This window comes from Enterobacter sp. PP-008-ECC_S150, assembly GCF_045257065.1.
Taxonomy (GTDB): domain Bacteria; phylum Pseudomonadota; class Gammaproteobacteria; order Enterobacterales; family Enterobacteriaceae; genus Enterobacter; species Enterobacter chengduensis.
This window is the reverse complement of the sequence record NZ_JBJHHG010000011.1, coordinates 1-169,223: the sequence shown is the minus strand read 5'-3', so window position 1 is coordinate 169,223 and position 169,223 is coordinate 1. Positions and strand designations below refer to the sequence as shown.

The 169,223-nt window shown below is 56.8% G+C and carries 174 protein-coding genes, 3 tRNA genes, 2 pseudogenes and 1 other annotated feature; of the genes and pseudogenes, 95 read left to right on the top strand and 84 right to left on the bottom strand.

Annotated features, from left to right (window positions below):
• From ACJBF3_RS14115 to ACJBF3_RS14100, 4 genes are all read left to right on the top strand, one after another.
• Positions 1-395, top strand: a 395-nt coding sequence (locus tag ACJBF3_RS14115; protein ID WP_406545202.1) for an Hcp family type VI secretion system effector, incomplete at its 5' end; no start/stop codon positions are given.
• A gap of 210 nt (positions 396-605) precedes the next feature.
• Positions 606-1,076, top strand: a complete 471-nt coding sequence (locus ACJBF3_RS14110; protein ID WP_045327515.1) for a MarR family winged helix-turn-helix transcriptional regulator — start codon at positions 606-608, stop codon at positions 1,074-1,076.
• Positions 1,073-2,140, top strand: coding sequence for an HlyD family secretion protein (locus ACJBF3_RS14105; RefSeq protein ID WP_088475269.1), 1,068 nt, complete (start codon positions 1,073-1,075; stop codon positions 2,138-2,140). The genes ACJBF3_RS14110 and ACJBF3_RS14105 overlap by 4 nt, the downstream gene beginning before the upstream one ends.
• 4 nt (positions 2,141-2,144) lie before the next feature.
• Positions 2,145-3,221 carry a DUF2955 domain-containing protein gene (locus ACJBF3_RS14100; protein ID WP_045327518.1) on the top strand — a complete coding sequence of 359 codons (1,077 nt, stop codon included), beginning with the start codon at positions 2,145-2,147 and terminating at the stop codon, positions 3,219-3,221.
• Here ACJBF3_RS14100 and ACJBF3_RS14095 read toward each other — a convergent pair.
• A complete protein-coding gene (locus tag ACJBF3_RS14095; RefSeq protein ID WP_021240620.1) occupies positions 3,218-4,489 on the bottom strand; it encodes a DUF445 domain-containing protein in 1,272 nt (423 codons plus the stop codon). The genes ACJBF3_RS14100 and ACJBF3_RS14095 overlap by 4 nt on opposite strands.
• Before the next feature lie 174 nt (positions 4,490-4,663).
• On the opposite strand from ACJBF3_RS14095, the gene ACJBF3_RS14090 reads away from it, so the two are divergent.
• On the top strand, positions 4,664-5,623 hold the full coding sequence (locus ACJBF3_RS14090; RefSeq protein WP_048994486.1) for a hypothetical protein: 960 nt from the start codon (positions 4,664-4,666) through the stop codon (positions 5,621-5,623).
• A 165-nt stretch (positions 5,624-5,788) separates the two neighbouring features.
• Positions 5,789-7,159 (top strand): NAD-dependent succinate-semialdehyde dehydrogenase, encoded by a 1,371-nt coding sequence (locus ACJBF3_RS14085; protein ID WP_032643939.1) that lies wholly within the window; start codon positions 5,789-5,791, stop codon positions 7,157-7,159.
• Positions 7,160-7,277: 118 nt separating this feature from the next.
• Here the strand turns inward: ACJBF3_RS14085 and ACJBF3_RS14080 are convergent, their stop codons facing one another.
• Positions 7,278-7,823, bottom strand: a complete 546-nt coding sequence (locus ACJBF3_RS14080) for a YfaZ family outer membrane protein (RefSeq protein WP_045327520.1) — start codon at positions 7,821-7,823, stop codon at positions 7,278-7,280.
• Positions 7,824-8,235: 412 nt separating this feature from the next.
• Here ACJBF3_RS14080 and ACJBF3_RS14075 point away from each other — a divergent pair, with 412 nt between their 5' ends.
• Entirely contained in the window at positions 8,236-9,594 is a 1,359-nt protein-coding gene (locus ACJBF3_RS14075) for an esterase-like activity of phytase family protein (RefSeq protein WP_045327521.1), read from the top strand.
• 52 nt (positions 9,595-9,646) lie between these two features.
• Here the strand turns inward: ACJBF3_RS14075 and ACJBF3_RS14070 are convergent, their stop codons facing one another.
• The 15 genes from ACJBF3_RS14070 to hpaG form a co-directional block, all read right to left on the bottom strand.
• Complete coding sequence (locus ACJBF3_RS14070) at positions 9,647-11,494, bottom strand: nuclease-related domain-containing DEAD/DEAH box helicase (protein ID WP_045327523.1); 1,848 nt, start codon at positions 11,492-11,494, stop codon at positions 9,647-9,649.
• A gap of 186 nt (positions 11,495-11,680) precedes the next feature.
• On the bottom strand, positions 11,681-12,634 hold the full coding sequence (gene yjiA, locus ACJBF3_RS14065; protein ID WP_045327524.1) for a GTPase: 954 nt from the start codon (positions 12,632-12,634) through the stop codon (positions 11,681-11,683).
• A gap of 10 nt (positions 12,635-12,644) precedes the next feature.
• The gene (locus tag ACJBF3_RS14060) at positions 12,645-12,848 is read right to left on the bottom strand and encodes a YbdD/YjiX family protein (protein WP_003856610.1); all 204 of its coding nucleotides are present in this window, start codon (positions 12,846-12,848) and stop codon (positions 12,645-12,647) included.
• A gap of 96 nt (positions 12,849-12,944) precedes the next feature.
• Complete coding sequence (locus ACJBF3_RS14055; RefSeq protein WP_045327526.1) at positions 12,945-15,098, bottom strand: carbon starvation CstA family protein; 2,154 nt, start codon at positions 15,096-15,098, stop codon at positions 12,945-12,947.
• Positions 15,099-15,289: 191 nt separating this feature from the next.
• A complete protein-coding gene (locus ACJBF3_RS14050) occupies positions 15,290-16,207 on the bottom strand; it encodes a helix-turn-helix transcriptional regulator (RefSeq protein WP_406545198.1) in 918 nt (305 codons plus the stop codon).
• Between the two features lie 177 nt (positions 16,208-16,384).
• Positions 16,385-16,897, bottom strand: a complete 513-nt coding sequence (locus tag ACJBF3_RS14045; protein ID WP_045327528.1) for a 4-hydroxyphenylacetate 3-monooxygenase reductase subunit — start codon at positions 16,895-16,897, stop codon at positions 16,385-16,387.
• Positions 16,898-16,914: 17 nt separating this feature from the next.
• A complete protein-coding gene (gene hpaB, locus ACJBF3_RS14040; protein WP_033144556.1) occupies positions 16,915-18,477 on the bottom strand; it encodes a 4-hydroxyphenylacetate 3-monooxygenase, oxygenase component in 1,563 nt (520 codons plus the stop codon).
• A 195-nt stretch (positions 18,478-18,672) separates the two neighbouring features.
• Entirely contained in the window at positions 18,673-19,563 is an 891-nt protein-coding gene (gene hpaA / locus ACJBF3_RS14035) for a 4-hydroxyphenylacetate catabolism regulatory protein HpaA (protein WP_045327532.1), read from the bottom strand.
• A complete protein-coding gene (gene hpaX, locus ACJBF3_RS14030) occupies positions 19,535-20,887 on the bottom strand; it encodes a 4-hydroxyphenylacetate permease (protein ID WP_045327534.1) in 1,353 nt (450 codons plus the stop codon). Before hpaX ends, hpaA begins: the two co-directional genes overlap by 29 nt.
• A 21-nt stretch (positions 20,888-20,908) precedes the next feature.
• Positions 20,909-21,706 (bottom strand): 4-hydroxy-2-oxoheptanedioate aldolase, encoded by a 798-nt coding sequence (hpaI, locus tag ACJBF3_RS14025; protein WP_045327535.1) that lies wholly within the window; start codon positions 21,704-21,706, stop codon positions 20,909-20,911.
• A gap of 10 nt (positions 21,707-21,716) precedes the next feature.
• Positions 21,717-22,520, bottom strand: a complete 804-nt coding sequence (gene hpaH / locus ACJBF3_RS14020; protein WP_024908290.1) for a 2-oxo-hept-4-ene-1,7-dioate hydratase — start codon at positions 22,518-22,520, stop codon at positions 21,717-21,719.
• 239 nt (positions 22,521-22,759) lie between these two features.
• Positions 22,760-23,140, bottom strand: coding sequence for a 5-carboxymethyl-2-hydroxymuconate Delta-isomerase (locus tag ACJBF3_RS14015; RefSeq protein ID WP_045327536.1), 381 nt, complete (start codon positions 23,138-23,140; stop codon positions 22,760-22,762).
• A gap of 8 nt (positions 23,141-23,148) precedes the next feature.
• Positions 23,149-24,000 (bottom strand): 3,4-dihydroxyphenylacetate 2,3-dioxygenase, encoded by an 852-nt coding sequence (hpaD, locus tag ACJBF3_RS14010; protein ID WP_045327537.1) that lies wholly within the window; start codon positions 23,998-24,000, stop codon positions 23,149-23,151.
• 2 nt (positions 24,001-24,002) lie between these two features.
• Entirely contained in the window at positions 24,003-25,469 is a 1,467-nt protein-coding gene (gene hpaE / locus ACJBF3_RS14005; RefSeq protein WP_045327538.1) for a 5-carboxymethyl-2-hydroxymuconate semialdehyde dehydrogenase, read from the bottom strand.
• Complete coding sequence (gene hpaG, locus ACJBF3_RS14000) at positions 25,466-26,743, bottom strand: 4-hydroxyphenylacetate degradation bifunctional isomerase/decarboxylase (RefSeq protein WP_045327539.1); 1,278 nt, start codon at positions 26,741-26,743, stop codon at positions 25,466-25,468. The genes hpaE and hpaG overlap by 4 nt, the downstream gene beginning before the upstream one ends.
• A gap of 270 nt (positions 26,744-27,013) precedes the next feature.
• Here hpaG and hpaR point away from each other — a divergent pair, with 270 nt between their 5' ends.
• Both hpaR and tsr read left to right on the top strand, forming a co-directional pair.
• Positions 27,014-27,454, top strand: coding sequence for a homoprotocatechuate degradation operon regulator HpaR (gene hpaR / locus ACJBF3_RS13995; RefSeq protein WP_045327540.1), 441 nt, complete (start codon positions 27,014-27,016; stop codon positions 27,452-27,454).
• A gap of 83 nt (positions 27,455-27,537) precedes the next feature.
• Positions 27,538-29,202: a methyl-accepting chemotaxis protein gene (tsr, locus tag ACJBF3_RS13990; RefSeq protein WP_045327849.1), complete on the top strand. Its 1,665-nt coding sequence runs from the start codon at positions 27,538-27,540 to the stop codon at positions 29,200-29,202.
• A 141-nt stretch (positions 29,203-29,343) separates the two neighbouring features.
• On the opposite strand, the gene ACJBF3_RS13985 is transcribed toward tsr, so the two are convergent.
• The 18 genes from ACJBF3_RS13985 to ACJBF3_RS13900 all read right to left on the bottom strand — a co-directional run bounded on the left by ACJBF3_RS13985 (position 29,344) and on the right by ACJBF3_RS13900 (position 44,559).
• On the bottom strand, positions 29,344-29,850 hold the full coding sequence (locus tag ACJBF3_RS13985) for a GNAT family N-acetyltransferase (RefSeq protein ID WP_045327850.1): 507 nt from the start codon (positions 29,848-29,850) through the stop codon (positions 29,344-29,346).
• Positions 29,851-29,879: 29 nt separating this feature from the next.
• A complete protein-coding gene (locus ACJBF3_RS13980) occupies positions 29,880-30,353 on the bottom strand; it encodes a hypothetical protein (protein WP_045327541.1) in 474 nt (157 codons plus the stop codon).
• 1 nt (position 30,354) lies between these two features.
• Positions 30,355-31,095, bottom strand: coding sequence for a winged helix-turn-helix domain-containing protein (locus ACJBF3_RS13975; protein ID WP_045327542.1), 741 nt, complete (start codon positions 31,093-31,095; stop codon positions 30,355-30,357).
• 127 nt (positions 31,096-31,222) lie between these two features.
• Entirely contained in the window at positions 31,223-32,179 is a 957-nt protein-coding gene (locus ACJBF3_RS13970; RefSeq protein ID WP_045327543.1) for a spore coat U domain-containing protein, read from the bottom strand.
• Complete coding sequence (locus tag ACJBF3_RS13965; protein WP_223239954.1) at positions 32,170-34,461, bottom strand: fimbria/pilus outer membrane usher protein; 2,292 nt, start codon at positions 34,459-34,461, stop codon at positions 32,170-32,172. Before ACJBF3_RS13965 ends, ACJBF3_RS13970 begins: the two co-directional genes overlap by 10 nt.
• Positions 34,382-35,158, bottom strand: a complete 777-nt coding sequence (locus ACJBF3_RS13960) for a molecular chaperone (RefSeq protein ID WP_048994489.1) — start codon at positions 35,156-35,158, stop codon at positions 34,382-34,384. The genes ACJBF3_RS13965 and ACJBF3_RS13960 overlap by 80 nt, the downstream gene beginning before the upstream one ends.
• A gap of 2 nt (positions 35,159-35,160) precedes the next feature.
• On the bottom strand, positions 35,161-35,658 hold the full coding sequence (locus tag ACJBF3_RS13955) for a spore coat protein U domain-containing protein (RefSeq protein WP_045327546.1): 498 nt from the start codon (positions 35,656-35,658) through the stop codon (positions 35,161-35,163).
• 32 nt (positions 35,659-35,690) lie between these two features.
• Positions 35,691-36,233 (bottom strand): helix-turn-helix transcriptional regulator, encoded by a 543-nt coding sequence (locus tag ACJBF3_RS13950; RefSeq protein WP_045327549.1) that lies wholly within the window; start codon positions 36,231-36,233, stop codon positions 35,691-35,693.
• Positions 36,230-36,868, bottom strand: coding sequence for an EAL domain-containing protein (locus tag ACJBF3_RS13945; RefSeq protein WP_045327551.1), 639 nt, complete (start codon positions 36,866-36,868; stop codon positions 36,230-36,232). The genes ACJBF3_RS13950 and ACJBF3_RS13945 overlap by 4 nt, the downstream gene beginning before the upstream one ends.
• Before the next feature lie 179 nt (positions 36,869-37,047).
• On the bottom strand, positions 37,048-39,339 hold the full coding sequence (opgB, locus tag ACJBF3_RS13940; protein ID WP_045327852.1) for a phosphatidylglycerol--membrane-oligosaccharide glycerophosphotransferase: 2,292 nt from the start codon (positions 39,337-39,339) through the stop codon (positions 37,048-37,050).
• Between the two features lie 269 nt (positions 39,340-39,608).
• Complete coding sequence (locus ACJBF3_RS13935) at positions 39,609-40,091, bottom strand: DUF2501 domain-containing protein (RefSeq protein WP_045327553.1); 483 nt, start codon at positions 40,089-40,091, stop codon at positions 39,609-39,611.
• 83 nt (positions 40,092-40,174) lie between these two features.
• Entirely contained in the window at positions 40,175-40,912 is a 738-nt protein-coding gene (gene dnaC / locus ACJBF3_RS13930) for a DNA replication protein DnaC (protein WP_045327555.1), read from the bottom strand.
• Complete coding sequence (gene dnaT, locus ACJBF3_RS13925; protein WP_045327557.1) at positions 40,909-41,454, bottom strand: primosomal protein DnaT; 546 nt, start codon at positions 41,452-41,454, stop codon at positions 40,909-40,911. The genes dnaC and dnaT overlap by 4 nt, the downstream gene beginning before the upstream one ends.
• A gap of 148 nt (positions 41,455-41,602) precedes the next feature.
• Positions 41,603-42,031 carry an organic hydroperoxide resistance protein gene (locus ACJBF3_RS13920; protein WP_013095463.1) on the bottom strand — a complete coding sequence of 143 codons (429 nt, stop codon included), beginning with the start codon at positions 42,029-42,031 and terminating at the stop codon, positions 41,603-41,605.
• A gap of 83 nt (positions 42,032-42,114) precedes the next feature.
• Entirely contained in the window at positions 42,115-42,567 is a 453-nt protein-coding gene (locus tag ACJBF3_RS13915; RefSeq protein WP_045327854.1) for a MarR family winged helix-turn-helix transcriptional regulator, read from the bottom strand.
• A gap of 41 nt (positions 42,568-42,608) precedes the next feature.
• Positions 42,609-43,250: a TetR family transcriptional regulator gene (locus ACJBF3_RS13910; RefSeq protein WP_045327560.1), complete on the bottom strand. Its 642-nt coding sequence runs from the start codon at positions 43,248-43,250 to the stop codon at positions 42,609-42,611.
• A gap of 68 nt (positions 43,251-43,318) precedes the next feature.
• Positions 43,319-43,792 carry a threonine/serine exporter gene (locus tag ACJBF3_RS13905; protein WP_045327562.1) on the bottom strand — a complete coding sequence of 158 codons (474 nt, stop codon included), beginning with the start codon at positions 43,790-43,792 and terminating at the stop codon, positions 43,319-43,321.
• Positions 43,783-44,559, bottom strand: a complete 777-nt coding sequence (locus tag ACJBF3_RS13900; RefSeq protein ID WP_045327564.1) for a threonine/serine exporter ThrE family protein — start codon at positions 44,557-44,559, stop codon at positions 43,783-43,785. Before ACJBF3_RS13900 ends, ACJBF3_RS13905 begins: the two co-directional genes overlap by 10 nt.
• A gap of 411 nt (positions 44,560-44,970) precedes the next feature.
• Between ACJBF3_RS13900 and ACJBF3_RS13895 the strand changes: the two genes are divergently transcribed.
• Positions 44,971-45,708, top strand: a complete 738-nt coding sequence (locus ACJBF3_RS13895) for a response regulator transcription factor (RefSeq protein WP_045327566.1) — start codon at positions 44,971-44,973, stop codon at positions 45,706-45,708.
• Positions 45,705-46,340, top strand: a complete 636-nt coding sequence (gene bglJ, locus ACJBF3_RS13890; RefSeq protein ID WP_045327568.1) for a DNA-binding transcriptional activator BglJ — start codon at positions 45,705-45,707, stop codon at positions 46,338-46,340. Before ACJBF3_RS13895 ends, bglJ begins: the two co-directional genes overlap by 4 nt.
• 38 nt (positions 46,341-46,378) lie before the next feature.
• Here bglJ and ACJBF3_RS13885 read toward each other — a convergent pair whose 3' ends face one another.
• Positions 46,379-46,837, bottom strand: a complete 459-nt coding sequence (locus ACJBF3_RS13885; protein WP_045327570.1) for a YbaK/EbsC family protein — start codon at positions 46,835-46,837, stop codon at positions 46,379-46,381.
• A gap of 328 nt (positions 46,838-47,165) precedes the next feature.
• Between ACJBF3_RS13885 and ACJBF3_RS13880 the strand changes: the two genes are divergently transcribed.
• The gene (locus ACJBF3_RS13880) at positions 47,166-48,512 is read left to right on the top strand and encodes a PTS sugar transporter subunit IIC (RefSeq protein ID WP_045327571.1); all 1,347 of its coding nucleotides are present in this window, start codon (positions 47,166-47,168) and stop codon (positions 48,510-48,512) included.
• A 100-nt stretch (positions 48,513-48,612) separates the two neighbouring features.
• Here the strand turns inward: ACJBF3_RS13880 and fhuF are convergent, their stop codons facing one another.
• Both fhuF and ACJBF3_RS13870 read right to left on the bottom strand, forming a co-directional pair.
• A complete protein-coding gene (gene fhuF / locus ACJBF3_RS13875) occupies positions 48,613-49,401 on the bottom strand; it encodes a siderophore-iron reductase FhuF (protein ID WP_045327573.1) in 789 nt (262 codons plus the stop codon).
• Between the two features lie 95 nt (positions 49,402-49,496).
• Positions 49,497-50,561, bottom strand: coding sequence for a GGDEF domain-containing protein (locus ACJBF3_RS13870; protein ID WP_045327575.1), 1,065 nt, complete (start codon positions 50,559-50,561; stop codon positions 49,497-49,499).
• 215 nt (positions 50,562-50,776) lie between these two features.
• Here ACJBF3_RS13870 and ACJBF3_RS13865 point away from each other — a divergent pair, with 215 nt between their 5' ends.
• Complete coding sequence (locus tag ACJBF3_RS13865; protein ID WP_045327576.1) at positions 50,777-51,046, top strand: DUF1435 domain-containing protein; 270 nt, start codon at positions 50,777-50,779, stop codon at positions 51,044-51,046.
• 41 nt (positions 51,047-51,087) lie between these two features.
• Here the strand turns inward: ACJBF3_RS13865 and ACJBF3_RS13860 are convergent.
• From ACJBF3_RS13860 to rsmC, 4 genes are all read right to left on the bottom strand, one after another.
• Positions 51,088-51,173: transfer RNA gene (locus ACJBF3_RS13860), tRNA-Leu, on the bottom strand.
• Between the two features lie 42 nt (positions 51,174-51,215).
• Positions 51,216-51,302 (bottom strand) — tRNA-Leu (locus tag ACJBF3_RS13855).
• 28 nt (positions 51,303-51,330) lie between these two features.
• Positions 51,331-51,417, bottom strand: a tRNA-Leu gene (locus tag ACJBF3_RS13850).
• Positions 51,418-51,589: 172 nt separating this feature from the next.
• Entirely contained in the window at positions 51,590-52,618 is a 1,029-nt protein-coding gene (rsmC, locus tag ACJBF3_RS13845) for a 16S rRNA (guanine(1207)-N(2))-methyltransferase RsmC (protein WP_045327577.1), read from the bottom strand.
• A 102-nt stretch (positions 52,619-52,720) separates the two neighbouring features.
• On the opposite strand from rsmC, the gene ACJBF3_RS13840 reads away from it, so the two are divergent.
• The 8 genes from ACJBF3_RS13840 (at position 52,721) to ACJBF3_RS13805 (ending at position 59,082) form a co-directional block, all read left to right on the top strand.
• Entirely contained in the window at positions 52,721-53,134 is a 414-nt protein-coding gene (locus ACJBF3_RS13840) for a DNA polymerase III subunit psi (protein ID WP_045327579.1), read from the top strand.
• Positions 53,103-53,546, top strand: coding sequence for a ribosomal protein S18-alanine N-acetyltransferase (rimI, locus tag ACJBF3_RS13835; RefSeq protein WP_045327582.1), 444 nt, complete (start codon positions 53,103-53,105; stop codon positions 53,544-53,546). The genes ACJBF3_RS13840 and rimI overlap by 32 nt, the downstream gene beginning before the upstream one ends.
• A gap of 19 nt (positions 53,547-53,565) precedes the next feature.
• Complete coding sequence (gene yjjG, locus ACJBF3_RS13830) at positions 53,566-54,243, top strand: pyrimidine 5'-nucleotidase (protein ID WP_045327584.1); 678 nt, start codon at positions 53,566-53,568, stop codon at positions 54,241-54,243.
• A 91-nt stretch (positions 54,244-54,334) separates the two neighbouring features.
• Positions 54,335-55,924, top strand: coding sequence for a peptide chain release factor 3 (gene prfC / locus ACJBF3_RS13825; protein ID WP_045327586.1), 1,590 nt, complete (start codon positions 54,335-54,337; stop codon positions 55,922-55,924).
• A gap of 299 nt (positions 55,925-56,223) precedes the next feature.
• Positions 56,224-56,841, top strand: a complete 618-nt coding sequence (osmY, locus tag ACJBF3_RS13820) for a molecular chaperone OsmY (RefSeq protein ID WP_008502075.1) — start codon at positions 56,224-56,226, stop codon at positions 56,839-56,841.
• Between the two features lie 127 nt (positions 56,842-56,968).
• Positions 56,969-57,130, top strand: a complete 162-nt coding sequence (locus ACJBF3_RS13815) for a DUF1328 domain-containing protein (protein ID WP_003856556.1) — start codon at positions 56,969-56,971, stop codon at positions 57,128-57,130.
• Between the two features lie 120 nt (positions 57,131-57,250).
• Positions 57,251-58,303, top strand: coding sequence for a patatin family protein (locus ACJBF3_RS13810; RefSeq protein ID WP_045327587.1), 1,053 nt, complete (start codon positions 57,251-57,253; stop codon positions 58,301-58,303).
• Positions 58,300-59,082 (top strand): TatD family hydrolase, encoded by a 783-nt coding sequence (locus ACJBF3_RS13805; protein ID WP_045327589.1) that lies wholly within the window; start codon positions 58,300-58,302, stop codon positions 59,080-59,082. Before ACJBF3_RS13810 ends, ACJBF3_RS13805 begins: the two co-directional genes overlap by 4 nt.
• On the opposite strand, the gene ACJBF3_RS13800 is transcribed toward ACJBF3_RS13805, so the two are convergent.
• Positions 59,077-59,937 carry a YjjW family glycine radical enzyme activase gene (locus ACJBF3_RS13800; RefSeq protein ID WP_045327590.1) on the bottom strand — a complete coding sequence of 287 codons (861 nt, stop codon included), beginning with the start codon at positions 59,935-59,937 and terminating at the stop codon, positions 59,077-59,079. The genes ACJBF3_RS13805 and ACJBF3_RS13800 overlap by 6 nt on opposite strands.
• The gene (locus ACJBF3_RS13795; protein ID WP_045327592.1) at positions 59,912-61,447 is read right to left on the bottom strand and encodes a YjjI family glycine radical enzyme; all 1,536 of its coding nucleotides are present in this window, start codon (positions 61,445-61,447) and stop codon (positions 59,912-59,914) included. The genes ACJBF3_RS13800 and ACJBF3_RS13795 overlap by 26 nt, the downstream gene beginning before the upstream one ends.
• A 262-nt stretch (positions 61,448-61,709) precedes the next feature.
• Here ACJBF3_RS13795 and deoC point away from each other — a divergent pair, with 262 nt between their 5' ends.
• From deoC to deoD, 4 genes are all read left to right on the top strand, one after another.
• Positions 61,710-62,489, top strand: a complete 780-nt coding sequence (gene deoC, locus ACJBF3_RS13790; RefSeq protein WP_032644972.1) for a deoxyribose-phosphate aldolase — start codon at positions 61,710-61,712, stop codon at positions 62,487-62,489.
• 100 nt (positions 62,490-62,589) lie between these two features.
• On the top strand, positions 62,590-63,912 hold the full coding sequence (gene deoA, locus ACJBF3_RS13785; RefSeq protein ID WP_045327594.1) for a thymidine phosphorylase: 1,323 nt from the start codon (positions 62,590-62,592) through the stop codon (positions 63,910-63,912).
• Positions 63,913-63,965: 53 nt separating this feature from the next.
• Positions 63,966-65,189: a phosphopentomutase gene (gene deoB, locus ACJBF3_RS13780; RefSeq protein WP_045327596.1), complete on the top strand. Its 1,224-nt coding sequence runs from the start codon at positions 63,966-63,968 to the stop codon at positions 65,187-65,189.
• Between the two features lie 103 nt (positions 65,190-65,292).
• The gene (gene deoD / locus ACJBF3_RS13775) at positions 65,293-66,012 is read left to right on the top strand and encodes a purine-nucleoside phosphorylase (RefSeq protein ID WP_003856538.1); all 720 of its coding nucleotides are present in this window, start codon (positions 65,293-65,295) and stop codon (positions 66,010-66,012) included.
• Between the two features lie 84 nt (positions 66,013-66,096).
• Here the strand turns inward: deoD and lplA are convergent, their stop codons facing one another.
• Positions 66,097-67,113 carry a lipoate--protein ligase LplA gene (gene lplA, locus ACJBF3_RS13770; protein WP_045327597.1) on the bottom strand — a complete coding sequence of 339 codons (1,017 nt, stop codon included), beginning with the start codon at positions 67,111-67,113 and terminating at the stop codon, positions 66,097-66,099.
• Positions 67,114-67,152: 39 nt separating this feature from the next.
• A complete protein-coding gene (locus ACJBF3_RS13765) occupies positions 67,153-67,797 on the bottom strand; it encodes a YtjB family periplasmic protein (RefSeq protein ID WP_045327598.1) in 645 nt (214 codons plus the stop codon).
• A 117-nt stretch (positions 67,798-67,914) separates the two neighbouring features.
• On the opposite strand from ACJBF3_RS13765, the gene serB reads away from it, so the two are divergent.
• The 3 genes from serB to nadR all read left to right on the top strand — a co-directional run bounded on the left by serB (position 67,915) and on the right by nadR (position 71,609).
• On the top strand, positions 67,915-68,883 hold the full coding sequence (gene serB / locus ACJBF3_RS13760; RefSeq protein ID WP_025757501.1) for a phosphoserine phosphatase: 969 nt from the start codon (positions 67,915-67,917) through the stop codon (positions 68,881-68,883).
• Positions 68,884-68,956: 73 nt separating this feature from the next.
• The gene (radA, locus tag ACJBF3_RS13755) at positions 68,957-70,342 is read left to right on the top strand and encodes a DNA repair protein RadA (protein ID WP_023310326.1); all 1,386 of its coding nucleotides are present in this window, start codon (positions 68,957-68,959) and stop codon (positions 70,340-70,342) included.
• A 34-nt stretch (positions 70,343-70,376) separates the two neighbouring features.
• Positions 70,377-71,609, top strand: coding sequence for a multifunctional transcriptional regulator/nicotinamide-nucleotide adenylyltransferase/ribosylnicotinamide kinase NadR (gene nadR, locus ACJBF3_RS13750; RefSeq protein ID WP_045327603.1), 1,233 nt, complete (start codon positions 70,377-70,379; stop codon positions 71,607-71,609).
• A 64-nt stretch (positions 71,610-71,673) separates the two neighbouring features.
• On the opposite strand, the gene ACJBF3_RS13745 is transcribed toward nadR, so the two are convergent.
• Positions 71,674-72,675, bottom strand: coding sequence for a zinc-binding alcohol dehydrogenase family protein (locus tag ACJBF3_RS13745; RefSeq protein ID WP_045327605.1), 1,002 nt, complete (start codon positions 72,673-72,675; stop codon positions 71,674-71,676).
• Positions 72,676-72,783: 108 nt separating this feature from the next.
• Between ACJBF3_RS13745 and ACJBF3_RS13740 the strand changes: the two genes are divergently transcribed.
• The gene (locus ACJBF3_RS13740; protein WP_045327607.1) at positions 72,784-73,683 is read left to right on the top strand and encodes a LysR family transcriptional regulator; all 900 of its coding nucleotides are present in this window, start codon (positions 72,784-72,786) and stop codon (positions 73,681-73,683) included.
• Positions 73,684-73,776: 93 nt separating this feature from the next.
• On the opposite strand, the gene ettA is transcribed toward ACJBF3_RS13740, so the two are convergent.
• Positions 73,777-75,444, bottom strand: a complete 1,668-nt coding sequence (gene ettA / locus ACJBF3_RS13735) for an energy-dependent translational throttle protein EttA (protein ID WP_006810191.1) — start codon at positions 75,442-75,444, stop codon at positions 73,777-73,779.
• Between the two features lie 229 nt (positions 75,445-75,673).
• Between ettA and sltY the strand changes: the two genes are divergently transcribed.
• Together sltY and trpR are read left to right on the top strand one after the other, a co-directional pair.
• Positions 75,674-77,611 carry a murein transglycosylase gene (gene sltY / locus ACJBF3_RS13730; RefSeq protein ID WP_045327855.1) on the top strand — a complete coding sequence of 646 codons (1,938 nt, stop codon included), beginning with the start codon at positions 75,674-75,676 and terminating at the stop codon, positions 77,609-77,611.
• A 55-nt stretch (positions 77,612-77,666) separates the two neighbouring features.
• Positions 77,667-77,993 carry a trp operon repressor gene (trpR, locus tag ACJBF3_RS13725; RefSeq protein ID WP_021240574.1) on the top strand — a complete coding sequence of 109 codons (327 nt, stop codon included), beginning with the start codon at positions 77,667-77,669 and terminating at the stop codon, positions 77,991-77,993.
• Here the strand turns inward: trpR and yjjX are convergent.
• Positions 77,990-78,505 carry an inosine/xanthosine triphosphatase gene (yjjX, locus tag ACJBF3_RS13720; protein WP_008502058.1) on the bottom strand — a complete coding sequence of 172 codons (516 nt, stop codon included), beginning with the start codon at positions 78,503-78,505 and terminating at the stop codon, positions 77,990-77,992. The two genes, trpR and yjjX, sit on opposite strands and share 4 nt — an antisense overlap.
• 49 nt (positions 78,506-78,554) lie before the next feature.
• Between yjjX and gpmB the strand changes: the two genes are divergently transcribed.
• Positions 78,555-79,202 carry a 2,3-diphosphoglycerate-dependent phosphoglycerate mutase GpmB gene (gene gpmB / locus ACJBF3_RS13715; RefSeq protein WP_045327608.1) on the top strand — a complete coding sequence of 216 codons (648 nt, stop codon included), beginning with the start codon at positions 78,555-78,557 and terminating at the stop codon, positions 79,200-79,202.
• On the opposite strand, the gene robA is transcribed toward gpmB, so the two are convergent.
• Positions 79,199-80,068: an MDR efflux pump AcrAB transcriptional activator RobA gene (robA, locus tag ACJBF3_RS13710; protein WP_045327609.1), complete on the bottom strand. Its 870-nt coding sequence runs from the start codon at positions 80,066-80,068 to the stop codon at positions 79,199-79,201. The genes gpmB and robA overlap by 4 nt on opposite strands.
• 211 nt (positions 80,069-80,279) lie before the next feature.
• On the opposite strand from robA, the gene creA reads away from it, so the two are divergent.
• On the top strand, positions 80,280-80,753 hold the full coding sequence (gene creA / locus ACJBF3_RS13705) for a protein CreA (protein ID WP_045284830.1): 474 nt from the start codon (positions 80,280-80,282) through the stop codon (positions 80,751-80,753).
• A gap of 47 nt (positions 80,754-80,800) precedes the next feature.
• Here creA and arcA read toward each other — a convergent pair whose 3' ends face one another.
• A complete protein-coding gene (arcA, locus tag ACJBF3_RS13700) occupies positions 80,801-81,517 on the bottom strand; it encodes a two-component system response regulator ArcA (RefSeq protein WP_003856501.1) in 717 nt (238 codons plus the stop codon).
• Between the two features lie 95 nt (positions 81,518-81,612).
• On the opposite strand from arcA, the gene yjjY reads away from it, so the two are divergent.
• The 7 genes from yjjY to ACJBF3_RS13665 all read left to right on the top strand — a co-directional run bounded on the left by yjjY (position 81,613) and on the right by ACJBF3_RS13665 (position 88,449).
• Entirely contained in the window at positions 81,613-81,753 is a 141-nt protein-coding gene (gene yjjY, locus ACJBF3_RS13695) for a protein YjjY (protein ID WP_085928893.1), read from the top strand.
• Between the two features lie 399 nt (positions 81,754-82,152).
• Entirely contained in the window at positions 82,153-82,839 is a 687-nt protein-coding gene (locus ACJBF3_RS13690) for a tRNA/rRNA methyltransferase (protein ID WP_045327611.1), read from the top strand.
• 211 nt (positions 82,840-83,050) lie between these two features.
• Positions 83,051-83,119, top strand: a complete 69-nt coding sequence (thrL, locus tag ACJBF3_RS13685; RefSeq protein ID WP_072039575.1) for a thr operon leader peptide — start codon at positions 83,051-83,053, stop codon at positions 83,117-83,119.
• Positions 83,058-83,175: a sequence feature (Thr leader region), on the top strand. Its footprint overlaps the gene before it by 62 nt.
• Before the next feature lie 24 nt (positions 83,176-83,199).
• A complete protein-coding gene (gene thrA / locus ACJBF3_RS13680) occupies positions 83,200-85,662 on the top strand; it encodes a bifunctional aspartate kinase/homoserine dehydrogenase I (RefSeq protein WP_045327612.1) in 2,463 nt (820 codons plus the stop codon).
• Between the two features lies 1 nt (position 85,663).
• A complete protein-coding gene (gene thrB, locus ACJBF3_RS13675) occupies positions 85,664-86,593 on the top strand; it encodes a homoserine kinase (protein WP_023310337.1) in 930 nt (309 codons plus the stop codon).
• A 3-nt stretch (positions 86,594-86,596) separates the two neighbouring features.
• Positions 86,597-87,883: a threonine synthase gene (gene thrC, locus ACJBF3_RS13670; RefSeq protein WP_045327615.1), complete on the top strand. Its 1,287-nt coding sequence runs from the start codon at positions 86,597-86,599 to the stop codon at positions 87,881-87,883.
• A 263-nt stretch (positions 87,884-88,146) separates the two neighbouring features.
• On the top strand, positions 88,147-88,449 hold the full coding sequence (locus tag ACJBF3_RS13665) for a DUF2502 domain-containing protein (protein ID WP_045327616.1): 303 nt from the start codon (positions 88,147-88,149) through the stop codon (positions 88,447-88,449).
• Positions 88,450-88,481: 32 nt separating this feature from the next.
• Here the strand turns inward: ACJBF3_RS13665 and yaaA are convergent, their stop codons facing one another.
• Together yaaA and ACJBF3_RS13655 are read right to left on the bottom strand one after the other, a co-directional pair.
• Positions 88,482-89,255: a peroxide stress protein YaaA gene (gene yaaA, locus ACJBF3_RS13660; protein ID WP_045327617.1), complete on the bottom strand. Its 774-nt coding sequence runs from the start codon at positions 89,253-89,255 to the stop codon at positions 88,482-88,484.
• Between the two features lie 66 nt (positions 89,256-89,321).
• A complete protein-coding gene (locus ACJBF3_RS13655; protein ID WP_045327619.1) occupies positions 89,322-90,752 on the bottom strand; it encodes a sodium:alanine symporter family protein in 1,431 nt (476 codons plus the stop codon).
• Between the two features lie 262 nt (positions 90,753-91,014).
• Between ACJBF3_RS13655 and tal the strand changes: the two genes are divergently transcribed.
• The 3 genes from tal to ACJBF3_RS13640 all read left to right on the top strand — a co-directional run bounded on the left by tal (position 91,015) and on the right by ACJBF3_RS13640 (position 94,111).
• Positions 91,015-91,968: a transaldolase gene (gene tal, locus ACJBF3_RS13650; protein ID WP_045327620.1), complete on the top strand. Its 954-nt coding sequence runs from the start codon at positions 91,015-91,017 to the stop codon at positions 91,966-91,968.
• A gap of 110 nt (positions 91,969-92,078) precedes the next feature.
• Positions 92,079-92,666 carry a molybdopterin adenylyltransferase gene (gene mog, locus ACJBF3_RS13645; protein WP_045327621.1) on the top strand — a complete coding sequence of 196 codons (588 nt, stop codon included), beginning with the start codon at positions 92,079-92,081 and terminating at the stop codon, positions 92,664-92,666.
• Between the two features lie 122 nt (positions 92,667-92,788).
• Entirely contained in the window at positions 92,789-94,111 is a 1,323-nt protein-coding gene (locus tag ACJBF3_RS13640; protein WP_045327624.1) for an MFS transporter, read from the top strand.
• On the opposite strand, the gene satP is transcribed toward ACJBF3_RS13640, so the two are convergent.
• Positions 94,088-94,654 carry an acetate uptake transporter gene (satP, locus tag ACJBF3_RS13635; protein WP_045327627.1) on the bottom strand — a complete coding sequence of 189 codons (567 nt, stop codon included), beginning with the start codon at positions 94,652-94,654 and terminating at the stop codon, positions 94,088-94,090. The genes ACJBF3_RS13640 and satP overlap by 24 nt on opposite strands.
• Before the next feature lie 295 nt (positions 94,655-94,949).
• Here satP and dnaK point away from each other — a divergent pair, with 295 nt between their 5' ends.
• The 4 genes from dnaK to nhaR all read left to right on the top strand — a co-directional run bounded on the left by dnaK (position 94,950) and on the right by nhaR (position 100,402).
• Positions 94,950-96,863, top strand: a complete 1,914-nt coding sequence (gene dnaK / locus ACJBF3_RS13630; protein WP_008502041.1) for a molecular chaperone DnaK — start codon at positions 94,950-94,952, stop codon at positions 96,861-96,863.
• A gap of 87 nt (positions 96,864-96,950) precedes the next feature.
• Positions 96,951-98,096, top strand: a complete 1,146-nt coding sequence (dnaJ, locus tag ACJBF3_RS13625; RefSeq protein ID WP_023310347.1) for a molecular chaperone DnaJ — start codon at positions 96,951-96,953, stop codon at positions 98,094-98,096.
• Between the two features lie 172 nt (positions 98,097-98,268).
• Entirely contained in the window at positions 98,269-99,444 is a 1,176-nt protein-coding gene (gene nhaA / locus ACJBF3_RS13620; protein ID WP_045327630.1) for a Na+/H+ antiporter NhaA, read from the top strand.
• 58 nt (positions 99,445-99,502) lie between these two features.
• Positions 99,503-100,402: a transcriptional activator NhaR gene (nhaR, locus tag ACJBF3_RS13615; RefSeq protein ID WP_045327632.1), complete on the top strand. Its 900-nt coding sequence runs from the start codon at positions 99,503-99,505 to the stop codon at positions 100,400-100,402.
• Between the two features lie 58 nt (positions 100,403-100,460).
• On the opposite strand, the gene rpsT is transcribed toward nhaR, so the two are convergent.
• Complete coding sequence (rpsT, locus tag ACJBF3_RS13610; RefSeq protein ID WP_003856458.1) at positions 100,461-100,724, bottom strand: 30S ribosomal protein S20; 264 nt, start codon at positions 100,722-100,724, stop codon at positions 100,461-100,463.
• 101 nt (positions 100,725-100,825) lie between these two features.
• Between rpsT and ACJBF3_RS13605 the strand changes: the two are divergent.
• The 13 genes and pseudogenes from ACJBF3_RS13605 to folA all read left to right on the top strand — a co-directional run bounded on the left by ACJBF3_RS13605 (position 100,826) and on the right by folA (position 116,192).
• Positions 100,826-101,044, top strand: a pseudogene (locus ACJBF3_RS13605) (DUF2575 domain-containing protein).
• Positions 101,045-101,051: 7 nt separating this feature from the next.
• The gene (gene ribF, locus ACJBF3_RS13600; RefSeq protein ID WP_045327636.1) at positions 101,052-101,978 is read left to right on the top strand and encodes a bifunctional riboflavin kinase/FAD synthetase; all 927 of its coding nucleotides are present in this window, start codon (positions 101,052-101,054) and stop codon (positions 101,976-101,978) included.
• A 45-nt stretch (positions 101,979-102,023) separates the two neighbouring features.
• Positions 102,024-104,840 carry an isoleucine--tRNA ligase gene (gene ileS, locus ACJBF3_RS13595; RefSeq protein ID WP_045327638.1) on the top strand — a complete coding sequence of 939 codons (2,817 nt, stop codon included), beginning with the start codon at positions 102,024-102,026 and terminating at the stop codon, positions 104,838-104,840.
• Positions 104,840-105,340: a signal peptidase II gene (gene lspA / locus ACJBF3_RS13590; protein ID WP_032644023.1), complete on the top strand. Its 501-nt coding sequence runs from the start codon at positions 104,840-104,842 to the stop codon at positions 105,338-105,340. The genes ileS and lspA overlap by 1 nt, the downstream gene beginning before the upstream one ends.
• Positions 105,341-105,458: 118 nt before the next feature.
• Positions 105,459-105,908, top strand: coding sequence for an FKBP-type peptidyl-prolyl cis-trans isomerase (gene fkpB, locus ACJBF3_RS13585; RefSeq protein WP_003856450.1), 450 nt, complete (start codon positions 105,459-105,461; stop codon positions 105,906-105,908).
• 1 nt (position 105,909) lies between these two features.
• Positions 105,910-106,860, top strand: a complete 951-nt coding sequence (ispH, locus tag ACJBF3_RS13580) for a 4-hydroxy-3-methylbut-2-enyl diphosphate reductase (protein ID WP_045327641.1) — start codon at positions 105,910-105,912, stop codon at positions 106,858-106,860.
• A 205-nt stretch (positions 106,861-107,065) separates the two neighbouring features.
• Entirely contained in the window at positions 107,066-107,887 is an 822-nt protein-coding gene (gene dapB / locus ACJBF3_RS13575; protein WP_045327643.1) for a 4-hydroxy-tetrahydrodipicolinate reductase, read from the top strand.
• A gap of 454 nt (positions 107,888-108,341) precedes the next feature.
• The gene (gene carA, locus ACJBF3_RS13570) at positions 108,342-109,490 is read left to right on the top strand and encodes a glutamine-hydrolyzing carbamoyl-phosphate synthase small subunit (protein WP_045327646.1); all 1,149 of its coding nucleotides are present in this window, start codon (positions 108,342-108,344) and stop codon (positions 109,488-109,490) included.
• Positions 109,491-109,508: 18 nt separating this feature from the next.
• Positions 109,509-112,733, top strand: a complete 3,225-nt coding sequence (gene carB, locus ACJBF3_RS13565) for a carbamoyl-phosphate synthase large subunit (RefSeq protein WP_045327648.1) — start codon at positions 109,509-109,511, stop codon at positions 112,731-112,733.
• 139 nt (positions 112,734-112,872) lie between these two features.
• Complete coding sequence (locus tag ACJBF3_RS13560) at positions 112,873-113,106, top strand: YgdI/YgdR family lipoprotein (protein ID WP_003856439.1); 234 nt, start codon at positions 112,873-112,875, stop codon at positions 113,104-113,106.
• Positions 113,107-113,209: 103 nt separating this feature from the next.
• Positions 113,210-113,740, top strand: coding sequence for a glutathione-regulated potassium-efflux system oxidoreductase KefF (gene kefF / locus ACJBF3_RS13555; RefSeq protein ID WP_045327649.1), 531 nt, complete (start codon positions 113,210-113,212; stop codon positions 113,738-113,740).
• Positions 113,733-115,598, top strand: a complete 1,866-nt coding sequence (gene kefC / locus ACJBF3_RS13550) for a glutathione-regulated potassium-efflux system protein KefC (protein ID WP_045327652.1) — start codon at positions 113,733-113,735, stop codon at positions 115,596-115,598. Before kefF ends, kefC begins: the two co-directional genes overlap by 8 nt.
• Before the next feature lie 114 nt (positions 115,599-115,712).
• Positions 115,713-116,192 carry a type 3 dihydrofolate reductase gene (gene folA / locus ACJBF3_RS13545; RefSeq protein ID WP_008502023.1) on the top strand — a complete coding sequence of 160 codons (480 nt, stop codon included), beginning with the start codon at positions 115,713-115,715 and terminating at the stop codon, positions 116,190-116,192.
• Between the two features lie 39 nt (positions 116,193-116,231).
• Here the strand turns inward: folA and apaH are convergent, their stop codons facing one another.
• The 6 genes from apaH to lptD are packed head-to-tail and all read right to left on the bottom strand — an operon-like array spanning position 116,232 to position 122,961.
• A complete protein-coding gene (gene apaH, locus ACJBF3_RS13540; RefSeq protein WP_045327655.1) occupies positions 116,232-117,080 on the bottom strand; it encodes a bis(5'-nucleosyl)-tetraphosphatase (symmetrical) ApaH in 849 nt (282 codons plus the stop codon).
• A gap of 4 nt (positions 117,081-117,084) precedes the next feature.
• Positions 117,085-117,462 (bottom strand): Co2+/Mg2+ efflux protein ApaG, encoded by a 378-nt coding sequence (apaG, locus tag ACJBF3_RS13535; RefSeq protein WP_032644031.1) that lies wholly within the window; start codon positions 117,460-117,462, stop codon positions 117,085-117,087.
• Positions 117,463-117,465: 3 nt separating this feature from the next.
• Positions 117,466-118,287 (bottom strand): 16S rRNA (adenine(1518)-N(6)/adenine(1519)-N(6))-dimethyltransferase RsmA, encoded by an 822-nt coding sequence (gene rsmA, locus ACJBF3_RS13530; RefSeq protein ID WP_045327661.1) that lies wholly within the window; start codon positions 118,285-118,287, stop codon positions 117,466-117,468.
• A complete protein-coding gene (gene pdxA, locus ACJBF3_RS13525; protein ID WP_045327663.1) occupies positions 118,284-119,270 on the bottom strand; it encodes a 4-hydroxythreonine-4-phosphate dehydrogenase PdxA in 987 nt (328 codons plus the stop codon). Before pdxA ends, rsmA begins: the two co-directional genes overlap by 4 nt.
• A complete protein-coding gene (surA, locus tag ACJBF3_RS13520) occupies positions 119,270-120,556 on the bottom strand; it encodes a peptidylprolyl isomerase SurA (RefSeq protein WP_045327665.1) in 1,287 nt (428 codons plus the stop codon). The genes pdxA and surA overlap by 1 nt, the downstream gene beginning before the upstream one ends.
• Before the next feature lie 53 nt (positions 120,557-120,609).
• Entirely contained in the window at positions 120,610-122,961 is a 2,352-nt protein-coding gene (lptD, locus tag ACJBF3_RS13515) for an LPS assembly protein LptD (RefSeq protein ID WP_045327666.1), read from the bottom strand.
• Positions 122,962-123,200: 239 nt separating this feature from the next.
• Between lptD and djlA the strand changes: the two genes are divergently transcribed.
• Positions 123,201-124,016, top strand: coding sequence for a co-chaperone DjlA (gene djlA, locus ACJBF3_RS13510; protein ID WP_045327669.1), 816 nt, complete (start codon positions 123,201-123,203; stop codon positions 124,014-124,016).
• Positions 124,017-124,055: 39 nt separating this feature from the next.
• Here djlA and rluA read toward each other — a convergent pair whose 3' ends face one another.
• The 6 genes from rluA to araB form a co-directional block, all read right to left on the bottom strand.
• A complete protein-coding gene (rluA, locus tag ACJBF3_RS13505) occupies positions 124,056-124,715 on the bottom strand; it encodes a bifunctional tRNA pseudouridine(32) synthase/23S rRNA pseudouridine(746) synthase RluA (RefSeq protein ID WP_008502014.1) in 660 nt (219 codons plus the stop codon).
• A 12-nt stretch (positions 124,716-124,727) separates the two neighbouring features.
• A complete protein-coding gene (rapA, locus tag ACJBF3_RS13500; protein ID WP_045327673.1) occupies positions 124,728-127,634 on the bottom strand; it encodes an RNA polymerase-associated protein RapA in 2,907 nt (968 codons plus the stop codon).
• A 128-nt stretch (positions 127,635-127,762) separates the two neighbouring features.
• Complete coding sequence (gene polB, locus ACJBF3_RS13495; RefSeq protein WP_045327674.1) at positions 127,763-130,120, bottom strand: DNA polymerase II; 2,358 nt, start codon at positions 130,118-130,120, stop codon at positions 127,763-127,765.
• A gap of 156 nt (positions 130,121-130,276) precedes the next feature.
• The gene (araD, locus tag ACJBF3_RS13490; RefSeq protein ID WP_045327676.1) at positions 130,277-130,972 is read right to left on the bottom strand and encodes an L-ribulose-5-phosphate 4-epimerase; all 696 of its coding nucleotides are present in this window, start codon (positions 130,970-130,972) and stop codon (positions 130,277-130,279) included.
• Between the two features lie 87 nt (positions 130,973-131,059).
• On the bottom strand, positions 131,060-132,562 hold the full coding sequence (araA, locus tag ACJBF3_RS13485) for an L-arabinose isomerase (RefSeq protein ID WP_045327678.1): 1,503 nt from the start codon (positions 132,560-132,562) through the stop codon (positions 131,060-131,062).
• A gap of 10 nt (positions 132,563-132,572) precedes the next feature.
• Complete coding sequence (araB, locus tag ACJBF3_RS13480; RefSeq protein ID WP_045327680.1) at positions 132,573-134,282, bottom strand: ribulokinase; 1,710 nt, start codon at positions 134,280-134,282, stop codon at positions 132,573-132,575.
• 337 nt (positions 134,283-134,619) lie between these two features.
• On the opposite strand from araB, the gene araC reads away from it, so the two are divergent.
• Both araC and ACJBF3_RS13470 read left to right on the top strand, forming a co-directional pair.
• The gene (araC, locus tag ACJBF3_RS13475) at positions 134,620-135,465 is read left to right on the top strand and encodes an arabinose operon transcriptional regulator AraC (protein WP_045327681.1); all 846 of its coding nucleotides are present in this window, start codon (positions 134,620-134,622) and stop codon (positions 135,463-135,465) included.
• A gap of 128 nt (positions 135,466-135,593) precedes the next feature.
• A complete protein-coding gene (locus ACJBF3_RS13470) occupies positions 135,594-136,361 on the top strand; it encodes a DedA family protein (protein WP_045327682.1) in 768 nt (255 codons plus the stop codon).
• Positions 136,362-136,578: 217 nt separating this feature from the next.
• Here ACJBF3_RS13470 and ACJBF3_RS13465 read toward each other — a convergent pair whose 3' ends face one another.
• The 15 genes from ACJBF3_RS13465 to ACJBF3_RS13395 form a co-directional block, all read right to left on the bottom strand.
• Positions 136,579-136,968, bottom strand: a complete 390-nt coding sequence (locus ACJBF3_RS13465; RefSeq protein ID WP_032639420.1) for a Mor transcription activator family protein — start codon at positions 136,966-136,968, stop codon at positions 136,579-136,581.
• Positions 136,965-137,393, bottom strand: a complete 429-nt coding sequence (locus ACJBF3_RS13460) for a gp16 family protein (protein ID WP_045329650.1) — start codon at positions 137,391-137,393, stop codon at positions 136,965-136,967. Before ACJBF3_RS13460 ends, ACJBF3_RS13465 begins: the two co-directional genes overlap by 4 nt.
• Positions 137,383-137,598 (bottom strand): hypothetical protein, encoded by a 216-nt coding sequence (locus ACJBF3_RS13455; protein WP_071890037.1) that lies wholly within the window; start codon positions 137,596-137,598, stop codon positions 137,383-137,385. Before ACJBF3_RS13455 ends, ACJBF3_RS13460 begins: the two co-directional genes overlap by 11 nt.
• Positions 137,595-138,281 (bottom strand): DUF2786 domain-containing protein, encoded by a 687-nt coding sequence (locus tag ACJBF3_RS13450; protein ID WP_406545185.1) that lies wholly within the window; start codon positions 138,279-138,281, stop codon positions 137,595-137,597. Before ACJBF3_RS13450 ends, ACJBF3_RS13455 begins: the two co-directional genes overlap by 4 nt.
• 2 nt (positions 138,282-138,283) lie before the next feature.
• On the bottom strand, positions 138,284-138,775 hold the full coding sequence (locus tag ACJBF3_RS13445; RefSeq protein WP_080337357.1) for a DUF550 domain-containing protein: 492 nt from the start codon (positions 138,773-138,775) through the stop codon (positions 138,284-138,286).
• Positions 138,762-139,058 carry a hypothetical protein gene (locus tag ACJBF3_RS13440; RefSeq protein WP_045329646.1) on the bottom strand — a complete coding sequence of 99 codons (297 nt, stop codon included), beginning with the start codon at positions 139,056-139,058 and terminating at the stop codon, positions 138,762-138,764. Before ACJBF3_RS13440 ends, ACJBF3_RS13445 begins: the two co-directional genes overlap by 14 nt.
• Positions 139,055-139,243 (bottom strand): hypothetical protein, encoded by a 189-nt coding sequence (locus tag ACJBF3_RS13435; protein ID WP_032639427.1) that lies wholly within the window; start codon positions 139,241-139,243, stop codon positions 139,055-139,057. The genes ACJBF3_RS13440 and ACJBF3_RS13435 overlap by 4 nt, the downstream gene beginning before the upstream one ends.
• Positions 139,244-139,322: 79 nt before the next feature.
• Entirely contained in the window at positions 139,323-139,934 is a 612-nt protein-coding gene (locus ACJBF3_RS13430; protein WP_006118595.1) for a DUF3164 family protein, read from the bottom strand.
• A 17-nt stretch (positions 139,935-139,951) separates the two neighbouring features.
• Positions 139,952-140,221, bottom strand: a complete 270-nt coding sequence (locus tag ACJBF3_RS13425; RefSeq protein WP_023214064.1) for a hypothetical protein — start codon at positions 140,219-140,221, stop codon at positions 139,952-139,954.
• Positions 140,222-140,223: 2 nt separating this feature from the next.
• Positions 140,224-141,390: an ExeA family protein gene (locus ACJBF3_RS13420; RefSeq protein WP_045329641.1), complete on the bottom strand. Its 1,167-nt coding sequence runs from the start codon at positions 141,388-141,390 to the stop codon at positions 140,224-140,226.
• Between the two features lie 10 nt (positions 141,391-141,400).
• Complete coding sequence (locus ACJBF3_RS13415) at positions 141,401-143,194, bottom strand: DDE-type integrase/transposase/recombinase (RefSeq protein WP_023304076.1); 1,794 nt, start codon at positions 143,192-143,194, stop codon at positions 141,401-141,403.
• Complete coding sequence (locus ACJBF3_RS13410; RefSeq protein WP_023304075.1) at positions 143,191-143,544, bottom strand: hypothetical protein; 354 nt, start codon at positions 143,542-143,544, stop codon at positions 143,191-143,193. The genes ACJBF3_RS13415 and ACJBF3_RS13410 overlap by 4 nt, the downstream gene beginning before the upstream one ends.
• Positions 143,537-144,466, bottom strand: a complete 930-nt coding sequence (locus ACJBF3_RS13405; protein ID WP_023304074.1) for a hypothetical protein — start codon at positions 144,464-144,466, stop codon at positions 143,537-143,539. The genes ACJBF3_RS13410 and ACJBF3_RS13405 overlap by 8 nt, the downstream gene beginning before the upstream one ends.
• Before the next feature lie 9 nt (positions 144,467-144,475).
• Positions 144,476-144,781, bottom strand: a complete 306-nt coding sequence (locus ACJBF3_RS13400) for a helix-turn-helix domain-containing protein (protein ID WP_023304073.1) — start codon at positions 144,779-144,781, stop codon at positions 144,476-144,478.
• A gap of 54 nt (positions 144,782-144,835) precedes the next feature.
• Complete coding sequence (locus ACJBF3_RS13395) at positions 144,836-145,024, bottom strand: DNA-binding protein (RefSeq protein ID WP_023304072.1); 189 nt, start codon at positions 145,022-145,024, stop codon at positions 144,836-144,838.
• An 81-nt stretch (positions 145,025-145,105) separates the two neighbouring features.
• On the opposite strand from ACJBF3_RS13395, the gene ACJBF3_RS13390 reads away from it, so the two are divergent.
• Together ACJBF3_RS13390 and ACJBF3_RS13385 are read left to right on the top strand one after the other, a co-directional pair.
• A complete protein-coding gene (locus ACJBF3_RS13390) occupies positions 145,106-145,471 on the top strand; it encodes a helix-turn-helix domain-containing protein (RefSeq protein ID WP_050582480.1) in 366 nt (121 codons plus the stop codon).
• A 57-nt stretch (positions 145,472-145,528) separates the two neighbouring features.
• Positions 145,529-146,098: a hypothetical protein gene (locus ACJBF3_RS13385; protein ID WP_023304071.1), complete on the top strand. Its 570-nt coding sequence runs from the start codon at positions 145,529-145,531 to the stop codon at positions 146,096-146,098.
• Positions 146,099-146,196: 98 nt separating this feature from the next.
• On the opposite strand, the gene ACJBF3_RS13380 is transcribed toward ACJBF3_RS13385, so the two are convergent.
• Together ACJBF3_RS13380 and ACJBF3_RS13375 are read right to left on the bottom strand one after the other, a co-directional pair.
• Positions 146,197-146,472, bottom strand: a complete 276-nt coding sequence (locus ACJBF3_RS13380; RefSeq protein WP_023304070.1) for a hypothetical protein — start codon at positions 146,470-146,472, stop codon at positions 146,197-146,199.
• 12 nt (positions 146,473-146,484) lie between these two features.
• Complete coding sequence (locus ACJBF3_RS13375; RefSeq protein ID WP_023304069.1) at positions 146,485-147,249, bottom strand: DNA adenine methylase; 765 nt, start codon at positions 147,247-147,249, stop codon at positions 146,485-146,487.
• Positions 147,250-147,496: 247 nt separating this feature from the next.
• Between ACJBF3_RS13375 and ACJBF3_RS13370 the strand changes: the two genes are divergently transcribed.
• The 30 genes and pseudogenes from ACJBF3_RS13370 to ACJBF3_RS13225 form a co-directional block, all read left to right on the top strand.
• Positions 147,497-147,847: a putative holin gene (locus ACJBF3_RS13370; RefSeq protein ID WP_023304068.1), complete on the top strand. Its 351-nt coding sequence runs from the start codon at positions 147,497-147,499 to the stop codon at positions 147,845-147,847.
• 14 nt (positions 147,848-147,861) lie between these two features.
• Positions 147,862-148,590 carry a transglycosylase SLT domain-containing protein gene (locus tag ACJBF3_RS13365; RefSeq protein WP_045329752.1) on the top strand — a complete coding sequence of 243 codons (729 nt, stop codon included), beginning with the start codon at positions 147,862-147,864 and terminating at the stop codon, positions 148,588-148,590.
• Complete coding sequence (locus ACJBF3_RS13360; RefSeq protein WP_045329639.1) at positions 148,574-149,224, top strand: hypothetical protein; 651 nt, start codon at positions 148,574-148,576, stop codon at positions 149,222-149,224. The genes ACJBF3_RS13365 and ACJBF3_RS13360 overlap by 17 nt, the downstream gene beginning before the upstream one ends.
• Positions 149,221-149,553, top strand: a complete 333-nt coding sequence (locus tag ACJBF3_RS13355) for a hypothetical protein (RefSeq protein ID WP_406545179.1) — start codon at positions 149,221-149,223, stop codon at positions 149,551-149,553. The genes ACJBF3_RS13360 and ACJBF3_RS13355 overlap by 4 nt, the downstream gene beginning before the upstream one ends.
• Complete coding sequence (locus tag ACJBF3_RS13350; protein WP_006122433.1) at positions 149,546-149,857, top strand: hypothetical protein; 312 nt, start codon at positions 149,546-149,548, stop codon at positions 149,855-149,857. Before ACJBF3_RS13355 ends, ACJBF3_RS13350 begins: the two co-directional genes overlap by 8 nt.
• The gene (locus tag ACJBF3_RS13345) at positions 149,857-150,402 is read left to right on the top strand and encodes a DUF3486 family protein (protein WP_011410682.1); all 546 of its coding nucleotides are present in this window, start codon (positions 149,857-149,859) and stop codon (positions 150,400-150,402) included. The genes ACJBF3_RS13350 and ACJBF3_RS13345 overlap by 1 nt, the downstream gene beginning before the upstream one ends.
• Positions 150,399-151,922, top strand: a complete 1,524-nt coding sequence (locus ACJBF3_RS13340) for a hypothetical protein (RefSeq protein WP_080073957.1) — start codon at positions 150,399-150,401, stop codon at positions 151,920-151,922. The genes ACJBF3_RS13345 and ACJBF3_RS13340 overlap by 4 nt, the downstream gene beginning before the upstream one ends.
• Positions 151,922-153,418, top strand: a complete 1,497-nt coding sequence (locus ACJBF3_RS13335) for a DUF935 domain-containing protein (RefSeq protein ID WP_133982260.1) — start codon at positions 151,922-151,924, stop codon at positions 153,416-153,418. Before ACJBF3_RS13340 ends, ACJBF3_RS13335 begins: the two co-directional genes overlap by 1 nt.
• Positions 153,399-154,220, top strand: a complete 822-nt coding sequence (locus ACJBF3_RS13330) for a phage minor head protein (RefSeq protein ID WP_111763638.1) — start codon at positions 153,399-153,401, stop codon at positions 154,218-154,220. Before ACJBF3_RS13335 ends, ACJBF3_RS13330 begins: the two co-directional genes overlap by 20 nt.
• A gap of 2 nt (positions 154,221-154,222) precedes the next feature.
• Positions 154,223-154,681: a phage virion morphogenesis protein gene (locus ACJBF3_RS13325; RefSeq protein WP_406545175.1), complete on the top strand. Its 459-nt coding sequence runs from the start codon at positions 154,223-154,225 to the stop codon at positions 154,679-154,681.
• 214 nt (positions 154,682-154,895) lie between these two features.
• A complete protein-coding gene (locus ACJBF3_RS13320; protein WP_406545173.1) occupies positions 154,896-155,993 on the top strand; it encodes a peptidase in 1,098 nt (365 codons plus the stop codon).
• 13 nt (positions 155,994-156,006) lie between these two features.
• The gene (locus ACJBF3_RS13315; RefSeq protein ID WP_406545171.1) at positions 156,007-156,960 is read left to right on the top strand and encodes a hypothetical protein; all 954 of its coding nucleotides are present in this window, start codon (positions 156,007-156,009) and stop codon (positions 156,958-156,960) included.
• 10 nt (positions 156,961-156,970) lie between these two features.
• Positions 156,971-157,327, top strand: coding sequence for a DUF2190 family protein (locus ACJBF3_RS13310; RefSeq protein ID WP_191920871.1), 357 nt, complete (start codon positions 156,971-156,973; stop codon positions 157,325-157,327).
• A gap of 1 nt (position 157,328) precedes the next feature.
• Positions 157,329-157,775: a gp436 family protein gene (locus ACJBF3_RS13305; RefSeq protein WP_039271488.1), complete on the top strand. Its 447-nt coding sequence runs from the start codon at positions 157,329-157,331 to the stop codon at positions 157,773-157,775.
• Positions 157,775-158,239, top strand: a complete 465-nt coding sequence (locus ACJBF3_RS13300; protein WP_406545168.1) for a Gp37 family protein — start codon at positions 157,775-157,777, stop codon at positions 158,237-158,239. The genes ACJBF3_RS13305 and ACJBF3_RS13300 overlap by 1 nt, the downstream gene beginning before the upstream one ends.
• Positions 158,239-158,490 (top strand): hypothetical protein, encoded by a 252-nt coding sequence (locus ACJBF3_RS13295; protein ID WP_406545204.1) that lies wholly within the window; start codon positions 158,239-158,241, stop codon positions 158,488-158,490. Before ACJBF3_RS13300 ends, ACJBF3_RS13295 begins: the two co-directional genes overlap by 1 nt.
• Entirely contained in the window at positions 158,480-159,907 is a 1,428-nt protein-coding gene (locus tag ACJBF3_RS13290; RefSeq protein WP_406545164.1) for a phage tail sheath subtilisin-like domain-containing protein, read from the top strand. Before ACJBF3_RS13295 ends, ACJBF3_RS13290 begins: the two co-directional genes overlap by 11 nt.
• Positions 159,904-160,428 (top strand): phage major tail tube protein, encoded by a 525-nt coding sequence (locus ACJBF3_RS13285; RefSeq protein WP_164965982.1) that lies wholly within the window; start codon positions 159,904-159,906, stop codon positions 160,426-160,428. Before ACJBF3_RS13290 ends, ACJBF3_RS13285 begins: the two co-directional genes overlap by 4 nt.
• 2 nt (positions 160,429-160,430) lie before the next feature.
• Complete coding sequence (locus ACJBF3_RS13280; protein WP_406545162.1) at positions 160,431-160,712, top strand: hypothetical protein; 282 nt, start codon at positions 160,431-160,433, stop codon at positions 160,710-160,712.
• A 98-nt stretch (positions 160,713-160,810) separates the two neighbouring features.
• The gene (locus ACJBF3_RS13275) at positions 160,811-161,125 is read left to right on the top strand and encodes a phage tail assembly protein (RefSeq protein WP_000084225.1); all 315 of its coding nucleotides are present in this window, start codon (positions 160,811-160,813) and stop codon (positions 161,123-161,125) included.
• A complete protein-coding gene (locus ACJBF3_RS13270; RefSeq protein ID WP_001148841.1) occupies positions 161,091-161,228 on the top strand; it encodes a GpE family phage tail protein in 138 nt (45 codons plus the stop codon). Before ACJBF3_RS13275 ends, ACJBF3_RS13270 begins: the two co-directional genes overlap by 35 nt.
• A gap of 92 nt (positions 161,229-161,320) precedes the next feature.
• Entirely contained in the window at positions 161,321-163,786 is a 2,466-nt protein-coding gene (locus ACJBF3_RS13265; RefSeq protein ID WP_406545156.1) for a phage tail tape measure protein, read from the top strand.
• A complete protein-coding gene (locus tag ACJBF3_RS13260) occupies positions 163,786-164,670 on the top strand; it encodes a phage tail protein (protein ID WP_000458380.1) in 885 nt (294 codons plus the stop codon). The genes ACJBF3_RS13265 and ACJBF3_RS13260 overlap by 1 nt, the downstream gene beginning before the upstream one ends.
• Complete coding sequence (locus tag ACJBF3_RS13255) at positions 164,670-164,882, top strand: tail protein X (RefSeq protein WP_000478225.1); 213 nt, start codon at positions 164,670-164,672, stop codon at positions 164,880-164,882. Before ACJBF3_RS13260 ends, ACJBF3_RS13255 begins: the two co-directional genes overlap by 1 nt.
• Positions 164,870-166,039 (top strand): phage late control D family protein, encoded by a 1,170-nt coding sequence (locus ACJBF3_RS13250; protein WP_000808003.1) that lies wholly within the window; start codon positions 164,870-164,872, stop codon positions 166,037-166,039. Before ACJBF3_RS13255 ends, ACJBF3_RS13250 begins: the two co-directional genes overlap by 13 nt.
• Complete coding sequence (locus tag ACJBF3_RS13245) at positions 166,039-166,551, top strand: phage baseplate assembly protein V (RefSeq protein ID WP_000929399.1); 513 nt, start codon at positions 166,039-166,041, stop codon at positions 166,549-166,551. The genes ACJBF3_RS13250 and ACJBF3_RS13245 overlap by 1 nt, the downstream gene beginning before the upstream one ends.
• Before the next feature lie 54 nt (positions 166,552-166,605).
• Complete coding sequence (locus tag ACJBF3_RS13240; protein ID WP_000859115.1) at positions 166,606-166,953, top strand: GPW/gp25 family protein; 348 nt, start codon at positions 166,606-166,608, stop codon at positions 166,951-166,953.
• Positions 166,944-168,047, top strand: coding sequence for a baseplate J/gp47 family protein (locus ACJBF3_RS13235; protein ID WP_406545153.1), 1,104 nt, complete (start codon positions 166,944-166,946; stop codon positions 168,045-168,047). Before ACJBF3_RS13240 ends, ACJBF3_RS13235 begins: the two co-directional genes overlap by 10 nt.
• Positions 168,040-168,618, top strand: coding sequence for a phage tail protein I (locus ACJBF3_RS13230; RefSeq protein WP_001569395.1), 579 nt, complete (start codon positions 168,040-168,042; stop codon positions 168,616-168,618). Before ACJBF3_RS13235 ends, ACJBF3_RS13230 begins: the two co-directional genes overlap by 8 nt.
• A 2-nt stretch (positions 168,619-168,620) precedes the next feature.
• A pseudogene (locus ACJBF3_RS13225) lies at positions 168,621-169,223 on the top strand (hypothetical protein); the annotation flags it as partial.

The window sequence follows — 169,223 nt, the reverse complement described above, 5'->3', positions numbered from 1 at the left end:
CCACAGAACTTAAATCGTTCAATCATTCTGTATGGATCCCTACAGATTATAACACTGGAAAACTTACTGGTACGCGCCTACATGTTCCGATTACATTTGAAAAAGAGATAGATCGCCTCACTCCCTATTTGTTCAGGGCGGTATGTAAAGGTGGGATATTTAAAGCAGCTTTGATTAAAATGTACAGAATTAATGAGCCGGGAATAGAAGTAGAATATTTCAATATTAAAATGGAAAATGTAAAGGTTACAAAAATTTCTCCTGTTTTAGTACCATTAGGAGTTGCGGGAAAGCATATGGAAGAAGTTGAAATAAGGTATGAATCTATAGAGTGGATATACTGTGACGGAAATATAAAGTTCAAAGATTCATGGAATGAAAGAGCTGTAGCATAAAGAAAAGGGACTCTGATGAGTCCCTTTTATATTTTATTTCAATACTCCATATATTTGATCAATAATCCAGCCGTAAGTAGTTGCGGGTAAAATCTGCTCTCACAGGGAGAGGGAGAACACCCTTTTTGCAATTCCTGCGCTTTACCCTCTCGTTTCTTGATGCTTACCCTGATAACTATTATCTTGATCGCGTGTGACGAGAGGTTTCCCATGAGTGAAGAAGAACTGTTTAGCCGCAGGCCGATGGGCATGCGGATGGCGATGATCGTGCGCCAGTGGCGTGCGGTGATTGACGACGCCATTCTCGATACCGGGCTAACCCAGTCGAGCTGGACGGTGATGATGCAGCTTTTTCAGCTTGGGGATAACGTCTCGATGAGTGAGCTGGCGGAGGTGCAGGGGATTGAACTGCCGCCGCTGATGCGCACTCTGACACAGCTGGAAAAGCAGGGTTACCTGCTGCGCGCCGTATCGCCTTACGACAGGCGCATCCGGCTTCTGACGCTGACGCCCGAGGGAAAAGCCATCTTAAAAAGGCTCACTCAGGTGATTGAGACGTATCAGGCGCGCGTATCGCAAAACATCGCGCCGGAACATCTCGACATTTTCAGCGCCACATTGAATCAAATCGCCTGCAATTTGCGGACAATCCGCGAAGAAGATAACAAGACCGAAAAATAATGACCCCTGAACAAAAGTTTGCCCGCTGGGTAAGGGTGAGTATTGCCTCTTTCCTGCTGATGTTTGTCTACTTTATCGTCGCGGATATCTGGATCCCGCTGACGCCGGACTCCACCGTGATGCGCGTGGTGACGCCGGTGTCTCCACGCGTCTCCGGTTACGTGGCGGCGGTACATGTCCACAACAACAGCCAGGTGAAAAAAGGCGATCTGCTGTTTGAGCTCGACGACACGCCGTTTCGCAATAAAGTGGAAGCGGCGCAAATCGCGCTGGAGCAGGCTCGTCTTTCCAACCAGCAGCTGGACGCGCAGATCGCCGCCGCGCAGGCCAGCCTGAAAACCGCCGTGCTGACCGCGCGGAACGATAAAGTGACCTTCGACCGCTACCAGAAGCTGAGCACGCTGCAGAACGTCTCGCAGGCGGATCTGGATAAGGTGCGCACCACCTGGCAGAGCAGCGAACAGTCCGTCAGCTCAATCCAGGCTAACATCCAGAACCTGCGCATTCAGCGCGGCGAGCGGGACGAGCAGCGCAACGTGACGCTGCAAAAATACCGCAACGCGCTGGATGAAGCGGAACTCAACCTCGGCTGGACGAAGGTCTACGCCCAGGCGGACGGCACGGTCAGTAACCTGCAGTTGAGCCCCGGCTTCTACGCTTCATCCGGTTCCGCCGCGCTGGCGCTGGTGAACAACCAGACCGATATCGTGGCCGATTTTCGTGAAAAGAGCCTGCGCCATACCCATCAGGGCACCGATGCCGCCGTGGTGTTTGACGCCTTCCCGGGGCACGTTTTCCGCGCCCACGTGACCAGCAGCGACGCGGGGATCCTGGCGGGTCAGGAGGCCGTTAACGGCCAGCTCTCCGAACCGGAAACCTCCAACCGCTGGGTTCGAGACGCCCAGCGCATGCGTATTCACGTGACGCTGGATGAAGCGCTGCCGAAGCATCTGCCGACCGGCGCGCGGGCGACCGTGCAGCTCTACAACAGCGAAGGGCCATTTGCGCGCTTCTTCTCCGGGATGCAGATCCACCTGGTGAGCCTGCTGCACTATGTTTATTAGTTCGATGTCTATTACCACCCTGGCGCGGGTCTTTACCCCGCACGGCAACATCGTCTATACGGCAAACGACTTTCGCCAGACCCTGCGCATCGTCTTTGCCGGGATGATTGCGCTGAGCATTTCGAGTTTCTACAACACCAGCTATGGCGTGTTTTTTGTGGTTTACCCGATCATGCTGCTGTCGCTGGTGCCGGTGTTTAATCGCCACGTGGCGAAGCAGTTTATCTTCAGCGCCGCGCTCAACTGCGTTGAAATGGTGATTATCATCGGCTATCTGTCGCAATGGCCGGTCATCATGACGCTGGTGGTGTTTGCCCTGTACGTGATGCGCTTTCGCTTTATGAGCAAGGGGCCGCTGTTCCTGTTCGGGTCGATGGGCGTGGTATGCCAGAGCGTGATGCTCAACTTTATGAGCTACCCGACCACTAACTGGCACACGCTGCTGTTTTCCAACATCGAAGCGAGCGTGATGGCGGTGTGCCTGAGCGCGCTGATGAACTATCTCCTGCCGGACGTGGAGCCTCGCATGCCGCCGCCGCTGATTGAGAAAGACGACGCCCGCGTGCGCCACGAGTCGCTGCTCTCCGGCACGGTCGCGACGCTGATATTCGTGGTGTTTCAAATCAGTGACTTAAGCGATTCGCTTTCGGCGCTGATGGCCGGGATTTTGATCCTGTTCCCGATGCACTATCGCGGCGCGGTGATGAGCTCGATCTGGCGCGTGGTCGGCGTGGTGCTGGGCTGCCTCTATATTCTGGTGGTGCAGCTGATCCTCTACGACCACAGCAGCCATATGCTATTGATGATGCCGCTGATCGGCCTCGGGCTGGCGTTTGGCGCACGCCTGCACGTGATGGAGAAAGTGGGCGCGGGCGTGGGCTTTTCCAGCATCACCACCATCGGCATTATGTTCGGTCAGAACATGCACCCGGACACGGACCTGGTGTTCAGCGATCTGTACCGCATTACCTCCGTCACCTTTTCGCTGGTGGCAACGCTGACGCTGGTCTTTCTCATGCACCTGATTCTGAACCGCTTCGAGGCGACGCGCTACGTCATCGCGCCGCCCGAAGCGGGTTAATGCCCCAGCACGGCGGGCAGCTGCGAGAGTAAAAACAGGATCAGGCCAATCGTCCCGCCGACCAGCGTGCCGTTAACGCGGATGAACTGCAGATCTTTGCCGATGTTAAGCTCGATCTGGCGGGACATGTCTTTGGCGTCCCAGCTTTTGACCGTGTCGCTGATGTGGCGGGTCAGGAACGCGGCGAAGTCCGGCGCGAGGCGGTGCGCGGCCTGCTCCAGATGCTCGTTCAGCGACGCCCGCAGGCTGGCGTCGTTTGTCAGCGTTTCGCCAAACCACAGCCCGGCGTTGGCGATGCGCTGCTTCACGCGCGAGTCTTCACTCTGCATATCCGCCTTCAGCCACTGGCGCAGGTCGGCCCACATTTCCCCCAGATAGCGGTTAAACGCCTCGTCATTTTTCAGGTAGTGCTTGATGTTGTCGGCTTTGGCCGCCATCTCCGGATCGTTTTTCAGGTTGTCGATAAGCTTCAGCGTGGCGCGGTCGAACGCCTGGCGGATCTGGTGGGTGCGGTCGTGGCTGATATCGTCCAGCAGCGTGTTCACCGCGTTCGACACCATCTCCGCGCTTTGATCGCCCAGCCACTCGGTGGGCAGGACCATCGCTTTACGCGGGTGTTCGGTCTTCAGCCAGTGGACGATCTGGTCGGCAATAAAGTCCCGCGTGCTTTCCCGCTGAATCAGGGTAATCAGCCGGTTGATGATAGCGTCCAGCAGCACCTGATGGCGGTTGTTTTTGGTCATGCTCTCCAGCATCACGGCGCTGGTTTCGGTGAAATCGACCTTGTCGATGGCCTTATGCACCGCGCGCTTGAGCAGGCGCTGAATGCGTCCGTCGTCGGTGAGTTCGAGAAAACCGCTCATCACCTGCATCAAATGCAGGCCGACGCGCTGGGCGTTGTCGGGCTTGCTGAACCAGGCGCCGATCATCTGGGCGGGCTCATAGCGGCGGATCAGCGCCACCAGCGACTGGGTATCGAGAAACTTCTCCTGCACGAACTGGCCGAGGTTGTCGCCAATCCGGTCCTTATTGCGCGGGATGATCGCCGTATGGCGGGAGATAAAGGGAATCGGCACCCGGCGGAACAGCGCGACCACCGCAAACCAGTCAGCCAGCGCGCCGACCATCGCCGCCTCGGCAATGGCCTTGACGCCGCGCACCCAAAAGGTCTGCGGCAGGAACAGGGTGGTGATAAAGGCCGCGGCGGCAACCAGCAGCAGCGATAGCGCAAGAAGCTTGGCGCGTTTGAGTTCAGCTATTTTTTCCATGTGGTTAAGGATAGAGGGAAGCGGGGGGAATGTGCAAAATATGTCGTGCTATAAATGAAATATTAATTTCACTTTTATGCTTGTTGGATATAAAAACTGCTTGCAGTTCATCAGAAGAAAACGATAACTTACTTAAAAATTAAATTGATATTCTTATTTATGTGGTGAATTTAAATGACTTTAAGGATTCGCATTGTTAATGGCCTGAAAAGTAAATCCGTCAATTTTTTTCTGCTTTTTTTCTATGTTACATCTCTTATTCTTACAAAAGTGAAAAATTCTGCTGGTATATATTTTTCTTATGTGTTACTTGTTACGCTCTTCATCATATTATATGTGCAGAGAGAACAAGGTAGAGATATTGTTAATATTTTTACTCGCTTTGAAAATGACTTATTTATCAATAAGATTGCAGGGTGGCTATCTCTTCTTGGGTGGTGCTCTTTTATATTTATTCCCTTTTCGATAAATATCCACTTAATTTATATGGCGAAGGCGCTTATGATAATTTTTGCCATTTCAATTGCAGTAAGTAGTATTCTTACGATATTTATTCTCGAAAGTAATGGGTATAAGAGCATAAAGAAAATACGCTTGGCGTTATTTTCTTTAATATCATTGTGCTATGCGTTATCAAGCGCCTTCTCAGCAAGTCTTTTTTTGCAGATTAGTAATATGGATTTATCTTCAAGTCCATGGGTGGAATTCTTATGGAAGCTTACTGCATTCTTTGCTTTAATCTCTTTCATTTTGCAGTTAGTAACCTATCTAATATGTGTCACGACTGCAAGTAAACTCCAAGGCTATACGTTGTTCAATATTCTTGGAGCATTGGTGCTGTTGACTTTACTTATGACATTTATTACTGGCAGGCTGGATGTTATTGCTTATTATGTTTTGAATTATTCTACAAATGCTGAGTGGAGGAATGATTTTTCTTGTGGTAGTAAAACCATCAAGCATCCACATGAGAAATACTTTGGTTTTAATGCTGAGAAATATACGGTTTATTTTTCCAACCGTAATGGTCAATGGGGGTTCGATGAAATAAAATGTATTAAAGATCCTCAGGGGAATGATGGCTACACTGTAAGAAATGTGTCAACAGAAAATATTTCTCCATGGGTAAAGTAATGGGAGTTGATTGAACATTGATTATAGACGCTGTACTGTCTCCTGTCTGTGAATGGCAGGAGCACTATACCTTTCAGAAATCTCCGGATATACCCAACTTTACGCCCGGAGCCAGTCATGTTGACTACGCTTAATACCCTAAGCGGTAAAACATGGAGATTCGATATGGCTTATCAGACAGTAAATCCTGCCACTAACCAGCTCATCAAAGAATACCCCTCACATACCGACGCGGATATTGAAGCGGCGCTGAAGGCGGCCGATGCCCTTTATCATTCGGACTGGGCGAAGGGCGACATCAACCAGCGCCTGCCGGTGCTGCACAAGCTTGCCGACCTGATCGACGAGCGCGTGGAGGAGCTGGCGAAAATCGCCAGCCAGGAGATGGGTAAGCTCATCGAACAGAGCCGCGGCGAGGTGAAGCTGTGCGCGCAGATCGCCCGCTACTACGCCGACAACGCGAAGCAGTTCCTGGCCCCGGTGAAGTACGACTCTGAACTCGGGGAAGCGTGGGTGGAGCATCATCCCATCGGCGTGCTGATGGCCGTTGAGCCGTGGAACTTCCCGTACTACCAGCTGATGCGCGTTCTGGCGCCAAACCTGGCGGCAGGTAACCCCGTTCTGGCTAAACACGCGAGCATCGTGCCGCACTGCGCCGAGGCCTTTGCGCACCTGGTGCGCGAGGCGGGCGCGCCGGAAGGGGCGTGGACTAACCTGTTTATTTCGTCCGAACAGGTGGCAAACATCATCGCCGACGATCGCGTGCAGGGCGCAGCATTAACCGGCTCCGAAAAGGCCGGCAGCGTCGTGGCCGCGCAGGCAGCGAAGCACATTAAAAAATCCACGCTGGAGCTGGGCGGGAACGACGTCTTCGTGGTGCTGGACGATGCGGACCTGGATAAAGCGGTGAAGATTGGTGTGAATGCGCGCCTCAACAACGCCGGGCAGGTGTGTACCGCGGCGAAGCGCTTTATCCTGCATGAAAAGATTGCGGATGCCTTCCTGAGCAAATTCACCGAGGCGTTTAAGCAGGTGAAGATTGGCGATCCGCTGGATGAAAGCACCACGCTGGGGCCGCTGTCGTCTAAAGACGCGCTGGAAACGCTGACCAAACAGGTTAACGAGGCGGTGAAAAACGGTGCCACGCTGCACTATGGCGGCAAGCCGGTGCAGCGCGACGGCAGCTTCTTCGAGCCGACAATCCTGACGAATATCTCCCGCGACAACCCGGCCTACTTCGAGGAGTTCTTCGGCCCGGTGGCGCAGATCTACGTGGTGAAGAGCGATGATGAAGCGGTCGCCCTGGCGAACGACTCCCACTACGGCCTGGGCGGGGCGGTATTCAGCAAGGATATCGAGCGCGCGAAGAAAATGGCGTCGCGGATTGAGACCGGGATGGTATATATCAACTGGCTCACCGATACCGCGCCAGAACTGCCGTTCGGCGGCGTGAAGCGTTCCGGTTACGGGCGCGAGCTGTCGGATCTGGGGATCAAAGAGTTTGTGAACCAGAAGCTTGTGGTGGTGCGTAAGTAAGAGGTAATAAAAAACCTGCCGTACGGCAGGTTTTTTGGTAAAGAGCGTCATCGCCTTTCTTGCCGGGTGGCGCTACGCTTACCCGGCCTACAATGTGTAGCAGTATCAATACATTGGGTTAGAAGGACACGCCGCCGCCCACGTATGCGCCGTCAATCAGCGTGTGGCCAGGACGGCCATCTTTGCCATCCACGCTCACGTGGCGGTAGCCCACTTTCAGGGTCACTGGCGTAATCGGCGTCCAGCTTACGCCGCCGTTCGCTTCCACGTAGTTTTTAACGCTGTTATTCAGCCCTTCAGGGGCAACATAACCTTCGCCATAGACATGAATGCTGTCGGTCAGCGCGACGTTTACGCCGCCGCCGATTGGGAACGCCACGCCGTTATCGCCTTTTTTCGGGCCGATATAGATTGCCTTCGCGCCCGCATTCAGCATCACCGGACCCACTTCCAGGTTGTAACCTGCGCCCACGCCTCCGGTCTGGGTACCGTCATCGGTATTCTTTAACCAGCTACCCTCGGTGTACAGACCCGAGCTGGATTTACCCATTTCGACATTCAGGTTGGTAAAGTTTTTACCCTGCTCAATGCTGCCACCCATGGCGAGTGCGGAGCCGGAGACGGCGGTCAGAGCAGACAGGATGAGAATGTTGAGTTTTTTCATGAGTATTTCCTCGTCGTCAAAGTAATCTAAGGGCACCTTAACAAGGGATGTTTACGACTGCAAATGTGAGTCATGTCGCGTTTTTATGCTGATTTTGTTGGTTTTTTGATTTTTAAATGTTGGCTAAATGTTTGCAAGGCAAGGAGTCAATCCGTAATGAGGTCGCGTTTAGGAAAGGTTCAGCGTTTTACCTAAACCCAGGCTGAACGAGCCGGGAAAATTGCTTTGAAATGCATTAATAGAATTTCTAATAGTTTCCAAAAATGTTTCAATTGTCACAGATAAAGACACAGGTTTACATTTCTGGGGAGGAATATACGTCTCGTCATGCCGATCCGCTCTCCTCGGCATGTCATTTTTCTGACACGTTTATTCTTTACGGTGTTGGCTTCACTCTCTGGACGCTAACAATATGAAAAGAAAAATTATTCCTGTGTTTATCGGCTGTGCGCTCTCTTTCTCTGGCCTGGCGGCGCAGCCCACCGCTGAACGCTATGTCGTCAGCTTCCCTGAAGGTTCACATGTGAAATACAGCGGCGCGTTTGCCGATGCGTTTCCGAATGGACTGCCCGTGGGCATTGGCTCTGGTCTGCTGTTTACGGGCAAGCAGGGTGATGCTCTGACCTTTGCGACCGTGACCGATCGCGGTCCCAACGCCGATGCGCCAAAAATGGGTAAAAATGAAGCCAAAATATTCGTCACGCCGGATTTCGCGCCGCTGCTAATGACCATCCGCGTTCAGAACGGCAAAGCGGAGGCGGTGGATGCCCGCCCGCTGCATGATGATAAAGGCGAGATTAACGGTCTGCCGCTGCAAAGCGGCGTGATTGGCTCCACCAACGAAGTGGCGTTCAGCGATACCCTCAAGATCCTCAAGGGTGACAACCGCGGTCTGGATACGGAAGGCATCACGCCGGACGGCAAAGGCGGCTACTGGCTGTGCGACGAGTATGGCCCGTTCCTGATTAACGTCGACAGCAAAGGCAAAATCCTGGCGATCCACGGCCCGCAGGCGGCGGAAGGGGAAAAGTCGATCGCGGGCGGTCTGCCAAACATCATCAAATGGCGCCAGCCCAACCGGGGCTTCGAAGGCCTGACCCGGATGCCGGATGGACGCATTATCGCGGCGGTGCAGAGCACGCTGGATATCGACGGTAAAAGCAAAAAGCAGGCGCTGTTTACGCGTCTGGTGAGCTTCGATCCGGCGACCGGCAAGACCGCGATGTACGGTTATCCGATCGACAGCGCGGCCTACGACAAAAACAGCGATGCCAAAATCGGCGACATCGTGGCGCTCGATGACCAGCACATCCTGCTGATTGAGCAGGGCAGCGATAAAAACGACGTGATGCGCAATCTCATCTACAAGGTGGATCTCAGCAGGGCGAGCGACCTGAGCGCCTTCGACAAGCCGGGCGAGTACCCGGAGTTTGATGACGAGAAGACCCTGGCGCAGCGCGGCATTACCCTTGCGACAAAAACGCAGGTCGTCGATCTGCGCGCGCTGGGCTGGCAGCAGGAGAAGGCCGAAGGGCTGGCGCTGATCGATAGCAAAACGCTTGCGGTGGCGAACGATAATGACTTTGGCGTGAAGGTGGCAATGCAAAAGCCGGTTGAGGGCAAGAAGCTCAAGGATTACCGGGTGAACGCGGAGGGCACGCTGACGCTGGATGACAAACCGGTTGCAACCACGCTCAGCGTGAAGCCGCTGAAGAAGCCGGAGTCCGACAGCGAGCTGTGGATTGTGACGCTGCCGGAGGCGTTGAAATAAGTTTTCCACTCACCCTCTCCCCATTGGGGAGAGGGTGAGCATTGGCTAAGCGCTAGATCGCTTTCGCGATATTCTCATAGGTGTCGACAAGATGATCGCGCAGGTTTCCGGAGCCGTGCATCGTCACCAGCAGGTTTTGACGCGCGCGGGTAAATCCAACATACAGGCGCTTGATATCGTCACTCAGATCATCATTATCTCTTTCCTTCGCGGCATCCAAAATGGCGACTGAGTGGAATTCAAGCCCCTTGCTGCTTGGCAACGGCATGACGCAGAGAAAATCATTTTGCGGTGACCAGTGCTTTTTATCATCGCTGCTGACAATCATCTGATAAGGAATGTTACGTGCCGCGAGACGTGGCCCAAGCGCCCCCGAAATACTGTAGGTTGAAGGGCACAGAATGGCGATCTCTGACCATGCTACTCCTTCCTGTCGCTGCTCTGTAACCCAATCAAGGACGTGTGTAATCTCCTCGTCCTGATTATCAAAGCTGGCCAGCGCAGGATACTTCCCGGACAGTCCTCCTGCGGCAGGTCGCTGGTATTTGAGGGAAGCTTCTATGTGATTATTAAGATAATTAAATGCTACGCTGCTGGCAAAATGGAGTATTTGCCGGGTGTTGCGATAATTGGTATCCAGAATCGTTGTGCGGCCCTGAGCCTTTATATCGACGCTGGACAGGGTAAAATCGAGAGCTTTCTTTTTCTGATAAATTGACTGAGCATCATCGTACAGGAAAAGCAGGGAGCTATCTTTATTGTCCGGCATCCTGGCGAGGATCCTTAGCCATTCTGGCTTGAAATCATGTCCTTCATCTATCAAAACGGCGCTGTACTGCTCCGGTTTTATCACTCCCTCTTCAAATGCTACCGTCAGCGCATTTTCCATCAGGTCAATGAAGTTTTTGCTCCTGGGGGGAAGACGCCGATGCGAGTTTAATTGTTGATAACACCAGGCGTGGAAATGGGTGACTTCGACGGGAAGACGAAGAGTGTATTGCTCCAGTTGCGCTTTGAGTTTTTTGGCCAGCGTAATGTTGTAGCAAATCACCAGTATCGGCTTGGTGTTTTCAATGTTGTTGGCAAGCTCAATACATCGGTGATGCAAAATAAGGGTTTTTCCTGATCCTGCTACACCATGGATAATGCGGTGACCTGTTCCCATGCTTCTTGCGAGCTGTTCTTGTTTTGTGTCCATCATACAAACGATATCGGGTGTATGGAGCGTAAAGTTATCCAGATCAACCCGCGTCACAGATGAGTTAATACGTGCATCGGGATAAAGATGCCACCGAATGCGGTCAAGTTGTTGTGGGGTAGTATGATGGACGAAGGGATGTTTGAGAAGAGATTCGAGCCGGGCAGAGATCTGATCTCTGGTCATAAATTCTGTAAGCTCATCTTTGCATATCACCTGGCTGGCGGGCAATATTTCATTCAACTCCTCAGGTGTAAAATTCTTTTTCAACTGTACCCGGGTGATGTTGCTCAAATAAACGCCATATCCATACGGCATAATAAAACTGCCCTCATGATCTCCTCGTTGCTGGCGAAGCAGGGGATCTTTTTTCAGGCTATTGATGATATGAAAGGTATATTGTCGAACTTGTTCGAGGGGGTTCTTCAACGGCTCGATGCCGTTTTTGGTTTCATAATCAATATGCGTTTTATTAGCCGATTTTATTTTTGTGATAAACCAGTCTTTCACTTCTATAAACAGCAGTCCTTTTTCAGGGGCCAGAATCACAAAATCAGGATGATCGTCTTTGTCTCCCATTCGGGTATCATACCAACAGGTACACTGTTCGCTGAGTCCACCCTCCAGAAGCCTTGCCAGCCTTTTTTCTCCGGCCGTAATCTTCTCGCTACAACTGCTAATTGTGGGAATAATGATTGCCATATGACGCCTACCAATTCATGAGAATTATACAAATCCAATTAATTAATATTGTAAGGAATATTAATCAAAGCATGATTTCATTCTTGGTAAGAACATTAACAGACAAAATTGCAAACAGAAAGGGCGAAACCCGCATTTTGCCTCAATGAAATACGCTCCTTTTTCTGATTAAAAAGGAGCGACGATTTATTTCTTTAGCCCCGCAAACGCCGCCCGAATCTCTTCTTCCGGCAGCTGGATGCCAATAAACACCATCACGCTGTGCGGCGCTTCATCGCCCCACGGACGATCCCAGTCGGCGCTGTACAGGCGCTGCACGCCCTGGAACAGCAGGCGGTTCGGCTCGCCGTTAATCCACAGCATCCCCTTGTAGCGCAGCAGCCTGTCGGCAAACGACAGCAGCAGGTTCTCCATCACGCGTGAGACCTCGCTGATATCCACCGGGTAGTCCAGCTCCACCACAATCGACGTCACGTCGTTTTGCTTGTCTGCCATAAAGTGGAAGCGCGGTTTCGCGGTGACGTTCTCTTCGAGCATAAAGCCGTTGGTATTGAACAGCTGAGACAGGTCAATATCGCCGTGCGTCACGGTGTAAATCGGGGCGCGTGAGTTGATGCGCGTCAGCCGCTCGCGCAGTTTCTCGCTGTCGCCTGCCACGTCGGTTTTGGTCAGCAGGATACGGTCGGCGTAGCCCACCTGCGACTGGGCAATGGTGAACTGGTTCATCTGGTCGTCGGCGTGGACCGCATCAACCAGGGCAATCACGCCGTCCAGCAGGTAGCGCTGGCAGAGGATCTCGTGCGAGAAAAAGGTCTGAATAATCGGGCCGGGGTCGGCCATGCCGGTGCACTCGATCACCAGGCGGTCGAAGTCGATCTCGCTGCGGTCGCGGCTGTCGAGCAGATCCAGCAGGGCGTCTTCTAATTCGTTAGAGCGGGTGCAGCAGATGCAGCCGTTGGTCAGGGTTTTGATCTGCGTGGCGCGATCGCCAATCAGCTGGTCGTCTACCGAGACTTCGCCAAATTCGTTTTCGATGACGGCGATTTTGAAGCCGTGCTGTTCATTCAGGATGTGGCGCAGCAGGGTGGTTTTACCGGCGCCGAGAAAACCGGTCAGCAGGGTAACGGCAATCGGGGTCATGGTCTCTCCTTTAGCAGCAGCGGACGCCGCCTTCTCCACTTCCGCCGTAGCGCGCTTCCTGACGCTCGCGGAAGAATTCGGTATAGGTCATGTACGGCTTATCCGGATGGTTGGTCTTCATATGCTCAACGTAGTTGTCATAGTCCGGAATGCCAATCAGCATTTTCGCCGCCTGACCGAGGTATTTTTTTGCTTCGCCTAAGTTACCAAACATTGTGGGTTCCAGACAGAAAAAGCCCGGTGGCGCGCAGCGATCCGGGCCTACAGTACCGTTGTAGGGCGGGTCAGCGCAGCGCCACCCGCCATTGTTTTAGTGGTGTGAAGAGGTCTTCACGCCGCCTTCCGGCACCGGTACGTACGGGGTTTCTTTATCCGTACGACCGTCGGCGTTACGCACCTTCAGCCAGGTCTTAATGCCGTAGAAGATGATGCTGTACACCACCACCAGGAACAGAATGCTCAGACCCGCGTTGGTGTAGTTATTCACCACGATATGGTTCATGTTGGCAATCTGCTGTGCGCTCAGGTCTGCGCCGCCTGCGGCAATCTTCTCTTTGTACTGGTTAGCCATGAAGAAGAAGCCTTCCAGCTGCGGGTTGGCGCTGAACAGCTTCAGGCCAAGCGCCCAGGTGGTGCAGAGCAGCAGCCACAGCGCAGGGACCACGGTGACCCAGATGTATTTGGTGCGCTTCATCTTCACGAGGACGACGGTGCCCAGCACCAGCGCCACGGCGGCCAGCATCTGGTTAGAGATACCGAACAGCGGCCACAGGCTCTTCACGCCGCCCAACGGGTCGACAACGCCCTGATACAGCAGGTAACCCCACAGGCCGACGCAGCCCGCGGTACCCAGAATGCCCGCCACCAGCGAGTCGGTTTTCTTCAGGAACGGCACGAAGTTACCGAGCAGGTCCTGCAGCATGAAGCGGCCCGCACGGGTACCGGCGTCCAGCGCGGTCAGGATGAACAGCGCTTCGAACAGAATACCGAAGTGGTACCAGAAGCCCATGTCCGCCCACGGCAGCACCTTGTGGAACACGTGTGCGATACCGACGGCCAGCGTCGGCGCACCACCGGCGCGGTTCAGCACGGACGGTTCACCGATATCCTTCGCGGTCTGCATGATCTGCTCAGGCGAAATCACGAAGCCCCAGGAGCTGACGGTCGCCGCCGCGTGCGCGCTGGCGTCCTTCAGCTGGGCCATGATCATCGCCGCGTTGTCGCCGCCCATCTCGTGCAGGTTTGGCATGGTAATGCCGAGGCCCGCCGGAGGGGTGTTCATCGCGAAGTACAGACCCGGTTCGATGATGGACGCGGCAACCAGCGCCATGATCGCCACGAAGGACTCCATCAGCATCGCGCCGTAGCCGATGAGACGCGCGTCTTTCTCGTTCGCCAGCAGCTTAGGCGTGGTGCCGGACGCAATCAGGGCGTGGAAGCCGGAGACCGCACCGCAGGCGATGGTGATGAACAGGAACGGGAACAGGGCGCCTTTCCACAGCGGGCCGGTACCGTCGATGTACTGCGTTACCGCAGGCATTTTCAGATCCGGGTTGATCACCAGGATGCCGATCGCCAGACCGACGATCACGCCGATTTTAAGGAAGGTCGCCAGGTAGTCGCGCGGGGCCAGAATCAGCCAGACCGGCAGCAGCGCGGAAATAAACGCATAGCCAATCAGCGCGAAGGTGATGGTGGTGTCCTTGAAGGTCAGCGCCGGGCCCCAGTACGGGTCGTGCGCAATCACGCCGCCGAAGTAGATGGAGGCCACCAGCAGCACGATACCAATCACCGACACTTCACCCACGCGGCCCGGACGCAGGAATCGCATGTAGATCCCCATGAACAGCGCAATCGGCACGGTTGAGCAGACGGTGAAGACACCCCACGGGCTTTCGGCCAGCGCTTTCACCACGATCAGGGCCAGCACCGCGAGGATGATGATCATGATCAGGAAGCAGCCGAACAGGGCAATAGTCCCCGGCACGCGGCCCATCTCCTCTTTAACCATCTCACCCAGAGAGGCGCCGTTACGGCGAGACGAGATAAACAGCACCATAAAGTCCTGCACCGCACCGGCCAGCACCACGCCGGCGAGCAGCCAGAGCGTACCCGGCAGGTAGCCCATCTGCGCGGCCAGCACCGGGCCGACCAGCGGGCCAGCGCCCGCAATGGCGGCAAAGTGGTGGCCAAACAGCACGTAGCGGTTGGTCGGCACGTAGTTCAGGCCGTCATTGTTAATGACTGCCGGGGTGGCGCGCGTCGGGTCGAGCTTCATGACCTTCTGCGCGATGTATAAGCTGTAGTAGCGATAAGCCACAAGATAGACGGAAACCGACGCGACCACGATCCACAGGGCGCTTACGTGTTCGCCCCGGCGTAATGCGACAACCGCCAGACAAAAAGCGCCGAGGATCCCGAGTAAGGCCCAGGGCACGTGCTTCAGTAGTTTTTTAGTATCCATAGTAAGACCTGGTTTTTTATGTAAAGAAAAAAGGGTCAGGGTTCGTTGTGAGGAGGTATTGATTAATGCTGGAGCGATCGTGCCAGATCCGCGCGCGCGTAAAGGACGGTAAATGAATGAGTGGTTGAAAGTGCAAGGTGAGCGGTCAAAGGGGGCGACGAGCGGTTCCGTCTCGCCGCCGGTGGGCGAAATTATGTGATTGAGATCACCTGGTTAGCCGGGCTACGCTCCACGGCCAGATAGCTCTCCAGGGTCCTGATGAGCTTCTCCTTCAGCCAGCTCGGTTCCAGAATCTGAATATGGGGCAGCCAGTAGAACAGCAGCGGCAGGATCTGGTTCTCGTGGGCCGCCCGGCAGCGCAGCGTGACGCCGTCCTGTTGCTCCTCCAGCAGCTTCTGTTCCGGCAGAAGATCGCGGCGCAGGAAGTAATGTGAAATATTATCCTTGATGAATATTTTCACCGAGAAAGTATCTTCAGACACCCAAGGGTCGAGGCTTTTTTCCAGCAGCTCAAGGACATTTTCTTCCGGGGTGAAGGTCGGTTTCTGAATATCAAACCAGCTAATCTGGCTCAGGGAGAAGGATTTCAGGCGGCTATTTTCGGTGGCTTGTAAATACCATATATTTTTTTTGTTAATGAGTTTATAGGGATTAATCAGGCGGGTTTTGCCCTTATAAACAATCTGACAAACATTATGGTTTTTAATCGATTTCTCAATCTTTGATAAATGACGGCGAATATCACGTTGCACCGTGTGTTCGGCTTCATTCGCAAGAATAAGAATATGGTTTTCGTCAACGCGCGCTTCAAGCTTCTGCCAGAATTCCGTATTTCGTTCAGGGAAAAAGCTATCAGCATTCAGGAAGTTAGCAAGGGTGTGATGCAGGCCTTGTCCGCCGGGCGATTGTGCCGAATGGATGAGCCGATATAGCCCATTACCGGTATGTTCAACAATAGGAGAGAGGGCGTTTAAATCCCGGTAAACGGTACGCTCGGTAATTTTAAATTTCTCCATTAGCACGCTGCGGTTTACCACACCGTTTAAATGTAGCTCAAGGAGAATATCGACCAGACGTTCAGCCGAGCGGCTCCGCGTCGTTTTAGCCATAAGGTCATCCTGTATATTAGGTATGCGCTGAATGATGCGGGGGCACTGACGGGTGGCGTCAGTATTCAGTCACAGAAAATTTCTCTTATGGTTATATAACGGCGTGATTTAGCGGAAACCTTAGGATTTTTTGCAGAAAGCGGCGCTGGCCGGATAAAAGACCAGCGCGCGGGGGGATCAGACGGCGGCTTCCGCCTCCAGCATGACCGGGTGGAAACGGCGCTTAAAGTAGATCAGGCCGTGTCCCGCGTCACTCAGGATGATGTTTTTAATTTCAACAAGATAAACCAGATGCGTGCCGATGGTTTGCACCTGGCTAATCTCGCCTTCAAGGCTGGCGAGCGCGCCCTTGAGCACCGGCTGCGCCAGCGGGCCTTTCTGCCAGCCGGAGAGGGCAAAGCGCTCGTCCATCGCCATACCGGTCATCCCGGCGAAGTGGCGCGCCACGATCTCCTGCTCGTGATTCAGCACGTTAACGCACAGCCTGCCGTTGCCCTGAAAGACCGGGTTCATGGCGCTGCTGGCGTTGATGCACACCATCACCGACGGCGGGGTATCCGTAACCGAGCAGACGGCGGTGGCGGTGATGCCGCAGCGGCCCGCCTCGCCCTCGGTAGTGACCACATTGACCGCAGCCGACAGGCTACTCATTGCGTCGCGAAAACGCAGGCGTTGTTCATCTAATTGCATTGCAACCTCCCGCTGCGCTATTTCAGCAGCTTATCCAGCATGTTGATATCGCTGTTGTTGTGCAGGTGCGGCACCGTCCAGCCGTGTTGGTCGTATTCGGACATGCAGCGGTCGACCATCGCCATCATCTTGTCCATGTTGCCGGAGCTCTGCGCCTGGCGCAGGCACTGCAGGCGAATTTCGTCCTGGCTGCCGGAGTAGTTAATTTCGTACAGCTCGTGACGGCCGCCAAATTCGCTGCCGATGGCATCCCACATCAGCTTCAAAATCTTGATGCGTTCGACGTGATCCATGCCGTTGGAGCCGCGCACGTATTTCGCCAGATACTGGTCGATCTGCGGGTTGTTCAGATCCCGGGCGCTGGACGGCAGGTAGATCAGCCCGGAGGTGACGTTGCGTTCGATGATGTTCTTGATCTTCGCGTAGGCCATCGGCGCCATCACGCGGTAGGTTTGCAGCGCGGCGTGATCCGGCAGATACGCCCCGTTGACCCACGGCGTGGCTTCGGAACACATGGAGTCGCTCAGCGCCCAGAACATGTTGCGCCAGGCCACCACTTCGCCGAGATCCGCCTGCACGCCGCGGAACTCCAGGGTGCCGGTGCACTCCAGGGATTTCTTCAGCAGGGCGGTGATGAAGTCGAGCTTCACCGCCAGGCGCACGCAGGCCTGCAGCGGGTACATGCGGGCGAAACCGCCCTCCATCGTCCAGCGACGGCAGCGGTCGAAATCGCGGTAGATCAGCACGTTTTCCCACGGGATCAGCACATGATCCATCACCAGGATCGCGTCGTTCTCGTCGAAGCGGCTGGAGAGCGGGTAGTCGTAAGGGGAGCCGGTTGCGCCCGCCACCATCTCGTAGGAGGCGCGGGAGATCAGCTTCACGCCCTCGGCATCCATCGGCGCGACGAACATCAGCGCGAAGTCCGGGTTTTCGCCCATCACCTGTGCGGAACCGAAGCCGATCATGTTGTAGTGGGTCAGCGCCGAGTTGGTGGCCACCACTTTCGCGCCGCTGACGATTATCCCGGCGTCGGTCTCTTTCTCCAGCTTGATGTAGACGTCCTTTACCTCATCCGCCGGCTTGTGGCGGTCGATCGGCGGGTTCACGATGGCGTGGTTGAAGTACAGGCCGGTTTCCTGGATGCGGGTATACCAGTTCCGGGCGTTCTGCTCGAACTGGCCGTAGAACGCCGGGTTGGCGCCGAGGGCGCAGCCGAACGCGGCCTTGTAGTCCGGCGTGCGGCCCATCCAGCCGTAGCTCAGGCGCGACCACTCGGCGATGGCGTCCCGCTGCTGGCGCAGATCGTCAGCGCTTTTCGCCACGCGGAAGAACTTGTGGGTATAGCCGCCGCTGCCGGTGTCGGTGCCCCAGCACAGCGTGTCCTGCATCTCTGGCTTGTGCAGCGCGTCGTACATCTGCGCGATGGAGGCCGCCGCGTTGCGAAACGCCGGGTGGGTGGTGACGTCTTTGACGCGCTCGCCGTAGATATATATCTCGCGACCGTCCTGCAGGCTTTTTAAATACTCTTCGCCGGTTAACGGACGTTTGGCATCAGCGCGGAAATCTTCAGGCTTCATAGGGACCTCGTATCGGAATAGGGTTGTTAAATTTATGTTTTGTTTTTGTTGTTTAATTGAAGCCTGAGAGGGGCAAGACGTGAAGGGACGATTGGGACAACGGCGGGTACTTTTCGGGCGGGATGGGGTTTTGTGATCGGTGCGGCAATCTGGCGGGTGGCGCTGCGCTTACCCGGCCTACGAACCGCGATGCGTTCAGGAAACCGGTACTTTCTGCGCCCGATAGGCGCTCGGCGAACACCCCACTAAGCGATTAAAGAAGCGGGCGAAATAGGCCGGATCCTTAAACCCCAGCTGCCAGGCAATCTCGCTGACCGCGCTGTCGGAAAAGAGCAGCAGCCGCCTGGCTTCCCGCAGCTGGCGATCGAAGATCAGCCGCTTCGGCGGGCGGTTAGCGAAGCGGCGGCAGATATCGGTCAGGCGGGATTCGGTCAGGTGCAGCTCGCTGGCGTATTCCGGCACCGTCCAGTGCTGATGGTAGTGGGTGTCGATAAGCTGGGTAAAGCGCTGGAACAGCTTCAGCTCGCCGCGCATGCCGCCTGATGCATGGTCGTCGAGCTTCGCGTTGCGCAGCAGCAGGGTAAACACCGCCTGCGCCAGCAGGACCAGGGTGTGCTCGCGTCCCGGCAGCTGTTCCGTGGACTCACGGGCAATCAGCTGCCAGTAGTGCTTCAGCGCCGCCAGCTCGTCCGGCTTATCCGCCAGCGAGAGGCAGATCCCCGGCAGGCCAAACGCTTCCCGGGTGCCGGGGTAGAGCACCTCCAGCAGCGGCCAGATCAGATCCTCGCGCACCGTCAGCACGTGCCCGTCGCTGTCGGATTCGGTGATAAACGCGTGCGGCACCGACGGCGGCGTGAGGACGAACAGCGGCGCCTGCACCGAGTAGCGGTGATCGTCGAGCTGGAGCTCAATCTGTCCGGTATCGAGAAAGTGCATCTGAAAGTACTGGTCGTGACGATGCGCCTGCATGTCGCGGCCAAAAAAGGCCGCCATGCGCGCGAACGACTGGTAGTGCACGTCGTCGGTGCCCAGGCTTTCGTCGTACTCCCTGCTGATATCAATGTTGGCGATAGGGCTCTGGCACACGGTCGTTCCTCTGTTGATCCCGCTGCGTCATCGGAATGCGGGTCAGCACCAGCGCGCCGACCACCAGCAGCCCGGCCACAAACCACAGCCCGGAGCTGAAGCTGCCGGTCGCGTCGCGCAGAATGCCGATCAGCAGCGGGCTGACGGCGGATCCCACGTTGCCGATGGCGTTGATCACCGCCAGCGCCACCGCCCGGGAATGCAGGCTAATGACCCGATCCGGCGTGGTCCAGAATATCGCCATGGCGGTAAACGATCCGGTTGAGGCCATGACGATGCCAAGCAGCTGGATCAGGCTGTGATCGGTGGCGGAGGCCAGCATCCATCCCGCCGCGGCGAACAGGTACGGCAGGATGGTGTGCTTTTTTCGCTCTTTCAGCCTGTCGGAGCGGCGGCTCCACCAGATCATCCCGAGGATAGTGCAGAACTGCGGGATCGCCGCCAGCAGGCCGATGACGATATTGCTGCTCCCGGTGTTAAAGCTCTGCAGGATCTGCGGCGTCCAGATGTTGATGGCGCTCAGCGTGTTGGTCAGGCAGAAGTAGGCGAGGGTGTAGAGCAGCACGGCGGGCGTCAGCACTTCGCGCAGCGTCGAGCGCGGCGTGGCGGCGTGCGCAATCGCCATTTCCTGCTCGCGGGCAATCATCGTTTTCAGCGCCTGCTTTTCGTCATCGTCCAGCCAGGTGGCCTGATCCGGCGTGTCGTTAAGGTAGAACCAGGTCACGACGCCGAGCACCACCGACGGCAGCCCTTCCAGCAGGAACAGCCACTGCCAGCCCTTCAGGTTCCACAGCCCGTCCATCGCCAGAATGTACCCGGAGAGGATCGAGCCGAGCATCATGGTGACCGGCATGGCGATCATAAACAGCGCGTTGGCGCGGGCGCGGTGATAGGCCGGGAACCACCAGGTGAGATAGACCAGGATCCCCGGCAGGAAGCCGGCTTCGGCAATGCCCACCAGCATGCGCAGCACGTAGAGGGTTTCAGGGCTGGTGGCGAACATGGTGCAGGTGGAGGCGATGCCCCACACCACCATGATCCCGGCGATCCAGCGCCGCGCGCCGATCTTCGCCAGCATGATGTTGCTCGGGATCCCGCACAGCACGTAGGTGACGTAAAACAGCGTCGCGGCCAGGCCGAACATGGTGGAGGTCAGGCCCAGATCTTTACCCATCGTCAGCCCGGCAAAGCCGATGTTGATGCGGTCGAGAAACGAGAAGACAAACAGGATGAAGAGAAAGACGATCAGGCGTCGGAACAGCTTGTTAATGGCACGTTGTTCAACAGCTTTATTATCATGTGCTTGCAGGGTAGAGGTCGTCATGGTGCGCTCCAGATCTTACGTTTAGTAGACGGATTTATTGTTATTAACTGACGTAACCGGTTGTTCGATAAAGCGTGCCGCCAGCGCTTCCGCACCGCGGGCGAGCAGGGTGGTGTCAACGCCGACGGCGACAAACAGCGCGCCGAGTTCAAGATAGCGTTTCGCCAGCTGCTCGTTCGCCATCAGGATGCCGGGCGCTTTGCCCGCGCTGAGGATCTGCGCGATCGCCTGCTCGATGGCGGCCTGCACCTCCGGGTGCTGCGGATTGCCGGCAAAGCCCATGTCTGCGCTCAGATCCGCCGGGCCGATAAACACGCCGTCGACGCCTTCCACGTCGAGGATCTGCGGCAGGTTTTTCAGCGCCTCGCGGGTTTCAATCTGCACCAGCACGCACATGGCGTCGTTGGCCTGCTGGAGGTAATCAGGTATGCGGTTCCAGCGCGACGCGCGAGCCAGCGCGCTGCCCACCCCGCGAACGCCCGCAGGCGGGTAGCGGGTGGCGCGTACCGCCAGCCGCGCCTCGTCGGCGTTTTGCACCATCGGCACCAGCAGGGTTTGCGCGCCGACGTCCAGCAGCTGTTTGATCTGCACCGGGTCGTTCCACGACGGGCGCACCACCGGCTGGCTCGGATAAGGGGCGATGGCCTGCAGCTGGGTTAAGACGGTTTGCACGCTGTTCGGCGCGTGCTCACCGTCGATAAGCAGCCAGTCGAAGCCTGCTCCCGCCAGCAGCTCGGCGCTGTAGCTGCTGGTGAGCCCCAGCCACAGGCCGATTTGCGGACGGCCCGCCTTCAGCGCCGCTTTAAATGCGTTTTGCATGTTGTCTCTCCTAAACAAAGCGGCAGCTGATGGAGCCCATGTTGCCGTAGTCGACGTGGAAGGTGTCGCCTCTGCTGGCGGGCACCGGGCGGGTAAACGAGCCGCCGAGGATGATTTGCCCTGGTTCAAGCTGCACGTCGTACGGCGCCAGCTTGTTGGCCAGCCACGCGACGCCGTTCGCCGGGTGGTTCAGGACGCCTGCGGCCACGCCGGTCTCTTCAATCACGCCGTTGCGGTAGAGCAGGGCGGAGATCCAGCGCAGGTCCAGCTCGTCGGGCTTAATCGGACGGCCGCCGAGGATCACGCCCGCGTTGGCGGCGTTATCGGAGATGGTATCGAAGACCTTGCGCGGGCGCTGGGTCTCCGGGTCAACGTTGTGGCAGCGGGCGTCGATCAGCTCCAGCGCGGGGATGACGTAGTCCGTGGCGTTGTAGACGTCGAAGATCGTGCAGTTCGGGCCGCGCAGCGGTTTTGCCAGCACGAAGGCCAGCTCCACTTCGATACGCGGGACGATGAAGCGGTCGACGGGGATGTCGCTGCCGTCGTGGAAGAACATGTCGTCCAGCAGCGCGCCGTAGTCCGGCTCGCTAATCTGCGAGCTGGCCTGCATCGCTTTGGAGGTCAGGCCGATCTTGTGGCCCTTCAGCACGCGGCCTTCGGCGATTTTCAGGCTGACCCATTCGCGCTGGACGGCGTAGGCGTCTTCAATCGTAATCTCCGGGTAATCCAGCGAGATCGCGCGGATCTGCTCCCGGGATTGTTCCGCCTGATGCAGACGATGGGCGATCAGGGTGTGGGTGTGTTTATCGAGCATGGCGATATCCTGTTTTTGCCGGGTGGCTTTGCTTACCCGGCCTACGGTTCGGTACTGCTGTTGCCGGGTGGCGCTGCGCTTACCCGGCCTACGGTTCGGTGCTGCTGTTGCCGGGTGGCGCTTTGCTTACCCGGCCTACGGTTCGGTGCTGCTGTTGCCGGGTGGCGCTTTGCTTGCCCGGCCTGCGTTCGGGGCCGTTGTAGGCCCGGTAAGCGCAGCGCCACCGGGCAAGCAGACGACTACGTAAACAACGCGTGCACGTTGTTTTGCTTGTAATTGAGCGTCGGGTGCAGCTCGTCGAGCTCAAACGACAGCGCCAGATAACGGGCGGCCATGAGGTCGGCAAAATGCGCTTTGATAAGCCCAAAAAGCATCTCCCCCACGGCTTGCCGGCTCTCCAGGCTGCGCCCGGCACCAATCTTCAGCGTCATATGCACGAAGGCGTAATCGTGCCTGCCGTCCGCCATCTGCCAGGTGTCCAGCCAGTGGGCGCGGCTGCGGATGCCGCCGATCGGGAAGATGCCGGTCGCGGCCAGCGCCTCGTTCACTTTGGCGAACAATCCCGGGAGGTCGGCCTGCTCGCGGATGTTGTCGGTACATTCAGCAATAAAGTGCGGCATGGTGGCTCCTAAGCGGGCAGCGGGAAAACGGCGTTGACCTGGCCGGTGCCGGAGCTGGCGAACAGCTCGGTGAGAAACTCCACCTTGCCGTCGTATTTGTCCCAGCCGAGCATGCCCAGCAGCATCACCGTGTCGTGCATGTTGCCCTCGCCGTAGCAGTAGTCGGCGTATTCCGGCAGCATGCTGCAAAACTCTTTAAACTGGCCCTCGCGCCACAGCTTCACCACCCGCTCGTCCATCTGGCGGTCAAACTCGCGGGTGTAGCTGTTCATTCCTTCCTCGGCGCGCTGGTCGTCAATAAAGCGGTGCGACAGCGAGCCGCTGGCGAGCACCGCCACGGTACCGTCGTATTTTTCGATGGCGCTGACGATGGCCTCGCCCAGCCTGCGGCTGTCGGCGAAGTCGTGAACCGTGCAGAACGCCGAGATGGAGACCACCTTGAAGCGCTTATCCGCGTTCATGTAGCGCATCGGCACCAGCGTGCCGTACTCCAGCTTCAGGCTCGGAATGTTGTGCGCCTTGGCGCGCACGCCACGCTTCACCGCCTCGTCGGCAATCAGCTGGCCGAGCGCCGGGTTGCCGTCGTAGTCGTAGGTCATGTCGCGGATAAAGTGCGGCAGCTCGTTGCTGGTGTAGACGCCCGAAAAATGGTCCGCACAGTTGATGTGGTACGCGCTGTTTACCAGCCAGTGGGTGTCGAACACGATGATGGTGTCGACGCCCAGCTCGCGACAGCGTTTGCCGATCTCTTTGTGCCCGTCGATGGCGCCCTGACGGCAGCCGTGGTTTTTCCCCGGCAGCTCGGAGAGATACATCGACGGCACGTGGGTGATTTTTGCCGCTAACGCTAATGTACCCATGGTCAGATCCCCCACTTTGGAATCGGATGGTCGCCCATGGAGATGCAGACGTTTTTCATCTCCGCGAACACCTCGAAGCTGTACTCACCGCCCTCGCGGCCGGTGCCGGAGGCCTTCACGCCGCCAAACGGCTGGCGCAGGTCGCGCACGTTCTGGGTATTCACAAACACCATGCCCGCTTCGATATTGCGCGCCAGGCGCAGCACCTTGCTGACGTCCTGGGTCCAGATGTACGACGCCAGGCCGTATTCCACGTCGTTCGCCAGGCGAAGCCCTTCCGCTTCGTCCTTGAACGGCAGCAGGCAGGCCACCGGCCCGAAGATCTCCTCCTGAGCCACGCGCATGCGGTTGTCGACGTCCGCCAGCACGGTCGGGCGCAGGAAGTTGCCGCCGCGAAGGTGCGCAGGCAGGTCGGCTGGTTTGTCCGGGCCGCCCGCCAGCAGGGTTGCGCCTTCCTCGATGCCGAGGCGGATATAGCCGGAGACTTTCTCCCAGTGCTGTTGGCTAATCAGCGCGCCAACCTGGGTGTTCGGATCGGTCGGGTCGCCCACGCGCAGGCGGCTGGCGCGCTCGGCAAAGCGCTTCACGAATTCCGGGTAGATGCTCTGCTGGATGAAGATGCGCGAGCCCGCGGTGCAGCGCTCGCCGTTGATGGAGAAGATGGTGAACAGAGCGGCGTCCAGCGCGCGCTCGATGTCGGCATCCTCAAAAATCAGCACCGGCGATTTGCCGCCCAGCTCCATGGAGTATTTCTTCAGCCCAGCGTTTTTCATGATGTTGCGCCCGGTGGCGGTGCCGCCGGTAAACGACACGGCGCGCACGTCGTGATGACGCACCAGCGCGTCGCCCGCCGTCGCGCCGTAGCCCTGAACGACGTTCAGCACGCCCGCCGGAATACCCGCTTCGAGGGCCAGCTCGCCCAGGCGGTCGGCGGTCAGCGGCGAGAGTTCAGACATCTTCAGCACCGCGGTGTTGCCGAGCGCCAGGCACGGGGCGACCTTCCAGGTGGCGGTCATGAACGGCACGTTCCACGGCGACACCAGCGCGCAGACGCCCACCGGCTGCACCAGGGTGTAGTTCAGCATCTTGTCGTCGACCGGGTAGGTTTTGCCGTTCATCTGCTGGCACACCTCGGCGAAAAATTCGAAGTTGTGCGAGGCGCGCGGGATGAGCACGTTTTTGGTCTGGTGGATCGGCAGGCCGGTGTCGGCGGTCTCCATGGCGGCGATCTCCGGGACGTTCTGATCGATCAGATCGCCCAGACGGCGCATCAGGCGCGCGCGCTCCCTCATCGGCAGGTTGGCCCATTTCGGGAATGCCTCTTTCGCGGCGGCGACGGCCTGGTGAATTTCCGCTTCCCCGCCGGAAGCGACTTCGGCCAGCACCTCGCCGGAGGCCGGGTTGGTGGTGTGGAAGTACTCGCTTCCGGCGACGTTTTTACCGTTGATCCAGTGGTTAATCTTTTTCATTTTGCCGTCTCCTCACTCACAATTCGGTTCACCAGGCGTCCTACGCCTTCCACTTCCACCACCACTTCATCCCCCGGCACCACGTCGGAAAGCCCTTTCGGCGTGCCGGTGGCAATCATGTCGCCCGGCTGCAGGGTCATAAAATCGCTCAGGTAGGCAATCAGGAACGGAATGCTGAAGATCAGATCCGCCGTGGTGCCAAGCTGTCGCATCTCGCCGTTGACGAAGGTGCGCAGGGTCAGGTTGTGCGGGTCGGGAATAGCCTCTTTTGGCACGATGTTTGGGCTGATGGGGGTCAGCCCGTCGCGGCTTTTCACCCGCAGGTTCGGGCGGTAGTAGTTTTCCAGGTAGTCGCGGATGGCGTAGTCGTTGCAGACCGTGTAGCCCGCAACATAGTCCATCGCCTCGGCTTCGCTCACCTTACGGGCGGTTTTGCCGATGACGACCACCAGCTCCGCTTCGTAGTGCATGTATTCAATATTGTTCGGGCGCAACGAGGTCTGGTTGTCGCCGTTAAAGGTGTTCGGCGCTTTGATAAACACCAGCGGTTCGGTAGGCGGCTTAAAGTCCAGCTCGCTGGCGTGATCGGCGTAGTTCAGGCCGAGGGCAAACAGCGTGGCGTGCGGCGGCGTGCGGTGAGCGGGAATGACGTCGCGTTCATCCACCACCGGGTTTTCCAGCGGCGGAAAGCCTTCCGCCAGAATACGCACGCGATCGCCCGGGCGGATCTCAACCCGGCTGTGCGGGGTGCCGAGCAATATCGCATCGCCGGGATTAAGGGTGGCGAACTCGCTCAGGGCGCTCAGCAGCTCGGCGGCGTTGCGCTGAAGATCGGCCGTGTTCCAGTGGTCCGCTTCGCGACCGTTAATTTCGGTGATGAGGGTCAGGTTATCCACGTTCTCAACGTTGACCAGCTCGCCGAGCGGGCAGAAGCCGTCCCGGCATTTGGCCTTGATCGCCGGGCGGTAGAAGCTCTCTTCCGGCAGGCTCACCTCGTTGGCGAGCGCATACCCGGCGATGTACGCCGCCGCGTCCTCCACGCGCACCCTGCTGGCGGTTTTGCCCACCACCAGCGCTACCGTCGCACCGCTCAGCACCGTTTCCCCCTGCGGGAACGGAATGGGTTCGCCTGCGCGGATCACGGTGTTATGCGGTTTGATGAACCATACCGCCGTTTTCGGCGGCGTGCTGTAGGGGGCTTTTTCAAACGCCTCGCGCCAGGCTTCCCGCTGGCTTTGATGGTTGAGGGCGACGGCAAAAACGGTACCTTTCATTCACATACTCCTCAGGCCGGATGTCCGGTTTGGATTTCATTAATATGTTAATGATCTGGTTTTATGCTTTTGCTGTTTATTTCGCAATCAGAAGTGAAAAATTTGTGATATGAATAACAATAAATTTACATTCTGTTTTATATTGCTATTAAAATCATGTTGTTAATGAGTTTGGTGGGTTTCTGTTAGACTTTTTGATGAAAAACGTGTTGTTTATAAAAGCATCTTTTATGGATTGTTTACTTGTTAATGATGTGAAGGGGAGAAGCCATGCATGATTCATTAACCATCGCGCTGCTGCAGGCGCGGGAAGCGGCGATGTCCTACTTCCGCCCGATCGTGAAGCGCCATAACCTGACCGAGCAGCAGTGGCGCATCGTGCGCGTGCTGGCTGAACATCCATCGATGGATTTTCACGATCTGGCGTTTCGCACCTGTATTTTGCGTCCCAGTCTGACCGGCATTCTGACGCGCATGGAGCGCGACGGCCTGGTGCTGCGCTTAAAGCCGGTAAACGACCAGCGCAAGCTGTACGTGTCGCTGACCAAAGAGGGGAATGCGCTGTATGAACACGCGCAGGCGCAGGTTGAAGAGGCGTATCAGCAGATTGAGGCGGAATACACGCCGGAGAAGATGAAACAGCTGACGGCGCTGCTGGAAGAGTTTATTGAACTCGGAAACCGGCATAACGCAGGACGGGAAGAAGAGTAAAAACCCCAAATTCCAGGATGATTTTCGTAAAGTTTTCCCTTTCCAGGCCGAAAATTCTGTATCTGTCTGAGGAAAGAGAAAACATGTTAAACCGTATCAAGATTGTCACCAGCTTAATGCTGGTTTTAGCGATATTTGGCCTTTTACAACTCACATCCGGTGGTCTTTTCTTTAATGCTCTGAAGAATGACAAAGAGAATTTCACCGTCCTGCAAACCATTCGCCAGCAACAGTCCACGCTGAACGGCAGTTGGGTAGCGTTGCTGCAAACCCGTAATACCCTGAACCGCGCGGGTATCCGCTACATGATGGATCAGAGCAATATCGGCAGCGGCGCGACCGTGAACGACTTGATGCAAATTGCGTCTGCGTCTCTGAAACAGGCGGAAAAAAACTGGGCTGACTATGAAGCCCTGCCGCGCGATCCGCGTCAAAGCGATGCGGATGCCATGGAGATCAAGCGTAACTATGATATCTACCACGGCGCGCTGGCGGAGCTGATTCAGCTGCTGGGCGCGGGCAAAATTAACGCCTTCTTCGACCAGCCGACCCAGAGCTACCAGGATGGTTTTGAGAAGCAATATGTGAGCTACCTGCAGCAGAACGACAAGCTGTACCAGACGGCGGTCGAAGACAGCAACAGCTCCTACAGCCAGGCTATCTGGGTGCTGATCGGCGTCCTGATTGCCGTGCTGGTGGTGATTGTGGCCGTCTGGCTGAACATCAAGCAGACGCTGATCTCCCCGCTCAATCGTCTGATCGACAATATTCGCCATATCGCCAGCGGCGACCTGGTGAAACGCATTGAGGTTCAGGGCACCAACGAGATGGGTGAACTGGCCGACTCCCTGCGTCATATGCAGGGTGAGCTGGTGCGTACCGTTGGCGACGTGCGTAACGGCGCGAATGCGATCTACAGCGGCGCGAGCGAAATCGCGATGGGCAACAACGACCTCTCCTCCCGTACTGAACAGCAGGCCGCTTCCCTGGAAGAGACCGCTGCCAGCATGGAGCAGCTGACGGCGACCGTGAAGCAGAACGCCGAGAACGCCCGTCAGGCGAGCCATCTTGCGCTGAGCGCCTCTGAAACCGCGCAGAAGGGCGGCAAAGTGGTGGATAACGTGGTGCAGACCATGCGCGATATCGCGGGCAGTTCGCAGAAGATTGCCGACATTATCAGCGTGATCGACGGCATTGCTTTCCAGACCAACATTCTGGCACTGAACGCGGCGGTAGAAGCGGCGCGCGCGGGCGAGCAGGGCCGAGGTTTTGCGGTGGTGGCGGGTGAAGTGCGTAACCTGGCCCAGCGCAGCGCCCAGGCTGCACGCGAGATCAAGAGCCTGATTGAAGACTCCGTGGGTCGCGTGGAAGTGGGTTCAACGCTGGTCGAAAGCGCCGGTGAAACCATGGGTGAGATCGTGAATGCGGTTACCCGCGTAACGGACATCATGGGTGAAATCGCCTCTGCGTCCGACGAGCAGAGCCGCGGTATTGACCAGGTGGGTCTGGCGGTGGCCGAGATGGATCGCGTCACCCAGCAGAACGCCTCGCTGGTTGAGGAATCTGCCGCAGCGGCTGCCGCGCTGGAAGAGCAGGCGAGCCGCCTGACGCAGGCCGTAGCGGTGTTCCGCATTCAGCAGGAGCAGATGAAGGCGCGCGAATTCGCTGCGGCTAAAGCGGTTTCCACGCCGGTGACGGCGCGGAAAACCGCGGCGGTCGATTCAGGCGATAACTGGGAAACGTTCTAGTCCTGTGCGCGTTGTGCCGGGTGGCGGCTGCGCCTTACCCGGCCTACGGTTCGTAGTTTTTTGCCGGGTGGCGGCTGTGCCTTACCCGGCCTACGGTTCGTGGTGTTGTAGGCCCGGTAAGCGCAGCGCCACCGGGCGATATCAAAGCGGCAGACGCATGGCGCAGCGGGAATCAAACGCTAAGCCGTGCGCTGTCTCTTCTTCCCTTTTCTGACGCAGTTCAGGCGTGAGTTCAGTAACGTATTCAAACCCCAGCCGCGCATAGAACGGCGCATTCCACGGCACGTTCCGGAACGTCGTCAAGGTCAGCGACGCCAGCCCTCTTTCACGGGCATGATCAGCCGCACAGGCGATAAGCTGCCGACCAATGCCCTTTCCCTGCCAGTCCAGATCAACCGAAAGCTCCACGATAAACAGCGAAGAAGAATGCGCTTCGGCGAGGATAAACCCGACGGGGCGGCTGTCTGCCAGCGCCAGCCAGCTTAGCCCACGTTCGGCATACGCAAGATGCTGCTCGGCGGAAATGACCTCGCCGTCGGCAAGCCAGGCGAGTGCCGGGAAGTCACGAAAGCGCCCGGCCGCCGCGCGTTCAATGGCGGACAGGGCAGCAACGTCGTTGCGGGTGGTGGGGCGAATGCGAATAGTCATGGCGGCAAGTATAACCTGAGCCGTCGACATTATTCCGAGCAGATCAGCACCGGCGAGTAAAAATTGCTGATCACCAGCGCATCATGCGGAGTGCGCTCTATCGTCAGAAGCCTTTTATTGCCCAGCGTCAGGCCCGAGACGTATTTTTCAAAGACCCCGGGCGGCATGGCGTCGTGGCTAAACCGCTCCACTTTTTGTATGACAATCTCATACAGTTCGCCCTCTACGTGCCGCCATTTAAACATCTCCTGGCGGGAGACCTCCCAGCTGCGCGGCGCATTCACCACGCTGCCGTTTAGCGTGATATACCCCGTTTTGTCGGGGTGAAAACGCATAATGATCTCGCCGTCAAAGGTGAACTCGTGGCTATCGCGCCGATCGGAAAAGGTCAGGTTTCCGTCGCAGGCCACCGACAGCGGGGGCGTGTGAAAGTACCACGCCAGCGCGGCGCCCAGCAGCAGCAGGTTGAGGATGAGGATTAGCCAAACTTTTTTGTGTCTCATTTCACCACTCGTAATAGTAAAGCGTCCGGCAGGCGCTGGCTTTACCCTGCGTGAGGGAACATTGGGAGAGCACCAGCCGCCCTTCGTGGCCGTAGAAAAGCGTTCTCTGAACGTGCATGTAGAAAATGGAGTTTTTCAGGCACGGAAGATGGCCGTCCTGCTGAATCGTCTGCGCCAGCCCAATCGCCCTCTCGTGAAACACGTCCGCCAGCGGCGTAAAGGTGTAGACCGGACACGTGCCAATATGGGTCAGCAGGTGGATCTCCTGCTGCTGGGTTGCCGGCTTGACTGCCGTTATCCAGATGCACAGCGCAACGATCGCCAGCGTGAGCGCCCCGCAGAACAGCACGTCCGGGCGAACGCGCCGAACGGATGTCGCCGTTCCGGCTGCCGGGCATGGCTCCTCCAGCGCGGTGACCGTGACCTCTGCGCTGAGCATAAAGCCCGTTTTAGGCACGGTGACGATAAACAGGACGTCGGGCAGCAGGCTTGCCAGCAGCTTGCGCAAAATGCTGATGTACTGGTTTAACGAATTGTTCGACCCCTGCAGCCCGCGGCTGTCCCAGACCTCGTGAAGAAGCGTTTCTCGTTCGACCACGTTCCCATGATGCTGCACCAGCAGCTTCATAATGGTATTGGCCGTGCAGGTGAGGATCTGCACATCCTCATCCGGTGCATTAATAAGAGAAACAGAACCGTCCTCGTCGTTGTAGACGAGGGCGTCAGCAAGCAGGTATTTCATAAATTGTTGTAATACAGACAGAGATAACGAATAAAAGAACAGGCCTTTCGCCTGATTAAGCAGAGCTGTTGGCTATTTTAGCGTCATTGTTACCCATAACATTGATCCAGGCAGGATTTTGCGCTGTTTAATAAGTCAGCGTAACGATGACGTCATCGCTGAATTCCCCCGTGCCGCTCAGCGGCTGCGCCGGGACGTCGCCATAGACGGTGTAACTCTGCGTGCCGCCAGCGGAGTGAGTGACCTGCATCGCGTCGCCGCTGCTTTGGTCGCCCCAGCGCTGCGTGGCCCCCGCATCCTGCCAGAGGACGTAGCGCAGGCACTGGCCTCCCTCGTTGCATAGCTGCCGCTGGTTACCGCTGGCATGATTGCCATTTCCCATCGCCAGCGTGAATGCGGTACCGGCCGGACAGCGCGTGGTAAGGGTTGCCGTGGAGCGCGTCGGGCGCAGCGTGGCGGCGCTGGTCAGGGTGCCGAAATTAAGCGGAGTGACGTGCTCGATGTAGCATCCCTGGCTGATTTCGGCCTGCGCGCTGGTGCCGCCCTGCACCTGTTCTCCCTCTGCGGAACCGTCCGAGCAGTTTTGCAGCGCATCCTGACGCAGGGCGCTGTGCCATGCTATCCGCAGATTCATGTTGTAGTTGTAGTAGTGGTAGGCCGGAAGCTGGCTTTGCCCTGCGGGTAGGGTGGCGATCAGCGGAAAGGTACCGCTGACGTTGGCATTGCTTTCCGCGGCCAGGGTCTGCTGAATCAGGTTCCCGCTGCCGGCAGGCCCCAGCTCCTGAGAGCGCGCAACGCCGTTAAGCAGGCGGAAGAGAAGGGTGTACTGTTTTCCCTCCTGATCCCCCGGCGAGATCATCTTAAAGGGCGGGGCGTCGATGCTGCTCAGGCAGACGTTGATGTACTCTGTCGTCCCGGGGTTATCCGCCTGGCAGCTAAATTTTACCTCAGCGTTGACGGAGGCGGCGTTGCCCGCCACGACGTTGCCAAAGTTAATGGCGGGCATGGAGGTGATCCAGCAGGCTGCTGCCATTGCCTTTACGGACAGGACGAGCAGCAATAATAACGGCGTTCTTAGCGACACGGTTGTTCTCCGATATTCTGTATAGATGACGCGGTACGCGGCGCCGGAAGCGTGACCCGGCACTCCCCCTCCCCGGTTTTCACCAGCAGTTCACCCGGCAGGGGCGGGTCCTCAAGCCAGATAAACCCGTCGCGTCCCACGATGGTGGCGCCGTGAGGCGTTGAAACGATGCTGCCCAGCGGGATCGGCGCGCCGCGGCTGTCGACCAGCCTGGCCTGAACCGTCACGGCGTGGTGGACGTTGAAATCGACTTTTACCGCACTGCTGTTACCCGGTCTGGCATACATGTCGGTGACGGAGGCAATCACATCGGAAGGCAGATCCAGCGGATTGATGGTGACTTTGCTGTTGTGGTAGCGCGGCAGGTCGGTCAGCAGGAGATATCCCTCCTCATCGGTTTCGCCTGCCGGGCGATTTTCCAGCATCACCGGCACGTGCCCGATACCGCGGGTTGAGACCAGCGCCAGGCCTTGCTCGTTGTAGCGCAGGGCGTGCAGGCTGTTATCCAGCAGCGTCAGGCTGCCTTCGGCTGAGGCATACTGATTTCTCGCGTTAGCACCTTGCTCCAGCCCAACGTGCCACTCACCGGCGTGGCCCAGATAGCCCACGTCAGCATACCTTTCCCTTTGTTCGCCAACGCTTTGCCCCAGCTGCCATGACCAGCCGCCGGTTTGGTCGTCTGGCTGATGGCGATAGTCCATGCGCGGCGAATCCTGGTTTGCCTGGAGTGAGAGAGTGTCCTGCCGCCCCAGCGGGAGCGAGAGCAAAAGCTGAACGTTGCTCGACGCGTCCGTAAACGAGCGGGTATAGCTCAGCGTGGCGGAGAGATGTGCCGGTAACAAAACGGACCAGGAGGCGTTGAGATAGCGTTGTTTGTTGCCCTGAATGTCCTGTTCTACCCAGCCCACGCCTGGCGTGCCCAGGTGGGAGAATGAATGGCTTAGCCAGACGCTATCGCTGCGACTGACGGGCACGGCACCGCTCATGCGGGCATTGTCGGCGAACGCGGCATCGGTGCGCACGGTGCTGGCAGAAATGCTCGTCCCGCTGCCGTTCCACTGCCAGCCGAGGCCCCACTGCGTTCCCTGACCGTAGGGGCTGTCGCTCACCGCGACGTGCTGGCTGACAATGCCGGCATCGGGGGATATCAGCCAGTCAATCCCCGTTCCGATATTGCGCAGTTTGTGCTGCTGCTCCGTATGCAGCGCCAGCGTCAGCTGATTGTTGACCCCATACCGCCAGCCGGCGTCGAGCATCGGCGACGCGGCATAGTCGTCGGAACGCTGGGCGTAGTTTTGCCGCATCCAGCCGATATCCAGCGAGCCGCTGCTGAGCCCTTCGGCCAGCATTCCCGGCGCCCCGTACACATCGAGCTGTACGGTGCGACGCTGGCCGTTGATGTCGGTAATGACCAGCTGCGCCTGTCCGCTTCCGGTGAAGGTGGGCAGCGTATCCAGCGTAAACGCCCCCGGCGTAACGTGCTGGGTGCTCTGCCTGAGCCCGTCAATGTAAAGATCGACCGTTGAAGGCAGAACCGCCGTGTCGCTGTAGCGGCTGCGTGGTTCAGTGTTGAGCTGGGGATCGAGTTCAAAATTTCGCGCCCAGTGCAGGCCGCCAAAGCGGACCTGACGGCTCCAGCGCGTGCCCGTAGTGATGCTGTCTCCCAGTGCCAGGGTGGTCAGCGAATCGGTGTTGTCCCACTGCCAGCGGGTTTCAAGACGCGTATGGGTGGGCCGGGCGGCGCTGTTTTCCTCTCCGGCATGGCTTGAAAAGCTGCTGCTGAGCGTCCCGGGCAGCACCCCTGACGCGGTCAGCTGGGTCTGGGCATTCAGCTGGCGTTGACCCTGCGCATCGCTGGCGTAGAGGGTATAGCCGAGCGTAAACGCGCTGATGGGCTGGGCCTCAGGATAGACGTACTGCGGGGACGATTTTTCGAGCGTCAGATGTTGCTGCCCCTCGAGCGCCTTCGCCTCGGCCGTAATCGACACCTGCTGGGCAAGCAGGTCAATCTCCACCTTCAGCCCCGGCAGGGCCGTGAGTTCCACCCATCCGCCGTGGTCATCCGGGGCGTGAAGCCCCAGTTTTTTTACGTCGCTGCGGCTTATCCACAGCGCATTGTCCACCACCCGGCAGGCCCACAGATCCCCACGCGGGGCGTGATTCACGGTGATGGCCAGCCATTGGACGGTGTCGGCGCTACCTTCAGTGCGGGCTAACAGCATCAACGGTAGCCAAAGCAGGAGCGCGAGAAGCGAGCGGGCGCAGGGGGATCTGGCTGGCATGATGGTCATCGTTGAGGTAGACGCGCAACGCGCTGAGCGTATGGCGTGATGCTTGCTTAAGTTTCACAAGAGCGGTCTGTCCGGGCAGGACATAGCCCGCCAGGCCTTTAACCGATCCCGCAACCTGCCCACTGGCCGTCAGAGCCTCAAGATGGCTCAGGCGAATATGGCTTTTTCCGGCGTTATAGCAGCGGATTGTCGCCGGGCCGTCTGCCTGTTCACAGCTCAGCGCATCGTGGCCGATGGGGGTATTCTGGGCGCCGCCAATAAACACCGGAATCGAATAGCGCAGCAGGAAGTGTACGCCGTTGGGATTGGCCGCACGGGAAAGGGTGTCCGGCAGCTCGTCAATCACCAGCCGGTAGCTCTGCTCCTGTTCATGAGCGTCAGGCTGCATAACGATGATGCGGACCAGCTGCTGCTGGCCCGGCGCCAGCGCGGTCATCGCCGGGCTGCTGACCACCTCGTCGGTGGCGGTTAAGACATCCTGACCGTTTTTCTGGGTCCATTCGTACACCCGTATCTGCGCGTGAATGGCCGCTTTTCCACTGTTGGTGAGGGTGACCGCCGTCGCGCGCTGGCCGCTTTGCAGATCGAGCGTAACGGGCGCCACCTGCAGCGTGGCGGCCAGCGCGTAGCGTGACAGCAGCGCCAGCATCATGAGCCACAGAATGAAGCAAGGAAGATAGCGACGCACGATCAGTACACCAGGTTTAAGGTGACGTCGTCGCTGTAGGCACCCGCCTGCGCGGTCGTCAGGGCACCTGCGTCAATCACGCCATAGAGCGTCTCTTTCTGCTCCTGGCCGTTGCCGGTGTCGGTGAGCCCATCGGTGCTGGTGATTTGCGTCTGTTTGCCTTCATCAGCAAAGAGTTTCCAGGCAATCTTCTGTGCGCCCGTTTCGCCGTTTTCCGGCTTCAGCCAGAAGGTGCCGTTATCACTGCTATCGTTGCTGGTGGCCGAGAGGGTGAACGGGGTACCGTTGGTACAGACGATATCAACCTGCGTGCTGGCCTGAATTTCGCTCGATTCATCCGAGCCATGGCGCGAGAAGTTGAGGTCGTTAGCTTTGAGCGTGCACGACTTCACGACCTCGAGTGAGACGTGCATCGTCGCGCTTGCGGTACTGTCTGCGGCGATTGCGGCAACAGGAAGCAGGAGAGCGGAACAACATACAGCAGCGTTGATAATTTTCATGATCGTATTTCCTGACGTGAGTAACAGTGCAATTACAATGTGAAAGATCGAGCGTCCAGCAGGCAGAGTTTTCGATGGAAATCCGCCAGGCTGTGACAGCAAAACTTGTTCATCGCGTTACGCTTGTGGGTGTAGATCGTTTTAGGTGACTTATTCAGGATTTTTGCGATGCGGACCGGACTGAATCCTTTGTGCAGCAGCATGCATACCCGCATCTCCTGATACGAGAGCGTGGCGGCGTTTTCGAAGGCGAATGTCGTGTCGCTAAAGCAGCGGCTCAGTTGCGCAAGAGAGAGGTTATCTGCGACCACCCTGACCCGCTCGTTGCGCAGGCAGGCGTTCACGTCGCAGACCCGCGCGGCATCCGTAAATACCAGCCAGTTCTGTCCGACGTGCGTATTGCGCAGCAGCGTCTGCAGGCGCAGAAGCCCTTGCGGAGTAACATCATCGATCCAGTGCATCTCCGGGCAGGGGGTGACGGCGGCTGAAATCATCGAGCTGAGGCCAAGCCATAAAAACGCATTGCCGCTCAGGACGATAGCCTGATAGCCAGCATTCGGAATAAAGGGCGTCATTTTCTGCCCCACAGATAGCCCTGGCCATAGTCGGCCACGCTGGCACGGGCCAGCGCGAAATCACCCGCAGTTTCAATGCCTTCTATCAGCACCTTGCTGGCGACGCGCTTGCACTGGCGGGTGAGATGCAGGAACTTCTCCTGCTCGGTGCGTCCGCTCCAGAAGGTATGCTTGTCAATTTTGACGCCGCAGAAGCGGATCTGGCTGGTCAGGAGGTCGGGAAGAATGTCTTCGCAGACGTCGTCAGCCCACACTTCAATCCCCCACTGATGGAGCGTTGCGATGCATATCCGCAGAGCCTGGCTTTGCGCGCCGTCGAGCTGCACCAGCGTATGAAGGTCGGTGACCTCGATGGCAAGCTTCGCCGGGAAGGGCGTCTCTTCTTTGAGCCTGTCGAGGAAGTCCGTTTCCAGCAGCAAATCCGACGTCGCATTGAGATAATACTTGTCGCCCGCCTCGCAAAACATGGCATGACGAAGCTGCGCAAAGAAGTGTGCTTTACGCTGCGTCAGGGGCATTGAGTCAAAATAGTCTTCGAGATTGACGTGGGGCTTTGCCGTGGACAATACCTCCCAGGCAATGACATTTTCACTGCGCAGTGCCCGGATGGATTCGAACTTATAGCCGGTTAGCATAATAAAAGTGCGTAACGCTCCGTGGTGACTTCAGAAGCTGCACATTTTATGGATTTGGCTTTTTGCGGGATATTTATAAATTAAAACGGCTGATATAAAGTGTTTTTATCTTATTTATAATGAATTTATAGAATTATTTATTTTCATAAGTGCCCGGCGGAAGGCCGGGCACGCGCGGGTTACCCTTGTGTACTGACGATCTTGATTTCTACCATGCCGATGCCGAGCTCGCGCGGTGAGTGCCCAAGGATATTCCCTTCGTTCGTCGCCTGCGGGTCGGGCGGCACAATCACCAGCGTGTTGCTGCGGGATGGGTTTTCAAAATGCAGCGTGTGCGTGGACACGTCGTTTCCGAGCGTCAGGATCTGCTCCCGATCGCCCACGCGCACCGGCACGGGCTTGTTGGCGTTGGGTCCGTATGCTCTGGCCGTGATCACGAGGTCAAATTGTTCGGGCAGGGGATGGGTGTACTCAATTTTCACCTCGTTGCCCAGCTGCGCGTTGGACCAGCGGCCCCAGGACTCCGGACGCGAGATGCCGCTAAACTGCTTCACTTCCTCAGGCGCGCCGGCCACGTTAAAGATAAAGCTGTCCGCCTTGTAGCGAATATCGTTATCGACGGTTTTCAGCATGTCGACATTGTGCTGATAGCGCGCGGTATCAATCACCGTATCGTTAAATGCGGTTTTGCCTTTCCACTGGGCGCGATCGACGTGCTGCACGGTTTGCTCCCCGCCAAGCTGCCCCTGAGAGACGCACCAGTCGGTCGAGAGCGCCAGCGGCTGCGACCAGAGCTGGCCCATTTTGTAACATCTGTCGACCCAGACGAAATTATCGCGTGGCGCAAAATCGGCCAGTTGATAGCGCAGCGGCGCGGAATACTCGCTTTCCGGCAGCGGCTCAACGCGCCCCTCCGACACGCGCACCAGCAGCGGCAGACGGAATGTGCTGCCCGAGAAGGCAATCGTTTTTTTATCCCGATCGACGGTGAAATCCTTCATCTCTTTCGGGAAGTTCCACAGGCGGATGATGTCTGGCTTCCATGCGAGGATTTTTTCCTTCATGTTGAGGAACACTTCCGACAGGGATTGCCCCGACAGCGTGCTGCGGCCGAGGCCGATAAAGTTGTCGCCGCCCAGGATGTCCAGCACGGTGGCGCCGTTATCCATCGAGTTGCGTTTGGTGGCGATCTCCTCCTGCTGCGGCTGGTCGCCGCGCAGGACAAAGAACAGGTTGCTGCGATCCTGCTTGTTGAGCTGGTCCCAGGCGCTGTTTTTCATCGCCAGATGGTCAGACGAGACGACGATGACGGTATTTTTAAACCAGGGCGAGGCTTTGATTTTCTCGACCAGCGCGGCAATGTGCTCCTGGCTGCAGGTGACGGCGCTGAACGATTTGTTGTTTTTGCCATCAATCTCATAGCTTTTGCGCTTACAGGAGCGCGAGACAAACCCGTCCGGATGGTGGGTATCCACCGTCAGCGCGAAGAGGGAGAAGCGCTTGCCCACGCGGGAAAGTTCTTCGAATTTCTTCCAGGTTTCGTCGAGCACCGTATCGTCATAGAAGCCCCAGTCGTTGCGGTAGGTCGGATCGGCAACCGTCGTTTTTAACTCTTCCGAGCCATACAGGTGGTCAAAACCGTGGGATTTCAGGAACACGTCTTTTCCGGCGAAGCGCAGGTTTGCCCCCTGCACAAAATAGTTTTCATAGCCGGAGTTTTTCAGGATATCGCCGAGGCAAATATTCTGCGGGAAGAAGGTCGACATCGAGGCGGAGGCGTTACCTTCAAAAGGCGCGAATAGCGGGATACCGCACTGGGAGGCCACCATCCCGGCAATTGTATAATCCGTACCGGGCAGCTGCATGGTGTGGCTGAAATCGAGCCCCTCATTTTTCAGTGCCCCCAGGTCTGGCGTCAGGTCAGGGAAGGCATCGTTATCAAAATACGTGCGCTCCAGGCTTTCGCCGTAGATGTAGACCAGGTTGAGCTTCGGGTTGGCGATCGTTTTCGACGGCTCTTTATAGTAAGCCGCGAAATCAGGATCGCCGTCGCGAGACTGGGATTTCACCAGCTCGGCGATCTGATGGAACGCCGGGCTGGCGTCGACGGAGGCCAGCGCCAGAAATAACGCCAGCAGGCTGTAGCCATGATGGTGCGGATGATGGCGACGTCGACGCAGCACCCAGGCCAGCGCGCCAAAAATCGTCACCAGCGCGACGATAAGGCCGAACCCCGGAAGAATGTATTTGCCCACCCCCGCGCCCGTCAGGCTGTTCGTCAGCGTGTAGAGCACCGCATCGTTAATACCGTCACCGGTAAAGTAATCGCTGGCGTATAAGGTAATGTTTAAAATAATAAAAATGCCGAGCACCACCAGCGTGACGATAAACCACCAGGTGTGACGGCCAGCTTTGCAGGCGTAAACGCCGACGGAAGCCAGAAAAAGGATAAGAGACAAGAGTTCAGACAACAGCATATCCTCGTGACGCCAGATGCTTCGCTGGCTAACTGTTTATTTTTGGGGCATACAATGTAATTGCGATGTCGTTAAGCTGCAATTTTAGTGTCACGAAAGTGTACTGTTATTAGGATTTGGTTTAGAAAACCGTTTTTATGAAGACGTGCACATCCTGACAAACGGACGCTGAGACGGTGGCAGGCAGGAAAAACGCTCATTTAGCGCCGCGCTGCAAGACTATCGCATTAAACGCGGCGTGTTGTGGCAGAAAATGGGATGGATCAGGAGAGGAAATTCACGCCCTGTTTCAGCACCAGATCGCAGGCTTTGGTTTTCACCTGTTTTGCCAGAGAGGAGTTGCCGAGGGTGCTCAGGTTAAGCTGCTGGCCGTTCTGCGCGTTAAGCAGGCCCTGAATGCCGTCCATATAGTTGGTGTCCGCTTTCTGCTCCTGGGTATCCAGACCCAGCTTACCCAGCACCTGGTTTTTGATGTTTTGCGCGTCGGTCACGGAAGCCAGCTTTTGCTTCGCGCAATATTCCAGAATTCCCGCCGCATTGTTCATCGTGCCCGCGCTGAGGCTCTGGGAGCTGTTGCCCAGCAGGCTGGTGAGTGAGGAAGCGGAAAGCCCGCCCTGAGAACTGCCGCTCTCTTTGGTCAGCTGGTTCGCTGCACTCGAGAGGGAATCTTGCCAGGACGCCGCTTGCGCTGCGCCGGTCATCAGCAGCGCGCCTGAAAAGGCGCTGATAAGGATCTGTTTTTTCATCGTGGCTCTCTCAAAAAGGTCCGTTTTGGGCCGAAGGGGTTCCAGTATATACCTGCGCCCTGACGGCGATTCCTGGAACTGTCTTAATACTCTTTGCCGGTGACGCGGCTGCGGTAACTATCCCAGTCGAAGATGACGTACAGGCTGTTACCCAGCTTCATGCGGTCCATGACGCGTTCCCCCAGTAAGCGGGTCATCTCGTCGATGTTGTGGTTCGTCAGCATGCCGGTGGGGCGTTTGGACGAGGAGCGGCGATCGACAATCTGGTTGATGATCACTTTTTCATAGCGGGATTCTGTCTGCACGCCAATTTCGTCGATGACCAGCAGGTCCACATTGCTCAGATCGTTGAGCAGCTGTTCTTCGCTGGTTTCGCGGTTGCTGAAGGTGTCTTTCATCGCGGACATGATATCGGCCACGGTGATAATCAGGACTGACTTACCCCGCAGAAGCAGCTCGTTGCAGATAGCGGCTGCAAGGTGGTTTTTTCCGGTGCCCGGCTTACCGCTAAAGATGAAGCTGGCGATATTGCCGTCGAATTCGTCTACGTACTGCCGTGCGGCGGCCAGCGCGTTCATCTGCCCGGTGGTCTCAATTTTATAGTTATCGAACGAGCAGTTCTGGTGCAGGGGGCGGATACCGGAGCGGTTAAAGGTGCGCTGCATTTTCATCGCCCGGTTTTCCCGGGCGAGCGCGGCGGCGCGGATCTCGCCTTGCTCCTTTTGCCACGCCAGCAGCTCTTCGCCCGTGGTGAAAGCGGGCTTCACGTTGGCAGGCATCATTTTTTGCAGACGTTTCATCAGGTCGCCGACGTTCTTCATTTCGCACCTCGGAATCCGCTGGGGATCTGTTTATCCGGTTCTGAAAACGCGTTGATATCGCGCTTGGGCTGGCCGTTGTTGCTGGCGCGAGCGATCTGCAGATGTCGCGCGAGCTTTTGCTGCCACTGAATATGGGTGAAAACTTTACCTTCTGCCTGCCACCAGGCGGTGAACGCGGCGAGCTCTTCCGCGGTGACCGGTTGGGTTAACGCAATGCCCCACAGCGCGGCCTGCCGCTGGAAATCGGCATCCGGCTGCCAGCCCGCGTAGAGGGCGAATTTGCCCATCGGAACGGTCACGGGGACGTTAACCGGTTCATCAAAGAACTGGTTGTCCAGGGTGACGTCGCTCGCCGGGCGTGACAGTTGCGCTTCGATCTCCAGAAGCCGTGCCAGACGTTCCGGCGTAATGGCGTAAAACGCCGGAGCGTTGTCGGCAAAAACCGCAACCGTGCCGCCTTCGGCGTGGCTCAACACACCGCGCGGGTCGCGCATAAAGGCATCAATGCCAGCAATGCTGGTGGTCAGAATTCTGGAGGACATAACGCTTACTCTACTGATGACTACGGGCGTGATATGGGCTTATGGTAGCACAGAGAGGGGAAAGGGAAGGAGGGGATTTCCCCGGTGGCGCTGCGCTTACCGGGGCTACAGTCGTAGGCCTGATAAGCGCAGCACCATCAGGCAGTTATCACGCGATGATGTTCAGCGTGACGTCGATGTTGCCGCGGGTGGCGTTAGAGTACGGGCAAACAATGTGCGCCGCGTCCACCAGCTTTTTGGCTTCCGCTGGATCCATACCCTCAACGTGGATGTTCAGTTTTGCTTCGATACCAAAACCGGTCGGCAGCGGGCCAATCCCCACTTCACCTTCAATAAACGCCTCTTTTGGCAGGGTAAATTTGTCGCGCGCGGCCACAAACTTCATCGCGCCCAGGAAGCAGGCGGAGTAGCCTGCAGCAAACAGCTGTTCAGGGTTGGTCACTTCGCCGCCCATGCCGCCCATCTCTTTCGGCACACCCAGTTTTACGTCCAGTACTCCATCGGAAGAGGTGGCACGACCGTCACGGCCACCGGTTGCTTTGGCTTTGGCGGTATAAACGACTTTTTCTAAAGACATGGCAGGTTCCTCATCTTGCTTTAATTTGCGCTATTAAATAGCGTGCGATGTATATGGGTAATAAACACGCGTAAAGTATAGCTTTACGCGCGGTGAAGCTGTTGTCGCAAAAGTTCGAGCTGCTGTTTGAGCGCCAGCAGAGTGTCGGTATCACACTGCGCGGCACAACCCACCGCATGGGGAATACCCAATGCCTGCTGCTGAAGCTCACGTCCCGCGTCACTCAGCGTGACGGCGACCTGACGTTCGTCTTTACGCGAACGGTGGCGGTTGATGAGCCCGGCGCTTTCCAGCCGCTTTAGCAGCGGCGTCAGGGTCGCAGAATCAAGAAACAGCCGTTCGCCGATGTCCGACACCGTTATATCATCCTGCTCCCACAGCACCAGCATCACCAGGTATTGCGGGTAGGTGAGGTTCAGCGGGGCCAGCAGCTGCCGGTACAGCTTGTTAAGCGCCAGGTTTGCCGAATAGAGGGCAAAGCAGAGCTGGTTATCCAGCCTGAGCGCAGCGGTTGCATCGTTCGTTTTCGCGTTCATAAGATGAATATAGATAGCGCGCGATATAATTGCAAGCAATTTTATGGGCAGGTGTAACGGAGCGCGACCTGAACGGCCATTTTGCGGTAGTGCTGGCGCTGGGCCTGTTCGTCCGCACCGTCTTCAAACAGGAGCGTGAAGGTGTAGCTGTTGGCCACGTAGTGAAAGCTGAAGCTGCTGATCAGGCGGTGAAGATCGCGGGCGTCAACCGTCTGGCTGAAGAGCTGTTTTTCTTTCCCCCTGTGCAGGATCCCCTCCAGCAGGTCGAGCGCGCTGCGGTTGACCTGGCGAAGATAGCTCGACTGCTGCATGAAGCGGCCGCGCTGCATGTTTTCCATGCAGATAATCCGGATGTAGTCTGGGTGGTCCGCATGATAGTCGAAGGTGGTTTCGACCAGGTTAACCAGCGCTTCGACCGGGGGCATTCCCGCCAGGCTTAGCGCCTTTTCACTGGCGCGAATTTGCGTGTAAACGTGTTCCAGAACCAGAAGGTAGAGATTCTCTTTGTTCTTAAAATGGTAAACCACCATGCGTTTGGTGGTACCTGCTTTCTCCGCGATCTGCTCCATACGGGCACCGTTCAAACCATACTCGGCAAAAAGCGCGATGGCGCTCTGAAAAATTTTCTCTTTCAGACTGGATTCTTCACCGTGCTCAGGGTGTTCGCTGCCAGGGTTAGCCACATCCTTTCCTTATTTTTCGCCAAACGGACCAGAAAGATTATCCCCATGACAGCGAAATAACACAAATATCAAACGCGTGGGCGTTTGCGGTACAGCCACAGCCCGGGGATCGACAGCCCGATAGAGAGCGCGCCGACGATGGACGATGCCTTAAGAAAGTTGCTCAGAAGAAGGATCATCTGAGGCTCGGTGTAGCCAAAATGGCTGATTTTCACCGCAGAAATCATCGCCGTATACGCCGATATGCCCGGGAACATTGGGATCACGGCGGCGACGGTGAACACTTTGGGGTGCGCCAGGTACCAGCGCGACCACTGGATGCCAATACTGCCAACCAGCATGGAGGCCATAAATGTTGACCATTCGATATTAAAGCCCGCGGTCATCATCACCATTCGCGAGCCATGGCCAATCGCACCCAGCAGCGCACACCACGGCAGCGCGCGTTGCGGGACGTTAAATACCATCGCAAAGCCGACGGCAGGAATGGCGGCCAGAAGCATGTCCTGCGCCAGCGCCAGCACAAAATCGATCACGCCCATCCGCGTAGCCCCCAGAGCGTCATGGCCATGACCACGCCGATGCAGGTCGCCAGCGTCAGCAGGCTGGCGATAGCCCAGCGTGCCAGACCGGTATTGATGTGCCCTTTAAACATGTCGGCGACGGCGTTGATCAGCGGGAAGCCCGGGACCAGCAGCAGCACGCTGGCGGCCATGGCAATCGTCGGCGTGTTGGCAAACTGCGGCAGGCGCAGCAGCAGACCGGAAACCGTGGTGGCGACAAACGCGGTAATGCAGAAGTTAATTTGCGGGTGCAGCTGCCGGTGCGTCAGCAGCTGGCGAACATACATGGCGATACTGCTGGCGAAAAAGGTGACGATCGCGCCATCCCAGCCGCCTTTATTGAGCTTACAAAAGCAGGCGCAAGAGAGCCCTACCATCAACACGACGAGCCAGCGCGGATAACGTAATGGCTTAATCTGGTTGAACCGTTTCTCAATTTCGTGGAGATCGAGAAGCTTATGTTCAGCCAGGATGACGATGTGCTGCACTTCGGTCACGACGTGCATGTTAATACCGCGGTCATGGTTTTTGCGGGTGGAGGTCAGGCACTGACCGTCTTTGATCGTGGTCAGCACAATGGCGTTGGATGAGATCGCGCTTTCAACGCTATCCATACCCAGCGCCCGTCCCAGCCGGGTGGAAAGCTCCTCGACCAGCGCGCTTTCCGCGCCGTGCTGGAGTAGAAAAAGACCGCACTGAATACATAGCCGCGTGATAGCACGCTGCGTTGACCGATCTGCCTGCATGTATTGTCCTGAAGAAGATGGAAAGTTGCCGCCTGGCCCATAGTGATTACTTTTAGCACAAAGTGCCGTGTCTCTTGCTGTGGGCCAGATCAAGGTTTATGCAAACAGTTTCAGCGCGTATGGCGAAAGGGGAGACGGGATTAATTTATCAATGCCATGAATTATTAATATGGAAATATAAAATATTTGTATTTAGTTATTCTAATTTTAGATTGTCGTTATTTTAATGGCTACGCAATTAATTTTATTTGCGCTTTATGAGATATTACCGATGTTTTAGGCGTTTCTTAAACTAAGAACATATCTCATCTTCTGCTTGTATTAATCAGTTTTACACTCAGGGACGAAAAAACTCATACATTGATGCGTTTTAACGTTACACATCAAATGAACAATGGACACGGAGGGTCTATGTTGTCATTACATGGCAAGCATTGCGTTGTCATTAGCCGGATACCCGTGATGCAAAACGGGTTAGGGGGCGTGATGGCTCGCCATTTCCCGGATTTTGAACTGACCTATTGCCGCTCACTGCAGGAGCTGACGCTGCTCCAATTACGCCGCGCAGATGTCATTATTGCTGATATTTCAGGTGAATACCGGAATCCTCGGGGCACCCTTGAAGAGTATTACAGTTTATTGAACCAATACCGGGATATTCACTGGATCTTTTTAGTCTCGCGGCCGCTTTACCCTATCGCGGTTGAGTTGCTTATGCGCCCGGAAAGTACGCTGCTTTCTGATATGGAGCCTATTGAAGGCGTGGTTAACGCTATTCGGGCAGGCAGCGAGCGCGCAGAGCGGATAAGCCAGACGTTATTGACCCCAGAACCTCAAAGTACGGAGGAGGAAGACGAACACATTATCGCGCTCACGCACTCCGAACGTAAGGTACTGCGTCTGTTAGGTAAAGGATGGGGGATTAACCAAATCGCCACATTGCTCAAGAAGAGCAATAAAACCATCAGCGCGCAAAAAAACAGTGCAATGCGACGGCTGTCTTTACGCAGTAATGCCGATATGTACGCCTGGATCAACAGTACGCAGGGAATGAGAGAGCTGAGTTTGATGTCAGCCTATGGAGAGTTCGAGGAATGGAAAAAACCGATTCAACAAGACATATCGCCATCGTCGAAAATTGCACGATGAGTGCCGTTGGGCTGCAGCATCTTTTTGCTGGGCCCAACCTGAATCATTACCAGCTGCATCTGTTTAGCGAATTTGACAGCTTTAAGAAAGCGCTTCAGCACGTCAATTTTTTCTCGCTGATCTATTCACTTTCCGATGCGCGAGAGGAACGTCGTAACTGTCTGGCACATCTGCGGGATCTCGCGTTCACGCATGGTCATATTCAGCGCATTATCCTGGTCGCGGATGAGACGGAAGCACGGTTAATCACCCATCTTTCGCCGTCACGCCTGCACGGTGTGGTGAGTAAATCGCTGACGCTTGAGCATCTGCAGCAGGAGCTCATGGTATTGCTGAGTGAAACGCAGCGCGTCAATGACAATATGATGAATCACTGGTACCGCAGCCAAAACAGAATGTTAAGCCCAACGGAACGGGCAATATTGCGCTATATGTCGTGCGGCTATTCCATTCCTCAAATCGCGGCACAGCTTGAACGCAATATTAAGACCATCCGGGCGCATAAGTTTAATGCGATGGTGAAGCTGGGGGTGAATTCTGACGTAGGGTTGCTCGATGCGGCGGATATTCTTACTCACCTTCCGGTAAGAGAACCACGAAGTTCGGCACTCAGCAAGCCGACCTTTTTATAACCTGCCTGTTGCGCGCCAGACAGGCTCTGGCGCATCAATCAGATGCAAACATCCACCCACTTTGCGGAAGTCAGCTCCGCCATTCTGTCGGGGGAAATACGCACGGCACTGTGAATTGCGCCTGCGGCAGGCAGGACTTCGGCATACTGCTTTAATGAGATATCGCAGTAAACCGCGAGCGGATTTTCCAGCCCGAACGGGCATACGCCTCCCACGGGATGACCGGTGATGGTCACCACTTCATCACTGCTGAGCATGCGCGCTTTCGCACCAAACGTCTCTTTCAGCTTTTTGTTATCCAGGCGGGCATCGCCTTTCGCCACCACCAGGATCACCTCATTTTTTACCTTTAATGATAAGGTCTTGGCGATTTGTCCCGGTTCAACGCGATGGGCGGCAGCTGCCAACGCAACGGTAGCGGTACTCTGGCTAAGCTCAATGACGTCGATATCCGGCGCGTTGTCGGCAAAAAATTGCTGTACAGACTGCAAACTCATTATTTCCTCCTGACAAATATCCTGCGTAATCTGTCATAAGAAATTATGCTCTGTAAATATCTCTTAGGTAACAAATATCCTGAACGGCTGATTTCTGGATCCTCTTCACAATCACGGAAACCGGTTACAGTAACCGGTTGCAGAGCGTGATGCGTCGATTAATACTGAGTGCGTAACGTCCCCTGTATCCAATAATAAGAGCAAATTATGAAACCATTTCGTCTGAGCAGTACCACTGGTACACAAGCCAGCAAGGTTGTGAAGCTGATTTATGGAACAACGTGCGGCGCGAACGTGCCCGTAACAAATATTTGACAGGAGAGCTGCCATGTCTGCCAACCATGCTGCGTTTAACCTGATATTCCGTTTCGTAGAAAATTACGTCAGCCCAATTGCCGGGCGGATCTCTTCCCAGCGTCATGTTATGGCTATTCGCGACGGGTTCATCTCCGCGATGCCGTTTATGATCGTGGGTTCATTCTTGTTAGTGTTCGCTTACCCACCTTTTTCGCCTGATACGACCTGGGGTTTCGCCCGCGCCTGGCTGGATATGGCGAAGCAGTTTGAAGGCCAGATCCTGACGCCGTTTGATATGACGATGGGCATTATGTCCATCTATATCTGTGCGGCCATCGCCTATAACCTGGGCAAACACTATGTCAAATCGCACCAGTTAGACCCGTTTATGTGCGCCATGCTGTCGCTGATGGCGTTTCTGCTGGTTGCGGCCCCGAAAACGAAAGGCACGCTTCCTGTCGACAGCCTGGGCGGGACGGGGATTTTTACCGCGATTCTGGTGGCGATCTACTGCGTTGAGATGATGCGTTTCCTGAAAGCGCATAACATCGGTATTCGCCTGCCGGACCAGGTTCCGCCGATGATCAAAAACTCTTTTGATCTGCTGATCCCTGTGCTGGTGGTGGTATTGACCCTCTATCCTCTGAGCCTGGTGATTCAGTCTCAGTTTGGCATGCTGATCCCGCAGGCCATTATGTCGGTCTTTAAACCTCTGGTCTCCGCCGCGGATTCCCTGCCTGCGATCCTGCTGGCCGTGTTGATTGGCCATCTGCTGTGGTTCGCCGGGATCCACGGCGCCGCCATCGTCTCCGGGATGCTGCAGATGTTCTGGCTCACGAACCTGGGCGCTAACCAGACGGCGCTGGCCGCCAGCCAGCCGCTGCCGCATATTTTTATGGAGGCGTTCTGGACCTTCTTTATCGTGATTGGCGGATCGGGCGCTACGATGGGGCTGGTGATTTGCTATCTGCGCAGCCGTTCCGCACATTTACGCTCTATCGGGCGTTTGAGCGTGGTGCCCAGCTTCTTTAACATCAACGAACCCGTCATTTTCGGTACGCCGATTGTGATGAATCCGGTGTTCTTTATTCCGTTCCTGCTGGCACCGATGGTCAACGCCGTGCTGGCCTGGGCGGCGATGTCGTTTGATTTGATTGGGCGCGTCATCTCGGTCGTTCCCTGGACGGCACCGGCGCCGATCGGCGCAGCGTGGGCCCTGGGCTGGGATTTCCGCGCGGCTATTCTGGTTGTAGTGCTGGCCTGCGTATCGGCAACCATCTACTTCCCGTTCTTCAAAGTGTACGAGAAGCAGCTGCTGGAGCAGGAAGCGGAAGAAGCGCAGCGTAGCGCTGAAGAGGACAATCAGCAGGTCGCCTAGGTATAAGCGTTGTGCCGGGTGGCACCTGCGCCTTACCCGGCCTACGAGTTGAGGTTTTTGTAGGCCCGGTAAGCGAAGCGCCACCGGGCAATTCACCGCTCTACTTCAGCGTGCAATCCCCGCACTGCTTAACGTCCGGCAGGCGATAGCGCTGGCAGCAGGTGCGGCGAACCAGAAGCCCGTCACGGAGCACGACGGTACGGAATAACGGGTTGTCACGGCCATCGGAAAGCTGTTTTGCAAAGAAACAGGACTGGCGCAGAGCCTCCACGTTCTCATCCCCAAGCAGCGGCTTCATTTCCGTTAAATACCAGTGGATTAAATAGCCCGTATTGCTCCAGATAAGCTTCGCGTTTATCTCTCCCGTCGCGTCAAGCACCTCAACCACCGGGATCAGGGCCTGTGCGATAAGCCGCTCCATGCGTTCCTGAGCCGTCAGGCGTTCAGCATTCTGGTCTTCGTGAAGATCGATCCAGAAACAGGCCGCGCGCCCGGTTTCGTGGAACTCGACGTGGAAATTATCCGGTGAGAGTTCGAGCATGCTCTTTTGCGTTAACAGCGCCAGCATCAGGGGCGGCACCATCAGCCCGATATACCACTGCGCCCAGAGAGAGAGCAGCGGTTTATTTTCCCGCGTCAGGGTGGGCTGATTGCGGTAAATATGGTCGGAATAGGCGGCCAGCAGCGATTGCAGTTTTGACGGCTGTCGCCACTCCGAGAGCGTCATGGCGTGGGCGGGGGGCGCTTCATCAAGCCGGATAAAGTCCAGCAGGTGGGCGCGCGTTTCCGCAATCTTGTCCCGTATCGCATCCGCAAGCGAAGCATTCCCGCTGGTGAGGGGCGCTCGCCAGAGGAGGGGTTCGACGATGTGTGCGGTATGCGTGGCCATAGTATAGATAGAAATCTAAATGATAATGATTGCCAATCCTAACTATTGCTCATACCAATGGCAAGACTTTTGTCCTGGAGACATCGTCGTGATGTTTACGCCGTCTGCAGCTCTTCACTCAACAGAATGTTATTGCGACCCATGTGCTTGGCTTCGTAGAGGGCTTTGTCCGCTTTTTCCAGCGCACCTTCCACGTCTTCATCCCCGAAGATAGCAATGCCAATGCTGATGGTGACGTTTGTCGCAACACTCTCGTTAAACAGATGCGGGATTTTCAAATCGTAGACTTTCTGACGGATCCGCTCGGCCGTCTGGCGGGCATGTTCGAGTGAGATATTGGTCAGCAGCACCATAAATTCTTCCCCACCAAAACGCGCCACAATATCGCGAGAACGCACGGCATCGCGAATTGCCGCAGAGACGCGCTTCAGCGCCTGGTCGCCCATCATATGGCCATAATGGTCGTTATAGGCTTTGAAGTGATCGATATCCATTAGCAGGACAAAATGCTCGCCATTTTCTACCGCCGGCAGGTTCTCCAGACGGCTTTGCAGACCGCGACGGTTATACAGCCCGGTGAGCGGGTCCATCATGCTGAGATCGGTAAGGGTTTCTCGTTCTTCCAGCAGGCGAGAAAGCAGCTCCTGGGCGAAACGGTCGTTACGCCTTTGCAAAATGTTATGAATAGCAATCGCCACCACAGGAAGTGCGAAAGAATAGGTCATTCTCAGCCATATATCGTGATCGCTTAGCCACAGGCAGACAATAAAGGTGGGCAGTGAGTGCAGCGTAAATGCTTTGATATTACTGGCGAATGCCAGTGTGCCGATAAAAAGCACCGTCAACAGGGCGATTAACAAATACGTCGCAGGGTCGTGGGTAATTAAGGCGAATTTGGACACAATTTGCCACGCCCACAAAATACCGAAGATCCCTGAAACGACAGGAATATTTATCTTCCGCGTCTTCTTTCTCCAGTGCCAGACGAACAGCCCAGTGCTAATGCAGAATATAGCAATAAGTGGGACTGAGAACAGGCGTACGGAATTGAGCGGGTTTGTTACCGAGAACACTGCTGAGGTTGCGTTCAGAAATAAAAACAAACGTAACGACAACTGATATTTTCTGTGAACCAAAGACCGCCAGGATTGTGATGTCATAGTCGTACGTTTTTATTAAAATTTAATTAAAACAAATAAGTAGCTGTTGTTTCGTAATAAAATATGCAAAAAACTCAAAGAGTAATTATCAGAAAATCTTTAGATGTTGTTAACAGGTGTGCAATTTATCACCTTAGGCAATTCCTGTCATTACGGGAAAGGTAAAGGTCAATGGATTTTGATTCATTCAGCTGACAAATGATAATCCCTGTCATATGATATTGGTTATCATTATCGTTATAAGAGGGCGGATCATGTTGAACAGGGCGCTGGGAAGTGGTTGGGGGGTATTGCTGCCGGGAGCCATTCTCGGCGGTTTGATGTTTGCCGATCTCTCCCTTGATACCTGGAAAGCGATCATTGTTGCAGGACTGTTAGTCACGTCAGGCATGATCTGGCATAAACAATTACGGCACTTTGTCCTGCTGCCATCCTGTGTAGCACTGGTCAGCGGAATTCTGGTGATACTGATGAGTTTGAAATAACGGGAAAAACAAGGGGAACGTCAGAAGGGATGTAAGATAATTGGTGCGAGGGGGGGGACTCGAACCCCCACATCCTAAGGACACTAACACCTGAAGCTAGCGCGTCTACCAATTCCGCCACCTTCGCACAGTCATCTTACTCTTTATTGCTATGATGATATCGCCTCGTTGGTGCGAGGGGGGGGACTCGAACCCCCACATCCGTAAGGACACTAACACCTGAAGCTAGCGCGTCTACCAATTCCGCCACCTTCGCCCAGTGCGAGCAATATCATTGTGATTTATGGTGCGAGGGGGGGGACTCGAACCCCCACATCCGTAAGGACACTAACACCTGAAGCTAGCGCGTCTACCAATTCCGCCACCTTCGCATACCATCGATACTGTAAAAGTATCGTAACCACGGAGGCGCATTCTAGATGTTTTCAGCTTTACGTCAACTGAAAAGTGCTCACCTTTAATTGATTGCTGCAAAAATGGTCGGAACGGAGACGCCTGCTTGCCGGATGGTGATTGCGCTTATTCGGCAAGCAGGTGAGGCGATTACTTTTTGGCCTGACGCGTCATCACGGTGCGGTAGACCTTAAAGCGGCCGGTCTGGGCGATGACTTCGTGGAAGCCAAAGGTTTCGTCCAGCACTTTCGGGTACGCCAGGAAGGCGTTGGCGACAATACGCAGCTCGCCGCCGCTGTTAAGGTGACGGACCGCGCCACGGATCAGCGTTTGTGCCGCTTCCAGGCTGGTCTCCATACCGTCGTGGAACGGCGGGTTAGAGATGATCATGTCGAAGCGACCGGTGATGTCGGAGAAGACGTTGCTGGCAATGACCTCGCCTTCAATGCCGTTTGCGGCAAGCGTTGCGCGGCTGGCTTCTACCGCCGGGGCGCTCACGTCACACAGGGTTAAGCGCACTTTTGGTGAATGGCTCGCAAGCACGGTCGAGAGAACGCCCACGCCGCAGCCCACGTCCAACACTTTGCCTTTAGTGTGCGGCGTCAGGGTAGAAAGCAGCAGCTTGCTGCCCGTATCCAGCGCGTCACGGCTGAACACGCCCGGCAGGGTTTTAATGGTCAGGCCGTCAAGCTGGTACTCGTCCCAGTAAGACTGCGCATCAAACGTGGTCTGTTTTTCCAGACGGCCATGGTACAGCCCACAGCGGCGAGCGCTGTCGACCTTATTCAGCGGCGCGTAGCCTTCCAGCATCTGTTCCGCGCTGCGCACGCCGCTGCGGTTTTCACCGACGACGAAAATATCGCAGCCGACCGGCAGCAGAGAGAGCAGGTTCATCAGCTGAAACTGCGCTTCCGGTTTATTCTTCGGCCAGTAGTAGATCAGCGTATCGCAGTCGGCGATATCGCTCTGCTCTGCCACCAGGCCAAAGCGCGCGCGCTCGCCCATCTGGCGGCTCAGCACCTGCCAGTGGTGGTAGTACTGGGTGTGGGCACGGCTTTCAGCACAGTCGAAACGCGCGGGCAGGTCATCCTGCATATCTCCGGCAAACAGAATACGGCTCTCTTCGAAATCATCACTGTGACGCAGCAAGACTTCACTTGCCGGGGTAAATGCAGACATGAATTGTTCCTCAATAAACTCAGGCGGGGATTATAGTAGGTAGATGGCGCAGTTTCGACACATTTGCTATATTTGCGCGCCTGAGAGACAGGAGTTTTCCCTATGACATCCCGACGAGACTGGCAGTTGCAGCAGCTGGGCATTACCCAGTGGGCTTTGCGTCGCCCGACGGCGTTGCAGGGCGAAATCGCCATCTCCATCCCGACGCACGTTCGCCTGGTGATGGTGGCGGAAGAACTGCCTGCCCTGAATGAACCCCTGATCGACGATGTCCTTCGCAGCCTGAAGCTGACGGCCGACCAGGTTTTACCGCTGACGCCAGAGCGTGTCGCGATGCTTCCTCCCGATAGCCGCTGTAACAGCTGGCGTATCGGAGAGACAAACGAGATCCCCCTCAAGGGGAGCCAGATCTGCTCGCCAGCGCTGGACGAACTGAAGGCCAACCCAAAAGCGCGCAGCGCGCTATGGCAACAAATCTGCGAATATGAACACGATTTCTTCCCTCACGACGGCTGACCTGACCACCGCGTTCGCGATTGAAACACGCGCTCACGCGTTTCCCTGGAGCGAAAAAACCTTCGCCAGCAATCAGGGCGAACGGTATCTGAACTACCGTCTGGACGTTGACGGTACTCTGGCCGCATTCGCCATCACGCAGGTTGTTCTTGATGAGGCGACGCTGTTTAATATCGCGGTTGATCCCGCGTTCCAGCGCCGTGGGCTGGGAAGAGAACTGCTCGAGCACCTCATACGTGAGCTCGAAACCCGTGACGTTTTCACCCTGTGGCTGGAGGTGCGCGCGTCGAATGTCGCCGCCATCGCACTCTATGAAAGCTTAGGCTTTAACGAGGCGACAATCCGCCGTAACTACTACCCCACCGCAGAGGGACGTGAAGACGCCATCATAATGGCTCTGCCGATTGGATAATAAAGATAAGGTTGTAACGATGAAATGGGACTGGATTTTCTTTGATGCCGACGAAACGCTGTTTACGTTCGACTCGTTCGGCGGGCTACAGCGGATGTTTCTCGACTATAGCGTGACCTTCACCGCTGAAGATTTTCAGGACTATCAGGCGGTCAACAAGCCGCTGTGGGTGGATTACCAGAACGGTGCCATCACCGCGTTACAGCTTCAGCACCAGCGCTTTGACGTCTGGGCGGAACGGTTAAAGGTGAGTCCGGGGACGCTGAATGAGGCGTTTTTGAACGCGATGGCCGAAATCTGTGCGCCACTGCCGGGGGCGGTCTCCCTGCTGAATGCGTTGAAAGGCAAGGTGAAGCTGGGGATCATCACCAACGGTTTTACCGCCCTGCAGCAGATCCGCCTTGAGCGCACCGGCCTGCGCGATCATTTTGACGCGCTGGTGATCTCGGAAGAGGTTGGCGTGCCGAAGCCGGATCCGCGAATTTTCGACTACGCGCTGGCGCAGGCCGGCAATCCCGACCGCGATCGCGTCCTGATGGTGGGTGACACCGCAGAGTCAGATATTCTGGGCGGCATGAAGGCCGGCCTGTCGACCGTGTGGCTCAATGCCCATGGCCGCGAGAAGCCTGAAGGCATCGAACCGACCTGGACCGTGACGTCGTTGAACGAACTGGAGCAACTCCTGTGTAAACAATGATTGCCTGCCCCCTATTGATGGGTAAAATAGCCGCAATTTTGTATTCCATGATGCGTGGCGTGCTGCCGCGCTTATAAAAGAAGATTTAATTATGACGTTGTCTCCTTATCTGCAAGAGGTGGCCAAGCGCCGCACTTTTGCCATTATCTCGCACCCGGATGCCGGTAAAACGACCATCACTGAGAAGGTGCTGCTGTTCGGACAGGCGATCCAGACTGCGGGTACCGTAAAAGGCCGTGGCTCCAGCCAGCATGCAAAATCTGACTGGATGGAGATGGAAAAGCAGCGTGGTATTTCGATTACCACCTCCGTGATGCAGTTCCCGTATCATGACTGCCTGGTGAACCTGCTTGACACCCCGGGCCACGAAGACTTCTCCGAAGATACCTACCGTACTCTGACGGCGGTGGACTGCTGCCTGATGGTGATCGACGCCGCGAAAGGGGTAGAAGATCGTACCCGTAAGCTGATGGAAGTGACCCGTCTGCGCGATACGCCGATCCTCACCTTTATGAACAAACTCGACCGTGACATCCGTGACCCGATGGAGCTGATGGATGAAGTGGAAAACGAGCTGAAAATCGCCTGTGCGCCCATCACCTGGCCAATTGGCTGCGGTAAGCTGTTCAAAGGCGTTTACCACCTCTATAAAGACGAAACCTACCTGTATCAGACCGGCAAAGGCCACACTATTCAGGAAGTGCGCATTGTGAAAGGTCTGGACAACCCGGATCTGGACGTGGCCGTCGGCGAAGAGCTGGCCGCGCAGCTGCGCGACGAGCTGGAGCTGGTGAAGGGCGCGTCTCACGAGTTCGACAAAGAGCTGTTCCTGAGCGGTGAAATTACCCCAGTCTTCTTTGGTACCGCGCTGGGTAACTTTGGCGTTGACCACATGCTCGACGGTCTGGTGGAGTGGGCGCCGCAGCCGATGCCGCGCAAAACTGACACCCGTGAAGTGGAAGCGAAAGAAGAGAAGTTCACCGGCTTCGTGTTCAAAATTCAGGCCAACATGGACCCGAAACACCGTGACCGCGTGGCCTTTATGCGCGTGGTGTCCGGTAAATATGAAAAGGGCATGAAGCTGCGCCAGGTGCGTATCGGCAAAGACGTGGTGATCTCCGACGCGCTGACCTTTATGGCGGGCGACCGTTCGCACGTTGAAGAAGCCTATCCGGGCGACATCATCGGTCTGCACAACCACGGCACGATCCAGATCGGCGATACCTTCACCCAGGGTGAAATGATGAAGTTCACCGGTATTCCGAACTTCGCGCCGGAGCTGTTCCGCCGCATTCGTCTGCGCGATCCGCTGAAGCAGAAACAGCTGCTGAAAGGCCTGGTTCAGCTCTCCGAGGAAGGCGCCGTGCAGGTGTTCCGCCCAATCGCCAACAACGATCTGATCGTGGGCGCGGTCGGCGTGCTGCAGTTTGACGTGGTCGTCGCGCGTCTGAAGAGCGAATACAACGTGGAGGCGATTTACGAGTCTGTGAACGTCGCGACCGCGCGCTGGGTTGAGTGTGCTGACGTGAAGAAATTCGAAGAATTTAAGCGCAAGAACGAAATTCAGCTGGCGCTGGACGGTGGCGATAACCTGACCTATATCGCCCCAACCATGGTGAACCTGAACCTGACCCAGGAACGTTATCCTGACGTTCAGTTCCGTAAAACCCGCGAGCACTAATCCCCTCTCAGAGCACGGCTGCCGCCGTGCTCTTCTTTAATTCCTGTCTTATTAATCCCTTGCGGAATGTTCTTAATTCAACGCAATTTCACGCTATTCGCGCGTTTTTTACCCAATTCCGAAAGCGGCTCTGCGAGAGTGATCTATATTTAACTCAGTGTTTAACACCGGGCATGGATAAATTAACTGTTCAATGCATGGCTTTAGGTTATCCATTTTGCCCGCGTGTTTATTCGCAATATATAAAACTACTAAGGATGTACGTAGCCCGAATAACGGGTCAACACAGGAATAGATCGATGAATATGACAAGACTGAAGATTTCTAAAACTCTGCTGGCAGTCACTCTGGGTAGCGTTCTGGTGAGCGGCTCCGCCCTGGCGGAAAGCAGCACCATGGATAAAGCACAGTCCACGGCCGATAGCGCAGGGCAAAAAATCGATAGCTCTATGAATAAAGTCGGCAATTTCATGGATGACAGCTCAATCACAGCAAAAGTGAAAGCCGCACTGGTGGATGATGAAGCCATCAAGAGCACCGATATTTCCGTTAAGACCGACAAGAAAGTGGTCACCCTGAGCGGCTTTGTTGAAAGCCAGGCTCAGGCTGAACAGGCGGTTAAAGTGGCGAAAGGCGTCGAAGGCGTCGCCTCCGTTAGCGATAAACTGCACGTGCGTGACGGTAAAAACGCGTCGGTGAAAGGTTATGCCGGTGATGCCGCTACGACCAGTGAAATCAAAGCTAAACTGTTAGCAGATGACATCGTGCCGTCCCGTAAGGTGAAAGTGGAAACCACCGATGGCGTGGTTCAGCTTTCCGGTACGGTAGATTCCCAGGCGCAAAGTGAACGTGCCGAGTCCATCGCGAAAGCGATTGATGGTGTGAAAAGCGTTAAAAACGATCTGAAAACGAAGTAAGTCTGGACCCTTCGCCCGTCTGGTTAATACCGGCGGGCGATATAAGAACGATTCTGGAAAAACGCCGGTGAGTGGCCTGAGCGCTCACGTTTAGCGGCCGACATTAACTATGGTAAAGGAGAAGCTTATGTTTCGTTGGGGCATTATATTTCTGGTTATCGCGTTAATTGCCGCCGCATTGGGCTTTGGTGGACTGGCAGGTACAGCAGCATGGGCAGCTAAAATTGTCTTCGTTGTGGGTATTATTCTGTTCCTGGTCAGCCTGTTTACGGGGCGTCGACGTCCGTAGCAAACGCAATATTTCTTCAACAAAAAAAAGCCAGTCACTGCGACTGGCTTTTTCTTATTTGCGTAACAGGCCGGGTGCGTTACTGTGGTGTTATAAAATAATCAAAACAGGAAAGCAGAGGTGGGGCAACGAATTCCCGTTACGCTCGGCAATATTGCGCCGCTGACGTTAAAACCGTTCCACGCTGGTCAACTCGCGCTGGTCTGCGAGGGTGGCGGACAGCGCGGCATTTTCACCGCAGGCGTGCTGGACGAATTTATGCGCGCGCAGTTCAACCCGTTTGACCTTTACTTCGGCACCTCCGCCGGGGCGCAGAACCTCTCTGCCTACGTTTGTAACCAGCCCGGCTATGCGCGAAAGGTCATCATGCGTTACACCACGGCCAAAGAATTTTTTAACCCGGTGCGCTTTGTGCGCGGCGGCAACCTGATCGATCTCGACTGGCTGCTGGAGTCAACCTCCAGCCAGATGCCGCTGGCGATGGATACGGCCGCCCGTCTGTTTGATAGCGGTAAAGAATTCTGGATGTGCGCCAGCCGGGGCGATGACTATTCGCCGGGCTATTTTTCTCCGCAGAAGGAGAACTGGCTGGACATCATCCGCGCCTCCAGCGCGATCCCCGGTTTTTATCGTACCGGCGCCCTGCTGGACGGCATTAGCTATCTGGACGGCGGGATCAGTGATGCGGTGCCGGTGCAGGAAGCCGCCCGGCGCGGGGCGAAAACCATTGTGGTGATCCGCACCGTGCCGTCGCAGATGTATTACACGCCGCAGTGGTTCAAACGGATGGAGCGCTGGCTGGGCGACAGCAGCCTGCAGCCGCTGGTGAACATCGCGAAGCAGCATGAAACCACCTACGGCGCGATGCAGCGCTTTATTGAAAAACCCCCGGGCAAGCTGCGTATTTTTGAAATCTATCCGCCGAAGCCGCTGCTGAGCATGGCTCTGGGCAGCCGCGTTCCTGCACTGCGCATGGATTACAAAACGGGGCGGCTGTGCGGGCGCTACTTCCTGGCGACGGTGGGGAAAATGCTGGCGGAGCAACCGCCGCTTCATCGGCATAAGCGCATTATTACGCCGCCTGCCGTTGTCGCCAACGACGCCCTGACGGTGCCGCTGGTGGATATTCCGCAGGCGAATGACGCTTTACTGGATAACGAGGATCTGGCGTGACGCACCGCTTTGTTGATACCCACTGCCACTTTGATTTCCCGCCGTTTACCGAGGACGAAGCGCAAAGCATCGCGAAAGCGGCCGACGCGGGCGTTCAGGCCATCATCGTGCCGTCAGTGGAAGCCGCTTACTTTTCCCGGGTGCTGGCGCTTTCAGCACAATACCCCGCGATCTATGCCGCGCTCGGCCTGCATCCGATTGTCATTGAGCGCCATCGTGATGAGCATGTAGAGAGGCTTGATGAGGCGCTGCATGCCGCAGGCGACAAGCTTGTCGCCATCGGCGAGATCGGGCTCGATCTCTATCGTGAGGATCCCCATTTCGAGCGCCAGCAGACGATCCTCGACGCGCAGCTCAGGCTGGCGAAGCGCCACGATCTGCCGGTGATCCTCCACTCCAGACGCACGCACGATAAGCTGGCGATGCACCTGAAACGCATCGACCTGCCGCGCAGGGGCGTGGTGCACGGTTTTTCCGGCAGCCTGCAGCAGGCGCAGCGTTTTATCGAGCTGGGCTATAAAATCGGCGTCGGTGGCACCATTACCTATCCGCGCGCCAGTAAAACCCGGGACGTGATGGCGCAGCTGCCGCTCTCGGCGCTTCTGCTGGAAACCGACGCCCCGGATATGCCGCTGAACGGTTTTCAGGGGCAGCCGAATCGCCCGGAACAGGCGGCGCGCGTGTTTACCAGCCTGTGTGAGCTGCGTAAGGAGCCTGAAGAGGTGATTGCCGGTGCGCTGCTTGAGAATACCCGTGCGGTTTTTGGCATCACGCTATAGGTAAAGCGCCGGACGGATCACCGTTATCTTCTGCTTTTCCAGCGCCCGCGCCAGCGGTTCAACGTCTTCCGGCGTGGCGCTGCGCCATGACGCCGCCTCGCCATAAACGCCGTGCGCATGAAACGCGTTGATGCGCACCGGCACATTCCCCAGCCCGTGGATAAACGTCGTGAGCGCCTTGAGGTGTTCCAGATAGTCACACTGCTCCGGAATCACCAGCAGGCGGAGTTCCGTTAAACGGCGACGATCGGCCAGCCAGCGGATGCTCTGCTTGATCTGCGGGTTGTCGCGCCCGGTCAGGAAGCGATGATGCGCGTTCCCCCACGCCTTCAGATCCAGCATCGCGCCGTCGAGTACCGGCAGCAGTTTTTCCCAGCCGGTTTCGCCTAGCAGCCCGTTGCTGTCCACCAGGCAGGTTAACTGCTGCAGCTCAGGATCGGCTTTGATCGCGCGAAAAAGAGCGATTAAAAACGGCAGCTGTGTTGTGGCCTCGCCGCCGCTCACCGTGATCCCTTCGATAAACGGCGCTGATTTGCGGACCTGGGTGAGGATCTCCTCCACGCTGAAGCGGTGCGCCATGGGCGTTGCCTGCTGCTGGCACAACTGCAGGCAGGTGTCGCACTGGCGGCAGTTGCTCTCCTGCCACCAGACGCGCCCGGCCTGAAGGGTCAGCGCGTCGTGCGGGCAGCGGGGCACGCAGTCTCCACAGTCGTTGCAGCGGCCAATCGTCCACGGGTTGTGGCAGGTTTTACAGCGCAGGTTGCAGCCCTGCAGGAACAGGGCCAGGCGGCTGCCCGGCCCGTCGACGCAGGAGAATGGAATAACCTGACTAACTAAAGCGCATCTGCTGTTCATGGCTAATCACGCGCGGCTGACGTTCCAGAATCCGGGTATTACGTGCGGCTTCTTCCCCCAGCCACGTGGTATTGGTGCGCGATCCGGCTTCCCGGTATTTCTCCAGATCCGACAGGCGCACCATGTACCCGGTGACGCGGACCAGATCGTTACCCGCCACGTTGGCGGTAAATTCACGCATGCCCGCCCGGAACGCGCCCAGACAAAGCTGCACCACCGCCTGCGGATTGCGTTTTACCGTCTCATCCAGCGTCAGGATATCGCTTATCCCGGAAGCGTAGTGCTTGTGATGGGGAGCCACCGCCAGCAGATGGCTGATGGGATCCGGCTCGTCGCCGTAGGGCAGACGCGCCCCCGGCGTGGTGCCTGAATCCGAGCTGATGCCCGACTGCGCGTGGAGCATTGCGCGATGCTTCCAGCCGTGCTTCACCGGCGTGTTTTCCACGAACGCCCCAAGCTGTTCGCTGATGCGGTAGCCCAGCGCGTTGGCCTGCTCATCTTTGCCGTAACGTCCCGCGATGCCTGCTTTCTCACAGAGCACGTTTACCGCCTCTGCCAGGCCGTACATGCCAAACATGGGTACAAACCGATCGGCATCAATCAGCCCCTCTTTCACCAGGAAGCTATTCTCAAAGAAGCCTGATTGTTGATAGAGAAAATCGCAGCGGGCATCAATGATGGCGATTTGCTGCTGGCAGTAGTGCGGAAGCGTGCAGGTGAAGAAGTCGTCAATGGAGGTGCTGCGTTCAGCAATGGCTTTGAGGTTCAGGCGAACCAGGGTGCTGCCACCGCCGGCCAGCGGCAGGGAGTTGTAACAGCTCACCACGCCAAAACGGCCTTTTGTGAAAATTTTATCATTCACCGGACCGTTTGAAACATGCGGTTTGCTGCATTCGCAAATGTTTTTCGCCACCTCAAGCAGCAAATCGTCCGGGGTGATTTCAGGGTCGTAAATAAAGGTCAGATTCGGCGCGACCTGCTTCAGTTCTGCATCGGCACGCAGAATGGCACGGGTAATGGGGCCATCGGCGGGCCCGATGTTTGCGTGCATAAACGCATCCGGCAGCGTGCGGTCAAGATAGCGCCAGAAACGTTTTACTCGGCTATCGATCTCTTCTTGTGTTAGAATTCTAACATATGGAGTTAATATCGCATCAAGGTGCCCCAGATAGACCGGCATCGATGTGACGGACGGAACATGATGGTACAGGATGGTTAACAGCGAGAGAGCGTCGTCGAGATCGTTTGCCCCTTCCAGCTCCAGCCATTCTGAGCCGTTAGCGAGGAATTTTGCGTAATCCGGCAGCACGTAGCGCGGTTTGTAAGGCGCATGGCCTTCGAACATGTCGCAGATGAACCCCTCGTCCAGCGCGGCGCGGGCGGCCTCAGGAAGTGCCGGATAAGGCAGATTGTTTTCCGCTTCCAGCGCCAGAAAATGACGCTTTTGTTCCGGGGTTAACACCGGGCTTGTCACAATGTGCTGGCAACGTTGTTGCAGGGCGTGGGGCATGTTCGCTTCCTTGAGTGTTCTGCGGATGATGAACGAATTGTAGAAAGCCAGCCTGTTGGGGCTTTTGATCCGACAGGGGATATCGCTGCTTTAGGCAGCAATTTACGCGCTAAAGTTTGAAGAAGATCTCATTACAGTAATGCAAATTTGTACGCAGTTTTCATTAACTGTGATGAATGTCGAAGTGTGGATGCGGGTGAATGTTAGAATACTCACAGACCCGCAAGGTAAAATTGATACGGCACTGCCGTTGGAGAATGTTATGACCGATTTAACTGCAAGCAGCCTGCGCGCGTTGAAGCTGATGGACCTGACCACCCTGAACGATGACGACACCAATGAGAAGGTCATCGCCCTGTGCCATCAGGCGAAAACGCCAGTGGGTAACACCGCAGCCGTCTGTATCTACCCGCGCTTTATCCCGATTGCCCGTAAGACGCTGAAAGAGCAGGGCACCCCGGACGTGCGCATTGCAACCGTGACTAACTTCCCGCACGGCAATGACGACATTGAGATTGCGCTGGCAGAAACCCGTGCGGCCATTGCTTACGGCGCGGACGAAGTTGACGTGGTATTCCCGTACCGCGCGCTGATCGCCGGTAACGAGCAGGTTGGCTTCGACCTGGTGAAAGCCTGTAAAGACGCGTGCGCGGCGGCAAACGTGCTGCTGAAAGTGATCATCGAAACCGGCGAGCTGAAAGAAGAAGCGCTGATTCGTAAAGCCTCTGAAATCTCTATCAAAGCCGGTGCGGACTTCATTAAAACCTCGACCGGTAAAGTGCCGGTGAACGCCACCCCGGAAAGCGCGCGCATCATGATGGAAGTCATTCGCGATATGGGCGTGTCCAAAACCGTTGGTTTCAAACCTGCGGGCGGCGTGCGTACCGCGGAAGACGCGCAGCAGTTCCTCGCGATTGCCGACGAGCTGTTCGGCGCAGAGTGGGCGGACTCCCGCCACTACCGCTTCGGTGCGTCCAGCCTGCTGGCCAGCCTGCTGAAAGCGCTGGGCCACGGCGACGGTAAGAGCGCAAGCAGCTACTAAGTTTGAATTGCCGGGTGGCGCTACGCTTACCCGGCCTACCGGATCGTGGTCGGGTAAACCGTACCCGCCGCCATTCACCCGATTCCTCATGGGGGTTACCGTGTTTCTCGCACAAGAAATTATTCGTAAAAAACGTGATGGTCATGCATTAAGCGACGAAGAGATCCGCTTCTTCATCAACGGCATTCGTGATAACACCGTCTCAGAAGGGCAGATTGCGGCTCTGGCGATGACCATTTTCTTCCACGATATGTCGATGCCCGAGCGCGTGTCGCTGACCATGGCGATGCGAGATTCAGGAACCGTTCTCGACTGGAAAAGCCTCAACCTTAACGGCCCGATTGTCGATAAGCACTCCACCGGCGGCGTGGGCGATGTGACCTCCCTGATGCTCGGCCCGATGGTGGCCGCCTGCGGCGGTTACATCCCGATGATTTCCGGGCGCGGCCTGGGCCACACCGGCGGCACGCTCGACAAACTGGAAGCCATTCCGGGCTTCGATATCTTCCCGGACGACAACCGCTTCCGCGACATTATTAAAGACGTTGGTGTGGCGATTATCGGCCAGACCAGCTCTCTTGCTCCGGCAGACAAGCGTTTCTACGCGACCCGCGATATCACCGCTACCGTTGACTCCATCCCGCTGATCACCGCCTCTATCCTGGCGAAGAAGCTGGCTGAAGGGCTGGACGCGCTGGTGATGGACGTGAAGGTGGGCAGCGGCGCGTTTATGCCAACCTATGAACTCTCTGAGGCACTGGCCGAAGCGATCGTTGGCGTCTCCAACGGCGCGGGCGTGCGCACCACCGCGCTGCTCACCGACATGAACCAGGTGCTGGCCTCCAGCGCCGGTAATGCGGTCGAAGTGCGTGAAGCGGTGCAGTTCCTCACCGGCGAATACCGTAACCCGCGTCTGTTTGACGTGACCATGGCGCTGTGCGTTGAGATGTTAATCTCCGGCAAGCTGGCCAAAGACGATGCAGAAGCCCGCGCGAAACTGCAGGCGGTGCTGGACAACGGCAAAGCGGCGGAGATCTTCGGCCGCATGGTTGCGGCGCAGAAAGGCCCGACCGATTTCGTCGAAAACTACGCGAAATACCTGCCCACCGCGACGCTCAGCAAGGCGGTGTATGCGGACAGCGAAGGGTTTGTCTCGGCAATGGACACCCGTGCCCTCGGCATGGCGGTGGTTTCGATGGGCGGCGGCCGTCGTCAGGCGTCAGACACCATTGATTACAGCGTCGGCTTTACCGATATGGCCCGTCTGGGCGACAGCGTTGACGGCCAACGTCCGCTGGCGGTGATCCACGCGAAAGACGAAGCCAGCTGGCAGGAAGCGGCAAAAGCGGTCAAGGCGGCCATCACGCTTGACGATAAAGCGCCGGAAACCACACCGACTGTCTATCGCCGTATCACCGAATAGCGGTATACTGATCTGATCGATAATTTTTGAAGCACTACGTACGGAGAACAATTATGAAACGTGCATTTATTATGGTGCTGGACTCATTCGGCATCGGCGCAACCGAAGATGCAGAACGTTTTGGTGACGTGGGTTCCGATACCATGGGTCACATCGCGGAAGCCTGTGCTAAAGGCGAAGCGGACAACGGTCGTAAAGGCCCTCTGACTCTACCTAACCTGACCCGCCTCGGGCTGGTGAAAGCGCATGAAGGTTCTACCGGTAAAATCGCAGCCGGTATGGACGGCAACGCGGAAGTGGTGGGCGCCTACGGCTGGGCTCACGAGCTTTCTTCCGGTAAAGACACCCCGTCTGGACACTGGGAAATCGCCGGTGTACCGGTTCTGTTCGACTGGGGCTATTTCTCCGATCATGAGAACAGCTTTCCGCAGGAGCTGCTCGATAAGCTGGTTAAGCGTGCCAACCTGCCGGGCTACCTCGGTAACTGCCACTCTTCCGGTACCGTGATTCTGGACCAGCTCGGCGAAGAGCATATGAAAACCGGCAAGCCGATTTTCTACACCTCCGCCGACTCCGTGTTCCAGATTGCCTGCCACGAAGAGACGTTTGGCCTGGATAAACTCTACGAGCTGTGCGAAATCGCTCGCGAAGAGCTGACCGAAGGCGGCTACAACATTGGCCGCGTTATCGCGCGTCCGTTTATCGGCGACAAAACGGGTAACTTCCAGCGTACCGGTAACCGTCACGACCTGGCCGTTGAGCCGCCGGCACCGACCGTGCTGCAGAAGCTGGTTGACGAGAAAGACGGTCACGTGGTGTCCGTGGGTAAAATCGCGGACATCTACGCCAACTGCGGCATCACCAAAAAAGTGAAAGCCACCGGTCTGGATGCGCTGTTCGATGCCACCATCAAAGAGATGAAAGAAGCGGGCGACAAGACTATCGTCTTTACCAACTTTGTGGACTTCGACTCCTCCTGGGGCCACCGTCGCGACGTGGCGGGTTATGCTGCGGGTCTGGAGCTGTTCGACCGCCGTCTGCCGGAGCTGATGGAGCTGGTGGGTGAAGATGACATTCTGATCCTCACCGCGGACCACGGCTGCGACCCAACCTGGACCGGTACCGACCATACCCGTGAGCACATTCCGGTGCTGGTCTACGGCCCGAAAGTGAAACCCGGTTCACTGGGACACCGTGAAACCTTCGCGGACATCGGCCAGACCCTGGCGAAATACTTTGGTACGTCCGACATGGAATATGGCAAGGCCATGTTCTGAGGTCATTGCCCGGTGGCGCTTCGCTTACCGGGCCTACGGTTTTGTAGGCCGGGTAAGGCGTAGCCGCCACCCGGCAAAAACAACAATGTAAAAGGAACTGAAGATGGCAACTCCTCACATTAATGCAGAAATGGGTGATTTCGCTGACGTCGTATTGATGCCGGGCGACCCGCTGCGCGCGAAGCACATTGCAGAAACCTTCCTCGAAGACGTGCGTGAAGTGAACAACGTGCGCGGCATGCTGGGCTTCACCGGTACCTATAAAGGCCGCAAAATCTCCGTGATGGGCCACGGTATGGGTATCCCATCCTGCTCTATCTACACCAAAGAGCTGATCACCGATTTCGGCGTGAAGAAAATCATCCGCGTGGGCTCCTGCGGCGCGGTGCGCATGGACGTTAAGCTGCGCGACGTGGTGATCGGCATGGGCGCGTGTACCGACTCTAAAGTCAACCGCATCCGCTTTAAAGATCATGACTTTGCGGCCATCGCTGACTTTGACATGGTGCGTAACGCGGTTGACGCAGCAAAAGCGCTGGGCGTTGACGCGCGCGTGGGCAACCTGTTCTCTGCCGATCTGTTCTACTCGCCGGAAGGCGACATGTTCGACGTGATGGAGAAATACGGCATCCTGGGCGTGGAAATGGAAGCGGCGGGTATCTACGGCGTGGCGGCTGAGTTCGGTGCGAAAGCGCTGACCATCTGCACCGTGTCTGACCACATCCGTACCCACGAGCAGACCACCGCGGCTGAACGTCAGACCACCTTCAACGACATGATCAAAATCGCGCTGGAATCCGTTCTGCTGGGCGATAAAGAGTAAGAGCTGTTGTGCCGGGTGGCGGCTTCGCCTGACCCGGCCTCCGGTTTTGCAGGCCCGCCAGGCGCAGCGCCAGCGGGCTTTTTTTTAACGTACGGCCTGGGCAATCCACGTAGACAGTTCCCGCAGCTCTTTTTCCTGCTCCGGAAAATCCCCAATCAATGCATCACATTCCTGCTGCAACATATCCGCCCGATACAAACAGCCCTGCAGACGAGCGGCCAGCGCCTCTAGCGGTGCCGGATTAAGGCTGTCCGTAAACACCTGCGTGCGGGTGATATGGCCTTTCTCCACGTCAAAATGCAGCTCAACGCCGCCCCAGGTAAAACGCTCGTCCAGCAGATGAGAAAACGCGGGCGCCTGACCGAAGTTCCACTCCCAGCTGCTCTGGCGAGCGAAGGTCGCCGCGAAGTTGGGCAGGTCCGGGATTTTGTCAGGAGAGATGACTTCTGCTTCCACGCGCTCGCCGTAATGTTCAAAGAACGCGTCACGGACCGCATCGCAGATCTGCTCGTGAGTAATCCCCGGCAGCAGTTCCACCAGATTCGCCACGCGTCCGCGTACGGAGGTAATGCCCTTAGCCTGGAGCTTTTTCTTGTCAGGATTCAGGTAGTTCGCCAGACGGCTCAGATCGGCGTTCAGCAGCAGGGTGCCGTGATGGAATCCGCGGTCCATCGTTTCGCGATAGGCGGAGCCGGAGACCTTCCGGTCGCCCTCGGGGGTTTTCACCACCAGATCGTTACGCCCGGACGCTTCCGCCGTCACGCCGAGCGAATTCAGCGCGTTGAGCACAATTGAGGTGGAGATGGTTTTATCGTATTCCGGTTTGCCCGCCATAAAGGTAAAGCAGGTGTTGCCCAGATCGTGAAACACCGCGCCGCCGCCGCTGCTCCGGCGCGCGAGGCGGACGTTGTCCTCCTCCATGCGCCGCGTATTACACTCTTTCCACGGGTTTTGCGCGCGGCCAATCACCACCGTATCGGCGTTACGCCAGAGAAAGAGGACGCGCTGGGTAGCGGGCATCTGGCGGAAAATGCACTCTTCCACCGCGAGATTAAACCAGGGATCGTAAGAGTCAGAGATAAGCAGGCGTAACGTCGTCATGGCAAAGTTCCTTTTCCGAATCGTTCGCCTACTTTATCACTATTCTTTCTTCTCGCTCTCTTCGTCTTCCGGGACCGACCGGCTGGCGGTCAGCAGGAACGGGGATTGCTGCCAGCGCGAGCGCTTGCCGCGAAGCAGGGTGCGCGCCAGCACCACGCCGATGGCGAGCGAAAGCAGCAGCATCAGGCGCAGAATGTTGGTGGTATTATCAACCTGTTTGGCCTCGGTAGGCAGGGTGTGGGTATCGAGGGTCAGGCGCAGATAGCCCAGCGGACCATTTTTCCCCTGAATAGGTTCGACGATCTGCTGGTTAAAATAGCCGCCGGCTTTTTTGCCGTCCAGCGCCAGCCTGTCGCGCACGTCGACGTGCTCGCCCGCCCGGGCAATCAGGTTGCCTTGCTCATCGTAAACGCCGGCATCAAGAATGCGGCTGTTCTCCGTGAGCTGGCGTAGAACTTGGCTTATACGCTTGTCGTCCGGCGTTTCGGTACGCATGGACGGCGCGACGTTGAGCGTCACCTGGCGTGCCAGCGTGCGGGCCAGCTCTTCAAACTGCGGGTTGCGTTGCCGTTGGTGATTCTGGCTAAACCACGATGCCCCTTGCATCAGCACCACTAATAGTGCGAGACAGGAAAGGACAATCACGGCGCGATGAAGCCGGAATTTCAGTTTTGCGCGAGCCATATTCCACCTGCTGAAAATTTACGGCTTAATGTTGCCAGAAGTGATGGTTACAGGGTAGCCTCATGCGTTATTTTCCCTCTGCAACCTTCCGGCGCGAACGAAATTACAGGAGCTTTAATGCCGAACATTACCTGGTGTGACCTGCCAACGGATGTCTCTTTATGGCCAGGATTGCCGCTCTCGTTAAGTGGCGATGAGGTGATGCCTCTGGATTACCACGCCGGTCGTAGCGGCTGGCTCCTCTACGGACGCGGTCTGGATAAGCAACGCCTGACCCAGTATCAAAGCAAGCTGGGTGCGGCGATGGTCATCGTCGCCGCCTGGTGCGTGGAAGACTATCAGGTTATTCGCCTGGCGGGCTCCCTGACGCAGCGCGCCACGCGTCTGGCGCATGACGCCGGGCTGGACGTCGCGCCGCTGGGGAAAATTCCGCACCTGAAAACGCCGGGCCTGCTGGTGATGGACATGGACTCAACCGCCATTCAGATCGAATGCATTGACGAGATTGCGAAGCTGGCGGGCAGCGGCGAGCTGGTGGCGGAAGTCACCGAGCGGGCGATGCGCGGCGAGCTGGACTTTACCGCCAGCCTGAGACAGCGCGTGGCGACCCTGAAAGGGGCCGATGCCAACATTTTGCGCCAGGTGCGCGACGTGCTGCCGCTGATGCCAGGGCTGACGCAGCTGGTGCTAAAGCTGCAGTCCCTCGGCTGGAAGGTGGCGATCGCCTCCGGCGGCTTCACCTTCTTCGCCGATTATCTGCGCGAGAAACTGCATCTGACCACCGTGGTTGCCAACGAGCTGGAGATCATGGACGGCAAGCTGACCGGACAGGTGATTGGCGATATCGTGGATGCGCAGTACAAAGCCAATACGCTGACCCGTCTGGCGGAAAAATATGAAATTCCGGTTGTGCAGACCGTCGCTATCGGTGACGGCGCGAACGACCTGCCGATGATCAAAGCGGCTGGTCTTGGCATTGCCTACCATGCCAAGCCAAAAGTGAATGAAAAGACGGAAGTGACTATCCGTCACGCTGACCTGATGGGGGTGTTCTGCATTCTCTCCGGCAGCCTTAATCAGAAATAACGGCCTGCTTTGTAGGCCGGGTAAGCGAAGCGCCACCCGGCACGCAGGCCGCACAGAAATAACGAGGTAAACCGTGGCGAAAGCTCCAAAACGCGCATTTGTCTGTAATGAATGTGGTGCGGATTATCCGCGCTGGCAGGGGCAATGCAGCGCCTGTCATGCCTGGAACACCATCACCGAAGTGCGTGGCGTGGCGGCTTCGCCGAGCGTGGCCCGTAATGAGCGCCTGAGCGGCTACGCCGGTAACGCGGGCGTGGCGAAGGTGCAAAAGCTTTCAGACATCAGCCTTGAAGAGCTGCCGCGCTTCTCCACCGGGTTCAAAGAGTTTGACCGGGTGCTCGGCGGCGGCGTGGTGCCGGGCAGCGCGATCCTGATCGGCGGTAACCCGGGCGCGGGCAAGTCAACCCTGCTGCTGCAAACGCTCTGCAGGCTCGCCGAACAGATGAAAACCCTGTACGTCACGGGGGAAGAATCACTCCAGCAGGTGGCGATGCGCGCGCACCGTCTGGGCCTGCCGACCGGCAACCTGAATATGCTTTCGGAAACCAGCATCGAGCAGATCTGCATGATCGCCGAAGAAGAGCAGCCGAAGCTGATGGTGATCGACTCCATCCAGGTGATGCACATGGCGGACATCCAGTCCTCGCCGGGCAGCGTCGCGCAGGTGCGTGAAACCGCGGCCTACCTGACGCGCTTTGCCAAAACGCGCGGCGTGGCGATTGTGATGGTCGGCCACGTGACCAAAGACGGCTCGCTGGCCGGGCCGAAGGTGCTGGAACACTGCATCGACTGCTCCGTGATGCTCGACGGCGACGCGGACTCCCGCTTCCGCACCCTGCGCAGCCATAAAAACCGTTTTGGTGCGGTGAACGAGCTGGGCGTGTTTGCCATGACCGAGCAGGGGCTGCGCGAAGTCAGCAACCCGTCGGCCATCTTCCTGAGCCGTGGTGATGAGATCACCTCCGGCAGTTCGGTGATGGTGCTGTGGGAAGGGACGCGCCCCCTGCTTGTCGAAATTCAGGCGCTGGTGGACGTGTCGATGATGGGCAACCCGCGGCGCGTGGCGGTCGGTCTGGAACAGAACCGTCTGGCGATCCTGCTGGCGGTGCTGCACCGCCACGGCGGGCTGCAGATGGCGGATCAGGACGTCTTCGTGAACGTGGTCGGCGGCGTCAAGGTCACCGAGACCAGCGCAGACCTGGCGCTGCTGCTGGCGATGGTCTCCAGCCTGCGCGACAGGCCGCTGCCGCAGGATCTGGTCGTCTTCGGCGAAGTGGGGCTGGCCGGAGAGATCCGTCCGGTGCCGAGCGGGCAGGAGCGTATCTCCGAGGCGGCAAAACACGGCTTCCGCCGGGCTATCGTTCCCGCTGCCAACGTGCCGAAAAAAATCCCGGAAGGGATGCAGGTTTTTGGCGTTAAAAAACTCGCTGATGCGTTAAATGTCTTTGACGACTTATAATTACGTATCGATTTTGCAGGAGGCACCGTAATTTATGTCATCATTTGACTACATCAAAACCGCAATCCGCCAGAAGGGCTGCACGCTGCAGCAGGTGGCGGACGCCAGCGGTATGACAAAAGGCTACCTGAGCCAGCTGCTGAACGCCAAAATCAAAAGCCCCAGCGCGCAAAAGCTGGAAGCGCTGCACCGCTTTCTGGGGCTGGAGTTCCCGCGTCTGCAAAAGAACATCGGCGTGGTGTTCGGCAAGTTTTATCCGCTGCATACCGGGCATATCTATCTGATCCAGCGCGCCTGTAGCCAGGTTGACGAGCTGCATATCATCATGGGCTACGACGAAACCCGCGATCGTCAGCTGTTTGAAGACAGCGCCATGTCGCAGCAGCCGACCGTGCCGGACCGTCTGCGCTGGCTGCTCCAGACCTTTAAGTACCAGAAAAACATTCGCATTCATGCCTTTAACGAAGAGGGCATGGAGCCCTATCCGCACGGCTGGGACGTGTGGAGCAACGGCATCAAAGCGTTTATGGAAGAGAAGGGCATTGCGCCTAACTGGATCTATACCTCTGAAGAGTCCGACGCGCCGCAGTTCCGCGAGCATCTGGGCATTGAGACGGTGCTGATCGATCCGAAACGCACCTTCATGAACATCAGCGGGGCGCAGATCCGCGAAAACCCGTTCCGCTACTGGGATTACATCCCTACCGAGGTAAAACCGTTCTTCGTGCGTACCGTTGCGATCCTGGGCGGAGAGTCGAGCGGCAAATCCACGCTGGTCAACAAGCTGGCGAATATCTTCAACACCACCAGCGCGTGGGAGTATGGCCGCGATTACGTCTTCTCGCACCTCGGCGGCGACGAGATGGCGCTGCAGTATTCCGACTACGACAAAATCGCGCTCGGTCACGCCCAGTACATTGATTTTGCAGTGAAATACGCCAATAAGGTGGCGTTTATCGATACCGATTTCGTCACCACCCAGGCGTTCTGCAAAAAGTACGAGGGGCGCGAGCACCCGTTCGTGCAGGCTCTGATTGACGAATACCGCTTTGACCTGGTGATCCTGCTGGAAAACAACACCCCGTGGGTGGCCGATGGGATGCGCAGCCTCGGCAGCTCCGTCGACAGGCGCGAGTTCCAGTCCATGCTGGTGGAGATGCTCAACGAAAACAACGTTGAGTTTGTGCACGTAGAGGAGTCGGACTACGACTCCCGTTTCCTGCGCTGCGTCGAGCTGGTGAAGGAGATGATGGGGGAGCAGGGTTAAAGACGGCTCCGTGCGATCCCCTCTCCCCTATGGGGAGAGGGTTAGGGTGAGGGGAACAAGCCACTCAGAACGCCACCACCACTTTCCCCCGCATATGCCCGTCCAGCACCTTACGGTGCGCCTCGGTAATGCTTTCCACGCTCAGTCCGTGCAGCGTTTCGCTCAGCGAACTTTCCACCACGCCGTTATCCACCAGCTTCGCCACCTCGTTGAGGATCTCCCCCTGACGCGCCATGTCGGCGGTCTGGTACATGCTGCGGGTGTACATAAATTCCCAGTGCAGGGCGGCGGATTTTGACTTCAGCTTGTCCTGGTTCAGCGGACGTTCATTCTCAACGATGGAGCAGATATGCCCCTGCGGCGCAATCAGCTCGCTGACCGCATCCCAGTGGCCGTCGGTGTCGTTGAGGATGAAAATGTAATCCACAAAGGTCAGCCCGTGTTTCGCCAGCTCGCTTTTCAGGTCGCGGTAATTGACGACAACATCAGCCCCACGGTCGCGGCACCACCGGGCGGAGTCTTCGCGGGACGCGGTTGCGATGACCTTTACCTTGCTGTTGTGCTTCGCAAACGGGATCGCCAGCGATCCCACGCCGCCCGCGCCGCCGATAATCAGCAGGGTTTTGTCCGCACCGGCATCCTGAACGTTCAGCCGTTCAAACAGGCCTTCCCACGCGGTGAGCGCGGTCAACGGCAGCGCAGCGGCCGCCGCCCAGTCGAGGCTGGCAGGCTTGTGCCCGACAATGCGCGCGTCGATCAGCTGGTGGGTGGTGTTGCTGCCCGGACGGGTGATGTCGCCCGCGTACCACACTTCATCCCCTGGTTTGAATCCGGTGACGGCCGATCCCACGGCTTTCACAATCCCGCTGGCATCCCATCCGAGCACGCGCGGCTCGCTCAGCCCGCTTTTAGCAATGCTCGCGTGGACCTTGGTATCGACCGGGTTAACGGAGACGGCCTTCACCTCTACCAGCAGATCGCGCTCGCCGGGCTGCGGCATCGGCGAGGTGATTTCAATGAAAGCAGAGGGATTTTCCGGGTTAACGGCAATGGCTTTAACTGACATGGTGTGCTCCTCAATGGCATGCGTTTTATTGAGGCTAGTCTATTAAGTGGCCAGCTGCGTGATAAGATGGACAATCAAGAACTCAGCGTTCGTACAGGGTGAACAATCATGTTTAAACAGCTGCAGGATATGGCGCTGTTCGCGCTGGTGGCAGAGATGGGCAGCTTTACCGCTGCCGCTCAGAAGGCCGAACTGCCGAAATCCAGCGTGAGCCAGCGCATCAGCCAGCTGGAGCAGCAGGTGGGGATCCGCCTGCTGAACCGCACCACGCGCAGGCTGAACCTGACGTTTGCGGGCGAGCACTATCTGGTGCACTGCCGCGAAATGCTGGCGGCCAGCGAGCGGGCGGAGTATGCCATTCAGCGGCTGCGCGAAAACCCGAGCGGACGGCTGCGCATCACCTGTCCGGCAGGGATTGGGGCGACGCTGCTGGCGCATATGAATGCCGCGTTCCAGCTTCGCTATCCTGACGTGTCGCTGGATGTGTCGATCTCCGATGACGTCTTAGATCTGGTCGAGTCCGGGTTTGACGTGGCGTTGCGTACCGGCAAGCCGCAGGACTCCTCCCTGATAGGCCGGATGATCGGGCACTGCCCGCGCTACATGCTGGCCTCGCCGGGCTATCTGGCGCGTCGGGAGCCGCTCACGCACCCCCGTCAGCTGGTGGAGCACCGCAGCATTACGCACCGGGCGTGGTCGGAGTGGCTTCTGCGAAGCGAGAATGAAGATTATCGCTATCTGCCGGATAACGCGCATATGACCGATAATCTGGTCTACGCCCGCGAGTGCGCAATGGCCGGAGCGGGGATCACGCTGCTGCCCGCCTTTATGCTGGAAGATAAGGTTGAAAAGGGCGCGCTGGTGCAGGTGCTGCCGGAGTGGAACGTTGAAGGGAATGACCTCTGGCTGGCCTACCCGAGCCGCAAGCTGAACTCACCCGCGCTGATGAGCTATATCGAGTTTGCGATGCAGTTTGACGAGGTGAAGCGGTATTACGTGGGCAAATAAAAAAGCCGGGTGGCGGCTTCGCCTTACCCGGCCTACAAACAGCGCAGAACCGTAGGCCGGGTAAGCGTGAGCGCCACCCGGCTTTTTGGGCACTTACTTAGCAATACGCTTGTACTTAATACGCTTCGGCTCCAGCGCGTCGGCGCCCAGCGTGCGTTTCTTGTACTCTTCGTATTCGGTGAAGTTACCTTCGAAGAACTCCACCTTACCTTCATCCTGATAGTCCAGAATGTGGGTCGCGATACGGTCCAGGAACCAGCGGTCGTGCGAGATAACCATCGCGCAGCCCGGGAACTCCAGCAGGGCGTTTTCCAGCGCGCGCAGGGTTTCGATGTCCAGGTCGTTTGTTGGTTCATCGAGCAGCAGCACGTTACCGCCCACCTGCAGCAGCTTCGCCAGGTGCAGACGACCGCGCTCACCGCCGGACAGCTCGCCCACGCGTTTGCCCTGGTCGGTGCCCTTGAAGTTGAAGCGGCCGACGTAGGCGCGGCTTGGCATCTCGGTGTTGCCGATACGCATGATATCCAGACCGCCGGAAACCTCTTCCCACACGGTTTTGCTGTTGTCCATCGCGTCACGGAACTGGTCAACGGACGCCAGCTTCACGGTCTCGCCCAGGGTGATAGAGCCGCTGTCAGGCTGTTCCTGACCGGACATCATGCGGAACAGGGTCGATTTACCCGCGCCGTTCGGACCGATGATCCCGACGATAGCGCCTTTCGGTACGGAGAAGGTCAGATCGTCGATCAGCAGGCGGTCGCCGTAAGACTTACGCAGGTTGGTCACTTCAACCACTTTATCCCCCAGACGTGCTCCAGGTGGAATAAACAGTTCGTTGGTTTCGTTACGTTTCTGGTATTCGGTGTTGTTCAGCTCTTCGAAGCGCGCCAGACGGGCTTTGCCCTTAGACTGACGGCCTTTCGCACCCTGACGCACCCACTCCAGCTCTTTCTCGATAGACTTACGACGCGCCGCTTCCTGAGACGCTTCCTGCGCCAGACGCTGATCTTTCTGCTCCAGCCAGGAGGAGTAGTTGCCTTCCCACGGAATACCTTCCCCGCGGTCCAGCTCCAGGATCCAGCCGGCGACGTTGTCGAGGAAGTAACGGTCGTGGGTAATCGCCACAACGGTGCCTTCGAAGTCGTGCAGGAAGCGCTCCAGCCACGCCACGGATTCCGCATCCAGGTGGTTGGTCGGTTCGTCCAGCAGCAGCATGTCTGGTTTTTCCAGCAGCAGGCGGCACAGCGCCACGCGGCGGCGCTCACCACCGGAGAGATTCGCGATTTTCGCATCCCAGTCCGGCAGGCGCAGGGCGTCAGCCGCGCGCTCCAGCTGCACGTTCAGGTTGTGACCGTCGTGCGCCTGGATAATCTCTTCATACTTGCCCTGCTGCGCGGCCAGCTTGTCGAAGTCTGCATCCGGCTCGGCGTATTTGGCATACACTTCATCCAGACCTTTCAGGGCGTTAACCACTTCGGAAACCGCTTCTTCTACGGATTCGCGAACGGTGTGTTCCGGGTTCAGCTGAGGTTCCTGCGGCAGGTAGCCGATCTTGATGCCGGGCTGCGGACGGGCTTCACCTTCGATGTCTGTATCAATGCCGGCCATGATGCGCAGCAGGGTGGACTTACCGGCACCGTTGAGACCCAGAACACCGATTTTTGCGCCCGGGAAGAAGCTCAGCGAGATATTTTTAAGAATATGACGTTTCGGCGGGACAACTTTGCCGACACGATGCATGGTATAAACGAATTGAGCCACGTTGGACTTCGCCTCTTTTATCGTAATGAGAAGGAATTTCAGCCTCGAAGTGTAGCCTTTTTCACGCCCTAATCCCAGCCAGGAACGTCGGGAGTGTTAAAACGCGCAGGAAAGGTAAAAAAGTGTCCATGACGTGGCGCGTTGAGGGATGCCTGGTTAGCATAGGTTAGTGAGACTTTGACGTGGCAAGACGCTGCAATTGACGAAAAAAAACAATGAGGAAGAGCGTGTGGAAAAAGCCAAACGGGTGGTCTGGCGTCTGCTGGCTGCCAGCGTATGCGTAATGGCGGTAAGCCAGGCGGTGCATGCCGATTCACTGGACGAACAACGTAATCGCTACGCTCAGATTAAACAGGCGTGGGACAACAAGCAGATGGATACCGTGCAGGCGCTGATGCCGACGCTCAAGGATTATCCGCTGTATCCGTATCTGGAGTATCGCCAGATTACGGACGATCTCATGAACCAGCCTACCGTTACCGTAAATAACTTTATTCAGGCGAACCCGACCCTGCCGCCTGCCCGAAATCTTCAGTCTCGTTTTGTGAATGAGCTGGCGCGTCGGGAAGACTGGCGCGGACTGCTGGCGTTTAGCCCTGAAAAGCCAAATACCACCGAAGCGCAGTGTAACTACTACTATGCGAAATGGGCGACAGGACAGCAGGAGGAGGCCTGGGCCGGGGCGAAAGAGCTCTGGCTGACCGGCAAAAATCAGCCGAACGCCTGCGATTCTCTGTTCGGCGCGTGGCGCGCCTCCGGCAGGCAGGATCCGCTGGCCTATCTTGAGCGCATCCGTCTGGCGATGAAGGCCGGCAACACGCGTCTGGTGACCACGCTGGCGGGGCAGATGCCGTCCGATTACCAGACGATCTCCTCGGCAGTTATCTCGCTGGCAAACGATCCGAACAGCGTCCTGACCTTTGCCCGCAGTACGGGCGCGACCGATTTTACCCGTCAGATGGCGGCGGTCGCCTTTGCCAGCGTGGCGCGTGACGACGTGGAAAACGCCCGACTGATGATCCCGCAGCTGGTGCAGGCGCAGCAGCTCAATGAGGAGCAAACCCAGGAGCTGCGCGATATCGTGGCGTGGCGACTGATGGGCACCGACGTGACCGACGAACAGGCGCGCTGGCGAGACGATGCCATTATGCGTTCGAACTCCACGTCGCTGGTGGAGCGCCGCGTGCGCATGGCGCTGGGTACGGGCGATCGTCGTGGGCTCAATACCTGGCTCGCGCGGTTGCCAATGGAGGCCAAAGAGAAAGACGAATGGCGCTACTGGCAGGCCGATCTGCTGATGGAGCGCGGTCGTGATGATGAGGCCAAAGAGATCCTTCATGCGCTGATGCAGCAGCGCGGGTTCTACCCGATGGCCGCCGCGCAGCGCCTGGGCGAGGAGTACACCTTCCGCATTGATAAAGCGCCTGCCAACGCGAACCCGGCGCTGACGCAGGGGCCAGAGATGGCGCGCGTGCGCGAGCTGATGTACTGGAATATGGATAACACCGCGCGCAGCGAGTGGGCGAACCTGGTGACCAGCCGCACCACAGACGAGAAAGCCCAGCTTGCCCGCTATGCCTTTGATAACCACTGGTGGGATCTCAGCGTGCAGGCGACGATCGCCGGCAAGCTCTGGGATCATCTCGAGGAGCGTTTCCCGCTGGCGTATAAAGATCTCTTCGATCGCTACACCAGCGGTAAAGATATCCCGCAAAGCTACGCGATGGCGATTGCTCGTCAGGAGAGTGCCTGGAACCCGAAGGTCCGTTCTCCGGTGGGTGCCAGCGGGCTGATGCAGATTATGCCGGGCACGGCGACGCACACGGTGAAGATGTTTAACATCCCTGGATACAGCAGCCCGTCACAGCTGCTGGATCCGGATACCAACATCAACATCGGCACGAGCTATCTGCAGTACGTCTATCAGCAGTTCGGCAATAACCGCATCTTCTCGTCGGCGGCCTATAACGCGGGACCTGGACGCGTGCGTACCTGGCTCGGCAACAGCGCCGGACGCATCGACGCCGTGGCGTTTGTTGAGAGCATTCCGTTCTCGGAAACGCGCGGCTACGTGAAGAACGTGCTGGCCTATGACGCCTACTATCGCTACTTCATGGGGCAGAAAGATACCCTGATGAGCGATGCCGAGTGGCAGAGACGTTACTGATCGGCGTGGGTTGTGTTATGCTGTACTCGCTAATGAGTACAATAGGCAGCATAACATGACCCAGCATTCCCCGTATTCCTCGGCCATGGCCGAACAACGTCATCAGGAGTGGCTTCGTTTTGTGGAGCTGCTTCGCCAGTCTTACGAGCAGGATTTGCATTTACCCCTGATGCAGCTGATGCTCACGCCGGACGAGCGCGAGGCGCTGGGCACGCGCGTGCGGATCATTGAAGAGCTGCTGCGCGGCGAGATGAGCCAGCGCGAGCTGAAAAATGAGCTGGGCGCGGGCATCGCGACGATCACCCGCGGATCGAACAGCCTGAAGTCGGCACCGGTTGAGCTGCGCCAGTGGCTGGAAGCGGTGTTGTTGAAAAATGCCTAACGATAAATCGCGTTATGGAACGGGCTTAACGCCAGGATCACCGCCTGGTGGTAAACGCCTGAACGGGTCAGCGCGCCTGCGGTAAAGACGCCAATCGCCCCTTCTTTACGACCGATCTCATCAATGCCGGTGTACTGCGACATCACCGGCCCGAGCGCTTCCCCCGCGCGAACTTTTTCCAGAATGATCTCTGGAAGCGGCAGGGTAGCCGAACGCGCTTCACCGCGCTGCTCGCGGCTTTCGATCACCACCCAGCTAAAGGTTGCGCCTTCGTCGATCCCGGCTTCAATTGCCACCCAAAAGTCAGCATCCGGTGCGGCAGCCCTGGCGTTTGCTACGCGATTTCGTGCGCCAGCGCGCGTTTCCTCGCTGCCAAACGGCTGTTCAGGCACGCCACTCTCGACGCCGATAGCCTCAATATGGCAGGATCCTGCGCCGAAGATCTCGTCAAATGCCCTTAGAATTGCCTGAATTTTGGCAGGATTAGTGGTAGCAGAGACAACATGGTGCATAATTAAGCTCGATTCAAAAAAACTCATCGCAGTATAACGGAAAAAAAGCATGTTACAGGTATACCTTGTTCGCCACGGTGAAACGCAGTGGAACGCCGAGCGACGTATTCAAGGCCAGTCAGACAGTCCTCTCACTGAGAAGGGCGTGCAGCAAGCGTGGCAGGTGGCGGAGCGTGCCAGAACGCTGGGCATTACCCACGTGATTACCAGCGATTTAGGTCGCACACAGCAGACGGCGCGCATCATCGCAGATGCCTGCGGCTGTGACGTCATACTTGAGCCGCGCCTGCGCGAGCTGGATATGGGCGTGCTGGAAAAACGCCATATCGATACGCTGACGGAAACGGAAGAGGGCTGGCGCCGCACGCTGGTGAACGGTACCGAAGATGGCCGCATTCCTGAAGGCGAATCCATGCAGGAGCTCAGCGTACGTATGCATGCCGCGCTGGCGGAATGCCTGAAGCTTCCGGCGGGAAGCCGTCCGCTGCTGGTGAGTCACGGGATTGCGTTGGGTTGCCTGGTGAGCACCATTCTGGGGTTACCGGCCTACGCCGAGCGACGCCTGCGTCTGCGCAACTGCTCTATTTCCCGCATTGATTATCAGGAAAGCGCATGGCTGGCATCGGGCTGGGTCGTGGAGATGGCAGGGGACATTTCGCATCTTGATGCCCCTGCGCTTGATGAACTGCAGCGTTAACGACGTATCGGAATCAAGAATTCCATTCGCAGATTGATTGGGCCTTCTTCCGGTTTGGCATCCTGCGCCGGGTAGTAGCGCTCAATGTCCTGACCTTTACGGCGATTCAGATTCAGCATCGGCATGCAGGTTCCGTAAACGGTCAGGATAAACTCCTGAACGCCCGTTCCCAGCCCTTCATAGGCGAACATCACGTACTCGCCGCCTTCCAGTACGACAGGCTTAGACCCCTGAACATACCCATTGGCCATATCTGGCGTCAGCGCGGTGGTGTAGAACACCTCCTGCTCGTCGTCCTTTTCCTGGCTCGGGTGCGTTTCGTTGAGGCCATACAGGATGGGCGGGATCGCCGGTGCGTGGCTCAGGAAATCGCGCCAGAACTGAACGCGCATCTGATGACGGAACTCGGAGATCTGCTCCAGGGAGCAGGAGTAGCTCTGGGTTGTACCGATCAGATGGGTTTCCGGCAGGGTAATAATTTCATACTTCGGCATCGCGAACTCGCCCAGACGCAGCGGCGGACGCATGCCAAACGAGCTCCAGTCAGGCGAGCGGCGATACAGCGCAGGCGTTAACGAGAACTGTTTTTTAAAGGCGCGGGTGAACGTCTGCTGTGAATCGAAACGATACTGCAGGGCAATATCCAGAATCGGCCGCGCGGTCAGGCGCAATGCCACAGCAGATTTCGATAAACGACGCGCGCGAATATAGGCCCCGATAGCATGACCGGTGACATCCTTGAACATCCTTTGCAGATGCCACTTGGAATAGCCTGCTTTAGCCGCCACATTATCCAGTGACAAAGGCTGGTCGAGATGACCTTCCAGCCAGGTGAGCAGGTCGCGAATAATTCCAGCCTGATCCATATACTATCCTCATCCTTAAAACAGCAGGTGCCTGATAACAGGTTAGCGGATAATAGCATTTTTTGATGTTTTAGCATTCAGTGTTTTTTTTGCGCATTCATGCTTTTTGGCGCACATTACAGGCAGATATATTCTAATCCTGTGATCTTGCTACATTTTTGTCTAAAGTGTTGAATAATCGCTCAGTGTAATTTTAAAGAATGGTAACAATATGAAATACAAGACTTTGATCTTCACCGCGCTGATGCTGATGGTCGGGCGCGCTGCACAGGCGGAACAGATTGGTTCCGTCGATACCGTGTTCAAAATGTTTGGCCCGGACCACAAAATCGTGGTGGAGGCGTTTGACGATCCCGACGTGAAAAACGTCACCTGCTACGTCAGCCGCGCGAAAACGGGCGGTATCAAAGGCGGTTTGGGGCTGGCGGAAGACACCTCTGACGCGGCGATATCGTGTCAGCAGGTAGGGCCGGTTGAATTGAGCGATAAAATTAAAAACGGCAAAGCTCAGGGCGACGTGGTATTCCAGAAACGGACCTCGCTGGTGTTCAAAAAGCTGCAGGTGGTGCGCTTCTACGATGCCAAACGCAACACCCTGGCCTACCTCGCCTATTCAGACAAAGTGGTAGAGGGTTCACCGAAAAACGCGATCAGCGCGGTGCCGATTATGCCGTGGAGGGAATAAAAAAACGGCGCATAAGCGCCGTTTTTTATACTGCCTGACGTGCGGGATTACTCCTGCAGATCGCCGCAGAAACGGTACCCTTCGCCGTGGATCGTGGCGATGATTTCCGGCGTATCTGGCGTAGATTCGAAATGCTTACGAATACGACGGATGGTCACGTCTACGGTACGGTCGTGCGGCTTCAGCTCACGGCCGGTCATTTTCTTCAGCAGTTCTGCACGGGACTGAATTTTGCCCGGGTTTTCGCAGAAGTGCAGCATCGCGCGGAATTCACTGCGCGGCAGTTTATACTGCTCACCGTTCGGGCTAATCAGCGAACGGCTATTGATATCAAGTTCCCAGCCGTTGAATTTGTAGCTATCGACGCTACGACGCTCTTCGCTGACCGTACCCAGGTTCATGGTGCGGGACAGCAGGTTGCGTGCACGAATGGTTAACTCGCGTGGATTGAACGGCTTGGTGATGTAGTCATCCGCACCGATTTCCAGGCCAAGAATTTTATCAACTTCGTTATCACGGCCCGTCAGGAACATTAACGCGACGTTCGCCTGCTCGCGCAGTTCGCGCGCCAGAAGAAGACCGTTTTTGCCCGGCAGGTTAATATCCATGATCACCAGGTTGATATCATTTTCAGAAAGGATCTGATGCATCTCTGCGCCATCGGTCGCTTCAAAGACATCGTAGCCTTCTGCTTCGAAAATGCTCTTTAACGTGTTGCGTGTTACCAACTCGTCTTCAACGATAAGAATGTGCGGGGTCTGCATGTTTGCTACCTAAATTGCCAACTAAATCGAAACAGGAAGTACAAAAGTCCCTGACCTGCCTGATGCATGTCGCAAATTAACATGATCGGCTTAACGTGACTAAAGTACGTAATTGCGTTCTTGATGCACTTTCCATCAACGTCAACAACATCATTAGCTTGGTCTTGGGTACTTTCCCTTTGGACCCGACAGTGTCAAAAACGGCTGTCATCCTAACCATTTTAACAGCAACATAACAGGCTAAGTGACACCAGACACCCAATAAAACTACGCTTCGTTGACATATATCAAGTTCAATTGTAGCACGTTAACAGTTTGATGAAATCATCGTAGCCGAATGCTAGCCTTTGTCACAATTTTTCAATAAACCAACTAGTTGCGGACATTGATTTATAAACGAAGCGAATCCAATCAGAATAGGGTATTCATATCGCTATTATCATTATAAAACATAGGGATAATAGTGTTCTGTTAACATTCTAACTGATTGTTCAGACAAGGAATAGTTTAGCGTTTTTAATTTGTTGTGAAACGCTATTTCGGTGATTTGTGTTGCAATTTTGTAAATTCGCGCTGCGTAATATGTTGAAGTGCATCACATTTTTACCGGCTAACTGATTAAAAAGAGAGCATAAATGCATCTGTCGATTGTACTGGTTGCCCCAGCGAGAGCAGAAAATATAGGCGCTGCCGCGCGCGCCATGAAGACCATGGGCTTTACCGATTTGCGTATTGTGGACAGCACGGCGCATCTGGAGCCCGCCGCCCGCTGGGTGGCGCACGGCTCGGGAGATATTCTCGATAATATAACCACTTACGCTACGCTTGCCGACGCGCTGTATGACATTTCGTTTACCGTGGCTACCACCGCACGCAGCCGGGCGAAGTTCCATTACTACGCCACGCCTGCCGAGCTGGTGCCGATGCTGGCAGAGAAAAGCCAGTGGCTGGAGAAAGCGGCGCTGGTATTTGGCCGCGAAGATTCCGGGCTCACCAACGAAGAGCTGGAACTGGCTGACGTTCTCACCGGTGCGCCGATGGTCGCGGATTATCCCTCCCTGAACTTAGGTCAGGCGGTCATGGTGTATTGCTATCAATTAGCATCCTTAATACAAATTCCCCAGCCGCAAAGTACAGGAACCGATGAAAACCAGCTGGCTGCACTTCGCGCTCGCGTGGATAAGCTGTTAGTGCGGCTGGATGTCGCTGACGATCAAAAAATGGCCGACTGGCTGCAACAGCGTCTCGGGCGACTTGAGCAACGGGATACGGCAATGCTGCACCGTTTGCTGCATGACGTTGAAAAAAAATTAGCCGAGTAAAACACTGCCATAAGTTTTTACTATGGCGGATAAGTCTGTATGTGTGGGTTGCATCTGGGGGAATCGGATGAAAATAAATCGTCAAACAGCGGGACGTAAGAGCCTCCCGAATTGTGATCAAATTAAAAATTCGTTGACTTAAGGTGCCCAATCCTTTAACCCTAAAAGAATACAGCACAGACAGATAATAATGACAGAGTACACAACATCCATGAAACGCATCAGCATCACCACCATTACCACAACCACCATCATTACCACAGGTAACGATGCGGGCTGACGCGTACAGGAAAAACAAAAAAAAGCCCGCACCTGAACAGTGCGGGCTTTTTTTTCGGCTAAAGGAAACGAGGTAGAACCATGCGAGTGTTGAAGTTCGGCGGTACATCAGTGGCAAATGCAGAGCGATTTCTGCGTGTTGCCGATATCCTGGAAAGCAACGCCAGGCAGGGGCAGGTTGCGACCGTGCTCTCTGCCCCGGCAAAAATCACGAACCATCTGGTGGCGATGATTGAAAAAACCATCGGTGGCCAGGATGCACTCCCGAACATCAGCGACGCAGAGCGTATTTTCGCTGACCTGCTGCAGGGGCTGGCAGAGGCGCTGCCCGGCTTCCCACATGCCCAGCTGAAGTCCTTCGTTGAGCAGGAATTCGCGCAAATCAAACACGTCCTTCACGGCATCAGCCTTCTCGGCCAGTGCCCGGACAGCGTCAACGCGGCGCTGATCTGCCGGGGCGAAAAACTCTCTATCGCCATCATGGCGGGCGTGCTGGAAGCGCGCGGCCATCGCGTGGCCGTGATCGATCCCGTTGAAAAACTGCTGGCGGTGGGCCACTACCTCGAATCCACCGTTGATATTGCCGAATCAACCCGCCGTATCGCCGCCAGCAAAATTCCCGCTGACCACATGATCCTGATGGCAGGCTTCACCGCCGGTAACGAGAAGGGCGAACTGGTGGTGCTGGGCCGTAACGGCTCCGACTACTCCGCCGCCGTGCTGGCTGCCTGCTTACGCGCGGACTGTTGTGAGATCTGGACTGATGTTGACGGGGTCTATACCTGCGACCCGCGCCAGGTACCGGACGCCAGGCTGCTGAAGTCGATGTCGTACCAGGAAGCGATGGAGCTTTCCTACTTCGGCGCCAAAGTGCTTCACCCGCGTACCATCTCCCCGATCGCCCAGTTCCAGATCCCTTGCCTCATTAAAAATACCGGTAACCCGCAGGCGCCAGGCACGCTGATTGGCGCGAGCACCGATGAGGACGGCCTGCCGGTGAAAGGCATCTCCAACCTGAATAACATGGCGATGTTCAGCGTCTCCGGCCCGGGAATGAAAGGGATGGTCGGCATGGCTGCGCGCGTCTTTGCGGCCATGTCCCGCAACGGGATCTCGGTGGTGCTGATCACCCAATCCTCTTCCGAATACAGCATCAGCTTCTGCGTGCCGCAGGCTGACTGCCTGCGCGCCCGCCGCGCGCTCGAGGAAGAGTTCTATCTGGAGCTGAAAGAAGAACTGCTGGAGTCGCTCGCGATTCAGGAGCGTCTGGCAATTATCTCTGTCGTCGGCGACGGCATGCGCACCCTGCGCGGCATCTCCGCGAAGTTCTTTGCCGCGCTGGCGCGCGCCAATATCAATATCGTGGCGATTGCCCAGGGCTCGTCAGAGCGTTCAATCTCCGTGGTGGTGGATAACGACGATGCCACCACCGGCGTTCGTGTGGTTCACCAAATGCTGTTCAACACCGATCAGGTCATCGAGCTGTTCCTGATTGGCGTGGGCGGCGTAGGCGGCGCGCTGCTGGAGCAGGTGAAGCGCCAGCAGGCTTGGCTGAAGAAGAAACATATCGATCTGCGCGTCTGCGGCATCGCGAATTCCAAAGCGCTGCTGACCAACGTCCACGGCCTGAACCTGGAAAACTGGCAGACCGAGATGAGTGAGGCAAAAGAGCCGTTTAACCTGGGCCGCCTGATCCGTCTGGTAAAAGAGTATCACCTGCTTAACCCGGTGATCGTCGACTGTACCTCGAACCAGGCGGTGGCCGACCAGTACGCGGACTTCCTGCGCGAAGGTTTCCACGTGGTGACGCCGAACAAAAAGGCCAACACCTCGTCGATGGATTACTATCACCAGCTGCGCCTGGCGGCGAGCAAGTCGCGCCGCAAGTTCCTGTACGACACCAACGTGGGCGCGGGCCTGCCGGTTATCGAGAACCTGCAGAACCTGCTTAACGCGGGCGACGAGCTGCAGCGTTTCTCCGGCATTCTCTCCGGCTCCCTGTCGTTTATCTTCGGCAAGCTGGACGAGGGCATGAGCCTGTCGGAAGCGACCCGCGCCGCGCGCGAGCTGGGCTATACCGAGCCGGATCCGCGTGACGATCTCTCCGGTATGGACGTGGCGCGCAAGCTGTTGATCCTCGTGCGCGAAACGGGCCGCGAGCTGGAGCTTTCGGATATTGTGATTGAACCCGTGTTGCCAGCCGAGTTTGACAGCAGCGGTGATGTCAGCACCTTTATGGCGAATTTACCCCAGCTTGACGATGCTTTTGCCGCGCGCGTGGCGAAAGCCCGTGATGAAGGTAAGGTATTGCGCTATGTTGGCAACATTGAAGAAGATGGCGTGTGCCGGGTGAAGATTGCTGAAGTGGACGGCAACGACCCGCTGTACAAAGTCAAAAACGGCGAAAACGCCCTCGCGTTTTACAGCCACTATTATCAGCCACTGCCGCTGGTGCTTCGCGGCTATGGCGCAGGGAACGATGTTACGGCGGCGGGTGTGTTTGCCGATCTGCTGCGTACCCTGTCATGGAAGTTAGGAGTTTAACATGGTCAAAGTTTATGCCCCGGCTTCCAGCGCGAATATGAGCGTCGGATTTGACGTGCTGGGCGCGGCGGTGACGCCGGTGGATGGTTCGCTGCTGGGCGATACGGTGACGGTGGAAGCGGCAGACAGCTTCAGCCTGAACAACGTGGGCCGCTTCGCCAGCAAGCTGCCGTCCGACCCGCGCGAGAATATCGTCTATCAGTGCTGGGAACGCTTCTGTCAGGAGATCGGCAAAAACGTGCCGGTTGCCATGACGCTGGAAAAAAGTATGCCAATCGGCTCGGGCCTGGGATCCAGCGCCTGTTCGGTGGTCGCCGCGCTGGTGGCGATGAACGAGCACTGCGGCAAGCCGCTGAACAACAACCGGCTGCTGGGATTAATGGGCGAGCTGGAAGGGCGCATTTCAGGCAGTATTCACTATGACAACGTGGCACCGTGCTTCCTCGGCGGCATGCAGCTGATGATCGAAGAAAATGGCATCATCAGCCAGCAGGTGCCAGGGTTTGATGAGTGGCTGTGGGTGCTGGCCTATCCGGGCATTAAGGTGTCTACCGCGGAAGCGCGTGCGATCCTGCCCGCGCAGTATCGTCGTCAGGACTGTATCGCCCACGGGCGTCATCTGGCGGGCTTTATCCACGCCTGCTACACCCGTCAGCCGCAGCTGGCGGCCAAACTGATGAAGGACGTCATTGCCGAGCCGTACCGCACGAAGCTGCTGCCCGGCTTTAACGAGGCGCGACAGGCATCAATGGATATCGGCGCGCAGGCGTGCGGCATCTCCGGCTCCGGCCCGACGCTGTTCGCCCTTTGCGACAAGCCTGACACCGCGCAGCGCGTGGCGGACTGGCTTTCTAAACACTACCTGCAAAATCAGGAAGGCTTTGTTCATATTTGCCGTCTGGACACGGCTGGCGCACGAGTACTGGGATAATTAATGAAACTCTACAACCTTAAAGATCATAACGAGCAGGTCAGCTTCGCGCAGGCGGTGACTCAGGGACTGGGCAAAAATCAGGGGCTGTTTTTCCCGCACGACCTGCCGGAATTCCAGCTGACCGAGATCGACGAGCTGCTGAAGCAGGACTTTGTCACCCGCAGCACCAAAATTCTCTCTGCGTTTATCGGTGACGAAATCCCGCAGGCGCTGCTGGAAGAGCGTGTGCGCGCGGCGTTTGCGTTCCCTGCGCCGGTTCAGCAGGTTGAGCCTGACGTTGGCTGCCTGGAGCTGTTCCACGGCCCGACCCTGGCGTTTAAAGACTTCGGCGGCCGCTTTATGGCGCAGATGCTGACCCACATCAGCGGCGATAAACCGGTGACCATTCTGACCGCTACCTCCGGCGATACCGGCGCGGCGGTGGCCCACGCGTTCTACGGCCTGAAAAACGTCCGCGTGGTGATCCTCTATCCGAAAGGCAAAATCAGCCCGCTGCAGGAGAAACTGTTCTGCACCCTCGGCGGCAACATTGAAACTGTGGCCATCGACGGCGATTTCGATGCCTGCCAGGCGCTGGTCAAGCAGGCCTTCGACGACGAAGAGCTGAAGGTGGCCCTGGGTCTGAACTCCGCCAACTCCATCAACATCAGCCGTCTGCTGGCGCAGATTTGCTACTACTTCGAAGCGGTGGCGCAGCTGCCGCAGGAAGCGCGCAACCAGCTGGTGATCTCCGTGCCGAGCGGTAACTTCGGCGATCTGACGGCGGGCCTGCTGGCGAAGTCCCTGGGGCTGCCGGTGAAGCGCTTTATCGCCGCCACCAACGCCAACGACACCGTGCCGCGCTTCCTGAAGGACGGGAAGTGGGCGCCGAACGCCACGCAGGCGACGCTCTCCAACGCGATGGACGTGTCCCAGCCGAACAACTGGCCGCGCGTGGAAGAGCTGTTCCGCCGTAAGATCTGGCGTCTGGGTGACCTGGGCTACGCAGCGGTGACGGATGAGACTACCAAAGCGACGATGCGCGAGCTGAAGGCGGTGGGGTATACCTCTGAGCCGCACGCGGCGATTGCCTACCGCGCGCTGCGCGATCAGCTTAATCCGGGTGAATACGGCCTGTTCCTGGGAACCGCACATCCGGCGAAGTTCAAAGAGAGCGTGGAGGCGATTCTGGGCGAAACGCTGCCGTTGCCAAAAGAACTGGCCGAACGTGCCGACCTGCCGCTGTTGTCTCATGAGCTGCCGGCAGACTTTGCCGCGCTGCGTAAGCTGATGATGACCCGCGCGTGATGTTTTGTCGGGTGGCGCTTCGCTTACCCGACCTACAACGGCTCAGAATGTAGGCCGGGTAAGCGCAGCGTCACCCGGCAACAGCAGCACTCACCCGGCTTTTTTGTGAAGAAATTAAGGAGAAAAATAGCAGGGAAAAAGCAGAAATTCTCAATAAATGCGGTCACTTAGCGTTTAGGATTGCAGAGAATAACATCCCCCGTTCCCCTCGCGTAATCTCCTTACATCGGCCCACGTTGGGCAATGTTAATAAGGAGTCACCGATGTCTACACTGAAACCTGTGCTGATTGCGCTTTCACTGATGCTGGTCGCTCCCATGGCGGTACAGGCATCTGAAATCACCCTCGTCCCTGCGGTAAAACTACAGATTGGCGACCAGGATAACAACGGGCACTACTGGGACGGCGGCCGCTGGCGCGACCATGACTGGTGGAAGGCGCACTATGACTGGCGCGATAACCACTGGCGTCCACATGATGAGCATCGTAAACATGACGATCGTCATGATGACCATCATCACGATGACCACCGCGACGATCGCGGCCCGGACTGGAAACACCACTAATGCAAAACCCCGCCAGCAGGCGGGGTTTATTTTTACTGCTCGTGGCGCTTAAACACCAGCTCACCTTTCCCTGACGACGCCTCGTCAAAGAAATAGCCTTCGCTGTTAAATCCGGTCAGCTGTTCCGGCTTCGTCAGGCGGTTCTGGATGATGTAGCGGCTCATCAGGCCGCGCGCTTTCTTGGCGTAGAAGCTGATCACTTTGAACTTGCCGTTCTTCTCGTCGAGGAATACCGGCTTGATGATTTCGGCATCCAGCTTTTTCGGCTTCACCGACCTGTAGTATTCATCTGACGCCAGGTTAATCACTACGTTATCGCCCTGGGCGCGCAGCGCCGCATTCAGCTTGTCGGTAATGATATCGCCCCAGAAGTGGTACAGATCTTTGCCTTTGGCATTCTCCAGGCGAATCCCCATCTCCAGACGGTACGGCTGCATCAGATCCAGCGGGCGCAGTACGCCGTACAGGCCCGAGAGCATGCGCAGATGCTGCTGGGCAAAATCGAAATCGGCTTCGCTAAAATCTTCCGCCTGCAGGCCTGTGTAAACATCGCCCTTAAACGCCAGAATCGCCTGACGAGCGTTAGACGGGGTGAAATCCGGGTGCCAGTCGTGAAAGCGGGTCGCGTTAAGATCGGCCAGCTTGTCGCTGATGCTCATCAGCGAGGCGATTTGCGGCGCGGAGAGCCTGCGCGCTTCGCGGATCAGCTGTTGGGAATAGTCCAGCAGTTCAGGCTGGGTATAGCGCTCGGTGGCGAGCGGGCTCTGGTAGTCGAGCGTTTTTGCAGGTGAAATCAGAATCAGCATATCCAGTCCTTGCAGGAAATTTAGAGCGACTTTAGCAAAAAATCGCCCTGGATTGATCGATAGCTGTTATTGCCGGGGCAAATCATCCCACGTGCCGGGGGCAAGCTGCGCCTTAATATCGGGATAGCGGGCGGGATCAAAGACCGGCGGAACGCCGAGTTTGCGCTGACGCAGATAGTCTCTGGCAATCAGGCTCACCACGGGGGAAAGCAGCAGGATCGCCGTGAGGTTCGTGATCGCCATCAGCGCCATAATGATATCGGCCAGCTGCCAGACCAGCGGCATACTGAGCAGGGAGCCTGCTATCACCATCAGTATGACCCCCAGGCGCAGCGTCCCGATGGCGGCGCGGGAGTCGAGCTTCAGGAAAATAAGGTTATTTTCAGCGTAGAGGTAGTTCACCACAATCGAACTGAAGGCAAACAAGGTCAGGATGAGCGAGACAAATCCTGCCCCCCAGCCGCCCGTCAGGTTCACCAGCGCCTGCTGGAGAAGCTGTATCCCGGCGGTGCCAGAGGAATGCGGCACGGGGCCTGCCAGCAGCAAAATCATGGCGCTGGCGGAACAGATGATAATGGTATCGGTAAAGACGCCAATCATCTGCACAATGCCCTGCGCGGCCGGGTGCGGCGGCCAGGAAGCGGCTGCGGCGGCCGCGTTAGGGGTTGACCCCATACCGGCTTCATTGGAGAACATGCCGCGCTGGAAACCCGCCATCAGCGCCTGGCTGAAGGTGTAGCCCAGCGCCCCGGAGGCCACCTCGCGCCAGCCAAAGGCGCTTTTGACGATGGTCGCCATCACACCCGGCACCAGGTCGATATGCAGTGCGGCGACGAACAGGCTCGCGACAACCCAGAGCAGCGCCATGATGGGAACCAGCCACTGCATCAGGCGGGCGATGCCCTTGAGACCGGCAGATATGGTGAGCAGTACGACGAGGGCTAAAACGAGACCGGCGAGCCACTCCGGGCAGGAGAAGGCGTAGCTCAGGGCATGGGCGACCGAGTTCGCCTGGACGGTATTAAAAATAAGACCGTACGCGAGCAGTAAAAAAAGCGAGAACAGGATGCCCATCCAGCGCATGCCTAAGCCACGCGCCATGTACCAGGCGGGACCGCCGCGAAACTGTCCGCTTTTATCCTTCTCTTTGTAGAGTTGCGCCAGCGAACTTTCGGCAAAGGAGGTGGCCATCCCGAGTAGCGCCGTCACCCACATCCAGAAGACCGCGCCAGGCCCGCCGGCGCTGATGGCGAGCGCAACGCCCGCCAGATTGCCGCTGCCGAGTCGTGCCGCCAGGCTGGTGCAGAGCGCCTGAAACGACGTTAATCCGCCCGGCTGGGGCGTGACGCTGTTTTTCAGACTTCTGCCAAACTTGCGGATATAGCGAAACTGGATAAACCCGCTGCGTAGCGTAAACCAGAGACCTGCTCCCAGAAGCAGGTAAATCATTATCGAACCCCAGAGGACTTCGTTAATAAAGAAAAAGAAATCAGGCATTAACGTCCCTCTTGTTGATGCCAACGTGAATATGTAAGCGCTACCACTGATTGGGCATGCTGTTGCTTAGCAGCCTGTTAATATTTCCAGTTTATCATACTCTGCCTAAGCGCACTGTCTGCGGTTGCGCTACCCCTCCGTCGTGTTATCATCAGGGCAGACCGGTTACATCCCCCTAACAAGTAAACCTGTCATTTTTCCGCTGCAGGCATGCTGTCGGTAGCGTGAATTATCCAGGGCACGTTAAAAGAGAAACACTATCATGACGGATAAATTGACCTCCCTTCGTCAGTTCACCACTGTCGTAGCTGACACCGGAGATATCGCGGCAATGAAGCTGTACCAGCCGCAGGATGCCACAACCAACCCTTCTCTGATCCTTAACGCCGCACAGATCCCTGAGTATCGCAAACTGATTGACGACGCAGTGACCTGGGCGAAAGCACAGAGCAACGACCGCGCCCAGCAGATTGTGGATGCCACCGACAAGCTGGCCGTGAACATCGGTCTGGAAATCCTGAAGCTGGTTCCTGGCCGTATCTCTACCGAAGTGGATGCGCGTCTCTCCTACGACACCGAAGCGTCTATCGCGAAAGCGAAACGTCTGATCAAACTGTACAACGACGCGGGTATCAGCAACGACCGTATCCTGATCAAGCTGGCTTCCACCTGGCAGGGGATCCGCGCGGCCGAGCAGCTGGAAAAAGACGGTATCAACTGTAACCTGACCCTGCTGTTCTCCTTCGCGCAGGCGCGTGCATGTGCAGAAGCAGGCGTATACCTGATTTCTCCGTTCGTGGGCCGTATTCTGGACTGGTACAAAGCCAACACCGATAAGAAAGAGTACGCACCGGCTGAAGATCCAGGCGTGGTTTCTGTGACTGAAATCTACGAATACTACAAACAGCACGGCTATGAGACCGTGGTTATGGGCGCAAGCTTCCGTAACGTCGGTGAGATCATCGAGCTGGCCGGCTGTGACCGCCTGACCATCGCGCCTGCGCTGCTGAAAGAGCTGGCAGAGAGCGAAGGGACTATCGAGCGTAAGCTGTCCTACACCGGTGAAGTGAAAGCGCGCCCAGAGCGCATCACGGAATCCGAGTTCCTGTGGCAGCACAACCAGGATCCAATGGCCGTAGACAAGCTGGCGGACGGTATCCGCAAGTTTGCTGTTGACCAGGGCAAACTGGAAAAAATGATCGGCGACCTGCTGTAATCATTCCGCGTGACCGGGCTCCCGGTCACGCGACTGCTTTCCCACCCTGTCTGAATCCCCTCTCTGCGTGTATCATTCCCTTTAATCAGTACTCTTTGAATGGAATGAATATGAATACCTTACGCATCGGCTTAGTGTCGATTTCTGACCGCGCCTCCAGCGGCGTTTACCAGGATAAAGGCATCCCCGCTCTGGAAGAGTGGCTTGCCAGCGCGCTGACCTCCCCGTTTGAAATCCAGACGCGTCTGATCCCTGACGAACAGCCGATCATCGAGCAGACGCTTTGCGAGCTGGTGGATGAGATGAGCTGCCACCTTGTGCTGACGACGGGCGGAACCGGCCCCGCGCGCCGCGACGTGACGCCGGACGCGACGCTGGCTATCGCCGACCGCGAAATGCCGGGCTTCGGTGAACAGATGCGCCAGATCGGTCTACACTTTGTTCCGACGGCGATTCTTTCCCGCCAGGTAGGGGTGATCCGCAAGCAGGCGTTGATTCTGAATCTGCCGGGCCAGCCGAAGTCGATCAAAGAGACGCTGGAAGGCCTGAAAGGGGAGGATGGTAGCGTCATTGTTCACGGTATCTTTGCAAGTGTACCGTATTGTATACAGCTGCTTGACGGTCCGTATGTCGAAACCGATGAGAAAGTGGTAGCAGCTTTTCGTCCTAAAAACGCACGTCGCGAAACAATATCCTGAAATTAATCAATATGTGACATTAGCTGAAGCGGCGATAGCGTGGTAGCGCTTTTACGGTATAGTAATTTTTTCTTTACGATTGCTGTAAAAATAAATCCACAATAAACGCATAATGGTTCGCTATGTCACATAACACCCGACCTCTGAATCGACAGGATTACAAAACCCTTACGCTCGCGGCCCTGGGCGGCGCGCTGGAGTTTTACGACTTTATCATCTTCGTCTTCTTCGCCGCCGTGGTGGGGGAGCTCTTCTTCCCGGCGGATATCCCGGAGTGGCTGCGTCAGGTACAAACCTTCGGCATATTTGCCGCCGGGTATCTGGCGCGTCCGCTGGGCGGCATCATCATGGCCCACTTTGGCGATCTGGTCGGGCGCAAGAAGATGTTTACCCTCAGCATCCTGCTGATGGCCGTGCCGACGCTGGCGATTGGTCTGCTGCCCACCTATGCCTCGATGGGCATTCTCGCGCCGCTGCTGCTGTTGCTGATGCGCGTTCTCCAGGGCGCGGCGATAGGCGGTGAAGTGCCGGGCGCGTGGGTGTTTGTCGCGGAGCATGTTCCGGCGCGCCGCATTGGTATCGCCTGCGGAACCTTAACCGCGGGGCTGACCGTCGGGATCCTGCTCGGTTCGGTGGTCGCAACGATTGTGAATACCAGCATGACGCAGCAGGCCGTACACGACTGGGGCTGGCGGATTCCGTTCCTGCTGGGCGGGGCGTTTGGCCTGGTCGCGATGTACCTGCGCCGCTGGCTGCAGGAGACGCCGATTTTCCTCGAAATGCAGCAGCGCAAAGCGCTGGCGCAGGAGCTGCCGGTGAAGGCGGTGGTGGTCCGCCATAAAAAAGCGGTGGTGGTGTCGATGCTGCTCACCTGGCTACTCTCGGCGGGCATCGTGGTGGTGATATTGATGTCCCCGGTGTGGCTGCAAAAGCAGTACGGTTTCGCCCCTGCCGTGACGCTACAGGCGAACAGCATTGCGACAATCATGCTCTGCTTTGGCTGTCTGGCCGCCGGGCTGGCGGCCGATCGTTTCGGTGCCAGCGTCACCTTTATCGTCGGCAGCCTGCTGCTGGCCACATCAAGCTGGGCGTTTTACCATCTGGCGGGCAGCCATCCTGAACAGCTGTTCCTGCTGTACGGCGCGGTTGGGCTGTGCGTGGGCGTTGTCGGCGCGGTGCCGTACGTGATGGTTCGCGCGTTCCCACCTGAGGTGCGCTTCACCGGGATCTCTTTTTCCTACAATGTGTCGTATGCCATTTTCGGTGGGCTGACGCCGATTGCGGTGACGGTGCTGATGGGCGTGTCTCCCATGGCTCCGGCCTGGTACGTGCTGGCGCTCTCGCTGATGGGGCTGGGATTAGGATTTTGGCTTCGTCAGGCGGGGGGATGTCGTGCCCGCGAGGCGGACACGACAGAGGGATCAGCGTTTTTCACCAATCGGTAGAACGGTACGGTCAAACTGCTCGTTCAGCACTTCACCCATTGCGAGGTAGATAGCGCTTGCGCCGCAAACCAGACCAATCCAGCCTGCTACGTGAACGATGCCTTCGTTATCCACCAGGTGACCGATCGCCAGCAGGGCGAACAGGACGGTCAGGCTCAGGAAAACGAACTGCAGCATGCGGTTACCTTTCAGGGTACCGAAGAACATGAACAGGGTGAAGACGCCCCACAGACCCAGGTAAACGCCCAGGAAGTGGGCGTTTGCCGCGTCTGCCATGCCCATTTTTGGCAGCAGCAGAATGGCGACCAGGGTCAGCCAGAAAGAACCGTAAGAGGTGAAGGCGGTTAAGCCGAAGGTGTTGCCTTTCTTATATTCCAGCAGGCCCGCGAAAATTTGCGCGATACCGCCGTAAAAAATGCCCATCGCCAGGATGATGCCATCCATCGGGAACATCCCGATATTGTGCAGGTTTAGCAGGATAGTGGTCATGCCAAAACCCATCAGGCCCAGCGGAGCCGGATTAGCCAACTTAGTGTTGCCCATAAGTCCTCAAAAAATCATCATTAATATGGTGAAATGGTTAAACCCGCGTCAGTTCTCCCTGACGGGGCGCGGCATCATAATGGGCGCAATTGATGGCGTCTATGATCTCATCAGGGTGAAATTAAAATTTTTTTTATGCTTGCCCCTTGATGGATGCCGCCGCGACCCCATCTTGTAGTCAACCGCAGTGTGTGGACCTGAAAAAAATCAAATCTGGGCAGTTGAAAAAGCACGTTCTGCCCTTATTACAGGTACACAACCACATGTTGACTGAATTTTTAGTGGAGACGTTTAGATGGGTAAAATTATTGGTATCGACCTGGGTACGACCAACTCTTGTGTAGCGATTATGGATGGCACTACTGCACGCGTGCTGGAGAACGCCGAGGGCGATCGCACCACGCCTTCTATCATTGCTTATACCCAGGATGGTGAAACTCTGGTTGGTCAGCCGGCTAAACGTCAGGCAGTGACAAACCCGCAAAACACCCTGTTTGCGATTAAACGCCTGATCGGTCGCCGCTTCCAGGACGAAGAAGTTCAGCGTGACGTTTCTATCATGCCTTACAAAATCATCGCGGCAGATAACGGCGATGCATGGCTTGATGTGAAAGGCACCAAAACGGCACCACCGCAGATCTCTGCTGAAGTGCTGAAAAAAATGAAGAAAACCGCTGAAGATTACCTGGGTGAGCCGGTAACGGAAGCTGTTATCACCGTTCCTGCGTACTTCAACGATGCTCAGCGTCAGGCAACCAAAGATGCTGGCCGTATCGCAGGTCTGGAAGTCAAACGTATCATCAACGAACCAACCGCAGCGGCACTGGCTTACGGTCTGGATAAAGAAGTCGGCAACCGTACTATCGCGGTTTACGACCTCGGTGGTGGTACCTTCGATATCTCTATTATCGAAATCGACGAAGTTGACGGCGAAAAAACCTTCGAAGTTCTGGCAACCAACGGTGATACCCACCTGGGTGGTGAAGACTTCGATACCCGTCTGATCAACTACCTCGTTGACGAGTTCAAGAAAGATCAGGGCATTGACCTGCGTAACGACCCGCTGGCTATGCAGCGCCTGAAAGAAGCCGCTGAGAAAGCGAAGATCGAACTGTCTTCCGCTCAGCAGACCGACGTGAACCTGCCGTACATCACCGCAGACGCGACCGGTCCTAAACACATGAACATCAAAGTGACCCGTGCGAAACTGGAAAGCCTGGTAGAAGACCTGGTGAACCGTTCTATCGAGCCGCTGAAAGTTGCTCTGCAGGACGCTGGCCTGTCCGTGTCTGATATCAACGACGTTATCCTGGTCGGTGGTCAGACCCGTATGCCAATGGTGCAGAAGAAAGTGGCTGAGTTCTTTGGTAAAGAGCCACGTAAAGACGTTAACCCGGACGAAGCGGTGGCAATTGGTGCTGCTGTTCAGGGTGGCGTACTGACCGGTGAAGTAAAAGACGTACTGCTGCTGGACGTTACCCCGCTGTCTCTGGGTATCGAAACCATGGGCGGTGTGATGACTGCGCTCATCAACAAAAACACCACCATCCCTACCAAGCACAGCCAGGTGTTCTCTACCGCTGAAGACAACCAGTCTGCGGTAACCATCCATGTGCTGCAGGGTGAGCGTAAGCGTGCGGCGGATAACAAATCTCTGGGTCAGTTCAACCTGGACGGTATTAACCCGGCACCGCGCGGCATGCCGCAGATCGAAGTTACCTTCGACATTGATGCCGACGGTATCCTGCACGTGTCTGCGAAAGACAAAAACAGCGGTAAAGAGCAGAAGATCACCATCAAGGCATCTTCTGGCCTGAACGAAGCGGAAATCGAAAAAATGGTTCGCGATGCCGAAGCTAACGCGGAATCCGACCGTAAGTTCGAAGAGCTGGTTCAGACCCGTAACCAGGGTGACCATCTGCTGCACAGCACCCGTAAGCAGGTTGAAGAAGCCGGCGATAAGCTGCCAGCGGAAGACAAAACTGCAATCGAAGCTGCCCTGAGCGCGCTGGAGTCCTCACTGAAAGGTGAAGATAAAGCGGACATCGAAGCGAAGATGCAGGAACTGGCGCAGGCTTCCCAGAAGCTGATGGAAATCGCTCAGCAGCAGCACGCTCAGCAGCAGGCAGGCGCTGACGCTTCGGCGAACAACGCGAAAGACGACGACGTTGTCGACGCTGAGTTCGAAGAAGTTAAAGATAAAAAATAATCGCCCTGATGCAGGGTAATTAATCGGCACGGGCGTAGGAGAACTCTCCACGCCCGTGCTCGCATGTTAAGGGGCTTAAAAAAACCAATGGCAAAGCAAGACTATTACGAGATTTTAGGCGTTCCGAAAACTGCGGAAGAGCGTGAAATCAAAAAGGCGTACAAGCGCCTGGCCATGAAATTCCACCCGGACCGTAATCAGGGTGACAAAGAGGCTGAAGCCAAATTTAAAGAGATCAAAGAAGCCTACGAAGTCCTGACCGATGCACAAAAACGTGCGGCCTATGACCAGTACGGTCACGCGGCCTTTGAACAGGGCGGCATGGGCGGCGGTGGATTCGGTGGCGGCGGCTTTGGCGGCGGCGCAGACTTCAGCGATATCTTTGGCGATGTGTTTGGCGACATCTTCGGCGGCGGACGTGGCCGTCAGCGCGCGGCGCGCGGCGCGGACCTGCGCTACAACATGGAGCTGACGCTGGAAGAGGCCGTTCGCGGCGTCACCAAAGAGATCCGTATCCCGACGCTGGAAGAGTGTGACGTTTGCCACGGCAGCGGCGCGAAAGCGGGTACGCAGCCTCAGACCTGTCCAACCTGCCACGGTTCAGGCCAGGTACAGATGCGTCAGGGCTTCTTCGCGGTACAGCAGGCCTGTCCACACTGTCACGGTCGCGGTACGCTGATAAAAGATCCGTGCACCAAGTGCCATGGCCACGGTCGCGTAGAGAAAACCAAGACTCTGTCCGTTAAAATCCCGGCTGGCGTCGATACGGGCGACCGCATCCGTCTGGCAGGTGAGGGCGAAGCAGGGGAGCACGGCGCACCGGCTGGCGACCTGTACGTTCAGGTGCAGGTGAAACAGCATGCGATTTTCGAGCGCGAAGGGAACAACCTGTACTGTGAAGTGCCGATTAACTTCGCGATGGCGGCACTGGGCGGCGAAATCGAAGTCCCGACGCTGGACGGTCGCGTGAATCTGAAAGTGCCAGGCGAAACCCAGACCGGCAAGCTGTTCCGCATGCGCGGGAAAGGCGTTAAATCCGTTCGCGGCGGTGCGCAGGGCGACCTGCTGTGCCGCGTCGTCGTGGAAACGCCGGTTGGCCTGAACGACAAGCAGAAACAGCTGCTGAAAGAGTTGCAGGAGAGCTTTGGCGGCCCGACGGGTGAGAAAAACAGCCCGCGCTCCAAAAGCTTCTTCGATGGCGTCAAAAAATTCTTCGATGATCTAACCCGCTAATCTGTTTGCAGGTTTTCATCCACAAAAGCCCGGAAGTCATTCCGGGCTTTTTCTATTTGTGGATATTACTCGGTAAAACTGAATCTATACTCAATATTAATCTGTTTTTGTCGAGCTATCTGGCTTGGTATTATGGTTTTATCGAGGTATTGTTGTAAAAGAGAGAATTAAAGTGAAATTACTACACCGTTTTTTTAGCAGTGAGGCGTCCGGCGGCGTGATCCTGATTATTGCCGCTGCGGCCGCGATGGTGCTCGCTAACCTTGGCAGTACGCAGGCTTTCTACCATGCATTTCTGGAAACGCCCGTCGAGCTGAAGGTCGGGGCGCTGGAAATCAACAAGAACATGCTGCTGTGGATTAACGATGCGCTGATGGCGGTGTTCTTTCTGCTCGTCGGGCTTGAGGTTAAGCGTGAGCTGGTGCTGGGCTCGTTAGCCAGCCGCCAGCGCGCGGCGTTTCCGGTGATTGCCGCGCTCGGCGGCATGGTGGTGCCGGCGCTGCTCTTCCTTGCGTTCACCTGGCAGGATCCGATCGCCCGTCACGGCTGGGCGATCCCGGCCGCGACGGATATCGCCTTTGCGCTCGGGGTGCTGGCACTACTGGGAAGCCGCGTGCCGGTGGCCCTGAAAATCTTCCTGATGGCGCTGGCGATCATCGATGACCTGGGCGCCATTGTGATTATCGCACTGTTCTACACCAGCGATCTGTCGATCCTGTCCCTGAGCGTGGCCGCCGGGGCGATTGCGGTGCTGGCGCTGCTGAACATCTTCAACGTTCGCCGCATCGGTATCTATATCCTGGTGGGGATGGTGCTGTGGACGGCGGTGCTGAAATCGGGCGTGCACGCGACGCTTGCCGGTGTGATCGTCGGCTTCTTCGTGCCGCTTAAGCCGCAGGACGGCAAGTCGCCCGCTAAACAGCTGGAACATGTGCTGCACCCGTGGGTCGCCTTTATGATCCTGCCGCTGTTTGCGTTTGCCAACGCGGGCGTTTCCCTCGGCGGCGTGACGCTGGACGGGCTGACGTCCGTGCTGCCGCTGGGCATTATTGCCGGGTTGTTTATCGGCAAGCCGCTGGGGATTAGCCTCTTCTGCTGGCTGGCGACGAAGCTGAAGCTGGCGTCATTGCCTCACGGCACCACGTTTAAGCAGATTATGGCCGTCGGCGTGCTGTGCGGCATCGGGTTTACGATGTCGATCTTTATCTCGACGCTGGCCTTTGGCGCACATGCGCCTGAGCTCATCGTCTGGGCGAAACTCGGCATTCTTATCGGCTCATTACTGGCTGCGGTAATCGGCTATACCTTGTTGAAGGTGAAATTGTCCGGACAGGCCGTCCAGGCATAGCGGAACACCGGGAGGAGGCGATCCTTCTCCCGATACACACTCAGGGAGAGAAGACGCGATGTCTCATTTGAATTACAACCATCTGTACTACTTCTGGCACGTCTATAAACAGGGCTCGGTGGTGGGGGCGGCCGAGGCGCTCTACCTGACGCCGCAAACTATCACCGGGCAAATCAAGGCGCTGGAAGAACGCCTGCAGGGCAAGCTGTTCAAGCGTAAGGGGCGTGGGATTGAACCCAGCGAACTGGGCGAGCTGGTTTTCCGCTATGCGGATAAAATGTTCACCCTGAGCCAGGAGATGCTGGATATCGTCAACTACCGCAAAGAGTCGAACCTGCTCTTTGACGTGGGCGTGGCGGACGCGCTGTCCAAACGGCTGGTGAGCGGCGTGCTCGACGCTGCGGTGGTGGAAGACGAACAAATTCATCTTCGCTGCTTTGAATCTACCCATGAGATGCTGCTGGAACAGCTGAGCCAGCACAAGCTGGACATGATTATCTCTGACTGCCCCATCGACTCCACGCAGCAGGAAGGGCTGTTCTCGGTGAAGATTGGTGAATGCGGCGTCAGCTTCTGGTGCATTAACCCGCCGCCGGAGAAACCCTTCCCCGCGTGCCTTGAAGAGCGTCGCCTGCTGGTGCCGGGAAGGCGCTCAATGCTCGGACGCAAGCTGCTGAACTGGTTTAACTCCCAGGGGCTAAAGGTAGAAATCCTCGGTGAGTTCGACGATGCGGCGCTGATGAAAGCCTTTGGCGAAGCACATAACGCGATCTTCGTTGCGCCGACGCTGTACGCACACGATCTCTATTCGGAGGACAAGATTTCGGAGATAGGCCGAGTGGATAACGTGATGGAGGAGTATCACGCCATATTTGCCGAACGGATGATTCAGCACCCGGCGGTGCAGCGAATCTGTAATCGTGACTACTCGGCGCTGTTTACGCCACCGGCAATCTGAAGGCATAAAAAAAACCCGCGTTAAGCGGGTTCTTTAAACAAGCAACAACAAGCGGCGATTAAGCCAGTTTGTTGATCTGCGCAGTCAGGTTTGCTTTATGACGCGCTGCTTTGTTTTTGTGGATCAGACCTTTAGCAGCCTGACGATCCACGATTGGTTGCATTTCGTTAAATGCGTTCTGCGCTGCAGCTTTGTCGCCTGCTTCGATTGCTGCGTATACTTTCTTGATGAAAGTACGCATCATAGAGCGACGGCTTGCGTTGTGCTTACGAGCCTTTTCAGACTGAACGGCACGTTTCTTAGCTGATTTGATATTAGCCAAGTCCAACTCCCAAATATGTTCTATGTGGACAATTCAAAGGCCGAGGAATATGCCCTCTTTGCCTTCTTTTGTCAATGGATTTGTGCAAATAAGCGCCGTTAATTAGCGACGCTACGTTACGTAGTGATGGCGCAGGATTCTACCAGCTTGTCTTCCCTGAATACAGCCTTTCGGCATAAAAATCGCAGTTCACGAGCAGATTTTTTCGCTGCGAAAGGTCAGCCTGATGAAATCATTACGGCTTTCTGTTTTGCGCGAACAATCGCCGGTTAACCTTAACCGCTGTACAAGGTATACTTTGGCGATTTTCACTGTTTTGAGCCAGACATGAAGCTGATACGCGGCATACATAATCTCAGCAGCGCACCGCACGGGTGCGTGCTGACCATTGGTAATTTCGACGGCGTGCATCGTGGTCATCAGGCGCTGTTGCAGGGATTGCGTAAAGAAGGGGAGGCCCGTGGCCTGCCCGTTGTAGTGATGATTTTCGAACCGCAGCCGCTGGAGCTGTTCGCGGGCGATAAATCTCCCGCCCGTCTGACGCGCCTGCGCGAGAAGTTGCGCTATCTGGCAGAGTCCGGCGTGGACTACGTATTGTGCGTACGGTTCGATCGCCGCTTTGCCGCGCTGACAGCACAAAATTTCGTCAGCGACCTGCTGGTTAAGCGTCTTGGCGTACAGTTTCTTGCCGTGGGGGATGATTTCCGCTTTGGCGCTGGTCGTCAGGGCGATTTCTTGCTATTACAGAAGGCTGGTCTGGAGTACGGATTTGACGTCACCAGCGCGATGACCTTCTGCGAAGGCGGCGTGCGCGTCAGCAGCACGGCGGTTCGCCGGGCACTGGCCGATGACGAGCTGGAGACGGCGGAAACCCTGCTGGGGCATCCGTTCACTATCTCTGGCCGCGTGGTCCATGGCGATGCGCTGGGCCGCACGATAGGCTTCCCGACGGCGAATATACCGCTGCGTCGTCAGGTTTCCCCGGTTAAAGGGGTGTATGCGGTGGAAGTGGCTGGACTGGGCGATAAGCCGTTTTACGGCGTCGCCAATATTGGCACGCGTCCGACCGTCGCCGGTGTGCGTCAACAGTTAGAAGTGCACCTGCTGGACGTTGTAATGGACCTGTATGGTCGCCATATAGATGTGATACTGCGTAAAAAAATACGCAACGAGCAGCGATTTGCTTCGCTGGATGAACTGAAAGCGCAAATTGCGCGAGATGAATTGACGGCCCGCGAGTTTTTTGGGCTTTGAACCCGGCTTAACTGCCTACGTGATAAATACGGAACCGAGAATCTGATGAGTGACTATAAATCAACCCTGAATTTGCCGGAAACAGGGTTCCCGATGCGCGGCGATCTCGCCAAGCGCGAACCGGGAATGCTGGCGCGTTGGACCGATGATGACCTGTACGGCATCATTCGTGCAGCCAAAAAAGGCAAAAAAACCTTCATTCTGCATGATGGCCCTCCATATGCGAATGGCAGCATTCATATTGGTCACTCGGTTAACAAGATTCTGAAAGACATTATCGTGAAGTCCAAAGGCCTCACGGGATATGACTCGCCTTACGTTCCGGGCTGGGACTGCCACGGTCTGCCTATCGAGCTGAAAGTCGAGCAAGAGTTCGGCAAGCCGGGTGAGAAGTTCACCGCCGCCGAGTTCCGCGCTAAATGCCGCGAATACGCCGCGACGCAGGTTGACGGTCAGCGCGCTGACTTCATTCGTCTGGGCGTGCTGGGCGACTGGTCGCACCCGTACCTGACCATGGACTTCAAAACCGAAGCCAACATCATCCGTGCGCTGGGTAAAATCATCGGTAACGGCCACCTGCATAAAGGCGCTAAGCCAGTGCACTGGTGCGTGGACTGCCGCTCTGCGCTGGCGGAAGCGGAAGTCGAGTATTACGACAAAACCTCTCCTTCTATCGACGTGGCCTTCCACGCGGTGGATCAGGAGGCGGTGAAAGCCAAATTTGGCGTGTCGTCCGTCAACGGCCCGATCTCTTTAGTGATCTGGACCACCACGCCGTGGACCCTGCCTGCCAACCGCGCGATCTCCCTGTCCGGTGAGTTTGAATACGCGCTGGTTCAGGTTGAAGGTCAGGCGCTGATTCTGGCGAAAGATCTCCTTGAGAGCGTGCTCAAGCGCGCGCAGATCGCCGACTACACCGTGCTGGGCACCGTGAAAGGCGACGCGCTGGAGCTAATGCGCTTCAAGCACCCGTTCCTCGACTTCGACGTTCCGGCGATCCTGGGCGATCACGTGACGCTGGACGCGGGTACCGGTGCGGTACATACCGCCGGTGGCCACGGTCCTGACGACTACAACATCAGCCTGAAGTACGGTCTGGAAATCGCTAACCCGGTTGGCCCGGACGGCTCGTATCTGCCTGGCACCTACCCGGCGCTGGACGGTATCAACGTCTTCAAAGCCAACGACATCATCGTGGACATGCTGCGCACCAGCGGCGCGCTGCTGCACGTTGAAAAAATGCAGCACAGCTATCCGTGCTGCTGGCGTCATAAAACCCCGATTATCTTCCGTGCGACCCCGCAGTGGTTCATCAGCATGGATCAGAAAGGCCTGCGCGCGCAGTCTCTGAAAGAGATCAAAGGCGTGCAGTGGATCCCCGACTGGGGCCAGGCGCGTATCGAATCCATGGTGGCTAACCGCCCTGACTGGTGTATCTCCCGTCAGCGTACCTGGGGCGTGCCGATGTCGCTGTTCGTGCATAAAGAGACGCAGGAGCTGCACCCGAACACTCTGGAACTGATGGAAGAAGTGGCGAAGCGCGTCGAAGTTGACGGCATTCAGGCGTGGTGGGATCTCGACGCCCGCGACATCCTGGGCGCTGACGCTGACAGCTACGAGAAAGTGCCGGATACCCTGGACGTGTGGTTTGACTCCGGGTCTACCCACTCCTCCGTGGTTGACGTGCGCCCGGAGTTTGCCGGTCACGCTGCCGATATGTATCTGGAAGGGTCTGACCAGCACCGCGGCTGGTTCATGTCATCCCTGATGATCTCCACCGCCATGAAGGGTAAAGCGCCTTACCGTCAGGTACTGACTCACGGCTTCACCGTGGATGGTCAGGGCCGTAAGATGTCCAAATCTATCGGTAACACCGTTTCTCCGCAGGATGTGATGAACAAGCTGGGCGCAGACATTCTGCGTCTGTGGGTGGCGTCTACCGACTACACCGGCGAAATGGCGGTGTCTGACGAGATCCTGAAGCGTGCTGCCGACAGCTATCGTCGTATCCGTAACACCGCGCGCTTCCTGCTGGCGAACCTGAACGGGTTCGATCCGGCAAAAGACATGGTGAAACCGGAAGAGATGGTGGTGCTGGACCGCTGGGCGGTAGGCTGCGCGAAAGCGGCGCAGGACGATATCCTGAAAGCCTACGAGTCTTACGACTTCCACGAAGTGGTGCAGCGTCTGATGCGCTTCTGCTCCATCGAGATGGGCTCGTTCTACCTCGACATCATCAAAGACCGCCAGTACACCGCGAAAGCGGACAGCGTGGCGCGCCGCAGCTGCCAGACCGCGCTGTTCCACATCGCAGAAGCGCTGGTGCGCTGGATGGCGCCGATTATGTCCTTCACCGCGGATGAGATCTGGGGCTACCTGCCGGGCGACCGTGAGAAGTATGTCTTCACGGGCGAGTGGTACGAAGGTCTGTTCGATCTCTCCAGCACCGAAGCGATGAACGATGCCTTCTGGGACGAGCTGCTGAAAGTGCGTGGCGAAGTGAACAAGGTTATCGAGCAGGCGCGTGCTGACAAGAAAGTCGGCGGCTCTCTGGAAGCGGCAGTGACCCTGTACGCCGAACCTGAGCTGGCGGCGAAGCTGACGGCGCTGGGTGACGAATTACGATTTGTCCTGTTGACCTCCGGTGCGAAAGTTGCGGATTATGCTGAGGCCTCTGCTGATGCTCAGCAGAGCGAGCTGCTCAAAGGACTGAAAGTCGCGCTGAGCAAAGCCGACGGTGAGAAATGCCCGCGCTGCTGGCACTTCACCACCGATGTCGGCCAGGTGGCGGAACACGCAGACATCTGCGGACGCTGTGTAAGCAACGTCGCCGGTGACGGCGAAAAACGTAAGTTTGCCTGATGAGTAAAACTCTCTGTTCAACAGGACTGCGCTGGCTGTGGCTGGTGGTGGTGGTGCTGATTATCGATCTGGGCAGCAAGTTCCTGATCCTCCAGAACTTCGCTCTGGGGGAGACGGTTCCGCTGTTCCCGTCGCTTAACCTGCACTATGCGCGTAACTACGGCGCAGCGTTTAGTTTCCTTGCCGACAGCGGTGGCTGGCAGCGTTGGTTCTTCGCCGGTATCGCCATCGGTATCTGCGTGATCCTGGCGGTGCTGATGTACCGCTCTAAGGCCACGCAAAAGCTGAATAACATCGCCTACGCGCTGATCATTGGCGGCGCGCTGGGCAACCTGTTTGACCGCCTGTGGCACGGCTTTGTGGTCGATATGATCGACTTCTACGTCGGCGACTGGCACTTCGCGACCTTTAACCTCGCCGATAGCGCCATTTGCATCGGTGCGGCGTTAATCGTGCTGGAAGGCTTCTTGCCTAAACCGGCCGCGAAAGAGCAGGCGTAAGCATGAATGCCGGGTGGCGCTTCGCTTACCCGGCCTACAAAATTTGTGGCATCCCGTAGGCCCGGTAAGCGAAGCGCCAGCGGGCAAACAGGCACCCCAAAACAAGCGAGCAATTTGCATGTCTAAATCCGTACAGAGCAACAGCGCGGTTCTCGTTCACTTCACGCTGAAGCTGGATGATGGCTCCACGGCTGAATCCACCCGCAATAACGGTAAACCGGCCCTGTTTCGCCTGGGCGATACCTCCCTGTCTGAAGGTCTTGAGCAGCAGCTTCTGGGTCTGAAAGAGGGTGAGAAAAAAGCCTTTTCGCTGGAGCCGGATGCGGCGTTTGGCGTGCCGAGCCCGGACCTGATTCAGTATTTCTCGCGCCGTGAATTCATGGACGCGGGTGAGCCGGAAATCGGGGCGATTATGCTCTTTACCGCTATGGACGGCAGCGAAATGCCTGGCGTGATCCGTGAAATTAACGGCGACTCGATTACCGTTGATTTCAACCATCCGCTTGCCGGGCGTACCGTTCATTTTGATGTTGAAGTGCTGGAAATCGATCCGGCACTGGAGGCCTGAAATGCAGATCCTGTTGGCTAACCCGCGCGGCTTTTGCGCCGGTGTAGACCGCGCTATCAGCATTGTTGAAAACGCGCTGGAGATTTACGGCGCGCCGATTTACGTGCGTCACGAAGTGGTGCATAACCGCTACGTGGTCGACAGCCTGCGCGAGCGCGGTGCTATCTTTATCGAGCAGATTAGCGAAGTGCCGGACGGCGCGATCCTGATCTTCTCCGCGCACGGCGTCTCGCAGGCGGTGCGTAACGAAGCGAAAAGCCGCGATCTGACCGTCTTCGATGCCACCTGTCCGCTGGTGACAAAAGTGCATATGGAAGTGGCGCGCGCCAGCCGTCGTGGTGAAGAGTCGATTCTGATTGGTCACGCGGGCCACCCGGAAGTCGAAGGCACGATGGGCCAGTACAGCAACCCGGAAGGAGGCATGTACCTGGTGGAGTCGCCGGAAGATGTCCTGACGCTGAACGTTAAAAACGAAGCCAGGCTGTCGTTTATGACCCAGACGACGCTCTCCGTTGACGATACCTCAGACGTCATTGACGCCCTGCGTCAGCGCTTCCCGAAAATCGTCGGGCCGCGTAAGGATGATATCTGCTACGCCACTACCAACCGTCAGGAAGCGGTGCGTGCGCTGGCCGAGCAGGCGGACGTGGTGCTGGTGGTCGGCTCTAAAAACTCCTCTAACTCCAACCGTCTGGCCGAACTGGCACAGCGCATGGGTAAGGCGGCTTTCCTGATTGACGACGCGTCTGATATTCAGGAAGCGTGGGTGAAAAACGCGGCCTGCGTCGGCGTAACGGCCGGGGCATCCGCGCCGGATATTCTGGTGCAGAACGTCATTTCCCGTCTGCAGGAGCTGGGCGGTGGCGAAGCGGTGCCGCTGGAAGGACGCGAAGAGAACATCGTTTTCGAAGTCCCGAAAGAACTGCGCATCGACGCCCGCGAAGTGGAATAACCCCTTATCTGATGAAAGGCCAGCATCTCATGTGCTGGCCTTTTTTTTGCCCCGTACTTTATCGTGACGACAAAATCATGTCTTTTACTGATATTTGAGTCGGTTTCACGTTAAATTCTAATTATCGGTGTTTTCAGTTGGCAGTGCTTCTCAAGGCTGGTTAATCTGAAAACGGTTTACATCATTTTAACGTAAGAGAATAACTATGCATGATGCACAGATCCGCGTCGCCATTGCGGGCGCGGGTGGACGTATGGGCCGTCAGCTGATTCAGGCGGCACTTCAGATGGATGGCGTAGCGCTTGGCGCGGCGCTGGAGCGTGAAGGTTCATCGCTTCTTGGCGCCGATGCCGGTGAGCTGGCGGGCGCAGGCCACACGGGCGTTACCGTACAAAGCAGCCTGGAGGCGGTAAAAGAGGACTTCGATGTCTTCATCGATTTTACCCGCCCGGAAGGGACGCTCGCGCATCTGGCGTTTTGTCGTCAGCACGGCAAGGGAATGGTGATCGGCACTACCGGTTTTGACGATGCGGGCAAGCAGGCTATCCAGGATGCATCAAAAGAGATTGCGATTGTCTTCGCCGCAAACTTTAGCGTGGGCGTTAACGTCATGCTGAAGCTGCTGGAGAAGGCTGCGAAGGTGATGGGCAACTATACCGATATTGAGATCGTAGAAGCTCACCACCGTTACAAAGTGGATGCGCCATCGGGCACGGCGCTGGCGATGGGCGAAGCGATTGCTCATGCGCTCGATAAAGATTTAAAGGACTGCGCGGTCTACACCCGCGAAGGTCACACCGGCGAACGCGTGCCGGGCACCATCGGTTTCGCAACCGTCCGTGCGGGTGACATCGTCGGCGAACACACCGCGATGTTCGCCGATATTGGCGAGCGCGTCGAAATTACGCATAAGGCGTCAAGCCGAATGACGTTTGCCAACGGTGCCGTACGCTCCGCATTATGGCTTAAAGAGAAGAAAAACGGCCTTTTTGATATGCGGGACGTGCTCGATCTCAACAATTTGTAAGCATTATTACCCATCGTGATGTGGTTATTGCAGTCGTAATTGTTTGATTGCATAGGGCAATATTTTATTGCCCTTTTATTTTATCGGTTTAGTGACTTTTTTGACTTAAAGGCATTAAAAGTAGATATATTCCTCAGGATTTACGTTGCTGAAATGTAAATTTTGACCATTTGGTCCACTTTTAGATACCGTGGCGCTTCTTTTTTTATTAAACCCGACGCGCAAGCGTTTTCCGCAGTGATTTACCTGATCTTTTTGTCGCTTAAGCTGCATTCCGCTCTCCAGGCCTGCAAAAGACTAAACAAAATATCCGTTTTAAGTTGACTTTTACCCACCAAATCTCCAGAATGCCGCCGTTTGCCAAAAATCCGCTGGCAACACATTTGCATTGATTCATGACATGGTTATGAATTAATATGCAAATAAAGTGAGTGAATATTCTCTGGAGGGTGTTTTGATTAAGTCAGCGCTATTGGTTCTGGAAGACGGAACCCAGTTTATCGGTCGGGCCATAGGGGCAACGGGTTCGGCGGTTGGGGAAGTCGTTTTCAATACTTCAATGACCGGTTATCAAGAAATCCTCACTGATCCTTCCTATTCTCGCCAAATCGTTACTCTTACCTATCCTCATATCGGCAATGTCGGCACCAATGCGGCTGACGAAGAATCCTCTCAGGTACATGCGCAAGGCCTGGTCATTCGCGACCTGCCGCTGATTGCCAGCAACTTCCGCAGCACTGAAGACCTCTCTTCCTACCTGAAGCGTCATAACATCGTGGCGATTGCCGATATTGATACCCGTAAGTTAACGCGCCTGCTGCGCGAGAAGGGTGCACAGAACGGCTGCATCATCGCGGGTGATAACCTCGATGCGACGCTGGCGCTGGAAAAAGCGAAAGCCTTCCCGGGCCTGAACGGCATGGACCTGGCGAAAGAAGTGACCACCGCCGAAGCCTACAGCTGGACGCAGGGTAGCTGGACGCTGGAAGGCGACCTGCCGGAAGCGAAAAAAGAGAGCGAGCTGCCGTTCCACGTGGTGGCCTACGATTTCGGCGCCAAGCGCAACATCCTGCGCATGCTGGTTGACCGCGGCTGTCGCCTGACGGTAGTGCCGGCGCAAACGTCCGCCGAAGACGTGCTGAAGATGAATCCGGACGGTATTTTCCTGTCCAACGGTCCTGGCGACCCGGCGCCGTGCGATTACGCCATCGCCGCCATTAAGTCCTTCCTGGAAACCGACATCCCGGTATTTGGCATCTGCCTCGGCCATCAGCTGCTGGCGCTGGCGAGCGGTGCAAACACCATCAAGATGAAGTTCGGCCACCACGGTGGTAACCACCCGGTGAAAGACATTGATAACAACACGGTGATGATCACCGCGCAGAACCACGGCTTTGCCGTCGATGAAGCGTCAATGCCGGCTAACCTGCGCGTGACGCACAAATCGCTGTTCGATGGCACCCTGCAGGGTATCCACCGTACCGATAAGCCAGCATTCAGCTTCCAGGGGCACCCGGAAGCCAGCCCGGGCCCACACGACGCCGCGCCGCTGTTCGATCACTTCATCGAACTTATCGAGCAATACCGTAAGACCGCTAAATAATCAGGAGCCGAGAAGACAATGCCAAAACGTACAGACATAAAAAGCATCCTGATCCTTGGCGCTGGCCCGATCGTCATCGGCCAGGCCTGCGAATTCGACTACTCCGGCGCCCAGGCCTGTAAAGCCCTGCGTGAAGAGGGTTACCGCGTTATCCTGGTCAACTCAAACCCGGCAACCATCATGACCGACCCGGAAATGGCTGATGCGACCTACATCGAGCCGATTCACTGGGAAGTGGTGCGCAAAATCATCGAGAAAGAGCGTCCGGACGCGGTGCTGCCAACCATGGGCGGCCAGACGGCGCTGAACTGCGCGCTGGAGCTTGAGCGTCAGGGCGTGCTGGAAGAGTTCGGCGTGACCATGATCGGTGCGACCGCCGATGCGATTGATAAAGCAGAAGACCGCCGCCGCTTCGACGTGGCGATGAAGAAAATCGGCCTCGACACCGCGCGTTCCGGCATCGCGCATAATATGGAAGAGGCGCTGGCCGTCGCGGCTGACGTGGGCTATCCGTGCATCATCCGTCCCTCGTTCACCATGGGCGGCACCGGCGGCGGTATCGCCTACAACCGCGAAGAGTTCGAAGAGATTTGCGAACGCGGTCTGGATCTCTCGCCAACCAAAGAGCTGCTGATTGATGAATCGCTGATTGGCTGGAAAGAGTACGAGATGGAAGTGGTGCGTGATAAAAACGACAACTGCATCATCGTCTGCTCCATCGAAAACTTCGATGCGATGGGTATCCACACCGGTGACTCCATCACCGTTGCGCCAGCCCAGACCCTGACCGACAAAGAGTATCAAATCATGCGTAACGCCTCGATGGCGGTACTGCGTGAAATCGGCGTGGAAACCGGCGGTTCGAACGTGCAGTTCTCGGTGAACCCGAAAACCGGCCGCCTGATTGTTATCGAAATGAACCCGCGCGTGTCCCGTTCCTCCGCGCTGGCCTCAAAAGCGACCGGCTTCCCGATTGCCAAAGTGGCGGCAAAGCTGGCGGTGGGTTACACCCTCGACGAGCTGATGAACGACATCACCGGTGGCCGCACGCCAGCCTCCTTCGAGCCGTCCATCGACTACGTTGTGACCAAAATTCCACGCTTTAACTTCGAGAAATTCGCCGGCGCGAACGACCGTCTGACCACCCAGATGAAATCGGTCGGTGAAGTGATGGCGATTGGCCGCACGCAGCAGGAATCCCTGCAGAAAGCGCTGCGCGGCCTCGAAGTGGGCGCGACCGGCTTCGACCCGAAAGTGAGCCTCGACGACCCGGAAGCGCTGACGAAAATTCGTCGCGAGCTGAAGGACGCGGGCGCAGAGCGTATCTGGTACATCGCCGACGCCTTCCGTGCGGGCCTGTCCGTCGACGGCGTGTTCAACCTGACCAACATCGACCGCTGGTTCCTGGTGCAGATTGAAGAGCTGGTGCGTCTGGAAGAGAAAGTGGCTGAACTGGGCATTAACGGCCTGGACGCTGACTTCCTGCGTATGCTGAAGCGTAAAGGCTTCGCCGACGCGCGTCTGGCGAAGCTGGCGGGCGTGCGTGAAGCGGAGATCCGCAAGCTGCGCGACCAGTATGACCTGCACCCGGTCTACAAGCGCGTGGACACCTGCGCGGCGGAATTCTCGACCGACACCGCGTACATGTACTCCACCTATGAAGACGAGTGCGAAGCGAACCCGTCCGTCGACCGCGACAAGATTATGGTGCTGGGCGGCGGTCCAAACCGTATCGGCCAGGGCATCGAGTTCGACTACTGCTGCGTACACGCCTCGCTGGCGCTGCGCGAAGACGGTTACGAAACCATCATGGTTAACTGTAACCCGGAAACCGTCTCAACCGACTACGACACCTCCGACCGCCTCTACTTCGAACCGGTCACCCTGGAAGACGTGCTGGAAATCGTGCGCATCGAGAAGCCTAAAGGCGTTATCGTGCAGTACGGCGGCCAGACTCCGCTGAAGCTGGCGCGCGCGCTGGAAGCCGCAGGCGTGCCGGTTATCGGCACCAGCCCGGATGCGATTGACCGCGCCGAAGACCGCGAGCGTTTCCAGCAGGCGGTTGACCGTCTGAAGCTCAAGCAGCCTGCGAACGCCACCGTCACCGCCATTGAGATGGCCGTTGAGAAGGCGAAAGAGATTGGCTACCCGCTGGTGGTGCGTCCTTCCTACGTCCTGGGCGGCCGCGCGATGGAAATCGTGTATGACGAAGCCGACCTGCGTCGCTACTTCCAGACGGCGGTAAGCGTTTCTAACGATGCGCCAGTGCTGCTCGACCGCTTCCTCGACGACGCGGTAGAGGTGGACGTTGACGCCATCTGCGACGGCGAAATGGTGCTGATTGGCGGCATCATGGAGCATATCGAGCAGGCGGGCGTGCACTCCGGTGACTCGGCCTGTTCTCTGCCCGCGTACACCCTGAGCCAGGAGATTCAGGACGTGATGCGCCAGCAGGTGCAGAAGCTGGCCTTCGAGCTCCAGGTTCGCGGCCTGATGAACGTCCAGTTCGCGGTGAAAGACAACGAAGTCTACCTGATTGAAGTCAACCCGCGTGCGGCACGTACCGTCCCGTTCGTCTCTAAAGCCACCGGCGTTCCGCTGGCGAAAGTGGCGGCGCGCGTAATGGCGGGCCAGACGCTGGCGCAGCAGGGCGTGACCAAAGAGATTATTCCACCGTACTACTCGGTGAAAGAAGTGGTCCTGCCGTTCAACAAGTTCCCGGGCGTTGACCCGCTGTTGGGGCCAGAAATGCGCTCGACCGGGGAAGTGATGGGCGTGGGCCGCACCTTCGCAGAAGCGTTCGCGAAGGCGCAGCTGGGCAGTAGCTCCACCATGAGAAAATCGGGCCGTGCGCTGCTCTCCGTTCGCGAAGGCGACAAAGAGCGCGTGGTTGACCTGGCCGCCAAGCTGCTGAAACAGGGCTTCGAGCTGGACGCGACCCACGGTACGGCGATTGTGCTGGGCGAAGCGGGCATCAACCCGCGTCTGGTGAACAAGGTGCATGAAGGTCGTCCGCACATTCAGGACCGTATCAAGAATGGCGAATATACCTACATCATCAACACCACCGCAGGCCGCCAGGCGATTGAAGACTCCAAGCTGATTCGCCGCAGCGCCCTGCAGTATAAAGTGCACTACGACACCACCCTGAACGGCGGTTTCGCAACGGCCATGGCGCTGAATGCGGATGCCACCGAGAAGGTGATTTCGGTTCAGGAAATGCACGCGCAGATGAGTAAGTAAGTTTAAATGCCCGGTGCCGTTCGGTTGCCGGGCATTCTCCCCATCTTCAGAAACTTCTGGTTTTTCATCCGCTTTCAGTCAGTTAGCCTAAAATGGTTAGGTCGATAACGAAATTCAACTGAGAGCAGGGGAAAACACCATGCAAAATAAATTACTGATCGCTTCCGTTCTGGCTGCCACCGCAATGTTTACCGTGGCGGGCTGTTCGTCTAATCAGGCGGTGAAAACCACCGATGGCAAAACCATTGTCACCGACGGCAAGCCGCAGGTGGATGACGATACCGGTCTGGTGTCGTACAAAAACGCTGAAACCGGTCAAACCGAGCAGATTAACCGTGACCAGGTGAAATCCATGGGCGAGCTGGATAACTGATTCAGAATTCTGACGTAAGCCCGTCAATAATATTCACTATTAGCCTGTTGAATTACTGACTACACTCTTTTGTTAAAAGAAAGCAGTAACAACAGGCTAATCAATGATTCTGATAATTTACGCCCATCCTTATCCGCAGCACTCGCATGCGAATAAGCGGATGCTTGAGCAGGTAAGGACGCTTGATAACGTAGAGATACGTTCCCTCTATCAACTCTATCCCGATTTTAATATCGATATCGCCGCCGAACAGGAGGCGCTTTCCCGTGCCGATCTGATCGTCTGGCAGCATCCCATGCAGTGGTACAGTACGCCTCCGCTGCTAAAGCTATGGATCGATAAAGTCTTTTCTCACGGCTGGGCGTATGGTCATAACGGCAATGCGCTTAAAGGGAAAAGCCTGTTGTGGGCAGTCACCACTGGCGGAGGGGAAAGCCACTTTGATATTGGTTCTTTCCCGGGGTTTGACGTCCTGGCACAGCCGCTGCAGGCGACCGCGCTCTATTGTGGGCTGAACTGGCTCCCGCCTGTTGCCATGCACTGCACCTTTGTTTGCGACGATGAAACGCTGCAGGCGCAGGCTCGCCATTACAAACAACGCTTACTTGAGTGGCAGGAGGCGCACCATGGATAGCCATACGCTGATACAGGCGCTGATTTACCTCGGCGCGGCGGCGCTGATTGTTCCCGTGGCGGTGCGTCTGGGGCTGGGTTCCGTGCTCGGCTACCTGATTGCGGGCTGCGTGATTGGGCCGTGGGGCTTCCGGCTGGTCACCGATGCCGAGGCGATACTCCATTTCGCTGAAATCGGCGTGGTGCTGATGCTCTTTGTGATTGGTCTGGAGCTCGACCCGCAGCGGTTGTGGAAGCTTCGCGCCTCGGTATTTGGCGGCGGGGCGCTGCAGATGGTGGCCTGCGGCCTGCTGCTGGGCGGGTTCTGTATCCTGCTGGGCATGGACTGGAAGGTGGCGGAGCTGATCGGCATGACGCTGGCGCTCTCCTCAACGGCTATTGCCATGCAGGCGATGAACGAGCGCAATCTGACCGTTTCCCAGATGGGGCGCAGCGCGTTCTCGGTGCTGCTGTTCCAGGACATTGCCGCTATCCCGCTGGTGGCCATGATCCCGCTGCTGGCGGCCAGCGGTTCCTCTACCACGCTGGGCGCTTTTGCGCTGTCGGCTCTGAAGGTGGCGGGCGCGCTGGCGCTGGTGGTGCTGCTTGGCCGCTACGTGACCCGCCCGCTGCTGCGGTTTGTTGCCCGTTCTGGCCTGCGCGAAGTGTTCAGCGCCGTGGCGCTGTTCCTGGTATTTGGCTTCGGTCTGCTGCTGGAGGAGGCCGGGCTGTCGATGGCGATGGGGGCGTTCCTTGCAGGCGTTCTGCTGGCGAGCTCTGAATACCGTCACGCGCTGGAAAGCGATATTGAGCCGTTCAAAGGCCTGCTGCTGGGGCTGTTTTTCATCGGCGTGGGGATGTCCGTCGACTTCGGTACGCTGGTGACGCACCCGCTGCGGATCGTCATCCTGCTCGTCGGCTTCCTGGTCATTAAAATGGCGATGCTGTGGCTGATTGCGCGTCCGCTGAAGGTGCCGAATAGGCAGCGCAGCTGGTTTGCGGTTCTGCTGGGGCAGGGAAGCGAATTTGCGTTCGTGGTCTTTGGCGCGGCGCAAATGGCAAACGTCCTCGATCCCGAGTGGGCGAAAGCGCTGACGCTGGCGGTCGCGCTGTCGATGGCGGCGACGCCCGTCCTGCTGGTGGTGCTGACGCGTCTGGAAAAATCGGGCAGCGAGCAGGAGCGTGAAGCCGATGAGATTGACGAAGAGCAGCCGCGCGTGATCATTGCCGGGTTTGGCCGCTACGGGCAGATCGTAGGCCGTCTGCTGCTGTCCAGCGGGGTGAAGATGGTCATCCTCGATCACGATCCAGACCATGTTGATACCCTGCGTAAATTCGATATGAAGGTGTTTTACGGCGATGCGACCCGCGTCGACCTGCTGGAATCCGCCGGAGCGGCGAAAGCCGAGGTGCTGATCAACGCCATTGACGATCCGGAGACCAGCCTGCAGATGGTGGAAATGGCGAAAGAACATTTCCCTAGTCTGACCATCATTTCCCGTGCGCGCGATGTGGATCACTATATCCGCCTCAGGCAGGCGGGCGTTGAATCTCCCGAGCGTGAAACCTTCGAAGGCGCGCTGAAGTCTGGCCGCATGGCGCTGGAAAACCTGGGGCTCGGCGCGTATGAAGCGCGCGAACGGGCGGACCTGTTCCGCCGCTTTAATACCGAGATGGTGGAAGAGATGGCGGCGATGGCGGGCAGTACGGCCACCGAGCGAGCGGCGGTGTTTAAACGCACCAGCGCGATGCTGACGGAAATCATCAATGAGGATCGCAATCACCTGTCGCTGATCCAGCGTCACGGCTGGCAGGGCACGGAAGAGGGCAAGCATACCGGGGACCCTTCTGACGAACCGGAGAGTAAACCTTCCGCGTGAAGCGGAGTTGCCAGCAATATTAAAAAATTTCTTTATCTTTACTCTGCCGCCAGTCGACGAAAGATTAAGCTTTCCGTATAGTGGCGGCAATTTTTTGCATCCGGGAAATTTTCAATGATCAGTCTGATTGCAGCGCTGGCGGTGGACCGCGTTATCGGTATGGAAAATGCCATGCCGTGGAACCTGCCTGCCGATCTCGCATGGTTTAAACGTACTACGTTAAACAAGCCGGTAGTGATGGGCCGCCTGACCTGGGAGTCGATTGGTCGTCCATTGCCGGGCCGTAAGAATATCGTTATCAGTAGCCAGCCGGGCACTGACGATCGCGTCGAATGGGTGAAATCGGTCGACGAAGCGATTGCTGCATGCGGCAATGCCGAAGAGATCATGGTGATTGGCGGTGGCCGCGTGTACGAGCAGTTCCTGCCAAAAGCGCAGAAGCTGTATCTGACCCACATTGATGCCGAAGTTGAAGGGGATACTCATTTCCCGGACTACGATCCGGACGAGTGGGAATCGGTATTCAGCGAGTTCCACGACGCGGATGCACAGAACTCCCACAGCTACTGCTTCGAGATTCTGGAACGTCGTTAAGTGATTTTCCCTCTCCTCGCCGGGAGAGGGAATAATGTATCAGGAGGCAACGGCCTCGTTTTCTCCTGAGTTCAGCTGTCGGTTCGATGGCTGCACAAAGTACGCTTTATCTTCCCAGCGTAAGCAGGTTAACTCTCCGCCCCAGCAGCATCCGGTATCCAGACCGTAGATCCCTTCCGGCGTTCCTTTTCCTTCCAGCGCGGCCCAGTGGCCAAATACCACGCTGTACTCGCTGGTCACCGGTCCCGGAATGGCAAACCACGGCTTCAGCGGAGCGGGCGCGCTTTCCGGCGTCTCTTTGGAATACATGTCCAGCTGTCCGTTCGGGAAGCAGAAACGCATGCGGGTGAAGGCGTTGGTGATAAAGCGCAGACGGGCCAGACCGCTCAGCTCCTCGCTCCAGTGGTTTGGCATATCGCCGTACATGGCATCCAGGAAGAAAGGATACGAGTCGCTCGCCAGCACCGCCTCAACGTCACGCGCGCAGGTTTTCGCCGTCTCAAGATCCCATTGTGGGGTGATCCCGGCATGCGCCATGACCAGCTTTTTCTCTTCGTCAACCTGCAGCAGGGGCTGACGGCGCAGCCAGTTAATCAGATCGTCCGCGTCCGGCGCATCCAGCAGTGGGGTGAGGCGATCTTTAGGTTTGTTGCGGCTGATCCCGGCGAATACCGCCAGCAGATGCAGATCGTGATTACCCAGCACCATGCGCACGCTGTCGCCCAGCGATTTGACGAAACGTAATACTTCAAGAGATCCGGGGCCACGCGCGACTAAATCGCCCGTCAGCCAGAGCGTGTCCTGTCCTGGCGTAAAGTCGACCTGTTTTAACAATGCGATCAGTTCATCGTAGCAGCCGTGAACGTCGCCAATCAGATATGTAGACATTAGATTAATGAATAAGTGTGGTTACGGCGAGACGGAACACGGGAATGGCAACGCGGAAGCCATTGCCATCGACGTCGACCATTTCATAATGGCCTTGCATGGTACCCATCGGCGTTTCGATCACCGCGCCGCTGGTGTACTGATACTCTTCTCCAGGGGCGATGTGGGGCTGTTCACCGACCACACCTTCGCCCTGTACTTCGATTTCGCGGCCATTGCCGTTGGTGATAAGCCAGTAGCGCCCGCGCAGCTGCACCGGCGTCCGCCCCAGATTGCGAATGGTCACGGTGTAAGCGAAGACAAAACGTTCTTCGTCCGGGGAGGACTGGGATTCAACATAGACGCTTTGTACATGGACACAGACGCGGGGCGAATCAATCATGGCTTAACTCTCCTTCGGCGGCGCATTATCGCTGATATAATTAGCCAGCTTGCAGTACTGCTCTACGGAAATGTTCTCCGCACGCATTGCCGGGTCGATCCCCAGCTCGGCTAACACCTCAACGGTAAACGAATTGCTCAGGCTGTTACGGATCGTTTTACGGCGCTGGTTAAAGGCCTCCGTGGTGATGCGGCTGAGCACGCGCAGGTCTTTAACCGGGTACGGTTTTGTTTTGTGCGGCACAAGGCGCACAACCGCTGAATCCACTTTCGGTGGCGGCGTAAAGGCGGATGGCGGAACTTCGAGTACCGGGATCACGTTGCAGTAATACTGCGCCATCACGCTTAAACGACCATACGCTTTACTGTTCGGGCCTGCAACCAGACGGTTAACCACCTCTTTTTGCAACATGAAGTGCATGTCGGCAATGGCATCAGTATAGCTAAACAGGTGGAACATGAGCGGCGTGGAGATGTTGTACGGCAGGTTGCCGAAGACGCGCAGCGGCTGACCCATTTTTTCCGACAGTTCGCCAAAGTTCATGGTCATGGCATCCTGCTGATAGATGGTCAGCTTCGGCCCGAGGAACGGATGCGTTTGCAGGCGTGCGGCCAGATCGCGGTCCAGTTCGATGACGGTCAGCTGGTCGAGGCGTTCGCCGACCGGCTCGGTCAGCGCGGCAAGGCCCGGGCCGATTTCGACCATCGCCTGACCTTTTTGCGGATTAATAGCCGAGACAATGCTTTCGATCACGAACTGATCGTTAAGGAAGTTTTGCCCGAAACGTTTACGGGCTAAGTGGCCCTGATGGACTCGATTAGTCATTGAGTATTAACAATCATTTTGATGGCGAGATTAAGCGCCGTAATAAAACTGCCGACATCCGCTTTCCCCTGGCCTGCCAGATCCAGCGCAGTACCGTGGTCAACGGACGTTCGAATAAAGGGTAAACCGAGGGTGATATTCACCCCGCGGCCAAAGCCCTGGTATTTTAGCACGGGCAGGCCCTGATCGTGGTACATCGCGAGCACGGCGTCGGCATTATCCAGGTATTTTGGCTGGAAAAGGGTATCCGCAGGCAGCGGCCCGCTGAGGTTCATCCCCTTCGCCCGCATTTCGTTGAGCACCGGAATGATGGTGTCGATCTCTTCGGTGCCCATGTGCCCACCTTCACCGGCGTGCGGATTGAGGCCACACACCAGCACGTGCGGCTGCGGGATGCCAAATTTTGTCTGCAGGTCGTGATGCAAGATCCCGATGATCTCACGCAGGAGTTCAGGAGTAATCGCATCAGGAATGGCTTTGATCGGCAGATGGGTAGTCACCAGCGCAACGCGCATCGCCTCCGTCGCCAGCATCATCACCACTTTCGGGCTGTGCGAGCGCTCCTCGAAGAACTCCGTATGCCCGGTAAACGGTATGCCCGCTTCGTTGATAACGCCTTTGTGGACCGGGCCGGTGATCAGGGCGGCAAATTCGCCCTTCAGGCAACCGTCGCAGGCGCGCGCAAGGGTTTCAACGACATAGTGACCGTTTTCCATGCTGAGCTGGCCCGGAATAACCGGCCTGCGAAGGGGAACGGAGAGAAGAGTAAGCGTACCGGCTTGCTGCGGTGCAGGCTGTTGACCTTCAACGTAAGGGATGAGCGTTAAAGGCAGACCGAGCAATGCTGCCCGGTCCTGTAACAGTGTTGCATCGGCGCAGACCACCAGTTCCACCGGCCAGCTGCGCTGGGCGAGCTGGACAACGAGGTCAGGCCCAATCCCGGCGGGTTCGCCGGGCGTGATAACAACACGATGCTGTTTCATTAGTTGCTCAGAATTTTCACGTAAGCACTGGCGCGTTGTTCCTGCATCCAGGTAGCTGCTTCTTCAGAGAACTTACGGTTGAACAGCATACGGTAGGCTCTGTCTTTCTGAGCCGCATCCGTTTTATCCACGTTACGGGTGTCCATCAGCTCGATCAGGTGCCAGCCAAATGAAGAGTGAACCGGCGTGCTGATCTGGCCTTTGTTCAGCTTCATCAACGCGTCGCGGAAGGCAGGATCGTAAATATCCGCAGCGGCCCAGCCCAGATCGCCGCCCTGGTTAGCAGAGCCAGGATCCTGAGAGAACTCTTTTGCCGCCTTCGCAAAGGAGGTTTTACCGCTCTTAATGTCCGCAGCAATCTGTTCCAGCTTCGCACGTGCCTGATCGTCAGTCATGATCGGTGACGGTTTCAGAAGAATGTGGCGAGCGTGAACCTCAGTGACGGAAATATTTTGGCTCTGGCCGCGCAGGTCGTTCACCTTCAGAATGTGGAAGCCCACGCCTGAACGGATAGGACCGACGATATCCCCTTTCTTCGCCGTGCTCAGCGCCTGGGCAAAGATGGATGGCAGCTCCTGAATACGTCCCCAGCCCATCTGACCGCCTTTCAACGCCTGTTGGTCTGCGGAGTAGGTGATGGCCAGCTTGCCAAAGTCGCCGCCGTTACGCGCCTGTTCGACAATCGAGCGCGCCTGGCTTTCTGCTTCCGCAGCCTGATCGGACGTTGGGTTCTCTGGCAGTGGGATCAGAATGTGGCTCAGGTTCAGCTCTGTGCTCGCATCGTTCTGGTTACCCACCTGTTTTGCCAGCGCGTCCACTTCCTGAGGCAGGATGGTGACGCGGCGACGTACTTCGTTGTTACGCACTTCCGAAATCAGCATCTCTTTACGGATCTGGTTACGGTAGGTGGCGTAGCTGATGCCGTCATAGGCCAGACGGCTGCGCATCTGATCTAAAGACATATTGTTCTGCTTCGCGATGTTAGCGATCGCCTGATCGAGCTGCTCGTCAGTGACCTTCACACCCATTTTCTGCCCCATCTGCAGAACGATCTGATCCATGATCAGGCGCTCCAGGATCTGGTGGCGCAGCGTGGCGTCATCCGGAAGCTGTTGACCGGCTTCGCCCGAATTAAGCTTCACCGATTTCATCAGACCGTCAACGTCACTTTCAAGCACGACGCCGTTGTTAACCACAGCAGCGACTTTATCAACAACCTGGGGGGCCGCGAAGCTGGTATTCGCAACCATAGCGACACCGAGCAGCAGCGTTTTCCAGTTCTTCATACTTTTTCCATTTCAATTAACCGCAAAGCGGATTACGTTGCAAATCAAGCACATTACAAGGCGCTACTGTACGGCAGAATATTCGAGCGCAGCATTTTCTGGGTACCCAGACCGTAGTTGGAACTCAGGCCGCGTAGCTCGAAGTTAAAGCCAATCACGTTATCGTATTTGCTCTGATTGTTTTCAGTGTTCCAGCCGTTAAGCTTACGTTCGTAACCGACACGCAGCGCGTAACAGCAGGAGTTATATTGCAGACCTACCATCTGGTCAGCAGCTTTATTGGCGTTGGTGTCGAAGTAGTACGCGCCTACGATTGACCACCGGTCGGCGATTGGCCAGCTTGCTGCACCACCCACCTGCGAAATACCGTCTTTATACTGCTCTGCAGTACCGTAGTTCGGTAACGTCGCCTGAATATATTCCGGGCTGGCATAACGATAGGTCAACTGCACCATACGATCTTCATCCCGGCGGTACTCAATGGCTGCCGTACTGTTGGCGATATTGTCGAGACGGGTGTCATATTGCACGCCGCCGCGCAGGCCCCAACGATCGGTCATACGCCAGTAGGTGTCGCCAGCCCAAATCAGCGAACCTGTCTTGTTATCTTTCTCCCACTTGATATTGTCATCGCCCGTGCGAGACTCGGTGAAATAGTAGATTTGACCAACAGAAACGTTAAAACGTTCAACGGCGGCATCATCATATACGCGTGTTGTGACCCCGGTCGTTACCTGGTTCGCTGAAGCGATGCGGTCAAGGCCACCGTAGGTACGATCGCGGAACAGGCCGCTGTAGTCAGACTGCAGTAATGAGGAGTCGTAGTTATTGATGTTGCTCTGATCGCGATAAGGCACGTACAGGTACTGCATACGTGGCTCCAGCGTCTGGGTATAGCCATCCGCCAGAAGATCCATATTGCGTTCGAAGATCAGCTTGCCGTCCATTTTGAACTGGGGAAGCGTACGGTTTACGCTTTCCTCAAGATGGGCGTTGTTGTTGGTATTGTAATCATCAATATTTTTCTGCTGATAGTGTGTCGCCATCAGCTTGGCTTCCGTGTTCAGGCTTGCCCAGTCATTCGACCATGGCAAGTTGATGACGGGCTCCAGGTGAACACGGGTGGCTTCAGGCATACTGGAATTGGTGTTAACAAAATGCACTGCCTGGCCATAAATACGGGTGTCGAATGGACCCACATCATTCTGGTACCAGTTAACGTCCAGCTGTGGCTCGGCGCCATAGGTACTCGCCGTCTGGCTGGAGAATACCTGGAATTGTTTGTTGGTTACCGTCGCATCAAAGTTCTGCACCGCATAGCCAACGCTGAAGATCTGCGTGGCATAACCGTCGGTACTCGAACCGTATTTTGACGAGAAATCATTGAAGTAGCTCGGGTCGCTGACCTTGGTGTAGTTGACGTTGAAGCGCCACACCTGATCCATCACCCCGGAATGCTGCCAGAAATACATCCAGCGGTGCTTGTCGCCTTCGGTAGGATGCTCGTCCTGGAAAACTTTATCCGAAGGCAGATAATCCAGCTCCATCAGGCCAGCACCGGCGTGGGTCAGATAGCGGAACTCGTTCTCCCACATGATGTTGCCGCGCTTGTGGATATAGTGCGGCGTGATCGTCGCATCCATGTTGGGCGCGATGTTCCAGTAATACGGCAGGTAGAACTCAAAGTAGTTCGTGGTGCTGTATTTGGCGTTAGGGATCAGGAAGCCCGAGCGGCGTTTGTCACCCACGGGAAGCTGCAGATAAGGGCTGTAGAAAATGGGAACCGGACCCAGCTTGAAGCGGGCGTTCCAGATCTCCGCGACCTGTTCTTCGCGGTCATGGATAACCTCGCTCCCGACCACGCTCCAGGTATTTGAACCCGGCAGACATGACGTGAACGTACCGTTTTCCAGGATCGTATAGCGGTTTTCGCCACGCTGTTTCATCAGGTCTGCGTCACCGCGACCCTGGCGACCCACCATCTGGTAATCACCTTCCCAGACGTTAGTATCTTTCGTATTCAGGTTTGACCACGCTTTCGGACCTTTCAGGATGACCTGATTGTCGTCATAGTGCACATTACCCAGCGCATCCACCGTGCGTACCGGCTCGGCCGCGCCTTCCGGCTGCTTCTGGTGCAACTGCACTTCATCTGCCTGCAGACGGCTATTGCCCTGGTTAATATCCACATTGCCCGTAAACGTGGCATTGTCAGGGTAAGTCCCTTTGGAACTGTCGGCAGTAATGGTTACCGGCAAGCTATTTGTATCGCCACTCACCAGTGGGCGATTATAACTTGGGACGCCAAGCATACATTGCGAGGCGAGATCGGCCGCCAGCCCCTGTTGACTGTACAGGGCGGTGCCAATCATTGTGGCCAGGAGGGTGGGGATACGTTTTTTCATACGTTGTATTTTATTGTTCCGTCATCAGTGGCTACGGCTTACAAACGCTCAGAGACTATCTTACTCATCTGCGCAGTACCAGCGTTAATCCTGCCCGTTTGCGTGCCAGAGTGTTAGGCTCGCTATCGAATGACGAGTATGATAAAGCAAATTATAGGCGATGTCCTTCAATTGACCGTGACTTGAACACAGTGATGATGACGTTGCGTCGGCCAGGAATATGACTATCCGGGGAGTATATGCAGTATTGGGGTAAAATAATCGGCGTTGCGTTCGCCATCATCATGGGTGCCGGGTTCTGGGGAATTGTGCTTGGGCTTATTATCGGCCATATGTTTGACAAGGCGCGCAGCCGCAAAATGGCCTGGTTTGCCAATCAGCGCGAGCGTCAGTCACTCTTTTTCTCCACCACCTTTGAGGTCATGGGGCACTTAACCAAATCCAAAGGGCGCGTCACAGAAGCCGATATTCAGATTGCCAGCGTCTTTATGGATCGCATGAACCTGCACGGCGACTCCCGTCTGGCAGCGCAAAATGCGTTTCGCATCGGTAAAGCGGATAACTATCCGCTTCGCGAAAAAATGCGTCAGTTCCGCAGCATCTGCTTCGGGCGTTTTGATTTAATTCGGATGTTTCTGGAAATTCAAATCCAGGCGGCGTTTGCCGACGGTTCACTGCATCCGAATGAACGTGATGTGCTGTACGTGATTGCGGAAGAGCTGGGCATCTCCCGCATGCAGTTCGACCAGTTCCTGCGCATGATGCAGGGCGGGGCACAGTTTGGCGGCGGGTATCACCAGCAGTCGTCCGGCGGCGCCTGGCAGCAGGCGCAGCGTGGCCCAACGCTGGAAGATGCCTGCAACGTGCTTGGCGTTAAGCCGTCTGACGATCAGACCACCATCAAACGCGCCTATCGTAAGCTGATGAGCGAGCACCATCCGGACAAGCTGGTCGCGAAAGGCTTACCGCCGGAAATGATGGAGATGGCGAAGCAAAAAGCGCAGGAAATCCAGAAGGCGTACGAGCTGATTAAAGAGAAGAAAGGTTTCAAATGAGAAAAAGCCCGACGACGTCGGGCTTTTTTTCGGGCTTTTTTAGAAGTCCACCGGGGCTTTAAACGTCATCGCGTTGCCGAAGGCCGGATGGGTGATGGTGAGCGTCTGGGCGTGCAGCTGCAGACGTGGCGCAAGCGCCAGCGCTTCCGGCGGCGCGTAAAACCGGTCGCCCAGAATCGGGTGACCTAAGGCAAGCATATGCACGCGCAGCTGGTGTGAACGTCCGGTAATCGGCTTAAGCAGGACGCGCGCGGTGTTATCCGGCGCGTACTCCAGCACTTCATATTCGGTCTGCGCGGCCTTGCCAGTTTCATAGCACACCTTCTGCTTTGGCCGGTTCGGCCAGTCGCAGATCAGCGGTAAATCCACCAGCCCTTCCGCCTGCGCCGGGTGACCCCAGACGCGGGCGACGTACTGCTTTTTCGGCTCGCGCTCGCGGAACTGGCGCTTTAACTCGCGTTCCGCGGCCTTATTCAGCGCCACCACAATCACGCCGCTGGTGGCCATATCCAGACGATGGACGGACTCCGCCTGCGGATAATCGCGCTGAATGCGCGTCATCACGCTGTCTTTGTGCTCGTCCAGACGCCCCGGCACGGACAGCAGGCCGCTCGGCTTGTTGACCACCATAATGTGTTCATCCTGGTACAGAATGACCAGCCAGGGATCCTGCGGCGGATTGTAAGGCTCCATCACCATCTTGCGCTCCGTTTACTGATGCGTCACAACGATAAGACGCAGGGCATCCAGACGCCAGCTTGCCTGGTTGAGGCTTTCCAGCACCTGCTGACGGTTGCTTTCAATCGCCGTCAGCTCGTCGTCACGGATGTTAGGGTTTACGGCCTTCAACGCTTCCAGACGCGACAGCTCGGCAGACAGTTTCTCGTCGGCTTCACTGCGCGCGGCGTCAATCAGCGCTCGGGCCGCTTTCTCAATCTGGGTTTCGCCCAGCTGCAGAATGGCGTGCACGTCCTGCTGTACCGCGTTAACCAGCTTGCTGCCCGTGTGGCGGTTCACCGCGCTCAGCTGTCGGTTGAAGCTTTCGAATTCAACCTGTCCAGCCAGGTTGGTACCGTTTTTATCCAGCAGCAGACGCACCGGCGTTGGCGGCAGGAAGCGGGTAAGCTGCAGCTGTTTCGGCGCCTGCGCTTCCACCACGTAAATCAGCTCCACCAGCAGCGTGCCCACCGGCAGCGCCTTGTTCTTCAGCAGGGAGATGGTGCTGCTGCCGGTATCGCCGGAGAGGATCAGGTCCAGGCCGTTGCGGATCAGCGGGTGTTCCCAGGTGATGAACTGCGCATCTTCGCGGGACAGCGCCACGTCACGCTCGAAGGTGATGGTGCAGCCATCTTCCGGCAGGCCCGGGAAATCCGGCACCAGCATGTGATCGGACGGGATCAGGACAATCAGGTTCTCGCCGCGATCGTCCTGGTTGATGCCGACGATGTCGAACAGGTTCATGGAGAAGCTGATCAGGCTGGTGTCATCATCTTGTTCTTCAATGCACTCGGCCAGCGCCTGGGCTTTTTCACCGCCGTTGGAGTGAATTTCCAGCAGGCGGTCGCGGCCCTGCTCCAGCTGCGCTTTCAGCGCGTCGTGCTTCTCGCGGCAGGACTTGATCAGATCGTCAAAGCCGTCGGTGTTTTCCGGCGCGGCCAGGTAGCCGATCAGATCCCCATGCACCTGGTCGTAAATGGTGCGGCCCGTCGGGCAGGTATGTTCAAACGCGTCCAGACCTTCGTGGAACCAGCGCACCAGCACGGACTGGGCGGTTTTTTCCAGATAAGGCACGTGGATCTGAATATCATGCGCCTGGCCGATACGGTCCAGACGGCCAATACGCTGCTCCAGCAGATCCGGGTTAAACGGCAGGTCGAACATCACCAGGTTGCTGGCGAACTGGAAGTTACGGCCTTCAGAGCCGATTTCCGAACACAGCAGCACCTGTGCGCCGCTGTCCTCTTCCGCAAACCACGCCGCGGCGCGGTCGCGTTCCACGATGGACATGCCCTCGTGGAACACGGCGGCGCGAATGCCTTCACGCTCGCGCAGAACCTGCTCCAACTGCAGCGCGGTGGCCGCTTTGGCGCAGATCACCAGCACCTTCTGGGAGCGGTGCGCGGTCAGGTAGCCCATCAGCCACTCCACGCGCGGGTCAAAGTTCCACCAGGTGCCGGTATCGCCTTCAAATTCCTGGTAGATTTGTTCCGGGTAGAGCATGTCGCGGGCGCGCTCTTCCTGGGTTTTGCGCGCGCCCATAATGCCGGAGACCTTGATTGCCGTCTGATACTGCGTCGGCAGCGGCAGCCTGATGGTGTGCAGCTCGCGTTTCGGGAAACCTTTCACGCCGTTGCGGGTGTTACGGAACAGCACGCGGCTGGTGCCGTGGCGATCCATCAGCATGTCGATCAGCTCTTTACGCGCGGATCCCGCGTTGTCGCTGTCGCTGTTCGCGGCCTGTAAAAGCGGCTCGATATCCTGCTCGCCGATCAGCTCGCTCAGGGTGTTGAGTTCGTCATTAGAGAGACGCTTGCCCGCCAGCAGCATGGCGACGGCGTCCGCGACCGGACGGTAGTTATTCTGTTCTTCCACAAACTGCGCAAAGTCGTGGAAACGGTTTGGATCGAGCAGGCGCAGGCGGGCGAAGTGGCTTTCGAGGCCCAGCTGCTCCGGCGTTGCGGTCAGCAGCAGGACGCCCGGGACGTGCTCGGCAAGCTGCTCGATCGCCAGGTATTCGCGGCTTGGCGCGTCTTCGCTCCAGACCAGGTGGTGCGCTTCGTCAACGACCATAATGTCCCACTCGGCATCGCACAGGTGCTCAAGACGCTGCTTGCTGCGGCGCACGAAGTCCAGGGAGCAAATCACCAGCTGTTCGGTTTCAAACGGGTTGTCCGCATCGTGCTGCGCTTCGGCGTAGCGTTCGTCGTCGAAGAGAGAGAAACGCAGGTTGAAGCGGCGCAGCATCTCAACCAGCCACTGGTGCTGCAGGGTTTCAGGCACCACGATCAGCACGCGCTCGGCGGCGCCGGAAAGCAGCTGTTGATGCAGGATCATGCCCGCTTCAATGGTTTTACCCAGGCCCACTTCATCGGCCAGCAGCACGCGCGGCGCATGGCGACGGCCCACGTCATGGGCGATGTTCAGCTGGTGGGGGATCAGGCTGGTGCGCTGGCCGCGCAGGCCGCTCCACGGCATGCGGTACTGTTCACTCTGGAACTTGCGCGCGCGATAGCGCAGGGAGAAACGATCCATACGGTCGATTTGCCCGGCAAACAGGCGGTCCTGCGGCTTGCTGAACACCAGCTTGCTGTCGAGCAGCACCTCACGCAGGATGACATTGGCCTCGTCGGTGTCCAGACGAGTGCCGATATAGGCGAGCAGTCCATTCTCTTCTTTTACGTCTTCAATCTTGAGCTGCCAGCCGTCATGGCTGGTCACGGTGTCACCCGGATTAAACATCACGCGGGTTACAGGGGAGTCATTGCGAGCGTACAGGCGGTTTTCACCGGTGGCAGGGAAGAGGAGGGTAACCATGCGCGCATCGACGGCAACGACGGTTCCTAATCCAAGTTCGCTTTCTGTATCGCTGATCCAGCGTTGACCAAGTGTAAAAGGCATAGTTGTTCGGCTCTAATCTTAATTGCAGGCAATAGTTCGACCCCCGTCAAATAAAGACGGTCATCGAAAAATGGGTCCGGGAATGGAAAGGGCGCTATGGTACTGGATGGCAGCCATTTCGTCACGCGTCAAAATAGGCCAAGTTGCCCTGTAACCAGTGTAGCAAAGTCGTCGTCGATGAAGGGCAAAATTCCGTCGGCGACCGGCTGAAGCTGACGCGTCAAATAGTGATCGTAATCGAGCGGTGAGTGCTGATAATCCACGGGTTCCGGGCCGTTAGTTGTCCAGACGTATTTGATGGTTCCCCGGTTCTGGTACTGCGGCGCGCGGCCGCGCTTCACGTTCTCTTCATCCGCCAGGCGCGCGGCGCGCACGTGCGGAGGAACGTTGCGCTGGTACTCCGCCAGCGGGCGGCGCAGGCGCTTGCGGTAGACCAGCTGGTTATCCAGTTCGCCCGCCATCAGGCTGGCTATCGTCTCGCGCACGTAGTCCTGATAGGGCTCATTGCGGAACACCCGCAGGTAGAGCGTCTGCTGGAACTGCTGCGCCAGCGGGGTCCAGTCGGTGCGCACCGTCTCCAGCCCTTTAAAAACCATCCGCTGCGCGTCGCCTTCCTGAATCAGCCCGGCGTAGCGCTTCTTGCTGCCCTGATCGGTACCGCGAATGGTGGGCATTAAAAAGCGGGCGAAATGGGTTTCAAATTCCAGCTCCAGCGCGCTGGTTAACCGCGCTTTCTGCAAATGTGCCTGCCACCAGTCGTTCACGAAGGCGACCAGCGCTTTGCCGATTTGCGCGGCGTCGTCTTCTGAATGCGCGCCCTTAAGCCAGACAAAGGTGGAGTCCGTGTCGCCGTAGATGACGTCATAGCCCCGGGATTCAATCAGCGCTTTGGTCTGGCGCATAATCTCGTGCCCGCGCATGGTGATCGAGGAGGCGAGACGCGGATCAAAGAAACGGCAGGCGCTGGTGCCCAGCACGCCGTAGAAGGCGTTCATGATGATTTTCAGCGCCTGCGAGAGCGGCTTGTTGCCGTGGCGTTTGGCCTCGTCGCGGCCGTGCCAGATGCTGCCCACAATGTCAGGCAGGCAGTGTTTTTCCCGCGAGAAGCGTGCGCCGAGGAAGCCTTCGGTGCTGTGCTCATCATCCGGCTGGGCCATGCCCTCAACCAGCCCGACGGGATCGATCAGGAAGGTGCGGATGATCGACGGGTACAGGCTTTTGTAGTCCAGGACCAGTACCGAGTCGTACAACCCTGGACGCGAATCCATAACGTAGCCGCCGGGGCTCGCCTGCGGCGGCACGTCCCCGAGGTTGGGTGCGACGTAGCCTGCCCGGTGCATTCGCGGAAAATAGAGGTGGCTAAAGGCGGCAACCGAGCCGCCGTGCCTGTCGACCGCGAGGCCGTTCACCGTCGCGCGCTCCAGCAGGAACGGCATGATCTCGGTTTTGTGGAATATCTGCGTGACCAGCTCGCAGTCTTTCAGGTTATAGGTGGCGAGCGCGGGCTTATCCTGGTTAAAGCGCCGGTCGATCTCGTCCATTCGGTCCCAGGGATTGTCGATGGATTTGCCTTCGCCAAGCAGCTCCTGGGCGACCGCTTCGAGGGAGAATGACGAGAAGTTCCAGAAGGCGGACTTCAGCGCCTCGATGCCGTCGATAATCAGGCGGCCATTGGCCTGGGCGAAGAAGACGCCGTTCTTGAAGCCGTGTTCGCGCCATTCCAGCTCGCTGTTTCCGCGCCCGAGCATCAGCGGGATACGGTAGCGCTCGGCATGCTTTTGCAGCACGCGCAGGTCGAACTGCACCACGTTCCAGCCAATCAGGACGTCGGGATCGTAGTCGGCAAACCACTGGTTAAGCTTCTCCAGCAGCTGCGGGCGGCTGTTGACGTACTCAAGCCGGAAATCCAGCGCGGAGGCATCGCCGTTCGGCGGCCCGAGCATATAGACAACCCGATCGCCGCAGCCTTCCAGACCAATGCAGTACAGCTCGCCATGGCGGGTGGTTTCAATATCCAGGGAGACCCACTTCAGCGGTGGACGATAGTGCGGATTCGGCTTCAGGCGCGCGTTAACGAGGCTGCCGTTATGCTCGGTGCCATCGACCCAGGCGGGCGCGGTGATAAAACGCTCCATCAGAAAGCGTTCCGGTGGGCGGATATCGGCTTCGTAGAGCGTCACGCCCGCCTCGCGCAGCAGTTTTTCATAGCGCATCAGCTGACGATGGGCGCGGCAGTAGAGGCCGTAAACCGGCTGGCGGTGGAAATCTTTCAGCTCAAGGGGCGTTATGCGCCAGCCGTTTTCGCCGCGCAGCAGCTGTCTGACTTTTTCGACGTGCGCTTCAGGGATAAACGCCACGGACTCCTGCGGCGGCAGCGTGACGTGCAGCGGACCGTTGTCCGTCGCCAGCCAGAACGCAACCTCGGTGCCCTGAGGCGTATCCCGCCAGTGTCGGGTCAGTAAAAAGCCTTCTTGCGCCTGCGTCACGCCGTTATCCCATAAAACAAAACCAGGCCTGATTATAGCCTGGTTGAGGTGGGTTTGCTGGGGTTTTATACAGTACCTGTTTTGCCGGATGGCGCTGCGCTTATCCGGCCTACAGGATCCGTAGGCCCGGTAAGCGCAGCGCCACCGGGCAATGATTTACTGCCCGTAATACGCCTTTGCACCGTGCTTGCGCAGGTAATGCTTATCCAGCAGGGTTCGCTGCATATCCGGCAGCTGCGGCGCGAGCTGGCGACAGAAGATCCCCATATAGGCAACCTCTTCCAGCACGATGGCGTTATGTACCGCATCCTCCGCGTTTTTCCCCCAGGCAAACGGGCCGTGGGAGTGCACCAGCACGCCGGGCATTTGCGCCGCGTCGATACCCTGTTTTTCGAAGGTTTCGACAATCACGTTGCCGGTTTCCCACTCATACTCGCCGTTGATTTCCGCATCGGTCATCAGGCGCGTGCAGGGAATGGTGCCGTAAAAGTAATCCGCGTGGGTGGTACCCGTGGCCGGAATAGACTGGCCCGCCTGCGCCCAGATGGTGGCATGGCGGGAATGGGTATGCACAATGCCGCCGATGGTCGGGAATGCCTGATACAGCAGGCGGTGAGTCGGCGTATCGGACGACGGCTTTTTGTTCCCTTCCACCACTTCACCCGTTTCGATGCTGACCACCACCATATCGTCCGCCGTCATCACCGCGTAATCCACGCCTGAAGGCTTAATCACGAACACGCCTTTTTCGCGGTCGACGGCGCTGACGTTGCCCCAGGTCAGGGTCACCAGGTTATGTTTCGGCAGCGCCAGGTTGGCATCAAGCACCTGCTGCTTCAAAACTTCGAGCATTACGTTCTCCTTGCCGGGTGGCGCTTCGCTTACCCAGCCTACGGTTTTGTAGGCCCGGTAAACGCAGTGCCACCGGGCATTTCGTACTTAGCGTTTTGAACCGTAATAGACTTCGTTCCAGCGCAGCGCGTCTTTGAAGGCGGGCAGGCGGGTGTCGTTATCAATCACGGTCAGTTCGATATCGTGCAGCTCGGCGAACTGGCGCATGTCGTTCAGATCCAGCGCGTGGCTGAAGACGGTATGGTGCGCGCCACCGGCCAGGATCCAGGCTTCTGACGCGGTTGGCAGGTCCGGCTGTGCTTTCCACAGGGCGTTGGCGACCGGCAGTTTCGGCAGGGAGTGCGGCGTTTCAACCGCATCGACGCAGTTCACCAGCAGGCGGAAACGATCGCCCAGATCGATCAGGCTGGCGTTGATGGCCGGGCCCGTGCGGGTGTTGAAGATCAGACGCGCCGGATCGGCCTTACCGCCGATGCCGAGGTACTGCACGTCAAGGATCGGCTTCTCTTCGACGGCGATCGACGGGCACACTTCCAGCATGTGCGAGCCGAGCACCAGGTCATTGCCGTTTTCGAAGTGGTAGGTGTAGTCCTCCATAAAGGAGGTGCCGCCCTGCAGACCGGTCGACATCACCTTCATGATGCGAAGCAGAGCGGCAGTTTTCCAGTCGCCTTCGCCCGCAAAGCCGTAGCCCTGCTGCATCAGACGTTGTACCGCCAGACCCGGCAGCTGTTTCAGACCGTGGAGGTCTTCAAAGGTGGTGGTAAAGGCGTGGAAGCCGCCCTGTTCCAGGAAGCGCTTCATGCCCAGCTCGATACGCGCCGCGTCCAGCATGTTCTGGCGCTTGTCTCCGTTGATTTGTGCCGCAGGCGTCAGGCGGTAGCTGCTTTCGTACTCGTCCACCAGCGCGCTTACGTCGCCGTCGCTGATTTCATTGACCACCTGCACCAGGTCGCCCACCGCCCAGGTATTGACGGAGAAGCCGAACTTAATCTGCGCGGCCACTTTGTCGCCGTCGGTGACCGCCACCTCACGCATGTTGTCGCCGAAACGCACCACTTTCAGGTGGCGGGTATCCTGTTTTGATACCGCCTGGCGCATCCACGAGCCGATACGCTGTTGCGCCTTGCCATCCTGCCAGTGGCCGGTGACTACCGCGTGCTGCTGACGCATGCGCGCGCCGATGAAGCCGAACTCGCGGCCGCCGTGCGCGGTCTGGTTCAGGTTCATAAAGTCCATGTCGATGCTGTCCCACGGCAGGGAGGCGTTGAACTGGGTATGGAACTGCAGCAGCGGTTTGTTGAGGATAGACAGGCCGTTGATCCACATTTTGGCCGGTGAGAAGGTGTGCAGCCACACCACCAGACCGGCGCATTTATCGTCGTAGTTGGCGTCGCGGCAGATGTGGGTGATTTCGTCCGGCGTCGTGCCCAGCGGTTTCAGCACCAGCTTGCACGGCAGCTTGGCCTCCGCGTTCAGCGCGTTGACGACGTGCTCCGCGTGTTTCGTCACCTGCTGTAGCGCTTCCGGTCCGTACAGATGCTGGCTGCCAATCACAAACCACACTTCATAGTTATTAAAAATGGTCATCATCGTGTCCTTAATGGGTCAGGGTTGCCGTAGTGTCCGCGGTGCTTTTGGCCGGGGCGGCGACAGGGAGATAGTGAAGTTCAGCGCTTTTTGCCCACTGCTGGTAGCGCTGATAAAGCTGTTCAAAGCGTTGCGCCTGCTGGGCGCGCGGCTGGAGCGTGTTTTCGACGGCGCTCGCCATATGCTGCTGCGCGGTCGGGATATCCGCATGGACGCCTGCGGCCACGGCGGCGAAAATCGCCGCGCCCAGCGCGCAGCACTGATCGGAGGCCACAATCTGCAGCGGACGGTTCAGCACATCGCAGCAGGCCTGCATGATCACCGGGTTTTTACGGGCGATGCCGCCCAGCGCCATCACGCTGTTGACGTCGATACCCTGTTCGATGAAGCACTCCATAATGGCGCGCGCGCCGAAGGCCGTGGCGGCAATCAGGCCGCCGAACAGCGCAGGGGCGTCGGTCGCCAGGTTGAGATCGGTAATAACCCCTTTCAGGCGCTGGTTGGCAAACGGCGTGCGGCGACCGTTGAACCAGTCCAGCACCACCGGCAGGTGATCGAGAGACGGGTTTTTTGCCCAGGCTTCCGTGAGCTGCGGCAGAAGCTGCTTTTTGCTCTCTGCGATCTGAGTTTTCAGTTCAGGATGCGCTGCCGCCAGCCGATCCAGCGGCCAGCCCAGCACGCGGCCAAACCAGGCGTAGATATCGCCAAACGCGGACTGACCGGCTTCCAGCCCGATAAAGTCCGGCACCACGCTGCCGTCAACCTGGCCGCAGATGCCTTTTACCGCGCGGTCGCCAACGGTGGCTTTATCCGCCGTCAGGATGTCGCAGGTTGACGTTCCGATGACTTTGACCAGCGTGTTTGGCTGCGCGCCCGCGCCCACGGCGCCCATGTGGCAGTCAAAGGCGCCGCCGGAGATGGCCACGTTCTGCGGCAGGCCGAGGCGCGTCGCCCACTCTTCGCAGAGCGTGCCCACCGGAATATCGGCGGTGAAGGTGTCGGTAAACAGCGGATAGGTCAGGCTCTTGTTGATAATCGGGTCGAGCTCATCGAAGAACGCGGACGGAGGCAGGCCGCCCCAGCTTTCATGCCACAGGGATTTATGCCCGGCGCTGCAGCGACCGCGGCGGATGTCCTGCGGACGGGTCGTGCCGGAGAGCAGGGCGGGCACCCAGTCGCACAGCTCAATCCACGATGCCGCAGCCTGCGCGACGGCGGCGTCGGCACGGGTGACGTGAAGGATCTTGGCCCAGAACCACTCGCTGGAGTAAATCCCGCCGATGTAGCGCGAGTAGTCGGTTTTGCCCGGCTGATGGCACAGGCGCGTAATGGCTTCGGCCTCTTCCACGGCGGTATGGTCTTTCCACAGCACGAACATGGCGTTCGGGTTGTCGGCAAACTCCGGGCGCAGCGCCAGCACGTGGCCTTCGGCATCCACCGGAGCAGGCGTGGAGCCGGTGCTGTCGACGCCAATCCCGACAATTTCCGCCCGTTGGGCGTCAGTCAGTTCTGCCAGAACGGTTTTGATCGCCGCTTCCATCGACTCAATGTAGTCACGCGGGTGGTGGCGGAACTGGTTGTTTGGCGCATCGCAGTAGCGCCCCTCTTGCCAGCGCGGGTACCACTCAACGCTGGTTGCTATTTCCCGGCCAGTGGTACAGTCCACTGCCAGCGCGCGAACCGAATCGCTGCCAAAATCGAGGCCAATCGCAATTGCCATGGTGTTGCTCCATCGAAAAAACAGGTATGGAAGAACATTAGAGACTGGGGGCAAAAGTCGTCAGGCAGGATCCGCTAATCTTATGGACTAAATTGCTGTTACAACGGAAAGTGTGACGCCGTGCAAATATTCAATGTGGACATTTCTGCCGCACTTATAGACACTTTTGTTACTGCTCATCCGCCTGCTCTGGCGGAGAAATCAGGGGTAAAGGCTGAAACATGGCGGACGTAAAAGCGGCGTGATGCTTTTTAGATCGTTTCGCGGGCCATTTTTAAGCTGCTTTTAGTGATATGGACAATTGGTTTCCTTCAGGACCCTTGGGAGAACTGAATCTATGGCCGAAACGCAAAACGATCCCCTGCTGCCGGGATACTCGTTTAACGCGCACCTTGTGGCGGGGCTGACGCCTATCGAGGCTGAGGGATATCTCGACTTTTACGTCGACCGACCGCTCGGCATGAAGGGGTATATCCTCAACCTGACCGTGCGCGGAGAGGGGATCATCAAGAATGGCGACCAGCAGTTCGTCTGCCGCCCCGGCGATATCCTGCTGTTCCCGCCGGGGGAGATCCATCACTATGGCCGTCATCCGGATGCCAAAGAGTGGTATCACCAGTGGGTCTACTTCCGTCCGCGCGCCTACTGGCAGGAGTGGCTTACGTGGCCCGCTATTTTTGCGCACACCGGTTTTTATCGCCCGGATGAGGTACATCTGGCGCAGTTCCGTGAGCTGTTCGCGCAGATTATTGAGGCGGGGCAGGCCGGTGGTCGCTACGCTGAGCTGCTGGCAATAAACCTGCTTGAACAGCTGCTGCTGCGACGAATGGAGGCGATTAACGCGTCGCTTAACCCGCCGCTGGATAACCGCGTGCGCGACGCCTGCCAGTACATCAGCGACCACCTGGCCGACAGCCAGTTTGATATTGCCAGCGTTGCCCAGCACGTCTGCCTGTCGCCGTCGCGGCTATCGCATCTGTTCCGCCAGCAGCTGGGCGTCAGCGTGTTGAGCTGGCGCGAGGATCAGCGCATCAGCCAGGCGAAGCTGCTGCTCAGCACCACCCGAATGCCGATTGCCACCGTAGGGCGCAACGTGGGCTTTGAGGATCAGCTCTATTTTTCTCGCGTATTTAAAAAATGCACCGGCGCCAGCCCGAGTGAATTCCGCGCCGGATGTGAATAAACGGTAAAAAAAGCTAAACAAACAGGTGAACCCGGAAAGCAACCTGTAAACTATTCAGACAATTGTTGCCTTGACGCGGTGCGGGGCGCTAAGCAGAATCGCTGATTCGTTTTCTGACCGGAATAGTTATGCAGGCATTGCTGGAACACTTTATTACCCAGTCCGTTATGTACTCGCTCATCGCCGTGGCGCTGGTGGCGTTTCTGGAATCGCTGGCGCTCGTGGGGTTAATCCTGCCCGGCACCGTGATGATGGCGGGGCTTGGCGCGCTGATTGGCAGCGGCGAGGTTAATTTCTGGCAGGCGTGGCTGGCCGGGATTATCGGCTGCCTGCTGGGCGACTGGATCTCCTTCTGGCTGGGCTGGCGCTTTAAGAAGCCGCTGCACCGCTGGTCGTTCATGAAAAAGAACAAAGCCTTGCTGGATAAAACCGAGCATGCGCTGCACCAGCACAGCATGTTTACTATTCTCGTGGGCCGCTTTGTCGGGCCAACGCGTCCGCTGGTGCCGATGGTGGCGGGGATGCTGGATCTGCCCGTCGCAAAGTTTGTGGTGCCGAACATCATCGGCTGCGTCTTCTGGCCGCCGTTCTACTTCCTGCCGGGGATCCTGGCCGGTGCGGCTATCGATATTCCTGACGGCATGCAAAGCGGTGAGTTTAAGTGGCTGCTGCTGGGTACCGCGCTGCTGCTGTGGCTGGCCGCGTGGCTGTGCTGGCGGCTGTGGCGCAGCGCGAAAGCCAGCGTCGATCGCCTGACGCGCTATCTTCCGCGCACTCGTCTTTTGTGGCTGGCCCCGCTGACGCTGGGTGTGGCGGTGGTGGCGCTGGTCGCGCTGATTCGCCACCCGCTGATGCCGGTGTACGGTGAGATTTTATTAAAAGTGGTCAGCCGTTAATGTGTTTTTTCTCTCTGGCATCCCATATCTCTGCCAGCCCGGTTTGAGCTGGTGATTGATTAGACTTGAGATAAATGACAGGGAATAAGTGAGATAATTATGGGAAGAACTGGGTCAACATGGGAAGAGACTGGATGGAATATGCAATACCCTTACAGTATGTGAAAATCAGACCGGCCCGAAAAAAACAGAACTCGCACCAGTCTGATTGCAGATATTACTCCTTTCTCCCCGTATCGGCATCGGGTTCACCATCAAACAGTTTGCCCTGCATTCGATCCAGTTCTTCTTTTCTGACCCGCTTCACCACGCTGTAAACCCACTGTAGCGAAACACCAAATTTACGGGCCAGTTCGTGATGGTTGCGCCCGTCAAACTCCAGGAAGATTTCACGGTCGCGCTGGCTGACCTTCCAGACCATGCCCATCGGGAAATAGACGTTTTGCCCGCCCCAGACCTGCATCATACGGTTCGCGACGGCCTGACCAATCTGGTCGGCAACTGCGGGTTCGATATCAATAATCTCGCGGACGGTCTCAGAGGTGTGCTGTGCCAGTTCCACCAACAGTTCCGGCCCTTTACTACGAAACTGATTCAGGTCGCTCATTGCTTCACCCCCGCAGCCCTGCGCTGCCACTTTTTCAGTTTCTCAATAACGCTACTTGCCTGCTCATTGCTGAGCCAGCGTAACGCGCTGATGCCCGTTTCCCGTTTAACCCATAGCGCCAGCGCCTGCTCTGAACTGTCACGGACGACACCTGCCGCAGCCATTTCAAGCCATAGTGCACGGATTTTCTTTGACTGAGGATGGCTATCCAGCGGTAAACCGGACCTGGATTTCCCGGCAGGTTTAACGCGAAAGCCTTTCTTTTTCATGGATTCCAGCACGCAGTTTAGCTGTGTGGTATCCATCCCTTTGGTTGAGGCTTTGCCGGTCAGCCCCTGCAGCATCTGGCGGTAAGTATCCTCATCCATCTGGAGGTCGCTGCGGGCAATATGAATAAGTTGAATGAGGCGCTGTTTAGTCATCATCGACCTCACCTTTCGATTTTCCTCTGACATAGTCAACATATAAAGGAAGGGCTACAGGCCAGCAAAGGAGCATTACCGCCCAGCTAATCCAGTATTTAGCGCCGCTGTATCGTGAACAAAAACCTGAATGGCGGTGCAGCTCAGCATTACACCACCCCACGAGGCAGTACCAGAACAGGGCGCATACAATATATTCAGCCATCATAAGCCACTCCCCAGCTTCCGCTGCTCATGCCCGCTGACAGGCTGATGCAGGCGAACGTTTTCCCCTTCTCTGTAACCGATATGGCGCGACAAATCCGCGCCACGTGATTTCCCAGCTTCACGGCCCGTAGTTGTGCCTGAATCCGGGTATTTCTGTTCGAGCCAGAGTTGAGCCAGCTCCCGTTCCTCACGAGTCATAGCAAACAATTGCACTTCACTACGCACGGCCAGTACCCAACCTTCGGCAAATTTGTCGCCACGGCTGGTCTTTGTCGTGCTTTTGATTCTTTTATTCTGCTGCCCGATGTAGTTTTTTCGCGCCGTAATAAGCTGTCGGGCGAGAACATCCCAGGTATAAGACGCCAGCTCAACGCGGCCTTTATTACCGTAAAAGCCAACGCTGGGTTTATGACCTGAATGAATAATAGATTCCACCCCAAAGGCCGCCTGGATGATCCCCAGCAGACCCAGCATGTAACGTGGTGGATTAACGCTGCCTGCAGCCCAGTAGTTGCTGATGCTTTCGTCTATATCACTGAGTGCAATATCGTCACGGGTAATGCCGTATGTCTGCATCAGTTTCTGAACACGCTGCAGTGCCAGTGATGCTTCATGTGGATTATCAGATTTTGACAGTGCCAGGAGTTTCTTTAATTTCTCCAGAATCTTTTCTTTATCAGTCATAATTAATCCTCCTTACCTGCACCTGGTTCTATTATGTGCAGCCGTGGCTCTCCATCTTTCGGCTCTGGCCACTGGCGAGCCTTATTTATCGCCAGTTTTTCAACCATTGCCCTAGTGATTGACTCATCAGAAATACCCATACGGCGCTGAGCATCCCACAACAGAAACTGCATATCAGCCCACTCAAGCAGATCGGATGGGGCAGCTGATGCCTCCAGAGCTTCTTTCGACAGGTGTTTCAAAGGGCCAATAGGGCCAACATCGCCGAATGTCGCATTTGACCACTCGGCATGTTCACGACGAACTTGTTCACGTTGATTAGGCTTGCGAAGCTCCTGTAGTTCAGCCAGTGCCAGCACACAATCATGAAATATTGGGTCTATCTTTTGACCGCTGATATAGCTATTTAAAGCATTGTCATGATCGGCCCAGCGTTTCAGGCTTTGATGGATATGGGCCAGGCGATCATCTGGTAATTTTTCATTCTGCGGCATAAGTCACCCCCAGTCGTTCGGCAAGGCGTTCCAGCTTTTTCTGCTTATGAAAGTCAATCATCAGGCCCATCCCGTTGAGGCGGAACTGTTCAATCATGATTTCAACGTCAGCCAGTTCGCCAGCCAGGTCAACTTCACTGCCCAGTCCGTTCATGTTACGGGCAGCAGCAGCGGCCAGTTCGGCGGCTTCTTCTATCAGCTTCAGTGTCTGTGCTTCAGGGCCAAAGGCTTTCAGCGCCAGATAGTAGATCGCCGAACGGTTATCTAAATTCATGTCTTTCATTTTGTTGCCTCGCAGGGGATGAACTCCATGGCCGGGACTTCGGTGTAGTAATGCTGGCTGCAGTGAGGGCATACCAGCGTGATGAGGACGGCTGGCACATGGTATTTGCCAGAGGTAATGACGCTGGCGTCGCTGAACTTCAGGGTAGTGATACCTTTCTTACAGTTGGAACATTTGATGGACATGATTTATTCCTCAATGCTGTTTTCGGCGTGCAGAAGCCCACGGCACTGACGCCGAAATAAAAAAGAAATTGAATTAAAATTAAATGGCAGCGATATCTAACGGAATATTAATTAGTTTCCCGTGTTTATCTTTCTCCCGGAAATTAATATAGGTTTTGGACATTGCCACCTGCAGTGATTCCGATATGGCTTCCATTGCCCGGTTCCAGCGCTCGTCCTGAATCTTGACGCGGCGCAGGGAAAGAATACGTCCGGTATTAAGCTGGCCCTCTTTGTCCACCTGGAAAGCATCGCTGATGATGGCCCGCAGGTTGGCGTTTGCGCCTTCCGACCACTCGGTGACGCACTCGTCTATCAGATCTTTGGCAATCTGCAGCTCTGGCCCGAAGGTCAGGGTTTCCTGCACGCGGATGGTGATCTGCTGAGCACCGTCGAAGCTGCTGAAGGTCACGTTGCCTTTGGCACCGCCACGCGTTCTGCCGTACTTCTCGGCCACAAGGTCAAGCCAGGCATAGCACTCGTCAAAGGCACGACGCTTGAAGTCGCTGAGTTCATCGCGTTTAACTTTCGCGGCGGCAACCTGTTCTTTAACGAAAGAATCCATCGCAAGGTCATAGTCAGACACCTGGTCAACCGGCACCAGACGCCCCTTGCGGTCTTTCATGTAGTCTTCTTTATTTACTTCGCTCATCTCTGTTCACCTTATGGTTAATGTAATGACTCTGACCAGGTAATACGGCAGCCATGCAACTCAAAGACGCCCTGACGAAAGCGCCCTGAGCCGTCATGGCCAACATGGGTATAACTCGCTTTGCCCTGCTCCAGCAGACGGGCACAGTGCCCGTTGCGGGCGATACGGATAACCGGCTTACTGCCCGCAATCATGACGCTCTGCACGGTGGTGTTCATGGCGTTGAGCGCCATAATGGCGGACTGCACCTTGCTCATTTGCTGGTTGATATCGGCGATGGATTTCATGATTAAACCCCTTTGACGACGTCGGCGTTGACCTGCGGAACCCCGATTTCAGCAGCCAGATTCATGGCAGCTATCACCAGGTTACTGACGGCCAGCGGATACAGCAGGCTGACCATGCTTTTTCGGTTACTGCCCAGATTACTCAGGCGGGCGCGGATGGCCTCCACTGCGCTGGCGTCCATGATGTCGGCCAGTTGCTTACCGGCGCGTTGCAGCTTGAACGTCAGAAACTCTTCGAGGCTGTTGTCCAGCGGCAGTAGTTCAACCACCTCGCAGCGCTGGACGACCTCACGGACTTCCATGTTGCGTTCGGACAGTTTGTCCGCCAGCTCAGGCTGGCCAATCAGCACGATGGACAGCAGCTTTTTGAAGCCGGACTCCAGTTCAAAGAAGCGTTTAAGGTGCTTCAGTGTCGGAATGGGCAGACTGTGGGCCTCCTCAATCACCAGAACATGGCTGAAACCCGCCTGGCTGCTGTCCTTCAGAACGCGGTGCAGCTGGCGGAAACGGGCGTCCTGGCTGCGTTTGATGCTTTCCAGTGGCGCTATGGTGCTGATGATGGCTTCGGCGATAGCTGCCGCCTTGAGGGTTTTGCCCTTCACATCATTGTCTTCCATGGCGATGATGTATGGCTCTATGACAATCACCGGCGCGTTCTCACGGTTAACGCGTTCAATCAGGTCGCGGCGCAGCGTGGATTTACCCGCGCCGGACTCGCCGATAACCGCCAGAAAGCCACCGTGGCGGGCAGTCTGGAACAGCGCCTCACGCACGTAGCGGATATCCGGCGTGGTGAACACATCGTCCGCGCCCTGCATGGCTTCATCGGCGAACGGGTCACGGAAAAGGCCAAACGCTTTTTTAGTTGCTGGAAATAACACCTGCTTTTTGAGTAACATGTTCTCTTCCTCACTGAGGTTGGTTTTATCGGTAGTACCCGCTGTACGGGGCGTGACAGCGCCCTGTGCAGCATCAAAACTCTTCGCTGTATCAATCCCCTGACTTTCCAGATATAACGCCAGACGCTGGCGCACCTCCTCCGTACTGGTGCGGGGCCACTCGTTATGGTTCACAATCTGGGCCAGTGTGGCCTCGGAAACGGCGACGGCTCTTGCCACCACCGCCTGCGGGATGCGGGCCTCTTTCAGTTGTTGCTTCAGTACCAGCATGCCTTCCTCCTCAGTTACCGTTAACGATGCTGATAACGCTGTTACGGGCCGGAGTGGTCAGGGTGACCATGACCTCATCCAGCGCGGTTTCCGGTACGCCATCAGGGTACTGTGCCGCTAACTGGCGGTAATGTTCCGGCGTCCAGGTATGGCCGTTAGCGCTGAACTTCTCGCGCAGGGCTTTCGCCGCCTCCACATGGGTCAGCGGACGCTGCTCGATACGCGGCCCGCGCACATCTGAAGCCTGACCGCGTTTAGGCATGTAGGCCGGGTGGTCATCGCGCTCAATGTCCAGATAAGGGTTGAAGCGACCACCGAACGGCAGGGCTTTGTCTTTCTTCGCCGCCTCGGTTTCTTCCTGGCTGGCGGTGCCGTAGGTATGTTGTTCCACTTGATCGCGGTTTGTCTGGGTAACAGTTTCCGGCAGCTGTCGATATTCTTCACCAATCACCGGTGCGCTGGTGCTGTACTGCCAGAGTTCATCTTTATGTATCGCGTGAATAACGTGGAAGGTCTCAAAGCCTTCATCATTGACGATAACGACCCGCGCTTCATCGTCTGACCACGGATTGCGTGCAACCAGTACTTTGTCACCGACGAACACACCAGGAACGTCAGACACATCGTATTCCTTGCCTCTGAAGGGTACGCGCAGCTTGCCGGTAACGGTGCGTTCTTCAGGTGCAGAGATGGCCAGTTCCCTGCAGATTTCGGGAGGCGGGGCTTTTACCAGTTGCTCTTCGGTGATTCTCAGCCAGGCATCGGTACGCGACATGCTGTGGCGGCTATGGATTGCGGTGCGGTTAAACTTCATACGCCAGAGACGCGCCAGCCGGTTCAGTTCATCAATATCATCCACCCTGAGAAAGCGCAGGCCGCCCTCGAACTTGCGTTCGATAATGTCACGAGCCTTTTCCACCGAACCGGTGGCGCGGGCGTTGTGAGCCTTATGCTGAATGGTGCGGATGCCCATCGCCCGGCACATATTGAGCAGCGAGGCCGAGACCAGCGCAGAGCCGGGGTCGGTAAACAGAATTTTCGGCACCCCATGCAGTACGTCGGCGCTGCCGCGTTCCTGCATGGCGTTAATCATCACTTCCAGGAAGTTGACGGCACTTTCTCCCCCGAAGCGGTACTCGACGTAAATCCAGCCCGTAGTGTGGTCGGTGATTTCAAATGACCACACCCGGTCATTGACGATACGGTCAAGGTTGCGGGGTTTGTTTTTGTTGAACTCTGCCGCGCTCATGACGCGCAGACCGGTGTCCCCTTTTGCCCTTTTGGCCGGATTTTTGAGGTAATACAGCACGCAGATGGACGCATCCAGTTGCCAGACGTGGTTTGGATGCAGACTGGCCAGCTCCAGTGCAGGAGATGGTGCCCGTAACTGGTCGGGGTGCATACGATGCTGGCGGAGGGCGCGACTGATAGCGTCAATTGAGAGCGGGAAAAACTCCCCGGTCTCAGTATCGGTGCGGCCAGCAATAATCAGACCGTTATCGCGTAATCCGTCCACAATATCCTCCAGACTGTAGCCTTTCTTACCGTTGCCGGGACGGGGAGACGCCAGCCACGCCCCGGAGATGGTCAGCATCTCATCGTGGGTCAGCGTCGTTTTACCGGCATCTGAGCGCTGTTTGCGTGGTCGGCTCATCCGTACCCCCTTAAGCTTTTTCAGCAGGGTGGCGCGTGACATCTGTAATTCTTCACACGCTGCCCGGTATACCGCCTCTTTTTCACCGTGTCCGGCTGCGTCAGCGGCGGCGGCTATGCTGACAAGCCGTTGCGTCAGCGCTGGATTCATGATTCAGCCTTCGCTTTTTGTTGCCATTGCTTCCATTTCTCACTGTTCTCGTGAAGTTTCTCCGCAATCTCAACAGCCCGTTTGTTGGCAGAGCAGCGACAGCGTTCGTTTTGGATATAGTGAATTTTTTCCAGAAGTAACGTTTCCATTGCGGTGGCAAATGCATGCGCATCGGGTGCTGAAATCCTGATTTCTCCAGTACTGGTCAGGATGCAGAATCCCGCCATCATGTCTGGTACAAGAGTGCATAGCGCGTGTCCAAGAACTTCCGGGCTATCCATGTAAAGGCTTTCCTGCGGTTCCCGTTCTCTTACTGGTGGTGTCAGATGTGACGCGACCATGTTATTCATCCTCTTCCTGTGCTTCTTTCACCCAGTCCGGCATGCTGTCAATCTCGCGGAAGTCAGGCAGGTCAAACTGTTGACGCATGTCGACTACACGGGCTTCGATATCATCAAGCAGTCCTGCCATGATATGGGTGTGGCTGATGCCGGTACGTTCTGCGTGTTCGGCCAGTGCCTCAAAGCCGCATTTGAGGTTGATAAGAGCGCTGAGTACGCCGCTTTTAAAGCCAGTGGCTTCCGTTTCAAGCGCCTGACCTTCTTCATCAGGCGTCTCTGTAGTTGCACGACGCGTCAGTTTCGCCTTGAGTTCATCAGCCTGATCTTTGAGAACGTTGATCTCATCTTTCTTTTCGGCCAGCGTCTGGCGGCTGATTTCGAGGTCGGTTTTGAGGTCTTCTTTCTCTTTGGTGTGCTTGGCGATCATTTCCTCGGCCAGCTCCAGCAGGGCCGTTTTGTCGCCTTCTTTGGCTACTTCAATGAGGGCGCTTTTCTGGTCGTCCGGCAGGCGGCGGAACTGGCGCAGTTCGCGATAACCAATCCCCATGCGGGACATGGAATCTAAGGCTTCTTCACCGAAGGCGGTAAGGTTGGCAATATCTAAATCTGCTTTATCAACGGAGATTCCGAGAACATTACAAAACTCATCCCATGTGCCCGAAAACTCCGAACCGTTCGGTGTTTTCTTGCCCTTTAGATTGCGATATAGCTTGTTTTCTTTAACAAATGCCAGTTTAGAAGTCCGAACTGTTCGGGAAAATTGCTCAAATGCATCAGCCATCTGTGCCTGACCAAGAAGCTGATTCAGCAGATCACGTTCATCACTGAGTTGGCTGGTTACTGTCGCCATCAGATTTTGAGTCGCTTTCAGTTCGGGATTTAGCTCCACGTCAGGTGCAAGTTCAGCATGTTGTGATTTTGTGCGAGCCATTGTTACTCCTTAGCGGCTACCAGCCAGTACACGCTGGTTAAGTTCGTCGATGCGCCCCTGTGCGCGGGACATTTCATTGTTATGGGCCATGGCGATTTGCAAAAGCTGTACACCAGGAGCAAAACGCCCGTTTTCAAGCTTGAGCGCCAGCCCTTCTTCAATCAGGGTATTTAGGGCGCGGTTGATGTTGGCTGGAGACTCTCCCAGAGCTGATGCCAGTTCACCGTTAGAAACCCCGTTCAGAGCGTGACCGCGCAGTGCTTTAAGAACGCGCAGAATGCGGGAGCCAGAACTGGATACATTTGCCTTACTCATGTCACATTCCCCTTTTTGCAATATGTGATAACCTTTTACGCAGACAAAAAATCATCAGGCGGCTTGGGCTGCTGATTTAAGTCCAAGCTTCACAGCGATTTCATGGGATTTACCGTACCGAGCCTTGGTCTGACCGTTGAGAACGCGGTAGACCTCGTAACGGCTGTAGCCGTTTTCTTCTGCCCACTGGGTGAATGTAATTCCCCGCTGGCGGAAGAGCGTTTTGACTTGGTCTGCAGTCATTGTTGTCTCCTTGGTTGATACAACTATGTTTGTACTATGTGTGTTAGATTATTGTCTAAAAAATTAGACAGAGCAAGGTATATGTCCATTATTTTAGAAGAACTTCACGATCGTCTAGTTGAGGAATTAAAACGCATCGGCCCTCAAACTGTTGCTAAGTTAACGGGCATATCTCGTGCGACGATTTACAACTGGATGGAAAAGGGCAATACGCCCTTAGATAAATTGGCTCTTTTGGATGCAGCGGGCATAGATGTTACTTACATACTTACTGGTCAGTGTGCTCCAGGGTCTATTGTAGAGAGACCTTCCTTAACAACTCGGCAGGCGGCGTTGTTGGACAACTATGAGCACTTAAATGATTCAGACAAAAAGGCTTTAGAGCGTACAGCCTTTGCGTTGGCGGAACAGGGAAAGGTGAGCAAAAAAACAAAAACAGCATCATGATATGCTCTGAATCTTTAATGCAGAATAAGCTGGATGTATAAGAAAAAGGAGACCAACATGGCGGGTATTCAGGTTATTGCAGGAAATTTTCCCAAGGGATGGGCAAGTTTTGGCTTTGGCACTATTGTCTTCGGTAAAAAACCTAAACAAGGCTTCCCTGATGCTATTGTGCTGAACCCGAAGGAAGAGCTGCTATCAATTGAAATTGCAGACAGTGAGGTGGAAAGCCGCATAGGTAAGGCCGCAGGCACAGGTATCCTTGGTGGGCTAATATTTGGTGGCGCGGGTTTGGTCATTGGAGGCTTGCTTGGCGCAGCAGATAAGACAAAGAAGACCATAACATTTAAAGCGGCATTCACGGGGAATAGGCAGCTTCTAGCTAAAACGGATGCAAAAACCTTTTTAAAGCTGCAGTCAATCGCTTTCGATAACGCAAATAATTTGCCTGTAACCGATAAGGTGCATGTTGAAAATTTGGATGCTTCAGCTGAAAATCCATCGACTAAAGAGCCAGATTCCCCTTCTGTTGCTGTAGCCAAGATGACATCTAAAGATAAGCTTGAGCTTGCGGTTGGCTTGGTCGTCATCACCTTAGTTATCTGGGCAGTGATTCACTTCTTTTTTTAGGAAAGTGCTTAAAAACACGTGCAGTTCTAATAGAAGTAAGGGCGATTTAAATCCGCCCTTGAGTATCATTTTTTACGCATTGACGGTGTCACAGCCCATCAACAACAGGGGCCTGATAGCAAGCCCGCATGGCTATTGGGATTGGGGGAAATAGTTAATTTTATCTGACCAATGAGTATTCCTTTCAGCTTATCTTCAGGGGGCATTCGCGGCGTTTTCTCTACCCGCTCAAGCGCGGCCTGCATCTCTCTTATTGCCTTTGCCAGATTGTCGGCATTGACGCTAAGTGTGTAGATTTTTGCTGCAGTTTCATACTCATCGCAGGTTATTCCCATTAAGTATGAGGCTTTGGGCTTATTGATTGCTGAACTCATGCGTTTCTCCTTTCAGAAATTGCATATCACAAGTTCCTGGCGCGGTGATGGCTTACCCGCCAGGCTGTAGTTGATGTCAACGGTTTGAATATTCAGGCCATTGAATGCCTGCCGCATTTCCGGGATATCGTTCACCGATATAATCATCTTACCTTTGATGCTCCGCGCCAGCTCCGCCATGTGGACATAGTTACCTATAGGGAAATCTACACCATAGCCTTCCGTTCCCCAGTACGGTGGATCACAGTAGAAAAGCGTGTGGGGGCGATCATAACGCTCTATGCACTGGTGCCAGTCCAGATGCTCTATCAGCGTTCTGGACAGGCGCAGGTGTGCCATCGACAGTTCTTCTTCGATGCGCAGGAGGTTAAAGCGCGGCGCACTTGTGGTGGAGGTTCCGAACGTGTGATCGGCCACCTTGCCGCCAAAAGCCTGTTTCTGCAGGTAGTAGAACCGGGCCGCCCGCTGTATGTCGGTGAGCGTCTCTTCCGGCGTGTCCTGCAGCCATTTGAATATCTGACGGCTGACCAGTGCCCACTTGAACTGGCGGACAAACTCTTCCAGATGATGTTTTACCACCCGATAGAGGTTCACCAGTTCCCCGTTGATATCGTTAATGACTTCGGTCTTGCTGGGAGTCTTTAGGAAATAGAGCGCAGCTGCCCCGCAGAACGGCTCCACATAGCAGGTATGGGCCGGAAACAACGGTAAAATATGCTTCGCCAGACGACGTTTACCACCAATCCATGGGACGATGGGTAAAGATTGTTCTTTCATTATCCGTAAGCCTTTTGCAATCAATGAAAATATGGCAGGCTAGTCTGGTCTCGCGAGACTGACTGAACCCTGGTCGGCTCACAGTGCATACCTGTGGGTTGATGACCAGCCTGGTGTTACCGCACCAGGCTGGTCGTTCTTTCAAAGCCATCATGCGGTTCTCGTCCGCATCCTCACTATTAACGCTGTTTAAAATCCCTTTCCCCGACCATTTGTGATGCTGTCTCCACTACACAAGGAGACGCTCATGAAAAACCTGAAAAAATTCATTCCCTCTGTTAAAAAGCCCCGCCTCAGCGGCTGGCTGCTGACCTCTGTGCTGTTGCTCGGCACCATCGGCCTGGTCTCGCCCCAGCAGCTGCCGGTGGTTGTCTACAAGCTGTCGCTCATCACGCTGGCGGCTGTGCTGGGCTACTGGCTTGACCGTTCGCTTTTCCCCAAAGCCCGCCCCGGTCAGTACCTGAAGCACGATGACAGGCTGATGGCTGATGGTCGCTTCCCCGTCCAGACTGGCCTTCACCTGGTCTTTTCCGCTGCGTTGATCCGCCGTGCGCTGATTGTTGCCGCAGTCTGTCTGGCCGTAGCGATGGGGCTTTAACGATGACCCTCTATATGTACTGGCCTCAGGTTGTCTGGGCCGTGCTGGTATTGCTGGGGCTTGGCATCGAGCTTGCCCGCCACGGGCAAGCTCGCACGGGTAAGCACAGTTTCTGGTGGCAGCTCTTTGGTTCAGCAACGGTAGCCTGGTTGCTGTGGTGTGGCGGCTTCTTCAGTCAGGCCCGCGCAGCCCAGCCACCGCAGGCCGCGCTGCAGTATCGCGACGATGTGATCCGTAATGCCCGGCTTGAATGGGGGATGTCTGCGCCGGTGGCCGATTTTGCCGCGCAGCTGCATCAGGAAAGCGGCTGGCGACCTGATGCGGTCTCACCGGTTGGTGCTCAGGGACTGGCGCAGTTTATGCCCGCCACTGCCGACTGGATAAGCCAGCTAATGCCGGGGCTTAAGAGCCGCGAGCCGTTCAATCCTGCATGGGCTATCCGGGCGCTGGTCAGCTATGACCGCTGGCTATGGGAGCGAGTAAGCGCCGCCAACAACTGTGAGCGGATGGCCATGGCCCTGTCGGGGTACAACGGCGGTCTGGGCTGGGTGCAGCGTGACAAACGGCTGGCATCGCAGAAAGGGCTGGACAGCGCCCGCTGGTTTGGTCATGTCGCCACGGTCAATGCCGGACGCAGCGCCGCCAGCTGGCGTGAGAACCGCCACTACCCGCAGCGCATTCTGCGGGAACTGGCACCGCGCTATCTCACATGGGGAGGCAGCAGCTGTGTGGAACCTGGTTAAAAGACTACCGTGGCGCGGCATGCTGCTGGCGCTTGTTCTGGTGGCTGTTCTTTACGGGCTGAACCGCTGGGGCTATCACGACGGTTCTAAGGACGCAAAACGTGACGGTGACGCAGCGCTCAGTCGGCTGCAGTCAGCGTTTGATACCTACAAAACCGAACAAACGACGCTTGAGAACGCTGCGCTGCGGGCCTGGGCAAAGCGGTATCAGGATCAGGTTACCGCAGGCCATCAGGCCGAAGCCAGTTACCTTGAGCAGATTGCTCAGCTTGAGAGCCAGAACAAACAATTACAGGGGCAAATTAACGATGTCACACAGCGCTGGATTGATGAAAAAGGCAAGAGCCATCCCATTGAGTGCGTGTTTACTCGCGGTTTCGTGCGCCAGTACAACGCCGCGCTCGGATATGACAACGCATCCGTCGGCACCGGTCATTCAGACACAACTGCCGCCGCTGGCACCGGCGCTCGCGCAGCGTCCGGGCAACCTGAAGCCGCTGACGCCTGGCTACGCGACTCAGGCGTCTCCCAGCGCGACGTCCTCGCCAACATCATCGACAACGCGAAGCAGTGCCGCATCTGGCGCAGCCAGATAAACCAACTGCTGGACGAACGGGAAGGATTACAGAAATGACGTTGCAGGTTGAATTCTGGACGGTGGTGGGCTTTCTCATCACCTTCATGAGCTTTGTCGGCGGTATGGCCAAGTGGCTGTTCAGTAAAGCGGAGGAGCGTCAGGCGGCGCGGTTCGCCTCCCTTGAGCAGTCGCTGCAACAGTCTGCCTCCAACTGGGGCGAGCTGGAAAAAGAATTTATGCGGTTTAAGGCGGATTTACCGCTGAACTACGTCCGCCGCGAGGATTACATCCGGGGCCAGACGGTCATCGAGGCCAAGCTGGACGCACTCTACAACAAACTGGAAGTGGTACAGCAGTGCCGTCATACAGGAGGTCACCATGGTTGATATCGCCCGCGTGCGCCGGGAATCCCTGCGCTGGAGTCTGCTGGTTGCTCTGAACAAAACCCGCCCGTATACCGCCAGCGAGACGCTGCTGCTGGATGTATCCCGCGCCATCTACCCGGATACCACGCCGCTGGAGCTGCGCCGTGAGCTGGATTATCTGGCCGACCGCAAGATGGTAGATCTGGAGAAAAAACCCTCCGGTGACTGGTTTGCCGACCTGACCCGCCTTGGCGTCGACCTGGTGGAATACACCGTGGAATGCGGCCCCGGCATCGCCCGCCCGGAAAAGTACTGGAGTGAATAATGGCCAGACGCAGTACGATAGAAAAGCTGCCGGAAGATGTGCGTCGCTGGCTTGAGCGGGCGCTGACTGAATCCGGCTTCAGCGGGTATAACGAGCTGGAGTCCCTGCTGCGTGAGCAGGGTTACGTCATCAGCAAATCGGCTATCCATCGCTATGGCCAGAAGATTGAGCGCCGCTATGGCGCTATCCGTGCGGCTACCGAAGCGGCCCGCATGCTGACCGAGGGAGCTGCTGACGATCAGGATGCGCGTTCGGAGGCGGTGATCGCCCTGATTCAGACCGAGCTGTTCGAGAGTATTGTCCAGCTGCAGGAAGCGGAAGAAGGCGAAGTCGACCCCAAAGAGCGCGTGGCGCTGCTGTCGAAGGTGGCGAAGAACGTGGCCACGCTGTCCCGCGCGTCCGTCAACCTCAAGAAGTTCCAGTCCGAAGTCAGGGCCAGAGCGCAGCAGGCAGCCAGCAACGCCGAGAAAATTGCCCGTAAGGGGGGACTGTCAACCGATGCAGTACAGGCGCTGCGCCGTGAAATTCTGGGGATTGCCACATGAGTCAGCTTGCTCCCGTTTTGCCTGATACCTCGGCGCTGGATATCCCCGCCGTTCTGATGCCCTACCAGCAGCGCTGGGTGGCTGATACGTCGCCGCTCAAGGTGATTGAGAAGAGCCGCCGAACCGGTATCACCTGGGCTGAGGCGTCCGATGATGTGCTGACCGCAGCCTCTTCAGCGCCTGCGGGCGGGATGAACGTGTATTACATCGCCTATAACCAGGACATGACCGTCGAATACATCCAGGCGTGTGCGATGTGGGCGCGGGCATTCAACTATGCTGCCAGTGAAATCGAAGAAGGTTTCTGGGAAGAGGACGAAGACGACAAGCACATCAAGACCTATACCATCAAGTTTCCCGACTCCGGCTTCCGCGTTGTCGCGCTCTCCAGTCGTCCGTCTAACCTGCGTGGCCGTCAGGGCATCATTGTTATCGACGAAGCGGCGTTCCATGAGCAACTGGACGAGCTGCTGAAGGCGGCGCTGGCGATGCTTATCTGGGGTGGCAAGGTGCGCGTTATCTCCACCCATGACGGTGACGATAACCCGTTCAATACGCTTATCGGTGATATCCGGGCCGGACGTCAGGGGGGTAGCGTACATCGTATTACTTTCCAGGAGGCCGTGGCGGAGGGACTGTTCCACCGCGTCTGCCTGCGTACCGGGAAAGAATGGTCGCAAGCGTCCGAGCAGGCGTGGATGGCATCGGTGTACAAATTCTACGGTGCCGGTGCATCCGAGGAGCTTGACTGTGTCCCGGCCAACGGAGGCGGCGCCTGGCTGTCCCGCGCCCTGATTGAGTCCCGTATGTCGGCTGACACACCGGTGCTGCGCCTGACCTGCCCGGAGGGCTACGAGCTGAAGCCCGACGACGTCCGCTGGAGCGAGACGCAGGACTGGCTGGTCGAACACCTCAAACCATTGCTGGAGGCGCTGCCTGCTGACGCACGTTCTTTCCTGGGGCGCGACTTTGGCCGCAGCGGTGACCTGTCGGTGGACTATCCCCTGTTGCAGGAGAAGAACCTGGTACGTCGCGTACCGTTCGTGCTGGAGCTGCGCAACGTGCCGTTCAAACAGCAGGAGCAAATCGCGTGGTATCTGATGGACGGCCTGCCAAACCTGATGGGCGCGGCGCTTGATGCCCGTGGTAACGGCTCTTACCTCGCCGAATACGCCATGCAGCGCTACGGCTCCAGCCGGGTTAAGCAGGTGATGCCAACTGAAAACTGGTATCGCGAGCATATGCCGCCGGTCAAGGCTGCGCTGGAAGATGGCAACCTGGTGGATTTACCGAAGGATGAAGACACGCTGGATGACCTGCGGGCCGTTCAGGTGGTAAACGGCGTTCCCCGCGTGCCGGAACAGCGCTCAAAAGCGAAGTCTGACAGTGGCAAGCGTCACGGGGATTCAGCCATCGCACTGGCGCTGGCGTACTTCGCCAGCCGTGAAATTAACAAAGGGCCGGTGAAGGCAAGCTCACGCCGTCGTCGTCAGGCGGCCCGTATGCTGGAGGATTACTGATGGCCCGTGGACTCTGGGTTTCACCCAATGAGTTTGTCTCTTTTACCGAACCCACTAAAACGCTGACGGAGCAGATCGCCTCGCGCAGCCGCTCCATCGACTTCTTCGGGCTGGGGATGTACCTGCCTAACCCTGACCCCATTCTGAAATCTCAGGGCCGGGATATCCGCATCTATCGCGAGCTGCGTACCGACCCGCTGGTCGGCGGCTGCATCCGCAGGCGTAAGGCGGCGGTCAAGTCGCTGGAGCGTGGTCTTGAGCGCGGTCATGCCCCGGCGCGGGTATTCAGCTTCATCCGGGATATGCTCGACGATCTGGATTTGTCCCGTATCATCGGCGAGATGACCGACGCCGTTCTCTACGGGTATCAGCCCTGTGAGGTCATGTGGGGACGCTCTGTTAAATCCTGGGGCATCGCCGATATCGTGGGCAAGCCACCGGAGTGGTTCCAGTTCGACAATGACAATCTGCTGCGCTTTCGTGCTAAAGACGCCGGGCTGGAAGGCGAGCCGGTACCGCTGAACAAGTTCGTGGTACCGCGTCAGGACGCGACCTACGACAACCCGTATGGCTTCCCTGACCTGTCGATGTGCTTCTGGCCCGTGACATTCAAAAAAGGCGGCATGAAATTCTGGGTGCGCTTTGCCGAGAAGTACGGCTCACCGTGGGTTATCGGCAAGCATCCGCGCGGGACGGCCCAGGGTGAGATTGACCTGCTGCTGGACTCCATGGAGGCAATGGTGGAAGACGCGGTGGCCGCTATCCCTGACGATTCCTCCATTGAAATTAAGGAGGCCGCAGGCAAGGCCGACAGCAGCGATATTTATCAGAACCTGATCACGCTTGCCCGCAGTGAAATCTCCATCGCTCTGCTGGGGCAGAACCAGACCACCGAGGCCAACAGTAACCGCGCCTCCGCGCAGGCCGGACTGGAGGTCACCGATGATATCCGTGACGCTGACGCTGATATCGTGGAAAGCGCGGTGAATCAGGCCATCAGGATGGCGGTATCGATGAACTTTGGCGATGTGGCCAGCCCCGTCTGGAAGATGTGGGAACAGGGAACGGTCGATGATACCCAGGCGACCCGCGACGAGAAACTCAGCCGCGCCGGTGTGGTCTTCACCCCGCAATACTTCAAGCGTGAGTACCAGTTGCAGGACGGCGATATTGATGAGACACCACCGTCAGAGCGCCAGAAGAACACATTGCCGCTGTCGTTCGCCGAGGCCATTGATGCCGATTTTCAGGCCCAGCAGGACCTAGATGATGCGCTTGATATTCTGATGAACGGTGGAGCGTTAAACGGCGTGCTTGCGCCGGTGCTGGAGCCGCTTTTTGAACAGGTGAAAGACGGCGTTAACCCGTCTGAGTTGCTGGGTGAGCTGGCCGAGCTGTACCCGCAGATGAACACGGACGACCTGCAGGAACGGCTGGCCCGTATTCTCTTTGTGGCAAATATCTGGGGGCGTCTGCATGAGCGTGACCACGGCTGAACTGGCGTACTGCATGACGCTTCCCCCGAAGCGGGCTATCAGTTACCTGAAGTCCAAAGGGTATAGCTTCACGTGGGACTGGGAGGAGATGTGGCAGGATGCCCATGCCCGCGCCTTTACCGTCGCCAAAGTGACCCGCCTTGATATCCTGGAAGATATCCGCAGCCGCCTTCAGCAGGCACTGGATGAGGGGAAAACAGACCGCTGGTTCCGTAAGGAGCTGGAGCCAGAACTGCAGCGCAAGGGGTGGTGGGGGCCACGTGACACCACCGACCCGGTAACGGGCGAGCCGGTCACCATCCAGCAGGGCAGCCCGTGGCGGCTCGACACCATCTTTCGCACCAATATGTCCGTACTCTACAGCGCCGGTCGCTGGGCCGAGCAGATGGAGAACGTCGACGACAGGCCGTACTGGATGTATACCGGCATCAACGACAGCCATACCCGCAAGAGCCATCTGGCGCTGCATGGTCTGGTGCTGCGCTATGATGACCCGTTCTGGCAGGCGTTCTACCCGCCGAACGGCTGGCGCTGCCGTTGTGGCGTGATTGCCCTGAGCGCGGCGGATGTGCGTGCCCGTGGCCTGAAGGTGTCAGGTTCTGGCTCAGCCATGGGATGGGAGCTGAAGCTGGTCTCAGAGAAAACAGGCGAGATGCAGAACGTCGCCACCTTCAATACCGGCACCACTAAGGTGGCCACCGACGTCGGCTGGTCTTATGCGCCGGGGGCTGCATACCGTCCCGACCTTGCCCGCTATCAGGGTACGCTTCAACCACTGGCACAGCAGGAACTGAGAGGATAACGATGGCTTCCGATAACCTGGTCAATGTCACCATTAACGATGAATCCCTGCGCCGGAGCCTCCGTGCGCTGGACCTTGCAGCCACAGACCTGGAACCCGCGATGCGCAAAATCGCCGGAACCCTGCTGGCGGAAACGCAGTTTAACTTTCTCGATGAGGGGCGTCCGGGGTGGAGGCCCTCACTTGCAGCGCAGGAGCGCGACGGGCAAACGCTGCAGGATACCGGGCGTCTGATGGGGTCGGTATCAACCGACCATGACGACCGGCAGGCAGCGGTTGGCACTAATGTCGTTTATGGGCCGATTCACCAGTTCGGTGGTAAAACGGGGCGTAATGAGTCCGTTGAACTTCCTGCCCGTCCGTTCCTGCCACTGACAGGGGACGGTGAGCTGCAGCCTGAGGTGGTAGTCCCCATCCTCGATACGATTGTCCGCCATCTTGAAGCAGCGGCCCGTCGCTGAGTTTTGTCTCTACAGACGGGTGATTTATCATTGCCAGCCGCTGAGGGGCTGTATTACCTTTATAAAGGCTTTACAGCCCCCGCTTCGCACCACTATTCGTCCGCAACGTGACATTCCCCGTACTGATACTCCCGATTTTTTCTAAAGCAGATTAAAAGCGCTGCTGATGCTTTTTCCACAGACTGTCCCCGACAACGTAACGCGGGACAGCAAAATGCCAGCCATTCACATTTTTAAAGCCGGTCACCATACCGATATGCACGGTTTGAGTATGCCGTTCACGCAAAGCGATCTTGCCGCCTGCGTGAAAGCCTATGACCCGTCCGTCCATGAAGCACCTCTCGTTATTGGCCACCCAAAAACGGAAGACCCGGCGTGGGGCTGGGTGAAATCCCTGTCGCTTAACGGCGGTGATCTGCTGGCAGAGCCTGACCAGCTCGACCCGCAGTTTGCCGAACTGGTGGGCAACGGACGCTTCAAGAAGGTCTCCGCCTCGTTCTATCTCCCTGACTCACCGAACAACCCGAAGCCCGGCACGCTTTACCTGCGTCATGTCGGCTTTCTGGGGGCGCAGCCACCTTCCATTAAGGGGCTGAAGCAGGTGTCGTTTGGTGAGAAAGAAGAAGGCGTTGTGGAGTTTGCCGACTGGAGTGATATCACCAATGCCTCTTTATGGGGCCGTCTGCGCGATTTCCTGATCGCCCAGTTCGGGCTGGACGAGACCGACAAAGTGCTTCCTTCATGGCAGGTGGACTCCCTGCGCGAAGAGGCTTACCGCGACACCGGGAAGTCTGAACCGGACTTCAGTGAACACAATCCCAACCCTCAACAAGAGAACAGCACCATGACTGAAGAAGAAATCAAAGCGCTTCAGGCGGAAAACACGCGTCTGAAAGCGGAAGCCACCCAGCGGGCGGAACAGGAAGCGAAGACCAGGCAGGAAAAACTGCACGCGGACAACGTCTCCTTTGCCGAGAAGCTGGTCGGCGCGGGTCGCCTGACCCCGGCAGCAAAACCGGTTGTTGTTGCCATTCTTGATGCGGTAGCCGGTGGCGATAAACCTGTCGAGTTCGCTGAGGGAGATACCCGCACCCCGCTGGCCACGGCGTTTAAGACGCTGCTGGATGGCACTGCCCCGGTACTGAATTTCAGTGAGCACGCGACCAAAGACCGTGTGAACACGGATATCAAAACGACGTCAGCCGAGTTCGCTGAAGCCGACCCGGAACGTCTGGCGCTGCATCAGAAAGCGCTGGAACTGTCGAAAAAAGAAGGCATCAGCTACGACGCTGCTGTCTCCCGCTGCCTGTAATTAAGGAGAGAACATGTCTGACTATTTAAAGGGTAAGCGCGTTGTTGACCCGGTGCTGACCAGCATCGCTCGCGGTTATAAAAATGCCGCGTTCATCGGCGAACGCATCTTCCCCATTGTCCAGACCGATAAGGAAGGTGTGACCGTTCCGACTTTCGGTAAATCCGCCTTTGTGGAGTATGACACCGAGCGTGCCGTGGGGGCTGACAGCAACGTTCTGGTACGCGAGAAAACCGGCACGCTGGACCTTGTTCTAAACGAACACGATCTGGCCGCACCGGTGGACTATCGTGAGCAGGCGGAGTCAATGTTCAACGAAGAGGCCAAAGCCATTCGCCGTGTGACCAGCGGTGTCAACCTGAAGCGCGAACTGTATGCAGCCCGTCTGGCTCAGGACAAAAAAGTCTATCGTGCGGCTAACGTCAAGGCGCTGGCTGCGGCTGAACGCTGGGCCGGTGGTCAGGGCGATCCGATTGGCATCATTGAAGGCGGGATCGAAGCGGTACGTAACGCCACCGGCCTGCGTCCGAACCTGATGACCATGGGGGCAAGCGTCATGTCGCTGCTGAAGTTCCACCCGGCGATTCAGGCCGCGATTGGAGCTAACGAGCGCAAGCGTATCACCATCGAAATTCTGAAAGACCTTTTCCAGCTGGAAGATGTGGTGATCGGCGAGCCGGTCTCCATGTCCTCCATGAAAGATGCGCAGAACAAGGACAAAGTCCCGACCGATATCTGGAGCGATAACCTGATGCTGCATTGCGTCGGCAAACCCCAGCCAGGCACCGACAGCGCCGACGAAAATGAGCCGTCCTTCGGTTACACCCTGCGCCGTAAAGGGATGCCGGTGGCGGATAAATACGACGGCGTCGGCGGCAAGGTGAAGTACTGCCGTTATACCGATATCTACAAAGTCGCCGTGGTCGGTGGCGATGCCGGGTATCTCGTCACCAACATCGTGAAATAAGGAGACGGTCATGGGTACAACTCAGCAGGTCATTCTGACCACTACCGTGACGGCCAGCGCGGCGCTGACGCAACAGCGCTTTGTCGGTGCCGATAACGCACCTTGTCAGGCCGGAGCCGTCGCGCTCGGCGTGGCTGAGGTGGATGCAGCTGCCGGTGATGTAACGCCGGTCAACGTACTGGGCATTGTTGCGGTCGAGGCCGGTGCCGCGATTGCTAAGGGGCAGAACGTCCAGTCGGATGCAAACGCCTGCGCCGTTCCCCAAACAGCAGCATCAGGCGACACCCCGGCAGGTATTTCAGCCGGGATTGCGCTGGATGAAGCACTGGCCGAAGGTGATGTTATCCGCATCCTGCGCGGGGTGTGACATGTACTGCACCCTGGCGGATTTACAGGAACAAGTGCCTGAGTCAACGCTGATTCAGCTCACTAACGAGGTCGTGGATTTCGACACCCCTGCCACGGTGAATGTGACGGTTGTGGACAGCTGTATTCGCTACGCCGGGGAGTTGATTGATGCGCACCTTCGTGGCCGCTATACCCTGCCGCTGGCAGAAGTGCCTACCGTTCTGCGGGATATTGCCATCACGCTGGTGCGTTACCGCCTGTATGTCCGTCGTCCTGAAGGTGATTTGCCTGACACCGTCAAAGACGACAACAAAGAGGCCCGGCGTCAGCTTGAGGCTATCCGCGACGGTAAGCTGACGCTGGGGCTGCAGTCCACTCAGAAGGACGTGCCTGAGTCCGGTGAAATCCGGGCGCGGGCACGCCGCCCCACCTTTGGCGGGCGCGACGGCTTACTGGAGAAATACTGATGAACGTTCTGCCCGTCCTTGATGCGGTACTGGCCCGGTTGCGCGAGAAGCTGCCCCAGCTGCAGGTAGAGTACTTCCCGGAAAAGCCGTCCGAATACCGCCTGAATCATCCTGTCGGGGCGTTGCTGCTGAGCTATGCCGGTTCGCGCTTCGACAAACCCGATGATATTGGTGCGGTGATCCAGCCTCAGACCATCCAGCTCTGCGTCACGGTGGTCTTCCGCCAGCTCAACGGTAAAAGAGGTGCGATTGACGTTCTGGATGCAGTCCGCCGCACCCTCGGTGGCTACACCCCGCCGAACTGCCGCCGTCGTATCTGGCTGACCCGTGAAGTGTTTATCGGTGAGGTCAAGGGGCTGTGGCAGTACGCTCTCGACTTCGCAACCGAAAGCGTCTTTATCGAAGACAGCGATTTACCGTCCGGCCCGCTGTTAACCGAAGTGAACTATGAGGAAAGCGAGTGATGAAAGAATACCGCTATTCCGGCCCGGCCAGCGGCGTCACGCTGTCGGACGGAACCGAAATCCTGCTCTGGCCGGGGAAGAATGTTTCCCTGCCGGAGGAGCATGACTATGTGAAGGTACTGGTGGCGCTGAAGCATCTGACACTGGCATCTGAAGATACTAAACCCGCCAGCATACCGGCTGTGCAGTCACCAAAGCGCAGGAACGGCGGCGACAACGATGTGAAACTGGAGGACTCCCATGGCAGCTAACTATCTGCATGGCGTCGAAACCATTGAGGTGGAAAACGGTGCCCGCCCGGTAAAAACGGTGAAGTCTGCCGTCATTGGCCTGATTGGTACCGCCCCGATGGGGGACGTCAATACGCTGGTGCAGTGCCTGTCTGAGAAAGATGCAGCGGCGTTTGGCAGCCAGTTCACCGGCTTTACCATTCCGCAGGCACTGGATGCGATCTACGACCATGGCGCAGGCACCGTTCTGGTTATTAACGTACTTGATCCGTCGGTGCATAAAACCGCTGTGGCCGATGAAGACGTAACCTTCGATAAGGCGTCGGGCAAGGCACCGCTGGCTAATCCGGTGGTCGCACAGCTGGTGCTGAAGCCTGACAGCGACGGCCAGCCTTATGTGGAAGGTCAGGACTACTCGCTTGATGCACAGACAGGGGTGATTACCAACCTCGGTAAGAGCATTGCTGCAGATGCAACGGTGAAGGCGAGCTATAACTATGCTGATCCGACCAAAGTCACTCCGGCTGATATCATCGGTGCCGTTAACGCGGCGGGCAACCGAACCGGCATGAAGCTGCTTAACGACAGCTTTAACCTGTTTGGCTATTTCGCAAAAATCCTGATTGCCCCGGTCTTCTGCACCCAGAACAGCGTCTCGGTTGAGCTTATCGCCATGGCTGAGAAGCTGGGCGCGGTGACCTACATCGACGCACCGATTGGTACCACTTTTGCTCAGGCTCTGGCGGGGCGTGGCCCGGAAGGCACCATTAACTTCAATACCAGCTCCGACCGCGTCCGTCTGTGCTACCCGCACGTCAAGGTGTACGACGCGGCCACCAACAGCGAACGGCTGGAGCCGCTGAGCCAGCGTGCTGCAGGTCTGCGTGCCAAAGTCGATCTGGACAAGGGCTACTGGTGGTCGTCCTCCAACCAGGAAATTCTGGGTATCACCGGCGTGGAGCGCCAGCTGTCGGCAATGATTGACGACCCGCAGAGCGAGGTGAACCTGCTCAACGAACAGGGCATCACCACGGTCTTCAGCAGCTACGGCAGCGGCCTGCGTCTGTGGGGCAACCGTATGGCGGCATGGCCAACGGTCACCCATATGCGCAACTTTGAGAACGTTCGCCGTACCGGTGATGTGATCAACGAGTCCCTGCGTTACTTCAGCCAGCAGTACATCGACATGCCGATTACCCAGGCGCTGATTGATGCGCTGACGGAGTCGGTCAACGCCTACGGTCGCAAGCTGATTGGCGACGGTGCGCTGCTGGGCTTCAGCTGCTGGTTTGATCCGGCCCGCAACGAAGAGACGGAGCTTGCCGCCGGTCACCTGTTGCTGAGCTACAAATACACGCCACCACCACCGCTGGAGCGACTGACGTTTGAGACTGAGATCACCTCGGAATACCTGTTAACCCTGAAGGGGAATAGCTGATGGCAAAGATTGAGATCAACCGCATCACGAATGCCAACATCTACCTGGATGGCGCTAACCTGCTGGGCCGGGCCGAGGAGGTCAAACTCCCGGACGTCTCCATGACCATGCAGGAGCATAAGGCGCTGGGGATGGTGGGCAAGGTGGAACTCCCTGCAGGCTTCGACAAGCTTGAGGGCGAGATCAAGTGGAACAGCTTTTACCGCGACGCGATGCTGTCTGCCGCGAACCCGTATAAGTCGCTGGCGCTGCAGTGCCGTTCCAGCGTTCAGCGCTACAGTTCGCAGGGGCTGATTGACGAAATTCCGCTGGTCACTTTCCTGACGATCATGTTTAAGAAGAACCCGCTGGGGACGTTCAAACAGCATGAGAACGCCGAGTTCTCCAGTAGCTTCACCTGCACGTACATCAAGCAGGTACTTGATGGTGAAGAGCTGCTGGAGCTGGACTATCTGGCCAACATCTTCCGCGTCGGCGGCATTGACCAGTTGACCGACTACCGCATCAACATCGGGGGCTGACGGTGACCGTCGAGATTGAAGATAAAGGCGGGAACTGTGGTTCGATTGGCATGGGGAATGGTACGTGGTTTACCATCCTTGATATTCCAGGGGTGGAAAACCTTTTTAATACCCAGAAAACCAATGACCCGATTGACTGCACACGCTCTAAAGCACGAAAGCTCGCTGACTTGATTGAGGCATGGGAGCCACCTGACCACTGGTTCACCGGCATCGGCAAATCTGAAGGAAAGGCACTTCTTATCGCATTCCTGCGTAACAGCAAAGGCTTTCGCACTCACTGATATCACAGGGGCTTCGGCCCCTTTCTTCTTAATCCCCTTTAATATCCGTCACGTCCACCTCCAGACATACTGCTCTGAACTTACACAGGAGCACGATCATGTCACAGACCCAATCCGATACTTTTAAACTGTCTTACCCCTTCACCACAGCTGCTGGCACCAGAGTTGAGCAGGTTGAACTGAAACGCCTGACGGTCAAAGACCTGAAGCAGGTGCGCAAAATCAGTAAAGACCCGGCTGACTGGGATGAACCGCTGATTGCCCGTAGCACCGGTATTCTCCCGGAAGACCTCGATAACATGGATCTTGCCGATTACATGGAGCTGCAGAAACGATTTCAGCAAGTCACTGGGCTGGGCAAGAGCGACGAAAACGCTGATGCAGGCGCAGGGGCTGCTGGCGAGGTGGTTTAGATTTCAGCCGGGGGAGATTGATGCCCTCGATACTGACGATCTGGAGATGTGGCTGGAGCAGGCTGAAGAGCAAATCAAAAGCGAGTTCGGCGACAATCAGTAACGACTCATCACTTAACAGCCGCCACTCGCGGCTGTTCTGCATGGCTTTCAGACATTTTCCTTCCGTTTTTCCGCTTTCAGAGGATAACCACCGTGGCCAGTGAATTTTCAGTCGGCGTCATTATTGGCGGCATTGTCGGGAGCAGCTTCCGCTCAGCCGTCAGTGGTACCCGACGCGCCCTTGATTCCCTGGGCGATACATCGCGCCGCCTGCAAGAACGCCAGAATGCCTTAACTCGTGCAACAGAACGCTATGGTCAGTTGGGTTCTTCCCGAATGCAGCGCCTCAACAGCGACCTGCTGCGGGTAAGCCGCACAATGGAGCAAATTGAGCGCCAGCAGCGCCGTCTGTCAGCAGTATCGGCCACCAGTGATGCGTTGAAAACTAACCGCATGGCGCTCTATGGTCAGGGAGCAGAAACCTATGCCATCGGCAGAACACTGGGCGCACCAGTCATGGCCTCGGTCAAACAATATGCCTCGTTTGAATCGCAGTTGCGGGATATCAGTGTCACAGGCGATCTGGATGCCCGGCAGGAACAGGCTATTGGTAACGCTATTCGGCAGGCATCGCTCAGGGTTAATCAACTGCAGGAATCTCTGCTGGGTGGCGTTGGTCAATTGGTTGCTGATGGTATGAACCCGGAACAAGCAGCAAATTTTGCAGGGATGTTGGGTAAGGCGGCCACGGCGACCAAAGCCGATATGACCGACCTTGCCAAAATGACATATGCCTTCAGCGATGCGCTTAGAATCACTGATGCGAAAGAGCTGGAGCAGGCGTTTGGGATTGCGGCAACCGGGGCCAAGCTAGGCTCGTTTGAGCTGAAGGATATGGCGAAAGCGTTACCCGGTATGGCCAAAGCCTTCGCTGCACGTGGTATTTACGGCAAAGACGCAATAACCCAGATCGTCGCCAGTCTGGAAGTGGGTAAAGGCAGCGGCTCAGCGGAAGAGGCCGTCACCAATATGTCAAACTGGCTGGCGGCAATGGGACGCGGAGATACCACGCAGAAATACGCTAAGGCTGGCGTGGATTACCAGGGATCAATGCAAAATTATGTAGCCCAAGGGTTCTCTCAATATGAAGCCTCCCTGATGATTGCCAACCGGTTTATCGACGGTAAAGGCAAGGCATTTGTGCAGCAATGGAAAGCGGCAGGCTCAAGAGGCGATCAGGAAGGCCAGCAGAAGCTGATGGAGTCCTTCGGACTGGCGGAAGTCTTTACCGATATCCAGACCGTGAACCATCTGCTGTCGATGCGTCAGGGCTGGGATAAGTACCAATCTAACAAGCAGGAAATGAACACTCCCTCTGCAATGTCTACGCTGGACAAGGATGCAGCGAAACAAAATGATACGCTCGAAGGACGTTGGCGCAGAACGCAGATTGGGTTTAACGACTCGGCTATTAGCATCGGAGAATCATTACGCCCGGCGTTGATCCAGCTTGGGGAAACGTTCATCCCCTTAATGAACAGCGTTGGAAAATGGATCGCGGCTAATCCGCAACTCGTGAGCGGCACAATTCAAGTGATTGGCGCATTACTTGCGTTCAAGATGGCAACCATCGGCCTCAAGCTCGGGCTGAATCTCCTTATTTCACCTTTCGTCAACGTCTGGAAAAATGCCGTGCTCCTGCGGGCCAACTGGCTTCGCCTGACACTCGCGCTGGGTGAAGGCGGCAAACTTCGCTGGCTGGTGACCGGCTTCAGCGCCGTCGCCAGAGGAGCCAGAACACTGGGTGGTGTGCTGTCAGGTGGGCTGGTTCGCGGCATTATGATCGCCGGGCGTGCCGTTCTCTGGATTGGGCGGGCATTGCTGATGAATCCCATTGGTCTTGCTATCACCGCCGTCGCGGCGGCGGCTTATCTTATTTATCGTAACTGGGGGGCTGTCAGCAGTTGGTTCAAACAGCGCTGGGCTGACATTAAAGAGGCTTTTAACGGCGGTATCGTGGGGATTGGTAAACTGCTGATTAACTGGTCGCCGGTTGGTCTGCTCTATAAAGCCTTTGCGGCTGCGCTGAAATATCTCGGCGTTGATCTGCCCGCGAAGTTCACTGACTTCGGTGGCCATCTTATCGACGGGCTGATAAACGGCATCAAAAACAAATGGGAGTCGCTCAAAACCACCGTCACAGATATGGGTGACAGTGTCGGCGGCTGGTTCAAGGAAAAGCTGGGTATCCATTCGCCGAGCCGCGTGTTTATGGGCTTTGGTGACAACATCGCGCAGGGTGCCGCTATCGGCCTGCAGCGTACCACACCACTGGCAGCGCTCGCCGGACAACGCCTGGCAACAGAGATGACTCCCGATGTTCCCCGTATCCCGTCGCCGGAAATCATGGCTGCGGGATATTCAGGTCGTGGCGCAGTTGCAACTGGCGGCGGAACATCTGGCGGTATCCAGGTCAGCTTTAATCCTCAGTTTTTCCTCAATGGCAAAGAAACCGCAGCGCCTGCCGGACTGACCGGCGCACTGAATATGAGCCTGCATGAACTGGAGAAAATGCTGGAGCGTCTGCTGGCTCAGAAACAACGTCGGGGGTACGAATAATGTTTGCGGTACTGGGTGATATTGAGTTTGAACTGATTACCTACTGGGACGGCTTTGAGGCCACTTTCGGTGTCGATTATGCGGAACATGCCCGCATAGAGGGTAAGCCCGGCCTGCAGTTCGTCGGCGACAAGCTGGACGAAATCCAGATAAGCCTGGTCTTCCATCAGCATTATTGTGTGCCCGACGTGGAGCTGGCGAGACTGAGAACGGCCATGAAAGCCCATCAGGCGCTGGCACTGGTTTTCGGCAACGGTGACTATCGCGGCTGGTTTGTGATTACCGACGTGACCGCGACCAGCGAGCAGACCGACAGCACAGGCAACGTGCTGGCCGTCAATGCCACCGCATCTCTCCGGGAGTACATCGGCGACCCGAAGAACCCGCTACAGCCTCCTGCGATACGCACGCAGGTTCCCGGCGTCGGGGCGGTCTCCGGTGCCGTACCTTCTCCCTCCGGGGTGGCGCAGTACGTTCGCGACGGCGTCAACTATGCCAAACAGGCGCAGTCTGTTCTCCAGACCACCATCAGCGCCGTTCGGGTGGCGCAGAAAATGAAGGATAACCCCGCCGTCGCGCTGACCCGCGTGCCGGGGCTGATGAGCGGACTGGGCAACGTGTCCGGGGCGTTAGGCCAGAGCGTTCCGGCATTCAATGCGCTCTCTGAATCCATGCCTGATGCCATCAGTCTGGCCAGAGCCACCAGCGATGCGGCCACGTATGTACAACAGGCACAGTCTTCGCTGAGCGGCGTGGACGGCAGCAATATCGCGGCAGCGCTGGATGCCGTTTCCGGGCAGCTTAACTCCGCCAGCACCACCTTCACTCGTATGTCGCCGGGGTTAAGCACCATGGCAGCTAAAATTCTGGCGAGGAGTGTGTGATGTTTCTTGAACATGTTACCCGTGACGGAGAGCGCTGGGACTCTCTGGCATGGCAGTACTACGGCGACCCACTGGGCTATCCCCGGATAATTGCCGCCAATCCGCACGTGGCCATTACGCCGGTGCTGCCCTCCGGGCTGTTGTTACTGATCCCGGTTATCGAGGCTGAAGAAGCCACCACAGAAGAGGATATTGCCCCATGGCTGAGATAAACAGCACTGCACAGGTCGCATCAGCGTTAACCGGCGTCAGCGATGTTCTGAGTCCGGTGTTCACGCTGTGGTATCTGCAGAAGAACATCACCACCGATATCGCCCCCTATGTCACCCGCGTAACCTACAGCGATAACATCAAAAGCGAGTCCGATACCATTGAGGTGGAGCTGGACGACACCGATGGCCGCTGGCTGGATAAGTGGTATCCGGGCAAGGGTGACACGCTGACGCTGAAAATGGGTTATCAGGGCGAGAAGCTGCTGTCCTGTGGTACGTTCTCGATAGACGAGATCGAGGTGAGTTCGCCCGCGTCCGTTGTCGCTATCCGGGGCGTGGCCACGTCGGTCAACAACGCCCTGCGGACAAAATCCAGTCGTGGTTTCGAGAGCACCACGCTGGCGGCTATAGCCGGACGGATTGCCAAAAAGCATCAGCTGAAGCTGGTTGGCAGTATTGAGTCCATCAAAATTGACCGGGTGACCCAGTATGCTGAAACGGACGTGGGCTTCCTGCGTCGACTGGCCAGCGAGTATGGTTATGCCGTGAAAGTGGTCAGCGACCAGCTGATTTTCTCTCATCTGGCCACGCTGCGCGATCAGGAGCCGGTAAAACAGTTGAAGCCACAGGATGTGGCCAGCTTTTCCCTGCGTGACACCATCAACCGCGTCTACAAATCCGCAAAGGTAAAACACCAGAAGAGCAGCGATAAAAAGCTGATCGTCTACGAAGCTGATGGCGGTACCAGCGAAAGCGACAAACAAACCAAAGGCGGTAAGGTCACCAGTGCCGACTCACTGAAGGTCAACAGCCGCGTCAGTGATCCGGACAGCGCCCGGATTAAAGCAGATTCGGCGCTGGCCAGGCATAACGAATACCAGCAGAACGGCTCGCTGTCGCTGATGGGGACGCCTCAGTTGACTGCAGGCAACAAAATTGAACTGGTGGGTTTTGGTCAGTTATCCGGGCCATGGCTGATAACTACTGCCCGCCATGCGTTTGACCGTAACAGCGGCTACATCACCGAACTGGAAGTGGCACGAGGGCCGGTTACGCAGGGCAAAGCGAAGAAAGGTAAAAAGACCGGAAAAACCCAGACGCTGACCGTCTATAAACCGGACGGCAGCACGTCCACGGTAATAAAGGAGAAAAAATAATGGCAGGCGTCACCCGTCAGGTCGGTACGGTCAGCGCCGTCGATGCCGACAAGGTTCAGGCCCGCGTTCGTCTGCCTGAGTGCGATAACCTGCGCACTAACTGGCTTAACGTACTGCAGCGCAACACCCAGGATAACAAGGATTACTGGCTACCTGACGTGGGGGAGCAGGTTGAGGTGCTGCTCGATGCCAACGGCGAGGATGGTGTCATTCTGGGCGCGGTGTATTCAGACGTCGATAAGCCACCGTTCAGCGACAAAAACGTCCGGGGCACGAAATACGCGGATGGCGCAGAGTTCAGCTATAACCGCGCGACCCATACGCTGACGGTCAAAGGTGGTATCGAGCGCGTAGTAATCGAGGTTGCGGTAGGTATCAGCCTGAAGGGGAAAACCATTGATTTGACCGCTGACACCACCACGGTGAACGGCAACCTTGAAATCAACGGCAATGCCCACTCCACAGGCAGCATGCTCTCTGACGGCCAGAACTCCAATCATCACTCCCACTGACCTTCTTAAACGCCTTTAATATCGGCGTTCCCGCACAGGGGCAATACTGCCCCCATGAAAACAACTTCCGTATTCTGGCAACCGGCCCTGCAGGCCCCTGGCGAAATCGTCCGGGGGCTGGATGATATCTGGCAGGCCATTCAAATCATCCTGCGAACTCCTCGCGGCAGCGACCCGCATCGCCCGGAGTTCGGCAGCAACCTGCATCTTTATATCGACTGGCCCATCGACCGGGCTATCCCACATGTGGTGCGCGAGTCCGTTGATGCCATCCGGCGCTGGGAGCCTCGCTGCCAGCTTATGTCGGTTAAACCCGCCGTCGACGGTGAACATCTTACGCTCCGGGTGAGCTGGAAAGGCTCTGACGGACAGCCCCGGACTCAGGAGCTTTTATGGCGCTGACAGAACCCGATTTTATTGAACGCGATGCCGACAAAATCACGGCTGAAATGATTGCTCAGTACGAAGCCGCAACCGGCAAGACGCTGTACCCCGCCCAGGCTGAGCGCCTGTTGATTGACCTGTGGGCATACCGCGAAATGCTGGTCAGGGTAGCGGCGCAGGAAGCGGCCAAACAGAATCTGGTCGCCTTTGCCCGTGAGCCGATGATTGATTACCTCGGTGAACTGGTCGGTGTTTACCGCCTTGCCGCGCAGCCTGCCACCACCACTCTCCAGTTCTCCGTGGATGAGGCACTGGCCATTGATGTGCTGATTCCGGCAGGCACCCGCGTCAGCGCTTCCGACAGCATTATTTTTGCCACCGATACGGACGTGGTGCTGAAAGCCGGATTGCTTCTGGTCAATGCCACGGCCACCTGTACCGAACCGGGAGCCGCTGGCAATGGCTGGCAACCTGCGCAGGTCAGTCAGTTGCTCGATGAGATTGATAACGTCGACCTGCAGGTGACCAATCTGATGGCAAGTTCTGGCGGTTCAGAGCAGGAAGACAATGACAGGCTCCGCGAGCGTATCAAACTGGCCCCGGAGTCATTCACCAACGCCGGAAGCCGTATGGCATACCGCTTTCATGCCATGCAGGCCCATCCCAACATCGTCGACGTCGCTGTGCTCTCCCCGGTTCCCGGCACCGTAGAACTGTATCCGCTGCTCAGTACCGGCCTGCCGGAGGACAGCATCCTTACGCTGGTAGAGAGTTTCTGCTCGGGCGAAAAAGTCAGGCCGCTCACTGACACCGTGCGGGCTAAAACACCTGTGCAGGTGGATTACGCCATTGAAGCCAACATCACTATCTATCGTGATCAGGATGCCAACTCGATAAAGGACAACGCCAACAGCGCCATACAGAACTGGGTGGCGTCCCGTACCGCCACGCTGGGGCGCGATATTGTCCCCAGTCAGATTATCAGCGTGCTGTCCGTTGCCGGAGTGTATCAGGTCGAACTGGTGACACCAGTGCTGAAGGTAGTGGCAGAAAACGAATGGGCAAACTGTACGGCGATCACTCTTAACATGACCGGGGTGTCCGATGGCTGAGCCGCTACAACTCCCGCCACCGCTTGAGGGTGATATCAGTCTCAGAACGCTGGGAAGACTCGCCGGGCGGCTGGATAACATCGACCTGAGCGTACTGATGGTCTATCTCGTCGATATTGTCGACAGTTCCGCGCTGCCATGGCTGGGCGAGCAGTTCTCACTGTTCGGCGATGGCTGGGAGCTGGCGGAATCTGACGATGTACGCCGCATGCTTATCAAATCCGCTATCGAGCTGCACCGCTACAAAGGGACGCCGTGGTCAATCAGGGAAATTATCCGCCGTTTCGGCTTCGGCGAAGTGGATCTGATTGAAGGCACTGGCCAGATTGGCTACGACGGCAAACACACTTACAACGGGCTTTTCGTTCATGGCGATGCGGAAGCCTGGGCGGTATATCGCGTCATCCTTCAACAGCCCATCACTAACGATCAGGCGGCGCTGTTACGCCAGACGCTCGCTGCTTTTGCTCCGGCCCGCTGCCATCTGGCAAGCCTGGAGTATCAGTCTGTCGCCATTCGCTACAACAACACCGCCAACTATGACGGCAGCTATAACCACGGGAGCAGTTAATTATGGCAAACCTACCTGAAACACCGCAGTGGGAAGAAGGCATCTACCAGATTGAGGTCTCTGACCCCATTCTGGGTGGGCCTGACGGAATCTCTAACCGTCAGGGTAAACAACTGGCCAGCCGCACGCTGTACCTGAAGCAACAGGTTGAAAAAGGCGGTTCTGAACTTGCGAAACACATCGCGGCAGCAGACCCGCATACCCAGTACGCACCGAAAGCCAGCCCGACATTCACCGGCACGCCAACAGCGCCTACGCCTGCAAATAGTGATAACAGCAAGAAGCTGGCGACGACAGAGTTTGTGGCCAAAGCACTTGCGGCGCTTGCTGGCAGCGCTCCTGAGACGCTGGATACGCTCAAAGAGCTGGCTGATGCCCTCGGCAACGATCCGAATTTTGCGACCACGGTGTTGAACAAGCTGGCGGAAAAGCTGGCCAAAGACCAGCACGGCGCAGATATTCCTGACCCGGCGCTCTTTGTCAAAAACCTTGGAATTGACAGGGTGGAGCAGCTCAATAACGAAACGAAAATTTATGCTGGGGATGATCACTCCATATTTTTATCAATAAGAATTGATGGCCTGTGGGGTATTTACGATCCACTA

Bases quoted from the DNA above. Each gene is read 5' to 3' on its own strand.
- thrA (WP_045327612.1), top strand. From the start codon at position 83,200: ATGCGAGTGTTGAAGTTCGGCGGTACATCAGTGGCAAATGCAGAGCGA.
- osmY (WP_008502075.1), top strand. From the start codon at position 56,224: ATGAATATGACAAGACTGAAGATTTCTAAAACTCTGCTGGCAGTCACT.
- lptD (WP_045327666.1), bottom strand. From the start codon at position 122,961: ATGAAAAAACGTATCCCCACCCTCCTGGCCACAATGATTGGCACCGCC.
- apaG (WP_032644031.1), bottom strand. From the start codon at position 117,462: ATGATTGATTCGCCCCGCGTCTGTGTCCATGTACAAAGCGTCTATGTT.
- ACJBF3_RS13300 (WP_406545168.1), top strand. From the start codon at position 157,775: ATGAACGTTCTGCCCGTCCTTGATGCGGTACTGGCCCGGTTGCGCGAG.
- ACJBF3_RS14100 (WP_045327518.1), top strand. From the start codon at position 2,145: ATGTCTATTACCACCCTGGCGCGGGTCTTTACCCCGCACGGCAACATC.
- ACJBF3_RS13385 (WP_023304071.1), top strand. From the start codon at position 145,529: ATGGCGGGTATTCAGGTTATTGCAGGAAATTTTCCCAAGGGATGGGCA.
- ACJBF3_RS13955 (WP_045327546.1), bottom strand. From the start codon at position 35,658: ATGAAAATTATCAACGCTGCTGTATGTTGTTCCGCTCTCCTGCTTCCT.
- ACJBF3_RS13400 (WP_023304073.1), bottom strand. From the start codon at position 144,781: ATGAGTAAGGCAAATGTATCCAGTTCTGGCTCCCGCATTCTGCGCGTT.
- ACJBF3_RS13325 (WP_406545175.1), top strand. From the start codon at position 154,223: ATGGCTTCCGATAACCTGGTCAATGTCACCATTAACGATGAATCCCTG.
- ACJBF3_RS14110 (WP_045327515.1), top strand. From the start codon at position 606: ATGAGTGAAGAAGAACTGTTTAGCCGCAGGCCGATGGGCATGCGGATG.
- trpR (WP_021240574.1), top strand. From the start codon at position 77,667: ATGACCCAGCATTCCCCGTATTCCTCGGCCATGGCCGAACAACGTCAT.
- ACJBF3_RS13450 (WP_406545185.1), bottom strand. From the start codon at position 138,281: ATGACTGATAAAGAAAAGATTCTGGAGAAATTAAAGAAACTCCTGGCA.
- ACJBF3_RS13885 (WP_045327570.1), bottom strand. From the start codon at position 46,837: ATGAGTTTGCAGTCTGTACAGCAATTTTTTGCCGACAACGCGCCGGAT.
- ACJBF3_RS13350 (WP_006122433.1), top strand. From the start codon at position 149,546: ATGGTTGATATCGCCCGCGTGCGCCGGGAATCCCTGCGCTGGAGTCTG.
- ACJBF3_RS13420 (WP_045329641.1), bottom strand. From the start codon at position 141,390: ATGCTGGTACTGAAGCAACAACTGAAAGAGGCCCGCATCCCGCAGGCG.
- ACJBF3_RS13470 (WP_045327682.1), top strand. From the start codon at position 135,594: ATGCAGGCATTGCTGGAACACTTTATTACCCAGTCCGTTATGTACTCG.
- ACJBF3_RS13655 (WP_045327619.1), bottom strand. From the start codon at position 90,752: ATGCCTGATTTCTTTTTCTTTATTAACGAAGTCCTCTGGGGTTCGATA.
- bglJ (WP_045327568.1), top strand. From the start codon at position 45,705: ATGAGTGCCGTTGGGCTGCAGCATCTTTTTGCTGGGCCCAACCTGAAT.
- ACJBF3_RS14070 (WP_045327523.1), bottom strand. From the start codon at position 11,494: ATGGCAATCATTATTCCCACAATTAGCAGTTGTAGCGAGAAGATTACG.
- yjjX (WP_008502058.1), bottom strand. From the start codon at position 78,505: ATGCACCATGTTGTCTCTGCTACCACTAATCCTGCCAAAATTCAGGCA.
- rapA (WP_045327673.1), bottom strand. From the start codon at position 127,634: ATGCCTTTTACACTTGGTCAACGCTGGATCAGCGATACAGAAAGCGAA.
- ACJBF3_RS13435 (WP_032639427.1), bottom strand. From the start codon at position 139,243: ATGTCCATCAAATGTTCCAACTGTAAGAAAGGTATCACTACCCTGAAG.
- rluA (WP_008502014.1), bottom strand. From the start codon at position 124,715: ATGGTGATGGAGCCTTACAATCCGCCGCAGGATCCCTGGCTGGTCATT.
- creA (WP_045284830.1), top strand. From the start codon at position 80,280: ATGAAATACAAGACTTTGATCTTCACCGCGCTGATGCTGATGGTCGGG.
- deoD (WP_003856538.1), top strand. From the start codon at position 65,293: ATGGCAACTCCTCACATTAATGCAGAAATGGGTGATTTCGCTGACGTC.
- ACJBF3_RS13275 (WP_000084225.1), top strand. From the start codon at position 160,811: ATGTCACAGACCCAATCCGATACTTTTAAACTGTCTTACCCCTTCACC.
- hpaX (WP_045327534.1), bottom strand. From the start codon at position 20,887: ATGACGACCTCTACCCTGCAAGCACATGATAATAAAGCTGTTGAACAA.
- ACJBF3_RS13915 (WP_045327854.1), bottom strand. From the start codon at position 42,567: ATGAACGCGAAAACGAACGATGCAACCGCTGCGCTCAGGCTGGATAAC.
- arcA (WP_003856501.1), bottom strand. From the start codon at position 81,517: ATGCAGACCCCGCACATTCTTATCGTTGAAGACGAGTTGGTAACACGC.
- ACJBF3_RS14045 (WP_045327528.1), bottom strand. From the start codon at position 16,897: ATGCAATTAGATGAACAACGCCTGCGTTTTCGCGACGCAATGAGTAGC.
- dapB (WP_045327643.1), top strand. From the start codon at position 107,066: ATGCATGATGCACAGATCCGCGTCGCCATTGCGGGCGCGGGTGGACGT.
- ACJBF3_RS13975 (WP_045327542.1), bottom strand. From the start codon at position 31,095: ATGAAATACCTGCTTGCTGACGCCCTCGTCTACAACGACGAGGACGGT.
- pdxA (WP_045327663.1), bottom strand. From the start codon at position 119,270: ATGAAACAGCATCGTGTTGTTATCACGCCCGGCGAACCCGCCGGGATT.
- ACJBF3_RS13440 (WP_045329646.1), bottom strand. From the start codon at position 139,058: ATGAAAGACATGAATTTAGATAACCGTTCGGCGATCTACTATCTGGCG.
- lplA (WP_045327597.1), bottom strand. From the start codon at position 67,113: ATGACGACGTTACGCCTGCTTATCTCTGACTCTTACGATCCCTGGTTT.
- dnaK (WP_008502041.1), top strand. From the start codon at position 94,950: ATGGGTAAAATTATTGGTATCGACCTGGGTACGACCAACTCTTGTGTA.
- ACJBF3_RS13235 (WP_406545153.1), top strand. From the start codon at position 166,944: ATGGCGCTGACAGAACCCGATTTTATTGAACGCGATGCCGACAAAATC.
- prfC (WP_045327586.1), top strand. From the start codon at position 54,335: ATGACGTTGTCTCCTTATCTGCAAGAGGTGGCCAAGCGCCGCACTTTT.
- ACJBF3_RS13895 (WP_045327566.1), top strand. From the start codon at position 44,971: ATGTTGTCATTACATGGCAAGCATTGCGTTGTCATTAGCCGGATACCC.
- lspA (WP_032644023.1), top strand. From the start codon at position 104,840: ATGAGTAAAACTCTCTGTTCAACAGGACTGCGCTGGCTGTGGCTGGTG.
- ACJBF3_RS13305 (WP_039271488.1), top strand. From the start codon at position 157,329: ATGTACTGCACCCTGGCGGATTTACAGGAACAAGTGCCTGAGTCAACG.
- tal (WP_045327620.1), top strand. From the start codon at position 91,015: ATGACGGATAAATTGACCTCCCTTCGTCAGTTCACCACTGTCGTAGCT.
- ACJBF3_RS13295 (WP_406545204.1), top strand. From the start codon at position 158,239: ATGAAAGAATACCGCTATTCCGGCCCGGCCAGCGGCGTCACGCTGTCG.
- ACJBF3_RS13980 (WP_045327541.1), bottom strand. From the start codon at position 30,353: ATGAGACACAAAAAAGTTTGGCTAATCCTCATCCTCAACCTGCTGCTG.
- ACJBF3_RS13365 (WP_045329752.1), top strand. From the start codon at position 147,862: ATGTACTGGCCTCAGGTTGTCTGGGCCGTGCTGGTATTGCTGGGGCTT.
- ACJBF3_RS13380 (WP_023304070.1), bottom strand. From the start codon at position 146,472: ATGAGTTCAGCAATCAATAAGCCCAAAGCCTCATACTTAATGGGAATA.
- araC (WP_045327681.1), top strand. From the start codon at position 134,620: ATGGCCGAAACGCAAAACGATCCCCTGCTGCCGGGATACTCGTTTAAC.
- ACJBF3_RS13765 (WP_045327598.1), bottom strand. From the start codon at position 67,797: ATGGCTCGCGCAAAACTGAAATTCCGGCTTCATCGCGCCGTGATTGTC.
- ACJBF3_RS13415 (WP_023304076.1), bottom strand. From the start codon at position 143,194: ATGAATCCAGCGCTGACGCAACGGCTTGTCAGCATAGCCGCCGCCGCT.
- ACJBF3_RS13345 (WP_011410682.1), top strand. From the start codon at position 149,857: ATGGCCAGACGCAGTACGATAGAAAAGCTGCCGGAAGATGTGCGTCGC.
- rsmC (WP_045327577.1), bottom strand. From the start codon at position 52,618: ATGTCTGCATTTACCCCGGCAAGTGAAGTCTTGCTGCGTCACAGTGAT.
- carB (WP_045327648.1), top strand. From the start codon at position 109,509: ATGCCAAAACGTACAGACATAAAAAGCATCCTGATCCTTGGCGCTGGC.
- ACJBF3_RS13260 (WP_000458380.1), top strand. From the start codon at position 163,786: ATGTTTGCGGTACTGGGTGATATTGAGTTTGAACTGATTACCTACTGG.
- ACJBF3_RS13945 (WP_045327551.1), bottom strand. From the start codon at position 36,868: ATGCTAACCGGCTATAAGTTCGAATCCATCCGGGCACTGCGCAGTGAA.
- robA (WP_045327609.1), bottom strand. From the start codon at position 80,068: ATGGATCAGGCTGGAATTATTCGCGACCTGCTCACCTGGCTGGAAGGT.
- ACJBF3_RS13230 (WP_001569395.1), top strand. From the start codon at position 168,040: ATGGCTGAGCCGCTACAACTCCCGCCACCGCTTGAGGGTGATATCAGT.
- ACJBF3_RS13690 (WP_045327611.1), top strand. From the start codon at position 82,153: ATGCATCTGTCGATTGTACTGGTTGCCCCAGCGAGAGCAGAAAATATA.
- ACJBF3_RS13375 (WP_023304069.1), bottom strand. From the start codon at position 147,249: ATGAAAGAACAATCTTTACCCATCGTCCCATGGATTGGTGGTAAACGT.
- ACJBF3_RS13795 (WP_045327592.1), bottom strand. From the start codon at position 61,447: ATGCCCCACGCCCTGCAACAACGTTGCCAGCACATTGTGACAAGCCCG.
- dnaJ (WP_023310347.1), top strand. From the start codon at position 96,951: ATGGCAAAGCAAGACTATTACGAGATTTTAGGCGTTCCGAAAACTGCG.
- apaH (WP_045327655.1), bottom strand. From the start codon at position 117,080: ATGTCTACATATCTGATTGGCGACGTTCACGGCTGCTACGATGAACTG.
- kefC (WP_045327652.1), top strand. From the start codon at position 113,733: ATGGATAGCCATACGCTGATACAGGCGCTGATTTACCTCGGCGCGGCG.
- ACJBF3_RS13410 (WP_023304075.1), bottom strand. From the start codon at position 143,544: ATGAATAACATGGTCGCGTCACATCTGACACCACCAGTAAGAGAACGG.
- ACJBF3_RS13240 (WP_000859115.1), top strand. From the start codon at position 166,606: ATGAAAACAACTTCCGTATTCTGGCAACCGGCCCTGCAGGCCCCTGGC.
- ACJBF3_RS13310 (WP_191920871.1), top strand. From the start codon at position 156,971: ATGGGTACAACTCAGCAGGTCATTCTGACCACTACCGTGACGGCCAGC.
- kefF (WP_045327649.1), top strand. From the start codon at position 113,210: ATGATTCTGATAATTTACGCCCATCCTTATCCGCAGCACTCGCATGCG.
- fkpB (WP_003856450.1), top strand. From the start codon at position 105,459: ATGTCTAAATCCGTACAGAGCAACAGCGCGGTTCTCGTTCACTTCACG.
- ileS (WP_045327638.1), top strand. From the start codon at position 102,024: ATGAGTGACTATAAATCAACCCTGAATTTGCCGGAAACAGGGTTCCCG.
- ACJBF3_RS13455 (WP_071890037.1), bottom strand. From the start codon at position 137,598: ATGATGGCTGAATATATTGTATGCGCCCTGTTCTGGTACTGCCTCGTG.
- hpaG (WP_045327539.1), bottom strand. From the start codon at position 26,743: ATGAAAGGTACCGTTTTTGCCGTCGCCCTCAACCATCAAAGCCAGCGG.
- ACJBF3_RS13560 (WP_003856439.1), top strand. From the start codon at position 112,873: ATGCAAAATAAATTACTGATCGCTTCCGTTCTGGCTGCCACCGCAATG.
- rimI (WP_045327582.1), top strand. From the start codon at position 53,103: ATGAACACGATTTCTTCCCTCACGACGGCTGACCTGACCACCGCGTTC.
- thrB (WP_023310337.1), top strand. From the start codon at position 85,664: ATGGTCAAAGTTTATGCCCCGGCTTCCAGCGCGAATATGAGCGTCGGA.
- fhuF (WP_045327573.1), bottom strand. From the start codon at position 49,401: ATGGCCACGCATACCGCACACATCGTCGAACCCCTCCTCTGGCGAGCG.
- ACJBF3_RS13335 (WP_133982260.1), top strand. From the start codon at position 151,922: ATGGCCCGTGGACTCTGGGTTTCACCCAATGAGTTTGTCTCTTTTACC.
- ACJBF3_RS13330 (WP_111763638.1), top strand. From the start codon at position 153,399: ATGAGCGTGACCACGGCTGAACTGGCGTACTGCATGACGCTTCCCCCG.
- yjiA (WP_045327524.1), bottom strand. From the start codon at position 12,634: ATGACCCCGATTGCCGTTACCCTGCTGACCGGTTTTCTCGGCGCCGGT.
- ACJBF3_RS13800 (WP_045327590.1), bottom strand. From the start codon at position 59,937: ATGAACAGCAGATGCGCTTTAGTTAGTCAGGTTATTCCATTCTCCTGC.
- ACJBF3_RS13935 (WP_045327553.1), bottom strand. From the start codon at position 40,091: ATGAAAAAACAGATCCTTATCAGCGCCTTTTCAGGCGCGCTGCTGATG.
- ACJBF3_RS13370 (WP_023304068.1), top strand. From the start codon at position 147,497: ATGAAAAACCTGAAAAAATTCATTCCCTCTGTTAAAAAGCCCCGCCTC.
- ACJBF3_RS14075 (WP_045327521.1), top strand. From the start codon at position 8,236: ATGAAAAGAAAAATTATTCCTGTGTTTATCGGCTGTGCGCTCTCTTTC.
- ACJBF3_RS13270 (WP_001148841.1), top strand. From the start codon at position 161,091: ATGCAGGCGCAGGGGCTGCTGGCGAGGTGGTTTAGATTTCAGCCGGGG.
- rsmA (WP_045327661.1), bottom strand. From the start codon at position 118,287: ATGACTAATCGAGTCCATCAGGGCCACTTAGCCCGTAAACGTTTCGGG.
- ACJBF3_RS13865 (WP_045327576.1), top strand. From the start codon at position 50,777: ATGATATTGGTTATCATTATCGTTATAAGAGGGCGGATCATGTTGAAC.
- mog (WP_045327621.1), top strand. From the start codon at position 92,079: ATGAATACCTTACGCATCGGCTTAGTGTCGATTTCTGACCGCGCCTCC.
- ACJBF3_RS14080 (WP_045327520.1), bottom strand. From the start codon at position 7,823: ATGAAAAAACTCAACATTCTCATCCTGTCTGCTCTGACCGCCGTCTCC.
- hpaI (WP_045327535.1), bottom strand. From the start codon at position 21,706: ATGCAAAACGCATTTAAAGCGGCGCTGAAGGCGGGCCGTCCGCAAATC.
- satP (WP_045327627.1), bottom strand. From the start codon at position 94,654: ATGGGCAACACTAAGTTGGCTAATCCGGCTCCGCTGGGCCTGATGGGT.
- yjjG (WP_045327584.1), top strand. From the start codon at position 53,566: ATGAAATGGGACTGGATTTTCTTTGATGCCGACGAAACGCTGTTTACG.
- ribF (WP_045327636.1), top strand. From the start codon at position 101,052: ATGAAGCTGATACGCGGCATACATAATCTCAGCAGCGCACCGCACGGG.
- thrC (WP_045327615.1), top strand. From the start codon at position 86,597: ATGAAACTCTACAACCTTAAAGATCATAACGAGCAGGTCAGCTTCGCG.
- ACJBF3_RS14085 (WP_032643939.1), top strand. From the start codon at position 5,789: ATGGCTTATCAGACAGTAAATCCTGCCACTAACCAGCTCATCAAAGAA.
- araB (WP_045327680.1), bottom strand. From the start codon at position 134,282: ATGGCAATTGCGATTGGCCTCGATTTTGGCAGCGATTCGGTTCGCGCG.
- ACJBF3_RS13905 (WP_045327562.1), bottom strand. From the start codon at position 43,792: ATGGGCGTGATCGATTTTGTGCTGGCGCTGGCGCAGGACATGCTTCTG.
- yaaA (WP_045327617.1), bottom strand. From the start codon at position 89,255: ATGCTGATTCTGATTTCACCTGCAAAAACGCTCGACTACCAGAGCCCG.
- hpaD (WP_045327537.1), bottom strand. From the start codon at position 24,000: ATGGGTACATTAGCGTTAGCGGCAAAAATCACCCACGTGCCGTCGATG.
- ACJBF3_RS13395 (WP_023304072.1), bottom strand. From the start codon at position 145,024: ATGACTGCAGACCAAGTCAAAACGCTCTTCCGCCAGCGGGGAATTACA.
- ACJBF3_RS13320 (WP_406545173.1), top strand. From the start codon at position 154,896: ATGCCAGCCATTCACATTTTTAAAGCCGGTCACCATACCGATATGCAC.
- ACJBF3_RS13950 (WP_045327549.1), bottom strand. From the start codon at position 36,233: ATGACGCCCTTTATTCCGAATGCTGGCTATCAGGCTATCGTCCTGAGC.
- folA (WP_008502023.1), top strand. From the start codon at position 115,713: ATGATCAGTCTGATTGCAGCGCTGGCGGTGGACCGCGTTATCGGTATG.
- ACJBF3_RS13965 (WP_223239954.1), bottom strand. From the start codon at position 34,461: ATGCCAGCCAGATCCCCCTGCGCCCGCTCGCTTCTCGCGCTCCTGCTT.
- ACJBF3_RS13880 (WP_045327571.1), top strand. From the start codon at position 47,166: ATGTCTGCCAACCATGCTGCGTTTAACCTGATATTCCGTTTCGTAGAA.
- ACJBF3_RS13425 (WP_023214064.1), bottom strand. From the start codon at position 140,221: ATGAAATCCATCGCCGATATCAACCAGCAAATGAGCAAGGTGCAGTCC.
- ispH (WP_045327641.1), top strand. From the start codon at position 105,910: ATGCAGATCCTGTTGGCTAACCCGCGCGGCTTTTGCGCCGGTGTAGAC.
- hpaE (WP_045327538.1), bottom strand. From the start codon at position 25,469: ATGAAAAAGATTAACCACTGGATCAACGGTAAAAACGTCGCCGGAAGC.
- ACJBF3_RS13870 (WP_045327575.1), bottom strand. From the start codon at position 50,561: ATGACATCACAATCCTGGCGGTCTTTGGTTCACAGAAAATATCAGTTG.
- ACJBF3_RS13390 (WP_050582480.1), top strand. From the start codon at position 145,106: ATGTCCATTATTTTAGAAGAACTTCACGATCGTCTAGTTGAGGAATTA.
- ACJBF3_RS14095 (WP_021240620.1), bottom strand. From the start codon at position 4,489: ATGGAAAAAATAGCTGAACTCAAACGCGCCAAGCTTCTTGCGCTATCG.
- ACJBF3_RS13465 (WP_032639420.1), bottom strand. From the start codon at position 136,968: ATGAGCGACCTGAATCAGTTTCGTAGTAAAGGGCCGGAACTGTTGGTG.
- ACJBF3_RS13815 (WP_003856556.1), top strand. From the start codon at position 56,969: ATGTTTCGTTGGGGCATTATATTTCTGGTTATCGCGTTAATTGCCGCC.
- ACJBF3_RS13900 (WP_045327564.1), bottom strand. From the start codon at position 44,559: ATGCAGGCAGATCGGTCAACGCAGCGTGCTATCACGCGGCTATGTATT.
- tsr (WP_045327849.1), top strand. From the start codon at position 27,538: ATGTTAAACCGTATCAAGATTGTCACCAGCTTAATGCTGGTTTTAGCG.
- nhaR (WP_045327632.1), top strand. From the start codon at position 99,503: ATGTCTCATTTGAATTACAACCATCTGTACTACTTCTGGCACGTCTAT.
- hpaR (WP_045327540.1), top strand. From the start codon at position 27,014: ATGCATGATTCATTAACCATCGCGCTGCTGCAGGCGCGGGAAGCGGCG.
- ACJBF3_RS13315 (WP_406545171.1), top strand. From the start codon at position 156,007: ATGTCTGACTATTTAAAGGGTAAGCGCGTTGTTGACCCGGTGCTGACC.
- deoC (WP_032644972.1), top strand. From the start codon at position 61,710: ATGACCGATTTAACTGCAAGCAGCCTGCGCGCGTTGAAGCTGATGGAC.
- ACJBF3_RS14050 (WP_406545198.1), bottom strand. From the start codon at position 16,207: ATGGCTAAAACGACGCGGAGCCGCTCGGCTGAACGTCTGGTCGATATT.
- hpaB (WP_033144556.1), bottom strand. From the start codon at position 18,477: ATGAAGCCTGAAGATTTCCGCGCTGATGCCAAACGTCCGTTAACCGGC.
- dnaC (WP_045327555.1), bottom strand. From the start codon at position 40,912: ATGAAGAACGTCGGCGACCTGATGAAACGTCTGCAAAAAATGATGCCT.
- ACJBF3_RS13355 (WP_406545179.1), top strand. From the start codon at position 149,221: ATGACGTTGCAGGTTGAATTCTGGACGGTGGTGGGCTTTCTCATCACC.
- serB (WP_025757501.1), top strand. From the start codon at position 67,915: ATGCCGAACATTACCTGGTGTGACCTGCCAACGGATGTCTCTTTATGG.
- ACJBF3_RS13430 (WP_006118595.1), bottom strand. From the start codon at position 139,934: ATGAGCGAAGTAAATAAAGAAGACTACATGAAAGACCGCAAGGGGCGT.
- ACJBF3_RS13255 (WP_000478225.1), top strand. From the start codon at position 164,670: ATGTTTCTTGAACATGTTACCCGTGACGGAGAGCGCTGGGACTCTCTG.
- ACJBF3_RS13745 (WP_045327605.1), bottom strand. From the start codon at position 72,675: ATGTCAGTTAAAGCCATTGCCGTTAACCCGGAAAATCCCTCTGCTTTC.
- ACJBF3_RS14090 (WP_048994486.1), top strand. From the start codon at position 4,664: ATGACTTTAAGGATTCGCATTGTTAATGGCCTGAAAAGTAAATCCGTC.
- surA (WP_045327665.1), bottom strand. From the start codon at position 120,556: ATGAAGAACTGGAAAACGCTGCTGCTCGGTGTCGCTATGGTTGCGAAT.
- ACJBF3_RS13985 (WP_045327850.1), bottom strand. From the start codon at position 29,850: ATGACTATTCGCATTCGCCCCACCACCCGCAACGACGTTGCTGCCCTG.
- ACJBF3_RS13920 (WP_013095463.1), bottom strand. From the start codon at position 42,031: ATGTCTTTAGAAAAAGTCGTTTATACCGCCAAAGCCAAAGCAACCGGT.
- araD (WP_045327676.1), bottom strand. From the start codon at position 130,972: ATGCTCGAAGTTTTGAAGCAGCAGGTGCTTGATGCCAACCTGGCGCTG.
- dnaT (WP_045327557.1), bottom strand. From the start codon at position 41,454: ATGTCCTCCAGAATTCTGACCACCAGCATTGCTGGCATTGATGCCTTT.
- ACJBF3_RS13665 (WP_045327616.1), top strand. From the start codon at position 88,147: ATGTCTACACTGAAACCTGTGCTGATTGCGCTTTCACTGATGCTGGTC.
- ACJBF3_RS13640 (WP_045327624.1), top strand. From the start codon at position 92,789: ATGTCACATAACACCCGACCTCTGAATCGACAGGATTACAAAACCCTT.
- ACJBF3_RS13250 (WP_000808003.1), top strand. From the start codon at position 164,870: ATGGCTGAGATAAACAGCACTGCACAGGTCGCATCAGCGTTAACCGGC.
- gpmB (WP_045327608.1), top strand. From the start codon at position 78,555: ATGTTACAGGTATACCTTGTTCGCCACGGTGAAACGCAGTGGAACGCC.
- ACJBF3_RS14055 (WP_045327526.1), bottom strand. From the start codon at position 15,098: ATGGATACTAAAAAACTACTGAAGCACGTGCCCTGGGCCTTACTCGGG.
- ACJBF3_RS13840 (WP_045327579.1), top strand. From the start codon at position 52,721: ATGACATCCCGACGAGACTGGCAGTTGCAGCAGCTGGGCATTACCCAG.
- ACJBF3_RS14015 (WP_045327536.1), bottom strand. From the start codon at position 23,140: ATGCCGCACTTTATTGCTGAATGTACCGACAACATCCGCGAGCAGGCC.
- nadR (WP_045327603.1), top strand. From the start codon at position 70,377: ATGTCATCATTTGACTACATCAAAACCGCAATCCGCCAGAAGGGCTGC.
- ACJBF3_RS13405 (WP_023304074.1), bottom strand. From the start codon at position 144,466: ATGGCTCGCACAAAATCACAACATGCTGAACTTGCACCTGACGTGGAG.
- ACJBF3_RS13460 (WP_045329650.1), bottom strand. From the start codon at position 137,393: ATGATGACTAAACAGCGCCTCATTCAACTTATTCATATTGCCCGCAGC.
- araA (WP_045327678.1), bottom strand. From the start codon at position 132,562: ATGACCATTTTTAATAACTATGAAGTGTGGTTTGTGATTGGCAGCCAG.
- djlA (WP_045327669.1), top strand. From the start codon at position 123,201: ATGCAGTATTGGGGTAAAATAATCGGCGTTGCGTTCGCCATCATCATG.
- ACJBF3_RS13445 (WP_080337357.1), bottom strand. From the start codon at position 138,775: ATGCCGCAGAATGAAAAATTACCAGATGATCGCCTGGCCCATATCCAT.
- ACJBF3_RS13290 (WP_406545164.1), top strand. From the start codon at position 158,480: ATGGCAGCTAACTATCTGCATGGCGTCGAAACCATTGAGGTGGAAAAC.
- ACJBF3_RS13245 (WP_000929399.1), top strand. From the start codon at position 166,039: ATGGCAGGCGTCACCCGTCAGGTCGGTACGGTCAGCGCCGTCGATGCC.
- deoB (WP_045327596.1), top strand. From the start codon at position 63,966: ATGAAACGTGCATTTATTATGGTGCTGGACTCATTCGGCATCGGCGCA.
- ACJBF3_RS13340 (WP_080073957.1), top strand. From the start codon at position 150,399: ATGAGTCAGCTTGCTCCCGTTTTGCCTGATACCTCGGCGCTGGATATC.
- hpaH (WP_024908290.1), bottom strand. From the start codon at position 22,520: ATGCTCGATAAACACACCCACACCCTGATCGCCCATCGTCTGCATCAG.
- ACJBF3_RS13740 (WP_045327607.1), top strand. From the start codon at position 72,784: ATGTTTAAACAGCTGCAGGATATGGCGCTGTTCGCGCTGGTGGCAGAG.
- ACJBF3_RS14060 (WP_003856610.1), bottom strand. From the start codon at position 12,848: ATGTTTGGTAACTTAGGCGAAGCAAAAAAATACCTCGGTCAGGCGGCG.